The organism is Methylobacterium sp. yr668 (assembly GCF_900116245.1).
Classification (GTDB): domain Bacteria; phylum Pseudomonadota; class Alphaproteobacteria; order Rhizobiales; family Beijerinckiaceae; genus Methylobacterium.
In genome coordinates this window covers 65,929-290,492 of the sequence record NZ_FOZY01000001.1, presented here as the reverse complement: position 1 = coordinate 290,492, position 224,564 = coordinate 65,929, and the positions used below count along the sequence as shown (strand labels likewise).

Here is a 224,564-nt window from a genome sequence, read left to right as displayed (position 1 = left end):
CGCTGGCCGAGCAGACCGCCAAGGCCACGGATCAGATCCGCGACCAGATCACCACGACGCAGACCACCACGCGCGAGGCGGTGGCGGCGATCGGCTCGATCCAGGGCACGATCCGGGCGCTCGACGAGATCTCGGCGGCGATCGCGGCGGCCGTGGAGGAGCAGTCGGCGGTGACCCAGGAGATCTCCGGCAGCATGCACACGGCCGCCCGCGGGGTCGGGACCATCGCGGGCGGCATGGCGGCGATCGCGCGGGCCAACGAGCAGGTCGACGCGGCCACCCGCCAGGTCCGGGAAGCCGCGCGCGCCGTCGGCTGAGGTCGCCCGCCCCGGTTCCGGGGGCGCACCGGCGCTCGCGGGTCGCCGCGACCGGTTTCAGACGGGCGGATTCGCCAGCCGGGTGCTTTGGCCCGGACAGGCCGCCCATGATAGCGAGGGCGCGGCTCCGATGCCGGCCCGGGTCGGCGGCGCGACGCGCGGGAAACGACCTTGGCGGCGATTTGGCTGACGGCCCTGATCCGGGCGCTGACCTCAGGGACCGTGGTGGTGCTCGCCTCCGTCCTGGCCGAATGGCTGGGACCGGTCTGGGGCGCGCTCGTCGTCAGCCTGCCGGTCTCCGCGGGGCCGGCCTACGTGTTCATGGCGATGGAGCACGACGCCGCCTTCGTGGCCGGGGCGGCCCTGAACGGCTTCGCGGCGAACGCCGCGACGGGCCTGTTCCTGATCGTCTACGCCCACCGGGCTGCCGGCCGGGACATGACCGCCACCCTCGGGCCGGCGATCCTCGCGTGGCTCGCGGCGGCCCTGCCGGTCTCGGCACTCACCTGGACGCCGACGACGGCGTTCCTGCTGAACGCCCTGGTCTACGGGGCCGGCGCGCTCTCGACCCGGCACGTCGTGCGCGCGACCCTCGTGCGGAGCACCGTCGTCGCGCGGCCGCGCCCGCTGGATCTGCTGATCCGCGCGAGCGCCGTCGCGCTGTTCGTCGCGGCCCTCCTGGCGCTGAGTACGGCGCTGGGCCCCGCCAGGACCGGGGTCATCGCCGCCTTCCCGGTCACGATGACGAGCGCCTTCGTCATCCTCCATCGCCGCATCGGCGGGGCGGCGATGGCGCGGCTGGCGAGCGTCGCGATCCGCGGGGTGTTCGGCTTCGGCCTGACCTTGCTGACACTCCACCTGATGATCCAGCCCTACGGTGCCGCGCTCGCGCTGACGGTCGCGCTCCTCGTCTCGCTGATCTACTCGGCGGGTCTCCTCGTGGTGCAGCCCCGTCCCGGTCGGCAGGAGCCCGGCATCGTCACGCGCTGAGGCGCGCCGTCCGACCGCGACCTCGTCGCCAGGGCGCAGCCAACGAAGCGCCTCAGAAGCCATCGTCCTCCCGCTGCAGGGCCCGCTTGCGCCAGGCCGTGAGCAGGCTGGCGAGCGCGTCGGGATCCAGCCCGTAGCTGTCCGGCAGACCCGCGTTGCGCCCGATCAGGTGCCGGTTCATCGCCCCGAGGCGCGTCGCGCCGGCGTTCGCGTCATCGAAGGTCACGAGGCGTTGTCCCGAACCCGGCATGGAGACCGGCTCGAACACGCTCACGTCACGCCACCGGACGTGCCGCGCGCGGCCCAGCTGCACGACGGTGAAGCCCGTCTCGTCGAGGTGCAGCGCCGAGCCGCGGATCGCCGTCAGGATGAGGAAGGGGACGCCGCCGAGGAAGAGCGCGACGCCCGGCCAGAGCAGCAGTTGCATCGCCGTGGAGGGCGCCTCGTGCAGCACCATCCAGAGCGTGACGCCGCCGAAGCCGGCGGCCATCAGGGCCAAGAACAGGAGTTTCCGCACCGAGGCGCGCAGGATCACGGGGCCGGGGAACTGCGCCGCCAGCGACCCCGCCGACCGGCTCTCGGATTCGAGCAGGTCCGGCCGCAGCTGCCACACGGCGACGGCCGCGCACACGCCGAAGAACACCGTCGTCGTGACGCCGCCATCCGCGCCGGTGGCGATCATCCCGAGGCCGGCGGCGACGAAGAGGAGGCTGATGCCGAGCAGCAGGACGTTCCGGCCACGGTCGCCGCGCGCGAGTTTCAACACGATCGCCCCGCCCTCCCGCGACGCCGATGGCCGGTGTGGCCACCCGCTTCCGAGACGCGACCATACAGGCCGCGCCGCGAGGCGGCGATCACGCGCGCCGCGCCGTGTGGCCGCTCTCGCCCAGCATCGCCAGCACCTGCGCGGCCCCCTCCTCCGGCGCGATGCGGGACGTGTCGAGGAGCGGCACCCGCAACTCCTCCGCGAGCGCCCGATAGCCGGCGATCCGGGCCTCGGTCATGTGCTCCGACGGGTTCGGGACGCCGCGCGCGACCATGCGGGCGATGGTGGTGGGACGGTCGGCCCAGCACATGACGGTGAACGGGCGCGGCTCCCAGCCCGGACGAAAGGCCGGCGAGAGGAGCTGCGAGGCGGTGAACCAGTGCCGGTCGAACACGACCGGTCCCGGCGGGGCGTTGGCGATCGCCGCCGCCACGGCCGCGTGCGCCACGTCGTCGGCCAGCACGTGCTGCCCCGTCCGGGCGAGGTGGACCAGGATGGCGCCGACCGGACCGCTGAACGGGTTGAGCACCGTGGCGCCGAGCGCCTCGGCGACGTGCCGCGCGATACTCGACTTGCCGGAGCCGTCGAGCCCGTCGACCGCGAGCGCGATCCGCGAGGCCTGGGCGGCCTTCTGCTGGGCCCGCGTCAGGTTCGAGGGGTAGATGCGGCCCTCGCGACGGCCGTGCTCGAGGTAGTGCAGCTGCCCCTGCCACGCGTGCTCGAACAGCGCCGCGAGGTCGGCGTGCAGCCGGATATAGCCGAGGGCGTCGAAATCCTCCGGCAGGGGCCCGTCCCGGCTCGCGAGGTCGGCGAGGCGCAGCGCGGTCTCGCGCGGCGGGCCGGACGGGCGCACCGCATCGGTCCGGCCCGCCCGCAGCGCGATCGCCTCCGCGACGACGGCGAGCAGACCGTCCGCGTAGGTGTCCCAGTCGAGCGCCCGGATCCGCGCCCGTCCCGCCTCGGCCCGGGACGCGGCGCCGGCCGGATCGGTCGCGATCCTGTCCACGGCCTCCGCGATGGCCGCGCCCAGCGCCGCGTCCGGACCGTCCGGCACCACCAGGGCCGTGACGCCGTCCTCGGCGAAAGCCAGCGTGCCGTGCACGGTCGAGACGAGCGGCGTGCCGCAGGCCATCGCTTCCGCAGCCGGGTTGCACCAGCCGGCATGCGCCTCCGCGCTGCAGAACGCGTCGAGCCCGTGATACCACGCGGGCAGGTCGGACTCGGGCAGCGGCCCGTGCACGACGAGGCGGCCCGACGCCACCAGATCGGCGCGCGCGCCCACCAGCCCCCAGTCCGGCCGTCCGAACCAGTGCAGGGCCCACGCGTCACCGAGCTTGTCGAGCGCCGCGAGCTGCGCGGCGGGGCGCTTGTTGGCGATGCCGCCGAGCCGGCGCCGCGCGCCGCGCGCGGGCGGCGAGACGGGCGGCGCGAACAGCCCGCTATCGACCGCACCGACGAGGCGCCGCCACGGCAGGCCGAGGGCCTGGAGGGCGGCGTCGTCCCAGTGGTCGTTGTTCGCCACGACGAGGTCGGGCGCGAGGGTCCGCGTGACGCGCGCGTAGGCGTCGCGCCGCACCGGCGCGTTGAGGAGGTGCTGGATCCGGGCGCCGAAGTTCGGGGCCCGGAGGTCCACGAATCCCTCGATCGTGGCATCCGGGAAGCCGCCGCCGGGCACCATGACGGCGTCCCAGCTCGCGCGCGCGGCGTCCTCGCGGTGCAGGACTGGCAGCCGCGTCTCGAACCCGTCCTCGCCGGTGCCCAGAGTCAGGTACGCGAACGCGTGACCGCGACGCGCGAGCACCCGCCCGACCCGCTCGAACCGGAGCAGGCCGCCCGTCAGCGCCAGGTGGTCACAGGCGACGAGCAGCCGCATCACGGGGTTCCTCTGATGAGACGCAGGAGGCGAAGGGACAGGCCGCTGCCGTCGCCGGCTGAAGCGCGGCGGGCGTCGAGGGTGTCCTGGAGGTGGTCGCGCGCGCGGTGCATCTCGGCCGCGTAGGCGATCACGCGGTCGGTGCGGCGGACGCTTTCGCGCGCGGCGGCCTCGTGCGCGGCGGCGTCGGCGGCGCGCGCGGCGCGCAGGGCCGCGTTCTCCTCGAGCAGCCGCGCGATCTCCGCGGAGGCCTCCGCGAGCGCAGCGCGCGGATCCGCGTCGATCCGGGTCTCTTCGCCGACCGGCAGGCGCGTCGCCGCCGCCCAGTCCAGGCCGCGCTCCGTCACCCGGTCGCTGACGATCGTCTGGAAACGGCTTTCCCGGGCCAGCCGGTCGGCGAGCTGCGCATCGTCCAGAGCCAGCCCGAGTCGCGGCAGCAGGGCGCGCAGGGCATCCAGAAGGGTCAGCGTGGACAGCCCGCCGGGACGCCAGTCTCGCGCATCGGTCAGCGCGTTGACCAAGCCCCGCACGGCGAGGTGGCCAGCGTCCAGAGGGACCCCGAGCTCCCATTCCAGGTCTATGAACGTGCCGTCGGCGCCCGAGACGAGATTCTTCGGGATGGCGTCGAGGGCCGGTCCCGGGAGGATCGTCTGGGTCTCGAGCAACGCTCCCGCCGCGAAGCGGCGCGAGACGGCTTGAAGCCACGTTCCGGCCCAGGCGGCGACGGCGTCCGGGCACCAGCCTTCCCGCGCCAGCCGCGCCTCGAGAACTTCAGACCAGAGGGAGCCCGGCACGTAGGTCTCCGACGGCAACAGGTTCGTGACGCCTCGAACCGCGGCGGGAAGGTCGGGATACGCGCGCGCGCGGCGCACCGCGATCTGCGACCCGGCCTCCGCGAAGGTCACCAGCCGCTCGAATTCCGGCCGGCGGCGCAAACCCGCGTGGATCGCCAGCCGGTCGTCCGGCGGCAGCGGCTCCGCCGATGCCGCGATCACGAAGGCGGGCGCCAGATCGCCGATGAGCCCCTGCTCCGCCACCGTCGCCCAGGCGCGCCGCGGCGAGAACAGCGCGCCCGCGCGGGCTGCCGGATCCGGCCCGGCCGCGCCGATCGCGAGCAGTCCGGGATCGAACCCGCCCGGCCGCGCGAGGCCCCGCTCGGCGATGAAGCTCACGGGCTCCTCCCGCCCCGGGAACGGGAACCACCATTCCTGATAGGCCAGGCCGCGGGCCTGCAGGGACCGTTTCAGGCCTGCCCGCGTGGGCAGCCGGAGGCCGTCCGACCTGAGGCGTCCCTCGAGGCTCGGGAAGCCGCGCTGCCCCACCGTCTCGGAGCCCGCAGCGAGTCCGTGGAGCGAGAGGGCGTTGTCGATGACGAGGATCAGCCGCCCGCCGGGCCGCAGCCGTTCCTGGGCCCAGGCGATCGTCGCGTCGAGCGCGTCCCGGCCCCCGTCGTCGCGACACGACAGCAGCCCCGTCAGCACGACGCCATCGAAGAGGGTGGAAGCCGGCAGGTCGGCGCCATCCGCCGTGGTGACGAGGGTGGCGTCGGAAGCCCAGCGCGCGCGGCTCCCCGCGTCGGGCTTCGGGCCCAGCAGCAGGAGCGTGCCGGTCAACCACGGCAGGAAGGGGCGCAACGCCTCGGCGCAGGGCTCGCGCGGCGGGTGCGGCGCGCCTATTGCCACTTCATCCCGTGCCATACTTCCTGATTGCCAACATTAAATTGCCCGGAATTACCCAATCGCCAAGTGGTTGGGGGAAATTAATCGACGAAATGGACATGCGACAGTTGCGTGTCTACTTACAATTGGCATTAACCTGCAATTAAAACTGGCCCGTCTCGCCGAGGTCACGAGGGATGAATTTCGTCAGCGCGATCTCGTTGGCCGGGCCGCACGTCCTGGTCACGAGCACCTTCCCCGATGCGCTCAACAGGAATCCCGGGATCCGGAGCGATCTGGCAGAGGGCTTCGCCGAACTGCTCGGCGCCGAGCGCGTCAGACACACCCCTCTGGAACTGGCGGTCGCGGCGGTTCGGGCGACCCGGCCGGATGTCGTGATCGCGGTCGGAAGTCTCGTGCCTGACCTGGCGGATCTGCGCGCGCTTCGGCGGGCCGCGGACGCCGTGGGTGCCGTCCTGATCTTCTGGCTGACGGACGACCCGTACGAGTTCGACTACGCCTTCAAGGCGGAACTCTACGCCGACATCGTTGTGAGCAACGATTCCTGGGCGGCGCAGCACTACCGGCACCCCGACGTCCACCACCTGCCGCTGGCCGCGGCGCCCGACCGGCATTTCCGGCCGATCGCCCCGGTGGCGGAGCGGGAGACAGTCCTGTTCTTCTGCGGCGTCGCCTACCCGAACCGCGTCGCCCTGATGCGCCGGATCGACGATCTCCTGTGCCGGCACGTCGTGGAGATCCTGGGCGCCGAGTGGCCGGACACGCTCCAATGCGCGGTGAACCGCCGCCTCACGCCGGCGCAGATGGCCGACTACGCCGCGGCGGCGCGGCTGACGCTCAACATCGGCCGCGACCTCGACGTGGCCAATCGCCGGCTGTCGCTCCCGCAGGCGACGCCGGGACCGCGCACCTTCGAGGTCGCCCTGTCGGGCTCGGCGCAGCTGTTCTTCGTCACCGGCCTGGAAATCTGCGCGCATTTCGAGCCGGACACGGAGATCCTGCTGGTGGACGGCGCGGCCGATATCGCGCGCGCCATCGAGCGGTCGCTCGACGAGCCCGGCGCGATCGAGGCGATCGCGCGCCGGGCGCAGGCGCGGGCGCTCCGCGAGCACACCTACCGGCATCGCGCGGCGCGCCTGCTCGACCTGAGCCGCCTGACGGTCCCGGCCTGATCACGCCGCCGCTGAGACGGACGAGACCGCGCATGTCCGACCTGTCGATCCTGCTGCTCGACACCGAGCCGCAGACCCACAACCGCTACCTCGTGCTCGCCATCGCGGACGCGCTGCGCCGGCATCCCGCGGTCGGCCGGGTCCATGTCGGCGGGCACGGCGATGCCCTGGCCGCCTTCGTCGAGCAGGGTCTCGACACGCTGATCGCTTTCGGCGGCGCGCGGGCGCACGCGCCCCTGGTCGGTCGGCTCGCGGGGCTCGCTCGGACCAGCGTGCTCTGGACCACGGAGGATCCGTACGAGCGCGAAGCGAACGTGCGCGGGTCGGGGGTCTTCGATCTGGTCTTCACGAACGACCTTGCCACGGTCCCGGCCTACGGAGGCCGGGCACACCACCTCGCCCTCGGCGCCTCCTCGCTCTTCCACGATCTCCCGGTGCTCGAGGACGACGCGCGCTACCGCTACGACCTCCTCTTCATCGGAACGGCGTGGCCGAACAGGGTCGCGACCCTGAACGCGCTCTCGGCCAAGCTGCCGCGGGACGTGAAGTTCAAGCTGGCGCTGCCGTGGAACGCGCATATCGGTCCGCCGGAGCTGGAGGACGAGGCGCTCGTCACGGACTGGCGCTGCGGCAACCGCGACTTCGCCCTCCTGGCGAACCGCAGTCGCGTCGTGCTCACCCTGCCCCGGATCTTCTCGGCGGCGCGCGCCGATCAGGCGACCGGTTCGACGCCGCCGCCGCGGCTGTTCGAGACGGCGCTGGCCGGCGGCTACCAGGTCGTGGTCTCGCCCGAGCCGGAGACGGCCGCCTACTACACGCCGGGCGCCGAGATCGCGCTCTGCGACGACGAGGCCGGTGCGGTCGAGGCGATCCTGACGGCCCTGACCGAACCGGAGGTCCGCATCGCGCGCGCGCGCGCCGCGCAGGCGCGGACCCGCGCCGAGCACCTCTACGACCATCGCGTGGCGACGATCCTGGACGCGGTGATCGACCGGCGCCGGACGCAGACGCGCCGGCCCCCCCTCGAACCGTCAGCGCCCCGCACGGTCCTGATGCTCACCCACAACCGGATGGGGCATCGTCCCGGCGGCGGGGTCGAGGTCTATCAGGAACTGCTGACCGAGCTCGGCGAGCCGTACCGCGTCCTGTTCCTCTTCTCCGTCTTCGGCGACGGGCGCTGGTCGCTCCGGCTCGAGGGCCCGGGGATCGCGGAGAGCTTCGCCTGCGGTCCCGTCACGCCGCCGCTCTCGACGGACCCGTTCGTGGAGGGGATCTTCCAGAGACTGCTGTTCGACCATCAGGTCGACCTCGTCCACATCCATCACCTGATGCACGTCCCGCTGTCGCTGCCGCTGATCGCGCGGGCCTGCGGCATACCCACCGTCTACCACCTGCACGACCATTTCCTGATCTGCGAGCGCTGGCTGCTGCTCGATCAGACCGGCCGGTTCTGCGACGTCGTCAATCGCGGGGCGGACCAGTGCGACGCGTGCCTGGTCTCGGGAAACCAGTATCCGCCCGGCTCCAAGGCGCGCCGCGACGGCATGATGACCCTGGTGACCGACGCGATCGACGCCTTCGTCACGAGCACGCCCGCCACGGCGGAGTACCTCCGGCGCTACTTCCCCGGCATCCCCGCCGACCGGATCGTCGAGATCCCGATGGTGGCGCCGAACACCGCGCCGGCCGGGGCGCGGCCGGTGTCCAGGCGCAGGCGCGACGGCGATCGGCTGACCGTGGCGATCCTGGGCAATCTCGCGGCCCACAAGGGCGGCCAGCAGGCGATCAACCTGATCCGGAGCTGCGAGGCCTATCCCATCCATTTCAAGGTGATCGGCCGCATCGACGACCCGTACCGCGAGGCGGTCGCGGGCCTCGGACCGGATCAGGTCACCGTGACCGGCGCATACGAGCAGCACGCGATCGGCGGCCTGCTGGCCGGCTGCGATGTCTCGCTGCACCTCTCGACCTGGCCCGAGACGTTCGTCATCGCGCTGACGGAGGCGTGGCAGGCGGGCCTGGTCCCGATCGTCGCCGATATCGGGGCCCTGGCCGAGCGCGTCGAGGACGGGATCGACGGGTTCAAGGTCCCGCCGGACGATGCCGGCGCCGTCCGCGCGCGCCTCATCGCGCTACACTACGATCGCGCCCGCCTCGCCCGGATGCAGGCCTCCATCGGCCGGAAATCCTTCCCCGACACCGACGGCCACCTCGGGTCGGTCCGCGCCCTCTACGAGCGCCTGATCGAGGCGCGGCCGCTGCGCCACGGACGGGTTCCCAGCCACCTGCGGCACGGTTTCGACCTGCGGCTCGAGACCCTGGGATACCGGACGAACGCCGCCTCCTGGACCAGCGCGGCGATCGCGTGGGATGAGGCGGCCCGAGCGCCGGAGGCGTCGCCCACCGTGATGGCGGCGGCGCGCGCGCGCCCGGTTCCGGAGATGCCCGACGCGTTCCGGCGTCTAACGCTGAGGCCGGTCCGGCGCAGCGAGTGCGGCTGGAGCCTCGACGTGCTGCGCACGGACGAGCGCCTTAACCGGAGCCTGGATCTCTCGTCGGTCGTCGCGCGGGCTTCCGTGTTCCTGCGCGGCTGGCTGCACGTCTCGGGGCCGGCGCCGAAGGCGATCTACCTGCGGCTGACGGGTCGCACCGGGACATCGTGGGTCGCCCTGCAGAGCGATCTCCGTCCGGACGTGGCCAAGTGGTACGGTGAACCCGCCGCCGCGACGTCCGGCTTCACCGGCCAGATCGACGTCGCGGGGATGTCCTTCGGACGCTACGCGCTCGCGATCGTCCAGATCGCCGACGGTAGCCTGCGCATCCTCGAAGACGTCGCTTCGATCTTCATCGCCCCCGACACCGAGCCGCCGGCGCGCTTCGTTCCGGAGCCGCGCCATCTCGTCAGCGGGCCGCCGCACGTCCCGGATCTGCACCACAGCCTGCCGGATGCCGGCGACGCGCTCCGCGTGTCGCCGGGGCAGCTCTGGGCCGCGGAAGTCGCGTTCCCCGGGACCGCGCCCCGGCTCGGCAAGGACACGCTGGCGGTGTTTCGCGGCACCAACGGTCAGACGTGGCGGGCGCCCGTCCTCAAGATCGACGAGCGGACGGTGCGCATCACCGCCTCCGTCCCGAACATCGATCCGGGCGCCTACACGGTGTCCCTGGCCGAGCCGCACAACAGGACGTTGCGGACCCTCGCGACGCTGTTCCGCACCCAGGTGGCGCGTTCGGAGTGACGGGAATCACCGGCAAGCCCGGTCTCGATCCCCCGAGCCGACCCCGGACGTGGGCCTACCACGCCTCGACCCGTTCACCGCCGAAGATGCGCGAAGTCGGCAGCTCGAAGATGAAGTAGGGATTGAGTTGCGGCGGAGCCGCGGCCTCATCCAGGCGGGACTGCTGCTCGGGCGTCAGGACGACCTCGAGGGCGGCGATGTTCTGCGCCAGCTGCTCCGGGCGGCTCGCCCCGACCAGGACCGAGGCGACGCCGGGGCGCCGCGCGACCCAGGCCAGCGCCACCTGCGCCATCGGTCGGCCGACGTCCGCGGCGACCGCCCGCAGCACGTCCACCACCGCGAAGTTCGCCTCGGTGAACAGCATGCCGCCGAAGGGGTTGTCGCCGTTGAGCCGGCCGTCGCTGCCGCCCTCGGCCGCGTCGCCGGCCCGGTCCGGGAGCGAGCCTGCCGGACCGGCCTGAGCGAGCTTCTCGCGGCCGTACTTGCCGGTCAGCAGGCCGGCCGCCAGCGGGCTCCAGGGCACCAGCCCGAGCCCGAGGGCGCGGCCCGCGGGCAGCACATCGAGTTCCACGCCCCGGTCGAGCAGCGAGTAGGCGTATTGCAGGCCGATGGGTTCCGGGAGGCCGTGGGCACGGGCCAGCGCGGCGATCTGCGCGGCGTACCAAGCGGGCGCGTTCGAGAATCCGTAATACAGGATGTCGCCGCGCGCGACGGCGTCGGTCAGCGCCCGGAGGACTTCCTCCGGCGGCGTGGTCCGGTCCCAGACATGGGTCCAGTACAGGTCGATCCAGCCGGTCCTGAGACGGCGCAGGGAGCTCTCGAGACCGGAGCGGATGTTCCGCGCGCTGTTGCCTCCGGCGAGCGGCGTGCCCTGCGCGCGCGGGAAGCCGGACTTCGTCGCGACGACCAGGCGGTCGCGCAGACCGCGCGCCGCGATCAGGTCGCCGAGCATCGTCTCGCTCGCACCGCCCGCGTAGACGTCGGCCGTATCGAGGAAGTTGCCGCCCGCTTCGACGTAACGGTCGAAGATGGCCGCCGAGACCGTCGCGTCGCTGCCCCAGCGGGCGGCGCCGAAGGTCATGGTCCCGAGCGCAAGGGGGCTCACGGCCAGACCCGAGCGTCCCAGGGTTCGATAGTGCCTCAGATCCATCGCCGCACCTCACTGTTGAGGGCTTGGTCGTAGTCCGGCGTCGGGATCGGGATTAGCCGTGGTATTCCGCATGCACCTGTGAGCACAGTTCAGGAATGCGGCGCGGCACCCTCGAAGATCTGGCGGCTTTCGCGGCGGTGGCGCGCCATCGCAGCTTCACGCGGGCGGCCGCGGAGATGGGGCTGTCGCCCTCCGCGCTCAGCCACACGATGCGGGCTCTGGAGGCGCGTCACGGCGTGCGCCTGCTGGCCCGCACCACCCGCAGCGTCGCGCTCACTCCGGCCGGCGAGCGGCTGCTGCGGTCGGTCGGCCCCGCGCTCGAGGACGTCGCGCGCGGGCTCGACGCGCTGGCCGAGTGGCGCGGCGCGCCGTCGGGGCGGCTGCGGCTGACGACCTTCGCGTACGCCGCGCGGGCGATCCTCGAACCCAGACTGCCCAACTTCCTGATCGACCACCCGGCCGTCTCGGTGGAGGTGATCGTGGACGACCCCCTGACCGACATCGTCGCCGCCGGCTTCGACGCCGGGATCCGCTTCGGCGAGACGGTCGAGCGCGACATGGTGGCGGTCCGGGTCGGACCCGACCTGCGCACGGTGGTCGTCGCGACCCCGGACTACTTCGCCCGTCACCCGCGCCCGGAGAGCCCGGCTGACCTGGAAGCGCATTGCTGCGTGAACTACCGGCTCGTCGGCGGCGGTGGGTTGCTGCCCTGGGAGTTCGCCCGCGACGGCCGCGAGATCCGGGTGCGCGCGGCCGGCCAGCTCGTCGTGAACGATGGCCGGCTCGCGGCCGCCGCGATCCGGGCCGGTGCCGGGCTCGGCTACATGCTGGAAGACGAGGCGGCCGACGACCTGGCCGCGGGACATCTCGTCCAGGCGCTGGAGGCGTGGTGTCCGTCGTTTCCCGGCTGCCACCTCTACTACCCCGACCGGCAGGTCACGCCCGCCCTGCGCAGCCTGATCGACGCGCTGCGGTGGCGGGAGGCGCCGTCGCCTCCCTGCCCGTGAGACCGTGCCCGCGTGACAATGCCTGCGAGACCGTACCCGCGGGGCCTCCCCGCTCAGGCGCCCCGCCAGTCGCGGGCGACCTCGCCCGCGAAGTCGCGGTAGCTGCGCGGCCTGCGGCCGAGGAGCCTCGCGAAGTCCGCAACCTCGGCCTCGGTCGCGACGGCGCCATCCTCCTGGTAGCGGCGCATCATCACCCGCAGGTCATAGGCGAGCCAGGCGGGGGCGAAGCTCCGGAGCCGCTGCTCCAGCGCGTCGAGATCGTCGCCTCCGTAGCGGACCGCGCGCCCGAGGGCCTCGGACCAGATCTCCGCCAGGGCGTCGCCCGTCAGGGCGTCCGGCCCGACGACGTCGTAGGTCTCGGCCGGAAGACGGTCGGCCGCGCGCTCGCGGCGCAGCAGCGCGTTGGCCGCCGCCTCGGCGATATCGCGCACGTCGACCATCGAGACGCCGGCCTGCCCGAGGGGCACGGCATACAGGCCGGCCCCGAGAAGCGGCTCCTTCTGGGCGAGGTCGTTCTGCATGAAGTAGGAGGGCCGCAGCACCGTGGCGGGCAGGTCGAGGGCCGCGATCATCCGCTCGACGGCGTGCTTGCCGGTGAAGTGCGGGGCATCGACGAAGGCCTCGCTCTTGAAGACCGAGAGATAGACGATGCCGCGCACGCCCGCGTCGCGGGCGAGGCTGAGCGTCGTGATCGCCTGGGTCAGCTCGTCCGGCGCGTTGGCGACGAGCAGGAACAGGGTGTCGACCCCGACCAGCGCCGCGCGCATCGCGTCGATGTCGGCGGGATCGCCGCGGGCGGCCTCGACGCCGGAGGGGAATCGCGCCTTCTCGGGCGAGCGGGTCAGAGCGCGCACGGCGGCCCCCGCGGCGACGAGATGATCGATGACGGCGGAGCCGATGCGGCCCGTGGAACCGGTGACGAGGATGGTCATGGCGGATCTCCTGGATGCGGGGCGGCCCCGAGCGGGCCGCCGATGATCCGAAGATGCGCCGTTCCTTTTCTGAGCCATAGTCGGCAAGATCGGGACTGGGTGTCCCGGATCTGGAACAGCACATGGACCTCGCGGCGCTCGCCGACTTCAATCTCGTCGCCGGCCACGGCGGCTTCGGCCGCGCCGCCCGGGCGAGCGGGCGGCCGAAGGCGACGCTGTCGCGGCGCGTCGCCGAGCTCGAGGCGAGCCTCGGGACGCGGCTGATCGAGCGGGGCGAGCGCAGCCTGCGCCTGACAGAGGCGGGGGCGCTCCTCCACGCCCGGACGGGGCCGCTGCTCAGCGAGATCGCGGAGGCCGGCGCCGTCGTCGGTGGCGGCCTCGACCGACCCCGTGGGCGGCTCCGGGTGAGTGCGCCGCTGCTCCTGTCCGACACGCAGCTCGGCCGCGTCGCCGCGGACTTCGCCCGCGCCTATCCCGAGGTCGAGCTGGAGATCTCCGCCGAGGACCGGTTCGTCGACCCGATCGAGGAGGGTTTCGACGTGATCATCCGGGTCAATCCGAAGCCGGACGAGCGCCTCGTCGGGCGCTGTGTCCTGCGGGACGAGCTCTGGCTGGTGGCGCCGCCCGAGGTCCCGCGTCCCGAACAGTCGGCCGGGACCGACGCGGCGACCGTGCCGGCGGCGGTGCGCTGGACGCCGCGTCAGGACGAGACGTGGCAGGTCCATGACGGCCGGACGCGCCGGACCTACGCGCCCGTGCCGGTCCTGCGCCTGTCCTCGCTGCCGATGCTGCGCGACGCCGTGGTGGCGGGCGCCGGCGCGGCGCTGCTCCCGCGCTCGCTTGTCGGGGGCGACGTGGCGGCCGGACGCCTCGCCTGCTGGGGCTGGCTGGAGGGGCCGCCGACGGAGCTGTGGGCGCTCCACACGTCCCGGCGCTTGGTCAGTCCCAAGGTGAACGCCTTCGTCGCCCATCTGGCAGCCGCGCTGTCGACGGATCGACCCGCCCGGCGGTAGATCGAGCGTTCGAACCGAGGGGCGCCGAGCGCGGCGCGCGCGCGGGACGGTGCCCTATCCGCATTCTGCCGCACCGCCCCGACGCGGCGCCTCGGGCGAGCCCGGCGGACCCGCCATCGTCCGGCCGAGCCAGTCCACGAAGGCCGCCGCCGGCCCTGCGGGTGGCAGGGCACGCACGAGAACGAAGTACCGGAGCCCGTTCATGAGGGCCGCGTCGCAGGCGGGCACGAGGCGCCCGTCGGCGCGATAGGGCGCGACGATCAGCGATCGCCCCAGGGCGATGCCCGAGCCGCCGAGCGAGGCGCGCAGCGCCAGTTGCGCGAGGTTGAAGTAGAGATTCTGGACGCGGCCGCCCCAGGGCGCCCCATGGACGCCTATCCAGCGATCCCACTCCTCCGAGACGCTCGCGGCCGCCTCCCACGGCGTCGCGTCGTGGAGCAGCACGACGGCCCCGCCGGGATCCGCCGCATCCCGGTAGGCCGGGGCGCAGACCGGGTAGACCGGCTCGGGATGGTCGAAGACGACCGTCGCACTGGGAGGCGGCGCCGGGCCGTAGCGGATCGCGACGTCGATACCGGACTGCGCCATGCGTCCCGGATCCAGGTCGTGGGTCTCCCCGAAGACGGCGACGTCGATGTCGGGATGCGTGTCGCTGAAGGCTTTCAGCCTTGGCGCGAGCCATTCCGAGGCCAGGGAGGGGACGCAACTGATCCGCAGCGTCGCCCGGCCCTCGCGCCGTTCCCCCCGGAGCAGGGCCTCGCCCATCCCGTCGAAGCCGCTCCGCGCCGCGGCGAACAGGTGGTGACCCGCGGCAGTCAGCCGGATCTCGCGGGTGCCCCGCTCGAGCAGCGGGTAACCGAGGCGCCGCTCCAGCCGCTGGATCCGCTGCGTGACCGCGCTCTGCGTGACGGCGAGGCGGTCGCCCGCACGGGCGAAGCCGCCCGCCTCGACCAGGACGCGGAAGAAGAACAGGTCGCCGGCCAGGCGCGCGTCGAGCCTGACGGGCATGCCCGATCATAAGCGGGCCTAATAGACCGCACCAGAGAATATAATTGGCCGCATGAGCGCCGCTCGCGCAGGGTCGGCGCGGACAAACCGGGCAGGATCGGGAGCGCCATGGCAGCCGTCGACGGGATGCAGACTCAACCGCCGTGCGACCGGATCCCGGAGGCGGTCAGGCGCGCCAGCCCCACGGTCTGGATGAACCCGGCGCTGGACGCCACCGCGTCCGTCCTGCCCGGACTCGCGACCGGCCGTGCCGACGTGGACGCGGCCGTGGCGCGCTGGCAGCGGTTCGCGCCGCTCTTGGCGCGCCTCTTCCCCGAAGAGGGCGCCGGCCGGATCGACTCGCCGCTCGTCCCGCTGGAAGAGCGCCTGTCCCGTGACGTCCTGGACGGCGCCGACGGGCGCGTGCTGGTGAAGGCCGACCACGCGCTGCCGGTGACCGGCTGCATCAAGGCGCGCGGCGGCGTCTACGAGGTCCTGGCCTATGCCGAGGACCTGGCCGCGCGGGCCGGGCTGCTCACCGAGGGGCGATCCTACGCGGCCTTCGCCGACCCGGAATTCCGCGCCCTGTTCGCCCGCCACGTGATCGCGGTCGGCAGCACCGGCAATCTCGGCTTCAGCGTCGGCCTGATGGGGCGCTCGCTCGGCTTCGCGGTCGAGGTCCACATGTCCCACGACGCCAAGGCGTGGAAGAAGCAGCGCCTGCGCGAACTCGGCGCCCGCGTCGTCGAGCATCGCGGCGATTACGGGGCGGCGGTCGCGGCGGCCCGCGGCGCGTTCGCCGGCCGCGCGGACGCCCATTTCGTCGACGACGAGGATTCCGTCGACCTGTTTCTCGGCTACGCGGCCGCGGCCCTCGACCTTCAGCGCCAGCTCGCGGAGTCCGGGATCGCGGTGGGCCCGGCGCAACCCCTGTTCGTCTATCTGCCCTGCGGCGTGGGCGGCGCGCCGGGCGGCGTCGCCTTCGGCCTGAAGCTCTTGTTCGGTGACGCCGTGCACCCGGTCTTCGTCGAGCCGGTCGCGTCCCCGTGCATGCTGGTCCAGCTCGCGGCCGGTCTCGAGCGCACGGTCAGCGTCTACGATGTCGGCCTCGACAACCGCACCGCGGCGGACGGGTTGGCCTGCGCCTCCGCGTCGATGCTGGTGGCCCGGACGCTCGAGAAGCTGGTGGCCGCCGTGGTCACGGTGCCCGACGACGCGCTGTACCGCTGGCTCAGGGTGATGTGGACCGAGGCGGGCCTGCGCCTGGAGCCCTCGGCGGCGGCGGGCTTCGCGGCGGCCGGGCGCTTCGCCGCCACGCTGCCCGCGGCGGTCGGCGCCGCGGCCACCCACGTGATCTGGACGACCGGCGGCGCGCACCTCCCGGCCGAGGAATTCGAGGCGGCCCTCGCCCGCGGTTGAGGCGCGCTGGACGTCGGATCAAAAACCGAGACCGCGCGGCCGCGGCTCCTGGATCGTGCCCGATCGCCAGGCGATCCGCGGCCGATTCAAAGTGAGGGCCAGACCCGGCCGTCGCTCACTCCATCAGGTCGGTCAGGGCCCCGATCTCGTCGGCGTTCTTCCAGACCGTCTCGCAGCCGATCACCGTGTCGGTGGCGTCGATCGTAAGCGTGAACGCGGGGGGCACCCGCTCGGTCCCGACGAGCCGGAGGCGAACACCCCACCGCGACATGTCGTGCACCACGCAGGGGATGGCGGGATGGCCGGCCACCGAGATGCATCCGCTCAGGTTGACGGAGACGCGTCGGGCGTTGCGCTGGTTGTCCATAAGTACTCCGCGCTAGAGCGCCGGAGGATAAGCGGCGACCGATCAAGGGCCGGTTTACGAACTGAACTCAATTGCGCCTAAAATTCGCGTCGAGGTGGCTAATACCGAAGTCTCGACCTACCGATTGGGAAGCCACCGGGAGACGAAGGTCAGCGGACGCGACGTGCCGGCCCGGCCGTCGGCATCCGCACGCGCGTCCTCGTCCGGCAGCAGCGACCCGATCAGGCGGAGCAGCTTCTCCCGCTCCTCCCCGGTGAACAGCACGAGGAAGGAACCGAGATCCAGTTGGACCTCCGGCGCGTCATCGCCCGGGGAGTGAGAGACGTAGGGCTGTCCGGTCTGGAGGTCGCGCATCAGGGCCCAGCGGTCGCCGCCGACGCCGACATGGAATTCGCGCGCTATCCGTGGGCCCTGTTCAATCATTGCTCATCCCGCACGCCGTCAACGTGCAATTTTCAACGGGATAGAGCGCGCAAACGCCTTGCGATATAACCTGGCTCAAGAATTCACAGGTATCGTCGACTGCAGCCCCACCGGCGCGAGCCGCCGGTGACGGGATGTCGGCGCGGTCTCGAGCTGGAGGTTGGTGCACTTGCGGCGCAGGATCGCGGACGATCCGACGCCGGACTGACATGCCCCATCTCCGCGCGGCAAAGGGCGCGTTTTCGGACCGAGAAGGGCGAGCGCTCCGCTCTCGCCCGGTCGGCGCCGGCCCTAGCGATACGCGTGGGGGCGTGAGCGCTCGAAGGCGGCCGCGCAGGCCGTGTCGAAGAGCTTGCAGGGCGGCGGGGCGTCGCCCGGTTCGACGAGCATCGGCTGTCCGCGGATGTCTCCGGTGGCGTGAGCCTGCGAGTACCGTGACCGCGGGTCGAAGTAAGGATCCGAAGTGTAACTGCTCATGAAGGCGCCTCCTGCCGGCATCTCGCTCTCGGACAGCGCCACGCCGGTCTGCAGCGACAGTGAGAGCACCGAGACCAAGATCAGCAGACATCGTCTGGTCATAGGCCTGCTCCTCCTTGAGCGCACGAGATCGGCAGCGCGGAAGCCGCGCTCCGGATGTCCTGGATGTGTCCGACGAGACCGCCGCGGGCGTCAGCGGCCGGTCTCTGCGAGCAGGCCCGCCACAACGCGTGCGCGCTTCGGAACAGCCGCCCGACGGGATCACAGCGTGGCCGCGACGCACTGCCTTCAGCGACGTTGGCGGGTCAGCCCATCTCGACATTCGGAAGATGGCGCAAGCCGAGCACGCACTGCAATAAAATAGGCTTTTCAGCAGTGAAAACGAAATTGATTTGAGAAATTTTCTTTAAAATTCGATGCGCGCCCGTCCGGCCGCGGCCTGGGTCGGAGACAGTTCAAGCATCGGTTTCGCGACGCACTTTAGAGATCCGCTGCCGCTTTAAGTTTCTTAAACGCGCTTTATTTTGTCGTGCCGAATTCATTCGAAGAGTGTCTTTGCCAGGACTATAACTTCGGCGTGCCGGGCATTCGCCCTGCCTTCTCTTCGCACACGAGGCTTGATCGGCTCCCAGTTCACGCGGGCATCCCGCGGGAATGGGAGCCGGGTCACGGCGGGACACCCGACTGATCACATGGAACTCGTCCGGTTCGCTCTGAAGTTTCGCAAGAGCTTCTATGTTCTTGCCGTCCTCATGTTCCTCGCGGGGCTCGGCTCGATCACCGTCGCGCCGAAGGACGTGCTGCCCGCCGTCGATATCCCGGTGGTGGTGGTGGTGTGGACCTATAACGGTCTCGACGCGACCGACATGGTCCAGCGCATCACGAACTACAGCGAGTTCTCGCTGTCGAGCAACGTGAACAACATCCGCCGAATCGAGTCGACGTCGATCCAGGGCACGGTGACCGAGCGGATCTACTTCGATTCCGCGGTCAGCATCGATCTGGCGATGACCCAGGTCGACTCGGCGATGAACGCGATCCGCTCGCGCATGCCGCCGGGCGTGCAGCCTCCCGTCATCATGCGCTTCTCCGCCTCGTCGGTGCCCGTCATTCAGATGGCGCTGTCGTCCTCGAAGCTGCCGCTCACCAAGGTCTTCGACTACGCGCAGTACCGGACCCGTCGCCGGCTCGCCGAGGTGCCGGGCTCGACCCTGCCCTCGCCCTACGGCGGCGCGCCGCGTCAGGTCATGGTCGATCTCGACCCCGGCAAGCTGCGCGCGATCGGCATGACGCCGCTCGATGTCCTGAACGCGGTCCTCAAGCAGAACCTCGTCGTGCCCTCGGGCCTCGCGAAGATCGGGACGCAGCAATACACGGTGCGGCTGAACTCGAGCCCGCAGCTGGTCGATCAGCTCAACCGCATTCCGATCAAGGTCGAGAACAACCAGCCGGTCCTGCTGCGCGACGTCGCCCATGTCCGGGACGGCTCGCCCCCGCAGATCAACATCGTCCGCGCCGACGGCCACCACTCCGTCCTGTTGCAGGTCCTCAAGAACGGCGCGGCCTCGACCCTGGACGTCGTGAACGCCGTCAAGGCCGCCCTGCCGGACATCCACGCGGCCGCGCCGAAGGGCATGACCATCACGCCGCTGTTCGATCAGTCAGTCTTCGTCTCGGACGCCATCTCCGACGTGGTGCGCGAGGCGGTGATCGCTGCGGGGCTCACCGGTCTCGCCATCCTGCTGTTCCTCGGCTCCTGGCGCTCGACCATCGTGGTGCTGGTCTCCATCCCGCTCTGCATCCTGACCTCCCTGTCGATCCTGGTTGCTCTGGGCCAGACCGTCAACGTGATGACCCTGGGCGGCCTCGCCTTGGCCGTCGGCATCCTCGTGGACGACGCGACGGTCGCGATCGAGAACACCTACCGGATGTTCGAGGAAGGCTTCTCCTTCCGGCGCTCGGTGGTCGAGGGCGTGGCCGGCATCGCCAAGCCGGCCCTGATCTCCACGCTGGCGATCTGCTCGGCCTTCTCGGCGGTCTTCTTCCTCACGGACGCGCCCCGCTACCTCTTCGTCCCGCAGGCCGAGGCGGTGGTCTTCGCGATGCTGACCTCCTACCTCCTGTCGCGGACGCTGGTGGCGATCCTCATCGACGTCCTGGTCGCCCCGGAATACGCCCGGCATCACGGCCCGGCCGCCGAGGTCGATGGGGCGTCACCACCCCGCCGCCGCTCCGTCCTCAGCCGGATTCTCCGTGCGCCGACACGGCCCCTCGCTTGGCTGCTTCAATATCCGCTGCGCGGCGCCCTCGCCTTCCGCAACGCGTTCGAGCGCGGGTTCGCGCGCTTCCACGCGGGCTATGTCGGCCTCCTGTCCGCGGTGCTCGGGCACCCGGCCCGCGCGCTGTCCGGCGCGCTCGCCGTCGTCGCGGTGACAGCCGCGATCTTCCCCTTCGTCGGTCAGGACTACTTCCCGCAGATCGAATCCAGCCAGATGACCCTGCATATCCGCACCCGGCCGGGCGAGCGGATCGAGCAGGCGGAGAAGACCTTCGCGCAGGTCGAGGACGTCGTCCGGCAGGTCGTCCCGAAGGACGAGCTCGGGCTCATCCTGGACAATATCGGCCTCCCCGCCTCGAACTACAACTTCGCCTTCATGGATGCGTCGTTCGTCGCCTACAATGACGGGCAGATGCTCATCAACCTGAAGGGTGAGCATAAGCCGATCTCCTTCTACGAGAAGCGGCTGCGCCAGGTCCTGCACCAGGCCTTCCCCGACGACACCTTCTACTTCCAGCCGTCCGACATCATCACGCAGATCCTGAATTTCGGGACCGTCGCGCAGATCGACGTGCAGGTCTCCGGGCGGCACGATGCCGAGGACCTCGCCGTGGCGCAGGACCTCGTCCGCCGCATCGCGGCGGTCCGCGGCGCCGTCGACGTCCACCTGCACCAGATCGTCGACGCCCCGCAGATGTACGTGAACGTCGACCGCAGGCTGGCCTCCGAGATGGGCGTCAGCGAGCAGTCCATCGCGCAGAACCTGAACGTCTCGCTCTCCGGCTCCTTCCAGGTCAGCCCGAACTTCTGGGCCGATCCCAAGTCCGGCATGCCGTATCAGCTCTGGGTCCAGACGCCGGAGTGGCGCAACGCCGACATCACGCAGCTGATGAACACGCCGGTCTCGGTGCACACGGACGCGGGTGACAGGCCCGGCATCCCGATCCTGCTGTCGAACATCGCCACGATGCAGCGGCAGCCTGAGCAGACCGTGATCAACCACGTCAACCAGCAGCCGACCTTCGACATCCTCGCCAACGTCCAGAACGCGGATCTCGGCAGTGTCCGAAACGCCGTGGACCGGATCGTCGCCGAGGAGCAGGTCAAGCTCCCGGCCCCGGACAAGATCCTCGTCCGCGGCCAGATCGAGAGCATGGAGAGCGCCTTCTCGCGCATCGAGCTCGGGCTCGGGATCGCGCTGGTGGCGGTCTACCTGCTGCTCGTCCTGAACTACCAGACGTGGGTCGACCCCTTCGTGGTCATCGCCGCCCTGCCGCTGGCCTTCTGCGGCATCGTGATGAGCCTGTTCATCACCAGCACGGCGTTCTCGATCCCCGCCCTGTTCGGCGCGATCATGTCGGTCGGCGTGGCGAGCGCGAACTCGATCCTGCTCGTCACATTCGCCAAAGAGCACCGCGAGGCCACCGGCTGCTCTGCCCGCGAGGCCGCCCTGATGGCCGGCCATACCCGCCTCCGGCCGGTGCTCATGACCGCCTCCGCGATGTTCCTGGGCCTGATCCCGATGGCGATCGGGTCCGGCGAAGGCGCCGAGCAGAACGCCGCCCTTGCCCGCGCGGTGATGGGCGGGATCGGGATGGGCACCGTCTCGACCCTGCTCTTCGTCCCCCTTCTCTACACCCTGCTCCGCCGCAACCCGATCAAGCCCCTCGAGGATTATTGATGACCCGTTTCAACGACGCCCCCGGGAGCGGCGCCGAGGCTGCCGCGCGGGCGCACCAGCACGCGGTCGAGATCGACCCGCTGCGGCAGGACGGGGCCGGCGAGGCCCTCGTCCACGCGGTGCCGCCGCCGCCGCGCAAGCGCCCGTTCCTCGTGGCGTTCCTCGCGCTCGGCAGCGCCCTCGGGCTCGGCGCCTGGCACCATTGGGAAACCTACCAGGCCTCCCTGGAGACCCAGGCCGAGGCCGTGAACTTCGTTCCGACGGTCCGCACCGGGCCGGCGCAGGTGGATGACGGGCCCATGACGCTGACCCTGCCGGGCCAGACCGAGGCCTTCGACCATGCCGACATCTTCGCCCGCGCCACCGGCTACATCGCCGAGCGCCGGGTCGACATCGGGTCGCGGGTCAAGAAGGGCGACCTGCTGGTCCGGATCGCCGCGCCCGACCTCGACCAGCAGGCCCGGCAGGCCGAGGCCCAACTCGGCCAGTTCAAGGCGCAGCTCGCCGTCGCGCAGGCGGATGTGGAGCAGGCCAAGGCCAGCGTGACGCTCGCGAACGTGACCGACGCCCGCACCGCGACCCTGGCCGGACAAGGCTGGGCCTCGAAGCAGAACGCCGACCAGACCCGCGCGGGGATGCTGACCGCCACCGCGACCCTCGCCGCCGCGCAGGCGAAGGTGAAGGTCGCGGAAGCCAACATCACCGCCCAGCAGGCGACCGTCGACCGGCTCCGCACGCTGACCACCTTCGAGAACGTCGTCGCGCCGTTCGACGGCATCGTGACCGCCCGCAAGGTCGATGTCGGCGACCTCGTCCACGGCGATGCCGGCTCCGGGACGCCGCTCTTCACGGTCGACAGCACCGATGTCCTGCGCGTCGCGGTGCAGGTGCCGCAATCGGCCGCCGTGGGCATCCGCGACGGGGTGAAGGCGCGCGTCCAGGTCGCGCAGATCCCGGACCGGACCTTCGACGGCACGGTCTCGCGCAGCTCGGTGGCTCTCCAATCCTCGGTGCGGACGCTGGACACGGAGGTCGACGTCGCCAATCCCGACGGAATCCTGCGGCCGGGCCTCTACGTCGCCGTCACTTTCGCGGTGCCGCGCACGCATCCGCGGGTGATCGTGCCGTCCGAGGCGCTCATCTTCGACGCGGAGGGGACGCGCGTGGCCGTGGTCGGGGCGGACGACACCGTCCGGCTCCGGCCGATCACGATCGCGCGCGATCTCGGCACGCGCCTCGAGCTGCGCAGCGGCCTCGACAGCGGCGAGACCGTCGTCCTCAACCCGCCCGCCGGCCTTCAGGACGGCAGCCGCGTCGTCCCCCGCGGCTCCGTCGCCTCTCAGGTCCCGACAGCCAAGCTCTCCGAGCAGGCGAGCGCGGAGTGAGGCGCATGGTCCAGATCCCTCGCTCCCTTGTAAGCTTCGCCGGCGGGATGACGCAGGTCGGCCGCCGCGACCGAACCGCATTTGACTCCGGCTCCGAAGAGGATAATTCCACCTCTCCCTCCGAGCCGCAGGAGACCAGACAGGGCCGGCGAATACAAAATAAGAAGGAAAAACGAATGGCCAGCGTATTGGTAGTCGAGGACGACCGGCGGGTCGCCGCGGAGATCGGTTCGGCCCTCGCGGAATACGGATTTCAGGTCGACGAAGCCCCCAGTGGCAGCATCGGACTACGCAAGGCCCTGGACGGTAACTTTGACGTGATCGTGCTCGACCGGATGCTCCCGGAGATCGACGGCCTGTCGCTGCTGACCGAGCTGCGCGCCGCGAAGGTCTCGACGCCAGTCCTGATCCTCAGCGCCCTGTCGGCCGTCAACGAGCGTGTCGACGGGCTGCGCGCCGGCGGAGACGACTACTTGGCCAAGCCATTCGAGTTCATCGAGCTGACCGCCCGCGTCGACGCGCTGGCGCGGCGCAAGATGGCCGCGGAGGCGGTGAACGAACTCGTCGTCGGCGACCTGCGCCTCGACCTGATCGAGCGCGTCCTCCACTGCGGGAACCGGGAAATTGAGCTCCTGCCCAAGGAATTCGCGATCATCGAGTTCCTGATGCAGAACGCCGGCACGCTGGTGAGCCGGAAGATGATCTTCGAATCCGTCTGGGGCTACAGCTTCAATCACCAGTCCAGCGTCATTGACGTCCACATCGGCAAGATCCGCAAGAAGCTCGATCCCGACGGGCTGAACCCGCGGATCCACACGGTGCGCAACACGGGCTTCATCCTCCGTGCGCCTTCTTGAGGTCCGGCGCACCAGCGGATTCCGCGTCGCGTGCCTGTTCTTCGCGACCTTCGGGACCGCCTCGCTGGCGCTCTCGGGCTTCCTCTACGTCGACACGCGCAGCTACGGCCGCAAGGCCGCGTTCGAGTGGGTCGAGTGGGAATCGAAGCACCTCCTGAACCTGTCGCCGCGCGCGCTGCGCGAGCGGATCGACGCGTCCGAGGATTTCGCCGAGGGCGGCCGCCCGCTCGTCCTGTTCGGGCCCGACCACGTTCGCCGGGCCGGCGCGCCGATCGCCTTCCCCGACAGGGCGCCGATCGGGAAGCCGTTCATCCTGGCGCAGCCGCTGGATCACCGCAGCCGCACGCTCTTCAGCCAGCTCACCGAGCTTCCGAGCGGCGAGTACGTGCTGGTCAGCCGCTCGGCCCAGGATCTCCAGTCCCTCGAGAAGGCGCTGGTCGAGACCTTTGTCTGGGGCATGGCCGCCACCATCGTGATCGGCCTGATCGGTGCCGTCGTGTTCGGCGCCGGCTCGCTGCGGCAGAACGATGCGATCACCAAGGCGGTCGAGCGCATCATGCGCGGCGACCTGAGCGAGCGCCTGCCGACGCGCGGCGTCTCGGCCGACCTCGCTCACCTCACGCGCGTCGTGAACGACATGCTCGACCAGCTCGAGCGGCTGATGCTGGAGATCAAGGGCGTCAACGAGAACATCGCCCACGACCTGCGCACCCCGCTGACCCGGGTGGTCGGCACGCTGGAGCGGTCGCTGCGCAAGGCCGACAGCGTCGCGGCCTTCCGCGCCTTCAACGAGGACGTCCTGGCCGAGGTCAAGAGCATCGTCGTCCGGTTCTCGGCCCTGCTGCGCATCTCCGAGATGGAGGACCGCCTGCGCCGATCTGGCTTCACCCAGGTCGATCTCGGCCGGCTGCTCGAGGATGCGGTGGAGTACTACGAGCCCCTGGCGATCGAGCGCGACATCCGACTTCTCTGGGACCGGCCGGACGGCCCGTGCGCGATCGAGGGCGACCGCAGCCTGATCTTCGAGGCGGTGAGCAACCTGATCGACAACGCCCTGAAGTTCACGCCGGCCGGCGGGCAGGTGACGGTCGCGCTGCTCCGGAATCCGACGGGGATCCAGGTCACCGATACGGGCTGCGGCATCCCCGCGGAGGAGCTGAGCGCCGTGCGCGCCCGGTACCGCCGCGGCGCGCTGAAGACCGACAAGAGCGGGTTCGGGATCGGCCTGAGCCTGGTCGATTCCATCGCGCGGCTGCACAGCGCCACCTTCGACATCGCCTCCGACGGGAGCGGCTGCCGCGTGACCCTCAGCTGGACCCACAGCGTCGCGGGGCACCCGTCGATCGACCTCCTGCCGGCCGCATCCCTCTGACGCCGTCGTCACGCCGTCGCGCCCGGCCGGTCCCGCATCGCGGGGCGTGCCGGGCGCGGGGCCGAACCGGGTGGGCGCTCAGTAGGCGGGCTGGCCGCGGCGGCGCTCGCGGCTGTTGAGATGGCTCCACTGGCGATTGGCCGGGACGGTCTCGACCGCGCTGGGCCGCTGGATCGCGGCGCTGTAGCCGGTCGCTCCCTCCCACATGCCGCCCGCCTTGTCGTTGCCCTCGCAGGCGGACCACGCGTCGAGGCCGCTGCCGTTGGTCCGGACGATGAGGCTGGGATCGATGGTCGCGCCACCGTCCTGAGCGAGAGCAGGTCCCGCGATCAGCATCGCGCCCATCGAGCAGGCGAGGACGATGTTCTTCATGATGATCTCCCGTTACACAAACTGTCGCTCACCGGCGACGTGGTAGTAAGATGCTGCAATACCCATTTAAACTCTATATTTTATTGCGGAATAATTCTTTCGCTCTTTGGACGGGCTTCAATCTTGAAACGATTTTTGAATTTCTCGTGGAGGATGGCCTCAGGTCGGCCACATCCCGGTCACCGGGATCGGGGCTTGTGTCGCCCAGGCCTGACGGACAATCCTGCCCGGCTTGCGCCGGCAGCGAGCACGAAAAAGCCGACCGGTTGCCCGGTCGGCGAAGTCGTATGGGTCTGAAGCTCTGGGTCAGACCGGCCCTGCCCTGGTACCCGGGCCAGCCGCTCTGAAACCATAGCATCCGCTCGGTCGGCGGCGAAGCAAGCCGCTGAAGAGCTGACTCTCTTGTAGATGATTTTGCGACGATCGCAAGCAAAAGATCTTTTATTTGTTGAATATGGCCCAATTTACGAGATAACTTACTTGGCGTTCCAAATAGAGAAGCCCGGCCTTGCGGCCGGGCTCGAGACTGGACGTTGCGCCCGCGAAGGCGCGTCGGATCGGTTCAGAAATCCCGCTGCACGCGGAACCGGAATTGGGCCGCATCCTGCGAATTGACGTAGCGCAGCGCGTTCTTCGAGATGTCCGGCGTGACGCCGCTGTTGAGCGCCGTGCGGATGTACTCGCCCTCGACGCCGATATCGAGATCCTTCACGGGGGTCCAGATCAGGCTGGCGCCGGTGATCATCTGGTTGTTGCCCCGCAGGATGGGACTCGTGGCGAAGGCCAGGGCATTCGACGCACTGGCGCCGGCCGGGGCGAAGCCGAAGCCGAGGAGGCCCAGCGCGTTGCGCCCCTTGGAGCTGTAGTCGATCTGCGCGTAGCTGCCGAAGAAGGCCGAGCGCCAGGCGGGCGACCAGTAATGGAGCAGGGAGGCGACAGCGGAGAACGAGGTCGACAGTTCGAGGCGGCCGGTCGCGGGGTTGAGCACCGCGTCCGCGTAGTATTGCGCGAACGAGCCGCCGCCGACCGGCGCCGCGCCGAGGGCGTCGTACGGCGCCGTGTAGTTGGAGATGCCCGTATAGGCGATGGCACCCTGCCCGTAGGCGCCCTGGAGGTAGAGCGTGTCGCCCGTCGCGATGAACGGCAGGTTGACCTTCAGGCCGCCCTGGACCGCCCAGCCGTAGGCGTTCGAGGCGCGTCCCGTCGGCGAAATGCCCAGGCCGGTCGTGGCGGTGGTGATGCCCGCGACCGTGCTGCCGGCGTCGCCGGCATTGATCTCGTGGACGGCGGCCGAGAGCTGCGCCGAGCCCCAGGCCTGGTCGATGCGGGCCGCGCCGACGAAGTCCGGCATGCGGCTCTTCTGGGTGACGTCGACGAAGGCGACATTGCCGGGACCGACGACGATCGGCGCCAGCCAGGTCGAGGGGGTGAACGGGTTGAAGGCGTTGCTGTAGCCCGCGAAGCCGCCACCGGCCGTGAAGGCCCCGACGGCCGAGCCTGTGCCGAAGATCGGGAAGCGCCGGTAGGTCGGATCTTCCATCGAGGCGGTCAGCGTGATGCCGTTCCCGAGGATCGCCGAATAGGCGAGCAGGTTCGTGCTGAACGTATCGGAGCCGGCCGTGCCGCCGATCAGCTCGAAGTCGTGCGCGTAGAAGTCGAAGAAGGAGGACGCGCGGCCCGCGGTGAGCCCGGCGAACTGAATGAAGGCCTTATCGGCGTTGACGTAGGTCTGCGTGCGCCCGAAGGCGTCGGCGCCGAGGCCCGCGATGGCCAAGCTCTCGCGCTGCCGGGATCCCGAGGTCAGGAACGGGCCGCTGCGGTTGGCGACATCGATGCGCAGGAAGGCGCGCAGGGTTCCGTAATCGGTCTGGGTCCGCGAATCGAGGTTCAGACGCATCAGGCCGAGATAGCCGGTGAGGTCGCCGCCGCCGCCCGTGCGAACCTTGCTGGTCTGATACAGAAAGTCATACCGCGCCCGTCCGGACAGACGAATGCAGGTATCGGTCCCGGGGATGTAGAAGAAGCCGGCGCCGTAGGCGTTGCAAACGCGTACGAACTCGACCGGCGCAGCCTTAAACGTCGGGAGATCGGCAGCGTACGCACCGCCGATCGGGATCATCAGGGCCGAGGAGCCCAGTAACAGCGCCTTGATTCTGGTCATCATATCCCCGCATCCGACGCCGTGGTCGTGCCACTGCCAGCGTCAACCCAATGATCCGCGTTCACGCACGTGTACGGGTCCCGACACGGTGCGACGTCGCAGTATTTTTTGAGAATTGGCCGCTCTATCGCTCGGCAGCTTGACCGTATCTGTCAAGATTTGATTTTACAAATAAATTGCGATTGCGTTTTTCAACCGAAATTGACTTCCTGAAATTTGTTTTTGTATCTGAATTGATCACGGAAATGGGAGCGCGCGGGTGAGGCGAGCTGCGGATCGCGGCCGCGTCGGCTCAGCGAGGCTGGTTGATGGCGCGGTCCATCGCGTGGACTCCGCCGACCGAGACCTTGAGTTCTGCGCCGTGGATGTCGCTAGCAGCGATGAAGAGGCATCTGCCGCCCTATCAGGCCTGCTCCCTGAGATCCGGCGACAGATCCCGTGCCGGCGCTAGGAGACCCTGTCTTCGAGCATTCTTGACTGAGCGCTCTGTCATGACAGGTGGCTGAGGTGCCGCTCTGAGGCCGTACCCTGTCGGCCGCGTCCGCCTCTCGTCGACGCGCGACCCGAAACAGTTTGCGCCGCGGCGGGGCGGAGCCGCCTTCCCGGCTGACCGACCGAGCCGAGACCGCCGTTAAGCATATCGATCAAGAGTTATAGATTGCAAAGCTCGGCTATATCCCGCGGCCGGCATCATGATTTACAAAGTTCTAACGTAGCGCGTCCAATTTGCGGCGACGGTGCGGAGGATCGAATGTCGGAACCGCTGACCCTCGCGCCGCATCCGCCCGGCGGAGCCGAGACCGCCCCCGGGTGGCGTAGTACAGCCGCCGCGCAGGTCGACCGGCATCCCCGTTCCGATGTCGGGACCATCGTGATTCACTGGGTGGTCGCCATCGCTATGGTGGCGAGCCTGCTCACGGGCCTGCGCATCTCGGCCGACGCGCCCGTGGCGCGGACCGCCAAGTTCCTGGCGCCCCTGCTTCCGCAAGGTGAAGTCTGGACCGTCCACTTCGTGGCCGGCCTGACCCTGTTCTTCGGAGTCACCGCCTATCTGGTCTACCTCGTGCGCGGGCGTCTCACGGATCGCAACGGCCTGTCGCGGCTCCGCGCCCTCCGTGTCAGCGGGCGAAGCAAGGCCGCCCGGAAGGCACGGTGGGGCGGCATCAACGTCGCGCTGCACTGGCTGATCTACGCCGTCACGCTCGTCCTGACAGGCACCGGGGTCGCGCTCTACCTCGGCTATGGCGGCTGGGTGGTCTGGCTGCACGCCACCTGCGCGCTGGTCGCCCTGGCCTACATCGCGGTCCATACCCTCGCGCACTTCATGTACGGCGGCCTGTGGCAGCTCCTTCGGTTGTTCCGTCCGGCGGCCCTGGCGGACGATGCGGCGCGGCGGCGGCGACCGCTCCTGGCCGCCGCCATCATCGGCCTCCCCGTCGTCGGCGGCCTCGCCTTCGCGGACGTGAAGGGCCGCTCCACGCTGGTGATCGACAAGGTGTCGGCCGGGCCCGACCTGTCGAAGCTCCTCGAAGACCCGGTCTGGCGCACCGCGCGCCCGGTCTCGGTCCGGACGATGCAGGGGGCCAATTTCGGCGGGACCGGTGAGACCACCGTCGAGATCCGCGCCGTGCGCGACGCGACGAACGTGTATTTCGCCTTCCGCTGGTGGGACCCGTCGCGCTCGCTCAAGCGCGTCCCGATGATCAAGAAGGCGGACGGCTGGCACCTCCTCGACGCGGACGCGGCGCGCGCGGACGTGACCGCCTACTACGAGGACAAGCTGGCGGTGATCTTCTCGCGATCCGACGCGTTCGGCAGCGGCGGGTCGACCCATCTCGGCGCCCGGCCGCTGCCCGACGCCCCCGCCCCGCTCAATGGCCGCGGCTACCACTACACCACCGACGGCAGCTACATCGACATGTGGCAGTGGAAGGCGGCCCGCGGCGGCATGCTCGGCGTCGTCGAGGACATGCATATCGGTCCGCCCACCGACCCCACCGCCGCCGAGCGGGCCGTGAAGGGCCGCTACCAAGCCGGCTACTGGGGCGATCCCGGCACCAGCGCGTACCGCTACAACTTCAAGTTCGAGGGTCCGGGCGGCTACGCGGGGGCGGTCGAGCCGCTGCGGCTTCCCAAGGACTGGCAGGCGACGGTGGCCAGGCTCGGCACCGTGGATCTGGACTTCGATGCCAGCACGTCGCCGGGCTCGGCGTGGTGGATGGTCGAGAAGACCGAGACGGTGCCGTACTCGGCGGCCGCCGACGCGGAGATCCCGGTCGGCACCGTGATGCCGGGCGTGCTCATGACCGACGGCTATACAGGGGACCGCGCCGGGATCTCGGCGGCCGCCGACTGGGCCGACGACCACTGGACCCTCGTCGCCGCGCGCAAGATCGCGACCGGCAGCAAGTACGACGTCGATTTCCTGCCGGGAAACACCTTCTACCTGTATGTCTCGGCCTTCGATCACACGCAAACGCGGCACACGCGGCACATGCGGCCGGTCGAAGTCTTTCTGCGCTGAGCCGGGAGCGCGCCGTGGCCGAACGCGTCACCCTCGTCATCAACGGAAGGCGGGTCAGCGCCAGCGCCGGCCAGACCCTGCTCGACGCGGGTCTGGCGGCCGGCCAGGCGATCCCGCACGACTGCGCCACCGGGCAGTGCGACACCTGCCGCGTCCGGATCCATGCGGGCGCGGTCGACGATGCGGGGACGCGCATCGGCGAGACCGTGCAGGCCTGCCGGGCTCGCCTGACCACCGACGCGGTCATCGAATTCGACGAGGTTCCGGAAGCCGTCCGGCGGGCCGGCACCGTGGACCGCGTCGTCGATCTCACCGCCGAGATCGTCGAGGTGACGGTCGCGCTGCGCAAGCGGCTGACCTACCTGCCCGGCCAGTATGTCCGGGTCTCCTTCGCCGGGCTGCCCGCGCGGGACTACAGCCCGACCCTGCGCGCGGACGGCTCGGGCGAACTGAACGAATTGATCTTCCAGATCCGCCGCCAGCCCGACGGCGCGGTCTCGCCGCTGCTCGGCGGCAGGATCGGACCGGGAACCGCGGTGAAGGTCGAGGGCCCGTTCGGGACCGCCTTCCACCGGCTCGGGCGCGGCCGTCTCGTGATCGTCTCATCGGGCGTCGGCTGGGCGCCCGCCTGGGCGGTCGCCCGCGCGAGCCGGATGCGTGAGCCGGAGCGCGACCTGCTCGTCGTGGCCGGCGCGCGGCACCCGCAGAATCTCTACATGCGCCCGGCGCTCGACTGGCTGCGCGCGCGGGGGGCGACGACGGTCCTGACCTGCAGTGGCGGCAACCCGCCTCCGGATGCCCGGCCCGGGCGGCCCACGCTCCACATGCCGATGCTCACGCGCGACGACACCGTCCTCGCGGCGGGCGCCCCCGAGATGGTCGCGGCTGTCCAGTTCCTCGCCGCGGCGACCGGGGCGACCTGCTACGCCGATCCCTTCTACGCGGCCGCGCGCGGCGCCGACGGGAGGCCGCCATCCGACACGAACTTCCTGCAGCGCTTCCTCCAGCGCGTCGCGGGTCATCGGACCGCTAAAACGGAGCCTGTCGCCTAGCAGATCGTCAACCACACCTTCGGTGTACGGTATCCGGTGACCTCGGGTTAAACACTCGAGGCGCATTCTCGGGTTATGGCACTGTTATTCACGTCTCTTCGGCGCATCATCGCGGGCGGAATCATCCTCCTGGCCCTGCCGGCCGCCGCGCGCGCGGACGACCTCGCGGTCGTCGGCACGGGCGACGGGATCGAGATGCTCCAGGCCGTGGCGGCCGCCTACAATGCCGAGAGCGGCGACGCGCGCGTGTCGGTGCCGCCGAGCATCGGTTCCGGCGGCGCCGTCGCGGCCGTAGGCGGCGAGCGCCAGAGGCTCGGGCGGGTCGCGCGCCCGCTGACCGAGGCCGAGAAGGCCCAGGGACTCGTGGAGGTGCCGCTCGCCCGCATCCCCTCGGCGATCTTCGTCCATCAGGGCGTCGGCGTCACCAACCTGACCAGCGCGCAGACCGCCGCGATCTTCGCCGGCACGGTCGACAATTGGAGCGCCCTCGGCGGTCCCGATCTGAAGATCCGCGTCGTCCGGCGCGAGGACACGGACAGCACGCTCACGGTCCTGCGGGCCACCATGCCGGGCTGGCGCGACCTCGTCCTGACCAGCCGCTCGAAGACCGCGACCACGACCCAGGACGCGATCGCCACGGTGCGGGAGACGCCCGGCGCGATCGGCTTCGGACCGTACTCGCCGGCGCTCGCGGGCGATCTCGCGGTCCTGACGATCGACGGCCGGGCCCCGCGCGATCCGACCTATCCGAGCGCCGTGACCCTCGCGCTGATCTACAAGGCCGCCACGCGCGACGCCGCGGCGTCGGCGTTCCTCGCCTTCGCGACCTCCGACCGCGCGGGACAGGTCATGGCGGAGCGGGGCGGCGCCCCGCTCAGGCCGTGACGGGCACCGTCTTCTCGCGTTCCCTGCGCGCGCGCCTCGTCGGCGCCACGCTCTCGACGGCCGCGATCGCGCTGGCGGCGTTGGTTTTCCTCGTGGTTCTGCGCTCCGGCCAGACGCTCCGCGAGCAGGCGCAGGAGGTCTCGACCTGGTCCGAGGCCCAGCTCTCCGACCGCCTGCTCAGCGACGCCAAGCTCGCCGCGGCGCGGCTGCAGATGCAGCGCGAGGACGTCGAGCGGCGCTTCGCCACCATGTCCAAGCGCTGGGACGTCGCGAAGGCGGTCTTCTCCGGCAACACGGTGGCGGCCTCGGAGCTTCTGCGGCCGGCTCTCGCCCTCGCCGATCTCGACGGCGCCATCGCCTTCGACCTCAATCTCCGCGCCCTGACCGCCGACCGCGTCGAGGCGGACCTCCTCGCCGCCAACGCGGCGTTCCGGACGTCGCCCGTCGCGGCGTCCCTGCGGGCCGTGCTCGCCCGCAACGATCGGGAGCACGCGGACGGGTTCGTGCTGTCGCTGCGCTGGGACGACGCGCTCGCGCGGGCGCTCGCCGCCACCGAGAGCGGCACGGTCGCCGACATCTTCGGCGAGCCGCTGTTCGACGATTTCGGCGAGGTGATCGGCGGCCTCGTCGGGTACCGGGTCCTGCGCGCGCACGAGCCGACCCTGACGGCGTTCGCGTCCCTCAGCAACCGCGACGTCCTGATCCTCGCCGACCAGAACCTCCTCTCCTCGGCGGGCTCGGAGGTCTCCAACGCCCAGCTCGGACCCGCGTCGGGCGCTGAGCTGCACGCCGTGCTCGGCGCCGAGAAGGTCGCGCGCTGCATCCCGCAGCCGCCCGACATACGCCTCTGCGTCGCGGCGCCGCTGCGGGAGCTGCAGCAACTCACCGGCAAGGTCGTGGGCATCGGCGAGGAGAGCTCGCGCGCGCTGCTGCGGACGCTCAGCGTCGTCGCCGGTCTCACGCTGTGCCTCGTCGCCGTCGTCATGCTCTTCCTGTCGAGCCGGATCACCCGTCCCCTGGTGCGCATCACCCAGACCGTCTCCGAGGTCGCGCGCGGCAACTGGCACGTCAGCGTGCCCGATATCGACCGTGCCGACGAGGTCGGCGATATCGCGCGGGCCGTCGTCGTGCTCGAGCATTCCCTCTCGGAGCGCGATCAGCTGCGCGACGACGTGTTCCGGCAGAACACGGTCCTGACGGAGCGCGAGCGGCAGCTGCAGGAGCAGAACGAGCGCTTCGACGCCGCCCTGAACAACATGTCCCAGGGCCTGTGCATGTTCGGCGTCCACGGCCGGCTCAAGGTCTACAATTCCCAGTTCTGCCGGATCTACGGGATCGCTCCGGGCGTGCTGGATCTCGACCCGACACAGGATGAGGTTCACCGGCTCGCTGGTCTCACGGACTGGTCGGCCGCGGAGAGCGGGCCGATCCGCCGGACCCTCACCCGGACGCTGGCCGACGGCCGCTGCATCGAGATCACGGTCGAGCCGATGGCCGATGGCGGCTGGGTGGAGACCCACGAGGACGTCACCGCGAGCGTCACCGCGCAGGCGCGGATCGCGCATCTCGCGACCCACGACGCGCTGACCGGCCTCTCGAATCGAGCGCTCCTGGCCGACCGTCTGGCCGCCGCCTTCGCGGACCATGCGGTCGGCGGCCGGGCGGTGACCGTCATCTGTCTCGACCTCGACGACTTCAAGGGCATCAACGACACCCTCGGACATCCGGCCGGCGACGAGCTCCTCCGACAGGTCGGCCGCCGCCTCACCGGACTGTGCCCGTCCGGCGGCACGGTGGCGCGCCTCGGCGGCGACGAGTTCGCGATGGTCCTCTTCGAGGCAGACCTGCCGGACGGCGTCCTCGCCCTGGCGGAGCAGATCCTGATCCAGCTCAGGCGGCCATTCTTCCTCGCCGGCCAGTTCGTGTCCGTCGACGGGAGTCTCGGTATCGCCGTCTCCGGCACGGAGGATGCCGACGGCGACGATCTCCTGCGCCGCGCCGACGTCGCCCTCTACGCCGCGAAGGCCGACGGCGGTCGGCGCGTCCGCGTCTTCGAGCAGGAGATGGAGGAGCGTCAGAACCAGCGGCGCTGGCTGGAACGCGAGCTGCGGCTGGCGATCGGCACCGCGCAGATCGAGCTGCACTATCAGCCGCTGTTCGACCTGGCGACGAACGCGGTGACGAGCTTCGAGGCCCTCGCGCGGTGGCACCACCCGGAACGCGGGATGATCTCGCCCGGCGAGTTCATCCCGGTCGCCGAGGCGACGGGGCTGATCGACGCCCTCGGCGCCTACGTGCTCGAACGGGCCTGCGCCGATGCCATGACGTGGCCCGGCTCCCTGCGGGTCGCCGTCAACATCTCGCCGATCCAGTTCCGCGAAGGCAATCTCGACCGTTTCGTCGAGGAGGTCCTGCTGAAGACCGAGCTGCCGAGCCACCGTCTCGAGCTGGAGATCACCGAGTCGGTGATCCTGAGCCAGGATCAGGCGAGCTTCGAGATGCTGAGCCGCCTGCGCTCCTTAGGCGTGCGGTTCTCGATGGACGATTTCGGGACCGGTTACTCGTCTCTCTCCTCCCTGAACACCTTCCGATTCGACAAGATCAAGCTGGACCAGTCCTTCGTCCGGAACCTCCTGGAGAAGGACGAGGCGGCAGCGATCGTCCACGTCGTCGCTGAACTCGGCCGCAGCCTGAAGATCACGACGACGGCCGAGGGCGTCGAGACCCCGGAGCAGCTGGCCCGGCTGCGGGCGAGCGGGTTCTCGGAGGTCCAGGGCTACCTGCTGAGCAGGCCGATCCCGGCCGCTGGCGTAGCGGCCTTCATCAACGCGCAGGAGCATATCCACGTCGCGGCCTGACCGAGCCCCGCAAAGGCCCGTTGGGCGGCTCGGTGGCTCGCGCTCAATCGGCGACGCGCTCTACGCGGGACAGGAGGCACCCGGGCCGCGCCGTGTGGATGTTGACGAAGCGGGTGCGCGGATCGTCGAGGGCGCGGCGGAGCGGAACCTCGGCCTCGCTCTCGGGACAGACCTGCCCGAGATCGTAGAGGCAGAGATGGTCCGCGTCGTAGGCACGGACCGAGACCAGCGTGTTCGCGCGGACGATCGGCGCGAGGCCGTCGGCCGGCTCGGCGCGCTTACACTCGTCCGCATGCAGGAAGATCGGACTGGGTGTCCAGTAGATCCCGCGCGGCTCGGGCAGATCGTAGGATCCGAGCAGCATGGTCTCGCCGGGCCGGCCGAGCTGCAGGCAGTGTCGGCAGGGAAAGCCGCCATCCGCCGTCGCGACGACCCGACGAACCGGGTTGTCCCGGTCGTCAAGGCCGGTGGTACGGAAGCGATCGGCGGTCTCCGTCGGGATCGGAACGCAGCGATAACGGGTCATGGTGCACCTCCGGGACGGGGCCCTAAGCTCCGTCCCGGCGCGCCGCATCCCGCTTCTTGCTGCGCAATCCGGAACGCTCCGCGGCCGCCGCGGGCGTCTCAGGCCGGGGTCGCGTCGCCGGCCGCGAGGGCGTGGCAGTACACGTCGACCGCGCCCTTGCCCTTCAGCGTCACCGGGCCGATCGGCCGGACGTCGCGCGGGTCCGGCAGGCGCGCGAAGGCCTCGCGCGACAGGTGCAGCGCGCACCCGTCGCCGAGGCCCGCGAGCCGGGCGGCGACGTTCACGGTGTCGCCCCACAGGTCGAAGGTGAACTTCGTCCGGCCGACGATGCCGCCGACGACCGGCCCGATATGGATGCCGCCGCGGATCCGCCAGCCCGGCTCGCCCTCGGCCGCGATCGCCACCATGTCGGCGGCGCAGCGGATGGCGGCGGAGACCGGGTCGTCGTGCGGCCGCAGCAGGTTGGCCGTGGCCATGAAGGCGTCGCCGATCGTCTTGATGTTCTCCAGGCCGCGCGCCTGCGCGACCACCTCGAAGGCCTCCGCGAGTCGCTGGATCTCCGCGACGACGACGTCCGGGCTCTGATCGTGGCACCACGTGGTGAAGCCGACGAGGTCGATGAACAGGACGCCGACGTCGCCGAACAGCCGCGGCTTGACCTGCCCGGTCTCCATCAGCTCCGCCACGGCCGAGACCGGCAGGATGGCGTGCAGGAGCTCGTCGGCGCGCTTGCGCTCGCGCTCGATGGTCCGCAGATGCGCGACCTCGCGGTCGTGCGCCCGCTTCCGCTCCAGGCAGGACCGGATGCGCGCCTCCAGGATCACGGGCTCGAAGGGCTTCGGCAGGTAGTCGAAGGCGCCGAGCTCGATGCACCGGACGATGCTGCCGATCTCCATGAGGGCGGAGATCATCACGACGGGCGTGTGGCGCCACGCCTCGTGGGCCTTCATCCGCTCGAGCACGGCGTAGCCGTCCAGGGCCGGCATCATCACGTCGAGGAGCACGAGGTCGAACGGCTCCTCGCTCAGCCGATCGAGGGCCGCCCGCCCGTTCGCCGCCCGCACGCTGGCGTGGCCGAGGAGCTCCAGCTCCTGCTCCAGCAGGTCGAGGTTGAAGGGCTCATCGTCGACGATCAGGATGCGGGCTGGCTCCACGGGTCCTCCCTTCCTGGCGTGAGACGGCCGCGCTCAGCCGAGCCAGTGCTGCAGCTTCGCGAAGAGCAGGTCCTCGTCGACGGGCTTGGTCATGAAGTCGTCGCAGCCGGCGGCCCGCGCGCGGTCCTCGTCGCCGGTCATCGCGTTGGCGGTGATCGCCATCACGGGGATGGCGGCGGTCGTCGCGTCGGCCTTGATGCGGCGCGTCGCCTCCCAGCCGTCGACGAGCGGCAGCGACAGGTCCATGAGGATGAGATCCGGCCGGTGCGCGATCGCCATGTCCACGCCGGCGGCCCCGTCGACGGCGATCAGGATCTCGTACTCGTCCTCGAGCAACTGGGTCAGCAGATCGCGGTTGAGCGCGACGTCCTCGACGATGAGAATCCGCTTCATGGGCCGGTCCCGGGCGTCGCGGGCCGCCAGGAACGGGTCGTGTCCGACCTCATCGGTCACCGTCGGCGGTCTCGGTCTCCAGGACCGGCAGCACGCGGCGGACCTCCCGGACCAGGGCGGCGCGATCGAGTCCGCCCTTGTCGATCAGTCCGAGCACGCGCTCGCGGAGCATGCCGCGCTCGGCGGAGTCGAGGGACGCGGCGGTCAGGACCACGACGGGGATCGACCGGGCGGAGGGATCCGCCTGCAGGGCATCCAGGAAGGCGAGGCCGTCCATCCGCGGCATGAGCAGGTCGAGGAGGATGACGCTCGGGCGGGCCTGCGCGATGCGCTCCAGTCCGGCCGCCCCGTCGGCCACCCAGTCGACGGTGCAGTTTTCCGAGTCGAGGAGCTGGCGCACGAGGTCGGGCACGTTGGGATCGTCGTCGATCACGAGGACGCGCTCGTTGTCGGGGGCGATCCGAGCAAGGGCGCCGATCAGGGCCTCCCGCTCGAACGGCTTCACGATGTAGTCGGTCGCGCCGAGCCGGAAGCCGAGCTCCTTCTGGTCGACGATGGAGATCAAGACGACCGGGATGTCCCGGGTCAGCGGATCGGTCTTCAGCGCGTGGAGGACCTGCCAGCCGTCGGTGCCGGGCATCATGATGTCGAGGGTGATGGCCCGCGGCTGCAGCTCCCGGGCCTTGACCAGCCCTTCCTGGCCGCTCGCCGCCCCGACGACCGTGTAGCCGGCATCGGCGAGGTTCTCCTTCAGCAGGTAGACGACGTTGGGATCGTCGTCGATCGCCAGCACGACCTTGGCGCCCGAGCGCGGCGCGGTGACGGCGGCGGGTGCCGGCTTCGGGGGCGGCGGCACCTCGGCGCCGCCGGCGATCCGCGGCGGGATGGTGAGCGTGAAGGTCGAGCCCTCGCCCTCGCGGCTCTCGACGCCGATCCGGCCGCCGAGCAGGCGCGCGAGCCGGTGGCTGATCGCGAGCCCGAGCCCGGTGCCGCTGTGGGACCGGGTCGCGCTGTTGTCGACCTGATGGAACTCCTCGAAGATCGCGCTCAGGGCGCCCGCCGGGATGCCGATGCCGGTATCCATCACGGCGAACTCGATGCCCTCATCGACCGAGCGGACGCGGAGCGTGACCGATCCGGCCTCGGTAAACTTGATGGCGTTGCTGAGCAGGTTGATCAGGATCTGACGTAGCTTCTCCTCGTCCGTGCGCAGCATCGGGGACGGGTCCCGGACGTCCCGGACGAGGCGCACGCCCTCGTTCTTGACGAGGGGCTCGACGGTGCGGAGGCACAGGTCGAGGACCGGCTCCAGGGCGAAGTCCGAGGGTTTCACCTCCATGCGCCCCGCCTCGACCTTGGCGAGGTCGAGGATGCTGTTGATCAGCGAGAGCAGGTGCTCGGAACTCGCCAGGATCTTCTCGAGATTCTCGAACTGCTTGACCGGCAGGACATCCTTCGCCCGCCGCATCACCAGCCGGGTGAAGCCGATGATCGCGTTGAGCGGGGTCCGCAATTCGTGGCTCATGTTGGCGAGGAAGCTGCTCTTGGCGCGGCTCGCCTCCTCGGCCGCCTCCTTCGCCTGACGCAGGCTCTCCTCGGCCTGCTTGCGCTCGATCACGCGGCCGAGCTGCGCGCCGATATTGCTCATGACCCGGAGCAACGAGGCGTCCGGCGGGGACGCGTCACGGGCGAAGAACTCCAGTACCGCGACGACGTCGCGCCCGACCGTCACCGGAAAGGCGAACCCCGCCCGGATGCCGTGCTCGACCGCCGCCGGCGCGCGCGGGTCCGCGGCCATCGACGGGTCCCCGACGCTCCATTCCGGCGCGCCCGAGACCAGAACGCGGCCGGCCAGGCCCGATCCGGCGGCCAGCGACGTGGCGGCCGTGGCAGCCTGGAATCGCGCGACATCCGCGCCGGGGTCGCAGTGCCAGATGCCGGTCGGGAGCAGCGTCCGCGTCCCGTCCCGGGCCAGGATATGGGCGTGACCGACGGGCCAGCCGGCGTGCTGCGCGACGCGCTCGAGGCAGAAGCGCAGGGCGTCCTCGACCGTCGGGGCCTCGTTGGCGGCCGCGGCGGCGGCCTGGAGCAGCTCGACGAAGGCGGTCTGCTTCTGCAGCGCCAGCTCGGCCTCCTTGCGCTCGGTGATGTCGCTCCAGGACTCGACCACCTCGACGGGCTGGCCCGTCGCGTCCCGCAGGAGGCGCTGCTCGTCCCGGACCCAGCGATAGGTGCCGTTCGCGTGCCGGAACCGGTACTCGATGACGTTGTGCCCGTCCGCGAGCAGATTCGGGAACTCGGCGAGAACGCGGTCGCGGTCGTCGGGATGGAGCCGCTCCAGCCAGAATTCCGGCCCCGACAGGTAGTCGCCCGGCTCGTAGCCGAGGAGATCGCGCACGTTCTCGCTGATGAAGGTCGGCGCGTTGCGGCCCCCCACCTCGAAGCTGCAGATCATCGACGGGGACGCGGTGAGCAGGTAGGTCAGCCGCCCCTGCGTCGCCTGGAGCACCTGCTCGGCGCGCTTGATCTCGGTCACGTCGGTGTAGACCGCGACGACGCCGCCGTCGTTGGTCTTGCGCTCGTTGACTTGGACCCAGCGGCCGTCGACGCGCTGCTGCAGAAGCGGACCGCGCGGCGCGCGGTAATGGGCGATGCGCTCGGCGACCCAGGCCTCGACGCTCATCCCGTCCGGCCGTACAACGCAGGACTCCGCGACGGCGTTGGCGATGGCTTCGAAGGTCACGCCGGGCACGATGATGGCCGACAGGCCGGGATGGAAATCCTGGAAGTGCCCGTTGCACAGGACGAGGCGATCGTCCGGGTCGAACAGCGCGAAGCCCTCCGAGCTGCTCTCGATCGCCTCGACGAGCTTCTGCTTGGCGACCCCGGCCTCATCGAGAGGCCCGGCGCTCCGGCTAGGGCCGGCGTCGGCGGCCCGACCTGTCTCGCTGGGTGATCCGGCCGGCGCGTGGGACATACCTCGAACCACTCCGACACCGACGCGCCAGTGGTGACGCCTTGCCCTGCCAAGCCTGATCTGCGCGATGCCCGCGGGCGCGCAATTCATTATTCGGCACCGTCGCATGGTCTATTTTGCGGATCAAGCTGTACGGGAATCGCTGTCCCGCCCCAGTCACGGGCTCGCCGTTCGTCGCCCGGTTCGTCGCCCGTCTGCCGGCTTCTCGCTTCCAATCCCGTCCGGAACGCATCGGTGCCATGTCTCGGCGCGGCGTGGCGGCACGCCGAGAAGGTGTATCTTCCGTGAAAACGGAGGAAACGATGGCTTACAAGATCACTTTTCGCCGCGGAAAACGCGAGAGCTTCACCAAGCTGTGGCCGTGCGACCTCGAGGCGGCGACGGCCTACGCGCTCGCGCAGCTCCCCCTGCAGCAGCGCGAGAACGGGGCGACCTCTGTCACCGTGGTCTGCGAGCGGACCGGCGAGGTCGTGTTCAACTCGACCGAGCAGCCCGAGGCCGCGACGGTCTAGGGCGTCGCCCGGCCGCGGACCGGACGCTCCCGGAGGGGCTGCGTCGTGCAACCAGATCCCCTCCGTGCGCCCGAGCCCGTCCCCGCATCGCCGGGTCGGGCCGACCCGGGATCCGGCGCCCACGTCTCACCGCCCCGCGTCCTGCACGCGCTCGATCCGCGCTTTCTCGGGCTGACGGGCGCGCTGGCCCCCCATCCTGATGACATCCCTATGCCGGACGCCCCGCGCGCGTCTTGGTCCCTCACGGCCGATGCCGACGTGGTCGCGCCATCGGGCATCAGCCCGGATGGAGCCTCCGCATGCCGATCGTCCGTTACATCCTCGCCGAGTGCAGGGCCGACCGCGTCTTCGCGCTGATGGTCGTCGCGCTCGGCGGGTGGTCCGCCGTGTCCCTCGCGCTGCTCGCGCTGAACGTCTTCGAACCCCTGCGAGTCCAGTGAGCGCCGGAGCCGCGTCGCCGTCCGGCACGGCACCCCCGGGGTTATCCATCCAGCCGCTTGCGGGCCGCTGCCGCGTCTGCGGCCTCGCCTACGGCGGCATCCTCGGCCGCGAGGCGGGGGTGATCCGGCTCGATCGCGCCCGGTGGCGCCGTCTCTGCCCGGGCGCGGCGTGGCTGACCGTGCCGGCCGCCTGCGCGGGTCTTCGGGCCAGCTTCGGCGCGGACGCCGGATCCTAACGCGGCCCTTATAAACTCCCGCCCGGTCCCCGCTCGAACCCTAACGCGGTTCCCGGCGACACTGCCGGTCGGCCAAGGCCGGCCGCGGAGCCTCCGCGGCCGGTCCGCCGAACCGGACCCGACCACCATGCTCGACATCGTCTTCCTCGCAGCGGGCCTCGCCTTCTTCGCCGCGGCGGCCGGCTACGCGGCCGCCTGCGACCGGCTCTGAGAGAGGCCGCCATGACCCTCGATCTCGCCCTCGGCGCCTGCGTGACCGCCGGCCTCCTCGTCTACCTCACCTACGCCCTCGTCCGCCCCGAGCGGTTCTGAGCGGCCCTGACGGATTCTCCCCATGACCCTCAACGGCTGGATCCAGATCGCGCTGTACGGCGCGATCGTTCTGGCGCTCGTGAAGCCCCTTGGGTCGTACATGACCCGCGTCTTCACCGGAGAGCGCACCCTCCTCTCGCCCGTTCTCGGACCGATCGAGCGCGGGCTCTACCGCGTGTCCGGCATCGATGACCGCCAGGAGCAGCACTGGCTGGCCTATACGGGCGCGGTCATCCTGTTCCACGTGCTGGGCTTCGCGGTGCTCTACGCGATCCTGCGCCTGCAGGCGGTACTGCCGCTGAACCCGGCCGATCAGAGCGCGGTGGCGCCGGATCTCGCGTTCAACACGTCGACCAGCTTCATCACCAACACCAACTGGCAGTCCTACGGCGGCGAGACCACGCTGTCGTACCTGTCCCAGATGCTGGGCCTGACGCACCAGAACTTCCTGTCGGCGGCGACCGGCATCGCGGTCGCGGTGGCGCTGATCCGCGGGTTCGCCCGCGCCTCCAGCGGCACGATCGGCTCGTTCTGGGTCGATGTGACCCGCGCGACCCTCTACGTGCTGCTGCCGATCTGCATCCCCTACACGCTGTTCCTGGTCTGGCAGGGCATGCCGCAGACGCTCAGCGCCTACGCGGACGCCACGACGCTGGAGGGCGCCAAGCAGACCATCGCGCTGGGCCCGGTCGCGAGCCAAGTGGCGATCAAGATGCTCGGCACCAACGGCGGCGGCTTCTTCAACGCCAACGCCGCGCACCCCTTCGAGAACCCCACCGCCCTGTCGAACTTCGTCCAGATGGTCTCGATCTTCGCGATCGGCGCCGCGCTGACCAACGTCTTCGGCCGCATGGTCGGTGACGAGCGTCAGGGTTGGGCGATCCTCGGCGCCATGGGAATCCTGTTCCTGGCCGGCGTCGCCGTCACCTACTGGGCCGAGGCCAACGGCAGCTCGGTGCTCAGCAGCTTCGGGCTCACCGGCGGCAACATGGAGGGCAAGGAGGTCCGCTTCGGGATCAGCGCCTCGGCGCTGTTCGCGGTGATCACCACCGCGGCCTCCTGCGGCGCGGTGAACGCGATGCACGACTCGTTCACGGCGCTCGGCGGCCTGATCCCGCTGCTCAACATGCAGCTCGGCGAGGTCATCATCGGCGGCGTCGGCGCCGGCCTCTACGGCATGCTGATCTTCGTCATCGTGGCGATCTTCGTGGCGGGCCTGATGGTCGGCCGCACCCCCGAATACCTCGGCAAGAAGATCGAGGCGAAGGAGGTGAAGATGGCCATGCTCGGCATCCTCTGCCTGCCGCTGATGATGCTGGGCTTCACCGCCCTGGCGACAGTGGTGCCGGCGGGCCTCGCCGGCCCGGCCAATGCCGGCCCGCACGGCTTCTCGGAGATCCTCTACGCCTACACGTCGGCGGCGGCCAACAACGGCTCGGCCTTCGGCGGGCTGACGGCCAACACGCTGTTCTACAACAGCACGCTCGCTGTCGGCATGCTGGTCGGCCGGTTCTTCGTGAAGATCCCGGTGCTCGCCATCGCGGGCTCGCTGGCGGCCAAGAAGACGGTCCCGGCCTCCGCGGGCACGTTCCCGACCCACGGCGGCCTGTTCGTCGGGCTGCTGGTCGGCGTCGTGCTCATCATGGGCGGCCTGACCTTCTTCCCGTCGCTCGCGCTCGGCCCGATCGTGGAGCACTTCGCGGGCGCGGCCGGCCAGACCTTCGCGACAGGGGGCTGAGATGCCGCGCGCTTTCCCCGCCCGGCGCGTCCCGCGCCACCACCTCGCGCTGCACCGCTCTCCACTGCGGCACGACCGCGGCGGCGCTCAGCCCCTGCGGACCTCCGACCTCATCCTGGCGCTCCTCGGCGTCGTGATGCTCGGCGGCTTCGCCCTGCTGGCCGCCTACGCGCTCACCCTCGGCGCCGTGGGCTGAGCCTCCGCAACCGTGATCGCGCGCGCAGCGAAGCGCGGCCCTGGGCTGCTTCGCTGCGCTCGCAAGGACGGCAGCCTCACTTCAATCTCCCTTCCGGACATCTCCCATGTCGCGTCAGACATCATCCCTGTTCAGCGCCGCCCTGATCGGGCCGGCCCTCCTCGGCTCGGTACGAAAACTCGATCCGCGGGCCATGATCCGAAACCCGGTCATGTTCGTGGTCGAGGTCGTGGCGCTCCTCACCACCGTGCTGTTCGTCCGCGACCTCGTCACCGGCGGCAGCGACCTGCTCTTCTCGGGCCAGATCATCCTCTGGCTGTGGTTCACCCTGATCTTCGCCAACTTCGCCGAGGCCCTCGCGGAGGGTCGCGGCAAGGCCCAGGCCGACAGCCTGCGGCGCACCCGCACCGAGATGACCGCCAAGCGCCTGACCGGCCAGGGCCGGGCCTTCGAGACGGTGCCGGGCACCTCGCTCAAGGTCGGCGACGTCGTCCTGGTCGAGGCCGGAGACCTGATCCCGTCGGACGGCGAGGTGCTCGAGGGGGTCGCCTCCGTGAACGAGGCGGCGATCACGGGCGAATCCGCCCCGGTGATCCGCGAATCCGGCGGCGACCGCTCGGCGGTGACCGGCGGCACGCAGGTCCTCTCGGACGAGATCAAGGTCCGCATCACGGCCGCGGCCGGCTCGACCTTCGTCGACCGGATGATCGCGCTCGTGGAGGGCGCCTCGCGGCAGAAGACGCCGAACGAGATCGCCCTGAACATCCTGCTCGCCGGCCTCACCCTCGTGTTCGTCTTCGCGGTGGCGTCGATCCCGAGCTTCGCGAGCTACGCGGGCGGGTCGATCCCCGTGATCGTTCTGGTCGCCCTGTTCGTCACGCTGATCCCGACGACCATCGGCGCGCTGCTCTCGGCGATCGGCATCGCCGGCATGGACCGGCTGGTCCGCTTCAACGTGCTCGCCATGTCGGGCCGCGCCGTGGAGGCGGCGGGCGACGTCGACACGCTGCTCCTCGACAAGACCGGCACGATCACCCTCGGCAACCGTCAGGCGACCGAGTTCCGCCCCGTCCGCGGCGTCACAGCGCAGGATCTCGCCGACGCCGCGCAGCTCGCCTCGCTCGCCGACGAGACGCCGGAGGGCCGCTCGATCGTGGTCCTGGCCAAGGAGAAGTACGGCATCCGCGCGCGGGACATGGGTGGCCTCAACGCCACCTTCGTGCCGTTCACCGCGCAGTCGCGGATGTCGGGCGTGGACCTTCAGGGCACGTCGATCCGCAAGGGCGCGGTCGACGCCGTCATCGCCTCGGTCTCGGGCCAGCCCATCGCCTCGCGCGGCTCCAACGTCGCCCTGGCCGTCCGCCCCGAGGCCGAGACCGGCGTCGTGACCGAGATCCGCGCCATCGCGGAGGAGATCGCCAAGGCCGGCGGCACGCCGCTCGCCGTGGCCAAGGACGGCCGCCTGCTGGGCGTGGTCTACCTCAAGGACATTGTGAAGGGCGGCATCCGCGAGCGCTTCGCCGAGCTGCGCCAGATGGGCATCCGCACGGTGATGATCACCGGCGACAACCCGATGACCGCGGCGGCGATCGCCGCTGAGGCCGGCGTCGACGACTTCCTCGCCCAGGCGACGCCGGAGGACAAGCTCGCGCTGATCCGCAAGGAGCAGGCGGACGGCAAGCTCGTCGCCATGTGCGGTGACGGCACCAACGACGCCCCGGCGCTGGCCCAGGCCGATGTCGGCGTCGCCATGAACACCGGCACCGTCGCGGCCCGCGAGGCGGGCAACATGGTCGACCTCGACAGCGACCCGACCAAGCTCATCGAGATCGTCGGCATCGGCAAGCAGCTGCTGATGACCCGCGGCGCGCTGACGACCTTCTCGATCGCGAACGACGTGGCCAAGTACTTCGCCATCATCCCGGCGATGTTCCTCACGCTCTACCCGCAGCTCCAGGCGCTGAACGTCATGGGCCTCGCCTCGCCGCAGAGCGCGATCCTGTCGGCGATCATCTTCAACGCCCTGATCATCGTGGCGCTGATCCCGCTGGCCCTGCGCGGCGTCACCTACCGGGCCGTCGGCGCGGCCGCGCTGCTGCGCCGGAACCTCCTGATCTACGGCCTCGGCGGCGTCCTGGTGCCCTTCGTCGGCATCAAGGCCATCGACCTCGCCGTCAGCGCCCTCCACCTCGCCTGAACCGGTCCCCCGGAGACCCGCCATGCTCAACCAGCTTCGCCCCGCCCTGGTCCTGCTCACCGCCCTGACGGCGATCACCGGCCTCGCCTACCCCCTCGCGATGACGGGCCTCGCCGGCGCCATCTTCCCCGCCAAGGCCGCCGGCAGCCTGATCGCGCGCGACGGCACGGTCGTCGGCTCCAGCCTGATCGGCCAGAACTTCACGGGTGCCGGCTACTTCCACGGCCGGCCCTCGGCGACGACGGCGCCGGACCCGTCCGACGTCTCGAAGACGGTGCCGGCGCCCTACAACGCGGCGAACTCCTCGGGCTCGAATCTCGGGCCGACCAGCGCCGCCCTGGCCGAGCGGGTGAAGGCCGATCTCGACGCGCTCAGGGCCGAGAACCCGGATGCGCCCGTTCCGGTCGACCTCGTCACGACCAGCGGCTCGGGCCTCGACCCGGAAATCTCGCCCGAGGCCGCCTACTTCCAGGTTCCCCGCGTCGCCAGGGCCCGCAAGATCCCGGCGGACAAGCTGCGCGCGCTGGTGTCGTCCCGCATCGAGGCGCGCACCCTCGGCCTCCTGGGTGAGCCGCGCGTCAACGTGCTGGCGCTGAACCTCGCGGTCGACGCTCTCGCCCGTCGCTGAGGCGCGCCCGACAGCAGGGGGGACCCCGAAGCTGCGCTGCGGATCCCGCTTCGTCTTTGCGAGCGAAGCGAAGCAATCCAGCCGCGCCACGTCCACCGGCGTCCCGCTGCTCTGGGTTGCTTCGCTCCGCTCGCAATGACGCGACGATTCCGCGCTGGCCGCGGCGTTTTGCTAAGATGGCGATCATGCCCGAGACCGGCCGCGACCCGACCCGCCCCTCCCCCGACGCCCTGCTCGAAGCGGCGCGCCGGGAGGAGCGGACGCGTGGCCGACTGAAGGTGTTCCTCGGCGCCGCACCCGGGGTCGGCAAGACCTACGAGATGCTGACCGTCGGGCGGGCGCGGCTGAAGGCAGGCCTCGACGTCGTGGTCGGCGTCGTCGAGACGCACGGCCGCGCCGAGACCGAGGCCCTGCTCGACGGGTTCGAGACGATCCCCCGCCGTTCCGTTCCGTATCACGGCACCGTCCTGCAGGAGATGGACCTCGACGCCCTGCTGGCGCGCCGGCCGGCCCTCGCCTTGGTCGACGAGCTCGCCCACACCAACGCCCCGGGCTCGCGCCACCCGAAGCGCTACCAGGATGTCGAGGAGCTGCTCGATGCCGGCATCGACGTCCTGACGACGCTCAACATCCAGCACGTCGAGAGCCTCAACGACGTGGTGGCGTCGATCACCCGCATCCGGGTGCGCGAGACGGTGCCGGACGGCGTCCTCGACCGGGCGGACGACATCGAGGTCGTGGACCTCAACCCCGACGACCTGATCCAGCGCCTGAAGGACGGCAAGGTCTACGTTCCGACGCACGCCGAGCGCGCGCTCAAGCACTACTTCTCGCGCGGCAACCTCACGGCGCTCCGCGAGCTGGCGCTCCGGCGCACCGCCGACCGGGTCGACGACGAGCTGCTCGGTCACATGCGGGCCAACGCGATCGCCGGTCCCTGGGCGGCGGGCGAGCGCGTGCTGGTCTGCGTGAACGAGGATCCCCGCTCCGCCGGCCTCGTGCGCCACGCCAAGCGTCTGGCCGACCGCCTGCACGCCCCCTGGACGGCGCTCTCCATCGAGGGCGCGCGGGCGGCGGCCCTGAGCGAGGCCGAGCGCGACCGCATCGCCGAGGCCCTGCGGCTCGCCGACCGCCTCGGCGGCGACGCCGTCACCCTGCCGGGCGGGCGCCGGATCGCCGACGACGTGCTCGACTACGCGCGCTCGGCCAACGTGAACCACATCGTCGTCGGCAAGGCGAACCGCTCGTGGCTCTTCGAGCTGGTCAACGGCTCGGTGGTGTACGACCTCGTGCGGCACAGCGGCGCCATCAGCGTGCACGTCGTCCCCGGCGAGGCCGTCCCGGACGAGAAGCCGGCGCGCCGCGCCGTGGCGGTGACCGCGCCGCGCCCGGGGCGCGACGCGCGGCCCTACGCGATCGCGCTGGCGGCGATCGCCGCGGGCCTCGGCGCGGCCATCGTCGCGGAACCCTACGCGGGCGTCGAGAACGCCGACCTGTTCCTGCTGACCGCGGTCGTGGCCGTGGCGGTGCGCTGGGGCCTCGGGCCGTCCCTCGTCTCGGTGGTGGCGGGCTCGCTCGCCTACAACTTTTTCTTCCTGCCGCCGGTCTACACGCTCACCATCGCCGATCCGACCAACGTCGCGGCCTTCCTGCTCTTCACCCTGGTGGCCGTCTTGGTCTCGAACCTCGCCTCCCGCGCGCGTCGCGTCGCGGTGGTCAGCCAGGGCCGGGCGCGGGCCACGGAACGGCTGTTCGGCTTCTCGCGGAAGCTCGCCGCCTGCGGCACCCTCGACGACGTGCTCTGGGCCACCTGCGCCCAGGTCGCCGCGATGCTGAAGGTGCGCGTCGTCCTCCTGCTGCCGGACGGCCAGGCCGTCACGGTGCGGGCGGGCTACCCGCCCGAGGACATGTTGGACGAGGCCGATCTCGCGGCCGCGCAGTGGGCCTTCGACAACGATCGGCCCGCGGGCCGGGGCGCCGACACGCTGCCGGGCGCCAAGCGCCTGTTCCTGCCGATGCGGACCGGGCGCGGGACGATCGGGGTGATCGGCCTCGATTCCGACGGCGCCGGGCCGATCCTGTCGCCGGAGGGCCGCCGCCTCCTCGACGCCCTGGCCGACATGGGCGCCCTCGCCATCGAGCGGGTCCGGCTCGTGGAGGATCTCGACCGGGCCGAGCGCGCGGCCGAGACCGACCGCCTGCGCCAGGCGCTGCTCACCTCGATCAGCCACGACCTGCGCACGCCGCTCGCCTCGGTGCTGGGCGCGGCCAGCACCCTGCGCGACCTCGAGGCGGCGCTGCCCGCGGACGCCAAGGCGGAGTTGCTGGCCACGATCATCGAGGAATCGGAGCGGCTCAACCGCTTCATCGCGAACCTCCTCGACATGACCCGGCTGGAGGCCGGCGCGGTGGCGCCGAACCTCTCCGCGCAGGACGTGGCCGAGACGGTCGACACCGCCCTGCGCCGCACCCAGAAGATCCTCGCCGAACACCGCGTCGCCGTGGAGGTCGAGGCCGACCTGCCGCCGCTGGCGCTCGACCCGGTCCTGTTCGAGCAGGTCCTGGTCAACCTCCTCGACAACGCCGCCAAGTACGCGCCCGAGGGCTCGACCGTGACGGTGCGTGCGCGCCGCGCGGGCGACCGGGTCCGCATCGCCGTGCTGGACGAGGGGGACGGCCTGCCCGAGGCGGATGTCGAGCGGGTCTTCGACAAGTTCTACCGCGTCCGGAAGGGCGACCGTGTCCGGGCCGGAACGGGGCTGGGCCTCGCCATCTCCCGGGGCTTCGTCGAGGCGATGGGCGGCACCGTCACGGCCGAGAACCGCCCCGACCGCGGCGGCGCCTGCTTCACCGTCAGCCTGCCGGTTCCGGCCCGGAGCGCGCCCAGGGACATCGCCGCATGAGCCCCACGATCCTCGTCGTCGACGACGAGCCGCCGATCCGCAAGCTCCTGCGCATGGGTTTGGCCACGCAGGGCTACGCGATCCTGGAGGCGCCCGATGCCCGGACCGCCCTGGCGCTGCTCGGCCGGGAGGGCGTCGATCTCGTGATCCTCGATCTCGGCCTGCCCGACATGCGCGGCCACGACCTGCTGCGGTCGGTTCGATCGAGCCATCCCGACCTCCCCGTCGTCGTGCTTTCGAGCCGCGACGACGAGAGCGGCAAGGTCGAGGCGCTCGATCTCGGCGCCAACGACTACGTGACCAAGCCGTTCGGCATGGCTGAGCTGCTGGCGCGCCTGCGCGCCGCCATGCGCCACCAGCTCGCCGCGCGGGGCGAGCGGCCGATCTTCCGCGTCGACACCCTGTCCGTCGACCTGGTCCGCCGGATCGTGAAGGTCGACGAGGCCGAGGTGAAGCTGACGCCGCGCGAGTACGACTTCCTGCGCGTCCTGGTCCTGCATGCCGGCAAGGTGCTGACCCACGCGCAGCTGATGCGCTCCGTGCCGTCCTCGTCCGATCCGCAATACCTGCGCGTCTACGTGCGCCAGCTCCGCCAGAAGCTGGAGGCGGATCCCGAGCGCCCGCGGATCTTGCTGACCGAGACCGGTGTAGGTTACCGCCTGCGCGCGCCCGACGACGAGCCGGCCCCGCCGCACCGCGGCGCCGGCGGCGCGACCGCCCACTGATCCCGAGGACGACCCGATGTGTCCCAGCGCCCGCGATCCCGCGCGATGAGTGTGGACCGGATCCTCGCGCCCTCCGACGCGCTCGTCGGCCTGCGCGCCGCCGGCAAGGGGGCGCTGCTCGAGGAGCTGGCGCGCCGCGCCGCCGGCGTCCTCGGCCTCGCCGCGGAGACGATCCTCCCCGCGCTGATCCGGCGCGAATCCCTGGGTTCGACCGGGGTCGGCGACGGCATCGCCCTGCCGCACGCGCGGCTCGAGGGCATCGCGCGCCCCTACGGGATCCTGGCCCGGCTCCGCGACCCGATCGATTTCGACGCGGTCGATGATCGGCCGGTGGACCTCGTCGTCCTGCTGCTGCTCCCGGCCGTCGCCGAGGGCGAGACGCTGAACGCGCTGGCCTGCGTGGCGCGGCGCCTGCGCGACCCCGGGGCCGCCGCGGCGATGCGCGCCGCGCGGGACGCGGCGGCGCTCTACGCGGCCGCGACGGGCCGGTAAGGGCGCCGCGCGGCCGTCAGTGCGCGCCGCCGGTCTCGACGAACTTGAACAGGAAGACCGCCGCGATCACCCAGACGATCGGCTTCACCTCCCGGGCGCGGCCCGCCAGCAGCTTCAGCGCCGCGTAGGTGATGAACCCGCAGGAGACGCCGGTGGCGATCGAGTAGGTGAACGGCATCAGCAGGGCCGTGACGCAGGCCGGCACGACCTCGGTGATATCGTCCCAGTCGAGCTCGACCAGCTCGCGCAGCATCAGGCAGGCGACGTAGAACAGCGCCGGCGCCGTGGCGTAGGCGGGCACCGCGCCCGCGAGCGGCGCGAAGAACAGGCAGGCGAGGAACAGCACCGCCACGGTGGCGGCCGTGAGCCCGGTGCGGCCGCCCTCCTCGACGCCGGAGGCGCTCTCCAGGTACGCCGTCGTGCTCGACGTGCCGAGGAGCGAGCCCGCGAAGACCGAGACGGAATCGGCCATCAGCGCCCGGTCGAGGCGGCGCATCTTCCCGTCGGTCAGGAGCCCGGCCCGGCTCGCCACGCCCATCAGCGTGCCCGTGGCGTCGAACAGCTCCACCAGGAACAGGACCAGGATGACGTGGAGCAGGCCCGCCGAGAGGGCACCCGGGATGTCGAGGGCGAACAGGGTCGGGGCGATCGACGGCGGCAGGGAGACGATTCCCTGGAAGGTGTTGCCCGCGAAGACGAAGCTCAGCGCCGTGACGGTGAGGATGCTCGACAGCAGCGCCGCCCGCACCTTCCGGGCGGAGAGGACGGCCACCATCAGGAAGCCCAGCACCGCCAGGATCGCCTCGGGCTTGTGCAGGTCGCCGAGGGTGACGAAGGTCGCCGGGCTCGCCGCGACGAGGCCGGCGTTCTTGAGCGCGATGATCGCCAGGAACAGGCCGATCCCGACCGTGATGGCGATCCGCATGGAGCGCGGGATCCCCTCGACGATCAGCGCGCGCAGGCCTGTCAGCGTGACGATCAGGAAGCACACGCCCGAGATGAACACCGCGCCGAGGGCGGCCTGCCAGCTGAAGCCGAGCTGCTGGACCACCACGTAGGTGAAGTAGGCGTTGAGCCCCATGCCGGGCGCGAGGGCGATCGGGTAATTGGCCCAGAGCGCCATGATCAGCGAGCCGAGCGCCGCCACGAGGCAGGTCGCCACGAAAACCGCGCCCCGCGGCATGCCGGCATCCCCCAGGATGCTCGGGTTGATGAAGACGATGTAGGCCATCGTCAGGAAGGTGGTCAGCCCCGCGAGCACCTCCGTGCGCACGCTGGTGCCGTGCTCGGCGAGGCGGAAGGTGCGTTCCAGGAGGCCGGGCCTCGCCGCCGGCACCGAGTCCCGCGGGCGGTCCATCACGCGAGCCCGGCCCGGCCGGCCGCGACGGCCCGGTAGATCCTGTCGGGCGCGAAGGGGGTCGCGGTCAGGCGAGCCCCAGTCGCGTCCCGGATGGCGTTGCCGAGCGCCGCCGCCACCGGGTTGAACGGCGACTCGCTCATCGACTTGGCGCCGAGGGGGCCGACGCTGTCGTGCGTGTCGGCGAACAGGACCTCGGTGTCGGGCACGTCGGCGCAGGCGGGGATGTGGTAGTCGCGGAACGTCTGGGTGACGAGGCTCCCGTCCGCGGCGACTTGGACGTCCTCGTAGAGCGCCGCGCCGAGCGCCTGCGCGATGCCGCCCTCGACCTGACCGCGGCACTGCATCGGATTGATCACCCGCCCGGCATCGGCGGCGTGAATGCTTCTCAGGATCCGCACCGCGCCGCTCACCGGGTCAACCGCCACCCGGAAGGCGTGGACGTTGAACGCCACCGAGCGCGGGCTGCCGTCGGCCCGGCCGGTCGCGTCCAGAGGGCCGATCGCCGCCAGCGTGACCGGTCCGGCCGGCGTCTCCACCTGCTCCCCGTCGAAGCGGCAGGATTCCGGGGTCGCGCCCGCGATCTCGGCGGCCCGCGCGCGGATCCGGAGCGCGAGCGCCTCGGCGGCGCGCAGCGTCGCCAGGCCCGCCACCACCGTGCCGGTGCTCCCGTAGGCGCCGGTGTCGTGCCCGACGATATCCGTGTCCGCGCCCGCGACGCGGACACGCTCCGGCGCGGCGCCGAGCGCCGAGGCCGCGATCTGCCGATGCACCGTGCTGGTGCCGTTGCCGAACTCGGCCGTCCCGACGCGCACGGTGAAGTGCCCGTCGGCGTCCAGGCTGACCCGCGCGTCGGCGTGGTGGCCGCGCGGCGGGATCGTGTCGATCATCGCCATCGCCATGCCGGTCCCGGCGCGCCAGCCGGGTTCCGGCTCGGGCCCCGGATCGGACCGCAGCGCCTCCTCGACCAGGGTGAGGCACTGGTCGAGCCCGTAGCTGCCGAAGATCACGTCGTGCGGTTCCAGGCTGTTCGACACCATGGCGTCGCCCGGCTTGACGGCGTTGCGCCGCCGCAGGGCGAACGGGTCCAGGCCGAGTTCGCGGGCGACCTCGTCCAGCGCGGATTCCAGCGCGAAGATCGTCTGGCTCAACCCGTAGCCGCGGAAGGCGCCCGCCGGCACCGTGTGCGTGTAGACGGCGCGGCCGCTCACCTGCTTGTTCGGGCAGACATAGGCGGCCAGCACCTCGTGGCAGGCGTGGTGGATCACGCCGCCCGCGTGGTTCCCGTAGGCGCCGGTGTCGGACAGGACGTCGAGGCTCAGCGCCGTGAGGGTGCCGTCGCGGCGGGCGCCGACTTTCACGTCCATCCGCATCGGGTGGCGCGTCGTCGTCCCGACGAACTGCTCCCGGCGGGTCAGCTCCCAGCGCACCGGCCGGCCGGTGTGCAGGACCGCCAGGGCGACGAGATCCTCGGTCAGCATCTCCTGCTTTCCGCCGAAGCCGCCCCCCACCCGCGCGCAGACGACGCGCACCGCGTCCTTCTCGAGCCCGAACAGGTCCGCCAGCGCGTCCCGGGTCAGGAACGGCACCTGGGTGCTGGTGCGCAGCGTCAGGCGGCCGTCCTCGGCGTGCCAGCCGATGCAGCCGTGGGTCTCCATGGCGGCGTGCTGGACGCGCTGCGACCGGAACGTCCCGGCGTAGACGAAATCGGCCCCGGCGAGGCCCGCCGCCACGTCGCCGACCGCGCCGTGCACCTCGCCGGCGAGATTGGGATGGCTCTCCAGGGGCGGTGCGTCCTCGCCCGGGCAATCACGGGGATCGTGGACGCGGGGTGCGTCGGAGTCGAGGGCGCGCTCCGGATCGAGGAGCGCCGGGCGCACCTCGTAGGTCACCCGCAGGGCGCGGCAGCCGGCCTCGGCGGCGGCTTCCGTCTCCGCCACCACGGCGGCGACGCGCTGCCCGACGTACCGCAGGATCGAGTCGAGGACCCGCGTGTCGGAGGCGTCGTCGCGCGGATCCTCGTGGCGGGCGGTCGAGAAGCGGCGCGTCGGCGCGTCGGCGTGGGTCAGCACGGCCACGACGCCCGGGATGGCGCGGGCGGCCGTCGCGTCGATCGCGACGATCCGGGCATGCGCGTGGGGCGAGCGCAGCACCTTGAGGTGGAGCGTGTCGCCGAGCGGCGCGTCCATCGTGAAGCGGGCGCGGCCGGACACGACCAGCGGCGCGGCCGGTGCCGCGAGGTTGCGGCCCACAGGATCGCCGCAGCCGCCGCTCTCGACCGAGCGCGCGCTGCCGGCGATGGCCTCGCGCACGGCGCGGTAGCCGGTGCAGCGGCAGAGATTGCCCTTGAGGGCGGTGCCGAGATCCTGCTTCTGGCCCTGGTCGAGGCGCGCCGCGGTCATGATCATGCCGGGCGTGCAGAAGCCGCACTGGAAGCCCTGGGCCGCCAGGAAGGCTTCCTGCATCGGGTGGAACGCCGCCGGCTCGGCCGCGTCGGCGCGGCAGGGACCGGCCAGCCCTTCGATCGTGATCACGCTCCGTCCATCGGCGCGGAAGGCCGGTACCAGGCAGCTGTGCACGGGCTCGCCGTCGAGATGGACCGTGCAGGCGCCGCAATCGCCGGCGTCGCAGCCCTTCTTCACGCCGAACCAGCCGGCCTCGCGCAAGTAGGTCCGGAGGCACTGCCCGGCTCTCGGCGCGCCCTCGTGCGCGGACCCGTTGATCGTGAGCTTCATGACGCGGCTCCCGGCGACGGCGCCGCGTCGAGCGACCCGCGGATCTCCTCGGCGAAGTGCCGGGTCATGTGGCGGCGCCAGTCGGGCCGCCCGTGGACATCGTCGTGGTAGAGCGCGTCCGGGATCGCCTCGTCCAGCGCCCGCATCAGCGCGGCCGGATCCGGCAGACCGTCGAAGGCGAGGCGGAGCGGTCGTTTGACGGAGGCCGTGACCGTGAGCGCGAAGGCGCCGTCCGCGCCGCGCGTCCCGATCAGCAGCGCACCGGAGCGCCCGTTCGGGCTGAGGCTGATGCGGCGGAAGGCCGTGCGGCGCGCGAGCGCCGCGGTCGGCATCGACAGGCTCCGCAGGATCTCGCCCGGTGCCAGGGCGTTCCGCTGCGGCGCGAGGACGAAGTCGAGGATCGGGAGCTCCCGCTCGGCCGCGTCGGCGGACCAGATCGTGCAGGTCGCGTCGAGGGCCGTCGCGAGGGCGATCATCGGGCCGGCCGGGAGTGCGAGACAGACGTTGCCGCCGACCGTGGCCACGTTCCAGATCTTGAAGGAGCCGAGCAGCGCGCGGCAGCACTGGCCCACCAGCGGCGCCGCGTTCCAGCCCGGCGGCAGTTCCAGCCGGTCGAGCTGGGCGATGGTGCAGGTCGCCGCGAGGGTCAGGCCCTCCGCGTCGACCGCGTGCGGTGGCCATCCGAGCGCCGCGAGGTCGACGAGGCGCCGCATCCCGACCTGCGGCTCGGAGAACAGCCACGTCCCGCCTCCCAGACAGGCATCGCCGTCCGCCCAGGCGGGAAGCTCGGTCCGACTCCGCGGCCGGACGACGGTCTCGATCGTGTTGAGGTCCATGCCCGCTCGCCGGTCCGAGGCCGGTTCGGCCCGGCCCGACACTATGCCGGTTCTAATCGGCCCCCGGTCAAGCCGCGCCGGCAACTTCGAACCTTGGCGCCCCCACGCACGTCGGCCTAGGATGAATCAGATTTGCGTGAGATGGCCGGCGGCGGTCCGGATCGGAGATCCTTATGGCCCTGAGGGCGTCGCGGTACGGCAAGGAACGGGTTCGCGTGCTGCGCCTCGCCCGCGACGGCGATCACCACACGCCGCGCGAGCTGACGCTGTCGGTCATGTTGACCGGGCGCTTCGAGGCGGCCTGGACAGAGGGTGACAACCGCGCCTCCATCGCCACCGACAGCATCCGGAACATCGTCAACGTGACGGCGGCGCGGCATCTCGGGCTCGACGCCGAGGGGTTCGTCGCCGCGGTCGCGCGGGTGCTGCTCGAGACCTACCCGCAGGTCGAGACCGTCACGATCGACGCGGAGGAAGTTCGCTGGCTCCGCCACGCGATCGCCGACGCGCCGCACGGCCACACCTTCACGCGCGACGGGAACGGCGCCGGCTACGTGGGGCTCACCGCCGACCGGACTGGGTCGACCCTGCGCTCCGGATTGCGCGGCTACACCTTCATGAAGACCACGCAATCGGGCTGGACGGGCTTCGTGGAGGACCAGTACCGGACCCTGCCCGACACGACCGACCGCATCGCCGCGACCAGCATGGACGCGACCTGGACCTGGGCCTCGGCGCCGCACGATCACGCCGGAACCAACGCTCGCATTCTCGCGACGCTGTTGACCGTCTTCGGCACCACCTACAGCCGCGGGATCCAGGACAGCATGTACCGGATGGGCGAGGCCGCCCTGGCCGCCGTCCCGGAACTGGCCGAGATCGGCTTCGTCATGCCCAACAAGCACTACCTGCCGATCGACCTGACACCGTTCGGCCTCGACAACCCGGGCGTTGTCTTCCTGCCGACCGACGAGCCCTACGGCCGGATCGAGGCGACGATCGGCCGGACAGGCTGATCGGCCCGCGCCGCGACGCCCTTCCCAGATTCCCCACGCATCATCGCGCGCCGCGTCGATCGTGGGCTGTGGATCAGCGGTGCAATCCTACAACCGCAGGCTGGCAAGCGGCGGGCGAACGCGGGCGACGCACAACGCAAGATAGTCTCGCCCTTGATCTATGCTGTCCCATGCCTTTTCATTAAGTGGGACTGTGCATTTAGCGGCTCACCGCGAATATCTTGAGCAAAGCGAACCATTTTAACCGCCGCGCAACGGCATCCCATTATCGAAGCCCGCGCTAGAGCCGGGCATCGACAGGTTTATGGTGTCGCCCGGCGCAATAAAAATTTATCTCGATCAAGAAATCCTTGATCCGACCGGCTCGGTGCGCGCTTCGGCCGCACCCTCATCTCAGGATGCGGAGACATCGATGTTCGAGGGCGTTCTGGCTGGGAGGGATCACGCGGCCAAACTCGCGGCGTTGAGCCGGTCCCTCGCCACCATCGAGTTCGCGCTGGACGGCACGATCCTCGACGCCAATCCGAACTTCCTGGAAGCCATGGGCTACGCGCTCGAGGAGATCCGCGGCCGGCATCACAGCCTGTTCGTCCCGCCAGCCGAGCGGGAGAGCGAGGCCTATCGGGAATTCTGGGACAAGCTGCGGCGCGGCACCTTCGCCAGCGCCGAGTACAAACGGCTCGCCAAAGGCGGGCGGGAGGTCTGGATCCAGGCCTCCTACAACCCGGTGCTCGACGCGCGCGGCGGACCGGTCAAGATCGTCAAGTTCGCCACCGACATCACCGCCCCGAAGCTCCGCGCCCTCGATCTGGAAGGGCAGATCAGCGCGCTGCACCGCTCGCAGGCGGTGATCGCCTTCGCGCTCGACGGCACGATTCTCACCGCCAATGCGAACTTCCTCGACGCGGTGGGCTATCGGCTCGACGAGATCGTGGGGCGGCATCACAGCCTGTTCGTCGGCGAGGCGGAGCGCGCCAGCGAGGCTTACCGGCTGTTCTGGGCCGCCCTGGCACGCGGGGAGTATCAGTCCGGCGTGTTCAGCCGCACCGGCAAGGGCGGGCGGGAAGTCTGGATCCAGGCGACCTACAATCCGATCACGGACGCGGATGGACGGCCCGTCCGGGTCGTCAAGTTCGCCACCGACATCACCGCCCAGGTCCACGAGCGGCAGCAGCGCGCCGCCGCGCAGAGCGCCATCGGCGCCGAGCTGGACGCCATCGGCGACGCTGTGGCGGATGTGACGCGCCAGGCCGACGCGGCGGTCACGCGGGTGGACCGCGTGTCCGGCGACATCCGCTCGGTGGCCACCGGCGCGGAGCAGCTGTCGGCTTCGGTGGATGAGATCAGCCAGCAGGTGAGCCACGCCGCCGAGATGGCCGGGCAGGCCGTGGAGCAGGCACAGCGCACCGGCCGGATCGTGACCGGCCTCAGCGACCAGGCCGCGCAGATCGGCGCGGTGCTGAGCCTCATCGCCGGCATCGCCGCGCAGACCAACCTGCTCGCGCTCAACGCCACCATCGAGGCGGCCCGTGCCGGCGAGGCCGGTCGCGGCTTCGCGGTGGTGGCGTCGGAGGTGAAGACCCTGGCCGCGCAGACGGGGCGCGCGACGGAACAGATCCGCCAGCAGATCGCCTCGACGCAGGCGGCGACCCGGGAGGCCGTCGACGCCATCGACACGATCCAAAGCACGATCCGGGCCCTGGACGCGGCCTCGTCGACCATCGCGGCGGCCGTGGAGGAGCAATCCGCGGTGATGCGCGAGATGTCGGGCACCATGCAGACCGCCGCACAGGACGTCTCCGCGATCTCCGGCGGGATGACCACGATCGCGCGGGCGAGCGGCCGTGCCGACCGCGCGACGCGGCAGGTCCGGGAGACCGCGCGGACTTTCGGCTGAGGCGATCCGGGCGGTCGCCGCCGGGTCAGCCCGGATCGCCGCCTTCGTCCGCGCGCTCGTCCTCGACCAAGCGCCCGATCCGGGGAATCAGCGGGCAGGTGACCGTGCAGCGCAGGCCGTCGGGCTCGAAGGCGAGCGCGACGGTTGCCCGCAGCTCGTAGCTCAGCATCTCGGTGAGCACCTGCATGCCGAAGCCGCGCCGGCTCGGCTGCGCGACGCCCGCACCCCCCGATTCTTTCCAGACGAGCGTCAGGTCGCCCGGCGGGCTCGCCCCGGCGCCGGCGACGACCCAGGTGACGTCAACGCCGCCCTTCGAGAGACCGAAGGCGCCGTGCTCGATCGCGTTGCTGCAGAGTTCGTGGACCGCGAGGGCCATCAGCTGCGCGGCCTTCGGCCGGAGGCGCACGGTCGGCCCCGCCAGCGTCGCCTGTTCGCCTTCGCGGATCAGGTGGATCATCAGCTCGTCGGAGATGAGCGTGTGCAGGCTCACCTCGCCGAACGTGTCGGCCGCGACCCGCACGCGCGCGATGGCGTCCAGCCGACCTTCGAGATGCGTCGCGTAGCCGTCGACGGTCTCGGCGGTCTCGGCCGAGAGACGCAGGACCGCCCGCAGCATCGCCAACGTGTCGCGCAAGCCGTGACGCAGACCATCCGGTGTCCCGGACTCGTCCAGGAGGCGGCGAAGACGGGCGTTGTCCGCTTCGAGGTGCGCGACGCGCGCGGCCATTGCTTGGGGCTCTGCCATGTTCGCTCTCTCAGCGCCGAAAGCCGGGAGGTTCCGTTCAGCTCACATAACGTATCGCGGACCTGCGCCAGCATCACAGACCGGAGATTTTCGCTGAACCGGGCGGGAAGTGCCGGCTCGTGCCCGTCTGACCTGAACACGCCCCGCCGCGGAGCGATCATCGAGCTCCGAGATGCTGTCAGCCAATACCGGCGATCATTCGTCCAGGTTTCAGGCTGCGTTCTGACCAGAGGCCGATCTTCGACGAAGCACCTCCGAGCCGCACGCGAAGCTTCGGCCTTGATCACCCCGAGCGACAATCCGGCCGCGTCGACGTTCGCGATCATCCCGAGCCGGCCGAATGCCGGATGGCGGTTTCGGCAGGATCCGAGCGTCGTCGGGCCCGGTTCGACCTGCACCATCCGCCGGCGATCCGGAAAACGCCAGCGGTAGGGCGGCGGACGCGCCCGCCCAGGGGGCCTCGCATACGCCCCACGCCGGGCCGGAGTCCGACCCTTGTTTCGGTTCGGCTAACCATCCCTGCCCCGGTCGCCTACCCGTGGCCGCACTTCGTTGTGTGGGAGACGGATGCGTGGCGGGACAAAGCTTGCGGAAGGCAGGACGGCTGAAGCGGCTCTGGCCCGGGCGCGCGGCTGCCCTTCCGCCGGCACCGCGTTCGCCGGGACTGGCCGACCTGCCTGAACCGCCGCCGCCGCGCGGTCTCACGGCCTCCGAGCTGATCGCCATGGCGCGCCAAGCCCGGGCCATGTCCGATCAGAGGGATCCGGCAAAAACCACGAGCGTTTCCTGAGGTCCGCCGCACGCTGTCGGGAGGTCGTCATGGGGCTGGTCGCCTTCATCGTCTTCGTCTGTCCCTGGATGGGCATCGCCGGCCTGCTGTGGATGCGGGCACAGCAGGCCAAGCCGCTCTGATCGAGCCTCCGTCGCCGCGTCGCCCGGCGATCGTCTCGGCTGCGATATGCCCTCCGAGCAGCCCGCCCGGAGGCACGCCATGGCCCGCGCGTCGGCCTGTATCGAGCCGGTCCTGAAGCTCACTGACGAGCGCGGCCGCGAGACTCTCCGGCAGCGACAGAATCGGACGCCTAGCAGCTTCCCCTACAATAATGCATCGCCCTCTCGCTCGCCATTCCGATATTTATCTTATATAGTTTGATTGTGTAAATTATAAGTCTGCCGATATAAGCCTATGATCCAGCTTAACCGAGGGTCGAAGCGAAATTTCAAAAATTTTGACGCATTTGTTGGCCCACTGAAGGCAATTGATTTTTCCCGGTAGGTAAAATAGATGCACCATGGTGATCCTTCCTAGGGTCAGGATTGTGGTGCCATTCATTATTCGAACAACCCATCGCTGCACCCTGCGTTTCAGAACGATCCTGATCGTCTTCGCAGGATCGATGACCTCGCTCACATTTGTAATTGTCTACGTCCTGCTATTGCAGGTCGGAGCGATCGACGCTGCCAGCCGCACTCTGGCTCAGGAGATCGGGGCTGCCCGGGCTCTCGGCACCATGAAGCAGCGGACACAGGAGCTCGGTGCGTCGGAACGTCTCGCGCGCGCCGTATCGACCGAGGCCGACCCTCGAGAGGACATCGACCGGACAATTGAGCCGCACGAGGCATTCCTGAAGGCCTGGACCGCCTATGTGTCGACGATCAGGACGGCGGACGAGCGGGAGCGCGCTCGAGGTCTGTGGGACGCGTGGCAGCATTTCCTCGCCGTGGAGGCGGAAGCGGCCGCCCTCGACAGGGCTGGGGAACGTGATCTCGCCGACAGGGTGCGGGCGACGGCGCTTCAGGCCGACGCGGCAGCCGTCGCACGGGATGTCGACGCGCTGCTGACCGACCGCGACGCCGCGGTCGCCGAGCAACTCGGAGCTGTCGACGCCGCCGGCTCGACCTTGCGCCCGAGCCTCGTGGCCGGCTTGTCCGCCGCTGCGCTGGCTGCCCTGGTCCTGGTGCAGGCCATCCTGCGCGGCGTCGCGCAGCCGATGACAGCGCTCGCCTGCGCCATGCAGCGACTGGCCGACCACGATCTCACCGTCGCGGTCCCGGCGGCAGCGGTCTGCACCGAACTCGGCGTCATGGCGGCCGCGACGAGAGCTGTTCAGGAAACGCTGCGGCAGGCCGTGTTGCGGGACGCGGAGGCCGATCGGTCGCGCGCTCAGAGCGAGCAGCGCCGCGCCGTGATCGAGTACGCGACCGAGCGGGTCGAGACCATGATCGGCGGCATGGTCGAGGCAGTGTCTTCGACCGCCGCGGCACTGCGCGTCACCGCCGACGACGTGGGCCAAGCGATCCGCGATGGGGCGGTTCGAACGACCACGTTAGGCGCCGCGCTCGCGCAGACGCGATCGAAGGTCCGGCAGATCACCGTCTCTGCCGACACGTTCGGCGCGGCGGTCGAAGAGGTTGGGGCGCAGGCCGAGGCCACCGCGGCCCTGGCCGGAAGCGCCGCGGCGGACGCGGCCCGGACGACCACCCGCGTTCAGGCGCTGAGCAGCGCCGTCGACCGGATCGGCGACGCGGTCCGCCTCATCGCCAAGATCGCCGCACAGACGAACCTGCTGGCCCTCAACGCCACGATCGAGGCCGCCCGGGCCGGCGACGCGGGCCGCGGCTTCGCGGTGGTCGCCTCCGAAGTGAAGGCCCTGGCCGCGCAGACCAGGGAGGCCACCGAGATCATCGGCCAGCACGTCTCCGAGATCCGAGGCTCGACCGACGCGGCGGTGTCGGCGATCGCGGGCATCACGGCGCGGGTCGAGGACATGAGCCGCGCGGCGAACGTTATCGTCGAGTCCGTGGAGCGGCCGGGTGCGACCGCGCGGGAGATCGTGACGGCCATCGCGGAGGCGACCGACGGCACCGAGGAGTTCGACGCGGAGGGCGCGGGCGTCACCGAGATCCCCGAGGCGGCCGAGCCGACGACGGCCGTGTTGACCGCGGCCGACGGCCTGACCCAGGACGCCGCCCGTCTCGGCGAGGCGCTCGCTGGCCTCCTGGAGAGCCTCCGTGCGGCGTGAGGCGGGCCCGCTGAGTGCGGGACGGAACTGGCCGCATGAACTGGATTGAGTGGGCACGCGGCCGCTCGATCGGCGGGTCGCTCCGGAGGGGATCCCTCGTCCTCGCTCTCGCGGCTTGGGCGCTGCCGGCCTCGGCCACCACCATCGCGTTCCTGACACCGGTAGGCGTCGCCCGGCGCCTGCACGACGGCCTCGACGAGCAGGCACGCGCGCGGGGCGTCGCGACTCGCTTCGCCTACGCGCCCGACGGTGCGGGCGACGAGCAGATCGCGCAGGCGCGGCGGCTGATCGCCGAGAGAGCCGACGCTCTCGTGGTCGTGCCGGTCGACTCCGCGGCGCGCGAGGAGATCACCCGGCTGGCCCTGGAAGCCGACGTACCACTCGTCCTCATCGGCCACGGCGCACGGACCGACTGGTTCGCCGGACGCGTCACCCAGGTCATGCCGAGCGATCTCGTTGCCGGGCGGCTGCAGATGCGCAAGCTCGCCCAGATGTCGGGTGGGGCCGGACGCGTCGCGATCCTCGCGGGCAGCGCCACCGATCCCGTCTCGGCGCTCCGCAGCAGGGGTGCCAGGGAGGTGCTGGCGGAGAGCCCGCGCCTCCGCCTCGTCGCGGAGGCCGCGACGGATGCGAGTCGCGCGACGGCGCGGGCCACCGTCGCCGGGTGGCTCGCCCGAGGCATCGGCATCGACGCGATCGCCGCGACCAGCGACGAGATGGCGCTCGGCGCCGCCGAGGCGGTCGAGGCTGCCAGGATTCCGGCGGGCCGGATCCGCATCGGCGGGTTGGATGCCACCGCCGAGGGCATGCAGGCGATGCAGGACCTGCGCCTCGCCGTGACGATCTTCCAGGACGCGGGCGTCCAGGGCCGGCGCGCGGTCGACGACGCCCTGGCGCTGATCCGACGCGAGCTGGTTCCGCCCAGCGACTGGGTCCCGTCCGAGCTGATCACGGACCGCATGTCGACCACGCACTTCTCGCGCTAGACCGCGCCGGCGGGCAAACGCCAGTCGTCCCGGCGCCGGTTCGGCCCGTCAGTGCGCCATGAGGCAGCAGAGGGTGCTCGCCTGCAGGATGTCGCGGGTGGCGCGGGCGAGGGCCTTGATCCAGCGCAATCGCGCCGACGCCCTCAGATTCACGGCACCGGCCTTGAGCTGAATCAACGCGTCGCGATCCGTGCCACGGCAGAGCTGCCGCGTTCGTCCCCTGGAGACCGCGATGTCCGCCCTCGAACTGCCGAGTGCAGTCAATCTCGCGCGAGCCCAATTCGCGCTCACCGTCGTCTGGCACTTCCTGTTCCCGGCCTTCACCATCGGGCTCGCGAGCTACCTCGCCGTGCTCGAAGGCTTCTGGCTGCGCACCGGGAAGGCCGTCTATCTGGACACCTACCGCTACTGGCTCCGCATCTTCGCGGTTGCCTTCGCGATGGGCGTCGTGTCCGGCCTGGTCATGAGCTACCAGTTCGGCACGAACTGGTCGGTCTTCGCCGACCGGACGGCGCCGGTGCTCGGGCCGCTTCTCGGCTACGAGGTGCTCACGGCCTTCTTCCTGGAGGCGGGCTTCCTCGGCGTCATGCTGTTCGGCCTGGAGCGGGTCGGCAAGGGGCTCCACTTCCTGGCGACCTGCCTCGTCGCCGTCGGCACCCTGACCTCCGCGTTCTGGATCCTCTCGGCCAATTCCTGGATGCAGACACCCACCGGCCACGTCGTCGCGCCGGACGGCCGCTTCAACCCGGCCGACTGGTGGGCGATCGTCTTCAACCCGTCCTTCCCCTACCGCTTCGCCCACACGGTCACCGGCGCCTACCTCACCACCGCGATGATCGTCGGCGCCGTGGGCGCGTGGCACCTGCTGCGGGACCGGGCCAATCCCCGGGCCCGGCTGATGTTCTCGATGGCCATGTGGATGGCCGCCGCTGTGGCTCCGACCCAGCTGGTGATCGGCGACCTGCACGGCGGCAATTCCTACGCGCACCAGCCCGCCAAGGTCGCCGCCATGGAGGGTCATTTCCAGACGGAGCGCCGGGCCCCCGCGATCCTGTTCGGGTGGCCGGACGCGGAGGCGGGCGCGGTGCGGGGCCGGATCGAGATTCCCGGCCTCGCCAGCCTCTACCTGACCCACGATCTCGACGGTGAGGTCCGCGGGCTCAACGACATGCCGCGCGACCTCTGGCCGACCAACCTCCCCCTGGTGTTCTGGTCGTTCCGGATCATGGTCGGCCTCGGCCTGCTGATGATCGCCCTCGGTCTCGCCGCGCTCTGGCTGCGCCACCGCGGGCGGCTCTACGACACGCCCTGGCTGCACCGCTTCGCGGTCGGCATGGGGCCGTCCGGCCTGATCGCGGTCACGGCCGGCTGGACGGTGACCGAGGCGGGGCGTCAGCCCTTCACCGTCTACGGCGCGCTGCGCACCGTCGACAGCGTGTCACCGGTGGCGGCCCCGGCCGTCGCCGCCTCGCTGGCGGCCTTCGCGGCGGTCTACCTCGCGGTGTTCGGCGCGGGCATCTGGTACCTCCTGCACCTGTTCAATCAGGCGCCGCACGCCCACGAGCCCGGCCCGCCGCCCGGACAGCCGATCCGCACCGCCGGCATCACGCCCGCCCCCGCCCTCGTCGCCGGCGCTCCGACTGCCGGCCGCCCCCTCGCGCAGCCCGCGGAGTAGCCCGATGCCCCTCGATCTCACGCTCATCTGGGCGCTTCTCATCGCCACGGCGGTCTTCCTCTACGTGGTGATGGACGGCTTCGACCTCGGGGTCGGCATCCTGTTCCCGGCGGTGCGCGGCAAGGCGGACCGGGACGTCATGGTCAACACCGTGGCGCCGGTCTGGGACGGGAACGAGACCTGGCTCATCCTCGGCGGCGGCGGGCTGTTCGCGGTGTTCCCGCTGGCCTACGCCACGATCCTGCCGGCGCTCTACATGCCGCTGATCCTGATGCTCCTCGCGCTGGTCTTCCGCGGCGTCGCCTTCGAGATGCGGTTCCGCGCGGCCTCGCCCGCGAGCCAGCGGACCTGGGACCGGTCCTTCTCGTGGGGCAGCTACGTGGCGACTTTCTGCCAGGGCATCTGCCTCGGGGCCCTGGTCCAGGGCATCCGGGTCGAGGGTCGCGCCTACACGGGCGGCTGGTGGGACTGGCTGACGCCGTTCTCGGTGCTGACCGGGGCCGCCCTGGTCGCCGGCTACGGTCTGCTCGGCGCCTGCTGGCTGATCTGGAAGACGGAGGGCGAGCTCCAGCTCCGGGCCTACCGGCTCGCGCGCCGGCTCGGCCTCGTCACGCTGGCGGCCATCGTGGTCGTCTCGGCGGCGATGCCGATCCTCAGCGACGCGTTCCGCGCGCGGTGGTTGTCCTGGCCGAATCTCGCCCTGGCCGCGCCGGTGCCGGCGCTCGTCGCGCTGCTGGCGTGGCGCTTCTTCGTCGCGCTCGATCGGCGGGCCGAAGTGAAGCCGTTCCTCTGCGCCCTGGGCCTGTTCCTCATGTCGTATGTCGGGCTCGGCATCAGCCTGTGGCCGATGATCGTCCCGCCGGTGGTCACGATCTGGGACGCGGCGACCCACCCGAGCAGCCAGGCGTTCCTTCTGGCCGGCGCGGTGATCCTGGTCCCGATGATCCTGGCCTACACCGGCTACGTCTACTGGCTGTTCCGCGGCAAGGTCGCGGCGGGCGCGCCGGGCTATCACTGAGACCCGCGGCCCGTCGAATGGGGACGCAGGGATCGGCGCGCCGCGCCGGTCCCTGCCCTCGCGCGCTCGGCCTCACGGGCCGGCACGGGCGCCCTTAACGAAACGCGCGACGTCGTCCGCGACCGAGTACCGGAGACTGAACGGGAAGCTCATCGCGTGGACGATCTGCCCGTGCCCGAGACCCGGGTAGATCTTAATCGTCTCCCTGCCGTCGAAGCCGCGCAGCGCCCGGTCGAGCGACAGGGTTCCGGCGGGGTTGACGTCGAGATCCGCCGCGCCGGTGGCCAGCAGCATCGCCGGATGGGGATCGGCGGCGTGGTTGATCGGCTGCAGGGCCGGATCGCTGCCCGCGAACACCTGGCGATCCAGCGGATCGGTCAGCGCCGAAGTCGCGTAGGGTCCGGCCAGCCCGACGATCCCGGCGAGCTTGGCGGGACTGGAGCCGGCCCGCTGGAGCCAAGTCGCGTCGAGGCCCAGCATCGCGGCGGCCCAGGCCCCCGAGGAATGCCCCACGACGGTGACGCGGGCGGGATCGCCGCCGTACTCGGCCGCGTGCGCGAGGGTCCAGGCGACGGCGGCGGCGTTGTCCGCGAGGATGTCCTGGAGGCTCGCCGCCGGCACGTGGCGGTACTCGGGGATGACCGCGACGACGCCCCGCCGCGCGAAGGCCGCGCCCACGTAGGCAACCTCGTCCTTCGATCCGGTCCGCCACCCGCCGCCGTACAGAAACACGGCGACCGGACGCGGCTTCCCGGCGGCTGGCCGGTAGATGTCGGCGCGGTGCGCGCTCCCGTCGGCATAGGGGACGCCCTTGTCCACGTGGACTTCGAGCGGCGCCAGCGCGTTCAGGACCGCGAGGGTCAGGCCGACGATCGTGTCACCCAGGTAGCTCAGCATGGATCAGGCCTCCGCGAGAATCGGAGATCGGGCGCGTCACGGAACGACTCCGTCGGCGGCGACCCTAGGTGAGCTCGACGACGCCGAGGCGGTCCGTGACCGGGACCGGCACCCGCCTGTCCGCGGGAAGCTCCACCACGCTCACGGCGCCGTCGTCGTCGAAGCGATGGAGGCGCACCCGCCGGGGCTGCCGTGACAGCCGGAGCTCGGCGGTCTGCGCCGGCAAGTCCGGCCGGGGTGCCCGGCTACGCCGGTCCCAGCCGTCGAGGCCGAGCCAGATCGGGACGAGCGTCGCCCCGTCCCGCCGCGCGAACCGTGCGGTGATGAGATCGGGAACGGGGCTGCCGAGCGTGACGTCGCGATCGGCCGGAACGGCGGCGATCTCCCCGGCGGGGGCGCCGAACAGCCGGACGAGGTTGCGCACCGCCGCGAAGGCGGGTGTGGGGCGACCGTCGTGGGCGAGAAGGCCGAAGCGGCTCTCGGGATCGGCGTCGCCGCGGTCGAAGCTGGAGATCAGCTCGTACAGGTAGGTCCGCCGCACGCTCTGGAGGTAGCTCCAGAGCAGCATCCGCGGGAGGTAGCGGGCGCGCAGTCCCGGCGAGATCGGCAGGTGGGCGCTGCCGGTGGCGAGCGCCGTGTGGTAGCCGTTCTCGGTCGCGATCACGGGCGCGTCGCCGAAGACCGGGCGCGCGGCCGCGACGAAGCGCGCGAGGCTGCCGCCGCCGTCGGTTTCCGGGTGCTCGGCCCCGGGATAGGCGTGGATGTTGGCGAGGTCGACGACCGCCGCGAGGTTCTGCGCCGCCGCGACGTTACCCTGGATGTAGCTCGGTCCGGCCACACGCACGGCCTCGGCCCGCGTGTCCGCCCGCACCGCGCGGAACAGGGCCGCCTGATGATCGGCCGAGAGCCGCGCGAGGCCCGGCCGCGCCGCGACCGGCGGCTCGTTGCCGCCCTCCGCCACGATGAGCCCGTCGCCGGCCCAGCCGGCGATCTCGGCGAAGCGCTCCGGCGGCACCCGCGGCCCCGGCGTGAGCCCGTCGTAGAAGATCAGGCTGAAACGGTAGCCCCGGTCGGCCAGATCGGCGATGCGCTCGAACTGCCCGGCCGGCTCGTCGCCGACGAGCACGATGTCGTCGCGCAGGTGCCGGATCCCGAGTTCGTCGAGCGCCTGGGCGCAGGCGGCGAAGCGGTCGACGTAGGGGGTGCCGCGATGGCCGAGATGCACGTTGACGCCGATCGAGTCGATCAGCGCCTCGCAGCGGTGCAGCGGCTCGGCCGCGGCGGCCCGCCCGGCCGCGAAGACGCCCGCCGCCAGGGCGAGGGCCGACCGGCGCGTGAGACGGGTCACGTCCGGCCCGCCAGGGTGAGACCGCTTCCCGGCGCGGCGGCCTTCGCCGCGACGGTGCGCGTCGCGTGGGCGCGGCGGACGGCGCGCAGGAGGTCCTGCAGCGCCTCCGCGACCCGGGCCTGGGCCTGGCGGGAACCGAAATTGTGGTCCACGCCCGGTACCACCGTCACGGGCGCTCCGACACGGCGGTCGGCCGGTCCGGGCGAGCGTCCCAGATGGCGGCGGACGGCCGCGAGGCCCGGATCGCCCGCGCTGAAGAGCAGGCGGATCTCCGCGCCCCGCCGACGGAGGGCCGCGACCCGCCGGGCGGGCGAGCCCCCGAGCGGACCGGGGCGGAGAGCCCGGCGCAGGCGGCGGATCCCGGCCTCGATGCCGCGCCGGGCGAGGACCGAGGCGATGGCGGCGATCCGGATCTCGCCGCGGATCAGCCGGCGCCAGGTCGCGCCCCGCTTGAGCAGGGCCGCGTAGGTGGACGCGCTTCCGAAGGTCTGCCGGATGACCTGTTCGAGGTCCTGATCCGGGTCCCAGTCGAAGCAGTAGAGGTTGAGCAGGAGCGCGCCGTCGATCCGGCGGTCCCGGCAGAGCGCGTGGAAGGCCGCGTAGGCGCCGCTGCACCCGCCCACCAGCAGGATCGGGCCGCCCGCGCCGGCGATCAGGTCGACCGCCGCCGCGACGTCGGCGAAGCCGTCCCCGGCGAAGAGGGGCTTGCGGCCGTCCGGCCGCTCGTCGCTGTCGCCGATGCCGCGCAGGTCGAACCGGACCGACGCGATCCCCTCCGCGGCGAGGCGCCGGGCGAGATCCGTGGTCTGGCGCCCCCATCCGGAATGCACGCTCATGCCCGTCGAGACGAACAGGATCGTCGGCGCCGCGCTTTCCGCCCGGTCGGGCCGGCAGCGGATGCCGATCAGGCCGCGCCCGAAGCGGACCGGCGCCTCCGCCCAGCCCGGTCCGGTCAGCCCGTTCCGGCGCCCGTCGATGGCGATGCCGCCGGGTCGCGGCCCGGCGGCCGCCATCCCGTCGGTCGCGAAGCCGATGACGCGGGCGAAATCCGCGGTCGGGACATCCGAGAAGATCGGATCGGCGACGAGCGCCGCGAGACCCGGGAACGCTCCCGTCGCCACGTCGCAGCCGAGAGCGCCGAGGTTCGCGGCCAGCGCCTTGGTCTCGGGTGCGAGGAGCAACGCGTGGCGGGCCGGCGCCCGCGCGAGCCGCGCGAGGTTCAGGTCGGCGAGATCGGTGAGGAACGCCGCCTCCATCCGGAAGCCGCCCACGGTGAGGCTGTCCGGCTCCTGCGCCGGGGCGGACCCGTCCGGCAGGCGGCCGATCGTCTGCGCCCGCAGCCGCATCTCGCGCAGATACGCGCGCCCGGTCGTGACCGGCGCCAGCAGGACGAGGCGGTCGACGGCCTCCGCCTCGCCGGCCAGAGCCGCGAAGGTCGCGCCGAGCCGCAGGCCGACGACGACGATCTCCGCGACGCCGGTCGTCGCGCGCAGGTACGCGATGGCCCCACGCACCGCAGCGACGCAGCCAGCGACCCGCGCCTCGTCCAGATCGGCCGAGTCGCCCTCGCCCGGATAGTCGAAGCGCAGCGTCGGGCAGCCCGCCGCGGCGAGGCCCTCGGCCAGGGAGCGCCAGGGCCGATGCGCGGCCATCTGCTCGAAGCCGTAGGCCCCACAGAGGACGACGCCCCGCGTCCCGGCCGCCGGATGAAGCCACCCGAACAGCCCGTCGAAGGTCACCGGCACCGACACCGCGGCCTCGGACCCGACTTCACCCGTCATGACCGAATTCCACGATCTCGTCGCTGTTGATGGCCCGCACGCGCCCGCGCGGGAGCCGGGCGGCCTCCGCGAAGGAGATGATCCGGCTCGACCTCGGGGCGAGGTGGAAGCCGCTGTCGGCCGGCCGTGCCCCCGGGGCCAGCACCTGGACGCCGCGGGCGAAGCGCTCGGTGCTGATCCGCAGACCCGGCCCCGCCTCGGTCGCGACAGCTTCGGCCCGGAGGCCGACGGTCGACCGGTCGAGCGGCCCCGCGCTCAGGACGTGGAAGCTGTCGGCGATCACGCGCCCGTCGGCGTCGGTCAGCCGCGCGTGCGCGAGATCGTGGATCCGGGGCCCGAAGCGGTAGCTGTCGGTGGCGTCGAAGAAGCGCCCGAGAAGGGTCGCGGAGGTGAACGTGAGCGCCGCCCGCGGGCCAACCACGAGATCGCGCTCGGCGCGCGCCGCGACGCGGCCCGCCACATCGCAGAAGATCAGGGACAGCGTCAGCGCCCGGGCCGTCGCCGTCTCGTTGAGGACGTGGACATGGAGGCCGTCGAGGCCCTCATCGGTCAGGAGGACTTGGACCGGGCGGAAGGCGCGCCTCAGCGCGTACCAGGCCGATTTCGGGCGCTGCGTCCAGTCGATCACGCCCCAGCCGGCTCCGGGCGCGAGGTCGCGCATCATCAGGACGAGGCCGCCGGCCGTCGGCGAGCGCGGCCGGCGCCACTCGGAGAAAGTCGCCTCCATGACCTCGGCCACCGCGGCGCGGCCGAGCTCGAGGTAGCGGTCCGGGTCCTCGGCGCGCAGGGACGCCGGATCGACGCCGTAGAGCGCGCCGACGTAGTGGTCGCGCACCGTCTCGAAGTCCCAATCGGTGCCGCGGTCCTGCGGGATGCCGGCCTGCCAGAGCGGGTCGGCCGGTCCGGTCGGGCCCAGCGTGCCGGGTTCGGGCGGGTTGGCGAAGGCGAGGCACTCGCTGGCGAACCCGACCTCGGCCCGGCGGGCATCTTCCAGGGGCCGTCGATAGGCGCCGACGCCGAAATAGTGCGTGCAACCCCCGCGCGGCGAGAACGGCAGGTCGCCGCCGGAGGGCGAGTTCGGCACGACGACGAGATCGGGCCGCCGCGCTGCCACCCGCTCCGCCAGCGTCTCCGCGCAGTAGGCGTCGGCCCAGACGGCGCGCGGCGCCCCGAGCATCGCCGCCTGCTGCCAGACCTCGCTGCCGCCGCAGACCACGCAGAGCGACGGCGCGGTCTGCGTGCGGTCGAGGAATCCGGTCAACTCGCGGTCGAGCGCGGCCGCGAAGGCCGGTTCGACGTGCGGGTAGTCGAAGTTGGCGAGCATCAGGTCCTGCCAGACCAGGATGCCGAGCTCGTCGCAGAGATCGTAGAAGTCCGGGGCCGGATAGAGCGTCGTCCCGGGCACGCGCAGCATGTTCATGCCGGCCTCGCGCGCCAGCTCGAGCGAGGCGCGGGTGCCGTCCGAGCCCAGCCCGACGAGGTCCGGCGGCGTCCAGACGGCGCCTCGGCAGAAGAGCGGCACGCCGTTCACGGCCAGCGCGAGCCCCTCCGCGAACGGTCGCGTGAGCGACAGGGTCCGGAAGCCGACGCGGCCCAGGTCGATTTGCGCCCCGTCGACGCGGACTTCGACCGGGTGGAGGTTCGGTGCGCCGTGGGTATGCGGCCACCAGGGCGCGATGCCGGGCAGCGCCAGCGCGCCCGCGAACAGGCCCGGCTCGACCTCCGCGAGCGGGGCTTCGCCGCCGCCGCATCGGAGGAGGACGATGCCGACCGGACCGTCGACCCGCAGGCGCACGGCCACCCGGCCGACGTCGCCGTCGAGGGTCGTACGCACATCCGCGGCGCTCGCGCGGGGGCGGACCGGCTCGACGGTTATCGGGCGGTAGGGCCCGACGAGGTCGATCTCGGGACACCAGCCCGGCATGAAGCCGAGGACGCTGGTGCGCACATGGCGCAGCGACCCGGGCGTGATCATCCGCGGCCGCCAGCGCCCGCGCTTGGCCGGGCGGTCGAGTTCCGCGCGGAGCGCGCGGAAGCACAGCGCGAGGTCGGAGGCGCCGCCGAGGTCCACGTCGACGACGTGCTCCTCGAACATTGCGCGGGCGCACAGGACTGGGACACCGTCGAGCCAGACCTCGGCGAGGGTGGCGAGGCCCCTGAAACGCAGCCGGGCCGGGCCAGAACCGGAGATGCGTGTCCGATACCAGACGTCGCGGTCGTGGATCGGCTCCGGCGCCGCCTCGCTCCAGCGTCCGGCGGCTCGAAGGGCGTCGGCGGCGGTGCCCGGAACCTCGGCAGCGATCCAGCCGGTGACCTCATCAAGATTGCCGGGACCCGCGCAGGCGCCCGCCGGCGTCGCGGCGAGTCGCCAGGGTCCGAACCGGACCTCCGGCGCGCGGTCGTCGACGCTGCGGATGCGGGCCACGACGCCTCTCAGCGGTCCAGCGCGCGGTCGAGATCCGCGAAGACGCGGTCGTAGGTCGCCGCGAGGCGGTCGAGGCGCGGCGCCAGGCCCTCGGCCGAGCGGCGATGGAACGCGCGGGCGAGCTGGAACTGGAAGGCCTTGGCCTCGCGGCTCAGGTCCGCGGCGGCCGCGGCGGCTGGCCCGAATCCGTCGGCCTCCCGGTCCTCGAGCCACGTGAGATGGCTGGCGAGCATCTCGAAGTTGCCGCCAAGCTGGCGCGTCGTGTTGAAGGCATAGGCGTGGAACACGCTGAGCGGCCGGACGACCAGCTCCGCGGCCGTCGCCGCGAGGGTGTCGCGGAACGCCAGGACGGGGTTGCGCCGGGGCGCCCGGGCGCGATGCCGGACGAGCAGTTCGCGCGCGACCGCCGGCAGATCCGCCGCGCCGAGCGACGGTGCGACGGTCTTCACGAACTCGGCGTAGGGCGGCAGCGTCGCCGGCCCGAAGATCCCGGCGTAATCCTTCCCGGCGAGGCGGAAGCGACCCGCATTGTGCAGGTAATCGAGCTCCTGCGCGGCCGGATCGAGGGCCAAGATCCCGATCGTGGTCTTGCCGTGCTCGCGTCCGTAGGTGGTCCCCTGGGTGTCCGGCAGGTAGATCGCGTCGACCTCGACCAGCACCGGCCGGCCGGCCGCGGCCTGGATCACGGCGTGGTTCTCGAGGCCGCCGTAGACCGCGAGTTCCAGCACCTCCAGACCGTAGAGGCGCTCGATATCACCGGTCGGCGGTTTGAAGAAGGTGAACTGGTCGCCCTCGAAATCCTGCCGCAGGGTGAAGCCCAGCATCGCCTCCGGCACGAGGCCGCGTCCGTGCAGGAGCTCGATCCAGAGGTCGACGTAGCAGTTCGTCTCCGGCCAGTCGCGGCCGGAATCGTGGAGCGGGTGCGGGACGTAGGGTCCCGCGGCTCTGAGACCCTCCGGCAGGCGCAGCGCGGCGGTCACCGCCTCAGCCCCACAGCTCGGCGCGCACGGCGGCCGGCCACGCGGCGAGATCGAGCCCGTGGTGGCGCAGGAGCGCCAGCGTGATCCGCTCCAGGCCGAAACCGACGCAGGCCGTGTGGGCGACCTCGCCGTCGGCCTGGCGCAGCTCCCAGGTGCTGCCGAAATGGTCCTGGTGATAGTTGAAGCTGAGGCAGGCCGTCGGCTTGTCGACGCTGTTGACCGGGACGTTCAGCTCGAACTTCAGTCCCTGCGCCCGCTGGTTGTTGGCGAGCATCCGGCCGGCGCGGCCGAAGAACGGGTCGTTGGCCGCGTCGATCGCGAGCGGGAGACCGAGGGCGCGGATCATGGCCGTGCCGCGCTCGAGCCAGGCTTCGCGGAAGGCCAGGACCTGCTCGGGGCTGCCCATGCGCACGTATTCGCGCATCCGGAACAGCTGCATCCGGGTCGGCTCGAGCGAGGGCTCGCGCCGGAAGCAGTAGGATTGCAGGTCGAACAGGCGGCCTTCGGCCGGCAGCGCGCCCCGCGCGGCGGCGACCGGGTAGACCGGGTAGCAGGCCGCGGGCGTCAGCACGATGTCGGTGGCCTCCTGCTGCCCGGTCCAGTCGGTCCCGGCTTCGAGGCAGGCGAGGATCTCGGCGTGGCCGCGCGCGTCGCCGCAGAAGCTGTGTACGGTGCCGGCGAGGTTCGGGAAGCCCTTCAGGTAGCCGCTGCGCTCGAAGGCCGGGCGGCTCATGGCCGGCGGGAAGCGCAGCACTTCGGCCTCCTCGGCGGCTCCGAGTCGCGTGATCATCCGGTCGAGGGCGTCGACGACGCTCTCGAATCCGCCGCTGCGGCCGTAGAGGCCGTCGACGCCGGTTCGGACGAGCAGGCCGTGGTCGAACAGGCGGTCGAGGAAGGTGGGACCGCCGGCCGGCTCGTCCTCGAGCACGACGTCGCCGGGGGGAGAGGAGATCGATTCCATCACGCGCTCATGAGCTGGCCGCTGCCCTTCTGCACGAGCAGGAGCTTGGCGGTGTTGGCGAGGATGCGGTCATTGCCGATCATCAGCGGCGCGGAGAGGACGTCGCGCAGCGGCCGGCCCAGGCTGAAGGGCGTGTCGTTGCGGTAGCCGGCGAGGCCGACGATCGCGAGCGCCCGCCGGACGATGTCGACCGCCATGTCGGAGACGGTGATCTTCAGGTTGTTGAGCATCACGCAGAAGCCGACGGAGCCGATCGTGTCGGCGTCGCCGTGCGCGTCCTCGAAGCGGCGCAGGGCCGACACGATGGTGCCGCGCATGGCCTGATGCGCGCTGGAGACCTCACCGAGGCGCGTCGCGGTCGGCGGCACCTGCCCGGGCCGGCGCCGCGCCTCGGCCTGCACGAAGGCGCGGGCGCGGTCGACCGCGTAGGTCGCGATCCCGTACCAGACGCTGCTCCACAGGAGGTGCGATGAGGCCAGCATCGACTGGGCGGCGATCTCCGCGAACGGCTTCGGGAGGATCTGCTCGACCGGGACATTCCGCGCCTCCAGGCGGAAGCCGTCGCTGCAGGTCCCGCGCATCCCGAGCGTGTCCCAGTCGCCCGTTCGCGCGAGGGAGATCTGGTCGGCCATCAGCGCGACGAGGACCTGATCGGACGTCGCGGCGTCCGGATGGCGCCGGGCTGTGGCGAGAATCAGGTCGGCGTGGGCGCCGTAGGAGATCACCGACGCGTCCTTGCCGAGGGCGAAGACCTCGCCGGTCGTCTCCACGGCGCAGAGGCTGTTGCGCAGGTCCCCGCCGATGCCCGCCTCCGTGGTCGAGGAGGCGACCAGCAGCTGCTCGCGCGCGATGCGCTCCATCAGGCGCCCGTGCCACGGGCTGTCGATGCCGTGGGTCACGAGGCTGGAGACCTTGATGTGGTGCATCGCGAAGACCATCGCGGCCGCGCTGCAGGCCTGCCCGAGCGTGCTGCACAGCTCGGCGATCTGCGTCAGCCCCGCCCCCTCCCCGCCGAACTGGCCCGGGATCTGGAGGCCGAGCAGCCGCTCGGACCTCATCGCGGCCACGGCCTCCTCGGGAAAGCGGCCTTCGCGGTCGACGGCGTCGGCGTGGTGCGCCGCCACCGCCGCGGCCCGCTCGGCGCGCGCGGCGAGCGTGCTCATGCGGCTTCCTGCTGGATGAGGGTGGAGACGGCCTCGCGGATCGCGCGGATCGACGAGAACGACTTGCGGTTCAGGAGCTCGTCGGGGAACTCGATGCTGAAGCGCTCCTCGAGGCCCAGCATCAGCTGGACGGAACCGAACGAGTCCAGCCCGAGATCGAACAGGCTGTCATCCTCGGAGAGCTGGTCGGCCTTCCCGGCGAAGGCTTCGTTCGCCCCGAGAATCTCACGGATGTCTTGAGCGATGTTCAAGGCGGAACTCCTTATTCCAGTTATCACGACGCTATTGAACGGATCGGCTCGGCGTCAAATTATCTATTGATTAATAGTAAATAGCGGTCCGTAGAGGGCGACACAGGGTTGCGCGCCGTGCAAACAGGAACCGGATGTGGCCGGCGGCTTACATTCGGCGGCGCGACCTTTACGATCACTTTCCAGCTCTTGCTTTCGTGATCGTCCGTCCAGAGATTTCGCGGATTTAGCAACTCATGCGTGTAAATGCCCCGCCTGATCTTAAATTCGAGACCCGGGCCATTTAGGACGTTTCCGGACTCGTCGTGACGCGGCGGGGCCATCTCGGCCATAAGGGCGCGACGTCGCCCTTCCCGGGCGGGCCCAGCGATCAGCCGGCGCGCGATGATCTACAACCTCCAAATCCTGCGCGCCGTCGCCTCGTACCTCGTCTTCCTCACGCATTTCGGCCTCTACATCGGCCCCGTGCTGCCGAGACCGGATCTGCTCGCCTTCGGCGCGAGCGGGGTCGACGTGTTCTTCGTGCTCTCCGGGTTCATCATGTTCGTGAGCACGAGCGGGCGCCGCGAGAGCCCGGGCGAGTTCCTGCTCCGCCGCGCGTCGCGCGTTGTCCCGGTCTACTGGCTCGTCACGCTCGCCCTGGCGCTCATCGCGCTGACGGGCCTGAAGCCCATCGGGATCGTGGAGATCCGGCCAGATTACGTCGTCCAGTCCCTGCTGTTCCTGCCGTTCTCCCGCGGCGGCTTCGTCGAGCCGCTCAACTCCGTGGGCTGGACACTCAATTACGAGATGTTCTTCTACGTGGTCTTCGCGGCGCTGCTCATGGTGCCGAGACCCGCCTTCCGGGCGTTCGGTGCGGCCGCGATCTTCCTGGCGCTGATCCTGCTCGGATTGCTGCCCGCGTCGAATCTCTACTGGGCGTACTACACGAAGCCGATCCTGATCGAGTTCGCCGCCGGCATCGGGCTGGGATACGCCTACCTGCGGCTCCGGGCGCCGGCCGCGGGCTTCCCGGTCCGGCGCGTGGCGTGCGCGGCCGTCGCGGCCGCTCTTGTGCTCATCCTCGGCGGCCAGATCGTGGCCGACGCGCTCGGCGTCAGCCCCGAGCTGTCCGGCTTCGCGCGCCCGCTGATCTGGGGGTCAGCGGCCGTCCTGATCGTCGGTGCGATGCTGCTGCTGGAGCGGGGCGGCATCGCCCTGAAGTCGCGCTGGCTGCTGTCGCAGGGCAATGCCAGCTATTCCTTCTACCTGGTCCACAACCTGCTGCTGCACAGCGCCGCCAAGATCGCGGCGCTCGTCGTCGCGCCCGGCTTCGCGCGCGCCGCCCTGATCTTCGCGATCGCGTTCCCGGCGGCGGTCGCCGCCGGCGAGTTGCTGTTCCGGTATGTCGAGACGCCGGTGATCGCGGCCCTGCGGCGCCGGCTCGACCGGCGGCCCTCGCCCGATCCCCTGCCCGTTCCGGCCGCTTCGTAGGCCGCGCAGCCGGGCCCCCGCCGCCGGTGTGCCGACCCGGCGCAGCGGGCACCCACGGGGAGTCATGCCGAAGATTGCAGGTCTGAGAACACCCTTCGCTTAACGTTAATTATTGGCAAAAATTAAGTTTACACGCCGCGTCTCTCGTCTAAACAGGCGCTATTTTCGACTGTTGCTGCGGCGGTGACCCCTTTTTTACAGATCACGCTGCTATTACCCTCTCGTGTGTGCCTTGGCCCGCTGTCACCGGCGGGACCGGCAGGACGTAATGCATGGTCCAGCGTCCGGCGCACCGACGAGGAAGCTGTGATGCGTGTCGCGATCGTTCACGACTGGTTGTACATCGTCGGTGGCGCCGAGCGTGTCCTCGAGCAGCTGCTGCGGATCTATCCGGACGCGGATGTCTTCGCGCTCTTCGACTTCCTGCCTGAAGCAGACCGGGCGCGGCTGGGCTACACCCAGGCGCATACGAGCTTCATCCAGCGCATGCCCTTCGCGCGGACGCGGCACCGCAACTACCTGCCGCTGATGCCGCTCGCGATCGAGCAGTTCGACCTGTCGGCCTACGATCTCGTCATCTCGAGCAGCTACGCGGTGGCGAAGGGCGTCCTCACCGGGCCCGACCAGCTCCACGTCTCCTACATCCACTCGCCCATGCGCTACGCCTGGGACATGCAGCACACCTACCTGCGGGAGAGCGGCTGCGACGCGGGCATGAAGAGCGTGCTCGCCCGGCTGATCCTGCACCGGATGCGCGTCTGGGATTTTCGCACGGCGGCCGGTCCCAACGCGATCGTGGCCAACTCCGCTTTCGTCGCCCGCCGCATCCACAAGGTCTACGGCCGCACCGCCGAGGTCATCCACCCGCCGATCACGCTGCCGATCCAGCAGTATGACGGGCCGCGCGGCAACCACTTCCTCGTGGCCAGCCGGCTCGTGCCGTACAAGAACGTCGAGGCGGTGATCCGCGCGTTCGCGCTGCTCCCCGACCTCGAACTCGTGGTGGCGGGCACCGGGCCCGATGCCGCGCGGCTGCGCGAGATCGCGGGGCCGAACGTGTCGTTCTCCGGCTTCGTGCCCGACGCGGAGCTGCGCCACCTCATGGCCACGGCCCGCGCCTTCATCTTCGCGGCCGAGGAGGATTTCGGGATCATCGTGGTCGAGGCCACGTCGGAGGGCACGCCGGTCCTCGCGTTGGGCCGCGGGGGCGCCCGCGAGACGGTCCAGACCCGCGGCCCGCAGCGCACCGGGATGTTCTTCGACACGCCCGAGCCCGTGGCGATCGCCGAGTGCGTCCAGCGCTTCCTGCTGCAGGAGAGCCACTTCACCCGCGAGGCCTGCTGGGCGCAGGCCGAGCTGTTCTCGGCCGAGCTGTTCCGCAGCCGGTTCTCGACCTTCGTCGACGACCAGATGGCGATGCACCGGGCCGCCTGCGAGACGCGCCCGCGGATCCTGCCGCGCCTCGAAGCCGTCGGCTGAGGACGCGCCGCATGTCCTTCCTGACTGTCGATCTGGCCGACCGGACGCCGGTTCGCGCCCTCGCCCAGGAGCCGGCGCGCGGCGGTCCGCTGGCCGCGGCCCTCGCCCGGATCTGGCATCGCCGCTACCTGTTCGCGGCGGTGTTCGCCACCGTCCTCGGCCTCGCCGTGACCGCCCTGCTGATGATCCAGCGGCAATACGTGGCGAGCGGCTCGGTCATCGTGGCCGAGGCGGAACCGGGCGCCAATAACGCCTCGATGGCCTGGATCCAGAAGATCGGCGACCCGGCCGACATCGAGAGCCAGATCCTGGTGATCCGCTCGCCGCGGCTCCTGCGCCTCGCGATCGACGACAACCTGGTCGCCGCGGTGCTGGCCGAGTGCCGCTACGCGGCCACAGGGGGGCATCCCGACCGGATCAGCGAGAAGAAGGACGCCGCCTGCACGAAGCTCACGACCGACCGCAACGCGCTCGTCGACTACCTGCAGAAGCGCTACACGGTCCTGAGCTCCGGTCGCTCGCGCATCATCACCATCGGCTACAAGTCGCCGCTGCCCGAGACGGCGCAGACGATGGCCAACGGCCTGATCAACGCCTTCTTGGATGACCAGCGCGAGGCGCAGGCCTCGAGCCGCAAGGCGGCGGCCGACTGGCTGCACACCGAGATCAGCCAGCTGGACGCCTCGATCCGGGCCGACGAGACCCGCATCCAGACCTTCCGGCGCCGCAAGGGCCTGCTGAAGGGCTCGCTCGCCCCGATCAGCGCGGAGCGGCTCACCAGCATCAGCCAGCAGCTCGCCGCGGCCGAGACCGCCAAGGCGGACGCGGCCGCGCGGCTCTCCGAGATCGAGGCCAAGGGTGCCCGCGGCGCCGACAGCGCCCCGGCCGTCCTGGCAAGCCCGACCATCGTCTCGCTGAAGCAGCAGCTCAGCGGCGTCAGCGCGCAGCTCGCCAACCAGAGCACCCTGCTGGGCGCGAACCACCCGGTGATCCGGGCGCTCGAGACCGAGCAGGCGAGCCTGCGCGCTCGGATCGAGCAGGAGATCGGCAACGTCGCCAAGGGCCTGCGCAAGTCCTACGAGGCTTCGAACGCCCTGGCCAAGTCGCTGCGCGCCCAGCTCGAGACGGCGAAGACCGACGCCGCCGCCGCCATGGACGACGAGGCGTCGATCGAGGGCATGGTGCGCAACGCCGAGATCAAGCGCACCCGCTACGCCGATCTGGTCAAGCGGGCGGGCGAGCTGGAGACCGAGCGGCGCATACTCACCGGCAGCACGCGGCTCGTCAGCCTCGCCGAGCTGCCGCAGGAGCCGTTCTCGCCCAAGGCCGTGCCGTTCCTGGCGGGCGGCATCGTGCTGGCGGGCGTGCTCGCGGCCGCCGCCGCGCTGCTGCGCGACTACACCGACCGGCGCGTGCGCACCTCGGCGCAGCTCATGGCCGGCACCGGCGCCCCGGTCTTCGCGCAGCTGCCGAGCCTGGAGCCCGCCGGCCTCGTCGGCCGCTTCTCCGAGCGGCAGCGCGAGCTCGACCTCGCGGAGGCCCTGGCGCGGGCGCGGGTCGACCCGGTGATGCAGAACGTCCTGCGCAACCTGCACGCCCATCTCGTGCTGGCGGGCGCCTGCAAGTCCCGCGTCATCCTGGTGACTTCGGCGAAGCCGCGGGAGGGCAAGTCGTTCACGGCCTTCGCGCTGGCCGGCATCGGCGCCGCGAGCGGCCGCCGGGTGCTGGTGGTCGAGTGCGACCTGCGGCGGCCGAACTTCGAGGCCTCCCTAGGACTCGGCCGCGGCCCCGGCCTCGGCGGCGTGCTCCGCGGCGAGATCGACCCGGCCGACGTGGTGGTCCAGGCCGGACGCTTCGACGTCATCCCCGCGGGAACGCCGACGGCCGACTCGACCGAGCTCCTGATGGGCGACCGGATGGCCGACTTCCTCAAGTGGAGCCGCCGCTACGACCTCGTCCTCTTGGACACCCCGCCGACCAGCCTCCTGATGGATGCGGCGATGCTGGCCCGCCACGTCGACGGCGTGCTCTGCTGCGCCCGCTACGGGCGCTCGCAGCTCTCCGATACGGTCGAGACCGTGGCGAACCTGCGCCGCGCCGGCGGACACGTCCTCGGGATCGCCATGACGATGGTCCGCCCGGGCATCCAGTCGACCTACGACGTGATGCCGCTGCCCGATCCCCGCACGGCCGCGAGCGCGCGATGACCGAAGTGCTCCCCGCCGACGCGCTCGCGAAGCGCGGCCTCCTGGACCGGGCGCAGGCCGCGCGGTCCGTCGTCGCCGCGCGGCCGCGGGTCCTGTTCGTGAGCCATACCGGAACGATGTCCGGTGCCGAGCTGGTGCTCCGCGACGCAGTCCGGCCTTGGGCGGGCTCCAGCGCCTTCCTGTTCGAGGACGGCGCGCTGACCGCGGCCCTCCGCGACGCGGGTCTGGAGATCCGTCTCGCGCGTCGCCAGTCCGCCCTGGCGGGCCTCCGGCGGGACGTGTCACCGCTGAGCGCGCTCCCGGTCCTGGGCCAGCTCGGCGCCCTGGCGCTGGAGATCGCCCGATCGGCCCGGTCCTGCGACGTGGTCTACGCCAACTCGCAGAAGGCCTTCCTGCTCTCGTCTCTGGCCGCGCGCGCCGCCGGGCGCCCCCTGATCTGGCACCTCCACGACATCCTCGACGGGGCGCATTTCGACCGGGCGCAGCGCATCCTGCAGATCCGGCTCGCCAATCTCTGCGCCGCCCGGGTGATCGTTCCCTCCGAGGCCGCCGCGCGGGCCTTCGTCCAGGCCGGCGGGCGCCGGTCGCTGATCCGCGTCGTGCCGAACGGCCTCGACGTCGATCCGGCACCCTGCTCCGCCGCCGTTCTGCGCGCGGAACTCGGCCTGCCGGACGGCCCCCTCGTCGGCGTCTTCAGCCGCCTCGCGCCCTGGAAGGGGCAGGACGTTCTGATCGAGGCGCTGGCGACCCTGTCCGGCCTCCGCTGCGTCGTGGTCGGGGCGCCGCTATTCGGCGAGGATGCCTACGCGGCGCACCTGCGCGACCTCGCGGCGCGGCGCGGCCTCTCGGACCGGGTGCTGTTCCTCGGACAGCGCGACGACGTCCCCCGGCTGATGCAGGCGGTCGACGCGGTCGTGCACCCCTCGGTCGATCCCGAACCGTTCGGCCGCACCCTGGTCGAGGCGATGCTGGTCGGCGTGCCGGTGATCGCCACCGACGCCGGCGCGTCCACTGAGATCCTCGACGGCGGCGCGGCCGGGACGCTGGTGCCGCCGCGTCGGTCGGATCGCCTCGCGGCGGCCCTGTCGGCGCTGTTCGCCGATCCCGACGCCTTCAGGGCGCGCGCCGCGCTCGCGCGCGAGCGGGCGCTGTCCCGCTACGGCGCGGAGAGCATGCAGCGCGATCTCGCCGACATCATCCTCCAGGTCGCCGGCCGGGCCTGACGGGCCGGCGATCCCCCTTCCCGTTCGGAGCCGCCAGACCCGCCATGCCGCGCGTCCTCGTCAACATGCCGAGCCAGCATGCCGGTCGGCCGTCGGGCGTCGCGCTCGTCGCCTTCCGGGTGATCGCCGGCCTGGTCGCGCGCGGCACCTTCGCGGTGGTGCTCCGCTCCCCGTGGCGCCGCGACCAGCTGCCGGCGTCGATCCGCGACCGCGTCGAGGTCGTGACGGTGCCGCGGCCGCGGATCATGCTGCTCGACGTCCTGCGCCAGTGCCTCGCCGTCCCGCGGCTGTGCCGCGCCCGCGCCATCGACGTCGTGCTGAACATCGACCCGTACGGGGCGGCCTTCGGCGGCCGCGTCCGCGTCAGCGTGGTGCACGACCTGTATTTCCGCACGCTGCCCGAGCGCGTCCGCTCCCGCGAGGCCCTGACCACCGACCCGATCTTCCGCCTGGTCCTCGGCAACAGCGCCCGGGTAATCGCCGTCTCGGACGCGACACGGCGCGATCTGGAGTACCATTACCCGCGGCTCCGCGGCCGGACGCGCACCGTGCCGTCCGCGGCCATGCTGGACCCATCAGTGGCTTGTTCCGTCGCCGAAGTCCCGGCGGGGCCGTACGTGCTGGCCGTCGGCAACGCCCTCTACAACAAGAACTTCGCGACCCTTGCGCGCGCCGTGGTCGCGCTCGGGAGGCCGGGGATCGGGATCGTCCACGTCGGCGAGGATTCCGACGAGGCCGTCGCCGCCGCAATCGGCGACGCGCCGATCCCCCTGACCCGCCTGTCGGGCATCGGCGACGACAGGCTGGCGGCCCTCTATCGCGGCGCGCTGTGCCTGTGCGTCCCGTCCTTCGCCGAGGGATTCTGCCTGCCCGTTCTGGAGGCGCAGGCCCTTGACTGTCCCGTGATCTGCTCGGACCGCTCCGCGACGCCCGAGATCGCGGGAGCCGGCGCCCTCACCTTCGATCCCGCCGACGCGGCGGCGCTGACCGAGTGCCTGCGCCGCCTGCTGGACGAGCCCAATCTCAGGGACACGCTGATCGCCCGCGGCCGCGACAATGTCCGGCGCTACGACTGGGCCGAGACCGCCCGCCGCTACGAGACACTGCTGCTCGACGCGCTTCAAGACGGCGCGGCGGCGCGTTCCGCCCGGGAGGTGCCGCATGCGCATCCTGCACCTTAGCTCCCTCTACGCACCCGAGCAGGTCGGCGGCGCCGAACTGATGGTCGAGACGCTCGCCCGGACCCAGGCGGATCTCGGCCACAGCGTCGCCGTTGCCTGCGCGGCGCGGACCGAGGGCGGACCGGTCCTGCAGGACGGCGTCACGGTTTACCGGATCGGCTACGGGACGCCGTTCCACATCCTCGATTGGCCGCAGCGCGGGCGGGTCGAGCGCCTCCGCTACAAGGTCGCGGCGCAGTGGAACCGCCACGCCGTCGACCGGATGGAGCGGGCGGTCCGGGACTACGCCCCCGACCTCGTGAACACGCATTCCATCTCCGAGCTACCGCCGGCGCTCTGGCCGATGCTCCGGCGGCTCCGGGTGCCGGTCGTGCACACGCTGCACGACTTCACCAGCCTCTGCACCAACGGCGCGATGGTGCGCCACGGGCGTCCCTGCGCCCGGCAGCATCTCAAGTGCCGCCTCTACGCCGCGCCGCACCGGCGCTGCCAGCGCGCCGTGACGGCAGTCGCCGCCGTGGGCTCGGACATCCTCGACCGCCACCTCGCCGCCGGCCTCTTCGCTCATGTGCCGCCGTCGCTGCGCCGGGTGATCTGGAACCCCATCCCGCCCGGCTCGCCGGTGACGCGGGCGAAGCGGGCGCCCGGCGCGCCGGTCCGGTTCGGCTATCTGGGCCGGATCGAGGGCGCAAAGGGCCTCGACGTCCTCCTCGAGGCCTGCCGGCGCCTGCCGGAAACCGGCTGGCACCTCGCCGTCGCGGGCCGTGCCGTGGACGGGCTGGACCGCTACCGTGCCCTGGCCGAGGGCCTGCCCGTCACCTTCCCGGGCTACGCGGAGCGCGACGCCTTCCTCGACGATCTCGACTGCCTCGTGGTCCCGCCGATCTGGCCCGAGCCCTTCGGCCGGACGGTGGCAGAGGCCTACGGGCGCGGCGTCCCGGTGATCGGCACCGCGACCGGCGGCATCGGCGAGCAGGTCGGGTCCGGCCCCTGGCTGGTCCCGCCCGGCGACGCGCCGGCGCTCGCCGCCGCGATGGCCCGGATCATCGCGGAGCCGGCCCGTCTCGCCGAGGGGCTCGCCCGCGCCGCACGCATCCGCGCCGGCACCGATCCGGTCGCTGTGGCGACCGCCTATCTCGATCTCTACGCCGCGACCCGCGACGCGGCCTCCATCGAACCGCTTCCCGAGCCTTCCGCCCGCGCGGAGCGCCCGCACCTCAGCGAGTGCCGTTCATGATGACCCCCACCCTGTCGTCGAGCTACGCCCGGGTCCTCTCGGAGGAACCCCGCGCCCAGGACCGGGACCGCCCGAGGGATCAGGCGGCCGCGCGCGCGGTGACCGGCCCCCTGCGGATCCTGCATCTCAGCGCCCTCTACCCGCCCTACATCGTGGGCGGCGCCGAGCGCTCGGTGGAGCACCTCGCCGAGGAACTCGTCGCGGCCGGCCACACGGTGGCGGCGGCCTGCATCGCCCGGGAGCCCGAGCCCAAGAGCGTGCGGGGCGGCGTCACCGTCTACCGCATGGCCCACCACAACGATTTCTGGCTCGAGGACTGGCCCCAGGCGAGCCGCTTCGGCCGCGCCTGGGCGAAGCTCAAGCAGCAGTGGAATTTCGCCGTCGCGGCCGAGTTCGGCCGCGTCCTCGACGATTTCCGGCCCGACATCGTGAACACGCACTCGCTGCTCGACGTCTCGACTCTCGTCTGGCGCGAGGCGGCCAAGCGCGGGATCCCGATCGTCCACACGGTCTGCGAGTACGACCTGATCTGCGGCAACGCCGCGATGTTCAGGGACGGCAAGCCGTGCGACCGCTGGCACCTGGGCTGCAAGGTGGTCAACGCCGCCAAGCAGATCACGAACCGGTCGGTGGACGCGGTCGTCAGCGTCGGGACCGAGATCCTCAAGACCCATGTCGGCCACGGGTTGTTCGCGCATCTCGCGCCCGAGCGGCGCCGGGTGATCTTCTATTCCTGCACCGTCCCAGAGGGCGACCCGGAGGCCAGGCGCCGGATCGACCGGACCGGCCAGCCGATGACCTTCGGCTATCTCGGCCGGATCAACAACGAGAAGGGGGTCGGCACGATGATCGACGCCTTCCGGCGGATCGGTCCCGGCGATTGGCGCTGCCTCGTCGCCGGCCACGCGATGGACGACTCGATCGAGCGGTTCAAGGCGCAGGCCGAGGGCCTGCCCATCGACTTCGTCGGCTGGGCGAAACCCGCCGAGTTCCTCAGCGCGATCGACGTGCTCATCGTCCCGTCGTTCTGGGCCGAGCCGTCGCCGCGGACGATCTACGAGGCCTACACGATGGGCGTTCCGGTGATCGGGGCGGGCTCGGGCGGCATCCCCGAGCTGATCGGCGAGGACAATGCCGACTGGCTGTTCACGCCGGGCGACGACGCCGACCTCGCCGCACGGCTGCGGACCGTGATCGCCCGCGGCCGCGGTGACCTGCCGGACGAGCGCGCCTTCCAGCACGTCATCCGCGAATCGACCTCGGAGCGCGTCGCCGAGAAGTACCTCGATCTCTACGCCGAACTCGTTGCCGAGCGTCGGGCGAGCCGCCCGTGAGCGCCGCCGCGCCGGTCCTGTCGGAGGCGGCCGCCGCCGAGGAGGAGCCGGGGCTCGCCTCCGGCGCCGCGGTGACGCGGCGCTCGTTCGACGCCGCGCGCTGGGTGGCGGTGGCCTCGGTCGGCAACGTGGTCCTCAGCTTCGGGGTGTTCCTCGTGCTCGCCCGCCTCATCGGGCCCGCCGAGTTCGGGATGGTGGCGATCGCCGCGGTCTTCATCGACATCCTGCAGATCGTCGCGCGCTGCGGCCTGCCCGACGCGGTGGTCCAGCGCGCCGACCTCGACGAGGACTTCGCCGCCACCGCCTTCTGGGTGATGCTCGCCACGGGTGTCCTGTGCGCCGTGGGCCTCGTGGCCCTGGCCGGCCCGATCGCCTGGATCTTCGACCTGCCAGCGCTGCGGCCGGTCCTGTGCGCGCTCTCCGCCTGTTTCGTCATCACCGCAGCGGGTGCGATCCACGAAGCGCGGCTCCAGCGGAGCTTCGGGTTCCGCAAGCTCGCCCTGCGGGCGCTCGGCGCCAACGTGCTCGGCGGCGCCGCGGCCCTCGTGCTGGCCCTCGACGGCTACGGCGTCTGGAGCCTGGTGGTGCAGCGGCTCGTCGCCGCGACCGCGACCACGCTCCTGACCTGGGCGGCGGCCCGCTGGATTCCGCCGCTGCGGCTGCATCTCGCCTCCGTGCGCGAGCAGATCGCGTTCGGCTCGCGGCTGTTCTGCACCTATCTGCTGCTCGTCGCCTCGATCCGGAGCCAGGAAGTCATCGCGGCCTACTTCCTGTCCGCCACCGATGTCGGCTACCTGCGCCTCGCGTGGCGCTGCATCGACCTCGTGAGCCAGGTCGCGGTCATCCCGCTGACCACGGTCGGGCTGACCACCTACGCGCGCCTCCAGGACCGTCCGGGCGAGCTGGCCGCGGCCTTCCACGGATTCACCGAGGCCTCGGCCTTCCTGGCCGTGCCCGCCTTCTTCGGCATGGCGGCCGTCGCCCCGACCCTCATCCCGTTCCTGTTCGGCGACCAGTGGCACGACGCGGCGCCGGTGCTGCGGACGCTCGCGCTCCTCGCCCCGGAATTCGTCGCCACCTCGATGCTGTGGATGATCTTCACGGCCCTGGGCCGCAACGGCACGGCCCTGCGGCTCGCCGGCGCGCAGTTCGGCCTCGGCGCCGCGGCGGCCCTCGTCACCGCGCCCTTCGGCCTCGCCGCACTGGTCGCCGGGCACGTGGTGCGGGCCTACCTGTTCACGCCCGCGATCGTCGCCAGCGTCGGGCGCGTCGTCCCGGTCACGAACGGGCGGCTCGTGCGGCTCCTCGCGCCGATCACGCTCTGCGCCGGCGCGATGGCCGGGCTGGTGCTGCTCGTCCAGGGGCCGATCCACGCCGCCCTCGGGGACCGGGTCGGCCTGTTCGCGGCGGTCGGAATCGGGATCGCGGCCTATCTGGGCCTCGCCTGGATCTTCATGCGCGGCACGCTCCGCACGGCCGTCGGCCTGGTCCTGAGACGCCCCGCCTGATCTGCACCCTCCGCCAACCTTTGTGGGCGACACTGCCCGCTAGAGGCCGCGGCCGGCGGAGCGTTCATCGGCGGCCGATGCGCGGGGACGGTGCAGGGTGATGGCGGGACAGGCGTTGCCGATCGAGACGCGTGCGCCGGCCGCGTCCCTCCTCGCGGACCGCGTCGCCGTGTTCCTGCTCGGCGCCGCCCTGAACTTCAACGTCCTGACCTCGACCTTCGGGCTGCCGTTCCAGCGCCTGTCCGACCTGCTGCCGTTCCTGCTCATCCCCTGGCTCGGGTTGCGCCGCGCCGTCGTCGCGGAGGCACTGCGGCAGGCCGCGCCCCTCGCCGGCATCCTGGCGCTGATCGCGGCCTCGTTGGTGCTGAAGGCCCACAAGCAGGCGGGCGACGTCTACCTGACCCTCGTCCTGCTGCTCTACGTGGTCCAGGCGTTCATCCTGCTGGTGATGTTCCGCGACCGGCGCGTCGAGGACGCATTCTGCGTCGGCCTGCTCGCCGGAATGCTCGCCTCCCTCGCGGTCCTGCTGCTCGCCGCCTCCGGCATGCCGCTCGACCGGTTCGGACTCGCCGTTCCCACGGACGGGCTCGACGAGGAGCTGAAGCTGTTCGTGCAGGACAAGCAGGGCGGCCTCTGGGCCTCCGGCAACGAGACCGGCCACGTCTTCGCCCTGGCCGGGGCCGCGGCCCTGCTGCTCAGCCTGCGCTATCGCCTGAAGATCGTCTATCTCGCCTACTTCGCGGCCCTCCTGGCGAGCTTCCCGTTCACCAACAACCGCGCCGGCCTGTTCATGCCGATCCTGTTCCTCGGCCTGCTGATGCGGCGGAACCTCAAGGCGCCCGCGGTGCTGGCCGCGCTCGGCGTCCTGGGCGTCCTGCTCGTGGCCTGGGCGGTGACGGGGGAGATCCCGCTGCCGGGGACGCTGTCCCAGGCGATCGAGCGGCGCTTCGCCGAGGACCACAACGTCACGGGCAATTTCGACGAGCGGTTCCTGTCCGGCGTGACCGCGCTCCAGCTGGTCCTCGAGTACCCGTTCGGCGTCGGCGAGGTCGCCCGCCGGGAGGAGCTGCAGGCCCTGACCGGGCTCGTGACACCACACAACGGCTTCGTGTCGCTGGCACTCCAGAGCGGCATCGCCGCGGCGCTGCTGCTCGTCGCCGGCCTCGGGCGGATCCTGCTGGCGCCCGCCGCCTTCGGGCCGTTCCTGACCTACAGCGCGGTGTTCCTGATCCCGTCGCTCATGTTCGAGGAACTGTCGGTCAACCAGTACTTCCTCTTCTTCATGGGCTTCGTCCTGGCATCCCTCGCGCTGCCACCGGACCGCGCCCAATCGACCCCGGATTAGGGACCGCGCCGCCACGGATCGCGGCGCGGCCCGCGGGCTCAGCGCATGACGAAGGGGTTCTCCGGGGCGTCGCGGCTCGTGGAGATCCAGACGCTCTTGGTCTCCAGGTACTCGCGGATCGACTCGATGCCGCTCTCGCGGCCGATGCCCGAGCGCTTCATGCCGCCGAACGGCATCATGTAGCTCACCGCCCGGTAAGTGTTCACCCAGACGGTGCCGGCCCGCAGACCCTTCGACATGCGCATCGCGCGGCCGATATCCTGGGTCCAGACACCCGCCGCGAGCCCGTAGATCACGTCGTTGCCGACCCTCAGCGCCTCGGCCTCGTCCTCGAAGCCGATGATCGACAGCACCGGGCCGAACACCTCCTCCTGGGCGATGCGCATGTCGTTGGTGACGCCCGTGAAGATCGTCGGCTCGACGAACTGGCCGCCGAGCACGCCGGGTCCGGAGGCGGGGTTGCCGCCGAAGACGCAGCGCGCGCCCTCGCTCTTGGCGAGCGCGATGTAGTCGAGCACCTTCGTGTACTGGGGCGGCGTCGTGATCGGCCCGATATTGGTGTCGGCCTGCATCGGGTCGCCGAGCTTGGCGGTGCGGGCCAGCTCGATCAGGCGCTCGGTGAATTCCTGGCGGATGCTGTTCTGCACCAGCAGGCGCGAGCCGGCGATGCAGGTCTGCCCGGTGGCCGCGAAGATGCCCGAGATCGCCCCCGCGGCGGCGGCCTTCAGGTCGGCATCGGCGAAGACGATGTTGGGCGATTTCCCGCCTAGCTCCAGGGAGACGCGCTTGATCTGCCGGGCGGCGGCCTCGTAGACTTTCGCGCCGGTGACGTCCGAGCCCGTGAAGGTGATCTTGGCGACGTCGGGATGCTCGACGATGGCGGTGCCGGCCTCGCCGCCGTAGCCGGTGACGACGTTGAACATGCCGTCGGGCAGCCCGGCCTCCTTGGTCAGGCGGGCGAATTCCAGCGTGCTCGCGGAGGCGAACTCGGACGGCTTCACCACGACCGCGCAGCCCGCCGCGAGCGCGGGCGCGCATTTCCAGGCGACGAACAGGAGCGGCGAGTTCCACGCCGTCAGCGCCCCGACCACGCCTACGGGCTCGTGCCGGGTGAACGCGAAGGTCTCGGGCTTGTCGATCGGCACCTGCGCGCCCTCGACCTTGTCGGCGAGCCCCGCGTAGTACCACCACCATTCCGGCTGGTAGCGGGTCTGGCCGTACATCTCGGCGAAGAGCTTGCCGTTGTCGCGGACCTCGATCTCGGCCAGCGCCTTGGCCTCGCGCTCGACGAGATCGCCGATCCGGCGCAGGACCTTGCCGCGGGCCGAGGCCGTCATGATCGCCCAGGGTCCGTCCCACATGGCGCGCTTGGCCGCGGCTACCGCCCGGTCGACGTCGGCGCGCCCAGCGCGCGGGATCCGCGCCCAGGGCTCGCCGCGATAGGGGTCGATGGACTCGAACCACGAGCCCTCGACCGGATCGACGGACTGGCCGTCGATGTAGAGCTGGTAGGTCTTCACGGCGCGCCTCTCCGTCCGGGGATGCGCGCCATATGGATCCGGAGCCCGCTCGCGGCGAGCCCGACGGCTCAGGCGTTGGCGCTGAGGCGCTTGATGTCGGCGTCGACCATCTCGGTGATCAGCGCCTCGAGGCTGGTCTCGGCCTCCCAGCCGAACGTCGCCTTGGCCTTGGCGGGGTTGCCCAGCAGCACCTCGACCTCCGCCGGCCGGAACAGCGCCGGGTCGACGATCAGGTGGTCGTCCACCTTCAGGCCGACATGCTTGAACGCGATCTCGCACATGTCCCGCACGGTCGTGGTCCGGCCGGTGGCGATCACGTAATCGTCCGGGCGGTCCTGCTGCAGCATCAGCCACATCGCCTGCACGTAGTCCCGGGCGTGGCCCCAGTCGCGCTTGGCGTCGATGTTGCCCAACCGCAGCTCCTTCTGCTTCCCGAGCTTGATCCGCGCCACCGCGTCGGTGACCTTGCGGGTGACGAACTCGACGCCGCGCAGCGGGCTCTCGTGGTTGAACAGGATGCCGTTCGACGCGTGCAGCCCGAAGCTCTCGCGGTAGTTGATGGTCATCCAGTGCGCGTACAGCTTGGCCACGCCGTAGGGCGAACGCGGGTAGAACGGCGTCGACTCGCTCTGCTTGGCCTCCTGGATCAGGCCGAACATCTCCGAGGTCGAGGCCTGGTAGTAGCGCGCCTGGGGCGCCGCCGAGCGCAGGCATTCCAGCATGTGCACCGCGCCGAGGCCGGTCACCTGCCCGGTGAGCAGCGGCTGCTGCCAGGACGAGGTCACGAACGACTGGGCGGCGAGGTTGTAGATCTCGTCGGGCTTCGTGGCCTGGACGATGCGCAGCAGGGCGGACTGGTCGAGCAGGTTGCCGTCGACCAGCTCGACGTCGTCGGTGATGCCGAGCCACTTCAACCGGTGGTCGAAGACTCCGGCGTGGCTGGAGCGCCGCACGATGCCGGTGACGGCGTAGCCCTTCTGCAGGAGCAGCTGCGCCAGATACGCGCCGTCCTGGCCCGTCACACCCGTGATCAGCGCTCGCTTGGCCGTCATGAACCCGTCCCGTCCCGAAGATGCCCGGCTGCTACGACCGCAACGGGCCGCGCGTCAAGGCGATGTGTCGACATCAGTATTGCGCCAAGCAAGCGGAGCCGGAGCGGCACATCGCCAGACTAGCGTCGCAACTCGACAGCCATCTGCAATGGTCATGCGACCCCAGTGCGGCACGGCTAAGGTCGCGCGAGCCAGTCCGCCACGCCGTCGAGCGAGCGGAATTCCTCGACGGCGTGGACGCGCGCCGCCGGGAGGGCGGCCCGGGCCATGGTGGCGAGGGCGTGGCCCGGCCCGAGCTCGAGGACGCGGTCCGCGCCGTACTCGCGGCACGCCTCCAGGCAGGCGGCCCAGTCGATCGTGCGCGAGATCTGGAGGGCCAGCTTCCCGCGACCCTCGGCATCCCGAAACACCGTGCTCCCGTCCAGCCCGCTGAGCAGCCGGGGCGCTCCGGGCGGCGGGCGGCGCGGCGGCACCGCGGCGAGCGCGTCCCGGAATGCGACCGTCGCGGCGTCGAGCAGGGGCGTGTGCGACGGCGTGTGAACGGGCAGGACCACGGCGCGCTGCGCGCCCGCGCCGGTCGCCTCCCGGCACAGCACCTCCAGCGCCGCGCGCGGACCGCCGACGACGCCGCTGTCGGCCGCGTTGCGGATGGCGAGGTGACAGCCGTGGCGCGCCGCGAGATCCGCGAGCCTGTCGAGGCTCAGGCCGCGGACGCCCGCCAGCCCGAACCCCGCGCCGGAGGCGGCATCCATGGCCTCCGCGCGCCGCGCGGCCAGGGCGAGGACGTCCGCAGGATCGAGGCGTCCGGCCACGCCCCAGGCGGCGAGATCGCCGATGCTGTACCCGGCCACGATCGACCGGTCCGGCACCGCCCCGACCAGGGCCCGCCACGCCGCCAGGGCGGCGACGCAGCACAGGATCTGGCCGGTCCGATTGGCGGTCAGGGTGTCGCCGCCGGCGCGCGCCAGGTCGCGCGGGTCGGCGCCGTCGAGGAGCGGTCTGGCGGCCGCGAACACGTCCTGGGCGGCTGGATGATCGGCCGTCAGGTCGAACATCGCCGGGTGCTGGCCGCCCTGGCCGGAGAGGAGGATCGCGAGGGTCATGCCGGGGGCGCGCCCCTCAGGCCCGCGACCGGCCGCAGGACCAGCCGGTCCAGGCTCTTGGCGAGCACCGAGCCGTCCTCCGGCGCGTCGCGCAGCTCGCGCCAGTGCAGGTCGGCGCCGTCCGGCAACTGGATCTCGCCGTCGATGCCCATCGGCGCCGTCTCCGCCGCGGCGGCGATGCCGTCGAGAAGGTTGACCGGCACCGGTGGTGGGCACGGCCAGAGCAGGTCGAGATCGGAGCTGGCGCTCAGGTAGGTTAGGCCGGTGACCGCCTGCCAGAGCAGGCTGCCGAAGGGGCGCGGCACGAGGCCGTGCCGCCGGCCGAGCGCCGTCAGGGCGTCGAGGCTCGGGCCCCAGGCCGCCGGCGCGCGAGTGGCGGCCTGGGCGAGGGTCACCACCGGTGCGGGCGCCAGCGCCGATGCCGGCAGCGCTAGCCCGATCCGCCGCTTGCCGTCCGCGGGCGGCAGCGGCAGGCCGAGCGGCACCGCGTCGCCGGTCTCTCCGGGGACGCGGCGGCGGACGATCAGCGGCCGGCCCGCAGCGGCCCAGCCGTCGAGATGGGGGACGGCGCCGAGGTCGGGCCGGTCCGCGCGCCACGCCGCCCAGGCCGCCGGATCGACCCGGACGAGGTCGTGGCGTCGGAACGGCTCAGCCAAGACGGGCTTGGTCGGCCACGGCCGCCGCGACGGTGCGGGCGACCGGGCGACCGCCTCGCTCGGCGCCCAGCCGGTCGCGGATATCCTCCGCCGGCAGGGTATCGATCACCGCGCGGATCTGGCCCTCCAGGGACAGGTCCGGGTTTAGAACCACGTGGACGGCGCCGGTCGCCACCATGTTGTCGAGGCCGGGCGCGAAGACGGGCGTCGACTTCGCCATGTCCTTCAGCGTGTCGAGCGGCAGCTTGGTCACCCGGGCGACGGACGGCAGGTCCATCACGCTCGGGTTCGCCCCGGGCAGGGCCGCGAGGACCCGCGTCGCGAGGGCCGTGGCGATGAAGGCGCCGGCGGCCGAGTGGCCATAGATCAACCCGATCGTCGGATGGCCCGCCCGGTCCGCGAGGAGCAGCGCCTTGGCGAGATGCGCGAGGCACTCGTTGAGACCCAGCAACTCGTCGCGGCGGCTCATGCGCTGGCTGTCGGAATCCACCGCCACGAGGATCGGCGCGCGGTCGCCAACCCGGACGGCGTCGAGCACGGCGCGCGACAGGACCAGCGCCCCGTCGACGCCCAGGGGCGTGTCGCCGTCGACGCCGACCACGTGCATCCGGCCGTCCGCGAAGGGGCCGGTCCCGGTCACGAGGCCGTCGCGCACCGCCACCGCGTGTCCTCGCGGGAACAGGGAGGCGAGGATCTCAGCGAGCGTCATGGTCGGCCTCCGGGCTCCGGGCCACGGTCTCGTCGAAGGCGGGCGTGTCCATCGCCGGCACCGCGTCGGGATCGTTCACGCCGAGGCGCGCCCAGACCTCGGTGGCGTCGCGGCAATCGCCGAATCGCTCGATCCGGGCCTTCAGGCGCGCCTGCTCGGCGTCCAGGGTCGCCAGATCGAAGGCCGGCGCTCGGCCGACGAGGTCGCGGGCGGCCGCGCGGAAGGCCGCGACCGTGTCGGCGCAGAAGGCGTCGGCGCCCCCGATCAGACGACGGTGCTTGCCACCCATGGTCCGCCAGACCAGAGCGCGGTCGCGGGAATCGAACTCCTCGGCGCCCTTGTTGGTCTCGATCACCTCGGGGCCGGAGACCGAGATGCGCCCGCTCTCCGACACGGCGAGCCGCGAGCAGGTGCCGGCGATGAGGCCGCCGCCGCCGTAGCAGCCGGCCCGCCCGCCGATCAGCCCGACGACCGGGATGCCGGCCGCGCGGACGTCGACGATGGCCCGCATGGTCTCGGCGATGGCCGTCTCGCCGGCATTGGCCTCCTGAAGGCGGACGCCGCCGGTGTCGAACAAGATAAGGACCGCCTTCGGCTTCAGCTCCAGGGCCGCGCGGAGCAGGCCGACCAGCTTGCCGCCGTGCACCTCGCCGAAGGCGCCGCCCATGAAGCGGCCCTCCTGGGCGGCGACCAGGACCGGGTCGCCGTCGAGGCGCGCGCTCCCGACCACGATACCGTCGTCGAAGGCGCGGGGCAGGTCGAAGAGCGGCAGGTGCGGGCTCATCCGCCGCTCGGTTGGCGGCAGGAACTCGCGGAAGCTTCCCGGATCGGTGAGCGCCAGCACGCGCTGGCGGGCGGTGGCCTCGTACCAGCTCAGGGCGTCCGGATCGAAGCGCGCGGCGCGGTCGGCAGCCATGGTCAGGCCTCCATCAGCCGCGCGCCCTGGAGCAGGCGCAGCGACACGGTGTCGGGGCGAGCGCCGCCGTCGTTGATGCTGATGCGGAGGCCGCCCGGCTGCGCCCGGGCAACGAAATCGGCCACCACCGCCTCCCAGACGTCGCCGTAGCCGGCGATCGGGGTCTCGATGGCCACCTCGCAGGCATCCGGCGGCAGCACCCGCTCCAGCAGGATCTCCAGGTTGCCGGAGGCGACGACGCCGGTGATCGCACTCGGCGCCGAGCCGGCCAGCGGCTTCCTGGTGGTGTGGCGGAAGGTCAGGGATTCCATCGCCGGCTCCTCGGGTGCGGATACGTCATCGCGCGACGCTACCAGTTCCGGAAGCGGGCGGGCGGCTCGTAGAGCCCGCCGGACCAGTGCACGAGATCCTTGATCGACTTCGCGGCGAGCAGTGCGCGGTCGGCGTCGAGCGGCTCGATGCCCAGATCCTCCGGGCGTCGGATGACGCCCCGGGCGCGCAGCTGCTCGACCTTCGCCCGGTCTCGACCGCGACCGACCTCGGTGTAGCCGGCCACGCCCCGGATCGCCTGCTCGCGCTCGTCGGCGTCGCGGCAGAGCAGGAGGTTGGCGATGCCTTCCTCGGTGACGATGTGAGTGACGTCGTCCGCATAGATCATGACCGGCGCCAGCTCGAGGCCGATCTTTTTGGCCAGTTCGAGGGCGTCGAGCTTCTCCACGAAGGTCGGCACCAGCTTGTCGCCGAAGGTCTCGACGAGCTGCACGACGAGCTTGCGCCCGCGCATCAGTGCCGGATCGCCGACGATCTGGCCCTCGCGGCCGGCCTTCATCCAGGCGTCGGAGGGGTGGCGTCGTCCGTGCGGGTCCGACCCCATGTTGGGCGCCCCGCCGAAGCCCGCCACCCGCGACTGGGTGATGGTCGAGGAATGGCCCATCAGGTCGATCTGCAGGGTCGCGCCGATGAACATGTCGCAGGCGTAGAGGCCGGCGGTCTGGCAGAAGGCCCGGTTCGAGCGCAGGCTCCCGTCGGCGCCGGTGAAGAAGACGTCCGGCCGCTCGCGGATGTAGCGGTCCATCCCGACCTCGGAGCCGAAGCAGTGAACCTGCTTGACCCATCCGGACTCGATCGCCGGGATCAGGGTCGGGTGCGGATTCAGCGCCCAGTGCGTGGCGATCTTGCCCTTGAGGCCGAGCTTCTCGCCGTAGGTCGGCAGCAGCAGCTCGATCGCGGCCGTGCCGAACCCGATGCCGTGGTTGAGCCGCTTGATGCCGTACTCCGCGTAGATGCCCTTGATCGCCATCATGGCGATCAGGATCTGCGTCTCGGTCATCGCCGCCGGGTCGCGGGTGAAGAGCGGCTCCACGTAGAAGGGCCTGTCGGCCTCGACCACGAAGTCGATCCGGTCGCCCGGGATGTCGACTCGCGGGACCGCGTCGACGATCTCGTTGACCTGCGCGACCACGACGCCGTTCTTGAAGGCGGTCGCCTCCACGACGGTCGGCGTGTCCTCGGTGTTCGGCCCCGTATACAGGTTGCCGTTCCGGTCGGCCGAGACGCCGGCGATCAGCGCCACGTTGGGCGTCAGGTCGACGAAGTAGCGGGCGAACAGCTCCAGGTAGGTGTGCACCGCCCCGAGCTCGATCTGGCCGCCGTAGAGCATCTTGGCGATGCGGGCGCCCTGCGGGCCCGAATACGAGTAGTCGAGCCGCTTCGCGATCCCGGTCTCGAACACGTCGAGGTGCTCGGGCAGCACGATTCCCGACTGGACCATGTGCAGGTCGTGGACCTTCCCGGGATCGCAGGCGCTCAGGCCGCGGGCGAGGCAGTCGGCCTGCTTCTGGTTGTCGCCCTCGAGGCAGACACGGTCGCCGGGCCGCAGGATGGCCTCCAGGAGGTCGACCACGGCTCCGGCCGGCACGACCTTGCCGTCCGCATGGGCGCGCCCCGCCGCGATCCGCGCGTCGCGCGCCTGCCTCTCACCGCGCCACTCGCCCATCCGCGTGCTCCCACCGGTGTACCGAACGTCATATAGCGGGCGCTCTGGTATTCTCAAACCCTTCTCTATCACAGTTTCGTATACGGGATTGCGCACCTGTCAATATCTTGCATACTTTCACCAACGGCCCCCGAGGCCGATCCGGGAGGGCAACGCGCTATGTCGCACGCGTCCATACGGCCGTCGGATGCGGCCGGAAGAGCCGCTTCCTGGAAGGGGCAACGCCGATGATCGTCCTCGGTGTCGCCCTGCTCGCCGCCTGCACGCTGGTCGGCGTGTATCTCGGCGATCTCCTCGGCCTGGCCCTCGGCGTGAAGGCCAATGTCGGCGGCGTCGGCATCGCCATGATCCTGCTCATCGCCGCGCGCCTGTGGCTGTCCCGCCGGGGCCGCCTGACGAAGGGCGTTCAGTTCGGCGTCGAGTTCTGGGCGGGGATGTACATCCCGATCGTGGTCGCCATGGCGGCCCAGCAGAACGTCGTCGCCGCCGTGAGCGGCGGCCCGATCGTGCTGATCGCCGCGACCGGCTCCCTGGTCCTGTGCTTCGGCGCGGTCGCCCTGCTGAGCCGGATCGGCCGGCGCGATCCCGGCGGCGGCCCCGTCGAGCACGGCGGATCCGTGATCGACGGCGACGCCGACCCCATCGCCAGGAAGGGATGATCGCCATGGGACCCGACATCTGGCACGGCATCGAGCACGTCTTCGTCGAGCAGAGCCTCGTGGCCGCCTTCGCGGTGGTCGGCGCGCTGATCCTGGTCTCGAACTTCGCCGCCAAGCACCTGACCAACGGCCGGGTCCACGGCTCCGCGATCGCGATCGTGCTCGGTCTGGTGCTCGCCTATGTCGGCGGGCTCTACACGGGCGGGAAGAAGGGCCTCGCCGACATCCCGGCGCTCGCCGGGATCGGCCTCATGGGCGGGGCGATGCTGCGCGACTTCGCCATCGTCGCCACCGCCTTCGAGGTGGACGTGATCGAGGCGCGGCGCGCGGGCCTGCTGGGTGTCCTGGCGCTGGCGCTGGGCACGATCCTGCCGTTCATCGTCGGCACCCTGACCGCCGTGGCTTTCGGCTATCACGACGCGGTCTCGATCACGACGATCGGCGCCGGGGCGATCACCTACATCGTCGGGCCCGTCACCGGCGCGGCGATCGGCGCGGATTCCACCGTGATGGCGCTGTCCATCGCCACCGGAGTGACCAAGGCGGTGATGGTGATGGTCGGAACGCCCCTGGTCGCCCGGCTGATCGGCCTCGACAACCCGCGCTCGGCCATGGCGTATGGCGGCCTGATGGGTACGGTCAGCGGAGTCGCCGGGGGCCTCGCGGCGACGGATCCGAAGCTCGTCCCCTACGGCGCACTGACGGCGACGTTCCACACCGGCATCGGTTGCCTCGTCGGACCGTCGATCCTGTTCCTGACGGTGCGGGCCCTGGTCGGCTGACGCGTCGGCTCACCGGCTTCCCGGCCGAACAGCGGATCCGCACGCGCGGATTAGGGTATGGTCCCGCATCGTCTTCCCGAGGACGGGCAGGCGCCGCTCAGGGGACGATCGAGGAACGGCGGATGCACGGCGACTTCCAGAAGATCGACAGCGGGCTGCTCTCGGACCGGATCCGCGACGCGCTCACCGACGCCATCGCGTCGGGGACGATCGCGGCCGGTACGGCCCTCGACGAGCAGAACCTCGCCGATCGCTACGGCGCATCGCGCACGCCCGTCCGTGAGGCGCTGCGCCAGCTCGCGGCCTCGGGCCTCGTGGAGATCCGGCCCCGGCGGGGCGTGGTGGTGGCGCGCCTGACGCCGCAGCGGATCGCCGACATGTTCGAGACGACCGCCGAGATCGAGGCGATGTGCGCCCGGCTGGCCACCTACCGGATGACGCCCCTCGAGCGCGGGGAGCTGATGGAGCTCCACGAGGAATCCGCCAAGGCGGTCGAGGCGGGCGACGTCGACGCCTACGACCGATTCAACCGCGCCTTCCACGAGGCACTCTACACGGCGACGCACAACGGCTTCATGGCCGAGCAGGCCCTGGCGATCCGCGAGCGGCTGGCCGCGTTCCGGCGCACGCAGCTCCGCCACGCCGACCGGATCCGCCGCTCGCGGGAGGAGCACGGCGAGATCCTGTCGGCCATCGCAGAGGGGGACGGCGAGACGGCCGCCCGTCGCATGCGCGCCCACATGCTCAGGGCCGCGGCGGCGCTGGGGCGCTACATCGCCGAGACGGAGTGACGGGCCGGCGCGGGTTCAGAGCCGCGCGACGGCGTCGCGCACCGTGGACCGGTAGGGCGTCGTCGGCCTGCCGATCAGCGCGCTCAGCTGACGCGTGTCGTCGTTGAGGGCGCCGCGGGCCGCGGCCGCGTCCGAGTCGGCGAGCAGCGCCGCGAAGTCCGCCGGCATCCCGGCGCCGACCAGCGCCGCGCGGTATTCGGCCTGCGGCAGATCGCGGTACGTGACCGGCTTGCCGGCGGCCGCAGCGATCGCCGCGGCGAACTCGGTCAGCGTGTAGGCCTCGTCGCCCGCCAGCTCGTAGACGCGGCCGCCCTGCCCGTCGCCGGTGAGAACCGCCGCCGCCGCCGCGGCGTAATCCGCCCGCGCCGCCGAAGCGATCCGCGCGTCGCCCGCGCAGCCGAGGACGGCCCCATGGGCGAGCGCCGGCGCGATGCCGGCGGCGTAGTTCTCCGTGTACCAGCCGTTGCGCAACACCACGAACGGCACGCCGGAGGCTTCGAGCAGATGCTCGGTCCGACGATGCTCCTCGGCCAGGGCGAGGGCCGACGTGTCGGCGCGCAAAACACTCGTGTAAGCGATCAGGCCGGCACCGACCCGCTTGGCGCTGTCGATGACGTTGCGATGCTGCGCCACGCGCCGGCCGATCTCGCTGGACGAGATCAGCAGGAGACGCTGGATGCCCTCGAGCGCCGCGTCCAGGCTCGTCGGGTCCGCGTAGTCGGCCCGTCGGACCGCGACGCCGAGGCTTCGCAGGCTCCGTGCAGCCTCGCCCTCGGTGTCGCGCGCGCCGGCCATCACCGCGCTGGCCGGTACGCGATGCAGAAGCGCCGCGACGACTTGGCGGCCGAGTTGGCCCGTGGCGCCGGTCACGAAGTAGGTCGGCTGACTGGTCGAGCTCAAGCTGGCTCCTCATGGTTCAATATCGGAGCAAGGTCACTAGATGAGACCGTCAGCGCGGTGAAGGAGGCAGGATTTTGGGACCAGGTTACTCGAAGGAAACCGCGGTGCCGCTCGCCCGCGCCGAGCTGGCGGCCAAGTACGCGGCCTGGCAGGCCGGCACCCTCGATCCGGCGGCGTGCCCGGTGCGGGACGTGCTGGATCGGGTCGGCGACAAGTGGTCGATGCTGCTCCTCATCGCCCTGGCCGACGGGCCGCACCGGTTCAGCGCCCTCCTCCGGACGCTGCCCGACATCTCGAAGCGGATGCTGACGCAGACGCTCCGGGACCTGGAGCGGGACGGTTTCGTCGCGCGGACGGTGTTCCCGACGAAGCCGCCCAGCGTCGAGTACCGGCTCACGGATCTCGGGGCCGCCTTGCTCGAGCCGCTGGCGCGCCTCGTGCAATGGGCGGAGGAGCGTCACGGCGCGATCCGGGCGGCGCGGACCCGGTTCGACGCAGCGCCCCTCTAGGAGCGTCGCGCGCGGCCTGCCACGGCTTCTTGGGGACGTCGGACCTCGCGCTGTCCGCCCGCGCGAAGAGGGTCAGGCCCGCGGCGCCGATCCGCCGAGGGCGTCGGCGAGCCGCCCGATATGCTCGGCCGCCCGGCCGATCCCGAACGCCGCCCGCTCGGCATCGTCGACCCGCCCACGCTCGGCGGTCTCGGCGGCAGCGCGCAGCTCCGCGACGCTGCTCTCCAGCGACGCGATCCGCGACCGCAGCTCCGCGAGTTCGTCGGCGATGGTCAGCGCCGCCATGACCTGCAGGCGCATGTCGCCGATCTCGCCGAAGCTCTTGCGCATCTCGCCGATGCGCCCGTCGAGGAGGGCAGCGAGACCGGTGAGATGCGCCTCCTCACCCTCGCCGCAGGCCATGCGGTAGCTGCGGCCGTCGATGGTCACGTTGATCTGCGGCAAGGATCGCTCCGGTGGTCGCTCCGACAGGCTTGAGCGGTGGCGTCAGGCGCGTCCGAGCACATCCTGAACGGTCTCGATGGCCCGGTCGAGCCGGTGGCCGACCTCCCCGGTCGTCGCCGAGACCGTGGCGAGGCGGGCGCTCGCCGCGTCCAGGGCGGCGGCGAGCCGGGCCCGGTCCTCGTCCATCAGGGCGAGTTCCGCGTCCCGGTCGTCGGGCTGCGCGTCGGTCTCGAGGTGATGCTGGACGACGGCGTCGAGGCGGTTGATCGCCGCTTCGAGCCGGTTGAGGGCGTCGTCGATGGAACGGGTCTCGGTCTCGTCGGCCATGGTTCTTCGTCTATCCCGACGCGAAGCTTTCCGTCGAATGCAGGCGAAATTCCAGCGCGAAAACGCGTTCGATCCCCGATCCGGTCGCTGATCGAATGGATCGTCGCGATCCCTGTTTATTGGTCGGTGGATCGAAGGTCTTTGTCACAGCCACGCGTTTGACAGGTCGAGGCTCCATGCTAGACAGCCGCGCGATCCCGAGAGGGACCGCGCGAGACATGCCGGAGGGCCGGTCCGCGACAGTTCCGAGGCCTCAGCCAGCACCGTCCGAATTGACGGTCACGGGCGTGGAAGCCCGGCCTCTCCCGGTCCGGTTCATCGCAGGTTCAAACCCGCCCGCCCAGATCCCGCCCGGCCCGGCCCGGACGGTATGGCGGGCCGCCGAGACCGCTCCGCGGACCGCCCCCCTGAGGTCCGGCGCGGCGAGCCGCATCAGGAAGGAGTCACGCCGTGACGAAGGTTGCCATCAACGGGTTCGGGCGCATCGGCCGCAACGTCCTGCGCGCGATCGCGGAAGCCGGCCGCAGCGACATCGAGGTCGTGGCGATCAACGATCTCGGCCCGGTGGAGACCAACGCCCACCTGCTCCGCTACGATTCCGTGCACGGCCGCTTCCCCGGCGAGGTCGCGGTCGACGGCGAGTTCCTCGTGGTCAACGGCAAGCGCATCAAGGTCACGGCCGTGCGCAACCCGGCCGAGCTGCCGCACCGCGACCTCGGCGTCGACATCGCCCTGGAATGCACCGGCATCTTCACCTCGAAGGACAAGGCGAAGGCCCATCTCGACGCCGGCGCCAAGCGCGTTCTCGTCTCGGCCCCGGCCGACGGCGCCGACCTGACGGTGGTCTACGGCGTCAATCACGACAAGCTCACGGGCGAGCACCACGTGGTGTCGAACGCCTCCTGCACCACGAACTGCCTCGCCCCGGTGGCGAAGGTGCTGGACGAGGCCGTCGGCATCGAGCGCGGCTTCATGACCACGATCCACTCCTACACCAACGACCAGCCCTCGCTGGACCAGATGCACAAGGATCTGTACCGGGCCCGCGCCGCGGCGCTCTCGATGATCCCGACCTCGACCGGCGCGGCCAAGGCCGTCGGCCTCGTGCTCCCGGAGCTCAAGGGCAAGCTCGACGGCACCGCGATCCGCGTGCCGACCCCGAACGTCTCGGCGGTCGACCTCGTGTTCACGGCCAAGCGCGCGACCACGGTCCAGGAGATCAACGACGCCATCAAGGCGGCCGCCTCCGGCCCACTCAAGGGCGTCCTCGGCGTCACCGACCGGCCGAACGTCTCGATCGACTTCAACCACGATCCGCACTCGTCGACCTTCCACCTCGACCAGACCAAGGTCATGGACGGCGTGCTGGTGCGCATCCTGACCTGGTACGACAACGAGTGGGGCTTCTCGAACCGCATGGCCGACACGGCCGTGGCGATGGCCAAGCTCATCTGAGCCGGACTTCAGCGGTCGCCGCCTCCCTTGAGGCCGGCGGCCGCACCTCTCTTCGGACGGCCTTTCTTCGAACCAGGGACTCTCCAGGGATGACCGACGCTTCGCAGGGCACGTCGAGCGGGCCGGCTGCCGTGCCGCCCGCCCCCAGGCCGGCTCCGCCGCCGCCCACCACCCAGACCGCACCACCTCCCGTGGCGACCGCCGCGCCCGCCGCCTCCGCGCTCCCGTCCCACGCGCTCCCGGCCAACCAGCTCTTCGATCAGCTCGCGCGCATCGAGGACAAGTGCTCGCGCATCGAGGACAAGTACGCCCGCTCCGAGGCGCTGCTGTCCCGCGTCGAGGACAAGGTCGAGAACGCGGCGAACCGGATGAACGAGTCCGCCCGCCAGTCCGACCTCGCCGCGCTCCGCACGGAGATGCGCGGCCTCGCCGAGCGCACCCGGCGCCTGCCCGGGACCGGCGCCCTCGTCCTCACCGCCGTGATCACCGCCATCCTGACCGTGGTCCTGATGGTCGCCGTCCAGCGGCTCAACCTCGACCGCCTGCTGCCGCAGCGGGCCACCATCGGCACCACCGCGCAGTAACCGCCCCGCCCCGAACAGGACCGCACCAGACCGCATGAGCGCCTTCCGCACCCTCGACGATGCCGGCTCCCTCAAGGGCAAGCGGGTCCTCATGCGCGTCGACCTGAACGTGCCCATGGAGAACGGGCGGGTGACCGACGCGACCCGCATCGAGCGTGTCGCGCCGACGATCCGCGAGGTCGCCGAGCAGGGTGCCAAGGTGATCCTGCTCGCCCATTTCGGCCGCCCGAAGGGCAAGCGCGAGCCGAAGGATTCGCTGGAGCCGGTGGTCCCCGCCCTCGGCGCGGCCCTCGGGCGCAGCGTCGCGTTCGCGGCGGACTGCGTCGGCGACGCGGCCGCGCAGGCGGTGGCGGCCCTGAAGGACGGCGATGTCCTCCTGCTCGAGAACACCCGCTACCACGCGGGCGAGGAGAAGAACGACGCGGCCTTCGCGGACGCCCTGGCGGCGAACGGCGACGTCTACGTCAACGAGGCCTTCTCGGCGGCTCACCGCGCGCACGCCTCCACCGAGGGTCTGGCGCACCGGCTGCCGGCCTACGCGGGCCGCGAGATGCAGGCCGAACTCGACGCGCTGACCAAGGGCCTGGAATCGCCCCAGCGCCCGGTGATCGCGCTGGTCGGCGGTGCCAAGGTCTCCTCAAAGATCGACCTCCTCGAGAACCTCGTCGCCAAGGTCGACATGCTGGTGATCGGCGGCGGCATGGCCAACACCTTCCTGCACGCGCAGGGCAAGGCGGTGGGCAAGTCCCTCTGCGAGAAGGATCTCGCAGAGACCGCCACGCGCATCCTGGCGGCGGCCGAGAAGGCCGGCTGCCGGATCATCCTGCCGGTCGATGCCGTCGCCGCGACCGAATTCAAGGCGCAGGCCCCGCACGAGACCGTGCCGGTCGATGCCGTGCCGGACGCGAGCATGATCCTCGACGCCGGTCCGCGCTCGGTCGCCGAGATCAACGCCGCCATCGACGGGGCAAAGACCCTGGTGTGGAACGGGCCGCTGGGCGCCTTCGAGCTCGCCCCGTTCGACGCCGCGACCGTGGCCGCCGCCAAGCACGCGGCGTCCCGGACCGAGGCCGGCCAGCTCGTCTCGGTGGCGGGCGGCGGCGACACGGTGGCCGCACTCAACCACGCCGGCGTGGCGCAGGACTTCACCTACGTCTCGACCGCCGGCGGTGCCTTCCTCGAGTGGCTGGAAGGCAAGGCCCTCCCGGGCGTCGAGGCGCTGCGGGCGAAGGGCTGAGACGGCCGCCTTGCTCTCCTCCCCCTTCGACCGAGCCCTATCTACGGTACCGGCCTCCATCGGCTGGGGGGCCGAGTCGATCGGTGACGACGTGGCGAACGCGACCTTCGAGATCCTGAAGGGCATCCGGGCGCGTGGCGATGCCGGCTATGGCGGGCGGCTTCGACGCGCGTGTCAGCGCGATCGCGGAGGCCGTCGTAGCCCTGGAGAACCGGTCCGGGTGCCGATCATCCGCCGAAAGAATGCCCTGCGCCGCGTCGGAGATTGACCGAAAGCAAGGCACTCGGCAGAGCGACACGATACAGCTCAGCTGAGGGCCTGACGGCAACTCCAGCGATCGGGCGGACGACGAAACGGGAAACGGGAAGACACGCACGATGGCACGCATCACCCTCCGGCAGCTCCTCGATCACGCCGCTGAGTACGAGTACGGCGTGCCCGCCTTCAACCTGAACAACATGGAGCAGGGGCTCGCCATCATGGCGGCCGCCGACGCCACCGACTCGCCGGTGATCCTCCAGGCGAGCCGCGGCGCCCGCGCGTACGCCAACGACGTCGTGCTCGCGAAGCTGATCGACGGCCTCGTCGAGATCTACCCGCACATCCCGGTCTGCATGCATCTCGACCACGGCAACAACGAAGCCACCTGCGCCACCGCCATTCAGTACGGCTTCACCTCGGTGATGATGGACGGCTCGCTGAAGGCCGACGGCAAGACCCCGGCCGATTACAACTACAACGTCGAGATCACCCGCAACGTCACCAAGATGGCCCATTGGGCCGGCGTCTCGGTCGAGGGCGAGCTGGGCGTGCTCGGCTCGCTGGAGAGCGGCCAGGGCGAGGCCGAGGACGGCCACGGCGCCGAGGGCACCCTCAGCCACGACCAGCTCCTGACCGACCCGGACGAGGCGGTGAAGTTCGTCGAGGCGACCAAGGTGGACGCGCTGGCGGTCGCCATGGGCACGAGCCACGGCGCCTACAAGTTCACCCGCAAGCCCGACGGCGAGGTGCTGGCGATGAACGTGATCGAGGAGATTCACCGCCGCCTGCCGACGACCCACCTCGTCATGCACGGTTCCTCCTCGGTGCCGCAGGACCTACAGGACATCATCAACCAGTACGGCGGCCAGATGAAGCCGACCTGGGGCGTCCCGGTCGAGGAGATCCAGCGCGGCATCAAGCACGGTGTGCGCAAGATCAACATCGACACCGATAACCGCATGGCGATGACCGGCCAGATCCGGAAGGTGCTCACCGAGAACCCCTCCGAGTTCGATCCGCGCAAGTACCTGAAGCCCGCCATGGAGGCGATGACGAAGCTCTGCAAGCAGCGCTTCGAGGAGTTCAACACCGCCGGGAAAGGCTCGAAGCTCCGCCCGATCTCCGTCGCCGAGATGGCCAAGCGCTACGCCAGCGGCGCCCTCGACCCGAAGATCGGCCCGCAGTAGGGCGCGGATTGTCGGCCGCGATGAGCAACAGCGCCCGCCTCGCCCTGCTCGGACCGCACGGTCTCGACGCGGAGGGCATCGCGGACTTCGTGACGGTCCTGAAGGCCGCCTGCGAAGCCGGCGATGTCGCCGCCGTGATCCTGCGGCTCGCCGCCACCGACGAGCGCGGGCTGACGGCCCGCGTCAAGTCGGTCGCCCCGATTGTGCAGGAGCGCGGCGCGGCGCTGGTCGTCGCCTGCCCGGGCTTCGCCGGTGACCTCGCCACGGTGGCGATCCGCGGCGGGGCCGACGGCATCCACGTTGACAAGCCGCGCGACTTGAAGGACCTGCGCGGCCGGCTCCGGGACGGCCGCATTCTCGGCGCGGGCGGCCTCGAGACCAAGCACGGCGCGATGGAGGCCGGCGAGGCCGGCATCGACTACCTGATGTTCGGCGGCCTCTACCCGGACGGCGTCGCGCCCGAGGCGGAGACGGTCCGGGCCCGCGCCGCGTGGTGGGCCGAGATCTTCGAGACGCCCTGCATCGCGGTGGCCGCCGCCGCCGACGAGATCGCGCCGCTCGCCGCGACGGGTGCGGAGTTCGTCGGCCTGGAGAGCGGCCTATGGCTGCAGGATTCGGGCGCGGTCGAGCGGGCCCAGCGCGCCGTCCGGGAGATCGAGGCGTGAGGGGCCGCGACGTTCGCTTGGCGGCTGCTCTCGCCGGGGCCGCGCTGCTGGCGGCGCCGGCCTGGGCGGCCTCGGGGCCGGCCGATCCGGCCCGGACCGCGGCGCCCGGCTCGCTCGGACCCGCGGCGCAGACCGGCAAGGCGTCGATGCCGGAGCTGCCGAGCCCCTACACGCCGAACTACGCGCGGGGCGCCGTGCCGCCGCCGGGGAGCCAGCCGCCGGATTTCGCCTACGGCGCCTACCAGAAGGGCCAGTACGTCACCGCCTTCCGCGAGGCGACGAAGCGCATCGAGGCGAATCCCAAGGACGCCGCCGCCATGACGCTGCTCGGGGAGCTGTACAATCAGGGCCTCGGTGTGAAGCAGGATCCGGTGAAGGCGGCCGACTGGTATCGCCTGGCCGCGGCGCAGAACGACGCCTCCGCCATGGCGTCCCTCGGGTTGATGGCCCTCGACGGCCGCGGCATGCCGAAGGACCCGAAGGGCGGGCGGCGCTGGCTCGAGCAGGCGACGGCCCAAGGTTCGCCGACCGCGGCCTACAATCTCGGCCTGATCCTGATCGGCACCGGCGCGACCGCCGACGAGGCGGCAGCGGCGGCGCAGTTCCGCAAGGCGGCCGACGCCGAGATCGGCCCGGCCCAGCACGACCTCGGCGTGCTCTACCTGCAGGGCCGCGGCGTGCCCAAGGACCCGTCGAAGGCCGCGGAGCTGTTCCGGCGCGGCGCCGACAACGGCGATCTCGCCAGCGAGGTCGAGTACGCGATCCTGCTGTTCAACGGCACCGGCGTCACCAAGGACGAGCGGGCGGCCGCACGGTACTTCCTGCACGCGGCCTCGCGCGGCAACGCCATCGCGCAGAACCGCGTCGCGCGGCTCTACGCCGTGGGTCGCGGCGTCGCCAAGAATCCCGTGGAGGCGGCCGCCTGGAACCTAGCGGCGGCCGGACAGGGCCTGTCCGACGCGTGGCTGGATCAGACCCTCTCCGGTCTCTCGGCCGACGAGCGCACCCGGGCGGAGCGTCTCGCCAACGAGCGGATCGAGCAGCGCTGAGCCGCTAGACCTCGGCCTTCGACCAGTCGACGCCGGCCTCGAGGTGCGGCAGCAGGACGACGCTCTCCTGCTCGTTCGGGTCCGTCCGAGCGATCACCGCGGTGACGGGCTCCGTCTGGCTGCGGTTATAGGGCAGGTGCGGCACGTCGGCGGCGATGTAGACGAACTCGCCGGCGCCCGCGATCGCGTGGTTCTCCAGTCGCTCGCCCCAGAAGCAGCCGGACACGCCCGACAGCACGTAGATCGCCGTCTCGTGGGATTCGTGCTTGTGGGCGTGGGCCCGCTCCCCGGGCGGGATCTCCAGGAGCTGCATGTGCAGCGCCTTCGAATCCACGGACTCGGCCGAGACGGCCGGTCGGTAGATGTGCCCCTGCTTGCCGCGGAACGGCGCACTCTCGTGCACCACCCGGAACCCCTGCTTCTCCGTGCCGGACGCGGAACTCATGGACCTTCCTCCACTCTGAAGGCGGGATCGACGGGGATCTGCATGCCGTTGACCAGCGCGTTCGTCTGGTTGGCCATCCCGACGACCGCCAGGAACTCGCCGTGCTGGGCCTCCGTCAAGCCCTTGGCCCGCGCCGCCGCGGTGTGGGAATGGATGCAATAGGGGCAGCCATTCGCGATCGAGACCGCGATGTAGACCAGTTCCTTGGTCAGCGGATCGAGGGTACCCGGGCCCATGACGATCTTGAGCGTCGACTAGGTCCGCTCCAGCAGTGCCGGATCGTTGGCGAGGCCCCGCCAGAAGTTGTTGACGAAGTCGGATCCGCGGGTGGCCCGGATGTCGGCGAAGACCGCGCGGACGCGCGGGTCGGCCTCGGCCTCGGAATCGGACCAGAGTTTCACGGTCGCCATCGCAGTCCCTTCCTCGAAGCTCGCGCCGTCAGAGCCTGCACGCCTCCTCGAGCGCCCGGTTCTCCGCTTCGGAGAACAGGCGCGAGCGGATGTGGAAGCGCTTCTCCCGCCCGTTCTCCAGCGAGAACATGCCACCGCGGCCCGGCACCACGTCGAGGATCAGGTGCGTGTGCTTCCAGACCTCGAACTGCGACCGGCTGATGTAGAAGTCCGCGCCGCCGACGGTGCCGAGATGGACGTCGCCGTCGCTCACCAGGAAATCGCCGACGGGATAGCACATGGGAGACGAGCCGTCGCAGCAGCCACCCGACTGGTGGAACATGACCGGACCGTACTCGCCCCGCAGCTCGTCGATCAGCGCGAGGGCCGCCGGGGTTGCGGTGACCCGCAGCGGCGTCCCGTCGGCGCCGGCCTGCTCGGCGACATTGGCGTCCACACTCTGCTCCGAACTCATGCGATCCTCCCGGTCGATGCCTGAATATGCGTGCGCGCCGGCCGGTTTCCACTGCTGCGCCCTCCGGAGCGCGGAGTGCATGGTCACCGGGTCCGGGATCGAAAAAGCCCCGGCCTTGCGGCCGGGGCTGAAGTTGTCTCGGGGGTTGACCCGGGAAGAAACTCAGAAGAACCCGAGCTTCTTGGCCGAGTAGCTGACCAGCATGTTCTTGGTCTGCTGGTAGTGATCGAGCATCATCTTGTGGGTCTCGCGGCCGATGCCGGACTGCTTGTAGCCGCCGAAGGCCGCGTGGGCCGGGTAGGCGTGGTAGCAGTTCGTCCAGACGCGGCCGGCCTGGATCGCCCGGCCGAAGCGGTAGGCGCGGGTCCCGTCGCGGGTCCAGACGCCGGCGCCGAGGCCGTAGAGCGTGTCGTTGGCGATGGAGAGCGCCTCGGCATCGTCCTTGAAGGTCGTGACCGACAGGACCGGCCCGAAGATCTCCTCCTGGAAGATGCGCATCTTGTTGTGGCCGCGGAACACGGTCGGCTTCACGTAGAACCCCTCGGCGAACTCGCCGTCCTTGACGTTCCGCTCGCCGCCCGTGAGCAGCTGCGCGCCCTCCTGCCGGCCGATGTCGATGTAGGAGAGGATCTTCTCCATCTGCTCGCCCGAGGCCTGGGCGCCGATCATCGTGGCCGGATCCAGCGGCGAGCCCTGCGTGATCGCCTCGACGCGCTTCACCGCGCGCTCCATGAACCGGTCGTAGATCGACTCGTGCACGAGCGCGCGGCTCGGGCAGGTGCAGACCTCGCCCTGGTTGAGGGCGAACATCGTGAAGCCCTCGAGGGCCTTGTCGAGGAAGTCGTCGTCCTCGTTCGCCACGTCGGCGAAGAAGATGTTCGGCGACTTGCCGCCGAGCTCCAGCGTCACCGGGATCAGGTTCTGCGACGCGTACTGCATGATGAGGCGGCCGGTGGTCGTCTCACCCGTGAAGGCGATCTTGGCGATCCGCGGCGAGGAGGCCAGCGGCTTGCCGGCCTCGAGGCCGAAGCCGTTGACGATGTTCAGCACGCCCGGGGGCAGCAGGTCGCCGACGATCTCGGCCAGCACCAGCACCGAGGCGGGGGTCTGCTCGGCGGGCTTCAGGACCACGCAGTTGCCGGCGGCGAGGGCCGGGGCGAGCTTCCACACCGCCATCAGGATCGGGAAGTTCCACGGGATGATCTGACCGACGACGCCCAGCGGCTCGTGAAAGTGGTAGGCGACCGTGTCGTGGTCGATCTCGGAGATCGAGCCTTCCTGCGCCCGCACGCAGCCGGCGAAGTAGCGGAAATGGTCGATCGCCAGCGGGATGTCCGCGTGGGTCGTCTCGCGGATCGGCTTGCCGTTGTCCCAGGTCTCCGCCAGGGCGAGCAGATCGAGGTTCTCCTCCATCCGGTCGGCCATCTTGAGGAGGATGCGGGCGCGCTCGGCCGGCGCCGTCTGGCCCCAGGCCTCCCGGGCGGCGTGGGCGGCGTCGAGGGCCTTCTCGACGTCCTGGGCGTCGGAGCGAGCGACCTCGCACACCACCTTACCGGTGATCGGCGAGGTGTTCTCGAAGTAGCGACCGGCCGCGGGGGCGACCCACTGCCCGCCGATGAAGTTGTCGTAGCGGGCCGAGAAGGGCGACTTGACCTTCGAGTCGCCGAGGAATTCCGGCTTGTTCATCGCTGTGTTCCCTCCGTGGGCCCCGGCCTCGCGAACCGCGGCTCTTGGGCTTAAGCTGGCGCTCGGGCGACCGAATCTGGGGGCCGCATCCGCTTCCGCTCTGTTCGCAGCCAATGGCTTTTGGCCTGCCGAATCAAGGTGGACTTTTGGCCAGTGCGCGAGTGCGCCGATCCTACGCGCTTCCCGGCATCACCGCGAGCGGGCAAAAGTGCCTCGTCTCCGGCACCGTCCGGCCGGCCGCCGGGCGACGATCGGCCGGACCCGGCGACCGGCCGAATCGATGATGTGCCGAATCGGCGCGCCGTTCCTCAGCCGAGCAGGGCCAGCGGAACGGACGCCGCAGCGAGCGGGAGCGCCGCCAGGGCCGCGTTCCGCAGCCACGTGGGCCGGTACGCGACGATCGCCACCACGGCGAGGGCGGAGCCCGTCAGCGATCCGACCCACTGCACCGGGCCGAAATTCCAGCCCCCCGCCGCGACGGCCGCCGCGAACGAGAGGCCGAGCCCGCACCAGCCCGCCATCCGCAGGCTGCCGACCCGCGCCTTCGGCACGCCGACGCGGTAGGCGGCCCGATGGTGCCGGTCGAGGCTGAGGGCCAGGGCCGCGAAGCCCGAGAAGCTCAGGAGCAGGCTGAGGATCAGCGCGGCGGCTGTCATGCTTCGACCGTCCGGGACAGGGTTACCTTGGCCGGACGGGCCGCGGCCACGCCCCGCCGCGTGGCCAGCCGGGCCGCGAGGCCGAGCGCGAGGCCGACGGCCGCCATGGCGGCGTCGAAGGCGAGGAAGCGCTGCTGGCCGATGAGGATCACGTCCACCAGCGGGATCGCCAGGAAGGCGCAGGCCGGCACCGCCAGGGCGAGCGACCACGCGCGCCGTCGCGGGTACAGGGACGCCGCGAGCGCGGCCACGAGCCAGGCGGCGAAGAAGGCGCGCACCTCCCAGTCCGCCCGGGCCCCGAGCCCGTCGGGCAGCAACCGGTTCGCCAGGAAATACGCGGCGAGGCCCACCGGCAGACCCGCGATGGTGCCGAGGTTGAGGAACCGCACGAGACGCAGGCCGAAACCCTCGGGATCCGCGCCCTTCGGCGCCCGGGCCACGGTCCAGAGCACGAGGCCGCTGGCGACCGTGGCGGCACCCATCACGCCGCAGAGGAAGAACAGGAGGCGCAGGGGGGCGGCGGCGAAATGCGCCTCGTGCAGCCCCACCATCACGGCCCCGGTCCGGGTCGCCGCGCCAGCCTCGCCGACCCGGGCGATCTCCCAACCGGTATCGGCCGCGTAGGCGATCTGCGGGTGCAGGTGCGCGAGCCCGTGCGGCTCCTCGAAATACGCTGTCACGGTGGCGCCGGCGTCGCCCGGCCGCGTTACCAGCACCACCTCGGGCACCTCGCCCCCGGCGGCCGTCGCGCGGGCGACGATCTCGCCGAGCGGCAGCGGCGTGCCGGGGCGCCCGACCGGGGCCGCGCCCGGGATCGCCAGGCCGGCCTCGGCGTAGTAGCGCAGCACGTCGTCGCCGTAGACGGCCTTCATGCCCCAGGGCATCAGCATCGCCGACAGGGTGACGAGGCCCGTGTAGACGATCATCAGGTGGAACGGCAGCGCCAGGACGCCGACCACGTTGTGGGCGTCGAGCCAGCCGCGCTGCGCCGAGCGGTCGCGCCGGAAGGTGAAGAAGTCGGCGAAGATGCGCCGGTGCGTCACGATCCCGGAGATCAGCGCGATCAGCAGGACCATGGCGCAGGCCGAGACGATCCAGCGACCCCAGATCGGCGGCAGGCTCAGCTCGAAGTGGAATCGGTAGAGGAAGTCGCCGCCGCGCGTGTCGCGGATGCGCGCGGGCTCGCCCGTGGCGGGATCGAGGAGCGCGTGGTGGAACGGGCCACCCGGACGCGGCCACCAGTAGACCTCGACGGCCGGGGTCTCGGCATTCGGCAACTTGACCGACCATCCGGCCGCGTCCGGCATGGTCCGGCGCAGGAACGCCCCGGCCCGCGTCGCCGCTGCGGCGGGATCCGGTGCGGTCGCGGACAGTTCGGGCCGCATCCAGTGCGAGATGTCGGTGCGGTAATAGCTGGCGGTGCCGGTGACGAAGATCGCGAACAGCACCCAGCCGACCACGAGGCCGGACCACGTGTGCAGCCACGCCATCGCCTGGCGGACACTCCGCGCCCGGCTCACGCGGCCGCCCCGTGCGCGAAGGCGCCGGCGAGCCACAGGGCACCGGTCAGCAGGAGCGCCGTCAGGCCCAGGACGACGGCCGCCCGGCCGAGCGTGCGGGCCGCGAACACCCAGATCGCCGCCCCCGCCATGATCGCGAAGCTCGCCAGCGTCCCGGCCGAGACCGCCTCGGCCCGCGGGAAGGGAAGAACCAGGGCCAGCAGCGCGCTCGACAGGGCGGCGACCGCGTAACCGCCGAGGATCGCGAGCAGTACCCGGCCGGCGACCGCCGCGCGGTCGGCCAGCGTCGGCATGGCGCGGGCGCTCATGGCGCCATCCCTCGTTCCCGTGAGCCCATGGCGCGACGTACCAGCGGTCCGGGCCGCCGCGCAACGCCTATGTTCCGGAACGATTCCAGTGTGAAAAGAGGCGTTTAGGACGCCGGAAAGCGGCGCGTCCCGAGGTCGGATCCGACGCTCGCAGCCCAGCGCTACGGGCCGGCGGCTCCCGACGCACCGTCGCGGCTCGGCCTGCGGATCGCCACGGCCGCATTCCGCGCGCTCGGCGGCAGATCGGCCCCGGGATCGGGTTTGCTGAACGCCGCGGCCGATCCGGGTGCCGGGCCGACCGCGCGGCCGTCGCGCGCGTGTCCCCAGCCGTAGCCGGCGTTGATCCCCGCGTAGAAGCCCGTGAAGTCCTCCGCTCGCGCAGTTCCCGCGAGCAGCACCAGGGCCGTGGACAGCACAAGGCGGCGCATCGATCGTCCCCGAACGAGAAAGGCGGCGGCCCCGCTCGGAGCCGCCGCCTCATGATCTTCGCGGAACGCGGCGGCAAAGAGACCGCCGCGAATTCCTCAATCTTCGACGTTGATGCTCTGGGCCTCACGACCCTTCTGGCCCTCGACCACGCCGAGCGTGACCTGCTGGCCCTCGGCGAGCGAATCGAGACCGGCGCGGGACAGCGCGGAGCGGTGCACGAACACGTCCTTGCCGCCGTCGTTGACCGAGACGAAGCCGAAGCCCTTGGCGGGATCGTACCACTTCACGGTGCCGCTCATCTCGACCGACGGGCCGCTGGCGAAACGGCCACCGCCGCCACCACCGCCGCCGCCGTAGCCGCCGCCACCGCCGCCGCCGTAACCACCGCGATCGCGGTCGCCGTAGCCGCCGCCGGCCCCGGCGCCGAAGCCGCCGGTGCGCGGACGGAACTCACGCCGGGGCGCGGGCGCCTCGGCCGTGGAGGTGTCGACGCTGGTGACGCTCGTGACCTGCGGGCCCTTCTGACCCTGGGCCGTCGTGACCGTCAGCCGGGTGCCCGGCATCAGATCGTCGTGGCCGGCCGCCTCGACAGCGCGGATGTGGAGGAAGGCATCGCCCGAACCGTCGCCGAGTTCGACGAAGCCGAAGCCCTTCTCCTTGTTGAACCACTTGACCGTCGCATCGCGCTCCGGTCCGGACGCGACGGGAGCCGCGCCACGCGACGGGCCGCGATCGAAACCGCCCCCGCCGAAACCACCGCCGCCACCGCCGAAACCGCCGCCGCCGTATCCGCCGCTGGGGGGAGCCTGATCAGGCCATCTCGGCTCGCCACTCTCGTCGAAGCCGCGCTTCTGCGGCCCTCTGAAATCACGACCACGTCCCATAGAAAGCTCGCAAAAACCGTCCGCCGCCCTTGTCTCGAATACCGCGTGCGCGCCATCCCAGACAGCCCACGCCCCGCACTATCATTACCCCAGGTCGCGGTAACCAAGAATAACGCCCCAGTCCTGACGCAATCGGGCCTTGACCGCAAGGACCTTCTTGGCTCAGAGGCGCCCGTTTCGTTACTTTCTTGCGGCAAACAACGGAGTCCGCCCCCGCTCCCGGGCCGGCCCTTTCTCATTCGAGGGAAGGCGTTAGCGAAACGCAAAGGCTGTCCGGCTAGACTCGGCCCCGCGCCCCGCAGAACCGGCCGGCCATGATCGCGACACCGACTTTCCCCGATCTCTCCGCTCTTGTGGTCGACGAGAGTCTCTACATCCGCCGAATCGTGCGCGACATGCTGATGCGCGTGGGCATCAAGCGTGTGCTGGAGGCGCCGGACGGGGCCGAGGCGCTGGGCGTGCTCGCCGAGAGCAAGCCCGACATCAGCATCATCGACTGGGACCTGTCGATCCTGTCGGGCGAGGAGTTCATCCGGCTCGCGCGGACCCCGACCACCTCCCCCTGCCCCACGATCCCGATCATCCTGATGCTGGCCCAGCCCCGCCGGAACGTGGTCGACCGGGCGGTAGCGCTCGGCGTCAACGAGATCATCGCCAAGCCGTTCTCGCCCAAGACCCTGTGGTCGCGGCTGGACGAGGTGATCAACCGGCCCCGCCCCTACTCGCAGGTGAAGAGCCTCCTGCGGCCGATCCCGCGCCGGGCCAGCGCGATGAAGGCCGTCGCCTGAGCGCGACCGCGATGGGGCGTTGCAGTTCCCCGCCGAGCCTGTAGGGTCGCAGTTCAACAGAGTCCGAGCGCGCTGCTCAGGGCCGACCCGAAGGATCGACGGCCGCGCCGATGAGGGACGAGACCGCCGCGGCCGCGCCGTCCCGAATCCAGACCGGCGCGGTGCCGCTCCAGACGCAAGCCCCCGTGCCGGGCCGCGAGCGCCGCCGCGCCGCCTACGCGGCGCTCGACCTCGGCACCAACAATTGCCGCCTGCTGGTCGCGGAGCCGACCTTCAGCGGCTTCCGCGTGATCGACGCGTTCTCGCGGATCGTGCGCCTCGGCGAGGGCCTCGGCACGTCCGACCGCCTGAGCGAGGCGGCGATCGAGCGGACCGTGGAGGCCCTGCGGATCTGCCGGGCCAAGATGCAGGCCCGCGGGGTGCAGCGGGCCAAGATCATCGCCACGGAGGCCTGCCGCCTCGCGGTGAACGGCGCCGCCTTCGTGGAGCGCGTCCGCCGCGGCGTCGGCCTCGACCTCGAGATCGTCGACCGGCAGACGGAGGCGTATCTCGCGGTCACCGGCTGCGCGGCGCTCGCGGACCCGCTGGCCGAATCGGTCATCATCTTCGACATCGGCGGCGGCTCGACCGAGATCGCGTGGCTGGACGGGGCGGCCGCCAACCCGTCGACCGACCCGACGCTGCGGATCCGGGCCTGGGATTCGCTGCCGGTCGGCGTGGTCACGCTCGCCGAGCGCCACGGCGGCGCCGAGGTCACCCGGCGCATGTTCGAGGGCATGGTCGAGGAGGTGGCCGAGAAGCTCTCGGCATTCGCGCTCCGCGCCGCGCCCGCGGCGACGGCGCCGCATTTTCACCTGCTCGGCACCTCCGGGACCGTGACGACCATCGCGGCGATGCATCTGCGGCTCGCCCGCTACGAGCGGCGGCGCGTGGACGGATTGTGGATGAGCGACGACGCGGTCTCGACCGCGATCGACGACCTGCTCGACACGCGCCTGGAGCAGCGCGCCGACAACCCCTGCATCGGCCGCGACCGCGCCGATCTCGTGCTCGCGGGCTGCGCGATCCTCGAGGCGATTCGCAGGGCGTTCCCCTCGGAGCGCCTGCGCATCGCCGATCGCGGCCTGCGCGAAGGATTGCTGATGAACATGATGCGCGAGGACGGGGTCTGGAACCGGAAGGCGGTCCGATGAGGGCGGCGCGATGAGCGACCGGCGCGGCGGCGCGAGTTCCGGCGGCGGTGTCCGAGGCGAACTGAAGCAGCGGGTGAAGACCGGCCGCGGACGGACCCTGTCCCAGAAGCGCTGGCTCGAGCGCCAGCTCAACGATCCCTACGTGGCCCGCGCCAAGCGCGAGGGCTACCGGTCGCGGGCGGCCTACAAGCTCCTGGAGATCGACGAGCGCTACAAGCTCCTGCGGCCCGGCCAGAAGATCGTGGACCTCGGCGCCGCGCCGGGGGGCTGGTCGCAGGTGGCCGCGCGGGTGGTCGGGCCGACGGGCCGCGTCGTGGGCATCGATCTCCTGGAGATCGAGCCGATGGCCGGGGTCGAGTTCATCACCCTGGACTTCCTCGATCCCGAGGCGCCTGACCGGCTGACCGGCATGCTCGGCGGCCCCGCCGACCTCGTCATGTCCGACATGGCCGCCAACGCCACCGGCCACAAGAAGACCGACCACCTGCGGATCATCGGCCTCGCCGAGACGGCGGCGGAGTTCGCCCGCGAGATCCTGGGCCCCGGGGGCGCCTACCTCGCCAAGGTGCTCCAGGGCGGCACCGAGGGCGCGCTGCTCACCGACCTGAAGCGCGACTTCGCCACGGTCCGGCACGTCAAGCCCGCCGCGAGCCGGGCCGATTCGAGCGAGCTCTACGTCCTGGCGACCGGCTACCGGGGCGCGCCGGGCCGGGCGGCGTCCGCCGACGAGGGCTGAGCCGCCCGGCGATGCTCCTCGCCTGGACCCTGTCCGTCCTCAACCCGGCGCCGCTTCCCCTGCGCCGGCTCGGCTATGTCCGCCAGAGCGGCCTGCTCCACGCCCGCTCGCGCCGCTGCCGGGCGGCCTGGGCGCCGCACCTCGCGCGGGCCCGGTCCGTGATCGCGGCGGCGGCCGAAGCGACCCGGCAGCGCCGGCACGCGGTGGTGCTGGGCTCGGGCCTGCTCGACGACGTGCCGCTCGACGCCCTCGCCCGCCTGTTCGACCGGGTCAGCCTCGTGGACGCCGTCCATCCCTGGCCAGCGCGCCTCGCCGCCCGCCGCGTCCCGAACGTCGCGCTGGCGACCGCGGAGATCAGCGCCGGTCTCGCGGGGGCCTGGGCCGACCTCTGCGCGGACGCCGACCTGATCGTCTCGGCGAATCTGCTGTCGCAGATCCCGCTCCTCCCGATCGAGGCCCACGAGACCCGGGGCCGCGAGGCCCCCCCGCGACTCGGCGCGCACCTCGTCGAGACCCACCTGGCGGCGCTCGACGCGCTCGCCGGGCGCGTCGAGCGCGTCTGCCTGATCACCGACACGGTGCAGCGCGAGGAGGACCGGGCGGGCCGGACCGTCAACAGCGCCGACCTGCTGTTCGGGATCACGCTGCCGCCCGCGCCGGAAGCCTGGGACTGGGAGATCGCGCCGTTCGGCGAGATCGGCCGGCGTCGCCGCCTGATCCACCGCATGCACGCCTACCCGGACTGGAAGGCCGCGCGGCGGTCTGCGCGCTGAGCCGCAAATGAAGAAGGCCGCCCCGGTTCCCCGGAACGGCCTCGCTTCGACGTCATCCGCGATGTCGGATCACTCGGTCGGCACGTCCGCCGCCGGCGTGGTGGCGCCGCCCTCGTCAGCGGCGCTCTCGAAGCGCGGGCGCCGACGGCGGCGGGGCTTGGCGGCCGGAGCCTCGTCGGCCGCCGCCTCGGGCTCGGGAGCGCTCGACGGCTCGACCGCGGGCGCGGGGCGCGCGGGCGCCATCAGGAAAGCCGGCAGGCCCGTGGGCTCCTCGGCCTCCGCGGCGGGCGCGGCCTCGCGGCGGCGCTCGCGGCGCGGTGCGGCCTCGGCGCGGGGCGCCCGCTCCGGGCGAGCCTCGGGACGGGCCTCGGCGCGCGGGGCATCGCCGCGCCCGTTCTCGTAGCGGCCCTGGTCGCCGCGATTGTCCTGACGGTTGTCCGGACGCGCGTCCTGGCGGCCATCCTGCCGATTGTCCGGACGGTCCTGGCGATCCGGCCGGCCCTCGTGCCGCTCCTGGCGGTAGTCCGGACGGCCGTAATCCTGGCGGTCCTGACGATCCTGCCGGTTCTCTTGGCGATAATCCTGCCGCTGGTAGTCCTGGCGCTGATAATCCTGACGCGGCTGGTCCTGGCGCCGGTAGTCCTGACGGCCGTTGTTGTCGAACCGGCGCTGGTCGCGGTTCTGAAACCGGTCGCGGCCCTGGCGGCCGTCCTGATTCCCCTCCGGACGGCTCTCGTAGGGCTGCGGCTGCTGGCCGGGATCGTTGTCGTCGTAGCCGTTATAGGCGTGACCGTTCTGCGACCCGCCATTGCCCTGGGCGTCGTCGTCGCCCTCGTCCATGTCGTCGTCGTAGGGACGACTGGCATAGCCACCGGTGTTAGCCGGTCGATTCTGGTCCTGCGCACCGGAGACAATACGGAAGTAGTGCTCGCCGTGCTGAAAGTAGTTTTCGGCGGCGACCGGATCGCCGGCGGCAAGGGCATCCCGCGCGAGTTGCGCGTACTTGTCGGCGATGTGCTGCGCGGTGCCGCGGATTTTGACGTCGGGACCGTTGGATTCGTAGGAGCGCGTCAGCGGATTCGGACCCTTCGGCCGGTTCCGGCCGCGCATCCGTCGATTCTGGTTTGGTCTCATCGGTCTGTTATGACCCTCGTTCACGCAAACGACTGTCTACGGAGGCGCCCGGGCGGATCTCGTGGCGCGAACCGGCCAAGCGCATCCGGCGGCGCCGCGCGTGGGACCGCTCTTCGGTCCGCGCGTCTGCCTGACCACCCTTCGAACCGGGCGCCCGGTGAAGGCCGCCGATCCTCAGTCGATTGTCAGGTTCGAATGTGTCGTCCCGCCGCGCTGGCACCGGCGCGTTCTGGTTCGACGGGTTAGGGGGATCAGCGAACCAATCGGCGACCCATGGTCACCACCGACCTTACAGCCGTCCGTCTTAACGGACGGTTCGCGATCTTCAAGCCGACTCTAGCGTTCCCCGGTTGATGCAACAAGCAATTTTTCGGTGCCGGGATGGTCGACCCAGACTTAGGCATCCCTGTGGCCGGATAAAAGACCCTCCGGCCGGTCGAAACACAGGACTCGGTCATGACCGGCAAGATCGCGGGTCAGCCCGCGCTCGCGATAGCCGGCGGCGCGCGCGAGCTCCGTGACGGCCGCCGCCTGATCGTAGCCGATCTCGAGCACGAGCAGGCCGCCCGGGGCGAGACGCGCGCCCGCGCCGTCCAGGATCCGCCGGTAGGCGTCGAGTCCGTCGGTGCCGCCGTCGAGGGCGGCCTCCGGGTCGTGGCCGCGGACCTCGCGCGCCAGGGACGCGATCACGGCGCGGGCGATGTAGGGCGGATTCGAGACCACGAGGTCGAAGCGGCCGCGCAGGGCGTCGCACCAGTCGCCGGCGACGAAGCGCGCCCGGTCGTCGACGGCGTTCAAGACGGCGTTGTCCCGGGCGACGTGCAGGGCGCCCTCGGAGCGGTCGAGCCCGACGCCGGTGGCCCGCGGCCGCTCGGACAGGAGGGCCGTCAGGATGCAGCCCGTCCCGGTCCCGAGGTCCAGGCAGCGGAGCGGCGCGGCGCGCTCGGGCCGCGCCGCCAGCGCGACCTCGACCAGGATCTCCGTGTCCGGGCGCGGCACGAGCGTGTCGGGGCCCAGCCGGAACGGCAGGCCCCAGAACTCCCAGGCGCCGAGGATGCGGGCGACCGGCTCGCCGGCGAGCCGCCGGGCCAGCGCCGCCGCGAGGGCGGCCGCACCCGCCGCGCCGACGCGGCGATCTCCCTCGATCAGCAGGTCGCGGGTCTCCAGGCCGAGGAGGCCGAGCAGCAGGAACCGGGCGTCGCCCGCCGCCTCGGCGACGCCACCGGCGTGCAGGCGCGCCGTCAGCGCGCGCAGCGCCTCGCGGCGGGTCATGTCCTGCATCACGTCCGGCGTCACGGCGCGGATCAGGCCATGCCCTCGGCGGCCAGCAATTCCGCCTGGTGCTCGGTGATGAGGGCGTCCACCACCTCGTCGAGGGCGGTCCCGGCCATCACCTCCTCGAGCTTGTAGAGGGTCAGGTTGATCCGGTGGTCGGTCACGCGGCCCTGCGGGAAGTTGTAGGTCCGGATCCGCTCGCTGCGGTCGCCGGAGCCGACCTGCGCCTTGCGGTCGGCCGCCCGGGCCGAATCCTTGGCGCTGCGCTCGGCGTCGTAGAGCCGCGCCCGCAGGAGCGCCATGGCACGGGCCCGGTTCTTGTGCTGCGACCGCTCCTCCTGGACGAAGACCACGATGCCGGTCGGGAGGTGCGTGATCCGGATCGCCGATTCCGTCTTGTTGACGTGCTGGCCGCCCGCGCCCTGGGCCCGCATCGTGTCGATCTTCAGGTCCGCGTCGTTGACGTGGATGTCGACCTCCTCGGCCTCCGGGAGCACCGCGACGGTGGCGGCGGAGGTGTGGATCCGGCCCTGCGTCTCGGTATCGGGCACACGCTGGACGCGGTGGGCGCCGCTCTCGAACTTGAGCCGGGCGAACACGCCCCGGCCCTTCACCTCGGCCACGACCTCGCGGAAGCCGCCGACCGTGCCCTCGCTCTCGGAGATCACCTCGACCCGCCATCCTTTCGACTCGGCGTACTTCGCGTACATCCGGAACAGGTCGCCGGCGAACAGCGCGGCCTCGTCGCCGCCGGTCCCGGCGCGGACCTCCAGGATCGCGCTCTTCTCGTCGGCGGCATCCTTGGGCAGGAGCAGCAGCTGGAGGTCCCGGTGGGCGGCCTCGAGCGCCTCCTGCGCCTCCGGCTTCTCCTCGGCGGCGAGGGCCCGCATCTCCGGATCCGTGCCGGGCTCGTCGATCAGGGCCTCGACGCCCGCGAGGTTCTCCAGGGCGGCGCGGTAGGCGCGGATCGCCGCCACGACCGGGTCGAGGTCGGACAGCTCGCGGGAGAGCTGGACCACCGTCTCGGGATCGATCTCGCCGGAGGCGAGCTGCGCGGTGACGATGTCGTGCCGCGCCAGGATGGCGTCGAGGCGCTCGGTGGGAAAGGGGATCATCGCCCGTGTTTCTGCAGGTCTGCGCGTGCGGTTCCGGGCCGGGCGCGCGTCTCGTCCTGCGGGACGGAGCTGCGTGGCTTGGAGGGTGTAGGACCCGGCAGGACGTCCCCCAAATCCACGCCTCGTCCGTCCGAGAGCGGAAGCCGCGGCGCGTCGACCGAAATCGTCGTGGCGTTGCCGTACAACCCCGGCCGAATGTTCGGCAAGGGTCGCGTTCGCGCTTAGATAGGGATGCCGTGCGCGTGCGCGAAGGCCGTCAGCGCCGGGCGCAGGGAATCGCCGTCGTGCATCCGCGCCATCTCGGCGTCGATCAGCGCGGCGATCGCGGCCGCGTCAAGGCTCAGCACCATCGCCTTGACCGGGCCGATGGCGGCGGGCGACATCGACAGCTGTCGGTAGCCGAGGCCGATCAGCGCCATGGCGTCGAGGGGCCGGCCGCCGATCTCGCCGCACACCGTCACCGGGCAGGAGGCCGCGTTGGCCCGCTCGGCGATCAGGCGGAACGCGCGCAGCGCCGCGACGCTCAGCGGATCGAACCGGTCGGCGACCCGCCGGTTCTCGCGGTCCACCGCGAACAGGAACTGCATCAGGTCGTTCGAGCCGACCGAGAGGAAGTCGGCCTCCTTGGCGATCTCGTCGATCTGGAACAGGAGCGACGGCACCTCGATCATCGCGCCGAGGCGGCAATCGGTCGGGAGCCGGTAGCCGTGGCGCTTGAGGTAGGCCTTCTCGCGCTCGACGATGCCGCGGGCGCGCACGAACTCGTCCACCGTGGCGACCATCGGGAACATGATCTTGAGCGGGTCGCCGTCGGCGGCCTTCAGGAGGGCGCGCAGCTGCATGCGCAGCAGCGCCGGCCGGTCGAGGCCGATGCGGATCGCCCGCCAGCCCAGCGCCGGGTTCTCCTCCTCGAGCTTGGCCATGTAGGGCAGGATCTTGTCGCCGCCGATGTCGAGGGTGCGGACCGTGACGGACTTGCCGGCCGAGGCCGCGAAGACCTTGCGGTACAGCTCCTCCTGCTCGGCCGCCGACGGCATGCGCTGCGCCACCATGAACTGCAGTTCGGTGCGGAACAGGCCGACGCCCTCGGCCCCCGTCTCCTGCAGGTGGCTGAAGTCCACCAGCAGGCCGGCGTTGAGGTGCAGGCCGACGCGCACGCCGTCGCGGGTCTGGGCCGGGACGTCGCGCAGCGCCCTGTACTGCTCCTGCCGGCGGGCGCGCAGGCGCACCATTTCGGCGTAGGCGGCCTCGACCTCGGGACCGGGCCGGACATGGATCTCGCCGGCCACGCCGTCGACGATGATCGCGTCGCCGGCGTCGCACAGGGCGGTGGCGTTCTCGACCTCGCCCACAGCCGGGATGCCGAGCGCCCGGGCGACGATGGCGACGTGGCTGGTCGGACCGCCCTCTTCCAGGACGATTCCGCGCAGGGTCGAGGCCTCGTAGTCCAGGAGCGCCGCCGGCCCCATGGTGCGCGCCACCAGGATGGCGTTCTCGGGCAGCACGAGGGCGCCGGCCGCCTCGGGGCCGATGAGCGTGCGCAGGACGCGGTTGGCGAGGTCGTCGAGATCGTGCAGCCGCTCGCGCAGGTACGGATCCGATTGCCGCATCATCCGGGCGCGGTTGTCCGACTGGACCCGCTCGACCGCGGCCTCCGCGGTCAGGCCCGAGCCCACGGCCTCGCGCATCCGGCGGAGCCAGCCCTTGTCGTGGGCGAACATCCGGACGGTCTCGAGCACTTCGCGGGACTCCGCCGTGCCGATCCGGTCGCCGCGCTCCACCAGGGCGTCGATCGCCGAGCGGACCTCCTCGATCGCCGCGTCGAGGCGCGCGACCTCGCGCTCGACGTTCTCGGCGATCAGCGTCTTCACGACGACGCGGGGCTCGTGCAGCACCACGTAACCGAGGCCGATGCCGTCCGCGAGGGCGATGCCCCGGGCCAGGACCGGGCGGCGGGCCGCGGTGCCGGCGTCCGGCGCGAGCCCCTCCAGCTCGCCCGACGCGATCATCTCCGAGAGCACCATGGCGGTGGTCTGGAGCGCCTCGATCTCCTCCTCGGAGTAGACGCGGTAAGTCTTGTTCTGGACCGTCAGGACGCCGAGCGTGTTGCCGGCGCGCAGGAGCGGGACGCCCAGGAAGGCGTGGTAGGCCTCCTCGCCCGTCTCAGGCCGGTACGAGAAGGCCGGGTGGTTCTGGGCGTCCGAGAGCGAGAGCGGCTCCGCCGTGCGCGCGATGAGGCCGACGAGGCCCTCGTCGGTGCGCATGCGGGTCTGGTGCACCGCCTCGCGGTTCAGACCTTCCGTGGCGAACAGCTCGAGGGTGTTGTCGTCGCGCAGCACGTAGACCGAGCAGACCTCGGCCACCACGTTGGCGGCGATCAGGACGACGATGCGGTCGAGGCGCGCCTGGGGGCTGACCGGCTCCGCCATCGCTTCGCGGAGGCGGCGCAGCAGCAGGCGCGGGCCTCCGGGCGCAGCGGGCATCGGTTCGTCGTTCCAGCGTCGGTGAGCGGCCTTGGCGTCGACCACCCTGCAACCTTGGCGCCAGACCCGGGACGGCCGGCGCCGGATGGACCGGGTCGCTGGTCCCAGAGGCGTTCTGGGATCGGCGGATCGGCCCGTGACTGTTCAGTTCACACCACGCGCCCCGCTCGAACCCGCGTCCCAGGCTCAGGCCTGATCCAGGCCGTATAGCGAGTGAAGCGTGCGCACGGCAAGCTCCGTATAGGCGGCGTCGATCAGCACGGAGAACTTGATCTCCGAGGTGGTGATCGCGCGGATGTTGATGCCCTTCTCGGCGAGCGCCCGGAACGCCTTGGCGGCGACGCCCGCGTGGCTGCGCATCCCGACGCCGATCGCCGAGACCTTCACCACGTCGGTTGCGCCCTCGATCTGCGCGTAGCCGATCTGCGCGCGGGCCTCGTCGAGGATCTTGCGGGCCCGCTCGTACTCGGCGGACGGCACCGTGAAGGTCATGTCGGTGGTCGACTGGTCGCCCGACACGGTCTGGATGATCATGTCCACGTTGATGTTGGCATCCGCCAGCGGCCCGAAGATCGCGGCGGCGACGCCCGGGCTGTCCTTGACCTTGCGCAGGGTGATCTGCGCCTCGTCCCGGGAGAAGGCGATCCCGGTGATGATCTGCTGTTCCACGATGTCGTCCTCGTCGCAGATGAGGGTGCCCGGGCGCGCGGCGTCCGGCGGATCGAAGGAGGACCGGACCGTGGTCGGCACCCGGTGGACCATGGCGAGCTCCACCGAGCGGACCTGCAGCACCTTGGCGCCCAGCGAGGCCATCTCCAGCATCTCCTCGAAGGTGACCCGCTCCATGCGACGGGCCTTCGGGACGATGCGCGGATCGGTGGTGTAGACGCCGTCGACGTCCGTGTAGATGTCGCAGCGCTCGGCCCCGATCGCGGCCGCCACGGCCACCGCGGAGGTGTCGGAGCCGCCGCGGCCCAGCGTCGTCACCCGGCCGGTCTCGTCGTGGACGCCCTGGAAGCCGGCGATGACCGCGACCTCGCCCTTGGCGAAGCCCGCCTCGAGATTCTTCGGGTCGATGTCGGCGATGCGGGCCGAGCCGTGCGCGTCCGACGTCACGACCGGGACCTGCCAGCCCTGCCAGGAGCGGGCCTTGAGCCCGTCCTTCTGCAGGGCGATCGCCAGGAGGCCGGCGGTGACGAGCTCGCCGGACGCCACGACGGCGTCGTACTCGCGCGGATCGTAGATCGGGTTCGCGTCCTTGACCCAGTCGACCAGTTCGTTGGTCTTGCCCGACATGGCGGACACGATGACGGCGACGTCGTAGCCGGCCGCCACCTCGCGGGCGACGTGGCGCGCCACGTTGCGGATGCGGTCGACGTTGGCGACGGAGGTGCCGCCGAATTTCATCACCAGACGGGGCATGGTCTCTCGGTCGCGGGTTCCCGGTGGCGATTGGACGGGCCGCTGCAGCCCCGTCCGGACGGTGCCCGGCGGGTACAAGCGGCCCGGAGGAGTGTCAACAACCGGCCAAGCATGGCGCCCGCGCGCCGCGGCGACTTCCGGGCGATCGCCGTGCTAGAGCGCGGGCACGAAGCAGGCACGACGCCGCGCGCTGGATCCCACCCGCCGGCATGAGGACGGAACACGCATGGACAGGTCAGCCACGGACCGGGTCACGGAAGGGTTCGTCGACCGCGGCGAGGTCGCGCGCTTCGACGCGCTCGCCGCCACGTGGTGGGACGAGACCGGCCCGATGCGCGTCCTGCACCGGTTCAATCCGGTGCGGCTCACCTACATCCGCGACGCCCTCTGCCGCAGGTTCGGCCGCGACCCGAAGGCGCCCTTCCCCCTCGACGGGCTGACGATCTGCGACGTCGGCTGCGGCGGCGGCGTGCTCTCGGAGCCGCTAGCCCGGCTCGGCGCCCGGGTGACCGGCCTCGACCCGGCCGAGCAGAACGTCGCGGTGGCCCGGGCCCACGCCGAGTCGGCCGGGGTGCCGGTGGATTACCGCGGACAGACCATCGAGGCGGTGGTCGCCGGCGGCGAGAGCTTCGACGCGGTGCTGATCATGGAGGTCGTCGAGCACGTCTCCGACATGCCGGCCTTCGTGCGGACCGCCTGCGCGGCGGTGAAGCCCGGCGGAATGCTGTTCGGGGCCACCCTCAACCGCACGCTGCGCTCCTTCGCGCTCGCCATCGTCGGGGCCGAGTACGTGCTCGGCTGGCTGCCGCGCGGCACGCACGACTGGGAGAAGTTCGTGACGCCGGACGAGCTCGCCCGCGCGATCCGGGCCGGCGGCCTCGACGTCACCGACACGGTCGGCGTCGTCTACAACCCGCTGACGGACGGGTGGCGCACCAGCCGCGACAAGGCGGTGAACTACATGGTCGCGGCCGAGCGGTCGGCGTGAACGGGCCGCCTCCTCCGCCGTTGCCATCGCGGCGGAGGAGGCGGCGATGCTCGAGAAGATTCCCGGTGTGCTCGGCGAGGCGCTGTCGGGGCTGAAGGCGGGCCTGGAGAAGACGACGTCCCGCGCGGACTTCCCCGACGTGCCCGAGACCGTGACGCTGTCGAGCCCGGCCTTCGCCGACGGGGCGGACCTGCCCGCGCGCTTCACGGCCGACGGCGCGGGCGTGTCGCCGCCCCTCGCCTGGAGCGGGCTGCCGGCGGGTACCGCCGCCCTCGTCCTCCTCGTGGAGGATGCGGGCAGCCCGACGCCCCGGCCGCTGGTCCATCTCATCGCCTGGTCGGTCCCGCCGGAGCCCGCCGGTCTGCCGGAGGGCGCGCTGCCGGGGCCCGGCCACGCGGGCACCTTGGAGGCCGTGGGCCGGAACAGCTTCCTGCGCGCGGAGTGGCTGCCGCCGGACCCGCCCACCGGCCACGGGCCTCACCCGTACCTCTTCCAGATCTACGCGCTGCGTCAGCCCCTCGCCCTCGCCGAGGCGCCGGGTCGCGGCGCGCTGATCGAGGCCATGCGCGGTCAGGTCCTCGCGAAGGGGATATTGACCGGCGTTTACCATCGTCCCTGATCCGACCGATACCGGTGCGATACAGCTCAGCCCTGCAGAACTCGCGCGTTGTGCCGCATTCGTGATCTCAGTATTGTGTCGACCAACGAAGCGGTCTGGGCAGACCGCCTGAAAATGGCTGGAGATCGAGCCTGTGGGCGTCGGCGTGCGCACGAAGCGGCGGGGCGGCAGCAGTGTGGCGCGCGCGCTCGCTGTGTCGGATGTCGGGACTTGGACCTGGCACATCGCCGACGATGTTCTGCGGTGCGACCCCGTCGCCGCGACGATGCTGGGCCTGCCCAGGACGAGAAGCGGCAGCGGCACGACCTTCGGAAGCTTCCTGGACCGCATCCACCCGGAGGATCAGCGTCGGATCGCGTCGACCCTCGATGACCTCCGCCGGCAGGGCGGCCTGTACATCGCGCAGTACCGGACCGTCCCGGAGCCGGGCGAGGTCCGGTGGATCCTCGCGCGCGGCCGCTTCATCCTCGACGCGCAGGGCGGCGTCAGCGAGGCCCACGGGATCGTCATCGACGTGACCGAGTGCGGCCGCGACGGCTTCCTCGACGAATCCGCCTTCTGCGCGACCGACGTGGCGGCCGGCGGCATCGACCGGGTCGCCGAGATGGCCCTGGCCCTCTACAACGCCGCCGAGGACGGCCTGCCCCAGCCGGGGTTCGAGCGCCTGAAGCCGCTGCTCGACGTGCTGCTGCACGAGATCGGCCGGCAGCTCGTGCTGGCACCGGCGGTGCCGGATCTCGACAGGGTTCACTGAGCCGCCCCCCCTCCGCTCGATGCCCGGCGCGCCTTGCCTTCCGGGGGCGAATCCTGATATGGCCGCGCCATCCCGCGATGCGTGAGCCGTGATCGCCGGACGCGACCCCGCGTCCAGCCTCGTGACCACGTTCCCGACACCCTACACAACGGACGGCCCTCCGGGCTCGAGAGACCCATGAAGATCCGCAACTCCCTCAAGTCCCTGCGTGGCCGCCACCGCGACAACCAGCTCGTGCGCCGCAAGGGCCGGGTCTACGTGATCAACAAGACCCAGAAGCGCTTCAAGGCCCGCCAGGGCTGAGGCCGCTCCGCCCGGTCAGGCCGGGTCGGACGACGATCGACGTTGGGACGGCCGTACCCGAAGGGGCGCGGCCGTTTCCGCATGCGCGCGGCACCGCGGCACGTTGACGGATCCCGGGCCGGCGCACAGTCTGGCCGCATGACGCCGACCCGCCTCCTCGCCGCCCTGGTCTGCCTGTCGGCCCTCGCCCTGGACATCCCGGCGGCGCGGGCGGCCCCGGAGGCCGGGCGTTCCGGCCGCGCCGCGCCCGAGGGGAAGCCGGCGCCCAAGCCGCCGAGCCTGGACGACCTGTTCGCCCGCCTGCGCGCCAGCGAGGACCCGGCCGAGGCCAAGGGCATCGCCCGGCTGATCGAGCGGCGCATGGCTGGGTCGGGCAGCCCGACCGCCGACCTCCTCACTGATCGCGCCCGTCAGGCGGTCACCGCACACGACTTCCCCCTGGCGGCCGAGCTGATGGACCGCGTCACCGCCCTCGAGCCGAACTGGTCGGAGGGCTGGAACCGGCGCGCGACGGTGTTCTGGCTCCTGTCCGACAAGGACGACGCCCTGGCGGACCTGCAGCGGGCCCTGGTGCTGGAGCCGCGCCACTTCGAGGCCTGGGCCGCGATGGGCCGGATCTACGAATCGCTCGACGACAAGGCGCGGGCGCTCGCCGCCTTCCGGCGGGCGCGGTCGCTCTACCCGCAGATGGAGAAGATCGGCGAGGCGATCAACCGCCTCACTCCGGAGGTCGACGGCCGCGACCTGTGAGCCGGGTGACCGCCGTCCTCCTCACCCTCCTGGCCCTGCCCCTCGCCCTCGCCGGGCTCGTCCTCGCGGCCGGCGCGCTGGCGACGCTAATCATCACCCTGCGGGTCGGCGCAGCCAACCCGCCGGCCGGCCCGTTCGTGGCGGTGACCGGCGGCCGCCTCGCGACCCTGCAGGACGGCCCGGCCGACGGGCCGCCCGTCGTGCTCCTGCACGGCGCTTCGGCCAACGCGTCGGATCCGATGGAGGGGATCGGCCGCCGGCTCGCGGCGCGGGGTTTCCGGGTCATCGCGTTCGACCGGCCGGGCTTCGGCTGGAGCGACCGGATCGGCGGCGGCGACGCCGCGCCCCCGGCCGCGCAGGCCGCCCTGATCGCCGAGGCGCTGGAGCGGATGGGTGTCGGCCCGGCGCTCGTCTTCGGCCATTCCTGGGCCGGCGCCCTCGCCCTGGCCCTCGTCCTGGACCACCCGGACAGGGTCTCTGCCCTCGCCCTCGCGGCGCCGGTGGCGATGCCCATGCCGGACCGGATGCCCGATCTGCCCTGGTACTGGCGGCTCGCCGTGACCCCGCCGGTGGCGTGGCTGCTCAGCCGGACGGTCGGGCCGCCCATCGCGCGACACTTCCTGCCCGAGGCGGCGCGCCGGGTCTTCCAGCCGCAACCGCCGCGGACGGATTACCCGGACTTGGCGCGGTCGGACCTGGTCCTGCGGCCCGGAACGCTCCTCGCCAACGTCCAGGACCTGCTCGGCTTGCCGCGCGCCCTGGCGGCACAGAGCCCACGCTACGGCGCGATCCGCGTGCCCACCCTGGTAATCTCCGGTGAGGCGGACCCGATCGTCCGCGCCGACACGCAGGCGGTGCCGCTGGCCCGCGCGATCCCCGGCGCGCGGCTGGTACTGCTGCCGGGCATCGGCCACATGCTCCAGTACGTCGCCGCCGATCGGGTCGCCGAGGAGGTCGCCCGGCTGGCCGGCGCGACGGGCGCGGCCGGTCCGGAGCCGGCCGTCGCGCACTGACGCGCCGGCCGGTCCCGCTCTCCTAGCCGGGTGCCGTCAGGCCTTCTCGGCGTGCTCGCGGGTGATGAAGGTCAGCCGCACGAGGTTGGTGGCGCCCGGCGTGCCGAACGGCAGGCCGGCCACGACGATCACCCGGTCCCCCACGGCAGCGAACTTCTCGCGCACCGCGAACTTGGCGGCGCGGAACGACATGTCGTCCACGTCGCTCGCGTCCTTGGTGACGATCGGGTGCGTGCCCCAGGCCAGGGCGAGGCGGCGGGCGGTCTCGCGCCGCGGCGTCAGCGCGATCACGGTGGCGTTCGGGCGCTCGCGCGACAGGCGCAGGGCCGTCGAGCCGGAATTGGTCCAGGCCATGATCGCGTCGAGGCTCAGCGCGTCGACCATCTGGTGCGCCGCCGCCGCGATGGCGTCGGCGGCCGTCTCGTCGGGGGTCGCGCTCTGCGCCCGGATGATCGACCAGTAGATCGCGTCCCGCTCCACCTGCTCGGCGATGCGGTTCATGGTCTCCACCGCCCCGATCGGGTGGGCGCCCGAGGCGCTCTCCGCGGAGAGCATCACGGCGTCCGCCCCTTCGTAGACCGCCGTGGCGACGTCGGAGACCTCGGCCCGGGTCGGCACCGGCGCGGTGATCATGGATTCGAGCATCTGGGTGGCGACGACCACCGGCTTGCCGTAGCGCCGGGCGCCGCGGGTGATGCGCTTCTGCACGCCCGGCACCTGCTCCAGGGGCATCTCCACGCCGAGGTCACCGCGGGCGACCATCAGCCCGTCGGAGATCTCGATGATCTCGTCGAGGCGCGCCAGCGCCTGCGGCTTCTCGATCTTGGCCATCACCAGGGCGCGGCCGGCGCAGACCTTCTTCACCTCGGCCACGTCCTCGGGCCGCTGGACGAACGAGACGGCGATCCAGTCGGCGCCGGCGTTCAGGCCGGCATCGAGGTCGGCCCGGTCCTTGTCGGTCATCGCCGGCACCGGGATCACGGTGTGCGGCAGGGACACGCCCTTCCGGTTCGAGATCCGGCCGCCGACCTCGACGCGGGTCACGGCCCGGTTGTGCGCCGTCTCGAGCACGGTCAGCCGCAGCTTGCCGTCGTCGACCAGGATGGCGTGGCCCGGCTCCAGCGCCTCGAGGATCTCCGGATGCGGCAGGTGGCAGCGCGCGGCGTCGCCGGGGGTCGGGTCGCCGTCGAGCACGAAGGTGGCACCGGCCTCGATCATCGCGGCGCCCTCCGCGAAGGTGCCGAGCCGCAGCTTGGGTCCCTGCAGGTCGACCAGGATGCCGATCGGCCGCTTGGCCTCGCGCTCGATGGTGCGGATCGCCTCCACCTTTTCGGGCAGCTTCTCGCGCGGCAGGTGGCTCATGTTGAGCCGGAATACGTCGACGCCCGCGCGGAACAGCCGCTCGATCATCTCCGGCGAATCGGAGGCCGGACCGAGGGTGGCGACGATCTTCGTGCGGCGTGACCGTTTCAAGCGTATTTCCTCCGTGTTCTCGTTGCCGCGCGGCGTCGAGCGCCGGCGGTTGAAAGATCTGGCTCAGGGAGCGCAGATCGGCTGTGAGCATCTCGGGCCGGACAGCGTCAAGACCGCAGTCTCGGCCGCCGCCTTCACATTACGGTTTCGCCGGCGCGTCCGGCCGGTTCGGATCCGTGAGCTGGATGGTCCAGCTCTTCTGCTCGCCGGTGTCGACTTCGAAGAAGCCGTTGCGGTCGTAGCCGCGGGCGAGACAATCCTCGATGCCGCGAATCGTGAACTCCGAATCGCGGGTGCACATCAGCGAACGGCCGCTCCACTCGCCGCCGCGCGTGTAGTCGACCGCGAAGACGTAGTAGAACCGCGCGGCCAGCGCGCCCTTGAGCAGCGTCTCGCAGGCCTTCGGCGCCAGATCCCACCAGCCCTCCGTCACCCAGCCCTGGGGATCGCGGTAGCCCAGCGAGATCCCGACCTTGCTGGCGGTCTGGTTGCACAGGCGCAGGTCCGCCTTGGCGGGGCTCGCGCCGAGGAGCGCGAGGCCGAGGACCGTGACTGCCGGGAGGAGCTGAGCCGCCGAGACGCGAGAGCTAATTGACGAGGATGATGCGGCAGTCGTTGACATTGGTACAGGTCGGACCGGGGTTCACGAGGTCGCCGAGGGCCGCGAAGAAGGCGGTGGAGTCGTTCTGCTCCAGCATCGCGGCCGGGTCGAGGCCGGCGGCCCGGGCCCGTTCGAGGGTCGTGGGGTCGACGAGGCCGCCCGCCGGGTCGGTGGCGAGCCCCCGCCCGCCGTCGGTCCCGTCGGTGTCGGCGCTGATGCCGAAGATGCCGGGCTCGCCGTCGAGCGCGACCGCCAGCGCCAGGGCGTATTCCTGGTTCGGGCCGCCATGGCCCTCGCCGCGGATGGTGACGGTGAGTTCGCCGCCGGAGATCAGCGCGACGCGCTTGCCGGCCGCCTTGTGGCGCTTGGCCTCGGCCGCGTGCTCAGCCGCGACCTCGCGGGCCTCGCCCTCCAGGTCGGCGCCCAGCAGGATCGGCTCGTAGCCGGCCGCGCGGGCCGCCTCGGCGGCGGCGTTCAGGGCGTCGATCGGCCGGGCGATGATGCGGTACTCGGCGCGGGCGAAGGCGGGATCGCCGGCCTTCGGCGTCTCGTTGTTGGGGTCGTTCAGGAGGCGCACCGCCTCCTCGGGCAGCGGGATGCCGCGCTTCTCGCAGATGGCCCGGGCATCGGCCAGGGTCGACGGATCGGGCACGGTCGGCCCGGAGGCGATCACCGCCGGATCGTCGAACGGCACGTCGGAGATCGCCAGCGTCAGGATTCGCCGGGCATTGCGGGCCGCGAGGGCCAGGCGGCCGCCCTTGATCCGCGAGATGTGCTTGCGCACCGTGTTGATCTCGCCGATCGGCGCGCCGGACCGGAGCATCGCCCGGGTGATCGCCTGCTTCTCGATCAGCGTGAGGTCGCCGGCGGGGGCGATCCAGTTGGCCGAGCCGCCGCCCGAGAGCAGCACCAGGACCTCGTCGTCGGGCCCGGCCTCGGTGGCGAGCCGCAGCGCTTCGCGGGTTGCCGAGATGCCGGCCTCATCGGGGACCGGGTGGCCCGCCTCGACCATGTGGATGCCCGGCGCCTCCTGCCCGTAGCCGTGCCGCGCCACCGCGAGGCCGACGATCCGGTCGTCACCCAGCCCGTGCTTCTGCCGGTAGAAGCGGCTCGCCACGGCGCTCATGCTGCCCGCGGCCTTGCCGGCGGCGAGGATGATCAGGCGGCCCGGGCTCGGCTCCGGCAGGTGCGGCGGCAGGCAGAGATCCGGATGGGCGGCGCGGATCGCGGCCGTGAGGATCGAATCGAGGAGCGCGCGCTGGTCCCGGGTGGCCGCGTCGGTGACGGGCGGAACGGTGTCGGTCATGGCGTCAAACGGGCTCCTCTCTCCATTGTGTCGCGCGATCCCCGCCCGTTTCTTCCCTGGGCGGCGGGCCCGTTTCTTGCCGTGAGCGCACGATCCTTGATAGGTGATCTGCCCGAGCGGCCGCGCGACGGCAAGCGCCATCGGTGCCCTCGCACAGATCTGAAGACCTCTCTGAAGACCTCGGAGCCCCGTGACCCGTCCGGAGACAGAATCGGCCGTAACGCCCGCGCATCCCTGCGAGATCATTCCCGGCGACCCCGCCTGCGGCCTCGTCATCGCCTGCGACCACGCCTCGAACTTCGTGCCGCCGGACATCGCGCTCGGCGTGCCCGCGTCGGAATACGCCCGGCACATCGCCTACGACATCGGCGCGGCGGCGGTGACGCGGAGCCTCGCGGCGCAGCTCGGCGCCCCGGCGATCCTGACGAACTTCTCCCGCCTCATCATCGACCCGAATCGCGGGCGCGCCGATCCGACCCTGGTGATGCGCCTGTCCGACGGCGCCGTCGTGCCGGGCAATGCCCGGATCGACGAGGCCGGGAAGCAGGCCCGGATCGCGCGGTTCTACGCGCCGTTCGACGCGGCCATCGACGACGCGATCGCCACCGCCCAGGCTGCGGGCCGGCCGCCCGTGCTCCTGACCATGCACAGCTTCACGCCCTACTGGCGCGGGATCGCGCGGCCCTGGCAGGTCGGGATCCTGTACGACCGGGACGACCGCTTCGCCCGCCCGCTGATCCGCGCGCTGGAGGCCGATCCGGCCGGGCTCACCGTCGGCGACAACGCGCCCTACGGCGGCGGCCTGCCGGGCGACACGATCGACCGCCACGCCACCGCGCGCGGCCTCGCGAACGCCCTGGTGGAGATCCGCCAGGACCTGATCGCCGGCGCGGACGGCCAGGCGGAGTGGGCGGCGCGCTTCGCCCGCGTGCTGCGCCCGCTGCTCGCGGCTTGATCTCCGCCGGGCCGGCCCCGAAATCGGGTGTGGCCCGCCCGACCCGAAGAGAGTTGCGACCGATGAGCGAGATCGATCCCAGGACCCAGACGGAACTCGAGGCCGCGGTCTTCCGCCGCCTCGTCGCGCATCTGCGCAACCGGACGGATGTGCAGAACATCGACCTGATGAACCTGGCGGGCTTCTGCCGGAACTGCCTGTCGAACTGGCTGAAGGACGCCGCCGACGAGACGGGCGTCGCGCTGACCAAGGACGAGAGCCGCGAGGCGGTCTACGGGATGCCCTACGCCGAGTGGAAGGCGCGCTTCCAGACGGAGGCGAGTGCGGAGCAGCAGGCGGGCTTCTCGGCCGCGCAGGCCAAGGACCATTGATCAGGGACCATTGATGCGGCGGCCGGACGGCGGCGAATCGGCTAAGCTTCCGGTAAGGCGGGCCCGTTAACCACGGGTCCAGGGCGCAACCGCGCCGTGCATTCGGGAGAGCCCCATGAACGCCCATTCGATGCCCACCGCCGCGCAGCGGCCCGGCGGCGACGTCTCGTCGGCCGAGGGCGTGGCCGCGGACGAGCTGAAGCAGTTCATCGAGCGCCTGGAGCGTCTCGAGGAGGAGAAGGCCGGCATCATGGGCGACATCAAGGAGGTGTTCGCCGAACTGAAGGGCCGGGGCTTCGACGCGAAGGCCGTCCGGACGATCCTGCGCATCCGCAAGCAGGACCACAGCGAGCGCCAGGAGCAGGAGGCGATCCTCGAGCTCTACATGCAAGCCCTCGGCATGGCGTAGCCGGAACGGGCGGCGAGAAGTCCGCCCGGTCCGCGCCTGCCGCATCCGACGGAGCCGCACAGCGGTGTTCGACGAGGCGACGGTCGGTAACAGCGATCGGGCGTCGGTGAACCGTCCCCCGGCCCGCTTCGGGCCGTCGATGACCGGAATGGTCGCGGCGCTCAACGAGCGGCCGCGAAGCCTCTCGGCTATGAACAGCCGGCCCGCGCACGCAGTGCGGACACGTCGCGGACGGAAGGTCCGCACCACCGATCCGCGTCACGATCCCGAGCCGTGACGGATCCTCGGGACCGTGTCCCGAGGATCCGTCGGACAGAGCCCCCTCCCCCAGCGGGAGAGGAAACAGTCTCAGGCGGCGCGCTTGGCGCGGTTCAGCAGCTTACGATTGACGAGCACCTCGGCGATCTGGATCGCGTTGAGGGCCGCGCCCTTGCGCAGGTTGTCCGAGACGCACCAGAAGTTCAGGCCGTTCTCCACCGTCGCGTCCTCGCGGATGCGCGAGATGTAGGTCGCGTCCTCGCCGGCCGCCTCGTGGGGGGTCATGTAGCCGCCGTTCTCGCGCTTATCGATCACCAGCACGCCGGGGGCGGCGCGCAGGATCTCGGTCGCCTTCTCGGCGGTGAGCGGCTGCTCGAACTCGACGTTCACCGATTCCGCGTGACCGATGAAGACCGGCACGCGGACGGCGGTCGCCGTCAGCTTGATCTTCGGGTCGAGCATCTTCTTGGTCTCGGCGACCATCTTCCACTCTTCCTTCGTGTAGCCATCCTCCATGAACACGTCGATGTGGGGGATGACGTTGAAGGCGATGCGCTTCGTGAACTTGCCGCCCTGCTTGATCTCGCCGGCGGTGAACACGGCGCGGGTCTGGTTGAACAGCTCGTCCATCGCCTCCTTGCCGGCGCCGGAGACCGACTGGTAGGTCGACACGACGACGCGCTTGATCGTGGCCGCCTCGTGGAGGGGCTTCAGCGCGACGACCAGCTGGGCGGTCGAGCAGTTCGGGTTGGCGATGATGTTGCGCTTGGTGAAGCCCACCACCGCGTCGGCGTTCACCTCGGGCACGATCAGCGGCACGTCGGCGTCGTAGCGGAACGCCGACGAGTTATCGATGACCACGCAGCCCTGCTGGCCGATGCGGGGCGACCACTCCTTCGACGCCTCGCCGCCGGCCGACATCAGGCAGATGTCGGTGTCGGAGAAGTCGTACGTGTCCAGCGTTTTGACCTTGAGCGTCTTGTCGCCGTAGGAGACTTCCTGACCCTGGCTGCGGCGCGAGGCCAGCGCCACGACCTCGTCGGCGGGGAAAGCCCGCTCGGCCAGGATATCGAGCATCTCGCGGCCCACGTTGCCCGTGGCGCCGACGACGGCGACCTTGTAACCCATCTCTCGTCTCCGCGCGGAAAACCCCGACCGATCCGGGTGCCGCGCCTGTGCCAGTACAATCGGCCGAAGGATCGTTCGTGCCGGACGCGCCCGCCAAACGGGCGCGGCCGCAGACCCCGTCCTCCGCGGAGGTGGGGGCGACGGCCGGGTCGAGCAAGGCGCGCAAGGGCGCGTGCTGTCAAGGCCGCCGACGGCGCAACACTCGATTCACCCTGCCTCCGGAAACCCGGTGACGGTCTCGGGCCGGCAGAGGGAATTCAATCCTTCGGCGCGACGCTGGCGTCCACCCCGCGGCCTCCCGCCGCCACGGAGCACGACCCTGACCGGAACAGCGCCCCTCGTCGATCGGATCGGGCTCGGCGTGCCGGGCGGCCGGGCCGCGCGCGCGCCGGACGCCCCGGTCTCCCCGGGATCTCTCGGCCTGCGCATCGCCCTCGCCGCGGCGGCGATTGCCGTCCTGTGGGCCCTCCCCCGCTGGCCCGGCGAGAACCCGACCTCCGCGCCCGCGCCGCCGCCGGCCGCGGAGACCGCCTTCGTCCCGTCGGTCCAGGCCTCGCCGGCACCGCCCGCGGCCTCGGTCGCCCAGTTCGGGCTCGCGGAACCCGGGCTCGATCCGGTGCGCGTGTCCGCCCGCGTCGATCCGCGGACCGGGCTGCGCGAGGACACCCTCATCCGGGGCGACGTCGCGGCGATCGAGGCGCCGGTCCTGCGGGTCCAGCTCACCCGCGGGCCCCGCTCGGGCGCACCGCCGACGCTCTTCGTCCTCATGGCCCGGCGCGCCGCGAACGGTCCGGCCCTCGACCGGCCGGCCCTGGCGGTGGCCCGGACCGGCGCCCGCGATCAGATCCGCACGAAGTTCGGTGCGGTCGAGACCCTGGAGGTGACCTTCGCGGGCCCCGCGCAGCGGACCTGCACCGGCTTCGTCACGCGCGACACGGCTTTCCAGCTCGACGGATGGCTCTGCGCGCCCCTCGCGCACCCGCCGGAGCCGCAGGCCCTCGGCTGCATGCTCGACGCGCTGAGCCTCGTCGACCTCGCCGATGCCGCCACGACGGCGGCCTTCTCGGTCGCGCCCGATCCGGCGGGCGCGTGCCCGGCATCGGCCGCGACAGAGCCTCCCGGGAGGGTCGGATCGTTAATCCGGCGGCCGCAAAATAAAAAATGAGGCCGGAGTGTGGCAAAACGCACAAGCTCAGCCATAAGGGCGGAACAACAGCCTCGCCCAAGCGTCTTATCGTCAAAGGCGGCGAACTGTTAAGCTTCGGTCGCCATACTGATGGCACTCAAGGACAAGGTTGGCCATGCGCTCGCTCAAGATCGCCCTTCTCGGCGTCGTCGCCGCCACCGGCCTCGGCGCCCTGGCCTCCGCGCCCGCCCAGGCTCAGGATGGCTACGTCCCCGGCCCGATCTACCGGGTCAGCCGGCCGCTCCCGATCCGAGTGCGCCCGCGCAGCTGGCTCGATGCCGGTAACGTGCCGCTGACCTCGAACGTTCCGGGCGCCGGCGGCTCGCGCAACCCGGCCCTGAACCCCTACCTGATCGCGGCGTCCAACCAGCTGACCCCGCCCTACGGCCCGACGGACCGCTTCGGCCGCGGCATCCTGCCGGATCCGATCACCAACGGGCCGTTCATCGGCGCCCGTTCCTCGGCGATCCGCAACGTCGACCTCTCCTTCGTCGACCGGCTGGACCCGACCTCGCCGCTCTACGGCCGCCCCTACTGAGCGGCCCGGCAAGGCAGCATCACGTTCACGAAGCGCGGGTCCTCGGGCCCGCGTTTTTCGTTGGCGGGCATGCCCGGCCACGCCTTCACCGGGGCCGGATATCCTGTATGCCAAGTGCCGCGGGAGCGCGTGGGCTGCCGAGACCGGGAACTGAGCGATGAAGCCGTTCGACTGGGTGACCGGGTATCCGTCGCTGCGGATGCCGATGTTCGGGCGCAACTGCGTGGCGACCTCGCACGCGCTGGCGGCGCAGGCCGGCATCCAGATGCTCCAGGCCGGCGGCAACGCGGTCGATGCCGCGATCGCCACGGCGGCCGCTAAGACCGTCACCGAGCCGTGCAGCAACGGTCTCGGCTCCGACGCCTTCTGCATCCTGTGGGACGGGAAGGCGCTGCACGGCCTCAACGCTTCCGGCGGGGCGCCGGCCGCCTGGAGCCGGGACTACTTCCTGAAGAAGTACGGCGCCGGCGAGCGGCCGCCGATGCGCGGCTGGGACTCGGTCACCGTGCCGGGCGCGGTCGCCGCCTGGGCGGCGCTGAGCGAGCGCTTCGGCCGCCTCCCCTTCGCCGACCTGATGCAGCCCGCGATCCGCATCGCCGAGCGGGGCTACCTCGCGCCGGTGGTGGTCCAGCAGAAATGGGCGGCCGCGGCCCGGATCGAGGCGATCACCCGCCAGCCGGGCTTCTCGGAGTTCTTCCTGCCGCGGGGCCGGGCGCCGGATGTCGGCGAGCTGGTGACCTTCCCGGGTGCCGAGAAGACCCTTCGGCTGATCGGCGAGACCAAGGGCGAGGCCTTCTACCGGGGCGAGATCGCCGAGGCGATCGCCGCGCACGCGCGGGCCAACGGCGGCGCGATGACCGCCGCCGACCTCGCGGCGTTCCGCCCCGAATGGGTCACGCCGACCGCGAAGGACTATCACGGCTACACGCTGCACGAGATCCCGCCGAACGGCCAGGGTATCGCGGCGCAGATCGCGCTGGGCCTCCTCGAGCAGTTCGACCTCGGCGGCCTGCCGGTCGATGGGCCGGAGTCGCAGCACCTGCAGATCGAGGCGATGAAGCTCGCCTTCAGCGACACCTACCGGTACGTCGCCGACCCCCGCGGGATGGAGGTGACGCCGGAGGCCATGCTCGACCCAGCCTACCTCGCGGAGCGCGCCAAGCTGATCGACCGGAATCGCGCCCAGGTCTTCGGGCCGGGCAAGCCGCCCGCGGGCGGCACGATCTACCTCACCGCGGCCGACGAGTCCGGCATGATGGTGAGCTTCATCCAGTCGAACTTCATGGGCTTCGGCTCCGGCGTGGTCGTCCCGGGCTGGGGCATCTCCCTGCAGAATCGCGGCTACGGCTTCGTGCTCGTTCCGGAGAGCCCCAACGTGGTGGCGCCCGGCAAGCGCCCGTTCCACACCATCATCCCGGGCTTCCTCACGAAGGACGGAGCCCCGGTGATGAGCTTCGGCGTGATGGGCGGCAACATGCAGCCGCAGGGGCACGTCCAGACCCTGGTGCGGATGATCGACCACGGCCAGAACCCGCAGGCGGCCTGCGACGCGCCGCGGTGGCGGGTGAACGAGGGCCTCGACATCAACGTCGAGGCGGCGATGCCGGGCGCGACCCTGGAGCGCCTGAAGGCCCTCGGCCACGAACTCGAGGTGATCGAGGACAGCTACCAGGATTTCGGCGCTGGCCAGTTCATCTGGCGGATGGGCGATCCGGCCGTCGAGGGCTACGTGGCCGCGAGCGACCCGCGCCGCGACGGGCAGGCCGTGGTCTGGTGACGCGCTACTTGACCTGCACGCTGTCCACCACCTGGCGGAACTTGGCGAGGACGCCGTCGCGCTGATCCTGCCGCACGACGCCGAGGGCGCGGACGTAGCCGTCCGGTGCGAACCGGATGGTCTGCATGACCACGACGGGCTGGTTGGTCGGCTGATCGAGGGCGCGGGCCACGATCTCGTGCCAGTCGACGCCGTTCGAGCGGTAGCTCTGCGCCCGCTCGATGACGAAGTCCTTGAGGGTCTGATTGGACGCCAGGGCGGCGCGGGCGAAGCCGTCCCGCTGCTCGGCCCCGGGCGGCTGCTGCACGGCCTGCGCGAGGACGAGGATCGGCTGTTCCAGATTCTGCATCTGGTCCTTCGGGCCGCTGGTGAGGAGGACCGAGTTGCCGGCCATCACCCGCACGGGCCGGAAGCCCGCCATGTCGGCGATGCGGAAGGGCAGCGCGTCGACCTGCTGGGTCAGCGACAGGGCCGGCCGGAGGGTGACGCCGGTCACCATCTTGCGCATCGAGGCCTCGGTCTCGGCGTCGGGCAGCGCCTGGGCGATGATCAGCCCGGTCACGGTCGGTGTGCCAACCACGAGGATCCACTTCCGGATAGCCGGCGCGGACGAGCCGGGATCGGCGGGCTGCTCACCGGTGTAGAGCATGCCCTCGTTGTCGCCGATCTTGACCTCCTCGCGCTTCTCGACCGCGAAGCCTTGGCTCAGCAGGTTGGCGTCGGTGAAGCCGCTGACGAGCTCCGCGAAGGCGTTCGCGGGCAATTCGACGACCGACACGGTCGCGCCACCCTCTTTCCGCTCGAAGCCCGAGAAGCGCCGCGACAGCGACATGTCGGCGGGCGGGTCGAAGCCGAAGCGCGAGCCCGCGGGATAGACGGGATCGCCGGCCCGGGCGGCCGAGCCGAGGCTGGCCGCCAGCGCGGCTGCGCATAGAACCCGTCCGAGACGCAGCGTCAGGTTGCGCATCCGCATCGAAAACCGGTTCTCCTGGTGGACCCAACTTTGGGTTAGTCCGCACCCGATGGGTCTGCCGGGCGACCTGTTCTGTCAAGCCGGCAACGCGGCGCGCCTGCGTTCACGATGAAGGGAAAGCGCGAGCGCGGCGGCGGCGCCGATCCCGACGCCGTAGGCGAGGAGATTCCACGGCGAGAAGATGGAGCCGAGGAGGAGCTGACCCGGCAGGGTCGTCCGGAAGGCGTCGAAGGCCGGCGTGTGGACGAGCCGGCTGCTCTCGATGAGCGCGGCGGCCGCGAAGGCGGCGATCAGGCAGGTGCGCAGGCCCCAGCTGCCGGGTCGCAGGGCCGCGACCAGAAGGAACAGCATCGCCCCCCACAGGATCCCGCCGCCGTAATGGTGGATCGCGAGCGGCAGGCCCCAGTGCGGCACGCGCAGCAGCAGGCCGAGGGCGATCACCGCGGCCGCGAGGCCGAGATGGGTCGCGCGGGCCATCGGCAGCTCCCGACGCGCGGGCGCGGCCAGCACGGCCGGCCAGGTCGCGATGCCGTTCACCCGCGCGACCAGCGTGTAGGACACGATCATCAGCAGGAACCAGGACGAGAGCTTGGCCACCGGGACGATGGACCAGTGCTGCCGCTGGTTCGGGTAGAGCCACGTGCCGGACAGTGTGCCGAGATTCTCGGCGAACCAGATGAACAGCGCGACGAGCAGCAGGCCGAGCAGGAGCGGCATGGTGCGGTGCTCCCGCCAGACCTTGAAGTACACGGTCGCGGGGGCGAAGGCCGCGACCGCGACCGCGATGAGTCCGACACGCAGGTCGATGCCGCGATGATCGATGAGGAAATTGACGTAGATCGCCACCGACAGGACCGCGAGCAGGCGCAGGCTCGGGTGCCGCGTGAACCGGAAATCGAACAGGCGCCAGACGCGGGCGAGATAGCTGCCGACCGCCGCGTACATGAAGCCCGTGAACAGCGGGACGCCGCCGAGCCGGAACAGGTTCGCCTCCGGGTAGACCCAGCTGCCGATCGCGGTCTTGTGGATCTCCATGGCCGTGCCGATGACGTGGAAGACCAGGATCACCCGGGCCTCCGACCACGTCTCCATCCGCAGCCGCAGCATCGCGACCTGGAGCACGAGGGCGGCGAGGAACAGCGCGTCGTACCGGGCGACGGGCGCGTGGGCCGGCCAGACGAGGCGCGTGCCGAGCATGAGCGCCAGGAGCAGGCCGCCGAACAGGCAGGCCCAGCCCTGCTTGAGCCCGAACCGGACGAACTCGTAGAGCCCGGCCGTGACGCGCCCGCGCGCCAGGACCGCCTCCTGGAGGCGGGCCTCGGCCGCGACGAAGCCGGCGAGCGCCGGCCACTGCGCTGCCGCGCTGACGCGCCCGCCGGGGATCGCCGGCGGCATCGCGGTCGGCACCGGCTCCGGATCTCGCTCGCGCGTCATGGCGTGTCGCGCATCATGGCGTGGCCGGCACCGTGACGCGTCGCAGGGTGAGATTGCAGCGGCCGCCCGGCGGCAGGAACCCGGGCCCGTCCGCCGCTTCCAGCAGGTCGCCGTCCGGGTAGAGCCGGTCGATGCCGTGGAAGACGAGCCGCGCGGCGCCACCCATCACCAGTGCGTCGCCGGCCTGCAGCCGGACCGAGCGGGTCGGGTCCGACCGGCTCAGGCCGCCGTAGCGGAACAGGGCCGCCGCGCCGAGGGACAGCGACACGACCGGCGCGGCGAGATCCGCCTCGTCGCGGTCCTGGTGGAGGCCCATGCGGGTCCCCGGCGCGTAGATGTTGACGAGGCAGGCTTCCGGCGGAGCCGGATAGGCCGCCAGCGTCTCCCAGGCCGCGCGGGCGGTCGGCGGCAGGGCCGGCCAGGGTCGACCGGTCTCGGGATGGTGCGGCTGGTAGCGGTAGCCCACGACGTCGGAGACCCAGCCGAGGGGTCCGGCATTCGACATCCGCACCGAGAACGGCTTGCCGGTGCGGGGCATGCGCGGCGTCACGGGCGGCGCCTCGGCGAGAACCGCGGCGATCTCCGCGGCGAGCCGCGCGCGGGCCGCCGCGTCGAGGAAGCCCGGATGGTGGATCAGGCCCGGTCCGAGTTCCGTCGCCACTCAGCGGTCCGCGTCGACGACCTGCTCCAGCACGGTCTTGGAGGCGACCGTGGTGTCGGCGTTCAGGCGGTAGACCAGCGGCACGCCGGTCCGGATCTGGAGATCGGGCACCTGCGCCTCGGTCAATCCGTCGAGGACCATCACCAGGGCGCGGAGCGAGTTCCCGTGGGCCGCCACCAGGACCCGCTGGCCGGCCATCACGCGCGGCAGGATCGTCGCGACGTAGCAGGGCAGAACCCGCGCGGCCGTGTCCTTCAGGCTCTCGCCGCCGGGCGGCCGCACGTCGTAGCCCCGGCGCCAGGCGTGGACCTGCGCGTCGCCCCAGCGGGCGCGGGCCTCGTCCTTGTTGAGGCCGGAGAGGTCGCCGTAATCGCGCTCGTTGAGGGCGCGCTCGCGCAGGACCGGGATCTCGGACAGGCCCATCTCCTCGAGGATCAGCGCACAGGTGCGCTGCGCGCGGACCAACTCGGAGGTGAAGGCCACGTCGAACCCGTAGCCGTCCCTCTTGAGGCCGCGCCCGGCGGCCCGGGCCTCGGCGACGCCGCGTTCGGTGAGGTCCGGGTCGCGCCAGCCGGTGAACAGGTTCTTCAGGTTCCACTCGCTCTGGCCGTGCCGGACGAGGATGAGGAGCCGCTCCATCGCCGTCGCGCCGCCGGTCACAGGCCGAGCACGTCGGTCATGGTGTAGAGCCCCGGCGGCTTGGGATGCGCCCAGAGCGCGGCCTTGACGGCGCCCGTGGCGAACAGGCCCCGGTCGGCGGCGTGGTGGCTGATCGTCAGGCTCTCGCCGGTTCCGGCGAAGATCACGCTGTGGTCGCCGACGACGCTGCCGCCCCGCAGGGTGGCGAAGCCGATATCGCCCGGCCGGCGGGCGCCGGTATGCCCGTCCCGGGTCGAGACCCGAACCGCCTTCAGGTCGACGCCGCGGCCCTCCGCGGCGGCCTCGCCGAGCATCAGCGCGGTGCCGGAGGGGGCGTCCACCTTCATGCGGTGGTGCATCTCGGCGATCTCGATGTCGAACTCGTCGCCCAGGGCCTTGGCGACCCGCCGGACCAGCGCGGCCATCAGGTTGATGCCGAGCGACATGTTGCCCGACTGCACGATGCGGGCGTGGTACGAGGCCGCCTTCAGCTTGACGAAATCGTCCTCCGAGAGGCCGGTCGTGCCGACGACGTGGACGATGCGCGCCTGGGCGGCGAGCTCGGCGAAGGCGACCGTGGCGGCCGGCGCGGTGAAGTCGAGGACGCCGTCGGCGCCCGCGAAGGCCGTGAGGGCGTCGTCGGTGACGGGAACGTCGAGGGGTGGCAGCCCGGCGAGGACGCCGGCGTCCTCGCCGAGCGCCGGCGAGCCGTCGCGCTCGATCGCCGCTGAGAGCGTGCAGCCCTCGGCCTGCGCCACCGCGCGGATCAGCATCCGCCCCATGCGCCCGTCGGCGCCGACCACCACGAGCCGCATCCCGTTCCCCAGCTTGCCGTCTCAGGCGGGCAGGAACGCGGCCGCGCCGGCCCCACCCCTGCCCGCATCACTGTCCGGGTCCCCGCTCCGCCGCGCGGGCGGCGGGAGCCCGGGCGCTGTCACTCCTTCTCGGGGGCGATCTGCTCGAGGCCGCCGATATGCTTCTGCGCGTAGAGCGGCAGGCCGATCTGCTTGATCAGCTCGAGCTGGGTCTCGAGGAAGTCGATGTGACCCTCCTCGTCCTCGGCCAGATCCTCGAAGAGGCGCTTGGACACGCGGTCGTTGATCGAATCGCAGTACTTCGCGGCCTCGAGGTAGAGGCTGCGGGCCTCGTTCTCGGCGGCGAGATCGGATTCCAGGATCTCCTGAACGTTCTGGCCGATCCGCAGCGGGTCGAGCTCCTGCAGATTCGGGAACCCGTCGAGGAACAGGATCCGGTCGATGAACCGGTCGGCGTGGTTCATCTCCTCGATCGATTCCTTGCGCCAGAACTTCGCCAGCTCGACGTAGCCCCAGTCATTGAGCATGCGGAAATGCAGCCAGTACTGGCTGACGGCCGTCAGCTCGCTGCGCAGGCCGCGATTCAGATACTCGATGACCTTGGTGTCGCCCTTCATGCCCCCGTACTCCTTACCGTGCTCTCAGGCGGGGGGTAGAAGCATCAGGCCGCGACTCCCTCATCCGCAGTTTGGAATTTCACCAAACTACAGGCGCTCGCGCAAGCCGTCGTGCAAGCATGGCTGCTCTCCGCCGCCGCGGCCTCGCCCAGCGCGGTCTGCATGATCGCGCGGATCGTGCGGGCGCAGCGCCCGCATTTCGGGCTGCAGCCGAGGCAGGCGTAGACCTGCGCGGGCGTGCGCGGGCAGCCGGGTCCGGGGGCGAGGCAGCCGCGCACGGCGCCGTCCGATAAGACGTTACAAGAACAGACGATCATGCGCGCCGCAAATCCCGTCATCCCCGTGCCCGCCGCGGTCGTCGACGACCGTCCGGGGCACCCGCGCCAGTTTAGAAGAATTGAAAAGTAGCTTGCTTTTCAATACCTTATTGGCGCGGGTCGACATGGCACCGCCGCCCGCGCGGGTCAAGGGCGTGCGATCTAAGTGCGCCCCAACTGTCAGGTCGGGCCGTCAGCGGGCGAGTTCGCGCAGGCCGAGCCGGATGAGCACCTTGGCCTCGGCGCCCTCCCCCGCACCCTTGAGCGCGGCCGCGATGGCGGCGGCGGCCTGGACCTGCGGGTAGCCGAGATTGACCAGTGCCGAGACGGCGTCCGCCACCGGCTGCGGGGCGGCGCCCTCCTCGACGGCGCCCGCAAGGGCGACCAGCGCGGGATCGACGGGCGCGAAGGCCGGGGCCTTGTCCTTGAGCTCGGCGGCGAGCCTGGCGGCGAGGCGCGGCCCGACGCCCGGGGCCCGGCTGATCGAGCCCTTGTCGCCGGTGGCGATGGCGCTCGCCAGCGCCTCGGGCTCCAGCACCGACAGAACGCCGAGCGCCACCCGCGCGCCGACGCCCTGGACGGTCTGGAGCAGGCGGAACCACTCGCGCTCGGCGTCCGAGCGGAAGCCGTAGAGGCGGATCATGTCCTCGCGGACGTGGGTCTCGATCGACAGCGCCGCGGGCTCGCCGACCTTGGGCATGCGCTGCAGGGTCCGCGCCGAGCAGTGAACGATGTAGCCGACCCCCGACACGTCGAGGATCACGAAATCCTCGCCGAACGAGTCCACGACGCCCTTGAGCTTGCCGATCATGCCACGCCTGCCGCTACCTCGGCTTGCCTACAGAACCGCGGCGGCCTTCGCCAGACGTGCTTGAGCGCGCAGGGAGATCATGAAATCACGGGCCCGCGCCGGCCGAGCTTGGCCGGTCACGGGGGGATGACATGCGCGCGCCACTTCTTGTCCTGATCGGCCTGCTCTGCGCCGGCCCGGCCCGGGCGGCGGACAACCCGGCAGCCCCGCCCGCACCGGTCGCGCCGAGCGCGGATCCGACGCAGGTCCGGCCCGGCAGCTACGTCCTCGATCCGGATCACGGCAAGGTCACGTGGTCGGTCTCGCATCTCGGCTACTCGACCTATTACGGCCAGTTCACCGGCCTGAGCGGCACGCTCCAGCTCGACCCGAAGGCGCCCGAGAAGAGCCGCCTCGAGGTGACTGTGCCGCTCGGCGGCGTCATCACCGGCAGCACCCGGCTGAACGAGCACTTCGCGGCCCCGGATTTCTTCGACACGGCCAAGTTCCCGAGCGCCACCTTCACCGCCACCAAGGTCGAGCCCACCAGCCCGACCACCGCGCGGATCACCGGCGACCTCAACCTGCGTGGGACGGTCCGGCCGTTCGCGATCGACGCCACCTTCAACCAGGCCGGCATCCACCCTGTGGACCAGCGCTACACCGTGGGCTTCGACGGGCGCGCGGTCGTCAAGCGCTCGGATTTCGGCATCAACGCCTACCTGCCGCAGCTCGGCGACGAGGTGAGCCTGCGCATCGAGGGCGAGTTCAAGGCCGCGCCCTGACGGCCGGTCTGTCTGCCGACCGCGGGCCGACGCGGCGGGTGACGCCCCGTCGCCGGACGTGTAGTCAGCCGCCGTCGCGGCGCCGCGGCGAGGGGCGCGCCCAAGGGAACGCGCGTCTCCCGGTCGGCGCCCGGCATCGTCGCGAAGGTGCGGGTGCGCCACCGCGCCGATCGATGCTTACCCTGGAGGTCTCAGCCGTGCGGCGTGTCGGTGTCCCCACCCTTGCCCTGACGCTAGCCCTGACGCTGAATCTCGCGGGGACGGCCGCCGCGCAGGCGCCCGCCGCGCCGGCCAATCCGGCCGCGCCGGCCTCGGCCCTCGACAATTACGCCTCGGCGGCGGCCACGACCATCATCGCCGAGCAGGCCTGCCCGGGCGTGCAGGTCCGGGCCGGCCAGCTGACGACGCTCCGCCTCGCGGCACGCGTCAATGCCGGGCAGGAGGCGATCCTGGAGGAGAAGCTGCGCACCCGCGCCACGCAGGTGCGCCAGCAGCTCGCCGCCGACGGCCGGGAGACGTGGTGCGCGCAGGCCCTCGCCGCCTTCGGCCCGGCGGGCAGCGTCGCGAAGGGCATCCTGGCGACCGGCGCGCCGATCCGGTGACACCGCCCGGCAGGCCGCCGCGGATTGACACGGCGCCGCCGCGCCCGTACTGACCCCGCATGGCGCGCGGCCTCAGCTGGGGTCCGCGCGTTTCGCGTTGTCCGGGCCGAACGCCCGTTCAATGACTTCAAACAAGAAGCCGGTCCAGGGGCAGCCGCCCCGGAGGCCGTTCGAGAACACGAGAGAACGATGTTCGCAGTCATCAAGACGGGCGGTAAGCAGTACCGCGTCGCCGCCAACGACACCATCACCATCGCCTCCCTGGCGGGCGAGGCCGGCGAGGCCGTGACCTTCGGCGAGGTCCTCCTGTTCGCCGACGGCGCGGGCGCGACCCAGGTCGGCGCCCCGACCCTGTCGGGCATCAGCGTCACGGGCGAGATCGTGCGCCACGGCCGCGACAAGAAGGTCATCGCCTTCAAGAAGCGCCGCCGGCAGAACTCCCGCCGCAAGCGCGGCCATCGCCAGGACCACACGGTCGTGCGCATCACCGGCATTTCGGCCTGACGCACGCCAGACGCTGGGCGCGTACGGTCCTGAGGGACCGATCCGCGACCGCATCCACGCCACTCAGAATTCGGAGCTCATCCCATGGCACACAAGAAGGCTGGCGGCTCGTCCCGCAACGGTCGCGATTCGGAAGGCCGGCGCCTCGGCGTCAAGAAGTTCGGCTCGGAGGCCGTCATTCCGGGCAACATCATCGTGCGTCAGCGCGGCACCAAATGGCATCCCGGCGCCAATGTCGGCATGGGTAAGGACCACACGATCTTCGCGCTGGTACCGGGCCATGTCCGCTTCGAGACGCGCCGCGGGCGCGCCTTCGTAGGTGTTACCCCGCTGGCCGAGGCCGCGGAATAAGAGGCGGGCGCCCTGAGTGGCGAAGCTGGCGTCCCGCCCGGTGTCCCACACCGGACCGGAGACGTCGTTGCCGAGCCCCTGACGGGCCAGGTCGGACGGAACACCGGGGAGGATGGGACGCCATCCTCCCCTTCGTCGTCTTGAGGCGGTGCCCCGGAGCCGGGAGCGCCGCCCTGCGAGGGCACGATGTTCCCCGATCTGACCCGTGATGACGTTTTCCGGATCGAGACGCGGCGGCTGTGGCTGCGCTGGCCGACCGCCAAGGACAGGGACGCGATCCTGAAGCTGGCCGGCGACCCGTCGGTCGCCGCGATGCTGGCGCGGGTGCCGCACCCGCTCCCGGCCCCGGAGGTGGACGCGTTCCTGCTGCAGGCGCGCTCGCGGAACGCCGCCGGTTCGGCGCTCACGCTCGCCCTCGCGCCGCGGGCGGCGCCGGGCAGCCTCATCGGCGTCGTCAGCATCGAGGGGCGGAGCGACGGACCGCCGGAACTCGGCTACTGGCTCGGGCAGCCCTACTGGGGCAGCGGCCTGATGGCCGAGGCCGTGACGGCCCTGTGCCACGCGTTCTTCGCCTATACGGGCGGGACGGAACTCGCCGCCTCGGCCCGCACGGTCAACCCGGCGTCCCGGCGCGTGCTGGAGACCTGCGGCTTCGCGCAGGCCGGCAGCGCGATCCGGCCCTTTCCGGCGCGCGGCGCGGACCTTCCGGTCGATCTCTTCAGCCTCGACCGGCAGCGCTGGCAGACTCCGCCGTCCGAGCCGGCGATGACGCGGGCCGCCTGAGGCGGCCCCGCGGCGCCGGACTGGCCGGCGGCCGCCGACAGGGTGATGGTGCGGGTCGCGAATCCGCGCCCGACAAAGGATTCAGGTCGTGAAGTTCCTCGACGAAGCCAAGGTCTATGTCCGCTCCGGTGATGGCGGTCCCGGCTGCGTCTCGTTCCGGCGCGAGAAGTTCATCGAGTTCGGTGGACCGAACGGCGGTGACGGCGGCCGCGGCGGCGATGTCTGGGTGGAGTGCGTCGAGGGTCTCAACACCCTGATCGACTACCGCTACCAGCAGCACTTCAAGGCCAAGAAGGGCGAGCACGGCATGGGCTCGAACTGCCACGGCGCCAACGGCGCCGACACGGTCCTGAAGGTCCCGGCCGGCACGCAGATCTTCTCCGAGGACGGCGAGACGCTGCTCGCCGACCTGACCGAGGTCGGCCAGAAGATCCGCCTCGCCAAGGGCGGCAACGGCGGCTTCGGCAACGCCTACTTCACGACCTCCACGAACCGGGCCCCGAAACACGCTAATCCCGGCCTGGAAGGCCAGGAGATGTGGATCTGGCTGCGGCTCAAGCTGATCGCCGATGCCGGACTCGTCGGGCTCCCGAATGCCGGCAAGTCGACCTTCCTGGCGAGCGTCACCGCGGCGAAGCCGAAGATCGCCGACTACCCGTTCACGACACTGCATCCCGGCCTCGGCGTGGTTCGCTCGGACGGGCGCGAGTTCGTGCTCGCCGACATCCCGGGCCTGATCGAGGGCGCCCACGAGGGCGTCGGCCTCGGCGACAGGTTCCTCGCCCATGTCGAGCGCTGCCGGGTGCTGCTGCACCTCGTGGACGGCACGAGCGAGCATGCGGGCAAGACCTACAAGCTGGTTCGCGGCGAGATCGAGGCCTACGGCAACGGCCTCGCGGAGAAGCCCGAAGTCGTGGCGCTCTCGAAGACCGACGCGCTCGACGCCGACACGCTCAAGAGCCAGGTGGCCAAGCTGAAGCGCGCCGCCGGCCGCGCGCCGCTGGTCCTGTCCTCGGCGAGTCGGAAGGGCGTTCCCGAGGCGCTACGCGCGCTTCAGGCCGAGATCGATGCCAGCGCCGAAGCCGAGCGGAAGCCGGCGGCCGCCTGGCAGCCGTAGCCCTCGACCGACTGTTCAAAGGGCGGGTCTTGGTTCACACCCGCCCCGAACGCGCCGTCCCGCAAGAATCATGATCCCTGCCCTCGAAGAATTCCGCCGCGTGGTCATCAAGGTCGGCTCGGCCCTGCTGGTCGACCGCAATGCCGGCCGCCTCCGCCACGCCTGGCTCGCCGCGCTGGCCGAGGACATCGCGGAGCTGCACGGGCGCGGCGTCGACGTCCTGGTCGTGTCCTCGGGCAGCATCGCCCTCGGCCGGACGGTGCTGGGCCTGCCGCCCGGCGTCCTGCGCCTGGAGGAGAGCCAGGGCGCGGCCTCGGTCGGACAGATCACCCTCGCGCGCCACTGGGCCGAGGCGCTGGGCCATCACGGCATCGTCGCCGGCCAGATCCTCGTGACGCCGCAGGACACCGAGGAGCGCCGCCGCTACCTCAACGCCCGTGCCACCGTGCTGAAACTCCTGGAGATGCGCGCGGTGCCGGTCGTGAACGAGAACGACACGGTGGCGACCTCGGAGATCCGCTACGGCGACAACGACCGGCTCGCCGCCCGGGTCGCCACCATGATCGACGCCGACGTGCTGGTGCTGTTCTCGGACATCGACGGCCTCTACACGGCGCCGCCCCAGAGCGATCCTGAGGCGCGCCACCTCGCCGTGGTCGATCGGATCACTCCCGAGATCGAGGCGATGGCCGGCGGCCCGGCCTCCGAGCTGTCGCGGGGCGGCATGCGCACCAAGGTCGAGGCCGCCAAGATCGCGGCCTCGGGCGGCACGCACCTGGTCATCGCGGACGGGCGCGGGAAGAACCCGCTGAAGGCCGTGCGGGACGGGGCGCGCTGCACGTGGTTCCTCTCGGGGTCCACGCCCACGGCCGCCCGGAAGACCTGGATCGCCGGCTCGCTGGAGCCGCGCGGCACCCTGACGATCGACGCGGGCGCCGAGCAGGCGCTCCGGAGCGGGGCCAGCCTGCTTCCCGTGGGCGTGCGCGCGATCGAGGGCAGCTTCTCCCGCGGCGATGCCGTGATGATCCGCGATCCGGAGGGCCGGATCCTCGGCCGCGGTCTCGTGGCCTATGACAGCGCCGAGGCCGCGCTGATCATCGGTCATCCGAGCGCGCGCATTCCGGAACTGCTCAATTATCCCGGTCGCGCCTGGATGGTGCACCGCGATGACTTGGCACTATTCTAGAAATCGTCGACACAAGCTAATCTATTTACAATTTTTGTCTCGATGATCGCCACCGTTCCCGGCCCGGCACTCTTGTCGAGACGGCGTTCGATGTGCAAATACGGCGCTCTCCCCCGTCCGGGCCGCGCGCGCGGCCGTCGACAACCGAGGACGCCAGCGTGCCCGTCCTGAACCTGAGATCGGACTTCGCCGAGGCCGACGCCCTTCCGGAGCAGATGGCGGCGATCGGCCGCCGCGCGCGGGCGGCGGCGCGGCGCATGGCGCTGGCCTCGGCGCGGACGAAGGACGTCGCGCTCAAGCTGATCGCCGAGCGGATCCGCGCGAGCCGCGACGAGATCCTGGGCGAGAACGCCCGGGACGTGGCCGCCGCCCGGAGCGCTGGCCAGACCGCCGCGCTGATCGACCGTCTCACGCTCGACCCCGGGCGCCTCGCGGCCATCGCGGACGCGGTCGAGAAGGTCGGGTCGCTCGCCGACCCGGTCGGGCGCCAGCTCGCCGCGATCGAGCGGCCGAACGGCCTCCTGATCGAGCGCATCGCGGTGCCGCTCGGCGTCGTCGGCGTCATCTTCGAGGCGCGCCCCAACGTGACGGCGGATGCCGGCGCGCTCTGCCTCAAGGCCGGCAACGCCGCGATCCTCCGGGCCGGCTCGGACAGCCATCGCAGTGCGATGGCGATCGCGAAGGCCATGAGCCGCGGGCTCGCCGATGCGGGCCTGCCGGAGGACGCGATCCAGCTCGTGCCGACCCGCGACCGCGCCGCGGTCGGGCTGATGCTCGCGGGCCTCGACGGCTGCGTCGACGTGATCGTCCCGCGCGGCGGCCGCGGCCTCGTGGAGCGCGTCCAGGCCGAGGCGCGCGTGCCGGTCTTCGCCCATCTCGACGGTATCAACCACGTCTACGTCGCCGCGGCGGCGGACCTCGACATGGCCCGCAGCGTGCTGCTCAACAGCAAGATGCGTCGCACCAGCGTCTGCGGCGCAGCCGAGACCCTGCTGGTCGACCGCGCCTGCGCGGCGACGCATCTCGCGCCGCTGGTCCAGGCCCTGCTCGACGCCGGCTGCGCCGTCCGGGGCGATGCCGCGACGCGCGCGGTCGATCCCCGTGTGACGGACGCTTCCGAGCAGGACTGGCACACCGAGTACCTCGACGCGATCATCGCGGTGCGGGTGGTGGACGGGATCGAGGCCGCCATCGAGCACATCGAGACCTACGGCTCGCATCACACCGACGCGATCATCACCGAGAACGACGCCGAGGCGACCCGTTTCCTGGCCGAGGTCGACTCGGCGATCGTCACCCACAACGCCTCCACGCAGTTCGCCGACGGCGGCGAGTTCGGCTTCGGGGCCGAGATCGGCATCGCCACGGGGCGGATGCACGCGCGCGGGCCGGTGGGCGTCGAGCAGCTGACCACGTTCAAGTACCGGGTCCACGGCAGCGGCCAGATCCGCCCGTGACGCGCACTGACGGTTCGGCGTGCGGCTGACCCTGCCGCCGAGCGCTCCCGGCATGCGGATCGGCCTCTACGGCGGATCCTTCAATCCCGCCCATCTGGGCCACCGGCACGTGACGCTCGCGGCCCTGCGTCGGCTCGGGCTCGACCGGGTCTGGTGGCTGGTGAGCCCGGGGAACCCGCTCAAGAGCCGGAGTGCTCTCCCCTCCGTCGCGGCGCGGTGCGATCAGGCGCGCCAGATCGCCCGGCACCCGCGGATCGCCGTGACCGGGATCGAGGCTGCGCTCGGCGTCCGCTTCACGGTGCAGACGCTGCGCTTCCTCACGCGCCGGTGCCCGGGCGTTCACTTCGTCTGGGTCATGGGAGCCGATTCCCTCGGGACCTTCCATCGCTGGAAGGGCTTCGCCGAGATCGCCCGCCTCGTGCCGATCGCCGTCATCGACCGGCCCGGCTTCACCATGACGCCGCTGAGTGCCCGCGCGGCCCGACGCCTGGCCGGTGCCCGGGTCCCCGAGGCGGCGGCGTCGACGCTCGCGCTGCGGTCGCCGCCGGCCTGGATGTTCCTGCACGGGCCGCGCTCGACCCTGTCGTCCACGCAGATCCGCGCGCGCACGGGTCGGGGGACGGCGCCGCCGAAGCCTGCGCGGTTGCAATCGCGGCCCGATACCGCCAATTTCACCTGATCCCGCAAGGCCCGACGTCGCCGTGCGGCAGAACGAGGAACCAGGACTCTGCCCGAAACCAGTCACACGGAGACGATCCGCACCCCCGTCCAAGCCCCGGTCGAAGCCGGTCAGGCGCGCTCGGACGACCTGAAGGCGCTCGCCCTCGAATGCCTCGACGACATGAAGGCCGAGGAGACGATCGCGATCGATCTGGCCGGCAAGACCTCGCTCGCCGACACGATGATCATCACGTCGGGTCGCTCGCAGCGTCACGTCGGCTCGATCGCCGACAAGATCATCCAGGAAATGAAGAATCGTGGCTACGGGAACGCCCGGGTCGAGGGCATGCCGGCCTGCGACTGGGTGCTGATCGACGCCGGCGACGTGCTGGTGCACATCTTCCGCCCCGAGGTCCGCGGCTTCTACAATCTCGAGAAGATGTGGGGCGCCGACCGCCCCGTCGGGATCGCGGCCGGCTAGGCCGGATCCGAATCCGTGCGCCTGGTCCTGGCCGCGGTCGGACGGCTGAAGGCCGGGCCGGAGCGCGAACTCGCGTCACGATATCGCGACCGCGCCGCGCAACTCGGACGCGGCCTCGGCTTCCCGTCCTGCGACAGCGTCGAGATCCCGGAATCCCGCGCCCGCCGCGCCCCGGACCGGTGCGTCGAGGAGGCGGCGGCGCTCGCGACCCATCTGCCCGCGGGCGGTGTCCTCGTCGCCTACGACGAGCGCGGTCGGGCCGATCTCGCCAGCGAGGCCATGGCCGAGCGCGTCGCCGCTTGGCGCGACGCGGCCCGGCCGGCCCTGGTCGTGGTGATCGGCGGCCCGGACGGGCTGGACGCCTCAATTCGGACGCGCGCGGAGCTGATCCTGTCGTTCGGGGCCGCCACCCTGCCCCACGGACTCGTTCGCGTGCTCGCCCTCGAACAACTCTATCGCAGCCTCACCATCCTGGCCGGTCACCCGTACCATCGCGGTGAGGCGGGCTGAGCGGCCGTGAGGATGTCCGAGCCCGAGTCGAAGCCTGGGTCGCGGCGCGCGCGCGCGGCACTCGCCCTGCTGGCCGCGCTGTCGATCACTGTCGCCGCGCGCGCCGAGACCCCGAAGCCCACGGATCCCGAGGCGATCCAGCGGGCCAACGAGGAGCGGGAGCGCCGGGCCGAGAACCTGAAGCGCGTGCAGGACGCCCTCGCCGCCAGCGCCGGACAGCGCGCGCAGTTCGAATCCGAGATCGCGGCGATCGGGTCCGACCGCGCGAAGCTCGACACCGCCCTCCTCGACGCGAATCGACAGGCGCAGGCGACGGAAGACCGCCTCAGCCGCCTGGAGGAGCGCCTGAAGGCGATGAGCGAGAGCGAGGCCGCGATCCGGCACTCGCTGCAGGGTCGGCGCGGCATCGTCGCCGAGATCCTGGCGGCGCTCCAGCGGATGGGCCGCCGCCCGCCGCCGGCGGTGCTGGTGAGCCCCGAGGACGTGCTGGCCGCGATCCGGACCTCGATGCTGCTCGGTGCCGTGGTGCCGGAACTGCGCGGCGAGGTGGACACGCTCGCGGCCGATCTCGCGGAAATGATCAGGCTGCGCGGTTTGATCGCGCAGGACAAGGAAGGCCTCTCGAACGACCTCGCCGGCTGGGCGCGCGAGCAGCAGCGCCTGCAGGCCCTGGTCGCCGCCCGGCGCGCGCGGCAGGCGGAGGTGGAGAGCGGCCTCACGGCCGAGCGGCGCCGCGCCACCGAGCTCGGCGCGCAGGCCAAGAACCTGAAGGACCTGCTCGACCGCACAGAGGCGGAGGTCGCCGCGGCGAAGCGCTCCGCCGAGGAGGCCAAGGCTGCCGCGGAGCGCGAGGTGCGCATCACGCAGGAGCGGTTCGCCGCGGCCGGCTTCCGCGATCCGGCGCGGCTCGCGCCCAAAGTGCATTTCGCCGAGGCGCGGGGCGAAGTGCCGCGGCCGGTGAGCGGACGCGTCGCACGCGGCTTCAATCAGCCCGACGGCAACGGCGGGACGACCCGCGGCGTGTCGTTCACGACCCGCCCGAAGGCGTCGGTCTCGTCCCCGGCCGACGGGTGGGTGCAGTTCGCCGGGCCGTTTCGGTCCTATGGCCAACTCTTGATCATCAACGCGGGCGACGGCTACTATCTTCTGCTCGCGGGAATGGACCAGATCAGCGTCGAGGTCGGTCAGTTCGTGCTCGCGGGCGAACCGGTCGGCAGCATGGGCGACAGGGGTGGGGGTCCCGGCGGGTCCGAGGGTGATCCCACGCTCTACGTCGAGTTCAAGAAGGACGGCGGCTCCATCGATCCGGAGCCGTGGTGGGCGAAGAGCCCGAATAATACGGTACTTGGCGAGAAGGTTCGCGGCTGATGCGCAAGACTTCCCTGATCATGCTCGGCGCCTTCCTCGGTGCCGGAACGTCCATGGTGGCGACCCAGACCGACTTCTTGTCGGGTCCGCGGGCCGTGGCCGCCTCGGCCGAGACCTACCGCCAGCTCAGCCTGTTCGGCGACGTCTTCGAGAAGGTCCGCACCGACTACGTCGAGAAGCCGGACGAGTCGAAGATGATCGAGGCGGCCGTCAACGGCATGCTGACGTCGCTCGACCCGCACTCGAGCTACATGGACGCCAAGGCGTTCCGCGACATGCAGACCACCACCCGCGGCGAGTTCGGCGGCCTCGGCATCGAGGTCACGATGGAGGACGGCTTGATCAAGGTCGTCACGCCGATCGACGACACCCCGGCGGCGAAGGCGGGCCTGCTCGCGAACGACATCATCACGCAGATCGATGACGACCAGGTCCAGGGCCTCACCCTGAACCAGGCGGTCGACAAGATGCGCGGCCCGGTCAACTCGAGCGTCAAGCTCAAGATCAGCCGCAAGGAGTCGAAGGACCCGATCGACGTCACGCTCACCCGCGACGTGATCAAGATCAAGCCGGTGCGCTCGAAGATCGAGGGTGGCGACGTCGCCTACATCCGCCTGACCCAGTTCAACGAGCAGACCTTCGACGGGATGCGGGCCGCCATCGACAAGCTCACGGGCGAGATCGGTGCCGACAAGATCAAGGGCTACATCGTCGACCTGCGCAACAACCCGGGCGGGCTGCTCGATCAGGCCGTGATGGTCTCCGACGCCTTCCTCGATCGCGGCGAGATCGTCTCCACCCGCGGCCGCAACCCGGACGAGACGCAGCGGTTCTCGGCCAAGGCCGGCGATCTGACCAAGGGCAAGCCCATCGTGGTGCTGGTCAACGGCGGTTCCGCCTCGGCCTCCGAGATCGTGGCCGGCGCCCTTCAGGATCACAAGCGCGCGACCATCATGGGCACGCGCTCCTTCGGCAAGGGCTCGGTCCAGTCGATCATCCCCCTCGGCGGCTCGGGCGCCCTCCGGCTCACCACGGCGCGCTACTACACGCCGTCGGGCCGCTCGATCCAGGCCAAGGGCATCGAGCCGGACGTCGAGGTCACGCAGGACGTGCCGGACGAGCTCAAGGGCAAGGACGAGACCAAGGGTGAGGCCGGGCTGAAGGGCCACCTGAAGCAGAAGGACACCGACGAGCGCGGCGGATCCTCCGCCTACGTCCCGCCGGATCCGGCCAAGGACAAGCAGCTGATCTCGGCCGTCGACTTCCTCCACGGCATCCAGAAGGGCGCCGCCAACGGCACGCCCGCGCAGCAGCAGAAGCCGAGCCTGCCGAACTGATCGCGCGGTAACCCCGCGCCGCTCTGACCCGATCCCGTCCGGCCTCCCGCCGGGCGGGATTTCCCGTTCTGGGACCGGGCGTTAGCGGAACGTTAACCATACCCGGCCGCAATGGATGCGAGGGTTGGGACCGCGCCGACCGGCGCAAGAACCGCGATCCCGTATCGAGAGCCGCTTGACCGAGTCCACCGACGATATCCTCACGCGCCCCCTCGGGGTGCCGGAGGCGGCGCCGGAGCAGCCCGCAGGCCGGATCGGACGGCTGATCGCGGCTGCCCGCAGGCCCCAGGTCGCGGCCGCGGCGCTCGCGGCCGGCTTCGCGGTGGCGGCCGGCCTGGTGCTCGCGCTGGGCGACCCCCAGGGCGGTGAACCCCGGGTCCAGGTGGCGATCGCGACGCGCGAACCCGCGCCCCATCCGGCCGCACAGGCCCCCGTCGCCCAGCAGCCCCAGGTCATCACGACGGCGCCGGGAACGGCGCCCCTCCAGCGCAGCGCCGAGGAGGTCGAGACCGCGTCCGGCGTGACGGTCGTGCGCCCGGCCGGCAGCGGGCCGAGCGAGGCGGTGGTGATCCGCGTGCCGCCGCCGAGCGCCCCCCGTCTCGCCCAGGCCCCCGACCCGCGGATCAGCGAGGCGGGCCGCCACGGTCTCATGCCGAAGCTCGGCGAGGGCCGCATCCGCGCCCTCGACGTCTACGCCCGGACCGAGGAGGCCGGCAGCGGGCCGCGCATCGCGATCGTGGTGACCGGTCTCGGCGTCGGTCAGGCCGCGACCGCGGGCGCCACCGCGCGCCTGCCCGCCGCCGTGAGCCTCGCCTTCCTGCCCTACGGGGGCGAGGCCGAGCGCGCCGCGGCGCGCGCGCGGGACGCCGGCCACGAGATCTTCCTGCAACTCCCGATGGAACCCTTCGACTATCCCGACAGCGATCCGGGTCCGCAGACGCTGCTGTCCGCGCTGCGGGGACCGGAGAACGCGGACCGCCTCGCCTGGGCGATGAGCCGCTTCCCGGGCTACGTCGGCGCGGTGAACTTCATGGGCTCCAAGCTGATGGCCGACGCGGCTTTCGAGCCGGTCCTGCGCGAAATCGGTGCCCGCGGTCTCGGGTTCCTCGATGACGGCACGGCTCCGAAACCCGCGGCGGCGCCCGCCAACAAGGGCAAGACGCCGGTGGCCCGTGCCGAGATCGTCCTCGACGCCACGCCGCGCGCCGACGCGATCGACGCCGCGCTCGCCCAGGCCGAAGCCCGGGCCCGCGCCAACGGCTTCGCCCTGGTCTCGGCGACCGGGACGCCGCTGAGCATCGATCGGATCGCCCGCTGGGCGAAGGAGATCGACTCGCGCGGGCTGCGCCTCGTGCCGGCGAGCGTGGCGCTGCGGGGCGCCCGCGACAAGCGGGTCTCGACTGCCGATTGAGCGTGTCCGTGTCCAAAGTCAGCGCAAGTAGATCCGGCGCCTTCCGGGCCGGTGAAGACTTGGTCGACGTTGCCGCCTCGCCTCCCCCTGACCTATGGTCGCCGCGATGGTAACGGATTCCGACCCGGGCATCGCCCTGCCCTACCGCCCCTGCGTGGGCATCGCCCTGATCGCGCCGTCCGGCGGCGTCTTCGTCGGGCGCCGCAGAAAGGATGCCGGTCCCGAGCACGTCGACGGTCCGCACATGTGGCAGATGCCGCAGGGCGGCATCGATCCCGGCGAGGACGCGGAGGCCGCCGCCCGCCGCGAGCTCTACGAGGAAACCAACGTTCCGCCTGAGGCCGTGAAGCTCCTGGCCGAGATTCCGGACTGGCTCCCCTACGATCTGCCGCCGGCGGTGATGAAGCAGGCTTGGAAGGGCCGCTACCGCGGACAGACGCAGAAATGGTTCGCCTACGGCTTCGTCGGCAGCGAGGATCTGATCGACGTGCTCCGGCCCGGCGGCGGCGCCCACAAGGCGGAGTTCGACGCCTGGCGGTGGGCGCGATTTTCCGAGCTTCCGGACCTGATCGTTCCCTTCAAGCGGCCGGTCTACGAGCGCGTCGTGGCCGCCTTCGCCGGCCTCGATCGATGGGCGGCGCGGTCATGACCGCGCGGACGGGGCGCTGAGGCCGTGCGCTGGCTCGCGGTCCCGGTCGCCCTCGCCCTGGCGTGGCTCGCCTTCACGATGAGCCCGCTCTGGTCGCTCTACGACCTGGCGCAGGCGGTGCGCCGGCACGATGCCGCCTATGTCGAGAGCCACGTGAACTTCCGGACGCTGCGCCTGTCGCTCGTCCGGCAGATAACCGCCGCGATGCGCGCGGCGTCCGAGACCGATCCCGACCTCGAGCCCCGCGACCGCCAGCGTCTCAACGACGCCGCCTACGGCCTCGCCCTGGCGCTCGCTGAGACGATGGTGACGCCGGAGACGGTGATGGACCTGCTGGCCAATGGCTGGCCCGACAAGCTCGACCTCGAGCGCCCGGCCGGCACACGGCCGGAGGGCCTGGTCATCCGCGGCCTCGGGCGGCTAATGCCGTACTACGCGGCCCTGGAGATGCGCGGCTTCCGCGCGGTCGTGATCCCGATCCCGCCGGAAGGGTCGCGCGCCGAGCGCACGCGGATCCGGCTGCGGCTGCGCGGCCTGAGCTGGCGCCTGGTGGATATCGAGATGGCGGAGATGCTGCGCGCGCAGATCGCCGCCAAGCTCAGCCGCGCCCTGGCACGCGCCAAGATCGGGGCCAGTGCCGGCGAGGAGCGCTGAGAGGGCGCGGCAGCCTGGACGGCGAGGCGCTATTTCGCCTTCGGCTCGCCCGGCGCGTTCTTGGGCTCGCGCGCCGCGGCCTTGGGCTCGCGCGCCTCGATCAGGTCCTCGGCCTTCTCCTCGTCGGTGTCGCCGCTCTGCTCGATAGTCTTGCCCGGATTAGCGAGCAGGGAGCGCACGATCCCCAGCAGAACCTCGCACTCGCCGGGGAACTTGTAGCTCTCGAGGACGATCGCGGCGTCGCGCAGAGTCCGCAGATCGCGCACCAGCTGGGCGTTGGCGTCCTCGCGCAGCTCGCTTTTCTTGGCGATAGCCTCCTCGATCTGCGCGCCCTTCACGTCGCAGGCGGCCCGGGCCGGCGATGCGACGACCGCGGCGGCGAGTGCGAGACCGAGTGCGGGAAGAGAGCGCCACATGGCGGGTATCCTCGAAGATCCAGTTCAGAGGGTGTGCAGGGGCGCGGCGCGCAGGACATCCTGCGTCAGCGCCACGAGTTGGCTCGGACGGTAGGGCTTCGGCACGAAGACCGAGCCCGGAACGGCCTCGCAGCCCGCCAGGGAAGCCCGGCCCCCGGAGGTGTAGACGACCGGGAGGTCGGGCGAGAGCCGGCGGGCGCACCGGGCGAGCGACAGGCCGTCCGTGTTGCGGGCCAGATCGATATCGGTGAAGAGCAGGTCGACGCTCTCCCGGGCCAGGATCGCCTCGGCTTCCCAGGCATCCGCGGCGGTGAGCACCCGGTACCCCTCTTCGAGGAGCGCCTCGGCGGCCAGCTCGCACACGGTCGGCTCATCCTCGACGACCAGGATCGTGGCGGCGCCCCGGTCCGGGACGGGTAGGGTCGGGCAGACGAACGCGGCGGCGAACGGAACCATGACGCAACTCCCACTCACCCGGCGGGGGCACGGTGTTCCCGAGCCGGATCGCTGGGGCAACGACCCCTTCCGACGCGGCGTTCACCGTGTTTGCATCGAATTGCTCGGGTTTGGTGAGCGGCGCGTTAACCGCGGCCCGTCACCCCTGAACGAAGGCATCCGAATGGTTAACAGAGCGTTACCGATCTGCGACCGCGGGGCCGAACCGTGAACCGCCCGGCTCAGTTGGGCGTCGGCCTGCTCCTCACCGGTATGGCCGGCTACGTCGACGCCCTCGGCTTCGTACGGCTCGGCGGCCTCTACACATCCTTCATGAGCGGCAACACCACGCAGCTCGCCGTTCTCGGCGCCCAGGTCGAGCTGCACCACATGATCCTCCCGGCGATCCTGATCCTGGCGTTCCTGACGGGATCGGTCCTCGGGAGCGGGCTGGCGATCCTGGTGCCGCCGCGCTGGACGACGCCGGCGGTCCTCGCCTACGAGTCGCTCCTGATCCTCGCCGGTCTGGGGCTCGGACTCCAGTCGCCCGAGCTCGGCGTCGCGGCCTTCTTCGTCGCCTTGGCGATGGGATCCCAGAACGCGGTCCTGGCGCAGGTGAAAGGCTTCCGGGCCGGCACCACCTTCGTCACCGGCGCGCTGTTCAGCCTCGGCCAGAAGATCGCGCAGGCCCTGACCCGCACCGGAGATCCGCTAGGCTGGCTCGGCGACGCCTCCGTCTGGATCTCGCTACTGTTCGGCGCCTACCTGGGCGCGCGGGCCTATCAGCAATTCGGTCTCTACGCGCTGATCGCCCCGGCGGCGATCTCGGGTGGCCTGGCGTTGATTACCGCCTTCCTGGTCTTGCGCACCGCGCCGCCGGCCGCAAATGTCCCCCCGACATGAGCAGCCCCGTCAGCAACCCGTCCCTCACCAGTCACGTCGCCACGCTGGAGCCCGGCGAGCACGTGCTCGCCGCGCATTTCCTGAAGGACGTGCCGGCCCTGGCGCTCAGCGACGGCACGGTCGCGCTGGTGCGGGAGGACGGGATCGCCCGCGTCGCCGCCCATCCCGACAGCGGGATCCTCGTCGCGGCCGGCGGAGTCGACCGGCTGCTCACCGGGGGCGACGACGGCCGCGTGGTGGCGATTCGCGCCGACGGCGCGACGGAGCAGCTCGGCCTCGCCAAGGGCGGCGCCTGGATCGACGCGCTCGCCGCCCATCCCGACGGTGCGGTGGCGTGGTCGGCCGGCCGGACCGTCGTGGCCCGCGACGCGAAGGGCCGCGAGAAGACCTTCGAGGCGCCGTCCTCCGCCCGCGGCCTCGTCTTCGCGCCCAAGGGCTACCGGCTCGGCGTCGCCCACTACAACGGCGTGAGCCTCTGGTACCCCAATCTGGAGACGCCCGCAGAGGTCATCACCTGGAAGGGCTCGCATATCGACGTCACGTGGTCGCCGGACGGGCGCTTCGTAGTGTCGACCATGCAGGAGAACAGCCTGCACGGCTGGCGCCTCCAGCCGGACCGCGGGCACATGCGGATGTCGGGCTATCCCGGCAAGGTCCGCTCGATGTCGTGGTCGTTCGACGGGAACTGGCTCGCCACCAGCGGGGCCGAGGCGGCGATCGTGTGGCCCTTCGACTCCAAGGAAGGTCCGACCGGCAAGGCCCCGCGGGAATGCGGCGTCCGCCCGGCCCGTGTCTCCCGCGTGGCGTTCCACCCGAAGGCGCCGGTCCTGGCCATGGGCTACGAGGACGGCTGCATCCTGCTCGTCCGCTTCACCGACGCGGCCGAGTTGCTGGTGCGACCGGCCGTCCAGGGGAGCGGCGTCACGGCGCTCGGCTGGGACGCGCGCGGCGGCCGCCTGCTGTTCGGCTGCGCCGACGGCAAGGCCGGCCTCCTCACGCTGCCGGGCTGAGACGCCGGGTCAGGGGTCGTCGCACCCGCGGCTGGAACCACCGCCCCGCGCATGCTCTTTGTCGGGGGTCGATTCCCCGCCGGAGGCCAGGCATGTTTCGCGTGTTCCGCACCTTCGGCCTCGCCCTCGGCCTGCTCGGAGGCTTGGTCGCCGCGCAGGCCCCAGAATTCGCGCAGCAATACGCGCAGCGCCTCGGGGGCGCCGCGGACGAGCTCCGTCGGCAGGTGGCGGTCCTCGAATCCGACGCGCAGGCGTCCGGGACGACGCGCGAGGGCGCCGTCGACCGGCTGCGCGCCAACCCGGACCAGCTCGTCGCCCGCCGCGGCGAGGCCGCGCGGGCCGACATCGCCCGTCTCGCCCGCCTGAGCGCCCAGCAGCAGGCCCTGAGTGCGGCGACGAGCCCACTCGGACGTGTGGTGGCGATGCTCCGCGACCCTGACGTGCCGGTGGCCGAGGCCGCCTATCACGACTTCAGCCCGGCCGTGCCCACGAACGCCGACGGCTTGGCCGCGGGTCTGATCGGGTTCTTCGTCGCGTGGGGCGGCTGGCGCGTCGCCTCGGATGTCGGCCGGCGGGCCGCACGCCGGCGCCCGCGGGAGACCGCGACCGTCGCCTGAGCGCCGTTCGCGCGGGCCAGACTGTGGCGCAACGTCTACAGCAGCTTGCGCGAGCCTTGCGTATCGAGCAGGGATCCGGCCGTCCCGGTCCGGGAGAAGGCGCAAGATGCCGCGCGCGTCGAACTCCACCACCATCGATCCGGCGCTCGACGCCGCCGCGCTGCTGCGGCGTATCGGCTTCTTCGGCCTCTTCGTGGTTCTCCCCGTCCTCGCACAGGTCGCCCGCCGCGCCTCGGTGATCCTCGCGCCGATCGCCGTGATCCTCCTGATCATCGCCAGCGTCATCGACCGGCGCCAGCGTCCGGTCCGACCGGCGACCTATCGCCTCCTGACGGCTCCGGCCTTCCTGGCGGGCATGCTGGTCGTGCTGTGGTCGGCGCTCTCGCTGACCTGGACGCCCTTCCTCGGGCCGGCGCTAGAGCGGCTGGCCAATCTCGGCGCAACCATCGGCCTCGCCCTCCTGGGCTACCTCGCCCTCCCCGACAGGATGCGCTCGGCCAACCTCTACCTCCTGCCGCTCGGTGTCGTGGCAGGCGCGATCGTGGCGATCATGCTCGGGCTGTTCGGCGCCCACATCGCGCCGCCCGGCGTCGAGGATGACGGGGCCCTCGATCGCGGCCTCGTCCTGCTCATCCTGCTGCTCTGGCCGGCCCTCGCGTGGCTGCGGTCCCGCCGCCGCGACCGGGAGGCGCTGGGCCTCGCGCTGCTCGTCGCCCTGGCGCTCACGGTCCAGCCAGACGGGACGCAGATCGCCGCCCTGTCGGTCGGTGCCGTCGCCTTCGCGGTGACGAGCTACCGGCCGAGGCTCGGGGTGACGCTCACCGCTCTCCTCTCGGCCGCCCTGCTGGCGGCGGCGCCGTTGCTCCCCTTCCTGGCGCGGCCGGTTGGCGCCGCTCTCTTCGGGCCGGTCGCACCCGCGGTGCTGTCGCTGAAGAGCTGGCAGAAGGTCGTCACCTCCGATCCGGTGCGGCTGATCACCGGGCACGGCTTCGAGACGGCCCTGCGCGGACGCCTGGTCGGCCTCCTGCCGGCCAACGCACCGACCACGGCGCTCTTCGAGTTCTGGTACGAGCTCGGCATCGTCGGCGCCCTCGCCGCCGCCTTCGCCCTCTACGCCTCGATCCGGCGGGCCGGCCGGGACGGCCCGGCCCTCGTTCCCGGCGCGATGGGCTGCTTCGCCGCCGCCTTCACGGTGGCCTGCCTGAGCGTCGGGCTGACTGCCGTCTGGTGGCTCACGACGATCGCCATCGCGATCGTGGTCTTCGTCGCGGTGGAGCGCGGCCAGTTCCGGACCAGCCGGCCGAAGGTCGCCAAGCTGCATCGCATGCAGACGCGGGGGGAGTGAGCGGTCAGGCGCGCAGGAAACCGTGCAGGCGGATCCAGGCCAGGAAAAGGCCCGGCCAGGCCGCCACGGGTGTCCCGGGCGCGCCGAGCCCGAAGCCGTGGCCGCCGCGCTCGAACAGGTGCAGCTCGGCCGGCACCCGCGCCTTGCGCAGCGCCGAGAACATCAGCAGCGGGTGGTCGGCCACGGCGACGGGGTCGTCGATCGCCTGGACCAAAAAGGTCGGCGGCGTCTCCGGCCCGACCTGCAGATCCACCGAGTAGGTCTTCATCTCGTCGGGGGTGACCTCGTCGCCGACCAGGATGCGGCGGGTCGCGGTCCGGTCGAACGGCTTGCGCATGGTGATGACGGGGTAGATCAGACCGGCCAGCACCGGCCGGGTCGGCTGGGCGTCGGCGGTGTCGACGCCCGCGTACAGGTCCCGGGCGCTCCCGACGGCGGTCTCGCCCATCAGGTGGCCGCCCGCCGAGAAGCCGAGGACGCCGACCCGCGCGGGATCGATGCCGAACTCAGCGCCGCGCGCCCGGACCAGCCGGAGGGCGCGCTGCGCGTCCTGCCGCGGCGCGTCCGGCCCCGAGCCCCAGCCCTCCGCGGGCAGGCGGTAGACGAGGAGGAAGACCGTGATGCCGGCGGCGTTCAGGACGCGGCCGACCGGGACGCCCTCGTTACCGAGGGCGATGAACTCGTAGCCGCCGCCCGCCGCAACGATCATCGCGGCGCCGTTCGGGTTGGCCGGACGCATGACCAGCAGACAGGGCCGCGCGACCCGGGTGACGTCGCCGAAGGTCCCCTCGACGTAGCGGTAGCCGTCCGGGTTCGGCCCGTCACCGCCGCCCGGCGGCGCGCCGGGCCACAGCTCGATCACCTGCAGATCCGCGCCGGGCAGCGAGCGCGGCAGAGCCCGGATCGACTCGTGCGGCGCGGGCTGCGGTGCCGTCTCCGCCGGCCCTTCCGCCCGGGCGTTGCGCAGCCCGAGGACGCTTCCGAGACCGGCGAGCAGGAGACGGCGGTCGAGGCGCAAAGGCATCTCCCGGGTGAGGCCGCGCGCGGGACCGCCCCCCGGCGAGCCCGGCTCCCGCGGGAGCGCGGGGGCAACGCCCAAGGACGCGAGGCGGGTTCCGTCGCGGCGGCGCGCCTCAGCTCTTTCGCGCGATGACGGCGACGTAGAAGCCGTCGGTCCCAGTCCGCAGCGGGCTCATCTGGATCCCGTGGGCCGTCTTCCGCACGGCTGACCGGAGCGAATCCGGCCCTGTTGCCAGCACCTCGTCCGCGGGGACGACGTCGAAGCGGCCGCGCCAGCCCGACAGGAGGCCGGAGACGGCGGCGTCGTTCTCCGCCGAGAGCAGCGAGCAGGTGATGTAGACGATCCGGCCGCCGGGCCTGACGAGCCGCGCCGCCCGATCGAGCACCTGGGCCTGTTCGGCGGTCCGCAGCGCGAGACTTCCGGGCCGCAGCCGCCATTTGGCATCCGGATTCCGGCGCCACGTGCCGGACCCGGTGCAGGGCGCGTCGACCACCACCCGGTCGACCTTGCCGTCGAGATCCTCCAAGACGTCGGCGCGCGCCTTGCCGCTGCGCGGGGTTCGCACCTCGGCCAGCGCACCGGACCGGCGCAGGCGCTCGTGGATCGGCGCGAGCCGGCGCGGATCGCCGTCGGTGGCGATCAGGCGGGCGCCGTTGCCCGTCTCCGCCGCGAGGGTCAGGGTCTTGCCGCCGCCGCCCGCACAGAGGTCGACGATGGTCTCGCCGGCGCGCGGCGCGGCGAGGAGCGCGGCGAGCTGCGAGCCCTCATCCTGGATCTCGTACCAGCCCTCCAGGAACTCGGCCTCGACGTGGAGCGCCGGACCGCGCCCGTCGGCGCCGATCGGGACGCGCAGGCCCGCCGGCGCGTGCGGTGTCGGCGCGGCGTCGTAGGCCGCGAGCGCCGGCAGGATCGCGTCGCGGTCGCCGCGCAGGGCGTTCACGCGGATATCGAGGGGCGCGCGCCGCGCCAGCGCCTTCAGCTCCGGAACGAGGTCGTCGCCGAGCGTGGCCGCGAGGTCCGGGAGCACGAAGGCCGGCGCGTCGCCCGCCACCTCCGGCGGCGCATCCTGCAGCGTCCCGCCGTCGAGGCGCGCGCGCTCGTCGTCGCTGAGCGGGGCCGGCGCGAAGCGCTCGCCGGTGAACAGGGCCGCGACCGAAGCCGCCGCGAGCCCCTGCTGCAGGCGCAGCGTGCCGATCAGGACGGCGCGCGGCGTGTCCGCGCCCATGATCCAGGCCGCCGACGCCCGCCGCCGCAGGGCGTCGTAGACGAGGCTGGCGATGCCCGCGCGGTCGCCCGAGCCGGCGAAGCGGTGGGCGAGACCCCAGTCCTTGAGGGCGTCGGCGGCCGGCCGACGCCGCTCGGCGATATCGGTGAGGACTTCGATGGCGGCGGAGCAGCGAGCGGCGGGGGTCAGAGTTCGGATCCTTCGGAATGCCTCAGCGACGCTATGAACGACGCCGTGAACGATGACGCGAAACGGCCACGCTTGGCCCACGATGCCGCCACGTTACGGCCGAGCTTCCTGCACCTTCGCGGCGCAGACCGTGCTGCGGTCGGTCCGCCGTGCGGGCCGCCGCGTGTCGTATGGCATCCGCCCGCCCCGGACCAGACCGGTCCGTCGCCGGGCGCATCCCGGGAGTACCTCAGCCCATGACGTCCACCGTTCGCGTCACCCTCGCGGCCCTGGTCACCGCCTCGCTCGCCGCCTGCGCGAGCGCGCCCGCCGCCCAGCCGGAGCTGACGCCGGTGCCGCGTCCGCGGGTCGATGCCAAGACGCAGCTCGAATACGGCAACCCGCCCCCGCCGCCGCCCGGCCGCTACTGAAGCGTCCGCGCGGGGGGCGGCTCAGGCCGCCTCCCGCGCCCGGCGGGCCTCGTAGGCCTTGAGGCCGGTATAGACCGCGGCCAGGAGCGGGAACGGCACCTCCGGCGCCAGCCGCTGGCCGCGGGCGATCAGGTCGCCGATCACGTGGTCCGCCTCGATCCGCCCCTTGTTCTCGATGTCGCGCAGCATCGAGGCCGTGAAGGTGGACCCGGCCGCCGTCAGCTGCGCCCGCGCCCGCTCGGCCACGACGGCGCGCGGCTCGTAGCCGCTGGCCGCGGCGACGCTCGTGCATTCGACGTGCAGCGCAGAGATCAGCGCGGTGCCCTCGGGCGTCGCCACGATGTCGCCGACCGCGGCGCGCATCAGCGTGGTCGCCCCGGCGAGCGTCGCCAGGAACACCCACTTCTCCCACATCTCCTGCAGGATCACGTCGCTCAGGCGCGGCTGGAACTTGAGGCCGCGCATCAGCGCGTCGACCGCCTCGATCCGCGCCGAGCGCGACCCGTCCCGCTCGCCGTAGGTGATGCTGCACAGCTCGCTCATGTGGCGGATCGCGCCGTCCGGCGCGAGCGTCGCGGCGATCGCGCACGAACCGCCGAGAACGCGGTCCGTACCGAACCGGGCGTCGAGCACGTCGAGATGCGACATGCCGTTGAGCACGGGCAGGATCGCGGTGTCGGGGCCCACGGCCGGCGCGAGGTCCGCGACGGCGCTGTCGAGGTCGTAGGCCTTGCACGACAGCAGGATCAGGTCGAACTGCCCGGCCCCGGCCAGCTTATCGGCCGTGACGGTGGGCGGAGCGGGCAGGTGCAGGTCGCCGAGCGGCGAGCGGACGTTCAGGCCGTCCGCCGCCAGCTTCGCCGCCCGGGCGGGCCGGACCAGGAAGGTCACGTCGGCGCCCGCCTCGGCGAGGCGCGCCCCGAAATAGCCGCCGGTCGCGCCGGCCCCGACGATCAGCGTGCGCATCGGTCCCTCAGGTCCGCGACGGGTAGTTCGGGCTCTCGCGGGTGATCGTCACGTCGTGGACGTGGCTCTCGCGCAGGCCGGCATTGGTGATGCGGATGAACTGCGCCCGCTCCTGGAACTCGGGGATCGTGGCGCCGCCGACGTAGCCCATGGCGGCGCGCAGGCCGCCGGCGAGCTGGTGCAGGACGTTGCCGACCGGGCCCTTGTAGGGGACCTGCCCCTCGATACCCTCCGGCACGAGCTTGTGCGTGTCGTTCACCTCGGCCTGGAAGTAGCGGTCGGCCGAGCCGCGGGCCATGGCGCCCACCGAGCCCATGCCGCGGTACGACTTGTAGGAGCGGCCCTGGTAGAGGAACACCTCGCCGGGCGCCTCGTCGGTGCCGGCGAGCAGCGAGCCGAGCATCGCCACGGAGGCGCCGGCCGCGATCGCCTTGGCGAGGTCGCCCGAATACTTGATGCCGCCGTCGGCGATGACCGGGACGTCGGCCTCGCCGGCCGCCTCGACCGCCTCCATCAGCGCGGTGAGCTGCGGCACGCCCACGCCAGCCACGATGCGGGTCGTGCAGATCGAGCCCGGGCCGATGCCGACCTTGATGGCGTCGGCGCCGGCATCGATCAGCGCCCTGGCGCCGTCCCGCGTCGCGACGTTGCCGGCGATGACCTGAACGGCGTTCGAGAGCTGCTTCACGCGGGCGACGGCATCGAGCACCTTGATCGAGTGGCCGTGTGCGGTGTCGACCACGATCACGTCGCAGCCGGCGTCGATCAGGCGCTCGGCCCGCTCGAAGCCGCTGTCTCCCGTCGTCGTGGCGGCGGCGACGCGCAGCCGACCCTGCTCGTCCTTGACGGCGTTCGGATAGGCGACGCGCTTCTCGATATCTTTGACGGTGATCAGGCCGATGCAGCGGTAATGGTCGTCGACGACCAGCAGCTTCTCGATCCGGAATTGGTGGAGCAGCCGCTTGGCCTCGTCCTGGGTCACGCCCTCGCGGACCGTGATCAGGCGGTCGCGGGTCATCAGCTCGGCGACCGGCTGGTTGGAGTTCGTCGCGAAGCGGACGTCGCGGTTGGTCAGGATGCCGACGAGCTTGCCCCGCGAGCCGTTGGGACCGCGCTCGACCACCGGGATGCCGGAGATCCGGTTGAGCTTCATCACCTCGAAGGCGTCGGCGAGCGTCTCGTCGGGGTGGATGGTGATGGGGTTCATCACCATGCCGGACTCGTACTTCTTGACGAGGCGGACCTGCTCGGCCTGCTCCGGCGGCTCGAGGTTGCGGTGGATGACGCCCATGCCGCCGTTGGCCGCCATGGCGATGGCCATCGGCGCCTCGGTGACCGTGTCCATCGCCGAGGCGAGGATCGGCAGGTTCAGCGGAATCGTGCGGGTCAGCCGCGAGGCGACGCTAACCTCGGTCGGCATCACCGAGGAGGCGGCGGGCCGCAGGAGCACGTCGTCGAAGGTCAGTCCCTCGATGATCGATGCGGTTTCTACTCGGGCCATGTGCCAACTTTCCTCGGACGGCAGCGCGCATGGAGGCCGCGCTGCGGGATCGGGTTGGCAAGTGCCAGTATCACGGGCTCCGCGAAGGCGCCAATGCGCGGTTGATGCGTCGCAGCGCGAAAACGCGCATGGCTCGAGGCTTATCCACGCCCGCTCGACGGGCGCGTCAGTGCCATGAACGGACGTCTGCGGTCAGACGCGGAGTTGGCGCGGGCGCCTCAGCGCATCGCCGGCGTGGCCGGGCCCTTGTCGGTGTATTCGGGCGGCAGGCCGATATAGTCGCCGAGCATGCCGTCGATGCCCGGCGCGCGGCCGAAGGCCTCGCAGTCCGGGTCGAGGGGCGCCTCGCCCAGGGTGGTGATGCGAATCCGATCCCAGGTCGGGATCGTGTTGGGCGCGGTGAACGGGTCGTCGCCGGTCGCCAGCATGTAGCCGAAATCCTGGCCGAACTCGCCTGCGAGGTCGTAGGCGTCGCTGGCGCGGGAGAAGCGCGGCTGGCTGGTGAACGAGTTGGCCGCTCCGCCCCAGACCATGGCGGCCCGCTGCTCGCGGCGCCGGTCCAGAGCCTCGGCCTCGACCGTCAGGCTCCCGAGCCCGATCGGCACGCGCGGGATCGGCACGCGCCCGACACCCTCGGCGAAGCTCAGGCCGAGCTGCGAGGCGACCGTCACGCCCGCCGAGCCCGCGATGGTCGCGCCGGCACCGAGAAGGTCCGTCGGATCGACGCGGGTGACCTGCGCCCGCACGGTCAGGTCGGCGTCACGGCTGGTGACGATGTCGTACTTCAGCGACAGGTCGTAGCACAGCGCCCGGTCGGCGGCGTTGGCGATGAGCCGCCGCTCGGCGGCCGTCAGCGGGGCGGCGCCGGACACGTCGGCGTGGAACGCCGTCGGGATGATGCGGACGGTGCGGGCCTTCGCCAGGGCCGGCCGGTCGACGTAGATCCGCGAGGCCGAGGCGACCTGATCGCTGGACTTGAGCCGGTCGTAGCGCGTCAGCGAGCCGCGATCGTTGAGCAGGACAGTGCCGCAGGCGGCGACCATCGAGAGAAGGGCGACGCCGGCGGCGATCCGCGCCACGGAGCGGACCTTGCTGGGGCTGGACTGCATCGAAATCCTCGCGCGCCGGCCCCGGGCCGGCTGGAGCGGCCTCACGGACGCGTGATGGAAACTTAGCCATTGGCGCACCCGCAAAAAAGGTGGCTCCGCGCCGCGGCTCAACCTCTGTTGCACGGGGGATACATTCGCGAAACACGAGGGTGCGAGGTGGCCGCGCTGCCGTGCAACCGCGGCGGCGCCACATGCGTCTGCTGTATGATGCCCGCGACCACCCAAAGACCGCTCTGGATCGTCCCCCTGACGGTCGCCACCGCGCTGTTCATGGAGAACACCGATTCCACGGTGATCGCCACGGCGCTCCCCAGCATCGCCGCGAGCCTCCACGAGGACCCGATCGCCCTCAAGCTCGCGCTGACCTCTTACTTGGTCAGCCTCGCGATCTTCATCCCGGTGAGCGGCTGGATGGCGGACCGGTACGGGTCGCGGACGGTGTTCCGCGCGGCCCTCGTGGTGTTCATGGCCGGCTCGCTCGCCTGCGCGGCCGCGAACGGGCTCGCGTGGTTCGTCGCCGCGCGGTTCCTCCAGGGTATGGGGGGCGCCATGATGGTGCCGGTCGGGCGCCTCGTGGTGCTGCGCAGCGTGCCGAAATCGCAGCTCGTGACGGCCCTCGCCTACCTGACCTTCCCGGCGCTGGTCGGCCCGGTGCTCGGTCCGCCGGTCGGCGGCCTGATCACCACGTGGTTCGACTGGCGCTGGATCTTCTTCATCAACCTGCCGATCGGCTGCGCCGGGATCGTGCTGGCGAGCCTGTACTTCGAGGACGTGCGCGAGCCGGAGCGACCGCCCCTCGACTTGCTCGGCTTCGCGCTGCTCGGGACCGGCCTCGCCGCCCTGATGCTCGGCCTCGCCTCCCTCGGCCGCCACCTGCTGCCGGCGGAAGTGTCGTGGGGCTGCCTCGCCGCGGGCGCGGTGCTCCTGCCGCTCTACTGGGCACATGCCCGGCGGGTGCCCTACCCGATCGTCCGCCTCGACCTGATGCGGCGGCCGACCTTCCGGGTCGCGGTGCTCGGCGGCAGCCTGTTTCGGATCGGCACCGGCGCGATCCCGTTCCTGCTGCCGCTGATGCTGCAGGTCGGCTTCGGGCTCGACGCCCTGCAGTCGGGCCTGATCACCTTCGCGGCGGCGGCCGGCGCGATGTTCGTGAAGACTCTGGGTCCGCGGATCCTGCGCCGCACCGGCTTCCGCGCCCTGATGGTCTGGAACGCCCTGCTGGCCTCGGCCTTCCTGGCCGTCAACGGGTTCTACACCGCGCAGACGCCCCACTGGATCATGGTGATCCTGCTGTTCGTTGGCGGCTGCTCGCGCTCGATCCAGTTCACCTGCGTCAACGCCATCGCGTACGCCGACCTCGAATCGAAGGAGATGAGCGCGGCCACGAGCTTCGCCAGCGTTTGCCAGCAGCTGTCGCTCAGCCTCGGCGTCACGCTGGGCGCGCTGGCGCTCGAGGGGAATGCCGGGTTCCACGGCCGAACGGAGATCCAGGCCTCGGATTTCGGGCCGGCTTTCTTCGCCGTCGCCGTGATCTCGGCGGCCTCGGCACTGGCCTTCCGCAACCTGTCGCCGGATGCCGGCGCGGAGATCTCCGGGCGGAAAATGGCTGCCGCGCCGCCCGCCCCGACGACCGAGATGAGGCCGCGGCACGGCTGATCAGGCCGCGGCGCGGGCCGGCGGCCGGCCGGCAGCGCGTTTGCCGGCGTTCCGCGGCGCGCTACCCTTGCCGGAAGCCTTCGCGGGGGCGGGCTTCGCGCTCGGCGCCGCGGCGCGGGTTCCCGCGCGCCAGCCCTGCCAGCTGAGCGCGCCCGGACCGTTCAGGGCGTACATGAGGAACCCGCCCGCGAGGCCGAGATCGGCCAGCATCAGCGTGCGCTCGGCGACCGCGGCGGGTCCCACATAGTACCAGAACGGGTGGAGCACGAAGGCCGTCACGGCGGCGAAGAGCGCGAGCGCCAGCCCGGTCAGCCCCGGCAGGACGCCGAGGATCAGGGCGAGCGGTCCGAACACCTGCACCACCACGGCGGCGGTGGCGACGCCGTTGGGAAACGGCATCCCGGCCCCCGCGAGCGTCAGCGCGAACCCCGACACGTTGAGCGCCCGGGCGATCCCGGTCGGCAGGAGCGCGGCGGCCAGCAGCAGGCGCGCGACGAGGAGGGTTGCGTCCTGGGCGCGGGCGAGCATCGGCGTGTCCGGTCGGGTGGATCAGGACAGCAGTGTTGCAACTTTCCGCTGAAGACCCCGTTAAGGACGCCGCCTGAACCGACGCCTCAACCGCCGCCGCCTCAACCGCCGACGCCGCCGCGGAACAGGCGGCCACGCTCGGTCCAGGCGACGACGAGGAGCGCCAGGGCGCCGAGACTCGCGTAGCCGATCGCCACCGGGAGCACCGTGCCGTCGAAGGACTGACCGATCAGGAAGCCGCAGAACGCGCCCAGGATCGTCGTGTAGAAGCCGAGGAACGACGAGGCCGTGCCGGCGATGGCCCCGAGGGGCTCCAGCGCGAGGGCGTTGAAGTTCGGCATCGCGAAGCTGATCAGGAACTGGTTCACCGCGAGGATCGACAGGAACACGGCCAGCGGCGGGTGGCCGTGATAGGCCAGCCCGACGCCGACCTGCGCGAGGCCGACGAGCGTGAAGGCGATGACGCCGCTGTGCGACATCGCCCGCATCCCGAGCCGCCGGACCACGCGGGCGTTGATCAGCGTCGCCGCGCCCATGGCGCCGGCCACGAGCCCGAAGGCCAGCGGGAAGAGCGGGCCGAGGTGGTACAGGCCGGTATCGAAGACCTGCTGCGCCGAGCCGACGTAGCCCATGATGCAGCCGGTCATCAGCCCGAGCGCGGTGGCGTAGCCGACGGCGACGCGGGTCTTCAGCGTCAGGCGGATCGCCTCCCAGGTCGCGGCCGGCGAGAGCGGCCGGCGATATTCCGGGTGCAGCGTCTCGGGCATCCGCAGGGAGAACCAGATCGTCAGCCAGAAGGCGAGGACCAGCATCGAGACGAAGACGTAGACCCAGGAGCCCAGCGCCAGCATCATGCCGCCGATCGCCGGCGCGATCATCGGGACGATCAGGAACACCATCATGGTGAGCGACATGACGCTCGCCATCTCGCGGCCGGCGAACCGGTCGCGCACGATCGCCACCGACAGCACCCGCCCACCGGCGGCGCCGATGCCCTGGATGATCCGGGCGGCGAGCAGGCAGCCGAAGCTCGGCGCCACCATGGCGAGGAAGCAGCCGATCACGTAGACGGCGAGGCTTGCCAGCAGCACCGGCCGTCGCCCGAGGGCGTCGGAGACCGGCCCGTAGACGATCTGCGCGAAGCCGAAGCCGATCATGTAGACGTAGACGAGGAGCTGCAGCCGGTTGGGATCGGCCACCGCGAACCGCGCCTCGATGGCCGGGAAGGCAGGCAGCAGGTTGTCGATGGAGATCGCCGTCACCGCCATCATCAGGGCGATGATGGCGACGAACTCGGCGAAGCCCGGCCCGGACCAGGGCCGCGGGGCGCGGACGTCCTGGACCGGCGGCACGGGCCGAATCGCGATGGTCACGGCGGGCTCTCGGGGTGCGCGGGAACGGGCCGATCAGGGCTCGTCCTTCACGGCACAGTTGTGACAACCCTGCCCGCGCCGCGCAGTTCAGGCCGGCAGCGGGCGCAGGGCCGGCGCGTCGGGCTTGCGGCCCACGAAGGCGGCCATCAGGGCGGCGACGAGGCAGAGCAGGCCGGCCGCCACGAAGGCGCCGAGATAGGTGCCACTCTCGGTCCGGACCATGCCGGCGAGCCACGCCGCCGACGCCGCGCCGATCTGGTGCGCGGCCGCGATCCAGCCGAACATCAGCGCCGCGTTCTCCTCGCCGAAGGATTTGCCCGCGAGCTGGACGGTGGGCGGCACCGTCGCGATCCAGTCGAGGCCGTAGAAGACCGCGAACAGCGACAAGCCGTAGAAGCTGTAGTCGAAGGAATAGGGCAGGAAGATCAGCGAGAGGCCGCGCAGGCCGTAATACCACGCCAGCAGCTTGCGCGAGTCGAACCGGTCGGTGAGCCAGCCCGACGCCGTGGTGCCGATCAGATCGCAGATCCCCATGAGCGCCAGCAGGCCGGCAGCCGTGACCTCGGCGATACCGTGATCGATGCAGGCCGGGATCAGGTGGGTGCCGATCAGGCCGTTGGTCGAGGCGCCGCAGATGAAGAACGTGCCGGCGAGCAGCCAGAAATCCCGGGAGCGCAGGCCGATGCGCAGGCCGCGGAGCGCCCGCATGGCCGGGTTCTCGGTCAGCACCGGCGTCGGCGTCACCGCGTCCTCGCCGTAGCGGGGCAGGCCGAGATCCGCCGGCCGGTCGCGCAGGAGCAGGGCCGCCAGCGGGATCAGCGCCAGGGTCGCGGCGGCGACCACCAGAGAGACAGAGCGCCAGCCCTGCCCCACCGCGATCGAGGCCAGCATCGGCAGGAAGACCAGCTGACCCGTGGCGCTGCTCGCGGTCAGCAGGCCGAGCACGAGACCCCGGCGCTTGGCGAACCAGCGCCCGGCCACGGTGGCGCCCAGCACGTTGGCCACCATGCCGGACCCGGATCCGACGACGAGGCCCCAGAGCAGGACCATCTGCCAGGGCGCGGTCATCAGGCTAGTGGCGGCGGTGCCGATTGCCAGGATCAGGAGCGCACCGCAGACCGAGCGCCGCAGGCCGAACCGCTCGATGATCGCCACCGCGAAGGGGCCGATCATCCCGTACAGGAAGATGTTGAGCGCGATGCCGACGCCGATCGTGGCCGCGGTCCAGCCGAATTCCCGCTCCCAGGGGACGATCAGCACGCTCGGCGTGGCGCGGACACCGGCCCCGACGAGCAGGACCAGGAAGGTCACCGCGACGACGATCCAGGCGTAGTGCAGGCGCGACCCGGGGCGCGTCTCTGTCAGGGCGGTCATGGACGGGCTCCGGAAGCGGGGCGGATCGGTCAGGCGGCGGAGATCAGGGACTCCGCCAGGGCGGAGACGGTCGCGGGATCGACCCGGGCGTTGATACGGCTCTGCGCCTCGCGCCAGTAGGGCGTCGCGGCCGCGAGGGCCTCGCGGCCCGACGCGGTCAGGGACACGCGGCGCTCGCGCGGATCCGACGCGCCGGGCGTGACCGAGACGAAGCCGCGGCGCTTGAGCGGGTCGAGGTTGCGGCCCATCGTGGTGCGCTCCAGCGCCGCCTCGGCGGCGAGGCGGGAGACCGGGACCGGTCCGAGCCGGTCCAGCAGCCGCAGGATCGCGAACTGGGTCACGCGGAGCCCGGTCGGCTTCAGGGCGGCGTCGTAGATCGCCGTCAGCGCCCGCGTGGCGCGACGCAGGGCGGAGCAGGTGCACGGCTCGGGTGACGGGGCGCTCATGGTATGGGTGTATATGCACGCATCGGGCGTTCGGCAAGGCGAAGCTGACGGTTCGCAGCGATCGACACCCGTTGGCCCGGAAACGGGCGGGCGCTGTCATCGACACGGCCGGTCACGCTGCTATCGCTTGGGCGAGTGACCCGGTTCGGGAGAAGCGCGATGACACTCGAGACCGCGACGGCGTTGTCCTCCTCGGAGCAGAAGACGGCCCGCACCGGGCTGATAGAGGCGGCCGCCGACATCGTCACCGAGCAGGGCGGACCCGGCGGCTTCGTCCGCGACCTGTTCGGCCGCGTGACGCCGGAGGATCTCGCTCCCTACGATCCCTCTGTCCTGGCGGATCTCGCCGCCCGCGCCCGCGCCTTCCTGTCCGAGCCGCGGAGGCCGGGCGACCCGGCGCGGCTGCGCCTGAGCGACAGCCAGCTGGTGCGCGACGGCCGTGCGCGCGAGACGACGGTCCTGGAGGTGATCAACGACAACCGTCCGTTCCTGCTGGACTCGACCCTGGCCGAACTGACCGAGCAGGGCCTCGCCCCGCAGCTCGTGGCGCACCCGATCCTCGGGGTGGAGCGGGACGGCGCGGGCGGGCTCATCCGGGTGGTCGGGGAGACGACCGCGGACGCGCAGGGCAGTCTCGCGCGCGAGAGCTTCATCCACATCCACCTCGACCCCGTGGCGGCCGAGACCGGCGAGCGGCTCCTGAACGCGCTCGCGACGGTCTACCGGGATGTCGCCCTGGCGAGCGACGACCACGACGCCATGCTGGCGCGCCTCACCGACCTCGCCGCCGATCTCGGGCGCGGGCCGACCCCGATGCCGGGACCGGAGACCGAGGAGGCGCGCGCCTTCCTCGAATGGCTGACCGACGGCCAGTTCCTCATCCTCGGCCTGCAGGAGCACGGCATCGCCGGCGACGCTCACCCGCTGGTCGAGGGGTCGAGCCTCGGCGTGCTCCGCGATCCCGGCGCGACGCCCCTGCGCCGTGGCCGGACGCCGGTGGACTACACGCCGGAGATCCTCGCCTTCCTGGAAGAGCCGCAGCCGCTGATCATCACCAAGGCCAGCGTGAAGTCCCGAGTCCACCGCTCGGCCTACCTGGACTATATCGGCGTCAAGCTGTTCTCCGGCCTCGGCAAGCTGTCGGGCGAGGTGCGGATCGTCGGCCTGTTCACCGCCTCGGCCTACACGAGCCCGGCCCGCGAGGTTCCGGTCCTACGCCGGAAGGTCGAGGCCGTCGTCCAGCGCGCCGGCCTCGACCCGACGAGCCATGCCGGCCGCAGCCTCCTCGCCGTGCTGGAGAGCTACCCGCGGGACGAACTCTTCCAGATCGACGGCGAGCGGCTCTACCGGTTCACCCTGGCCATCGCCGCCCTGGCCGACCGCCCGCGGGTCCGCGTGCTGTCCCGGCCCGACCGGTTCGGCCGCTTCGTGTCGCTGCTCGTCTACGTCCCGAAGGACCGCTACGATTCCGCGATCCGGGGACGGATCGGCAGCTACCTCGCCGAGACCTACGGCGGGCGGCTCAGCGCGTCCTACCCCGACTACCCGGAAGGCTCGCTCGCCCGGATCCACTACATCATCGGCCTGCCCGATCAGGGCAGCCCCGAGCACGATCCCGCCTCCCTGGAGGCCGGGATCGTCGCCCTGGTCCGGACCTGGGGCGACGCGCTGCGGGCGGCGCTGGCCGAATCCCAGGGGGGCGACCGCGCGCGGCAACTCGCCGCCCGCTACGGCGACGCGTTCTCGGCCGCCTATCGGGACAATTTCCAGCCTGAGGTCGCCGTCGCCGACGTGACGATCCTCGACAGCCTCGGCGAGACTCAGCCGCGGGCCGTCCATCTCGATCGGCGGCCCAGCGACCCCGAGGCGCAGGTCCGCCTGAAGGCGTTCTCGCGCGGCACGGCGATCGCGCTGTCCGACCGGGTCCCGGCGCTCGAGAATCTCGGCTTCCGCGTCATCAACGAGCGCACGTACCAGATCGCGCCGGCCGGGACGGACGAGGCCGCGCGGGTCTGGCTGCACGACATGCTGATCGAGCGGGCCACCGGCGCCCCGATCGACCTCGCGGCGCTGGAACGCCCGCTGGAGGCCGCGATGCTCGCCATCGCGGACGGCATCGCCGAGTCCGACGGGTACAACCGGCTCGTCCTTGAGGCAGCCCTCCCCTGGCGGGAGGCGGCCCTGCTGCGGGCCCTGGGCCGCTACCTGCGCCAGCTGCGTATCCGCTACGGGCAGGACTACCTCGCGGGCACGCTGAGCCGCCACGCCGGGATCGCGCGCGCGATCGTGGCGCTGTTCCGCGCCCGGTTCGACCCGGCGCTCACCGGTGACCGGACCGCGCAGGAGGCCGAGGTACGCGCCGAGATCGAGACGGCGCTCGCCGAGGTCACGAGCCTCGACGACGACCGGATCCTCCGCCGGTTCGTCAACCTCGTCGAGGCGGCGGTGCGGACGAACTTCTACCAGACAGGCGCCGACGGGCAGCCGCGAGAGACGATCAGCTTCAAGTTCGCCTGCGCCAAGGTGACGGCGATGCCGCTGCCGCGGCCGTTCTTCGAGATCTTCGTCTACTCGCCCCGCGTCGAAGGCGTGCACCTCCGCTTCGGCTACGTGGCCCGCGGCGGCCTGCGCTGGTCCGACCGGCCGGAGGATTTCCGCACCGAGATCCTCGGCCTCGTGAAGGCCCAGCAGGTGAAGAACGCCGTGATCGTGCCGGTGGGCGCCAAGGGCGGCTTCTTTCCGAAGCGGCTGCCGCCGGCCTCCGACCGCGCCGCCTGGATGCAGGAGGGGACCGAGAGCTACCGGATCTTCATCCGCACGCTGCTCGAACTGACCGACAACATCGTCGACAACGCCATCGTGCCGCCGCCCGACACGGTGCGGCACGATCCCGACGACGCCTACCTGGTGGTCGCCGCCGACAAGGGCACCGCCACCTTCTCGGACATCGCCAACGCCCTCTCGCTGGAGAAGGGCCACTGGCTCGGCGACGCCTTCGCGTCCGGCGGCAGCCAGGGCTACGACCACAAGGGCATGGGCATCACCGCCCGCGGCGCCTGGGAGGCGGTGCGCCGGCATTTCCGCGAGATCGACGTGGACGTGCAGACCGACCCAATCACCACGGTCGGCGTCGGCGACATGTCGGGCGACGTCTTCGGCAACGGCATGCTCCTCTCCGAGAGCATCCGCCTGATCGCGGCCTTCGACCACCGCGACATCTTCCTCGACCCGAACCCGGACGCCGCGGCGAGCTTCGCCGAGCGGCGGCGCCTGTTCGATCTGGGGCGGTCCTCCTGGGCGGATTACGACAAGAGCCAGATCTCGGAGGGCGGCGGCGTGTTCCCGCGCAGCCTGAAGACCGTGCCGCTCTCGGAGGCGATCCGGTCGGCGCTGGGCTTCGACCGGTCCGAGGCGACGCCCACCGAGCTGATGCAGGCGATCCTGAAGGCGCCGGCCGACCTGCTCTGGTTCGGCGGCATCGGCACCTATGTCCGGGCCACCACCGAGACCGACGAAGATGCCGGCGACCGCGCGAACGACGCCCTGCGCATCACTGGGCCGGAGCTGCGCGCGAAGGTCGTCGGCGAGGGCGCCAATCTCGGCCTGACGCAGCGCGGGCGCATCGAGGCGGCGCGCGCGGGCGTCCGCCTCAACACCGACGCGATCGACAACTCGGCCGGCGTGAACACGTCGGATGTCGAGGTGAACATCAAGATCGCGCTGATGACGCCGGAGCGGGACGGCAGGCTCAGCTACGAGGCGCGCAACACCCTGCTCGCCGACATGACCGACGAGGTCGGGCGCCTCGTGCTGCGCAACAACGAGTTGCAGACGCTCGCCCTGTCCCTTGCCCAGCGCGGGGGGCTGGGGGAGACCGGTTTCGCCATGCGGACGATGCAGGCACTGGAGGCGGAGGGCCGGCTCGACCGGGCGGTGGAGTTCCTGCCGGACGACGGCACGCTCGCCGAGCGCATGCGGCGGAACGAGGGGCTGACCCGCCCGGAATACGCCGTGCTGCTCGCCTACGCGAAGCTGTCGCTGCACGACGCGATCCTCGAGAGCGCCGTGCCGAACGACCCGTACTTCGACCGGGAGCTGCAGCGCTACTTCCCGAAGGCCCTGCGCGAACGCTTCCCCGACGCCGTCAAGGGACACCGCCTACGCCGCGAGATCATCGCCACGGCGCTCGCCAACATCATCGTCAATCGCGGCGGCCCGTCGCTGGTGACGCGGCTCGTCGACGGCACCGGCGCGGACGCCGCGACCATCGCCAAGGCCTACGCGGTGACCCGCGACGCCTTCGGCCTGATGGAGCTGAACCTCGCCATCGACGGCCTCGCCGGTCGGATTCCCGGCCAGGGCCAGCTCGACCTCTACGCGGAGGTGCAGGATCTGCTGACGAACCGGATCGTGTGGTTCATCCGTAACCTCGACCTGGGCGGCGGTCTCGCCCCGGTGGTCGCCCGCTACCGGGACGGCATCGCCGCCGTGGAGGCCGCCCTCCCCAACGTGCTCGGCGACGAGGCGCTGGCGACGATCGGCGCCCGCGCGGCGGAGTTGACCGGGCACGGCATGGCCCCGGCCCAGGCGCGGCGCCTGGCCTCGCTCAGCGCGTTGGTCTCCGCCCCCGACATCGTCCGGGTCGCCGAGGCCAGTGGGCGCCCAGTCGAGGAGGTCGCGGCCACGCATTTCGCCCTGGAGCACACCTTCCGCCTGGACGATCTCGCCGCCGCGGCGCGGACCGTCCCGGTGGCCGACACGTTCGACCGCGTGGCCCTAGAGCGCGCGGGCGCCGGCATCGCCGCAGCGCACCGCAAGCTGACGGCCGAGGTGGTGGCGGATCTCGGCGCCGGGCCGGAGGCGGTGGAGGCCTGGATCCGGGCGCGCGGCACCTCGCTCGCCCGGATCCGCGAGGCCGTGGACGCGATCAGCGCCTCCGGCCTCACGGTCTCCAAGGCGACGGTGGCGGCGAGCCTGCTCGGCGACCTCGTCCGGGCCGACTGATCGATCAGGCCCCGGGCGCGGATGCCGATATGACGCTCCGGCGTCCGCGGCCGACCGCGGTGAGCACCAGTCCGAGCCCGGCGAGCGACACCGCGGCGGCGATCAGCGGGAGCTGGCCGTAGCCGGCCCCGAGGGTCAGCGCCGTGCCCCCGATCCAGGCGCCGCTGGCGTTGCCGAGGTTGAACGCGCCCTGGTTCAGCGTCGAGGCAAGGTTCGGCGCGTCGCTCGCCGCCTCCACGACCCAGATCTGGAGGGGCGAGACCAGGGCGAAGACCAGGCCCGACCAGAGCACCACGACCGCCACCGTGAGCGCCGGATGGTGCGCGACCGCGGCGAGCACCAGCAGGGCCGCCACGATGCCCAGGAAGCTGCCGACGATGGTGGCCATCGGGCCCCGGTCGGCCAGATGCCCACCGAGGAGATTGCCGACGGTCAAGCCCGTGCCGGCGGCGAACAGCACGCCGGTCACGCCCTGCGGCGTGAAGCCAGTCACGCCGGTCAGGAACGGCGTGATGTAGGTGAACACCGTGAAGAAGCTCACCGAGGACAGCGTCGAGATCAGCATCGGCCGCAGCACCGGCCAGCGCCCGAGCGCGCGAAACTCGCTGACGAGCCGGCCGCGGGTCCCGGGAAGCCCGTCCGGCACGCAGAGCTGGATCGCGAGCCCGGCCGCGAGCCCGATCACGACCACCGCCCAGAAGGTCGAGCGCCAGCCCGCCTCCTGCCCGAGGGCGGTGCCCAGCGGCACGCCGAGCACGTTGGCGAGGGTGAGGCCCGCGAACATCAGCGAGACCGCCTGCGTGCGCTTCTCCCGCGGCACGAGATCCCGCGCCACAACGGCGCCGATGCCGAAGAACGCGCCGTGCGCGAAGGCCGTCAGGATCCGCGCGGCCATGAGCAGTGCGTAGCTCGGCGCCAGCGCGCAACCGAGATTGCCGGCCAGGAACACCGCCATCAGCGCCAGCAGCGCGGTCTTGCGCGGCAGGCCCGCGGTCGCGATCGCCACGATCGGCGCGCCCACGACCACGCCCATGGCGTAGCCCGAGACGAGGTAGCCGGCCTGGGGAATGGTGACGCCGAAGCTCTGCGCCACCTCCGGGAGCAGGCCCATGATGACGAATTCGGTCGTGCCGATCCCGAACGAGGCGACGGCGAGGGCGAGGATCGGCAGGGGCGGCACGGGGACGTCCTTCGGCGCGGGCTGAGCTCGATGGTGCAGAGCAGCATCGCAGCGCGGTCGCCGATGGATAGCGTCGGAGGCGCGGCGCACAGTTGCGCGGCGCGCAAGGGCCGCGTCGCGGATACGACGCGGCTTAGCCCCCGCTCGGACCTCTCACTCAGCCGGTACCTTCTTCCGCCTCCGCGACTTCGCAGTCGGCGCAGGGGGCGCCTCGATGGCAGCCGCGGCCCCTCCGCGGGTCTTCCGGCGCTGCTGTCCGAGCCCGAGGGCGCGTGCCAGCTCCGATCGCTGCGCCGAATAGCTCGCCGCGGTCATCGGATAGTCCCGGGGCAGGCCCCACTTCTCCCGGTAGGCTTCGGGCGTCAGGCCGCGCAGCGTCAGGTGACGCCGGAGCGTCTTGTACGGCTTCCCGTCCTCGAAGCTGACGATGTGATCATTCGTGACTGATTTGCGGATCTGCGACGGACTGAGCTTCTCGACGCTCGAGTTCGCGGCGCGACCTTGAGTTGTCAAACTGTTCAGCGCCGCGTGGATACCGCCGATCAATCCGGGAAGTTCGGAGACCGGAACGGAGTTGTTCGACACGTAAGCGGCGACGATATCGACCGCGAGCCCGATCGCCGGGCTGAGCTCACTGCCTGCGTTCTCACTCACGGCAAACCTCAGGAGTTACAATCATTCAGGCCGATCAATTCCTCTCGGAGTCGGCCGAAGTCTGCGCCTATGTAGCATAGTGCACGAAATAGCTCAAACGTATTCGTGATCGACAGGTGAGATCGGATCGATGGGCCGCAAACCTTCCGCCCCACCGCCGTTGACGGGGCATTAACCACGTCGCCGCTAGGGTTCGTTAACCATACCGGCACTGTTCCGGGGTGGTGTGACCTGCAATCTCCGCGCTCTGGTGTCGGGGACTTTGGCGGAGACCGGCATCAGGTGCGGACGGCGGCTGACCGGTGGGAACGGCGGAGGATGCGGCTCGCCGCCGCGGCGCTCGGCGTCACGCTCGCGGCACCGGCGGCAGCCCAGCGGTTCGACGCGACCAGCCCGGTTACCGGCCAGCCCGACAATCCCGGCATCGGCCAGGACACGGGCCCGAACGGCCTGCCCACACTCAAGCGCACCATCCCGGACGGCCTGAGCCGCGACCAGAATCGCGGCGCGCTGGGCGGCGACGCGGCGGGCGGCGAGCAGACCGGCGGTGACAGCCTCCGGTCGCCGCTCTCGCCCCCCGCGCAGACGCAGATCCCGGGTCAGCCCGGCGTGTCCCAGCTCAGCACCCGCGTCACCACAGGGGGACGGCGCACCGGCGGATCCTCGACGGCACCGGCCAATCTCGCGCCGTCGACCCTCCTGCGCACGCGCGCCGCTCCGCCGCGGCGGATCGGCGCGGCGACGCGGCGGGTCACTCAGGACGTCACGCAGATACCGCCGCCGGCGCTGCGGCTGACGCCGGTGGTCCAGCAGGCGGTCGTCGGGGTCCCGAACCCGCAGGTCGTGACGCCGATCCGGCCGATCCTCCCGTTCCAGTCGATCGCGCCGGCTCTCGGCCTCCTGACCCCGGGCTTCATCCTCGGCACCGACCTAGCGCGCGCGATCCCCACCGATCCGGCCTACGCGCCGATCGGCTATCAGGTCGGGACCTTCACCGTCCTGCCCACCTTCGCCCAGAGCGTCGGCTACGATTCGAACCCGGACCAGACCACCCGCCAGATCGCCAAGGGCTCGGTCGCGCTGCGCACCGATGCCACGGTCGACTTCCGGAGCAACTGGTCCTCCAGCTCGCTGCAGGGCTCGCTCCGGGGCTCGTACCTCGAGACCCCGCAGAACGAGGCCGCGAGCCGCCCCGCGGCAGACGGCGTGGTCCGGCTGCGCATCGACGCCAATCGGGACCTGCGCATCGACGCGGAGGGGCGGTTCCTGGTGGACACGCAGCGCACGTCGAGCGCCAACCTCCAGGCTGCCACCGCCACGACACGGCCGCTCCTGGCCGTCTACGGCGGTTCGCTCGGGGCGACGGAGACGTTCAACCGCCTGTCGGTCACCCTGCGCGGGTCCGTCGACCGCTCCGAGTTCGACAATGCGCGTTTGGCGGACGGGACGATCGTCAATCAGTCCGACCGCAACCTGAACCAGTACAGCCTGCAGCTGCGCACGGCCTACGAGATCAACCCGGATTTCAGCCCGTTTATCGACCTGCTCGGCGACACGCGCGTCTACGACCGCCGCTTCGACGCGACGGGCGTCCGGCGCGACTCGGACGGCATCGCGGTCGCCTTCGGGACGAGCATCGGCCTCGCGCGCTCGGTGACGGGCGAGATCTCCGCCGGCATCCAGCATCGGACCTACGTCGATCCGAGCCTGCGCGACATCAACGCGCCGTTGCTCAACGCGGCCCTGGTCTGGGCGGCGAGTCCGCTCACGACCGTCCGTCTCACCGCCGCGACCGGCGTCACCGAGACGACGATCCCGGGCTCCAGCGGTGTGCTCACCGAGGTCGCGACGCTCGAGGTGCAGCACGACCTGATGCGCAACCTCTCGATCGTCCTCGGCGGATCGTATCTCCGGAACGACTACCAGAGCAGCAGCATCCGCGAGAACGGGTTCTCGGCGACCGCGCGGCTCGACTACCACTTCACCCGCTGGCTGACCCTGCGCGGCACGTACATCTATCAGAAGTTCGACAGCACGGTCGCCGGGTCCAGCTTCCGGGAGAACACCTTCCTGCTCGGCCTGCGCGTGAATCCCTGAGGCGGCCTCAGAACCGCTCCGTCCAGGGACGCAGTTCCAGTTCGGAGGTCCAGGCGCTCCGATCCTGGCGCAGGAGGTCGCGATAGGCCCTGGCGATGGCGTCGGGATCGAGATGGCTGTCGGGGGCCTCCGGCGGCTCGCCGCCGCGGGCCGGATTGCGGATGGCGCCGTCGATCACGATGTGCGCGACGTGGATCCCGTGGGGCTGCAATTCCCGGGCGAGGCTCTGACCCAGTCCCCGCAGCGCGAACTTCCCCATCGCGAACGGGGCCGATCCCGCGAAGCCCTTCACGCTCGCCGAGGCGCCGGTGAGCAGGATCGCGCCGTGGCGATGCGGCAGCATGCGGCGCGCCGCGGCCTGCGCCACGAGGAAACCGCCATACGCGGACACCATCAGCGCCTGGGCGACCGCGTCCGGGTCGAGATCGGCGACCGGGCCGCGGAGACGACCGCTCGCGTTGTAGACGACGACGTCCGGCGGACCACCGAGCGCGGGCTCCAGGCGGGCGAACAGCGCCTCGACCTCAGCGGGCCGGCTGGCGTCGCAGGCATGGACCGCCGCGCCCGTCTCCTCCGCCAGTGCGGCGAGCTTGTCGACGTTCCGGGCGGCGAGGCCGATCGTCATGCCGTCGGCCGCGAACAGGCGCGCCAGCGATGCGCTGAGGCCGGAGCCCGCCCCGACGATCAGGGCTCTGGAATAGGTCGGGATCATCCTCTCCTCCTCTGCTGACCCGCCCAGGGCCGTTGGGAACCTGTACGCCCGCCCCGCGTCAGTCGCGGCGCTGCGCGAAGAACGCCCGGAGCAGATCGGCCGCCTCGCGCTCGCGGAACCCGCCGTAGACCTCGGGCACGTGGTGGCAGGTCGGCTGATCGAAGACGCGCGGCCCGTGCTCGACCCCACCCCCCTTCGGATCGGCCGCGCCGTAGTAGAGCCGCCGGATGCGCGCGAAGGATATCGCGCCCGCGCACATCGGGCACGGCTCCAGGGTGACGTAGAGATCGCAGCCGACGAGGCGCTCGGTGCCGAGGGCCGCGCAGGCCGCGCGGATCGCCAGGATCTCCGCGTGCGCCGTCGGGTCGTGCAATTCGCGCGGCCGATTATGCGCCACCGCCAGGATGACCCCGTCCCGGACCACCGCGGCGCCGACCGGGACCTCCCCGGCAGCGGCCGCGGCGCGGGCGGCCGCGAAAGCGTGATCGAGCGCGGTCAGCGGTCCGGACGTTTCCGCCCGTGCCGGATGGATCGGATCGGCAGCCAAGCTGTTCTCATCCCACTGACGCGACGGGCCCGGGGCGGCGGGCTGGCCTGACCCAAGTCAATGTTAAGGCCTGGAACATTCCGCCGACCGTGACCGTTTCAGGAACCAGTGCGGCGCCGCCGCAGATCGAACAAGAGGACAACGCCATGAGCAGCACCACCGACAAGATCAAGGGCGTCGCCAACGAGGCCGTCGGCAAGGCCAAGCAGGGCATCGGCGACGTGACCGGTAACGACAAGCTCAAGGCCGAAGGTGCCGCCCAGGAACTCAAGGGCAAGGCTCAGGGCACCGTCGGCGACGCCAAGAGCGCGGTGAAGTCCGCCACCGACAAGCTCTGATCGTCGAGCGCGACCGGAACGGAACCCGCCTCGGGCGGGTTCCAGAACTGAACCGACCCGAATAACGCGAGGATGCCATGATCGGCTGGGCTGTCACGTTTCTCGTCGTCGCTCTCGTGGCGGCGCTCCTCGGTTTCGGCGGCATAGCCGGCACGGCGATGGAGGCGGCCAAGATCGTCTTCTTCGTGGCGATCGCGCTGTTCCTGATCTCCGCCGTGTTCGGCGTGATGCGCGGGCGCTCGCCGAGACTCTGACGAACGCGGGTCTTCGACCCGCCATCCAAGTCTTCGAGGCGGTCCCGACCGGCCGCCTCTTCGCGTTGAGGCGACTCGCACCGGTGCACAACCCGTCTCGCCTGTCGGAACCGGCTCTGATAAGCGGCAGGCATGAGCGACTTGCCGAACGACGATAAGCCGGAGGGGACCGCCCGTCCGGCCCCCGAGTCAGCGCGCACCGAGAGCTGGGCACCGCCCACCGATGCGGGCCGTGCCGATGCCGACACCGAGCGGCCTGCCAGTTCTGCCGCGAAGAAGACGGCGCGGAAGGCCAAGCCGCAGCCCGCTTCGCAGGCGGAGCCTCTGCCAGAGCCGCAGCCGGAACCAGGTCCCGAAGCGTCCGCGGACGCCGAAGCCCTGATCGAGACGCCGCCCGGCGAGCGCATCGCGAAGGCGATGGCACGGGCCGGCGTCGCCTCGCGGCGCGACGCCGAGACGATGATCCTGGCCGGACGTGTCAGCGTCAACGGCGAGACGCTGACATCCCCGGCCCGCAACGTCACCGAGAACGACCGGATCCTGATCGACGGCGAGCCGATGCCGTCGCGGGAGCGCAGCCGCCTGTGGATCTTCCACAAACCGCGGGGCGTAGTGACGACCGCCCGGGACCCGGAGGGCCGCCAGACGGTGTTCGACGTGCTCCCGGAGGATCTGCCCCGGGTCGTGGCGGTCGGACGGCTCGACATCAACACCGAGGGGCTGCTGCTGCTCACCAATGACGGCGGGCTCGCCAAGGTGATCGCGCATCCCGACACGGGCTGGCTGCGCCGCTACCGAGTCCGCGCCCACGGCGACACCGATCAGGCGCAGCTCGACCGGCTGTCCAAGGGCGTCACCATCGACGGGATGGAGTACGGCCCCGTCGAGGCGACCCTCGACCGCGTGCAGGGCGACAACGTCTGGCTGACGCTCGGCCTGCGCGAGGGCAAGAATCGCGAGGTCAAGCGCATCCTCGAGCATCTCGGGCTGTCGGTGAACCGGCTGATACGGCTCTCCTTCGGACCTTTCCAGCTCGGCGACCTGGAGGTCGGCCTGGTCGAGGAGGTGCGGACCCGCGTCCTCAAGGATCAGCTCGGCAAGAGCCTCGCCGAGCAGGCCGGCGTGGATTTCGACAGTCCGGTCCGCGAGCCGATCTCGCCGTTCGGTGGCACCCGCCCGGCGGATCGGGACGCCCAATCGGCGCAGCCGGCATCTTCCCGGCGCAATGCCGCGCGTCCCGCGCCGGCGCCGCGCGTCTCGACCGGGGGCACCGGTCCCGGACCGCGCAACTCCGCGTGGCGCGACGAGGACGCGGCCAAGCCGCGGGGGACGCGCATTCCCCGGCGCGGCGCGGATCCCCGGGCCGCGCAGGCGGCGGCGGCAGAACGCGGCCGCGAGCGCGTCGGCTCGATCCGGGCCGGCGACCGCCGGGTCGTCGTCGAGCGCCTGTCCGCAACGCCGGCGGAGCCCGAGCCCGTCGCCAAGCCGAAGCGCCGCTTCGCCGACCGGGGGATGCCGGAGCGGCAGGAGCGCCCCGCCGGTCGGCGCGATGAGCGCCGCGGCGATGAGCGCCCGCGCCGCGAGAGCGCGCGGAGCGAGGCTCCGCGGGACGAGCGGCGATTCGACGAGCGCGGGGGCAAGCCCGGGGGCCGGCGCGACCGACCGTTCGACGCCGGGCCGGCGGAGGGCGCGTCGCGGAAGCCGGGCGGCTTCCGCGGCCAGAAGCCCGCTGCCGCCGGGGGCAAGCCCGCGTTCGGTGGCCCGAAGACCGGGGGTGCGCGTCCCGGCGGAAGCCGCCCCGGTGGCAAGCCCGGCGGTTTCGCCGGCAAGGGGGCTGGCCAGGGTCGGCGCAACGGACCCGCGGGCGGGTCGGACACGGGCGGTCGTCCTGGTGCTCGTCCCGGTGCGCCGCGCGGGGGCGCCAAGCCCGGCGGCGGCCGGCCGCCGCGCGGGACGCGGTGAGGATCGTCGGCGGCGCGTGGCGGGGCCGCAGGCTCGCCACGCCGCGCACCGACGCCATTCGGCCGACATCGGACCGCCTGCGGGAATCGTTGTTCAACGTGCTCGCCCACGCCTACGACGACGCCGTCGCCGGCGCCCGGGTCCTCGACCTGTTCGCCGGTACGGGTGCCCTCGGCTTCGAGGCGCTCTCGCGGGGCGCCGCCTACGCCCTCCTCGTCGACGAGGGCGCAGAGGCGCGCGCGGTGATCCGCGAGAACATCGAGGCTCTGGGTGCCGAAGGCGTGACGCGCCTGTTTCGGCGGGACGCGACCCGTCTCGGCCCGGCCTCCACGGCGGGCACCTTCTCGCTGGTCTTCTGCGATCCGCCCTACGGCCGTGATCTCGCGCCGCGCGCCCTGAAAAGCGCCGCCGAGGGAGCCTGGCTGGCGCCCGGGGCTCTCATCGTCGTCGAGGAGGTCGAGGCCGCGCAGGTCGTCTGGCCGGCCGGCTTCGCGGAACTGGAGCGGCGCGTCTACGGGGATACGGCCGTGGCGATCGCCCGATTCGCCGTCTGAATCGTGCTTAGTCCCGATCGCGCGAAGCCGGATCCGTAGCGCCGACTTGAGACCCGAAATGGATCGCCAGCCAAACGGTGGGTGAGTCGGTCCACTCCACCCGGTGCCGACGATGCGGCGCGATCAGCACGGCGTCACCCGCGACGAGGCGACGGGCCTCCGCCTCGTCGGCGAACCGAAGGTCGGCCGCGCCCGTCAGGACGGCGACCCACTCGGTATCCGGCTGGTCGTAGTAGAATCCCGGCGGGCTCGCCTGACCGGTCGAGACGATGCGCTCCACCCGCAGGCCCGGCTCGGAGACCAGGACCGACACGATCTCGTCGTCCGCCCGGAGCGGCAGGTCGGCGAGCAGGTGGGTCACACGGGTCGGGAGAGAGTCCATGATCCCGCCTGCAGGGACCGCCCGGCGCCGGATCGGCGCCGGGCAAGGCCCGGATGTCAGGAGTTGCGCGGAGCGCCGCCCGCCTGCGGTGCCGCGCCGTCCGAGGTCTTGGTCTGACCGATCCGCGCCGCGGATTTGACGAGGGAGAGCACGTCGCGGCGCATCTGATCGTCGGCGATCTGATTGTAGGCCCGGAGTAGTTCGACGGCGCCGGCGACGCGCAGCAGAGCGGGACCGCTATCCGTCGTCGCCTCGGGCTCGGGCTCGAAGAAGCTCGAGACCGGAACGCCGAGCCGCTCGGCGATCGCCTGCAGGCGGCCGGCACCGACACGGTTCTTGCCGGTCTCGTACTTCTGGACCTGCTGGAAGCTGACGCCCAGCGCGCTGGCCAGCGCGGACTGGCTCAGTCCATTCGCCGCCCGAAGGAACGCGATGCGGCTGCCGACCCCGTGATCGATGGCTGTGGTCTGCTTCGGCTTGGGGGTTGGGTTCGCCATAGTTGGTAGTCCGGATGTTCTTGCTGTCTTCAGGCTTGCTCGCCCGGATCCAGGGCGCCAATCACAACCGACAGGTGCAACATTGCGCGGCCAAGATCCAGACCTGACATCTGTTAGTGCCACAGGTCAGCCGCGCGTGCAACGAATGGTTACGCTCTCGAAATCTTAGGTCCGGAAGACCGCAATTTAGGCCCTCCAGTGCCCGCCGCGAGAACAACTCAAATACCGGGCCCGATCAAATATAAGTGAGCGAGATCAGCTAAAAATTCACTCTCGAACACTGCCGGGCGATATCAGGTTGCCTGCGCCGCGTTGGGCCCGCCGGGCCGATCCCAGGGAAATCCGTACGACAGCAAACGGTCGACTCAGAGCTCGGTGGCGCGCGCCGGCGACGGAATCACGCCGCCGGGCCGAGCCAATCGAGGACGATTCGCAACTGGTCGTCGTCGAGCAACGCGGGCGCGTGGCCGCAATCGGGAATCTCGACGCGGCGCGTCGGCGGTCCTCGGCGCGTCATCTCGTCGGCCGTCGAGGCGAGGAGGAGTTCCGAGTGCTCGCCGCGGAGCAGCAGGACCGGACAGGTGATCGCGTCCCAGTCGCGCCACATGCTCACGCTGTAGACGCGGCCCGGTCGGAAGGCGTCTCCGATGCCGGGATCGTAGTGGGGTCGCCAGCCGCCGTTGGGCTCCTGGAAGAAGCTGTGCTTGGCGATGTGGCGCCACTGCTCGTCGGTGAGCGGGCCGAACGCGCCCAGCACCGTGCGCAGACGCGATTCGCCCGAGGCGAGGTTATGGTGCAGCCGGGGCGCGTCCCGCAGGCGCGACCCAATCTCGCGGATGGGCGCCCAGGGCAGGAACGGGCCGATATCGTTGATCACCATCCGGCGGATCGGGGTGCGGGCGGCCGCGGCCAGGACCATGCCGGTCAGGCCGCCGAGAGACGTGCCCACCCAGTCGATCTTCCCGGGGACCCGGAGATGGGCGATGAGCGCGGCCATGTCGGCGGCGTATTGTGGCAGGCCGTAGAGTTCCGGGTCCCTCAGCCATCCGCTGAGGCCGCGCCCAGGCAGGTCCGGGCAGATCACCCGGTACCCGAGCTTCGCGAGGCGATAGCCGAGGGCGTCGAAATCGCGGCCCTGGCGGCTGAGACCGTGGACGCAGACGACGACGTGCGGGCTGTCCGGGTCACCCCATTCCACGTAGGCGATGCGGTGGAAGTCGTGGGGCGCGTAGGCCAGGAAATGGCCGGTCCGGAACGGCACGTCGGCGCGGCTCAGGTCGTCGAGCCGCGGCGTCGCCTCAGGTCCGGGAGCGGGCGCCGCGGTGCCGGCCGTCACGGGGTCTCCGTGCGCGCGGCGGCCTCGCGGGCGAGACGGCCGGTCGTCTGATGGAGGTCGACCATCTGGTCGGTCAGCCGGCGCGCCTGCTCCTGCAGGAACGCGATGTTCAGCGCCGCGACCTCGCGGGCATCTGCCGCCTTGGCGACGCGGTCCGCGAAGTCGAGGCTCGCGCGGACATTGGTGTCGGAGGCCACGAGCATCCGGTGGCCGATCTCGCGCATCGCCGCCATGGCGTGGACGGCGTTATCCTCGAACGCGTTGTAGAGCCGGGCGCCGGCGGCGTCCCACTGCTCGCGCACCCGGCGGGCGCCGGCCACGTTGCTGTCGGTGAGTTGGTGCGCGGTCTCGCGGCTGGAGCCCATCACCGCGCGCCAGCCCTCGAAGCTCTGCGCCATCGAGGCCTCGAAGGCGTTCAGCGCCATCTCGCCCGCCTCGGCGAAGCGCTCGTACGCCTCGCGCGCCCGGGCGACGCCGCCCTCCACCGCGGCGCGGCCGGTCTCCCCGGAGATCGCCGGCAGGTTGTCGTTCCCCACAATCGTCTCCCGCAGATGGGCCGGTCGCACGCGGTCCCGACGGCGCGTCGCTGGAATACGGGCATCCGCCAGGGGCGATCTCCCGTCAACAGGGCTCTGTAACAGAATCCGCGCGCGGCCCACATTGTCACGGTGGCAGTGATTGACAGGCACGACGGCGGCGAAATCTTCGTCGCGCGGAGCGCACGCCACGCCCGCCGCCCGATCAGAAGGCTGCACGATGACGGACACCCGTCCGACCCAGACCGAGGTCCGCGAGACGGGCTCTCATCCGTTCGAGGCCGGGCTCGCCCGCCGGCCGGCCAACTACGTCCCGCTGACCCCCGTCAGCCTGCTGGCGCGGGCCGCCGCCGCGGCGGGGGGGCGGATCGCCGTGATCGACGGCCACCGCCGCCTCACCTACGCGGACCTCTACGCGCGCTGCCGGCGCCTCGCCGCGGGCCTCGCGGCCCGGGGGGTCGGGCCACTCGACACCGTGGCGATCCTGGCGCCGAACGTCCCGGAGATGATCGAGGCGCACTTCGCCGTGCCGATGCTCGGCGCGGTGCTGAACCCACTGAATACGCGCCTCGACGCGGCGACGATCGCGTTCTCGCTGCGGCACGGGGGCGCCCGGGCGCTCCTCGTCGAGGCCGAGTACGCCGCGCTGGCCGCGCGGGCGCTCGCGGAACTCGCCGAGCCGGTCCTCGTCGTGGCGATCGGCGCGACCGGGATCGACGGGGCCCTGCCCTACGAGGATCTGCTGGCCGAGGGCGATCCGGACTACGCCTGGCACGGCCCTGAGGACGAGTGGCAGTCGCTCTGCCTGCTCTACACGTCGGGGACGACCGGCGATCCCAAAGGCGCCGTCTACAGCCATCGCGGCGGCTATCTCCAGGCGCTCGGCAACGCCGTCACGTTCGGCCTGACCGGCGAGAGCGTGTATCTCTGGACGCTGCCGATGTTCCACTGCAGCGGTTGGTCCTACCCTTGGGCGAGTGTCGCCGCCTGCGCCACGCAGGTCTGCCTGCGCAAGGTCGAGCCGGCGGCGATCTTCAGGCTGATCGCCGAGCACGGGGTGACGCATCTGTGCGGCGCCCCGATCGTCCTCTCGATGATCGCGCACGCGCCGGCGCAGGACCGTGTGCCGTTCCCCCAGCGCGTGCGCTGCGCGGTCGGCGGCGCGGCGCCGTCCTCGACGATCATCCGCACCATGGAGGAGCTCGGCTTCCAGGTGACGCATCTCTACGGCGCCACCGAGAGCTACGGCCCCGCGACGGTCTGCCTGGCGCAGCCGGACTGGACCGATCTCCCCGACACCGAGCGACACGCCCGCATGGCCCGCCAGGGCGTGCCCCTGGCGACGCTCGAGGCGGTGAGCGTCGCCGACACCGTGACCGACGCGCCGGTGCCGCAAGACGGCACGACAGTCGGCGAGATCCGCCTGCGCGGCAACACGGTGATGAAGGGCTATCTCGGCAACCCGGGCGCGACCGAGGAGGCACTCGCCGGCGGCTGGTACCGGACCGGCGACCTCGCGGTCTGGCATCCCGACGGGTCGGTGGAGATCAAGGACCGAGCGAAGGACATCATCATCTCGGGCGGCGAGAACATCTCCAGCCTGGAGGTGGAGGAGGTGCTGATGCGCCATCCCGCCGTGATGCTGGCGGCCGTCGTGGCGCGGCCGGATCCGACCTGGGGCGAGAGCCCCTGCGCGTTCCTGGAGGTGAAGCCCGGCGCAGCGGTGCCGAGCGACCAGGAGTTGATCGCGTTCTGTCGCGAGCACATGGCGCGGTTCAAGGTGCCGAAGACGGTGGTGTTCGGGCCGCTGCCGAAGACCTCGACCGGCAAGATCCAGAAATTCGTCCTGCGCGAGCAGGCGCGGACCCTCTGACCCGCGCCGGTCCCGTGACGGGAGCCGTTTCGGGCGACCGCTACAGGCCGGAGACGAGATGGCCGCCGTCGACCGCCAGGACGCTGCCGGTCATGTAGGCGCCGGCCTCCGAGGCCAGGAGCAGGAGCGGCCCGTCGAGTTCGGCGGCCTCGCCCAGCCGGCGCTGCGGAATGCGCCTGATCAGCGCCCGGCCGGCATCGGACTCGAAGAAGGCGTCGTTGAGCTCGGTCTTGATGTAGCCCGGCGCGAGGGCGTTCACCCGGATCCCGTAGCGGGCCCACTCGAGCGCGAGGCTCTTGGTGAGCTGGACGACCGCCGCCTTCGAGGTGGCGTAGGGGGCGAGCCCGCCGGTGACCCGCAGCCCGAGGATCGACGCGATGTTGACGATGCTGCCGCCCGCGCCGTGCCGGACCATGCGCCGGCCGGTGGCCTGGGCGACCTGCCAGACGCCTTTGAGATTCGTGTCGAGCACCGCGTCCCAGTCGGATTCCGCGAGGTCGAGGGCCGGCTTCGTCGCCGTCACGCCGGCATTGTTCACCAGCACCGCCACCGGTCCGAAGCGCTCTTCGGCGGCGTCGAGCGCCCGCTCAACGCTCGCGGCGTCGGTGACGTCCATGACGACGGCGTGGGCCTCCCCGCGCGCGGACGTGACGCGGGCGACGGTCTCGGCGAGGGCGTCGGCACGGCGGGCGCCCAGCGAGAGGCGCGCGCCGGCGCGGGCTAGGGTCCCGGCGAAGTGACGGCCGAGGCCGCTGGAGGCCCCGGTGACGAGAACGTGGCGGCCGGCGAGGTCGAACGGATTCGCCATATCAGCGGGCCGCGGTGACGCTCGGCAGGGCGACCCGGAACGCGCCGGTGATAACGAAATCGGTCATGGCTCTGCGCCTCCCCTGCACGCGCCGCCGGTCTTCAGGCCGCGGCGCCGGACCCTGTTGTGGACCCGCTCCGCCGGGTCCGCCAGCCGGCACGGAGCTCCTGCCCGCTCATCGGCGGCCGAACAGCCGCTCGATGTCAGCGAGCTTCAGCTCGATCGAGGTCGGGCGCCCGTGATTGCACTGTCCGGAATTCGGCGTCGCCTCCATCTCGCGCAGGAGGGCATTCATCTCCTCCGGCCGCAGGCGTCGCCCGGCCCGGATTGAGCCGTGGCAGCTCATGCGCGACAGGACCGCGTCGAGGCGCCGCCCGAGCGGGCCGCCCTCGGTCGCCGGCTCTCCGCCCTCCTCGTCGCCGCTGGCGTCCAGGGCGTCGAGGATGTCGGTGACGAGCTTGCGCGTCGAGGCGCCGATCAGCGCGGCCGGCACCTCGCGCACGAGCACCGCCCCCGGCCCGAACGCCTCGATGGACAGTCCCAGCCGGTCGAGGTCCGGGGCGGCCGCGACCAGCCGGTCGGCCTCCTCGGGGCTCATCTCGACGACGTCAGGAATCAGGAGTCCCTGGCGGGCGATGCCGCCTGCCTCCCGCTCGGTCTTCATCCGCTCGTAGACGAGGCGCTCGTGGGCGGCGTGCTGGTCGACGATCACAAGACCGTCGCGGGTCTGGGCGAGGATGTAGGTCTCGTGGATCTGCGCGCGGGCGGCCCCCAGCGGATGATCGAGCGCCTCCACAGCGTCGGCGGCAACGCGGGTGTCGGCCTGGGGCGCGGCCGCCACGGCTTCGGGCTCGGGCCCGGCCCAGACGGCCTGAGCGGCCTCGCCGAAGCCGGTCGGCTCGACCCGCGCCGGCTGCGGTGCCGGCCTCCACGCCGCCGAGGAACGGTAGCCGGGCGGCGCTGCCACCGAGGGTGCACCGCTCGGGAAGGGGCCCGGCCGCGTCGGCCGGAACAGGCTCGGCGCGGTGGCGCCGCTGTGGGTGGCGAGCGGCGCCCCGGCCGGGCGCAGGGCGTCGAGGGTCCGCGCGGCGCCGGTGGTGGCCGAGCGGGCGCCGCCGCGGCGCAGGGCGTCATGGATCGCGCTCACGATCAGCGCCCGCACGAGGCCCGGCTCGCGGAAGCGCACCTCGGTCTTGGCCGGGTGGACGTTGACGTCGACGAGGCCGGGGTCGCACGCGACGGCGAGGCCGAGCACCGGGTGCCGGTCGGAGGCCAGGGTGTCGGCGTAGGCGCCGCGGATCGCCCCGAGCAGGAGCCGGTCGCGGACCGGCCGGCCGTTGACCGCGAGGTGGATGTGCGTCGCCGCGCCGCGATGGTAGGTCGGCAGGCCGACATGGCCCGTCACCGCGAAGCCCTCCCGGGCTAGGGAGACCGGCAGGGCGTTGGCGAGGAAGTCCTGTCCCAGCACCGCCGCGAGCCGGCGCAGCTCCGCCTCGGCCCCGGTCTCGGCCGGCAGGACCAGGGGCTGCCCGGCATCGGCTCTCAGGGTGAAGCGGATCCTGGGCTGCGTCGCGGCGAGGCGGCGCAGCGTCTCGGCGATCGCGGCGTTCTCGGCCCGGTCCGACTTCAGGAACTTGAGCCGCGCCGGCGTGGCGGCGAAGAGCTCGGTCACCTCGATCCGGGTGCCGCGCTGGGCCGGGGCCGGACGGACCTGCCCCTTCATCCCCGCGTCGACGGTGAGGCTCGCCCCCGCCTCGGCCTCCGGCGTGCGGGTGACGATGGCGAGCCGCGACACCGCGCCGATCGACGGCAGGGCCTCGCCGCGGAATCCCAGGGTGTCGATCGCCGTGAGGTCGCCGCCCGGGAGCTTGGAGGTGGCGTGCCGCTCGACCGCGAGGTCGAGATCGTCCGGCGTCATGCCCCGGCCGTCGTCGACGACCCGGATCAGCCGGCGCCCCCCGGCCTCGACGGTGACCTCGATCGCCCGGGCCCCGGCATCGATCGCGTTCTCGACCAGCTCCTTCACGGCCGAGGCCGGGCGCTCGACCACCTCGCCCGCGGCGATGCGATCGACGAGGACGGGGTCGAGGCGGCGGACGGACGGCGCGGACAGGGAGGACATCGGCGCGCAGGATAGTCCCTGCGCGGCGGCGATCCAATCGGCCGGTCGTGCCGACCCGTCAGGCGCGGCGCTTCGACCCGCCCAGGGAGATGCGGCCGGCGCCCCCGCGCGGTCCGTGGCTCGCCGCCGCCACGGGACGGCGGGACAGGTCGTAGAGGACGTTCCCGACGAGGCCCGCGGTCCGCCGGAGGGTCGGGCCCTCGCAGGTCGCCGCGACGCGGACGCCGATCGCGTGGGTGTGACTGCGGCCGTAGAGCCAGACGGCGAGCCGGGCGCGCGTCGCCTCCGGGATCCCGTCGAGCAGAAGCGCGGCCCCGTCCGGGTCGGCCTTGATCAGGCGGCCGACCACGTCCGGTGCGACCGGGCAGTCGAGGGCCGGGTCGTCGATGCTGAGCGTTCGGTCCTGGGTCATGGTGGCCCTGACAGCGTGGAGCCGTCAGCGTGGGCAGTCTTGGTTAACGAAAGCTCACCACAAGTCGTAGCCCCGATCCGCCATTGCAGGTCGCGACGGGGGCGTTGCCGCGCTGCAACCGCCACCCGCCCCGGATCCCGCGTCCTAGAGCGGCCGTCGGATCAGCCGGGCGATCAGGCCGACGATGCCCTCGCGGAACAGCAGCACGCAGAGCACGAAGACGCAGCCCTGGATGATCGTCACCCAGGCACCGAACTGCGCCAGGTAGGTCTCCATCGTGACGATCACCAGCGCGCCGACGATCGGCCCGAACACCGTCCCCATGCCGCCGACGAGCGTCATCAGCACCACCTCGCCGGACATCGACCAGTGCACGTCGGTGAGCGAGGCGAGCTGGAAAACGATCGCCTTGGTGGAGCCCGCGAGCCCGGCCAGCGTCGCCGAGAGCACGAACACCGCGAGCTTGTACTGGCTGGCGCGGTAGCCGAGCGAGATCGCCCTCGGCTCGTTGTCGCGGATCGCCTTCAGCACCTGCCCGAAGGGCGAGTGGATGATCCGGTAGATCAGCAGCATCCCGGCCATGAAGACCACGGCCACCACCGCGTACATGACCCGGTCGTCGGCGAGGCTGATCGCGCCGAACAGGTTGCCGCGGGGCACCGCCTGGATGCCGTCCTCGCCGCCGGTGAACTTCGCCTGCAGGGAGAAGAAGAACACCATCTGGGCGAGCGCCAGGGTGATCATCGAGAAGTAGATGCCCTGCCGGCGGATCGCCAGGGCGCCGAAGACCAGACCCAGCAGTGCGGCCGTGACCGTGCCGGCGAGGATCGCGAGCTCGGGCGTGAAGCCCAGGCTCTTGGCCGTGTACGCGCAGAGGTAGCTCGCCATGCCGAAATAGGCGGCGTGGCCGAAGGAGAGCAGGCCGCCGTAGCCGAGCAGGAGGTTGAAGGCGAGCGCGAACAGCGCGAAGCACAGCACCTTCATCAGGTAGACGGGGTACAGGACGAGCGGTGCCACGACGAGCAGCACCGCTATGCCCACGAAGATGAGGCGGTGGAGCGCCTTGTCGTCCCGACTCGTCGGCACGGCGGCGGCGATCGGGGCGGCGTCGAGGGCGGCGGTGTCGGCCATGGGGGTGCCTCAGATCGCGATCAGGCCGTGCGCCCGAACAGGCCGGCGGGTTTGACGAGCAGCACCAGCACCATGATCACGAAGATCACGGTGGCGGACGCCTCCGGATAGAACACCTTGGTCAGCCCCTCGACGAGGCCCAGGGCGAAACCCGTGATCACCGAGCCGATGATCGAGCCCATGCCGCCGATCACCACCACGGCGAAGACCACGATGATGATGTCGGCGCCCATGTTGGGATTGACCGAGTAGATCGGCGCAGCGAGCACCCCGGCGAAACCCGCGAGCGCGACGCCGAACCCGTAGGTCAGCGTCAGGAACAGCGGCACGTTGACCCCGAACGCCTGGACCAGGGTCGGGTTCTCGGTTGCGGCGCGCAGATAGGCGCCGAGCTTGGTCTTCTCGATCACGAGCCACGTCGCGATGCAGACGGTCAGCGAGGCGACCACCACCCAGGCGCGGTAGTTCGGCAGGAACATGAAGGGCAGGCGCTGGCCGCCGGACAGCTCGGCCGGGATCGCGTAGGGCAGACCCGACACGCCGTACTGGTTGCGGAACAGGCCCTGGATGATCAGCGCGAGACCGAAGGTCAGCAGCAGGCCGTAGAGGTGGTCGAGCTTGTAGAGCCGGGCGATGAGCACCCGCTCCAGCACGATGCCGAAGGCGCCCACCACGAGCGGTGCGAGCCCCAGCGCCCACCAGTAGCCGAGACCGACATAGGTGAGCAGCATCCAGGCCACGAACGCGCCCATCATGTAGAGCGCACCGTGGGCGAAGTTGATGATGTTCAGGAGCCCGAAGATGATCGCGAGCCCGAGCGACAGGATCGCGTAGAACGAGCCGTTGATCAGGCCGAGCAGGAGCTGACCGAACAGGGCCTGCGTCGGCACACCGAAGATCGTGGTCATGGCCGGTCTCCGCGCCCCGAACCCACTGTCAGCCCTTCACCAGGGGGCAGTTGCCCTCGTTGAGCGGCCGGAAGACCTGGTCGCCCGGGATGGTCTCGAGCTTCTTGTAAAGATCCCACTCGCCCTTCGACTCGGCGGGCTTCTTGACCTCGAACAGGTACATGTCGTGGATCTTGCGGCCGTCCGCGCGGATCACGCCCTTGCCGAACAGCGGGTCATCCGTCGGCATCGCCTTCATCTTGGCGACCGTGGCCGCGCCGTCGGCGGTCGACTTCGTCTCGGCCACAGCCTTCAGGTAGTGGAGCACGTCCGAGTAGACGCCCGCATGGTTCGCGGTCGGCTTCGAGCCGTTCTTCATCTGCTTGGCGAACCGGTCCGAGAAGGCGCGGGTCTGGTCGTTCAGGTCCCAGTAGAACGGCTCGGTGAGCACCAGCCCCTGCGCCACCTTGGTGCCCAGCGAGTGCACGTCCGAGGAGAAGACCAGGAGGCCGGCGAGCGCCTGGCCGCCCTCGGTGATGCCGAACTCGCCCGCCTGCTTGATCGCGTTGATCGTGTCGGTGCCGGCATTGGCCAGCCCGATCACCTTGGCGCCCGACCCCTGCGCCTGCAGCAGGAAGGACGAGAAGTCCGAGGTCGGGAACGGCGTCTTCACCGAGCCGACGACCTTGCCGCCGTTCTTGGTGATGACCGTGCTGGTGTCGCGCTGGAGGGTCTGGCCGAAGACGTAGTCGGCGGTGAGGAAGAACCACGTGTTGCCGCCGCGCTTGACCATCGCGCCGCCGGTGCCGTTGGCGAGCGCCACCGTGTCGTAGACCCAGTGGATGGTGTTCGGCGTGCATTGCGGGCCGGTGAGGTCGGCGGTGCCGGCGCCGGTATCGATGAAGACCTTGTTCTTCTCCTTGGTGACTTGGCTGATGGCCAGCGCCACCGAGGAGGTCACGCCGTCGGTGATCATGTCGACGGCGTCGCGGTCGTACCATTGCCGGGCGATGGCCGCGCCGACATCCGGCTTGTTCTGGTGGTCGGCCGAGACGATCTCGACCTTCAGCCCGTGCTGCTCGGGCTTGAAATCCTCGACCGCGAGCTTCGCGGCCACGACCGAGCCCTCGCCACTGATGTCCGAGTAGGCGCCCGAGCGGTCGCCCAGGATGCCGATCTTCACGTTCGTCTGCGCGGCTGCGGTGCCTATCATCAGGGCGCCGGCGAGGGCGGCGAGGGTCACGGGCCGGGCGATGCGTCCGAGCATTTTCGTTTCCATCCTCCAGCGGCGCGGCGGATCTCCGCCGGCCGAGTATCGGGTCGCCGTTTTCTGGCGCTTCTACGGTTTTCGCGCGCGAGATTCAGACGCCGAGATAGGCGTGCAGCTTGTCGATATTGGCGTCAAGCTCGGCATTGGGGATCATGTCGACCACCCGCCCCTGCTCGATCACGAAGTGCCGGTCCGCCAAAGTCTGGGCGAAGCGGAAATTCTGCTCCACCAGGACGATGGTGTAGCCCTGAGTCTTCAATTGCTGGATCGTCCGGCCGATCTGCTGGACGATGACCGGCGCGAGACCTTCCGTGGGCTCGTCGAGCAGGATCAGCTTGGCGCCGGTGCGCAGGATGCGCCCGATCGCCAGCATCTGCTGCTCGCCGCCCGAGAGCTTGGTGCCCTGGCTGCCCGCGCGCTCCTTGAGGTTCGGGAACAGCGTGTGGATGTCGGCCACCGACATGCCGCCGGGCTTCACCCGCGGCGGCAGCATCAGGTTCTCGTGGACCGTCAGGCTCGCGAAGATGCCGCGCTCCTCCGGCACGTAGCCGATCCCGAGCCGGGCGATGTTGCGCGAGGCCATCCGGACCGTCTCGACGCCGTCGTAGACGATCGAGCCCGAGCGCTTGCCGAGGATCCCGATGATCGCCCGGAGGGTCGTGGTCTTGCCCGCGCCGTTGCGGCCGAGGAGCGTAATCACCTCGCCCGCGCGCACGTCGATGTCGATGCCGTGGAGGACGTGGCTCTCGCCGTACCAGCCCTCGAGGCCGCGGACGGTCAGCAGCGCGTCGGTCGCGGCCGCCGGAGGTGTCTTCAGAGCCGCCTCAGGCATGTCCCGCCCCGATATACGCTTCGACCACGCGCGGATCCTTCGAGACCGTGGCGTAGTCGCCCTCGGCCAGCACCTGCCCGCGGGCCAGCACGGTGATCCGGTCCGACAGCGAGGCGACCACCGAGAGGTTGTGCTCCACCATCAGGATGGTGCGGTCCTTCGAGACCCGGCGGATGAGTTGGGCCGTGCGCTCGACGTCCTCGTGGCCCATGCCGGCCATCGGCTCGTCGAGGAGCAGCATCTCCGGATCGAGGGCGAGGGTCGTGGCGATCTCGAGCGCGCGCTTGCGCCCGTAGGACAGCTCGACCGCGAGCACGTCGGCGAAGTCCGAGAGGCCCACCGCCTCGACGAGGGCGAGCGCCTCGCCGTTCAGCGCGCGCAGGACCCGCTCGGGCCGCCAGAAGTCGAAGGAATCGCCGCGACGCCGCCGCTGGAGGGCGATGCGGACATTCTCCATCACCGTGAGGTGCGGGAACACGGCCGAGATCTGGAAGGAGCGCACGAGCCCGAGACGGGCGACGTCCGCGGCCTTCAGGCCGGTGATGTCGCGGTCCTTGTAGCGGATCGTCCCCGCAGTCGGGATCAGGAACTTCGTCAGGAGGTTGAAGCAGGTGGTCTTGCCGGCTCCGTTCGGCCCGATGAGGGCGTGGATGGTGCCGCGCTCGACCTGCAACGCCACGCCGTTGACGGCCCGGAATCCGCGGAATTCCATCGTCAGGCCATCGGTCGCCAGGATTACATCCCGTGCCAAGCGTGTCCCTCCCGGGTTCGATTTCTTGCCGCCATATCGCCGATCCCCAGCCGCACAGTCCATCGCAAACGCTCGTGGCGGCGCGACAATCCCCCGGGAGTGATATCAGTGGCCCTCCGTGTCACGACGGCCGCCGGACTGAACTTGACCGCGCCGCGCGCCGCACTTAACTCAGACAATTCTTCGCGTGGCTCTTCTGAGAGGTTTCGGCATGGGCGATCGCCCGGCCTACATCGCCGTCGACTGGGGCACGACGAACCGGCGGGCCTTCGCCGTCTCGGAAGCGGGCGTCATTCTCGACAGCCTGCACGACGAGCGTGGCGTCCTCGCCCTTACGCCCGACGCCTATCCGGCGGAGATCGCGGCGCTGCGCGCGCGACTGGGCGCTGACCTCATCATCGCCGTCGGCATGATCGGCTCCAACCGAGGCTGGCAGGCGGCGCCCTACGTGGCCGCGCCGGCCACCCTCACCGCCCTGGCCGAAGCCTGCCTCGAGCCCGCCCCGGGCGTCCGGATCGTCCCCGGCGTCGCTCTGCGGGGCGGTGGTCGCCCCGACGTGATGCGGGGCGAGGAGATCCAGGTCTTCGGGGCGATCGGAGCGGGCGCGGCGCCGGCGACGGCCCTGTTCTGCCAGCCTGGTACGCACAACAAGTGGATCGAAACCGTCGACGGGGCCATCACGGATTTCACCACCGTGATGACCGGAGAATTCTTCGCCCTCCTGCGGGCACACGGGATCCTGGCCGGGACGCTCGACGGCACGGTCGGGGATGGGGCCCCCTTCCGCGCGGGTGTCCGGCGCGGCCTCGCGTCCCGCAATCTCGCCGCCACCCTGTTCGAGGTCCGCTCCGGCCTCCTGCTCGACCGGCTCGCCCCCGAGGACGCGGCGGCCCATGCCAGCGGGATCCTGATCGGCGCCGATATCGGCACCCGGGACGACCTCCGGCGGCGCCCGGTCCATCTCCTCGGCGGCGGCCGCCTCGGGTCGCTCTACGCCGCCGCCATCACCGAAGCGGGCGGGGATCCGGTGATCGTGCCGGACGGTTCAACCACGGCCGGTATCCACGCCATCTGGAGTCTGCGGGCATGACCATCCTCGACCGGTTCGAGGCGGCCTTCGCGGCCTGCCCCCTCGTCGCCATCCTGCGGGGGCTCACGCCGGACGAGGCACCCGCCGTGGGGGAGGCTCTGGTCGGGGCCGGGTTCACCCTCGTCGAGGTGCCCCTCAACTCGCCGGACCCGCTCCGGAGCATCGCGGCGCTCGCCGAGCGCCTCGCCGGGCGGGCACTGGTCGGAGCCGGCACGGTCCTGACGCCGACTCAGGTCGGCGAGGTCGCCGCTGCTGGCGGAACCCTCGTGGTATCGCCGAACGCCGATCCGGCCGTCATCGGCGCCACCGTCGCGGCGGGCCTTGTCTCCCTTCCCGGCTATCAGACGCCCACGGAGGCTTTCGCGTGCCTGGCGGCGGGAGCAACCGCGCTGAAGCTGTTCCCGGCGGATGTCGCGACGCCCCTGGCGCTCCGAGCGCATCGCGCGGTCCTTCCGCCGGACACGCGGGTTCTGGCCGTCGGCGGAGTCTTGCCCGAGACCATCGCGGGCTGGCGGCAGGCGGGCGCCGATGGATTCGGCCTCGGGTCCAATCTTTACCGGCCCGGGAAGGCGGCGGCCGACGTCGCCCGCGACGCCGCGGCCTACGTGGCGGCGTTCGAGCGCTCCGCCTGAAGACACCGATGGCGGGCCGTCCGGTCGGGCCGAGCTAGACACGGCAGAGCGTGTCGGCCGCGCTCCCTGACCTTCGCTCGATGCGCGCCTCCGCAGGCGGCCTGACCGCGCCTGCGCGACCGGTTCACAGCGCGATCGCCGCCGCGTCGTCGCGGTCGGCACTTCACCGGCGAGGCCCGGCCGCCCGTGGCAGGTTGCCGAGGTGTCGCGCTATCGGCGGTTCGCGATCTCGCGAGCCGGCCGATCGGACCGGTCAACCACCGTCCGGCACGCACCGCTCAGCGACACCCGCTTCTCGCGGAGGCAGAGTGTGATCGCTCCCGCGTTCGGGATCTGGGCGGCGCACAGGCGCATCACGTCCGGCGTGCAGGCGGCCCGGTCCGCGCCGGTCTCGGCGAGCGCGGGTGCCGTACCGACGAGAACCGCGAGGAGGGCGAAAGTGGCGGACTTCATCAAGGATGTCTCCTGAGCGGATCGGGGCAGCGAGCGGCCAAGCCTCGGCGTCCGGCGAGAACGCCGAGGCCGGAAAAGATATCCCGTCGTGCTTGTTTCAATCTGACGCAGGTTCGCGGCCGCGGAGTGAAAGGCCGCTGACGTCACGGACGTATCGCCGGTGCGATCGCACCGGTCGTCGCAGGCTCGACCAGAGCCGCACCGGCGACCGGTTGTGATCTCTGGCGATCGAGCTTGTCCGCCGAGACGAGGGCGGCGGCGATCAGGGCCGACACCGCCAGCGTCGCCTTCACCACGTCCCAGACCCGCGCGAGCATGGTCGATCCCCAACGGCGTCATCGAGTGCGAGCAGCGGATCCGCCTCATCAATCCGCCTGCCCCGCATCCTCGACCGGAGCCCTTCCCAAAACCTTTCCCGTGAACCCGAGGACTGCATATCGACCGTCGCGTGATGCAATCCGGTCTCACCCCGAGAACTCACGCAGGTTTCCCACGCAGCATCTCACTCGAGCGTCGATCCCGCGGCCGCCTCGGCGGCCAGCGCCTCGAAGACCAGGGCGTGACGGCGCGCCAGGGCCTCGACATCGTGCGTGTACCCGCCGCCAATCACCGCGGCGAGCGCGATCCCACGGGCGCGGGCCTGCGCCACGACGTAGCGATCGCGGGCGAGCAGTCCGTCATCGGTGAGGCAGAGACGGCCGAGACGGTCGTCCCGATGGGGATCGACGCCCGCGTTATAGAAGACGAGATCCGGCGCGAACGCGTCGAGGAGCGTCGGCAGGCGGGCGCGCAGGACATCGAGATAACCGGCATCATCGAGACGGTCTGGCAGACCGATGTCGAGGTCGCCAGCGATCTTCTGGGCCGGGTAGTTGTTCTCGCAATGGATCGAGAGCGTGAACAGGTCGGGACTGAGGGCGAGGCAATCCGCGGTCCCGTCGCCCTGATGCACGTCGAGGTCGACCACGAGGACGCGCCGGACCAGACCTTCGGCCTGGAGGGTGCGGGCCGCCACCGCGACATCGTTCAGCACGCAGAAACCGGCGCCCTGCCGGCGCCGCGCGTGGTGGCTGCCGCCGGCGGCGCTGCCCGCGAGGCCTTCCGCGAGGGCGAGGCGCCCGGCCAAGAGGGTGCCGCCCACCGAGGCGCGGGAGCGGCGGACAAGGGCGGCGTCGACCGGCAAGCCGATCGCCCGCTCGATGTCCCGGCCGACATCGCAGGCGAGCACCGCGTCCACGTAGGCCGAATCGTGGGCGCGTAGCAGGATCTCGGCACTGGCGGGCTCCGGCGTGACGAAGCCTAGGGGCGCCAGACCCTTGGCGACCAAGGTCTCGGCGAGCAGGCCGTACTTGCGCATCGGGAACCGGTGGCCTGACGGGAGCGGCGCCTCGTAGGCCGGATGGAAGGCAATCGGCGGGATCACGCGGGCCGTCCCAGATCGGCCAGGAGGCACCGGGCCAGTGCCTGACCGCTGTCGTAGGCCGCCTCGATCCGGGCGCCGAGGCACCAATCCCCGCCTGCCCCGAGACGCAGGTCCGGATCGTACAGGCAGGGTTGCTCCAGGGCGGTCTCGACCTGGGCGTAGCGCCAGCGATGCGCCTCCGCGTGGGACGGCCGGAGCGTGGCGCCGAGGACGTCCTCGGCCGCTCCGAGAAGCGCGGCGATGACCGCCTCGCGCGGGGCCTCGAGATGTCCGCGGGACCAGGCGGGCGTCGCGTGCACCGTGAGCCGCGAGCCCGCAGGCCTCCCGGGCTTCGCGGAATCGTGCGCGATCAGGCCGATCGGATCGGTCCGAGGCTGGACGAGGACATCCCGCGGTCGCGTCTCCGTCGCCACCATGAGCGACCAGCACGGCGCATAGGTGGCGCGCCGGACACCGGGCAACGCGACGCCCGATGCCTCGAGCAGCGTCCTGACCTGAGGGGCCGGGACGGTGATCGCGACGGCGTCGAACGGGCCGTGCACGGTGCCGGCCGCGTCCTCGAGGTGCCAGCGCGCTCCCTGCCGTCGAAGCCGCACGACGGTCGTCGCGCTCGATACCGGAAGGTCCGAGAGCAGGGCGCGGACGGGCTCCGTCATGCCCGGCACGCCGACATGGCGGTCGGAGCCGGCCCAGGGCGCAACGATGCCCAGCCGCGTCCACCGGCCGAGCTCGGCCGCGAAGGCGGGCCCGCGCGCACGCATGAATTGCGCGCCGTGGTCGAACTGCATCTCACCGACCCGCCGGGTCGCCATGCGTCCCCCGACCCCGCGCCCCTTGTCGAAGACCCGGACGCGGAAGCCCGCCTCGGCCAGCCGGCGCGCGGCGGCCGCGCCTGCCATGCCGGCTCCGAGGACCGCGACAATTCCTTGCTCGTTCACGCCCCTGCCCCGTCTGAACGACCGGCCCCGCCGCCGCGTGAGGGCGAAGATAGGGGCCGAGCCACGCGGCGTCAGAGCGACGGAATCGCGCTTGTCATGGACGGGATCGGTGTACGCGACGCGGATACGGTCCGGCTGTCCGGCGAAGTCCCGCGGTGATCGGTGGCGCCGTGGTGCGGGTAGAGGGAATCGAACCCCCACGCCTTGCGGCTGGCGATTTTGAGTCGCCCGCGTCTACCAATTCCGCCATACCCGCGTGCCAGCGCTCTTCGCATAGGTCGGCGGCTCCGGCCAAGTGTTGTTTTGCGTCGGTCAGCGATCTGGCCAAGGCGGGGCGCCTATGCTCAAAGGGCGGCCGATCTCATAATCCGGGACCTTGAATGCTCCGCCGGCTCTACGCGTGGATCCTGGCCCTCAGTGACCGGCCGTCCGCGCCCTACGCGCTCGGTGCCGTGGCCTTCGCCGAAAGCTCCTTCTTTCCGGTTCCACCGGACGTGATGCTCGTCCCGATGGCGGTCGCCCGGCCGGATCGGGTCTGGTTCTACGCCACGATCACGACGGTCGCCTCGGTCCTCGGCGGTCTGGTCGGCTACGCCATCGGAGCCCTGCTGTTCGACTCCGTCGGTGAGTGGCTCATCCGCCTCTACGGCTTGCAGAACTCGGCCGCCACCTTCCAGGACTCCTACGCGCGCTACGGCCACTGGGTGATCCTGCTGAAGGGGCTCACGCCGATCCCCTACAAGCTCGTGACGATCACGTCGGGTTTCGCGCATTACAGCCTGTTCTGGTTCACGATCCTGTCGATCGTGACCCGCGGCGCCCGCTTCTTCATTCTCGCCGGACTGCTCGGCCGCTACGGTGTCCAGATTCGCGGCGTGCTCGACCGGCACCTGAACGCGGTCGCGGCGATCTCCGTCGCCGTCATCGTCCTCGGCTTCCTGCTCTTCAAGGTGATCCTGTAGCGATGAACACGGCGGCTGCCCTGCGCCTCAAGACCGCTGGCCTCTGGCTCGCGATCGCCTCCGCCCTCACCGTCGGGGCCGCGCTAGTCCTCCAGTACGGATACGGCTACGCGCCGTGCAAGCTCTGCCTGACCGAGCGGCTGCCCTACTACGCCGCCGTGCCGCTGGGTCTGCTGGCCCTGTTCCTGCCGGAGCGCTTGGCGCGGATCGCCCTCGGGCTCGCGGCCCTCGGCCTGCTCTACGGAGCCGGGATCGGGGTCTACCACGCAGGCGCGGAATGGGGCTTCTGGCCGGGACCTGCCGATTGCGGCGGCGGCACCGGCGCCAATCCGGGCCAAGTCGGCGACTTCCTCAACAGCCTGCAGACCACGAAGGTGGTCGACTGCTCGGTGGCCGCGCTCCGAGTGCTGGGCGTGTCGCTCGCCGCCTGGAGCGCCGCGATCTCGGCCGTGCTGGCCTCCTTCGCGGGGACCGCCGCGCTGCGTCCCTGACGCGCGCGGACCGGCGAGGCCGATCAGTTCCGGTCGTCGGGCAGGACCGGAATCGCCGCCACCTCGATGCCCTCGTCGATCAGGGCCCGCGCCTCCGCGGGGCTCGCCTCACCGTAGATCGAACGCCCTTCCGCCTCGCCGTAGTGGATCTTGCGCGCCTCCTCGGGGAAGCGCGCCCCGACATGCTCGGCATTCGCCACGACGTGCTCCCGGAGCGCGCGCAGCATCGCCCGCACCTGACGTTCCGGCTCGGCGATCATGGTCACCGGCGCCTCCGCCTTCGGGATCGGCGGCAGCGCGCGCTCCCGATCCGTGCGGGCGACGCTCGGCACCATCAGGGCCTTGCTGACCTTGGCGCTGTCGCAGACCGGGCACGTCACGAGGCCGCGCGTGACCTGCGTGTCGTAGGAATCGGAGGACGGGAACCAGCTCTCGAAGCCGTGCCCGGCATCGCAGACGAGACTGTACCGGATCATTCTGTTGCTTGCTGTGGTGACTACTGCGCGGCCCGAGCCTGCGGACCGACGCGCTCGACGGTGAAGGGCCGGCCGTGCTGCAGCGAGGGGATGCGGGCCCGGGCCTCCGCGACCTGCGCGAGGTCGATCTCCGCCAGGATGATCCCCGGCTCGTCCCCTCCGGCATCGGCCAGGACCCGGCCCCAGGGATCGACGATCAGCGAGTGGCCGTAGGTCTCGCGCCCGTCCTCGTGCCGACCGCCCTGCGCCGCCGAGATCACGAAGGCGCCGGTCTCGATGGCCCGAGCCCGCTGCAGGACGTGCCAGTGGGCCTCGCCGGTCTGCCGGGTGAAGCAGGCGGGGGCCGTCAGCACGTCGGCGCCCGCCTCGGCGAGGGCGCGGTACAGCGCGGGGAAGCGGATGTCGTAGCAGATCGTCAGGCCGAGCGTGGCCCACGGCGTCTCGGCGAGCACCGCGCAGGCGCCACCGGAATAGGTCGCGGATTCCCGCCAGCGCTCGCCGCTCGGCAGGTCGACGTCGAAGAGATGCAGCTTGTCGTAGGAGGCCAGGATCTCCCCGTCGGCGCCGATCAGGTAGGCGCGGTTGGCGATCTTGTCGCCGGCCCTGACCGCGATCGAGCCGATCTGGACGACCGTTCCGGTCTGACGCGCGGCCTCGCGGAGCGCCGCCAGGGTCGGGTCCTGCTCCTCGGTGGTGACGTGGGCGAACAGACGCTCGCGGCTCCGCTCCACCAGGGACGTCATCTCGGGAGTCTGCACGTAGGCCGCGCCCCGCGCCGACGCCTCGCGCACGCCCGCCACGGCCGCGTCGCGATTGGCGGCAGGGTCGCGCCCCGACCGCATCTGCACGCAGGCAGCTGTGAAGCGGGGCTCAGGCATCGGCCGTGTCCTTGAGCAGCGGGTCGAGCTTGCCGGCGCGGTCGAGGGCGTAGAGGTCGTCGCAGCCGCCGACATGCGTGGCGCCGACGAAGATCTGGGGCACGCTGGTGCGGCCGCCGGCGCGCTCGACCATGGCGGACCGGGCGCCCTGCACGCGCTCGACGTCGATCTCCTGGAAGGCGGCGCCCTTCTCCTTCAGCAGGCTCTTGGCCGCCGAGCAGTAGGGACACCAGGCCGTGGTGTAGATTGTGACCGGCTGCATCGCGATCGTCGTCCCGCGCGTGAACTCGGGACATATAGGAGCGCGGGGCGCGCCTTGCCTATGCCCGTGTGGTCACAGGGCAACGCGCGCGCGCCGTCGACGAAGCACCGGCAGGATCAGGCGGCCAGGAGCTTCTCGACCTCGTTGACGAGGTCGCGGAGGTGGAAGGGCTTCGACAGGACCTTGGCGTCCTTCGGGGCCTTCGAATCCGGGTTGAGGGCGACCGCCGCGAAGCCGGTGATGAACATCACCTTGATGTCGGGATCGAGCTCGGTGGCGCGGCGAGCCAGCTCGATGCCGTCCATCTCGGGCATCACGATGTCGGTCAGCAGCAGCTCGAACGGCTCCTCGCGCAACCGGTTGTAGGCGGAGAGGCCGTTGTCGAAGGACAGGACATCGTAGCCCGCGTTCTGCAGCGCCTTGGCCAGAAACCGGCGCATGTCGTTGTCGTCTTCCGCCAGCAGGATTTTCATCGGCCGGATCCGAGCCTTCGAGTCGAGAAGTTGATCCCATAAAGGGAGGCGATGGTAAACAAGGTGTTAGGATGGAGCGCGCAGCCGCCGCCGCGTGTCTCCCGGGCGACTGCGTCGGCCGCCGGTGCGGAGTGGACAGGCGATCGATCGCACACCACAGTGAGCGCCTGCTGTCCTCGTTCAACCGCCGGGGTGTCCACCAGCCGATGACTGCAACCGAACCGGTACAGCCAGACGCCTTCGGATTTGCCCCGGCCTTCGCGGTCGACGAGCCCGCGGCGCACACCCTGCCTTTCGTCTTCAATACCGGTCATTCCGGGGCCGTCTACCCCCCCGACTTCATCGCGGCCTCGCGGCTCGACGCGCTGACCCTGCGCCGCTCCGAGGATGCCCACGTCGACCGCCTGTTCGAATCGGTCGTCGGACTGGGCGCGCCGCTCCTGAGGGCCAACTTCCCCCGCGCCTTCCTCGACGTGAACCGGGAGCCCTACGAACTCGACCCGCGCATGTTCGAGGGGCGCCTGCCGCCCTTCGCCAACACCCGGTCGATGCGCGTCGCGGGCGGTCTCGGGACCGTGCCCCGGGTCGTCGCCGACGGCCAGGAGATCTACGCCCGGCGCCTGCCTGTCGCCGAGGCGACCGCCCGGATCGAGAGCCTGTACAAGCCGTATCATCGCGCGCTGCGCGGACTGGTCCAGCGCACGGCGCGCACCCACGGCCACTGCATGCTCGTCGATTGCCACTCGATGCCGTCCTCGAGCCTCGGCCGCGATCCGGACATGAAAGCCGACGTGGTGCTGGGCGACCGCTACGGCACGGCGTGCGCACCCGTCCTGATCGACGGATTCGAGGCCGCGTTCCGGGCCCGGGGTTTCCGCGTGGTCCGCAACAAGCCCTACGCCGGCGGCTTCATCACGGAGCATTACGGCGAGCCGAACCTCGACCGCCACGCGCTCCAGATCGAGCTGAATCGGGGCCTCTACATGAACGAGGCCAGCCTCGCGATGACGACGGGCTTCCCGGCACTGGTCGAGGCGCTGCGCGGCGTCGTCGCCGATGTCGCCAAGGACCTCGACGATCTCGTCCCCCGCCAGATGGCCGCGGAATAGGGGCGCTGCCCCGACCGTTCACGAAGAAGAGCGGCGGTATGCCGGAAAGAAAAAAGGCCACTCCCGAAGGAGCGGCCCGAAGTCTAGGGAGGAAACGCCCAAGAAGGGCAGCGAGACCGCGACGCCATCGCGATCTCGCAACGCACAAACTAAAGTGCGCCGCACAAGAAGCAAGCGCAATTCGCCCGCCGCGGCCGCTCTGCGCGCATACCTGAAGCGCGTTCGCTGGCCACCGCGCGCGTCGCCGCGTGCAGGCGTAGCTCGGACCAGAGCGAGAACCGATGCGGTCGAACGTGTCGCCTAGCGGGGCGCGGTGATCGGATCCGCGCCCGCAGCGCCGTTCAGCCCTGGCTCTTGAACAGCTTCTCGATCTCGGCCCGCAGGGGTCCTGCGAGATCGTTCCGCTCCAGGGCGTAGGCGAGATTCGCCGTGAGGAAGCCGAGCTTCGAGCCGGTATCGTAGGTCCGGCCCTCGTAGCGCATGCCGTAGAAGGCCTGCTTCTCCATCAGGTCGATCATGGCGTCCGTGAGCTGGATCTCGCCGCCCGCGCCCTTCTTGCCGTGCTCGAGGATCCCGAAGATCTCGGGCTGGAGGATGTAGCGCCCGGAGATGATGAAGTTCGACGGCGCCGTGCCCTGCTTGGGCTTCTCGACCATCCCGGTGATCTGGAAGGACTGGCCGTAGGTCTCGCCCACGCTGACGATGCCGTACTGGTGCGTCTCCTCGGGCGCCACCTCCTCGACGGCGATGATGTTGCCGCCGTGGCGATCGTAGGCGGCCAGCATCTGCTGCATGCAGCCGCGGCTCAGCATGTCGGGGAGCAGCACCGCGAACGGCTCGTCGCCGACGATCTCGCGGGCGCACCACACCGCGTGGCCGAGGCCGAGCGGCGCCTGCTGGCGGGTGAAGCTGGTCTGGCCGGCCTTCGGCAGGTCCTTCTTCAGCTCCTCGTAGGCGGCCGTCTTCCCGCGCTCCTGAAGGGTGTGGTCGAGCTCGAACGCGATGTCGAAATGGTCCTCGATCACCGCCTTGCCGCGGCCGGTGACGAAGATGAAGTGCTCGATCCCGGCCGCGCGCGCCTCGTCAACGACGTGCTGCACCACTGGCCGGTCGACGACCGTGAGCATCTCCTTCGGGACCGCCTTCGTGGCGGGCAGGAAGCGCGTGCCGAGGCCCGCGACGGGGAGGACGGCCTTGCGGATCGGTTTCATCGAGCGGTAACCCCGGAACTGGATGGAACGACGTGGTCAGCTGTGCGGTCAGTGAGATAGCTTAACGCGAGCCGTCGCAAGCATGTACATCGTTAGTATGAGGCGGCGGGGCGTAAATTTCCCGTCTGCAAAGGCGTAAGCAGTTGCCGGGATGGCGGCAGTGAGGGCGAGATGGCGGTTCTGGTGACGGGGGGTGCCGGCTACATCGGCAGCCACATGGTGCTGGCGCTCCTCGACGCCGGCCATGAGGAGGTCGTCGTCCTCGACGATCTCTCCACCGGCTTCGACTGGGCGGTCCCAGAGGGTGTGAAGCTCGTCGTCGGCGACGTGGCCGACCAGGCCCTCGTGACGCAGACCATCCTGCAGCACCGCATCGATGCCCTGGCCCACTTCGCGGCCAAGATCGTCGTGCCCGAATCCGTAGCCGACCCCCTGGGCTACTACCTCGCCAACACGGTGAAGACCCGCGCGCTGATCGAGGCGTCGGTGCGTGCCGGCGTCAAGAATGTCATCTTCTCCTCGACCGCGGCCGTCTACGGTGAGCCCGAGGCCTCGCCGGTTCCCGAGGACCTGCCGCTGAAGCCGATCAATCCCTACGGCCGCTCGAAGCTGATGAGCGAGTGGATGATCGCCGACGCCGCCGCGGCGCACGGCTTCTCCTACGTGGTCCTGCGCTACTTCAACGTCGCCGGCGCGGATCCGGAGGGACGGTCCGGCCAGTCGACGCCCAACGCCACGCACCTGATCAAGGTGGCCACGCAGGCGGCGCTCGGCCAGCGCGCCCGGCTCGACGTTTTCGGGACCGACTACCCGACCCCGGACGGGTCGTGCCTGCGCGACTACATCCAGGTCTCGGACCTCGCGGAGGCGCATCGCCTCGCCCTCGACCATCTGCGCTCCGGTGGCGAGAGCCTGACGCTGAACTGCGGCTACGGGCGCGGCTACTCGGTCCTCGAGGTCGTCGAGGTCGTGAAGCGGATCTCGGGCCGCGACTTCGAGGTGCGGCTGAGCCCGCGCCGGGCCGGCGATCCGGCCCAAATCGTCGCCGAGGCGGCGCGCATCCGCGATCGCCTGGGCTGGCAGCCCCGGCACGACGACCTCGACGCCATCGTCGGCCAAGCCCTCGCCTGGGAAGAACGCCTGGAGAAGCGCAATCGGATCTGACCGGATGCATTCCCGTCGATGGATCCTGGCCGCGGCGGCGTGCCTCGCGACCGGCCTGGCCCGCGCCGAGGACGCCTTCCAGGCGTTCGTCGAGGCCCTGCGTCCGGACGCGGCGGCGCGGGGCGTCTCCGCCGCGACCTTCGACGCGGCGTTCCGCGGGATCACAGGCCCCGATCCCGGCATCCTGGCGCGAACCCGCCGCCAGAGCGAGTTCAGCCGGCCCGTCTGGGAGTACCTCGTCGGCGCGGTCTCGGCCGGCCGCATCGCGCGCGGCCGCGACCGCGCCGCCACCCTCGCGTCGACCCTGACGGCGATCGAGGCCCGCTACGGCGTTCCGGGTCCGATGGTGATGGCGTTCTGGGGCGTCGAATCGGATTTCGGAGCGAGTGCGGGCAACGTCCCGACCGTCCGGGCGCTGGCGACGCTCGCCGAGGCGCGGCACCGCGGCAGCCTATTCCGCGACGAGCTCCTCGCCGCCCTCACGATCTTGCAGCGCGGCGACATCGCGCCCGATCGGATGAGCGGCAGCTGGGCTGGCGCGATGGGTCAGGTGCAGTTCCTGCCCTCCACCTACCTGGCCCACGCGGTCGACTTCGACGGCGACGGCCGCCGCGACATCTGGACCAGCGCGACGGATTCGCTGGCCTCGATCGCCGCCTATCTCAAGGATCTCGGCTGGAATCCGACCCTCTCCTGGGGCTACGAGGTGCGCCTGCCGAAGGAGTTCGACCTGAGCCGCTACGCGGGCGATCTCGCGAGCTTCACCGAGCGCGGCGTTCGCCGCACCGACGGGCAGCCGCTGCCGGGGGCCGGGCGCGCCAGCCTGTTCCTGCCCGGAGGCCTCGGCGCGCCGGTCTTCCTGATCACCGACAATTTCGAGGTGGTCCGGGGCTACAACACCTCGGATTCCTACGCGCTGGCGGTGGGTCACCTTGCCGACCGCCTCGCCGGCGGTCCGCCGCTGGCCGCGCCGTGGCCCGCCGGAGCCCGCCTCGACGGGCCGGGCCTCCGCGCCCTGCAGACCGGCCTCGCGGCTTCCGGCTTCTACGACGGGCCGACGGATGGGCGCGCGGGCCCGAAGCTGCGCGAGGCGGTGCGGCGCTATCAGATCAGCGTCGGATTGCCGGCCGACGGGTACGCGACGCCGGCCCTGCTCGCCCGCGTGGCCGGGAAGGCAGCGCCGCGACGCTGAGCCCGGCGAGAGGTTTAGACCCACGTGCGGCTTCCACCTATAGTGGCCGCGGTCCGAACGGGCCCGGTTCGGCGTAAAGCGTACGGGATGCGCATGGTCCTCGCTCGTCGGCGTCCTTCGGAACGCCTCCTCATCCTCGGGCTCTCGGTCCTGTTGGGGCTCGCGGAGGTGTCGACTTTCGGGGGCGGTCCGGCCCGCGCGCAGTGGGGCGACAGCTACCAGCAGCAGCAGGGCGGCACCTATTACCAAGCGCCGCCGCGCCGGCGGCCGCGGGACGCCTATTACCGCGACGACGGGACGTCCGGGCGCCAGCCCCGCTACGCGCCGCAGCAGGAGGCGCCGCGCCAGTTCTACTGGCCCTGGGAGGACAGGCCGCAGCCGGTGGCGCCGCAGCCGGAGCGCACCTACCGGGCCCCGCGCCAGCGAACCAATCCCTACGCGACCGGAGAGGCGCAGCGTCCGCCCCCCGCGGTGAAGCGGCGGGTCCGTCCGACCCGGGCGCCGACACCGCCGAAGCCCGCGGTCGCCAAGACCGAGCCGAACGTCCAGATCGCCGTCTTCGGCGATTCCCTCGCCGACCATCTCGCCAAGGGCCTCGACGACGTGTTCGAGGACAATGCCGACGTCGCCGTGATCGACCGCGCGAAGGGCGACAGCGGTCTGGTGCGCAAGGACGTGGTCGACTGGCCGAAGGTCGCGCAGGACTACCTCCAGAGCAATGCGAAGGTGCGCTACGCGCTGGTGATGTTGGGCGCCAACGATCGGCAGCCGATCCGCGAAGGCGACGAGACGGCAGATCCCCTCACGGACCGCTGGCGCGCCCTCTACCGCGCCCGGGTGGAGGCGCTGGCGAAAGTCTTCACCGACCGCAAGATCCCGCTGATCTGGGTCGGGCTGCCGCCGGTCCAGAGCGAGTCCCTGAGCCGGGACCTCGCTTCCCTGAACGACATCGTCCGGGACACCGTTACCAAGGCCGGCGGCACCTACGTCGATATCTGGCCGGGCTTCGTCGACGACCGAGACCGGTACGCCGCGTCGGGCCCGGATCCGGAAGGCCAGATCGCCAAGCTCCGTACCGCGGACGGTGTCCATTTCACCAAGGCGGGCGATCGGAAGCTGGCACACTTCGCCGATGTCGAGCTGAAGCGGCTGATGGGCGCGGTGCCGGGCACGGCCGAGCCGTCGCCGACCGCGACCGTGGCGCCGACCGCACCGCCCGCGACACCCGGGCCGAGCCTCGACGGTACCGCGCCGGCCACCGATACCGCGGCGATCGATCGTCAGATCACCGCGATGCTGCCGAGCCTGCCGGAGCCGCCCGGCGTGCCGGCGCTCCCGGTGAAGCCCGCGGCCGGCCCCGTGGTACCGTTGAGCCGGAGCGAGGTGTCGCCCGGCGGCGCGCTGCTGAATGGCCGTCCGCGCGATCCGGACAATTCCGGGACCGTGGAGCGGACACTGCTGCGCGGCAACGCGCCGATGCCGCAGCCCGGCCGAGCCGACGATTTCCGCTGGCCGCCCGGCTGAGCCGGGCGGGCCCTTCGCGCGCTCTCAGCAGGCCGTCAGCGCGGCAGGACGCTCGCGCCCATCAGCATCTCGTCGATGGCGCGCGCCGCCTGACGGCCCTCGCGGATCGCCCAGACCACCAGGGACTGGCCGCGCCGCATATCGCCGGCGGCCCAGATCTTCGCGTCCGACGTGCGGTAGTCGTCCTCGTTCGCCTCGACATTGCCACGCTTGTCGACGCCGACCCCGGACTGCTCCAGCAGCCCCTTCTGGACCGAGCCCGCGAAGCCGATCGCCATGAAGACGAGGTCGGCCGGCAGCACGAACTCGGTGCCGGCGATCGGCTGGCGCTTGGCATCGACGCGGGCGCAGACCACGCCGGTGAGCTGGCCCTTCTTGTTCCCCTCGAGCCGCAGGGTCGCGGCCTGGAACTCGCGCTCCGCGCCTTCCGCCTGGCTGGACGAGGTCCGCATCTTGGTCGGCCAGTAGGGCCACACGGTGAGCTTGTCCTCCCGCTCCGGCGGGCGCGGGCGGATGTCGAGCTGCGTCACCGACAGGGCCCCCTGGCGGAACGCGGTGCCGACGCAATCGGAGGCGGTGTCGCCGCCGCCGATGACCACCACGTTCTTGCCCGCGGCCAGGATCGGCTGCTCGCCGTTGCCGCGCATCGGCTCGGCGCTCACCCGCCGGTTCGACTGGACGAGGTAGGGCATCGCGTAGTGGACGCCCTCGAGGTCCTGGCCGGGAAGCTGCGGGTTGCGCGGATCCTCGGCGCCACCGCAGAACATCACGGCGTCGAACTCGGCCTTGAGCTCGTCGACCGACTTCGTCACACCGATGTTCTGGTTGTAGTGGAAGACGACGCCCTCGGCCTCCATCTGGCGCACGCGCCGGTCGATGTGGCGCTTCTCCATCTTGAAGTCCGGGATGCCGTAGCGGAGAAGGCCACCCGCCTTCGGCTCGCGCTCGAACACGTGGACGTCGTGCCCGACGCGGGCGAGCTGCTGCGCCGCCGCCATACCGGCCGGTCCGGAGCCCACGATCGCGACGCGCTTGCCGGTGCGGGTCTGCGCCGGCTCGGGCTTCACCCAGCCCATGTTCCAGGCGCGGTCGGCGATCGCCTGCTCGATCGTCTTGATGGCGACCGGCTGGTTCTCGAGGTTGAGCGTGCACGCCTCCTCGCAGGGCGCGGGGCAGACGCGGCCGGTAAACTCCGGGAAATTGTTCGTCGAGTGGAGGTTGCGGGACGCCTCCTCCCAATCCGACTGGAAGACGAGGTCGTTCCAGTCCGGGATCTGGTTGTGGACCGGGCAGCCCGTCGGCCCATGGCAGAACGGGATGCCGCAATCCATGCAGCGCGCGGCCTGTTTCGTCAGGTCGTGCTCGTCGAGCGGGAGCGTGAACTCGCGGAAGTGCCGGACTCGGTCGGCGGCGAGCTGGTACTTCTGCTCCTGCCGGTCGAACTCGAGGAAGCCTGTGATCTTGCCCATTGGTCAGCCCCTGGGCCGGCCAGTCTCTGACTGCGCTGCCCGCGTCGTCGTCTCGTGTGGGTGCGTGACCGGGCGGGAGCCCGCCCGGTCTCAGGAAGCCGCCTACTCGGCGGCCACCGGCATCCGCGCCATCTCCATCTCGCGTAGCGCCCGGCGGTACTCCACCGGCATCACCTTCACGAACTTGGTGCGGTAGCCGCTCCAGTCGTCGAGGATCGCCTTGGCGCGGGGGCTGCCCGTGTACTTGAGATGGTTGGTGATGAGCTGCGTCAGCCGCTCCTCGTCGTGCCCGGACATGTCGGCCAGGATGTCGACCCGCCCCTTGGTCTCCAGGTCGCCGTCCTGGTGGAAGCGACGCATCAGGTCGTCCTCCTCCTCGACCGGCTCCAGGTCGACCATCGACAGGTTGCAGCGCGCCGAGAAGGAGCCGTCCTCATCGAGCACGTAGGCGATGCCGCCCGACATGCCGGCCGCGAAATTGCGCCCGGTCTCGCCGATCGACACGACCACGCCGCCGGTCATGTACTCGCAGCCATGGTCGCCCATGCCCTCGACCACCGTGATCGCGCCGGAGTTCCTGACCGCGAAGCGCTCGCCCGCGGAGCCGCGGATGTAGCACTCGCCCGCGATCGCCCCGTACAGCACGGTGTTGCCGACCATGATCGTCCGGTCCTGCGGCGACTTCAGCGCGTCGCTCGGCCGGATGATCAGCTTGCCGCCCGACAGACCCTTGCCGACGTAGTCGTTGCCGTGGCCAGTCAGCTCGACGGTCACGCCGGCCGCCACCCAGGCGCCGAAGCTCTGGCCCGCCGTGCCGGCGAGCTTCACCACGATCGTGTCGTCGGGCAGGCCCTCGTGGCCGTGCGCCTTGGCGACCATGCCGGAGAGCATCGCGCCCGCCGCCCGGTCCGAGTTCCGGATGGTGTCGGCGATGACCACCGGCTCGCCGGTCTCGATCGCGTGCTGCGCCTTCTCGATGAGGCGCCGGTCGAGCACCGTGTCGATCGGGTGGTGCTGCACCTCCACGTGGCGGATCGCCGTGCCCTCGGCCACCTTCGGCCGGTGGAACAGCTTGGTGAAGTCGAGCCCGCGCGCCTTCCAGTGAGCGATGGCCTCGACCTTGTCGAGCACGTCGGAGCGGCCGACCGCCTCCTCCAGCTTCGTGAAGCCGAGCGAGGCGAGGATCTCCCGCACCTCCTCGGCCACGAAGAAGAAGTAGTTCACCACGTGCTCCGGCGTGCCCTTGAAGCGCTTGCGCAGCACCGGATCCTGGGTGGCGACCCCCACCGGGCAGGTGTTCAGGTGGCACTTGCGCATCATGATGCAGCCGGCGGCGATCAGCGGGGCCGTCGAGAAGCCCATCTGGTCGGCGCCGAGCAGCGCCGCGATCATCACGTCGCGCCCGGTCCGGATGCCGCCGTCGGCCTGAAGGGCGACGCGGCCGCGCAGACCGTTCAGCACCAGCGTCTGCTGGGTCTCGGCCAGCCCGGTCTCCCAGGGTCCGCCCGCGTGCTTGAGCGAGGTCAGCGGCGCCGCGCCGGTGCCGCCGTCGAAGCCCGAGATCGTGATGTGGTCGGCCCGCGCCTTGGCGACACCGGCCGCGACCGTGCCGACGCCGACCTCGGAGACGAGCTTCACCGACACGTCCGCCGACGGGTTCACGTTCTTCAGGTCGAAGATCAGCTGGGCCAGATCCTCGATCGAGTAGATGTCGTGGTGCGGCGGCGGCGAGATCAGGCCCACCCCCGGGGTGGCGTAGCGGACCTTGGCGATCTTGGCGTCGACCTTGTGGCCGGGCAGCTGGCCGCCCTCGCCGGGCTTGGCGCCCTGCGCGACCTTGATCTGCATCATGTCGGAATTGACGAGGTACTCCGTCGTGACGCCGAAGCGGCCGGAGGCGACCTGCTTGATCGCGGACCGGCGCGAGCGCCCGTCCGGCAGCGGCTTGAACCGCTCGACCTCCTCGCCGCCCTCCCCCGAGTTCGAGCGGCCGCCGAACGAGTTCAGCGCGATGGCGAGCGTCTCGTGCGCCTCCTTGGAGATGGAGCCGTACGACATGGCGCCCGTGGCGAAGCGCTTGACGATCTCGGAGGCCGGCTCGACCGAGTCCAGCGGGACCGGCGCGCGACCGAGCTCGGCGGCGGACTTGATGCGGAACAGGCCGCGGAGCGTCTTCAGCTGGTGCTCCTGGCGGTTCACCAGCTCGGCGTATTCGCGGTACCGCTCCGGCACGTTGAGGCGCACCGCGTGCTGCAGCGTCGCCACCGTGTCGGGCGTCCAGGTGTGGGTCTCGCCGCGCAGGCGGTAGGCGTACTCGCCGCCGACATCCAGGGCGTTCCGGTAGACCGGCGCGTCACCGAAGGCGTCGCGGTGTCGGCGCGCGGTCTCCTCGGCGATCTCCGCCATGCCGACGCCCTCGATGGTCGTCGCCGTGCCGAAGAAGTCGCGGCCGACGAAGGTCGAGTTCAGACCGACCGCGTCGAAGATCTGCGCGCCGCAATAGGACTGGTAGGTGGAGATGCCCATCTTGGACATCACCTTCAGCAGGCCCTTATCGATGGCCTTGATGTAGCGATAGATGATCTCGTCGTCGGTGAGGTCCGGCGGGAACTCGTCCTTCATGTCGAGCAGCGTCTCGAAGGCGAGGTACGGGTTCACTGCCTCGGCGCCGTAGCCGGCGAGGCAGGCGAAGTGGTGCACCTCGCGCGGCTCGCCCGACTCGACGACGAGGCCGACCGAGGTCCGCAGGCCCTTGCGGATCAGGTAATTGTGCACGGACGCCGTGGCCAGCAGCGCCGGGATCGGGATCCGATCCGGCCCGACCGCCCGGTCGGTGAGCACGATGATGTTGTAGCCGCCGCGCACCGCCGCCTCGGCGCGGTCGCAGAGGCGGTCGAGCGCCCCGTCCATGGCCGCCGCGCCGGTCTCGGCCGGGTAGGTCATGTCGAGGGTCTTGGTGTCGAACCGATCCTCGAAATGCCCGATCGAGCGGATCTTCTCCAGATCCGCGTTGGTGAGGATCGGCTGGCGGACCTCCAGGCGCTTGCGCCGGGACGCGCCCTCCATGTCGAGCAGGTTCGGCCGCGGCCCGATGAACGAGACGAGGCTCATCACGGCCTCCTCGCGGATCGGGTCGATCGGCGGGTTCGTGACCTGCGCGAAGTTCTGCTTGAAGTAGGTGTAGAGCAGCTTCGACTTCTCGGAGAGCGCCGAGAGCGGCGTGTCCGTGCCCATAGAGCCGACCGCCTCCTGGCCGGTGACGGCCATGGGCTGCATCAGCAGCTTGAGGTCTTCCTGCGTGTAGCCGAAGGCCTGCTGGCGATCGAGCAGGCTGACGTCGCCGCGGGACTCGCGCGGCTGCACCGGGCGCAGGTCCTCCAGGACGATCTGGGTGTTCTTGACCCAGTCGGCGTAGGGATGCGCGGCGGCGAGCTCGCCCTTGATCTCCTCGTCGGAGACGATGCGGCCCTTCTGCAGGTCGATCAGCAGCATGCGGCCCGGCTGCAGGCGCCAGGATTGGACGATCTTCTCGTCCGGGATCGGCAGGGTGCCCATCTCGGAGGCGAGCACCACGAGGCCGTCGTCGGTGACGATGTAGCGCGCCGGGCGCAGGCCGTTGCGGTCGAGGGTGGCGCCGATCTGGCGGCCGTCGGTGAAGGCCACGGCGGCGGGACCATCCCACGGCTCCATCAGGGCGGCGTGGTACTCGTAGAAGGCGCGCCGCTCCTCGCTCATGAGCGGATTGCCGGCCCAGGCCTCCGGGATGAGCATCATCATCGCGTGGGCGAGCGGGTAGCCGCCCTGCACGAGGAACTCGAGGGCGTTGTCGAAGCAGGCGGTGTCGGACTGGCCCTCGTAGGAGATCGGCCACAGCTTCGAGATGTCGTTGCCGAACAGGTCGGAATCGACGCTCGCCTGGCGGGCCGCCATCCAGTTGACGTTGCCGCGCAGCGTGTTGATCTCGCCGTTATGCGCGACCAACCGGTAGGGGTGCGAGAGCCGCCAGGTCGGGAAGGTATTGGTGGCGAAGCGCTGGTGGACGAGGGCGATCGCCGAGACGAAGCGGTCGTCCTTCAGGTCCAGGAAGTAGCCGCCGAGCTGCGTGACCAGCACCATGCCCTTGTAGACGATGGTCCGGGTCGACACGGAGACCGGGTAGAACTCCTTCACCCGCGGATCGTCGAGGCCGTAGACCTTGTTGGAGATCACCTTGCGGGCGACGTAGACCCGGCGCTCGAACGCGTCCTGGTCGGTGACCGAGGCGGGCCGGCCGATGAAGACCTGACGGTGGTGCGGCTCGGTCGCCTTCACGGCGTCGCCGAGATCCTCCGGGTCCACCGGCACGTCGCGCCAGCCGAGGAGCGGCAGGCCCTCGGCCGCCAGGGACGATTCGACGATCTCCTGGATGATCGCCCGCGGCTCCTCCGCCTTCGGCATGAAGAACTGCCCGATGGCGTACGAGCCCGCCGGCGGCAGCTCGAAACCGAGGCGCGAGCACTCCTCGGCGAAGAAGCCGTGCGGGATCTGCGTGAGGATGCCGCAGCCGTCGCCCATCTTGGGATCGGCGCCCACCGCGCCGCGATGATCGAGGTTCTCCAGGATCTTCAAGCCCTGCTCGACGATCGCGTGGGTCCGGCGGTCGTGCATGTCGGCGATGAAGCCGACGCCGCAGGCGTCGCGCTCGCGGGCCGGATCGTAGGAACCCTGGGCTTTCGGGAGGGCGGGGTCGCGCACGATGAGCGGCATCGCGCCGCCGCGGGGGGCGGCAGCCTGGGCAGTGGACGCAGCAAACTCTTCGGCGGGTCTGCGTTGTGACATGCTTCGTCTCGTCCTTCCCTCGAACCCGTCCGCAGCCAAGAACCCGCGAGCATGTTTCATGCCCGCAAGCCGTCGGCGCCACGCGCCCGGCCTCTTGCCGCAGGCCATCCGGCCGGTCCCGGAGGACACGTCCGTCGGCCTGCGTTCATCGAGGACCCGGACCGCTCGGAGAGCGGTGCGCTGGCGCGCCCGTGTCCGTCTGCCGAAACTTCTCGCCCGCGCGCGAGACGGCGACGGCCGGGATGCACGGCCGATGGGACAGTTGTGCTGTCCTAAGTCGCGAAACTGCCAGATTGAAATGTTTTCAGCAAGAGACTGCGGGCCGCGACGGTGTCGCCGCTCTGGATGACGGGCCGGGACCCGCTACCCGCCTCCGCAATCTCGCCCGAATCGCGGGTTCTACGGGTCGTGCCGAGCACAAGCGGCATGCGGGGCAACGACCTCGCCGGCATGGTCGAGGTCCGGGTCTACCGGCCCGGACCATGCCGGAACCGGACACGAACCGGACACTCTGCCGGGTCTCCAAACCCAGAACGCACAAGAGTGACGATGACGAGCAGAGCCGCTGCGCGCCTCCCACGCCCGATGAGCCGGACGCTTCGCGCCATGTGCCTGTCGGCGCTCGCTCTCCTGGGCGCATCGGGCGGCGCGCGCGCGCAATTCGCCTTCGAGGAAGAGGTCCTTCCGCCTCGCGTCGTCGCTTGGCGCCTCGCAGATCGCGGGTTCAGCGGCCTGAGCCGCCCGCGCTTCGACGGGCGGGTCTACGTGGTCGACGCCGTCGGTCCCGCCGGCGCGCCCGTCCGGCTGTTCGTCGATCCCATGACGGGCGGGATCGTGGGCCGCCGGCCGATCGGTGCGCCCGAGACCGTCGCTCGGCTGGAGCGACCCGCACCGGGCTTCGGCTGGACCGAGGACGAGGTCGTGCCCCGCCGCGCGATGCGTCCGGTCCCGCCCGAGGACGGTCCGGTGGCTCGGCCCCAGCGCCGGCCGGGCACCGAGGCCCTGCGGCCCGAGGCCAATCCCGAAGGTGTTAATCCCGACAGCGTCGGCCGGACCGCTCCGCCCAACGCTCCGCCAAAGCGGGTCGCGCGCGGAGCGCTCGCCCGGACGCCAGAGCTGAAGCCGCCGCCCCGCACGTCTCCCGAGGCACCGGCCCCCAAGCTCCCGCCGGCCGATACGGCCAAGGCGGATCCGAGCGCGGGTCCCGCGCCCGAGACCAAGGCGGCGGCGATCGAGAAGGCCCCGGCCCCGGTTCCCGCTGCGCGACCCGCCGCGCCTTCGAAGCCGGCCGACGCCGCCGTGGCCGAGACGGCCAAGCCGGCCGCGAAGGATTGGAAGGATCCGCCCACCGACAAGAAGCCGGTTCGGGTGATCGGCGGCGCGACCATCGTCCCGGGCCAGGCCGAGTAAATTCGGCGGACGGGACCGGCGCGTCACGCGCCGTCCGTCAGCCGCTCGGCTCCCGTGAACACCGTCACGGTGTCGGCGCGCGCGATGGCGCAGAGCGTCATGCCGTAGGACCGGGCCCGGTCGAGGGCCAGCGACGTCGG

General features: G+C 71.4%; 208 protein-coding genes, 1 tRNA gene and 2 pseudogenes (2 of these 211 only partly in view). 105 read left to right on the top strand and 106 right to left on the bottom strand.

The window, feature by feature from the left end; all coding sequences use genetic code 11:
• Both BM419_RS01350 and BM419_RS01345 read left to right on the top strand, forming a co-directional pair.
• Positions 1-317 carry the end of a methyl-accepting chemotaxis protein gene (locus BM419_RS01350; RefSeq protein ID WP_091924448.1) on the top strand. 1,168 nt of this gene lie to the left of the window's left edge, so the window shows 317 of its 1,485 coding nt (coding positions 1,169-1,485); its start codon lies off the left edge, out of view; its stop codon occupies positions 315-317.
• Positions 318-488: 171 nt separating this feature from the next.
• On the top strand, positions 489-1,307 hold the full coding sequence (locus tag BM419_RS01345) for a hypothetical protein (RefSeq protein ID WP_020091612.1): 819 nt from the start codon (positions 489-491) through the stop codon (positions 1,305-1,307).
• A gap of 52 nt (positions 1,308-1,359) precedes the next feature.
• Here the strand turns inward: BM419_RS01345 and BM419_RS01340 are convergent, their stop codons facing one another.
• The 3 genes from BM419_RS01340 to BM419_RS01330 form a co-directional block, all read right to left on the bottom strand.
• On the bottom strand, positions 1,360-2,073 hold the full coding sequence (locus BM419_RS01340; protein ID WP_234081050.1) for a hypothetical protein: 714 nt from the start codon (positions 2,071-2,073) through the stop codon (positions 1,360-1,362).
• An 88-nt stretch (positions 2,074-2,161) separates the two neighbouring features.
• Entirely contained in the window at positions 2,162-3,946 is a 1,785-nt protein-coding gene (locus BM419_RS01335; RefSeq protein WP_026604695.1) for a glycosyltransferase, read from the bottom strand.
• On the bottom strand, positions 3,946-5,643 hold the full coding sequence (locus tag BM419_RS01330; protein ID WP_026604694.1) for a hypothetical protein: 1,698 nt from the start codon (positions 5,641-5,643) through the stop codon (positions 3,946-3,948). Before BM419_RS01330 ends, BM419_RS01335 begins: the two co-directional genes overlap by 1 nt.
• Positions 5,644-5,801: 158 nt before the next feature.
• On the opposite strand from BM419_RS01330, the gene BM419_RS01325 reads away from it, so the two are divergent.
• Complete coding sequence (locus tag BM419_RS01325) at positions 5,802-6,797, top strand: glycosyltransferase family protein (RefSeq protein WP_020091609.1); 996 nt, start codon at positions 5,802-5,804, stop codon at positions 6,795-6,797.
• Positions 6,798-6,829: 32 nt separating this feature from the next.
• Positions 6,830-10,033, top strand: coding sequence for a glycosyltransferase family protein (locus BM419_RS01320; RefSeq protein WP_091924445.1), 3,204 nt, complete (start codon positions 6,830-6,832; stop codon positions 10,031-10,033).
• A gap of 55 nt (positions 10,034-10,088) precedes the next feature.
• Here BM419_RS01320 and BM419_RS01315 read toward each other — a convergent pair whose 3' ends face one another.
• On the bottom strand, positions 10,089-11,138 hold the full coding sequence (locus tag BM419_RS01315; protein ID WP_244540679.1) for an aldo/keto reductase: 1,050 nt from the start codon (positions 11,136-11,138) through the stop codon (positions 10,089-10,091).
• Positions 11,139-11,278: 140 nt separating this feature from the next.
• On the opposite strand from BM419_RS01315, the gene BM419_RS01310 reads away from it, so the two are divergent.
• Entirely contained in the window at positions 11,279-12,190 is a 912-nt protein-coding gene (locus BM419_RS01310) for a LysR family transcriptional regulator (RefSeq protein WP_020091606.1), read from the top strand.
• Between the two features lie 53 nt (positions 12,191-12,243).
• Here the strand turns inward: BM419_RS01310 and BM419_RS01305 are convergent, their stop codons facing one another.
• Complete coding sequence (locus BM419_RS01305) at positions 12,244-13,122, bottom strand: SDR family oxidoreductase (protein WP_020091605.1); 879 nt, start codon at positions 13,120-13,122, stop codon at positions 12,244-12,246.
• Positions 13,123-13,244: 122 nt separating this feature from the next.
• Here BM419_RS01305 and BM419_RS01300 point away from each other — a divergent pair, with 122 nt between their 5' ends.
• Entirely contained in the window at positions 13,245-14,135 is an 891-nt protein-coding gene (locus BM419_RS01300; protein ID WP_020091604.1) for a LysR family transcriptional regulator, read from the top strand.
• 54 nt (positions 14,136-14,189) lie between these two features.
• On the opposite strand, the gene BM419_RS01295 is transcribed toward BM419_RS01300, so the two are convergent.
• Positions 14,190-15,143 (bottom strand): LysR substrate-binding domain-containing protein, encoded by a 954-nt coding sequence (locus tag BM419_RS01295; RefSeq protein WP_020091603.1) that lies wholly within the window; start codon positions 15,141-15,143, stop codon positions 14,190-14,192.
• 108 nt (positions 15,144-15,251) lie between these two features.
• Here BM419_RS01295 and BM419_RS01290 point away from each other — a divergent pair, with 108 nt between their 5' ends.
• Positions 15,252-16,541: a D-serine ammonia-lyase gene (locus tag BM419_RS01290; RefSeq protein ID WP_020091602.1), complete on the top strand. Its 1,290-nt coding sequence runs from the start codon at positions 15,252-15,254 to the stop codon at positions 16,539-16,541.
• 115 nt (positions 16,542-16,656) lie between these two features.
• Here BM419_RS01290 and BM419_RS01285 read toward each other — a convergent pair whose 3' ends face one another.
• The 3 genes from BM419_RS01285 to BM419_RS01275 form a co-directional block, all read right to left on the bottom strand.
• On the bottom strand, positions 16,657-16,908 hold the full coding sequence (locus tag BM419_RS01285) for a PilZ domain-containing protein (RefSeq protein WP_020091601.1): 252 nt from the start codon (positions 16,906-16,908) through the stop codon (positions 16,657-16,659).
• A 117-nt stretch (positions 16,909-17,025) separates the two neighbouring features.
• A complete protein-coding gene (locus BM419_RS01280) occupies positions 17,026-17,331 on the bottom strand; it encodes a hypothetical protein (protein ID WP_020091600.1) in 306 nt (101 codons plus the stop codon).
• A 291-nt stretch (positions 17,332-17,622) separates the two neighbouring features.
• On the bottom strand, positions 17,623-17,910 hold the full coding sequence (locus BM419_RS01275; RefSeq protein ID WP_020091599.1) for a hypothetical protein: 288 nt from the start codon (positions 17,908-17,910) through the stop codon (positions 17,623-17,625).
• Positions 17,911-18,500: 590 nt separating this feature from the next.
• Between BM419_RS01275 and BM419_RS01270 the strand changes: the two genes are divergently transcribed.
• From BM419_RS01270 to BM419_RS01255, 4 genes are read left to right on the top strand one after another with little or no spacing between them, the layout of a single operon-like run.
• On the top strand, positions 18,501-21,767 hold the full coding sequence (locus BM419_RS01270; protein ID WP_020091598.1) for an efflux RND transporter permease subunit: 3,267 nt from the start codon (positions 18,501-18,503) through the stop codon (positions 21,765-21,767).
• Positions 21,767-23,152: an efflux RND transporter periplasmic adaptor subunit gene (locus BM419_RS01265; protein WP_020091597.1), complete on the top strand. Its 1,386-nt coding sequence runs from the start codon at positions 21,767-21,769 to the stop codon at positions 23,150-23,152. The genes BM419_RS01270 and BM419_RS01265 overlap by 1 nt, the downstream gene beginning before the upstream one ends.
• A 5-nt stretch (positions 23,153-23,157) precedes the next feature.
• Positions 23,158-24,009 carry a response regulator transcription factor gene (locus BM419_RS01260; protein WP_307188506.1) on the top strand — a complete coding sequence of 284 codons (852 nt, stop codon included), beginning with the start codon at positions 23,158-23,160 and terminating at the stop codon, positions 24,007-24,009.
• A complete protein-coding gene (locus BM419_RS01255) occupies positions 23,996-25,381 on the top strand; it encodes a sensor histidine kinase (protein ID WP_020091595.1) in 1,386 nt (461 codons plus the stop codon). The genes BM419_RS01260 and BM419_RS01255 overlap by 14 nt, the downstream gene beginning before the upstream one ends.
• Before the next feature lie 78 nt (positions 25,382-25,459).
• On the opposite strand, the gene BM419_RS01250 is transcribed toward BM419_RS01255, so the two are convergent.
• Positions 25,460-25,753, bottom strand: a complete 294-nt coding sequence (locus BM419_RS01250) for a hypothetical protein (protein WP_091924441.1) — start codon at positions 25,751-25,753, stop codon at positions 25,460-25,462.
• 562 nt (positions 25,754-26,315) lie between these two features.
• Positions 26,316-27,917 carry a porin gene (locus tag BM419_RS01245; protein ID WP_020091593.1) on the bottom strand — a complete coding sequence of 534 codons (1,602 nt, stop codon included), beginning with the start codon at positions 27,915-27,917 and terminating at the stop codon, positions 26,316-26,318.
• Positions 27,918-28,665: 748 nt separating this feature from the next.
• Between BM419_RS01245 and BM419_RS01240 the strand changes: the two genes are divergently transcribed.
• The 4 genes from BM419_RS01240 (at position 28,666) to BM419_RS01225 (ending at position 35,233) form a co-directional block, all read left to right on the top strand.
• Complete coding sequence (locus tag BM419_RS01240) at positions 28,666-30,438, top strand: ethylbenzene dehydrogenase-related protein (protein ID WP_020091592.1); 1,773 nt, start codon at positions 28,666-28,668, stop codon at positions 30,436-30,438.
• 14 nt (positions 30,439-30,452) lie between these two features.
• Complete coding sequence (locus tag BM419_RS01235) at positions 30,453-31,490, top strand: 2Fe-2S iron-sulfur cluster-binding protein (RefSeq protein ID WP_020091591.1); 1,038 nt, start codon at positions 30,453-30,455, stop codon at positions 31,488-31,490.
• A gap of 75 nt (positions 31,491-31,565) precedes the next feature.
• Positions 31,566-32,375 carry a PstS family phosphate ABC transporter substrate-binding protein gene (locus BM419_RS01230; protein ID WP_020091590.1) on the top strand — a complete coding sequence of 270 codons (810 nt, stop codon included), beginning with the start codon at positions 31,566-31,568 and terminating at the stop codon, positions 32,373-32,375.
• The gene (locus tag BM419_RS01225) at positions 32,372-35,233 is read left to right on the top strand and encodes a putative bifunctional diguanylate cyclase/phosphodiesterase (RefSeq protein WP_020091589.1); all 2,862 of its coding nucleotides are present in this window, start codon (positions 32,372-32,374) and stop codon (positions 35,231-35,233) included. The genes BM419_RS01230 and BM419_RS01225 overlap by 4 nt, the downstream gene beginning before the upstream one ends.
• Positions 35,234-35,276: 43 nt before the next feature.
• Here the strand turns inward: BM419_RS01225 and BM419_RS01220 are convergent, their stop codons facing one another.
• The 4 genes from BM419_RS01220 to BM419_RS01205 all read right to left on the bottom strand — a co-directional run bounded on the left by BM419_RS01220 (position 35,277) and on the right by BM419_RS01205 (position 40,283).
• A complete protein-coding gene (locus tag BM419_RS01220) occupies positions 35,277-35,759 on the bottom strand; it encodes a DUF1203 domain-containing protein (protein WP_091924437.1) in 483 nt (160 codons plus the stop codon).
• A gap of 98 nt (positions 35,760-35,857) precedes the next feature.
• Positions 35,858-36,913 (bottom strand): adenylate/guanylate cyclase domain-containing protein, encoded by a 1,056-nt coding sequence (locus tag BM419_RS01215; RefSeq protein WP_020091587.1) that lies wholly within the window; start codon positions 36,911-36,913, stop codon positions 35,858-35,860.
• A gap of 33 nt (positions 36,914-36,946) precedes the next feature.
• Positions 36,947-37,306, bottom strand: a complete 360-nt coding sequence (locus BM419_RS01210) for a response regulator (RefSeq protein ID WP_026604690.1) — start codon at positions 37,304-37,306, stop codon at positions 36,947-36,949.
• 49 nt (positions 37,307-37,355) lie between these two features.
• Complete coding sequence (locus BM419_RS01205) at positions 37,356-40,283, bottom strand: response regulator (RefSeq protein WP_042672789.1); 2,928 nt, start codon at positions 40,281-40,283, stop codon at positions 37,356-37,358.
• Positions 40,284-40,585: 302 nt separating this feature from the next.
• Here BM419_RS01205 and BM419_RS01200 point away from each other — a divergent pair, with 302 nt between their 5' ends.
• The 10 genes from BM419_RS01200 to BM419_RS01155 all read left to right on the top strand — a co-directional run bounded on the left by BM419_RS01200 (position 40,586) and on the right by BM419_RS01155 (position 50,662).
• Entirely contained in the window at positions 40,586-40,795 is a 210-nt protein-coding gene (locus BM419_RS01200; RefSeq protein WP_020091585.1) for a hypothetical protein, read from the top strand.
• 299 nt (positions 40,796-41,094) lie between these two features.
• Entirely contained in the window at positions 41,095-41,235 is a 141-nt protein-coding gene (locus tag BM419_RS32235; RefSeq protein WP_020091584.1) for a hypothetical protein, read from the top strand.
• Positions 41,236-41,693: 458 nt separating this feature from the next.
• On the top strand, positions 41,694-41,783 hold the full coding sequence (locus tag BM419_RS01190; protein ID WP_020091582.1) for a K(+)-transporting ATPase subunit F: 90 nt from the start codon (positions 41,694-41,696) through the stop codon (positions 41,781-41,783).
• Positions 41,784-41,805: 22 nt separating this feature from the next.
• Positions 41,806-43,521, top strand: a complete 1,716-nt coding sequence (gene kdpA / locus BM419_RS01185; protein WP_020091581.1) for a potassium-transporting ATPase subunit KdpA — start codon at positions 41,806-41,808, stop codon at positions 43,519-43,521.
• 1 nt (position 43,522) lies between these two features.
• The gene (locus BM419_RS01180; RefSeq protein WP_020091580.1) at positions 43,523-43,717 is read left to right on the top strand and encodes a hypothetical protein; all 195 of its coding nucleotides are present in this window, start codon (positions 43,523-43,525) and stop codon (positions 43,715-43,717) included.
• 106 nt (positions 43,718-43,823) lie between these two features.
• The gene (kdpB, locus tag BM419_RS01175; protein ID WP_042672788.1) at positions 43,824-45,914 is read left to right on the top strand and encodes a potassium-transporting ATPase subunit KdpB; all 2,091 of its coding nucleotides are present in this window, start codon (positions 43,824-43,826) and stop codon (positions 45,912-45,914) included.
• Positions 45,915-45,936: 22 nt separating this feature from the next.
• Positions 45,937-46,542, top strand: coding sequence for a K(+)-transporting ATPase subunit C (locus tag BM419_RS01170; RefSeq protein WP_042672786.1), 606 nt, complete (start codon positions 45,937-45,939; stop codon positions 46,540-46,542).
• A 185-nt stretch (positions 46,543-46,727) separates the two neighbouring features.
• Entirely contained in the window at positions 46,728-49,445 is a 2,718-nt protein-coding gene (locus tag BM419_RS01165; protein ID WP_091924775.1) for a sensor histidine kinase, read from the top strand.
• Complete coding sequence (locus tag BM419_RS01160) at positions 49,442-50,170, top strand: response regulator (protein ID WP_091924434.1); 729 nt, start codon at positions 49,442-49,444, stop codon at positions 50,168-50,170. Before BM419_RS01165 ends, BM419_RS01160 begins: the two co-directional genes overlap by 4 nt.
• 45 nt (positions 50,171-50,215) lie before the next feature.
• A complete protein-coding gene (locus BM419_RS01155) occupies positions 50,216-50,662 on the top strand; it encodes a PTS sugar transporter subunit IIA (protein ID WP_020091575.1) in 447 nt (148 codons plus the stop codon).
• Positions 50,663-50,678: 16 nt separating this feature from the next.
• Here the strand turns inward: BM419_RS01155 and BM419_RS01150 are convergent, their stop codons facing one another.
• From BM419_RS01150 to BM419_RS01140, 3 genes are read right to left on the bottom strand one after another with little or no spacing between them, the layout of a single operon-like run.
• Positions 50,679-52,019 carry an NCS2 family permease gene (locus BM419_RS01150; protein ID WP_091924430.1) on the bottom strand — a complete coding sequence of 447 codons (1,341 nt, stop codon included), beginning with the start codon at positions 52,017-52,019 and terminating at the stop codon, positions 50,679-50,681.
• Complete coding sequence (locus tag BM419_RS01145) at positions 52,019-54,754, bottom strand: molybdopterin-dependent oxidoreductase (RefSeq protein ID WP_042672793.1); 2,736 nt, start codon at positions 54,752-54,754, stop codon at positions 52,019-52,021. The genes BM419_RS01150 and BM419_RS01145 overlap by 1 nt, the downstream gene beginning before the upstream one ends.
• On the bottom strand, positions 54,751-55,590 hold the full coding sequence (locus tag BM419_RS01140) for an FAD binding domain-containing protein (RefSeq protein ID WP_091924426.1): 840 nt from the start codon (positions 55,588-55,590) through the stop codon (positions 54,751-54,753). The genes BM419_RS01145 and BM419_RS01140 overlap by 4 nt, the downstream gene beginning before the upstream one ends.
• A gap of 173 nt (positions 55,591-55,763) precedes the next feature.
• Between BM419_RS01140 and pucL the strand changes: the two genes are divergently transcribed.
• Both pucL and BM419_RS01130 read left to right on the top strand, forming a co-directional pair.
• Positions 55,764-56,606 (top strand): factor-independent urate hydroxylase, encoded by an 843-nt coding sequence (gene pucL / locus BM419_RS01135; protein WP_042672796.1) that lies wholly within the window; start codon positions 55,764-55,766, stop codon positions 56,604-56,606.
• Positions 56,607-57,018: 412 nt separating this feature from the next.
• Positions 57,019-58,503 carry a methyl-accepting chemotaxis protein gene (locus BM419_RS01130; RefSeq protein WP_026604687.1) on the top strand — a complete coding sequence of 495 codons (1,485 nt, stop codon included), beginning with the start codon at positions 57,019-57,021 and terminating at the stop codon, positions 58,501-58,503.
• Positions 58,504-58,528: 25 nt separating this feature from the next.
• On the opposite strand, the gene BM419_RS01125 is transcribed toward BM419_RS01130, so the two are convergent.
• The gene (locus tag BM419_RS01125) at positions 58,529-59,248 is read right to left on the bottom strand and encodes an HWE histidine kinase domain-containing protein (RefSeq protein WP_026604686.1); all 720 of its coding nucleotides are present in this window, start codon (positions 59,246-59,248) and stop codon (positions 58,529-58,531) included.
• A 1,397-nt stretch (positions 59,249-60,645) separates the two neighbouring features.
• Between BM419_RS01125 and BM419_RS01120 the strand changes: the two genes are divergently transcribed.
• Complete coding sequence (locus tag BM419_RS01120) at positions 60,646-62,271, top strand: methyl-accepting chemotaxis protein (protein WP_020091567.1); 1,626 nt, start codon at positions 60,646-60,648, stop codon at positions 62,269-62,271.
• A 35-nt stretch (positions 62,272-62,306) separates the two neighbouring features.
• The gene (locus BM419_RS01115; RefSeq protein ID WP_042672214.1) at positions 62,307-63,257 is read left to right on the top strand and encodes a substrate-binding domain-containing protein; all 951 of its coding nucleotides are present in this window, start codon (positions 62,307-62,309) and stop codon (positions 63,255-63,257) included.
• Between the two features lie 48 nt (positions 63,258-63,305).
• Here the strand turns inward: BM419_RS01115 and BM419_RS33165 are convergent, their stop codons facing one another.
• Positions 63,306-63,434, bottom strand: coding sequence for a hypothetical protein (locus BM419_RS33165; RefSeq protein ID WP_020091564.1), 129 nt, complete (start codon positions 63,432-63,434; stop codon positions 63,306-63,308).
• Between the two features lie 55 nt (positions 63,435-63,489).
• On the opposite strand from BM419_RS33165, the gene BM419_RS01110 reads away from it, so the two are divergent.
• A complete protein-coding gene (locus BM419_RS01110; RefSeq protein WP_042672215.1) occupies positions 63,490-64,932 on the top strand; it encodes a cytochrome ubiquinol oxidase subunit I in 1,443 nt (480 codons plus the stop codon).
• A gap of 4 nt (positions 64,933-64,936) precedes the next feature.
• Entirely contained in the window at positions 64,937-65,950 is a 1,014-nt protein-coding gene (gene cydB, locus BM419_RS01105; RefSeq protein WP_020091562.1) for a cytochrome d ubiquinol oxidase subunit II, read from the top strand.
• A gap of 72 nt (positions 65,951-66,022) precedes the next feature.
• On the opposite strand, the gene BM419_RS01100 is transcribed toward cydB, so the two are convergent.
• From BM419_RS01100 to BM419_RS01065, 8 genes are all read right to left on the bottom strand, one after another.
• On the bottom strand, positions 66,023-66,847 hold the full coding sequence (locus BM419_RS01100; protein ID WP_020091561.1) for an alpha/beta hydrolase: 825 nt from the start codon (positions 66,845-66,847) through the stop codon (positions 66,023-66,025).
• Positions 66,848-66,911: 64 nt separating this feature from the next.
• Entirely contained in the window at positions 66,912-68,195 is a 1,284-nt protein-coding gene (locus BM419_RS01095) for a hypothetical protein (protein WP_020091560.1), read from the bottom strand.
• Positions 68,192-69,976, bottom strand: a complete 1,785-nt coding sequence (locus tag BM419_RS01090; protein WP_020091559.1) for an alpha/beta fold hydrolase — start codon at positions 69,974-69,976, stop codon at positions 68,192-68,194. Before BM419_RS01090 ends, BM419_RS01095 begins: the two co-directional genes overlap by 4 nt.
• On the bottom strand, positions 69,966-72,401 hold the full coding sequence (locus BM419_RS01085; protein ID WP_020091558.1) for a glycosyl hydrolase 2 galactose-binding domain-containing protein: 2,436 nt from the start codon (positions 72,399-72,401) through the stop codon (positions 69,966-69,968). The genes BM419_RS01090 and BM419_RS01085 overlap by 11 nt, the downstream gene beginning before the upstream one ends.
• A gap of 8 nt (positions 72,402-72,409) precedes the next feature.
• A complete protein-coding gene (locus tag BM419_RS01080) occupies positions 72,410-73,381 on the bottom strand; it encodes a DUF1839 family protein (protein WP_020091557.1) in 972 nt (323 codons plus the stop codon).
• A 4-nt stretch (positions 73,382-73,385) separates the two neighbouring features.
• Positions 73,386-74,342 carry an amino acid--[acyl-carrier-protein] ligase gene (locus tag BM419_RS01075; RefSeq protein ID WP_020091556.1) on the bottom strand — a complete coding sequence of 319 codons (957 nt, stop codon included), beginning with the start codon at positions 74,340-74,342 and terminating at the stop codon, positions 73,386-73,388.
• Positions 74,342-75,505: an acyl-CoA dehydrogenase family protein gene (locus BM419_RS01070; protein ID WP_020091555.1), complete on the bottom strand. Its 1,164-nt coding sequence runs from the start codon at positions 75,503-75,505 to the stop codon at positions 74,342-74,344. The genes BM419_RS01075 and BM419_RS01070 overlap by 1 nt, the downstream gene beginning before the upstream one ends.
• Positions 75,502-75,750 (bottom strand): acyl carrier protein, encoded by a 249-nt coding sequence (locus BM419_RS01065; protein WP_170855117.1) that lies wholly within the window; start codon positions 75,748-75,750, stop codon positions 75,502-75,504. Before BM419_RS01065 ends, BM419_RS01070 begins: the two co-directional genes overlap by 4 nt.
• Positions 75,751-76,140: 390 nt before the next feature.
• On the opposite strand from BM419_RS01065, the gene BM419_RS01060 reads away from it, so the two are divergent.
• The 9 genes from BM419_RS01060 to BM419_RS01020 all read left to right on the top strand — a co-directional run bounded on the left by BM419_RS01060 (position 76,141) and on the right by BM419_RS01020 (position 88,743).
• Positions 76,141-77,229 carry an acyltransferase family protein gene (locus BM419_RS01060; protein WP_020091553.1) on the top strand — a complete coding sequence of 363 codons (1,089 nt, stop codon included), beginning with the start codon at positions 76,141-76,143 and terminating at the stop codon, positions 77,227-77,229.
• Positions 77,230-77,538: 309 nt separating this feature from the next.
• Positions 77,539-78,708 carry a glycosyltransferase gene (locus BM419_RS01055; protein WP_020091552.1) on the top strand — a complete coding sequence of 390 codons (1,170 nt, stop codon included), beginning with the start codon at positions 77,539-77,541 and terminating at the stop codon, positions 78,706-78,708.
• An 11-nt stretch (positions 78,709-78,719) separates the two neighbouring features.
• Positions 78,720-80,915 (top strand): GumC family protein, encoded by a 2,196-nt coding sequence (locus BM419_RS01050; RefSeq protein WP_020091551.1) that lies wholly within the window; start codon positions 78,720-78,722, stop codon positions 80,913-80,915.
• Positions 80,912-82,138 carry a glycosyltransferase gene (locus tag BM419_RS01045; RefSeq protein ID WP_091924422.1) on the top strand — a complete coding sequence of 409 codons (1,227 nt, stop codon included), beginning with the start codon at positions 80,912-80,914 and terminating at the stop codon, positions 82,136-82,138. The genes BM419_RS01050 and BM419_RS01045 overlap by 4 nt, the downstream gene beginning before the upstream one ends.
• Before the next feature lie 44 nt (positions 82,139-82,182).
• Complete coding sequence (locus BM419_RS01040; protein WP_020091549.1) at positions 82,183-83,319, top strand: glycosyltransferase family 4 protein; 1,137 nt, start codon at positions 82,183-82,185, stop codon at positions 83,317-83,319.
• Complete coding sequence (locus BM419_RS01035; RefSeq protein ID WP_020091548.1) at positions 83,300-84,556, top strand: glycosyltransferase family 4 protein; 1,257 nt, start codon at positions 83,300-83,302, stop codon at positions 84,554-84,556. The genes BM419_RS01040 and BM419_RS01035 overlap by 20 nt, the downstream gene beginning before the upstream one ends.
• A gap of 110 nt (positions 84,557-84,666) precedes the next feature.
• Positions 84,667-85,890 carry a glycosyltransferase family 4 protein gene (locus BM419_RS01030; RefSeq protein WP_026604684.1) on the top strand — a complete coding sequence of 408 codons (1,224 nt, stop codon included), beginning with the start codon at positions 84,667-84,669 and terminating at the stop codon, positions 85,888-85,890.
• Entirely contained in the window at positions 85,887-87,398 is a 1,512-nt protein-coding gene (locus BM419_RS01025) for a lipopolysaccharide biosynthesis protein (RefSeq protein ID WP_020091546.1), read from the top strand. The genes BM419_RS01030 and BM419_RS01025 overlap by 4 nt, the downstream gene beginning before the upstream one ends.
• A gap of 115 nt (positions 87,399-87,513) precedes the next feature.
• Positions 87,514-88,743: an O-antigen ligase family protein gene (locus BM419_RS01020; RefSeq protein WP_234081058.1), complete on the top strand. Its 1,230-nt coding sequence runs from the start codon at positions 87,514-87,516 to the stop codon at positions 88,741-88,743.
• Between the two features lie 38 nt (positions 88,744-88,781).
• Here the strand turns inward: BM419_RS01020 and BM419_RS01015 are convergent, their stop codons facing one another.
• The 8 genes from BM419_RS01015 to mdcA form a co-directional block, all read right to left on the bottom strand.
• Positions 88,782-90,263 (bottom strand): aldehyde dehydrogenase, encoded by a 1,482-nt coding sequence (locus BM419_RS01015; RefSeq protein ID WP_020091544.1) that lies wholly within the window; start codon positions 90,261-90,263, stop codon positions 88,782-88,784.
• Between the two features lie 68 nt (positions 90,264-90,331).
• Complete coding sequence (gmd, locus tag BM419_RS01010) at positions 90,332-91,315, bottom strand: GDP-mannose 4,6-dehydratase (RefSeq protein WP_020091543.1); 984 nt, start codon at positions 91,313-91,315, stop codon at positions 90,332-90,334.
• Positions 91,316-91,491: 176 nt separating this feature from the next.
• The gene (locus tag BM419_RS01005; RefSeq protein ID WP_091924419.1) at positions 91,492-92,418 is read right to left on the bottom strand and encodes an acyltransferase domain-containing protein; all 927 of its coding nucleotides are present in this window, start codon (positions 92,416-92,418) and stop codon (positions 91,492-91,494) included.
• Positions 92,415-93,074 (bottom strand): malonate decarboxylase holo-[acyl-carrier-protein] synthase, encoded by a 660-nt coding sequence (gene mdcG, locus BM419_RS01000; RefSeq protein WP_020091541.1) that lies wholly within the window; start codon positions 93,072-93,074, stop codon positions 92,415-92,417. Before mdcG ends, BM419_RS01005 begins: the two co-directional genes overlap by 4 nt.
• Positions 93,067-93,783, bottom strand: a complete 717-nt coding sequence (mdcE, locus tag BM419_RS00995) for a biotin-independent malonate decarboxylase subunit gamma (protein ID WP_020091540.1) — start codon at positions 93,781-93,783, stop codon at positions 93,067-93,069. The genes mdcG and mdcE overlap by 8 nt, the downstream gene beginning before the upstream one ends.
• Positions 93,770-94,699: a biotin-independent malonate decarboxylase subunit beta gene (locus BM419_RS00990; RefSeq protein WP_020091539.1), complete on the bottom strand. Its 930-nt coding sequence runs from the start codon at positions 94,697-94,699 to the stop codon at positions 93,770-93,772. Before BM419_RS00990 ends, mdcE begins: the two co-directional genes overlap by 14 nt.
• A 2-nt stretch (positions 94,700-94,701) precedes the next feature.
• Entirely contained in the window at positions 94,702-95,010 is a 309-nt protein-coding gene (gene mdcC, locus BM419_RS00985; protein ID WP_042671880.1) for a malonate decarboxylase acyl carrier protein, read from the bottom strand.
• Between the two features lie 38 nt (positions 95,011-95,048).
• Positions 95,049-96,695, bottom strand: a complete 1,647-nt coding sequence (gene mdcA / locus BM419_RS00980; protein WP_091924416.1) for a malonate decarboxylase subunit alpha — start codon at positions 96,693-96,695, stop codon at positions 95,049-95,051.
• 227 nt (positions 96,696-96,922) lie between these two features.
• On the opposite strand from mdcA, the gene madL reads away from it, so the two are divergent.
• The 3 genes from madL (at position 96,923) to BM419_RS00965 (ending at position 98,927) form a co-directional block, all read left to right on the top strand.
• Complete coding sequence (gene madL / locus BM419_RS00975; protein ID WP_042671878.1) at positions 96,923-97,354, top strand: malonate transporter subunit MadL; 432 nt, start codon at positions 96,923-96,925, stop codon at positions 97,352-97,354.
• 17 nt (positions 97,355-97,371) lie between these two features.
• Complete coding sequence (madM, locus tag BM419_RS00970) at positions 97,372-98,136, top strand: malonate transporter subunit MadM (RefSeq protein ID WP_026604683.1); 765 nt, start codon at positions 97,372-97,374, stop codon at positions 98,134-98,136.
• Between the two features lie 122 nt (positions 98,137-98,258).
• The gene (locus tag BM419_RS00965; RefSeq protein WP_020091534.1) at positions 98,259-98,927 is read left to right on the top strand and encodes a GntR family transcriptional regulator; all 669 of its coding nucleotides are present in this window, start codon (positions 98,259-98,261) and stop codon (positions 98,925-98,927) included.
• A gap of 15 nt (positions 98,928-98,942) precedes the next feature.
• On the opposite strand, the gene BM419_RS00960 is transcribed toward BM419_RS00965, so the two are convergent.
• On the bottom strand, positions 98,943-99,827 hold the full coding sequence (locus BM419_RS00960) for an NmrA family NAD(P)-binding protein (protein ID WP_020091533.1): 885 nt from the start codon (positions 99,825-99,827) through the stop codon (positions 98,943-98,945).
• A 74-nt stretch (positions 99,828-99,901) separates the two neighbouring features.
• Between BM419_RS00960 and BM419_RS00955 the strand changes: the two genes are divergently transcribed.
• Positions 99,902-100,336, top strand: coding sequence for a winged helix-turn-helix transcriptional regulator (locus BM419_RS00955; RefSeq protein ID WP_026604682.1), 435 nt, complete (start codon positions 99,902-99,904; stop codon positions 100,334-100,336).
• Between the two features lie 72 nt (positions 100,337-100,408).
• On the opposite strand, the gene BM419_RS00950 is transcribed toward BM419_RS00955, so the two are convergent.
• Both BM419_RS00950 and BM419_RS00945 read right to left on the bottom strand, forming a co-directional pair.
• Positions 100,409-100,780, bottom strand: a complete 372-nt coding sequence (locus BM419_RS00950; RefSeq protein WP_020091531.1) for a cell division protein ZapA — start codon at positions 100,778-100,780, stop codon at positions 100,409-100,411.
• A 42-nt stretch (positions 100,781-100,822) separates the two neighbouring features.
• Positions 100,823-101,107, bottom strand: coding sequence for a DUF4164 family protein (locus tag BM419_RS00945; RefSeq protein ID WP_020091530.1), 285 nt, complete (start codon positions 101,105-101,107; stop codon positions 100,823-100,825).
• Between the two features lie 450 nt (positions 101,108-101,557).
• On the opposite strand from BM419_RS00945, the gene gap reads away from it, so the two are divergent.
• The 6 genes from gap to BM419_RS00915 all read left to right on the top strand — a co-directional run bounded on the left by gap (position 101,558) and on the right by BM419_RS00915 (position 107,545).
• Entirely contained in the window at positions 101,558-102,562 is a 1,005-nt protein-coding gene (gene gap, locus BM419_RS00940) for a type I glyceraldehyde-3-phosphate dehydrogenase (RefSeq protein WP_012317185.1), read from the top strand.
• A gap of 89 nt (positions 102,563-102,651) precedes the next feature.
• Positions 102,652-103,146 carry a hypothetical protein gene (locus BM419_RS00935; RefSeq protein ID WP_026604681.1) on the top strand — a complete coding sequence of 165 codons (495 nt, stop codon included), beginning with the start codon at positions 102,652-102,654 and terminating at the stop codon, positions 103,144-103,146.
• 34 nt (positions 103,147-103,180) lie between these two features.
• Complete coding sequence (locus tag BM419_RS00930) at positions 103,181-104,383, top strand: phosphoglycerate kinase (RefSeq protein WP_020091528.1); 1,203 nt, start codon at positions 103,181-103,183, stop codon at positions 104,381-104,383.
• Between the two features lie 377 nt (positions 104,384-104,760).
• Positions 104,761-105,831, top strand: coding sequence for a class II fructose-bisphosphate aldolase (gene fba / locus BM419_RS00925; RefSeq protein ID WP_020091526.1), 1,071 nt, complete (start codon positions 104,761-104,763; stop codon positions 105,829-105,831).
• 20 nt (positions 105,832-105,851) lie between these two features.
• Complete coding sequence (locus BM419_RS00920) at positions 105,852-106,496, top strand: thiamine phosphate synthase (RefSeq protein ID WP_020091525.1); 645 nt, start codon at positions 105,852-105,854, stop codon at positions 106,494-106,496.
• Positions 106,493-107,545 (top strand): tetratricopeptide repeat protein, encoded by a 1,053-nt coding sequence (locus BM419_RS00915; protein ID WP_026604680.1) that lies wholly within the window; start codon positions 106,493-106,495, stop codon positions 107,543-107,545. The genes BM419_RS00920 and BM419_RS00915 overlap by 4 nt, the downstream gene beginning before the upstream one ends.
• A 4-nt stretch (positions 107,546-107,549) precedes the next feature.
• On the opposite strand, the gene BM419_RS00910 is transcribed toward BM419_RS00915, so the two are convergent.
• The 9 genes and pseudogenes from BM419_RS00910 to BM419_RS33160 form a co-directional block, all read right to left on the bottom strand.
• Positions 107,550-107,990 (bottom strand): cupin domain-containing protein, encoded by a 441-nt coding sequence (locus tag BM419_RS00910; protein ID WP_020091523.1) that lies wholly within the window; start codon positions 107,988-107,990, stop codon positions 107,550-107,552.
• Positions 107,987-108,400, bottom strand: a pseudogene (locus tag BM419_RS00905) (carboxymuconolactone decarboxylase family protein). Before BM419_RS00905 ends, BM419_RS00910 begins: the two are co-directional and overlap by 4 nt.
• 28 nt (positions 108,401-108,428) lie before the next feature.
• Complete coding sequence (locus tag BM419_RS00900; RefSeq protein ID WP_026604679.1) at positions 108,429-108,854, bottom strand: DUF779 domain-containing protein; 426 nt, start codon at positions 108,852-108,854, stop codon at positions 108,429-108,431.
• 162 nt (positions 108,855-109,016) lie between these two features.
• Complete coding sequence (gene adh, locus BM419_RS00895; protein WP_020091519.1) at positions 109,017-110,540, bottom strand: aldehyde dehydrogenase; 1,524 nt, start codon at positions 110,538-110,540, stop codon at positions 109,017-109,019.
• A 308-nt stretch (positions 110,541-110,848) separates the two neighbouring features.
• Positions 110,849-111,196 carry a DUF3325 domain-containing protein gene (locus BM419_RS00890; protein ID WP_020091518.1) on the bottom strand — a complete coding sequence of 116 codons (348 nt, stop codon included), beginning with the start codon at positions 111,194-111,196 and terminating at the stop codon, positions 110,849-110,851.
• Entirely contained in the window at positions 111,193-112,686 is a 1,494-nt protein-coding gene (locus BM419_RS00885) for a PepSY-associated TM helix domain-containing protein (protein WP_020091517.1), read from the bottom strand. The genes BM419_RS00890 and BM419_RS00885 overlap by 4 nt, the downstream gene beginning before the upstream one ends.
• 26 nt (positions 112,687-112,712) lie before the next feature.
• Positions 112,713-113,024: a hypothetical protein gene (locus BM419_RS00880; RefSeq protein ID WP_020091516.1), complete on the bottom strand. Its 312-nt coding sequence runs from the start codon at positions 113,022-113,024 to the stop codon at positions 112,713-112,715.
• 161 nt (positions 113,025-113,185) lie between these two features.
• Positions 113,186-113,452: a hypothetical protein gene (locus BM419_RS00875; RefSeq protein ID WP_020091515.1), complete on the bottom strand. Its 267-nt coding sequence runs from the start codon at positions 113,450-113,452 to the stop codon at positions 113,186-113,188.
• A 96-nt stretch (positions 113,453-113,548) separates the two neighbouring features.
• On the bottom strand, positions 113,549-114,337 hold the full coding sequence (locus tag BM419_RS33160) for a cold-shock protein (RefSeq protein ID WP_020091514.1): 789 nt from the start codon (positions 114,335-114,337) through the stop codon (positions 113,549-113,551).
• A 314-nt stretch (positions 114,338-114,651) separates the two neighbouring features.
• Here BM419_RS33160 and BM419_RS00865 point away from each other — a divergent pair, with 314 nt between their 5' ends.
• From BM419_RS00865 to BM419_RS00850, 4 genes are all read left to right on the top strand, one after another.
• Positions 114,652-115,125, top strand: a complete 474-nt coding sequence (locus BM419_RS00865) for a response regulator (protein WP_012317168.1) — start codon at positions 114,652-114,654, stop codon at positions 115,123-115,125.
• A gap of 110 nt (positions 115,126-115,235) precedes the next feature.
• Positions 115,236-116,318: a Ppx/GppA phosphatase family protein gene (locus BM419_RS00860; protein ID WP_020091512.1), complete on the top strand. Its 1,083-nt coding sequence runs from the start codon at positions 115,236-115,238 to the stop codon at positions 116,316-116,318.
• A gap of 10 nt (positions 116,319-116,328) precedes the next feature.
• Positions 116,329-117,054, top strand: coding sequence for an RlmE family RNA methyltransferase (locus BM419_RS00855; RefSeq protein ID WP_020091511.1), 726 nt, complete (start codon positions 116,329-116,331; stop codon positions 117,052-117,054).
• Between the two features lie 11 nt (positions 117,055-117,065).
• Positions 117,066-117,827, top strand: a complete 762-nt coding sequence (locus tag BM419_RS00850; protein ID WP_042671979.1) for a hypothetical protein — start codon at positions 117,066-117,068, stop codon at positions 117,825-117,827.
• A gap of 69 nt (positions 117,828-117,896) precedes the next feature.
• On the opposite strand, the gene BM419_RS00845 is transcribed toward BM419_RS00850, so the two are convergent.
• From BM419_RS00845 to BM419_RS00825, 5 genes are all read right to left on the bottom strand, one after another.
• Entirely contained in the window at positions 117,897-118,937 is a 1,041-nt protein-coding gene (locus BM419_RS00845; protein WP_091924413.1) for a DUF4167 domain-containing protein, read from the bottom strand.
• A gap of 420 nt (positions 118,938-119,357) precedes the next feature.
• A complete protein-coding gene (gene prmC, locus BM419_RS00840) occupies positions 119,358-120,257 on the bottom strand; it encodes a peptide chain release factor N(5)-glutamine methyltransferase (protein ID WP_042671976.1) in 900 nt (299 codons plus the stop codon).
• 8 nt (positions 120,258-120,265) lie between these two features.
• Positions 120,266-121,351, bottom strand: coding sequence for a peptide chain release factor 1 (gene prfA, locus BM419_RS00835; RefSeq protein WP_056521837.1), 1,086 nt, complete (start codon positions 121,349-121,351; stop codon positions 120,266-120,268).
• A 221-nt stretch (positions 121,352-121,572) separates the two neighbouring features.
• Positions 121,573-123,834 carry a phosphoenolpyruvate--protein phosphotransferase gene (gene ptsP / locus BM419_RS00830; protein ID WP_020091506.1) on the bottom strand — a complete coding sequence of 754 codons (2,262 nt, stop codon included), beginning with the start codon at positions 123,832-123,834 and terminating at the stop codon, positions 121,573-121,575.
• A gap of 186 nt (positions 123,835-124,020) precedes the next feature.
• Positions 124,021-125,256 (bottom strand): aspartate kinase, encoded by a 1,236-nt coding sequence (locus BM419_RS00825; RefSeq protein WP_091924411.1) that lies wholly within the window; start codon positions 125,254-125,256, stop codon positions 124,021-124,023.
• A gap of 226 nt (positions 125,257-125,482) precedes the next feature.
• Here BM419_RS00825 and ubiG point away from each other — a divergent pair, with 226 nt between their 5' ends.
• The 6 genes from ubiG to BM419_RS00795 all read left to right on the top strand — a co-directional run bounded on the left by ubiG (position 125,483) and on the right by BM419_RS00795 (position 129,683).
• Positions 125,483-126,244: a bifunctional 2-polyprenyl-6-hydroxyphenol methylase/3-demethylubiquinol 3-O-methyltransferase UbiG gene (gene ubiG / locus BM419_RS00820; protein ID WP_042675225.1), complete on the top strand. Its 762-nt coding sequence runs from the start codon at positions 125,483-125,485 to the stop codon at positions 126,242-126,244.
• A gap of 46 nt (positions 126,245-126,290) precedes the next feature.
• Positions 126,291-126,863: a YbhB/YbcL family Raf kinase inhibitor-like protein gene (locus BM419_RS00815; protein WP_042675224.1), complete on the top strand. Its 573-nt coding sequence runs from the start codon at positions 126,291-126,293 to the stop codon at positions 126,861-126,863.
• A gap of 175 nt (positions 126,864-127,038) precedes the next feature.
• Positions 127,039-127,617 (top strand): PAS domain-containing protein, encoded by a 579-nt coding sequence (locus BM419_RS00810; RefSeq protein WP_244540678.1) that lies wholly within the window; start codon positions 127,039-127,041, stop codon positions 127,615-127,617.
• Between the two features lie 177 nt (positions 127,618-127,794).
• Positions 127,795-127,920, top strand: a complete 126-nt coding sequence (gene ykgO / locus BM419_RS00805) for a type B 50S ribosomal protein L36 (protein ID WP_003601867.1) — start codon at positions 127,795-127,797, stop codon at positions 127,918-127,920.
• Positions 127,921-128,058: 138 nt separating this feature from the next.
• Positions 128,059-128,670, top strand: coding sequence for a tetratricopeptide repeat protein (locus BM419_RS00800; protein ID WP_091924408.1), 612 nt, complete (start codon positions 128,059-128,061; stop codon positions 128,668-128,670).
• Positions 128,667-129,683 (top strand): alpha/beta hydrolase, encoded by a 1,017-nt coding sequence (locus tag BM419_RS00795; RefSeq protein ID WP_042675219.1) that lies wholly within the window; start codon positions 128,667-128,669, stop codon positions 129,681-129,683. Before BM419_RS00800 ends, BM419_RS00795 begins: the two co-directional genes overlap by 4 nt.
• A 36-nt stretch (positions 129,684-129,719) precedes the next feature.
• On the opposite strand, the gene pyk is transcribed toward BM419_RS00795, so the two are convergent.
• The 3 genes from pyk to BM419_RS00780 form a co-directional block, all read right to left on the bottom strand.
• Complete coding sequence (pyk, locus tag BM419_RS00790) at positions 129,720-131,156, bottom strand: pyruvate kinase (RefSeq protein WP_056521857.1); 1,437 nt, start codon at positions 131,154-131,156, stop codon at positions 129,720-129,722.
• Positions 131,157-131,295: 139 nt separating this feature from the next.
• Complete coding sequence (locus BM419_RS00785) at positions 131,296-131,778, bottom strand: DUF1036 domain-containing protein (RefSeq protein WP_170868104.1); 483 nt, start codon at positions 131,776-131,778, stop codon at positions 131,296-131,298.
• Positions 131,744-133,063, bottom strand: a complete 1,320-nt coding sequence (locus BM419_RS00780; protein WP_042675212.1) for a glycerate kinase type-2 family protein — start codon at positions 133,061-133,063, stop codon at positions 131,744-131,746. The genes BM419_RS00785 and BM419_RS00780 overlap by 35 nt, the downstream gene beginning before the upstream one ends.
• 190 nt (positions 133,064-133,253) lie before the next feature.
• On the opposite strand from BM419_RS00780, the gene BM419_RS00775 reads away from it, so the two are divergent.
• The 4 genes from BM419_RS00775 (at position 133,254) to BM419_RS00760 (ending at position 135,075) form a co-directional block, all read left to right on the top strand.
• Entirely contained in the window at positions 133,254-134,018 is a 765-nt protein-coding gene (locus tag BM419_RS00775; RefSeq protein WP_042675211.1) for an N-formylglutamate amidohydrolase, read from the top strand.
• A 62-nt stretch (positions 134,019-134,080) separates the two neighbouring features.
• Complete coding sequence (locus tag BM419_RS00770) at positions 134,081-134,389, top strand: DUF1244 domain-containing protein (protein WP_020091496.1); 309 nt, start codon at positions 134,081-134,083, stop codon at positions 134,387-134,389.
• A gap of 130 nt (positions 134,390-134,519) precedes the next feature.
• Complete coding sequence (locus BM419_RS00765; protein WP_026604676.1) at positions 134,520-134,798, top strand: DUF2312 domain-containing protein; 279 nt, start codon at positions 134,520-134,522, stop codon at positions 134,796-134,798.
• Between the two features lie 64 nt (positions 134,799-134,862).
• Positions 134,863-135,075: a hypothetical protein gene (locus BM419_RS00760; RefSeq protein ID WP_042675209.1), complete on the top strand. Its 213-nt coding sequence runs from the start codon at positions 134,863-134,865 to the stop codon at positions 135,073-135,075.
• 71 nt (positions 135,076-135,146) lie between these two features.
• On the opposite strand, the gene BM419_RS00755 is transcribed toward BM419_RS00760, so the two are convergent.
• Positions 135,147-136,184, bottom strand: coding sequence for an aspartate-semialdehyde dehydrogenase (locus BM419_RS00755; RefSeq protein ID WP_020091495.1), 1,038 nt, complete (start codon positions 136,182-136,184; stop codon positions 135,147-135,149).
• Between the two features lie 361 nt (positions 136,185-136,545).
• On the opposite strand from BM419_RS00755, the gene BM419_RS00750 reads away from it, so the two are divergent.
• From BM419_RS00750 to BM419_RS00740, 3 genes are all read left to right on the top strand, one after another.
• Positions 136,546-137,349: a hypothetical protein gene (locus tag BM419_RS00750; RefSeq protein ID WP_091924405.1), complete on the top strand. Its 804-nt coding sequence runs from the start codon at positions 136,546-136,548 to the stop codon at positions 137,347-137,349.
• Positions 137,350-137,485: 136 nt separating this feature from the next.
• Complete coding sequence (locus tag BM419_RS00745; protein WP_020091493.1) at positions 137,486-137,908, top strand: hypothetical protein; 423 nt, start codon at positions 137,486-137,488, stop codon at positions 137,906-137,908.
• A 157-nt stretch (positions 137,909-138,065) separates the two neighbouring features.
• The gene (locus BM419_RS00740) at positions 138,066-139,685 is read left to right on the top strand and encodes a gamma-glutamyltransferase family protein (RefSeq protein WP_020091492.1); all 1,620 of its coding nucleotides are present in this window, start codon (positions 138,066-138,068) and stop codon (positions 139,683-139,685) included.
• 4 nt (positions 139,686-139,689) lie between these two features.
• Here BM419_RS00740 and BM419_RS00735 read toward each other — a convergent pair whose 3' ends face one another.
• The 9 genes and pseudogenes from BM419_RS00735 to ruvA form a co-directional block, all read right to left on the bottom strand.
• Complete coding sequence (locus BM419_RS00735) at positions 139,690-140,658, bottom strand: hypothetical protein (RefSeq protein ID WP_020091491.1); 969 nt, start codon at positions 140,656-140,658, stop codon at positions 139,690-139,692.
• A 75-nt stretch (positions 140,659-140,733) separates the two neighbouring features.
• Entirely contained in the window at positions 140,734-141,135 is a 402-nt protein-coding gene (locus tag BM419_RS32755; RefSeq protein ID WP_042675207.1) for a ribosomal maturation YjgA family protein, read from the bottom strand.
• A gap of 54 nt (positions 141,136-141,189) precedes the next feature.
• Positions 141,190-142,053: pseudogene (locus BM419_RS32750) on the bottom strand (DUF817 domain-containing protein); the annotation flags it as partial.
• Between the two features lie 52 nt (positions 142,054-142,105).
• Complete coding sequence (locus BM419_RS00725; RefSeq protein ID WP_020091489.1) at positions 142,106-142,753, bottom strand: alpha-ketoglutarate-dependent dioxygenase AlkB; 648 nt, start codon at positions 142,751-142,753, stop codon at positions 142,106-142,108.
• A complete protein-coding gene (locus BM419_RS00720) occupies positions 142,754-143,392 on the bottom strand; it encodes a 2,3-bisphosphoglycerate-dependent phosphoglycerate mutase (RefSeq protein WP_026604675.1) in 639 nt (212 codons plus the stop codon).
• Positions 143,393-143,409: 17 nt separating this feature from the next.
• Complete coding sequence (gene dapB / locus BM419_RS00715; protein ID WP_020091487.1) at positions 143,410-144,207, bottom strand: 4-hydroxy-tetrahydrodipicolinate reductase; 798 nt, start codon at positions 144,205-144,207, stop codon at positions 143,410-143,412.
• A 119-nt stretch (positions 144,208-144,326) separates the two neighbouring features.
• Positions 144,327-144,824: a bacterioferritin gene (gene bfr, locus BM419_RS00710; protein WP_012317139.1), complete on the bottom strand. Its 498-nt coding sequence runs from the start codon at positions 144,822-144,824 to the stop codon at positions 144,327-144,329.
• Between the two features lie 44 nt (positions 144,825-144,868).
• On the bottom strand, positions 144,869-145,141 hold the full coding sequence (locus BM419_RS32745; RefSeq protein ID WP_083916283.1) for a (2Fe-2S)-binding protein: 273 nt from the start codon (positions 145,139-145,141) through the stop codon (positions 144,869-144,871).
• A gap of 193 nt (positions 145,142-145,334) precedes the next feature.
• Complete coding sequence (ruvA, locus tag BM419_RS00700; protein ID WP_020091486.1) at positions 145,335-145,952, bottom strand: Holliday junction branch migration protein RuvA; 618 nt, start codon at positions 145,950-145,952, stop codon at positions 145,335-145,337.
• Between the two features lie 131 nt (positions 145,953-146,083).
• Between ruvA and BM419_RS00695 the strand changes: the two genes are divergently transcribed.
• The 16 genes from BM419_RS00695 to BM419_RS00620 all read left to right on the top strand — a co-directional run bounded on the left by BM419_RS00695 (position 146,084) and on the right by BM419_RS00620 (position 159,786).
• Positions 146,084-146,716, top strand: coding sequence for a YceI family protein (locus tag BM419_RS00695; RefSeq protein ID WP_020091485.1), 633 nt, complete (start codon positions 146,084-146,086; stop codon positions 146,714-146,716).
• A 197-nt stretch (positions 146,717-146,913) separates the two neighbouring features.
• The gene (locus BM419_RS00690; RefSeq protein ID WP_234081062.1) at positions 146,914-147,318 is read left to right on the top strand and encodes a hypothetical protein; all 405 of its coding nucleotides are present in this window, start codon (positions 146,914-146,916) and stop codon (positions 147,316-147,318) included.
• Between the two features lie 189 nt (positions 147,319-147,507).
• Positions 147,508-147,822, top strand: a complete 315-nt coding sequence (rplU, locus tag BM419_RS00685) for a 50S ribosomal protein L21 (RefSeq protein ID WP_010683509.1) — start codon at positions 147,508-147,510, stop codon at positions 147,820-147,822.
• Between the two features lie 84 nt (positions 147,823-147,906).
• Entirely contained in the window at positions 147,907-148,173 is a 267-nt protein-coding gene (rpmA, locus tag BM419_RS00680; protein WP_012317134.1) for a 50S ribosomal protein L27, read from the top strand.
• Between the two features lie 186 nt (positions 148,174-148,359).
• Positions 148,360-148,956 carry a GNAT family N-acetyltransferase gene (locus BM419_RS00675; RefSeq protein ID WP_020091483.1) on the top strand — a complete coding sequence of 199 codons (597 nt, stop codon included), beginning with the start codon at positions 148,360-148,362 and terminating at the stop codon, positions 148,954-148,956.
• Between the two features lie 88 nt (positions 148,957-149,044).
• Positions 149,045-150,073, top strand: coding sequence for a GTPase ObgE (gene obgE / locus BM419_RS00670; RefSeq protein ID WP_020091482.1), 1,029 nt, complete (start codon positions 149,045-149,047; stop codon positions 150,071-150,073).
• A 70-nt stretch (positions 150,074-150,143) separates the two neighbouring features.
• On the top strand, positions 150,144-151,259 hold the full coding sequence (proB, locus tag BM419_RS00665) for a glutamate 5-kinase (RefSeq protein WP_020091481.1): 1,116 nt from the start codon (positions 150,144-150,146) through the stop codon (positions 151,257-151,259).
• A gap of 158 nt (positions 151,260-151,417) precedes the next feature.
• Complete coding sequence (locus BM419_RS00660) at positions 151,418-152,716, top strand: glutamate-5-semialdehyde dehydrogenase (RefSeq protein ID WP_020091480.1); 1,299 nt, start codon at positions 151,418-151,420, stop codon at positions 152,714-152,716.
• A 19-nt stretch (positions 152,717-152,735) separates the two neighbouring features.
• The gene (locus tag BM419_RS00655; protein WP_026604674.1) at positions 152,736-153,395 is read left to right on the top strand and encodes a nicotinate-nucleotide adenylyltransferase; all 660 of its coding nucleotides are present in this window, start codon (positions 152,736-152,738) and stop codon (positions 153,393-153,395) included.
• 75 nt (positions 153,396-153,470) lie between these two features.
• Positions 153,471-153,857, top strand: a complete 387-nt coding sequence (gene rsfS, locus BM419_RS00650; protein WP_081636441.1) for a ribosome silencing factor — start codon at positions 153,471-153,473, stop codon at positions 153,855-153,857.
• Positions 153,858-153,872: 15 nt separating this feature from the next.
• Positions 153,873-154,367 (top strand): 23S rRNA (pseudouridine(1915)-N(3))-methyltransferase RlmH, encoded by a 495-nt coding sequence (rlmH, locus tag BM419_RS00645; protein WP_020091477.1) that lies wholly within the window; start codon positions 153,873-153,875, stop codon positions 154,365-154,367.
• Positions 154,368-154,379: 12 nt separating this feature from the next.
• Entirely contained in the window at positions 154,380-155,735 is a 1,356-nt protein-coding gene (locus BM419_RS00640) for a murein hydrolase activator EnvC family protein (RefSeq protein ID WP_020091476.1), read from the top strand.
• Positions 155,735-157,072: a S41 family peptidase gene (locus BM419_RS00635; RefSeq protein WP_020091475.1), complete on the top strand. Its 1,338-nt coding sequence runs from the start codon at positions 155,735-155,737 to the stop codon at positions 157,070-157,072. Before BM419_RS00640 ends, BM419_RS00635 begins: the two co-directional genes overlap by 1 nt.
• A 175-nt stretch (positions 157,073-157,247) precedes the next feature.
• Complete coding sequence (locus BM419_RS00630; RefSeq protein ID WP_020091474.1) at positions 157,248-158,483, top strand: divergent polysaccharide deacetylase family protein; 1,236 nt, start codon at positions 157,248-157,250, stop codon at positions 158,481-158,483.
• 94 nt (positions 158,484-158,577) lie between these two features.
• Positions 158,578-159,132: an RNA pyrophosphohydrolase gene (locus BM419_RS00625; protein ID WP_020091473.1), complete on the top strand. Its 555-nt coding sequence runs from the start codon at positions 158,578-158,580 to the stop codon at positions 159,130-159,132.
• A 24-nt stretch (positions 159,133-159,156) separates the two neighbouring features.
• A complete protein-coding gene (locus tag BM419_RS00620) occupies positions 159,157-159,786 on the top strand; it encodes a DUF2939 domain-containing protein (RefSeq protein WP_020091472.1) in 630 nt (209 codons plus the stop codon).
• 29 nt (positions 159,787-159,815) lie between these two features.
• Here BM419_RS00620 and BM419_RS00615 read toward each other — a convergent pair whose 3' ends face one another.
• The gene (locus BM419_RS00615) at positions 159,816-160,202 is read right to left on the bottom strand and encodes a hypothetical protein (RefSeq protein ID WP_020091471.1); all 387 of its coding nucleotides are present in this window, start codon (positions 160,200-160,202) and stop codon (positions 159,816-159,818) included.
• A 24-nt stretch (positions 160,203-160,226) separates the two neighbouring features.
• Positions 160,227-160,658, bottom strand: coding sequence for a response regulator (locus tag BM419_RS00610; protein ID WP_020091470.1), 432 nt, complete (start codon positions 160,656-160,658; stop codon positions 160,227-160,229).
• Between the two features lie 207 nt (positions 160,659-160,865).
• Here BM419_RS00610 and BM419_RS00605 point away from each other — a divergent pair, with 207 nt between their 5' ends.
• The 4 genes from BM419_RS00605 (at position 160,866) to BM419_RS00590 (ending at position 164,512) form a co-directional block, all read left to right on the top strand.
• Entirely contained in the window at positions 160,866-161,540 is a 675-nt protein-coding gene (locus BM419_RS00605; protein WP_042669541.1) for a YoaK family protein, read from the top strand.
• A complete protein-coding gene (locus tag BM419_RS00600; protein ID WP_020091468.1) occupies positions 161,537-162,550 on the top strand; it encodes a WD40 repeat domain-containing protein in 1,014 nt (337 codons plus the stop codon). The genes BM419_RS00605 and BM419_RS00600 overlap by 4 nt, the downstream gene beginning before the upstream one ends.
• 92 nt (positions 162,551-162,642) lie before the next feature.
• Positions 162,643-163,167, top strand: coding sequence for a DUF2937 family protein (locus tag BM419_RS00595; protein WP_020091467.1), 525 nt, complete (start codon positions 162,643-162,645; stop codon positions 163,165-163,167).
• A gap of 106 nt (positions 163,168-163,273) precedes the next feature.
• Positions 163,274-164,512: a peptide ABC transporter permease gene (locus BM419_RS00590; protein ID WP_091924401.1), complete on the top strand. Its 1,239-nt coding sequence runs from the start codon at positions 163,274-163,276 to the stop codon at positions 164,510-164,512.
• 4 nt (positions 164,513-164,516) lie between these two features.
• Here the strand turns inward: BM419_RS00590 and BM419_RS00585 are convergent, their stop codons facing one another.
• Complete coding sequence (locus BM419_RS00585; protein WP_020091465.1) at positions 164,517-165,530, bottom strand: alpha/beta hydrolase; 1,014 nt, start codon at positions 165,528-165,530, stop codon at positions 164,517-164,519.
• Positions 165,531-165,645: 115 nt separating this feature from the next.
• Positions 165,646-166,947 carry an RsmB/NOP family class I SAM-dependent RNA methyltransferase gene (locus tag BM419_RS00580; RefSeq protein ID WP_026604672.1) on the bottom strand — a complete coding sequence of 434 codons (1,302 nt, stop codon included), beginning with the start codon at positions 166,945-166,947 and terminating at the stop codon, positions 165,646-165,648.
• A gap of 236 nt (positions 166,948-167,183) precedes the next feature.
• Here BM419_RS00580 and BM419_RS32230 point away from each other — a divergent pair, with 236 nt between their 5' ends.
• Positions 167,184-167,357 (top strand): hypothetical protein, encoded by a 174-nt coding sequence (locus BM419_RS32230; RefSeq protein ID WP_020091463.1) that lies wholly within the window; start codon positions 167,184-167,186, stop codon positions 167,355-167,357.
• A 21-nt stretch (positions 167,358-167,378) separates the two neighbouring features.
• Here BM419_RS32230 and panE read toward each other — a convergent pair whose 3' ends face one another.
• The 3 genes from panE to BM419_RS00565 form a co-directional block, all read right to left on the bottom strand.
• Positions 167,379-168,323 (bottom strand): 2-dehydropantoate 2-reductase, encoded by a 945-nt coding sequence (gene panE / locus BM419_RS00575; protein ID WP_091924398.1) that lies wholly within the window; start codon positions 168,321-168,323, stop codon positions 167,379-167,381.
• A 7-nt stretch (positions 168,324-168,330) separates the two neighbouring features.
• The gene (guaB, locus tag BM419_RS00570) at positions 168,331-169,824 is read right to left on the bottom strand and encodes an IMP dehydrogenase (RefSeq protein ID WP_091924395.1); all 1,494 of its coding nucleotides are present in this window, start codon (positions 169,822-169,824) and stop codon (positions 168,331-168,333) included.
• Between the two features lie 218 nt (positions 169,825-170,042).
• Complete coding sequence (locus BM419_RS00565) at positions 170,043-170,933, bottom strand: DUF3313 domain-containing protein (RefSeq protein WP_091924392.1); 891 nt, start codon at positions 170,931-170,933, stop codon at positions 170,043-170,045.
• Between the two features lie 207 nt (positions 170,934-171,140).
• Here BM419_RS00565 and BM419_RS00560 point away from each other — a divergent pair, with 207 nt between their 5' ends.
• On the top strand, positions 171,141-172,589 hold the full coding sequence (locus BM419_RS00560) for an MFS transporter (RefSeq protein ID WP_091924771.1): 1,449 nt from the start codon (positions 171,141-171,143) through the stop codon (positions 172,587-172,589).
• Here BM419_RS00560 and BM419_RS00555 read toward each other — a convergent pair whose 3' ends face one another.
• The 4 genes from BM419_RS00555 to BM419_RS00540 all read right to left on the bottom strand — a co-directional run bounded on the left by BM419_RS00555 (position 172,590) and on the right by BM419_RS00540 (position 176,310).
• On the bottom strand, positions 172,590-173,117 hold the full coding sequence (locus BM419_RS00555) for a DoxX family protein (RefSeq protein ID WP_091924389.1): 528 nt from the start codon (positions 173,115-173,117) through the stop codon (positions 172,590-172,592).
• 101 nt (positions 173,118-173,218) lie between these two features.
• Positions 173,219-174,385 carry a multidrug effflux MFS transporter gene (locus BM419_RS00550; RefSeq protein ID WP_091924769.1) on the bottom strand — a complete coding sequence of 389 codons (1,167 nt, stop codon included), beginning with the start codon at positions 174,383-174,385 and terminating at the stop codon, positions 173,219-173,221.
• Between the two features lie 192 nt (positions 174,386-174,577).
• A complete protein-coding gene (locus tag BM419_RS00545) occupies positions 174,578-175,864 on the bottom strand; it encodes an MFS transporter (protein WP_091924386.1) in 1,287 nt (428 codons plus the stop codon).
• Positions 175,865-175,893: 29 nt separating this feature from the next.
• Complete coding sequence (locus BM419_RS00540; RefSeq protein ID WP_091678033.1) at positions 175,894-176,310, bottom strand: MarR family winged helix-turn-helix transcriptional regulator; 417 nt, start codon at positions 176,308-176,310, stop codon at positions 175,894-175,896.
• Positions 176,311-176,469: 159 nt separating this feature from the next.
• Between BM419_RS00540 and BM419_RS00535 the strand changes: the two genes are divergently transcribed.
• Positions 176,470-181,314: an NAD-glutamate dehydrogenase gene (locus BM419_RS00535; protein ID WP_091924383.1), complete on the top strand. Its 4,845-nt coding sequence runs from the start codon at positions 176,470-176,472 to the stop codon at positions 181,312-181,314.
• Between the two features lie 4 nt (positions 181,315-181,318).
• Here the strand turns inward: BM419_RS00535 and BM419_RS00530 are convergent, their stop codons facing one another.
• Both BM419_RS00530 and BM419_RS00525 read right to left on the bottom strand, forming a co-directional pair.
• Entirely contained in the window at positions 181,319-182,494 is a 1,176-nt protein-coding gene (locus tag BM419_RS00530; RefSeq protein WP_091924380.1) for an MFS transporter, read from the bottom strand.
• 153 nt (positions 182,495-182,647) lie between these two features.
• Positions 182,648-183,148, bottom strand: a complete 501-nt coding sequence (locus BM419_RS00525; protein WP_091924377.1) for a Ros/MucR family transcriptional regulator — start codon at positions 183,146-183,148, stop codon at positions 182,648-182,650.
• A 318-nt stretch (positions 183,149-183,466) separates the two neighbouring features.
• Here BM419_RS00525 and BM419_RS00520 point away from each other — a divergent pair, with 318 nt between their 5' ends.
• Positions 183,467-185,245, top strand: coding sequence for an outer membrane beta-barrel protein (locus tag BM419_RS00520; RefSeq protein WP_091924374.1), 1,779 nt, complete (start codon positions 183,467-183,469; stop codon positions 185,243-185,245).
• 7 nt (positions 185,246-185,252) lie between these two features.
• Here the strand turns inward: BM419_RS00520 and BM419_RS00515 are convergent, their stop codons facing one another.
• Both BM419_RS00515 and BM419_RS00510 read right to left on the bottom strand, forming a co-directional pair.
• Positions 185,253-185,957, bottom strand: a complete 705-nt coding sequence (locus BM419_RS00515) for an SDR family oxidoreductase (RefSeq protein ID WP_091678040.1) — start codon at positions 185,955-185,957, stop codon at positions 185,253-185,255.
• 58 nt (positions 185,958-186,015) lie between these two features.
• The gene (locus BM419_RS00510; protein WP_020091449.1) at positions 186,016-186,504 is read right to left on the bottom strand and encodes a nucleoside deaminase; all 489 of its coding nucleotides are present in this window, start codon (positions 186,502-186,504) and stop codon (positions 186,016-186,018) included.
• 146 nt (positions 186,505-186,650) lie between these two features.
• Here BM419_RS00510 and BM419_RS00505 point away from each other — a divergent pair, with 146 nt between their 5' ends.
• The 4 genes from BM419_RS00505 (at position 186,651) to rsmD (ending at position 189,612) form a co-directional block, all read left to right on the top strand.
• Positions 186,651-186,842, top strand: a complete 192-nt coding sequence (locus BM419_RS00505; protein ID WP_020091448.1) for a CsbD family protein — start codon at positions 186,651-186,653, stop codon at positions 186,840-186,842.
• Between the two features lie 77 nt (positions 186,843-186,919).
• Positions 186,920-187,096: a DUF1328 domain-containing protein gene (locus tag BM419_RS00500; RefSeq protein WP_012317097.1), complete on the top strand. Its 177-nt coding sequence runs from the start codon at positions 186,920-186,922 to the stop codon at positions 187,094-187,096.
• A gap of 132 nt (positions 187,097-187,228) precedes the next feature.
• Positions 187,229-189,058 (top strand): pseudouridine synthase, encoded by a 1,830-nt coding sequence (locus tag BM419_RS00495; RefSeq protein WP_091924371.1) that lies wholly within the window; start codon positions 187,229-187,231, stop codon positions 189,056-189,058.
• A complete protein-coding gene (rsmD, locus tag BM419_RS00490; protein ID WP_091924368.1) occupies positions 189,055-189,612 on the top strand; it encodes a 16S rRNA (guanine(966)-N(2))-methyltransferase RsmD in 558 nt (185 codons plus the stop codon). Before BM419_RS00495 ends, rsmD begins: the two co-directional genes overlap by 4 nt.
• A 7-nt stretch (positions 189,613-189,619) precedes the next feature.
• Here rsmD and BM419_RS00485 read toward each other — a convergent pair whose 3' ends face one another.
• The 4 genes from BM419_RS00485 to BM419_RS00470 form a co-directional block, all read right to left on the bottom strand.
• The gene (locus tag BM419_RS00485; protein ID WP_056521966.1) at positions 189,620-189,994 is read right to left on the bottom strand and encodes a cupin domain-containing protein; all 375 of its coding nucleotides are present in this window, start codon (positions 189,992-189,994) and stop codon (positions 189,620-189,622) included.
• Positions 189,995-190,050: 56 nt separating this feature from the next.
• Complete coding sequence (locus BM419_RS00480; RefSeq protein ID WP_056521969.1) at positions 190,051-190,491, bottom strand: helix-turn-helix domain-containing protein; 441 nt, start codon at positions 190,489-190,491, stop codon at positions 190,051-190,053.
• Between the two features lie 397 nt (positions 190,492-190,888).
• Positions 190,889-191,827 (bottom strand): alpha/beta fold hydrolase, encoded by a 939-nt coding sequence (locus BM419_RS00475; RefSeq protein ID WP_091924365.1) that lies wholly within the window; start codon positions 191,825-191,827, stop codon positions 190,889-190,891.
• Positions 191,824-192,363, bottom strand: a complete 540-nt coding sequence (locus BM419_RS00470; protein WP_056521976.1) for a phasin family protein — start codon at positions 192,361-192,363, stop codon at positions 191,824-191,826. The genes BM419_RS00475 and BM419_RS00470 overlap by 4 nt, the downstream gene beginning before the upstream one ends.
• A gap of 220 nt (positions 192,364-192,583) precedes the next feature.
• On the opposite strand from BM419_RS00470, the gene BM419_RS00465 reads away from it, so the two are divergent.
• A complete protein-coding gene (locus tag BM419_RS00465) occupies positions 192,584-194,236 on the top strand; it encodes an AMP-binding protein (protein ID WP_091924362.1) in 1,653 nt (550 codons plus the stop codon).
• A gap of 40 nt (positions 194,237-194,276) precedes the next feature.
• On the opposite strand, the gene BM419_RS00460 is transcribed toward BM419_RS00465, so the two are convergent.
• The 8 genes from BM419_RS00460 to BM419_RS00425 form a co-directional block, all read right to left on the bottom strand.
• The gene (locus BM419_RS00460) at positions 194,277-195,044 is read right to left on the bottom strand and encodes an SDR family NAD(P)-dependent oxidoreductase (protein WP_091924359.1); all 768 of its coding nucleotides are present in this window, start codon (positions 195,042-195,044) and stop codon (positions 194,277-194,279) included.
• Between the two features lie 175 nt (positions 195,045-195,219).
• Positions 195,220-197,166, bottom strand: coding sequence for a DNA mismatch repair endonuclease MutL (mutL, locus tag BM419_RS00455; protein WP_091924356.1), 1,947 nt, complete (start codon positions 197,164-197,166; stop codon positions 195,220-195,222).
• Between the two features lie 58 nt (positions 197,167-197,224).
• Positions 197,225-197,578 (bottom strand): hypothetical protein, encoded by a 354-nt coding sequence (locus BM419_RS00450; RefSeq protein ID WP_020091438.1) that lies wholly within the window; start codon positions 197,576-197,578, stop codon positions 197,225-197,227.
• 144 nt (positions 197,579-197,722) lie between these two features.
• The gene (locus tag BM419_RS00445) at positions 197,723-198,709 is read right to left on the bottom strand and encodes a branched-chain amino acid ABC transporter permease (RefSeq protein WP_020091437.1); all 987 of its coding nucleotides are present in this window, start codon (positions 198,707-198,709) and stop codon (positions 197,723-197,725) included.
• 20 nt (positions 198,710-198,729) lie between these two features.
• Entirely contained in the window at positions 198,730-199,617 is an 888-nt protein-coding gene (locus BM419_RS00440; RefSeq protein ID WP_043380394.1) for a branched-chain amino acid ABC transporter permease, read from the bottom strand.
• Positions 199,618-199,645: 28 nt separating this feature from the next.
• On the bottom strand, positions 199,646-200,863 hold the full coding sequence (locus BM419_RS00435) for an ABC transporter substrate-binding protein (RefSeq protein WP_091924353.1): 1,218 nt from the start codon (positions 200,861-200,863) through the stop codon (positions 199,646-199,648).
• 94 nt (positions 200,864-200,957) lie between these two features.
• Entirely contained in the window at positions 200,958-201,698 is a 741-nt protein-coding gene (locus BM419_RS00430; RefSeq protein ID WP_042674624.1) for an ABC transporter ATP-binding protein, read from the bottom strand.
• Positions 201,691-202,449, bottom strand: coding sequence for an ABC transporter ATP-binding protein (locus BM419_RS00425; protein ID WP_026604669.1), 759 nt, complete (start codon positions 202,447-202,449; stop codon positions 201,691-201,693). The genes BM419_RS00430 and BM419_RS00425 overlap by 8 nt, the downstream gene beginning before the upstream one ends.
• A 211-nt stretch (positions 202,450-202,660) precedes the next feature.
• Between BM419_RS00425 and BM419_RS00420 the strand changes: the two genes are divergently transcribed.
• Together BM419_RS00420 and BM419_RS00415 are read left to right on the top strand one after the other, a co-directional pair.
• The gene (locus BM419_RS00420) at positions 202,661-203,539 is read left to right on the top strand and encodes a 2-dehydro-3-deoxygalactonokinase (protein ID WP_091924350.1); all 879 of its coding nucleotides are present in this window, start codon (positions 202,661-202,663) and stop codon (positions 203,537-203,539) included.
• Positions 203,536-204,171 carry a 2-dehydro-3-deoxy-6-phosphogalactonate aldolase gene (locus tag BM419_RS00415; RefSeq protein WP_091924347.1) on the top strand — a complete coding sequence of 212 codons (636 nt, stop codon included), beginning with the start codon at positions 203,536-203,538 and terminating at the stop codon, positions 204,169-204,171. The genes BM419_RS00420 and BM419_RS00415 overlap by 4 nt, the downstream gene beginning before the upstream one ends.
• Before the next feature lie 210 nt (positions 204,172-204,381).
• Here BM419_RS00415 and BM419_RS00410 read toward each other — a convergent pair whose 3' ends face one another.
• The 5 genes from BM419_RS00410 to BM419_RS00395 all read right to left on the bottom strand — a co-directional run bounded on the left by BM419_RS00410 (position 204,382) and on the right by BM419_RS00395 (position 207,241).
• The gene (locus BM419_RS00410) at positions 204,382-204,624 is read right to left on the bottom strand and encodes a hypothetical protein (RefSeq protein ID WP_020091430.1); all 243 of its coding nucleotides are present in this window, start codon (positions 204,622-204,624) and stop codon (positions 204,382-204,384) included.
• Between the two features lie 143 nt (positions 204,625-204,767).
• Complete coding sequence (locus BM419_RS32225; RefSeq protein ID WP_165923050.1) at positions 204,768-204,941, bottom strand: hypothetical protein; 174 nt, start codon at positions 204,939-204,941, stop codon at positions 204,768-204,770.
• A 185-nt stretch (positions 204,942-205,126) separates the two neighbouring features.
• Positions 205,127-206,047, bottom strand: coding sequence for a histone deacetylase family protein (locus BM419_RS00405; protein WP_175556250.1), 921 nt, complete (start codon positions 206,045-206,047; stop codon positions 205,127-205,129).
• Complete coding sequence (locus BM419_RS00400; RefSeq protein WP_280141958.1) at positions 206,044-206,985, bottom strand: NAD(P)/FAD-dependent oxidoreductase; 942 nt, start codon at positions 206,983-206,985, stop codon at positions 206,044-206,046. Before BM419_RS00400 ends, BM419_RS00405 begins: the two co-directional genes overlap by 4 nt.
• A gap of 171 nt (positions 206,986-207,156) precedes the next feature.
• A tRNA-Leu gene (locus tag BM419_RS00395) sits at positions 207,157-207,241 on the bottom strand.
• Positions 207,242-207,365: 124 nt separating this feature from the next.
• Between BM419_RS00395 and BM419_RS00390 the strand changes: the two genes are divergently transcribed.
• Together BM419_RS00390 and BM419_RS00385 are read left to right on the top strand one after the other, a co-directional pair.
• Positions 207,366-207,947, top strand: coding sequence for a YqaA family protein (locus BM419_RS00390; protein ID WP_056522002.1), 582 nt, complete (start codon positions 207,366-207,368; stop codon positions 207,945-207,947).
• A gap of 2 nt (positions 207,948-207,949) precedes the next feature.
• Positions 207,950-208,438 (top strand): disulfide bond formation protein B, encoded by a 489-nt coding sequence (locus BM419_RS00385; RefSeq protein WP_091924341.1) that lies wholly within the window; start codon positions 207,950-207,952, stop codon positions 208,436-208,438.
• Between the two features lie 23 nt (positions 208,439-208,461).
• Here the strand turns inward: BM419_RS00385 and BM419_RS00380 are convergent, their stop codons facing one another.
• From BM419_RS00380 to BM419_RS00365, 4 genes are all read right to left on the bottom strand, one after another.
• Positions 208,462-208,914, bottom strand: coding sequence for a DUF1178 family protein (locus BM419_RS00380; RefSeq protein ID WP_091924338.1), 453 nt, complete (start codon positions 208,912-208,914; stop codon positions 208,462-208,464).
• A 20-nt stretch (positions 208,915-208,934) separates the two neighbouring features.
• Positions 208,935-209,792 carry a carbon-nitrogen hydrolase family protein gene (locus tag BM419_RS00375; RefSeq protein ID WP_091924335.1) on the bottom strand — a complete coding sequence of 286 codons (858 nt, stop codon included), beginning with the start codon at positions 209,790-209,792 and terminating at the stop codon, positions 208,935-208,937.
• A complete protein-coding gene (grxC, locus tag BM419_RS00370) occupies positions 209,785-210,054 on the bottom strand; it encodes a glutaredoxin 3 (protein ID WP_091678081.1) in 270 nt (89 codons plus the stop codon). The genes BM419_RS00375 and grxC overlap by 8 nt, the downstream gene beginning before the upstream one ends.
• 116 nt (positions 210,055-210,170) lie before the next feature.
• Complete coding sequence (locus BM419_RS00365) at positions 210,171-210,527, bottom strand: cell cycle two-component system response regulator CpdR (RefSeq protein ID WP_003603128.1); 357 nt, start codon at positions 210,525-210,527, stop codon at positions 210,171-210,173.
• A 206-nt stretch (positions 210,528-210,733) separates the two neighbouring features.
• On the opposite strand from BM419_RS00365, the gene BM419_RS00360 reads away from it, so the two are divergent.
• A complete protein-coding gene (locus BM419_RS00360) occupies positions 210,734-211,636 on the top strand; it encodes an N-formylglutamate amidohydrolase (protein ID WP_091924332.1) in 903 nt (300 codons plus the stop codon).
• A gap of 341 nt (positions 211,637-211,977) precedes the next feature.
• Here BM419_RS00360 and galU read toward each other — a convergent pair whose 3' ends face one another.
• Positions 211,978-212,847 (bottom strand): UTP--glucose-1-phosphate uridylyltransferase GalU, encoded by an 870-nt coding sequence (gene galU / locus BM419_RS00355; RefSeq protein ID WP_091924328.1) that lies wholly within the window; start codon positions 212,845-212,847, stop codon positions 211,978-211,980.
• Positions 212,848-213,018: 171 nt separating this feature from the next.
• Between galU and galE the strand changes: the two genes are divergently transcribed.
• From galE to BM419_RS00340, 3 genes are all read left to right on the top strand, one after another.
• The gene (gene galE, locus BM419_RS00350; protein ID WP_091924324.1) at positions 213,019-214,011 is read left to right on the top strand and encodes a UDP-glucose 4-epimerase GalE; all 993 of its coding nucleotides are present in this window, start codon (positions 213,019-213,021) and stop codon (positions 214,009-214,011) included.
• Between the two features lie 4 nt (positions 214,012-214,015).
• Positions 214,016-215,203: a lytic murein transglycosylase gene (locus BM419_RS00345; RefSeq protein WP_091924321.1), complete on the top strand. Its 1,188-nt coding sequence runs from the start codon at positions 214,016-214,018 to the stop codon at positions 215,201-215,203.
• Positions 215,204-215,296: 93 nt separating this feature from the next.
• A complete protein-coding gene (locus BM419_RS00340) occupies positions 215,297-216,727 on the top strand; it encodes an SGNH/GDSL hydrolase family protein (RefSeq protein ID WP_091924318.1) in 1,431 nt (476 codons plus the stop codon).
• A gap of 35 nt (positions 216,728-216,762) precedes the next feature.
• Here the strand turns inward: BM419_RS00340 and BM419_RS00335 are convergent, their stop codons facing one another.
• Complete coding sequence (locus tag BM419_RS00335) at positions 216,763-218,196, bottom strand: glutamate synthase subunit beta (RefSeq protein ID WP_020091416.1); 1,434 nt, start codon at positions 218,194-218,196, stop codon at positions 216,763-216,765.
• Between the two features lie 102 nt (positions 218,197-218,298).
• A complete protein-coding gene (gltB, locus tag BM419_RS00330) occupies positions 218,299-223,014 on the bottom strand; it encodes a glutamate synthase large subunit (protein WP_091924315.1) in 4,716 nt (1,571 codons plus the stop codon).
• 585 nt (positions 223,015-223,599) lie between these two features.
• Here gltB and BM419_RS00325 point away from each other — a divergent pair.
• A complete protein-coding gene (locus tag BM419_RS00325; protein ID WP_091924312.1) occupies positions 223,600-224,424 on the top strand; it encodes a hypothetical protein in 825 nt (274 codons plus the stop codon).
• A gap of 23 nt (positions 224,425-224,447) precedes the next feature.
• On the opposite strand, the gene fdhD is transcribed toward BM419_RS00325, so the two are convergent.
• Positions 224,448-224,564, bottom strand: partial view of a formate dehydrogenase accessory sulfurtransferase FdhD gene (fdhD, locus tag BM419_RS00320; RefSeq protein ID WP_244540688.1) — the end only. The gene runs 657 nt beyond the window's last position; 117 of the gene's 774 nt are visible here — the last part of the coding sequence; its start codon lies beyond the right edge, outside the window; its stop codon occupies positions 224,448-224,450.

What these genes read in the sequence shown, in the direction of transcription:
- guaB (WP_091924395.1), bottom strand. Translation starts at nt 169,824, where the DNA reads ATGGCCCGAGTAGAAACCGCATCGATCATCGAGGGACTGACCTTCGAC.
- BM419_RS00610 (WP_020091470.1), bottom strand. Translation starts at nt 160,658, where the DNA reads ATGGTTCCGTTCGCCGCCGCGTTCGTCTGCCCGACCCTACCCGTCCCG.
- BM419_RS00965 (WP_020091534.1), top strand. Translation starts at nt 98,259, where the DNA reads ATGCACGGCGACTTCCAGAAGATCGACAGCGGGCTGCTCTCGGACCGG.
- BM419_RS01160 (WP_091924434.1), top strand. Translation starts at nt 49,442, where the DNA reads ATGAGCCCCACGATCCTCGTCGTCGACGACGAGCCGCCGATCCGCAAG.
- fba (WP_020091526.1), top strand. Translation starts at nt 104,761, where the DNA reads ATGGCACGCATCACCCTCCGGCAGCTCCTCGATCACGCCGCTGAGTAC.
- BM419_RS01205 (WP_042672789.1), bottom strand. Translation starts at nt 40,283, where the DNA reads ATGTCCCACGCGCCGGCCGGATCACCCAGCGAGACAGGTCGGGCCGCC.
- dapB (WP_020091487.1), bottom strand. Translation starts at nt 144,207, where the DNA reads ATGCGGCTCGTGGTGGTCGGCGCCGACGGGCGCATGGGGCGGATGCTG.
- BM419_RS01290 (WP_020091602.1), top strand. Translation starts at nt 15,252, where the DNA reads ATGGCAGCCGTCGACGGGATGCAGACTCAACCGCCGTGCGACCGGATC.
- BM419_RS00335 (WP_020091416.1), bottom strand. Translation starts at nt 218,196, where the DNA reads ATGGGCAAGATCACAGGCTTCCTCGAGTTCGACCGGCAGGAGCAGAAG.
- BM419_RS00935 (WP_026604681.1), top strand. Translation starts at nt 102,652, where the DNA reads ATGACCGACGCTTCGCAGGGCACGTCGAGCGGGCCGGCTGCCGTGCCG.
- mdcC (WP_042671880.1), bottom strand. Translation starts at nt 95,010, where the DNA reads ATGGAATCCCTGACCTTCCGCCACACCACCAGGAAGCCGCTGGCCGGC.
- BM419_RS01220 (WP_091924437.1), bottom strand. Translation starts at nt 35,759, where the DNA reads ATGACCCGTTATCGCTGCGTTCCGATCCCGACGGAGACCGCCGATCGC.
- BM419_RS00850 (WP_042671979.1), top strand. Translation starts at nt 117,066, where the DNA reads ATGCTCCTCGCCTGGACCCTGTCCGTCCTCAACCCGGCGCCGCTTCCC.
- BM419_RS00540 (WP_091678033.1), bottom strand. Translation starts at nt 176,310, where the DNA reads ATGAGCGCCCCGTCACCCGAGCCGTGCACCTGCTCCGCCCTGCGTCGC.
- kdpB (WP_042672788.1), top strand. Translation starts at nt 43,824, where the DNA reads ATGTCGCGTCAGACATCATCCCTGTTCAGCGCCGCCCTGATCGGGCCG.
- BM419_RS00735 (WP_020091491.1), bottom strand. Translation starts at nt 140,658, where the DNA reads ATGCGGATGCGCAACCTGACGCTGCGTCTCGGACGGGTTCTATGCGCA.
- BM419_RS00345 (WP_091924321.1), top strand. Translation starts at nt 214,016, where the DNA reads ATGCATTCCCGTCGATGGATCCTGGCCGCGGCGGCGTGCCTCGCGACC.
- BM419_RS00765 (WP_026604676.1), top strand. Translation starts at nt 134,520, where the DNA reads ATGCCCACCGCCGCGCAGCGGCCCGGCGGCGACGTCTCGTCGGCCGAG.
- BM419_RS00360 (WP_091924332.1), top strand. Translation starts at nt 210,734, where the DNA reads ATGACTGCAACCGAACCGGTACAGCCAGACGCCTTCGGATTTGCCCCG.
- BM419_RS00875 (WP_020091515.1), bottom strand. Translation starts at nt 113,452, where the DNA reads ATGCGCCGCCTTGTGCTGTCCACGGCCCTGGTGCTGCTCGCGGGAACT.
- BM419_RS00495 (WP_091924371.1), top strand. Translation starts at nt 187,229, where the DNA reads ATGAGCGACTTGCCGAACGACGATAAGCCGGAGGGGACCGCCCGTCCG.
- BM419_RS00435 (WP_091924353.1), bottom strand. Translation starts at nt 200,863, where the DNA reads ATGCTCGGACGCATCGCCCGGCCCGTGACCCTCGCCGCCCTCGCCGGC.
- BM419_RS00460 (WP_091924359.1), bottom strand. Translation starts at nt 195,044, where the DNA reads ATGGCGAATCCGTTCGACCTCGCCGGCCGCCACGTTCTCGTCACCGGG.
- BM419_RS00825 (WP_091924411.1), bottom strand. Translation starts at nt 125,256, where the DNA reads ATGCCCCGTCTGGTGATGAAATTCGGCGGCACCTCCGTCGCCAACGTC.
- BM419_RS00465 (WP_091924362.1), top strand. Translation starts at nt 192,584, where the DNA reads ATGACGGACACCCGTCCGACCCAGACCGAGGTCCGCGAGACGGGCTCT.
- BM419_RS01265 (WP_020091597.1), top strand. Translation starts at nt 21,767, where the DNA reads ATGACCCGTTTCAACGACGCCCCCGGGAGCGGCGCCGAGGCTGCCGCG.
- BM419_RS01305 (WP_020091605.1), bottom strand. Translation starts at nt 13,122, where the DNA reads ATGACCATCCTCGTCACCGGTTCCACGGGCCGCATCGGCTCCGCCGTC.
- BM419_RS32235 (WP_020091584.1), top strand. Translation starts at nt 41,095, where the DNA reads ATGCCGATCGTCCGTTACATCCTCGCCGAGTGCAGGGCCGACCGCGTC.
- BM419_RS01165 (WP_091924775.1), top strand. Translation starts at nt 46,728, where the DNA reads ATGCCCGAGACCGGCCGCGACCCGACCCGCCCCTCCCCCGACGCCCTG.
- BM419_RS00555 (WP_091924389.1), bottom strand. Translation starts at nt 173,117, where the DNA reads ATGCTCGCCCGCGCCCAGGACGCAACCCTCCTCGTCGCGCGCCTGCTG.
- ykgO (WP_003601867.1), top strand. Translation starts at nt 127,795, where the DNA reads ATGAAGATCCGCAACTCCCTCAAGTCCCTGCGTGGCCGCCACCGCGAC.
- BM419_RS00515 (WP_091678040.1), bottom strand. Translation starts at nt 185,957, where the DNA reads ATGATCCCGACCTATTCCAGAGCCCTGATCGTCGGGGCGGGCTCCGGC.
- BM419_RS32225 (WP_165923050.1), bottom strand. Translation starts at nt 204,941, where the DNA reads ATGCTCGCGCGGGTCTGGGACGTGGTGAAGGCGACGCTGGCGGTGTCG.
- BM419_RS00910 (WP_020091523.1), bottom strand. Translation starts at nt 107,990, where the DNA reads ATGAGTTCCGCGTCCGGCACGGAGAAGCAGGGGTTCCGGGTGGTGCAC.
- bfr (WP_012317139.1), bottom strand. Translation starts at nt 144,824, where the DNA reads ATGAAGGGCGACACCAAGGTCATCGAGTATCTGAATCGCGGCCTGCGC.
- BM419_RS01295 (WP_020091603.1), bottom strand. Translation starts at nt 15,143, where the DNA reads ATGCCCGTCAGGCTCGACGCGCGCCTGGCCGGCGACCTGTTCTTCTTC.
- gltB (WP_091924315.1), bottom strand. Translation starts at nt 223,014, where the DNA reads ATGTCACAACGCAGACCCGCCGAAGAGTTTGCTGCGTCCACTGCCCAG.
- BM419_RS01090 (WP_020091559.1), bottom strand. Translation starts at nt 69,976, where the DNA reads ATGACGGGTGAAGTCGGGTCCGAGGCCGCGGTGTCGGTGCCGGTGACC.
- BM419_RS00375 (WP_091924335.1), bottom strand. Translation starts at nt 209,792, where the DNA reads ATGCCTGAGCCCCGCTTCACAGCTGCCTGCGTGCAGATGCGGTCGGGG.
- BM419_RS00325 (WP_091924312.1), top strand. Translation starts at nt 223,600, where the DNA reads ATGAGCCGGACGCTTCGCGCCATGTGCCTGTCGGCGCTCGCTCTCCTG.
- panE (WP_091924398.1), bottom strand. Translation starts at nt 168,323, where the DNA reads ATGCGCACGCTGATCGTCGGGGCCGGCGCGACCGGCGGCTATTTCGGG.
- BM419_RS00430 (WP_042674624.1), bottom strand. Translation starts at nt 201,698, where the DNA reads ATGCCTGAGGCGGCTCTGAAGACACCTCCGGCGGCCGCGACCGACGCG.
- mdcA (WP_091924416.1), bottom strand. Translation starts at nt 96,695, where the DNA reads ATGGGCGAGTGGCGCGGTGAGAGGCAGGCGCGCGACGCGCGGATCGCG.
- BM419_RS32755 (WP_042675207.1), bottom strand. Translation starts at nt 141,135, where the DNA reads ATGGCCCGCGCGACCCATCTCGGCCTCGCGGCCGCGGTGATCGCCCTC.
- BM419_RS01190 (WP_020091582.1), top strand. Translation starts at nt 41,694, where the DNA reads ATGACCCTCGATCTCGCCCTCGGCGCCTGCGTGACCGCCGGCCTCCTC.
- BM419_RS01070 (WP_020091555.1), bottom strand. Translation starts at nt 75,505, where the DNA reads ATGAGCACGCTCGCCGCGCGCGCCGAGCGGGCCGCGGCGGTGGCGGCG.
- BM419_RS00800 (WP_091924408.1), top strand. Translation starts at nt 128,059, where the DNA reads ATGACGCCGACCCGCCTCCTCGCCGCCCTGGTCTGCCTGTCGGCCCTC.
- BM419_RS01005 (WP_091924419.1), bottom strand. Translation starts at nt 92,418, where the DNA reads ATGACCCTCGCGATCCTCCTCTCCGGCCAGGGCGGCCAGCACCCGGCG.
- mdcE (WP_020091540.1), bottom strand. Translation starts at nt 93,783, where the DNA reads ATGACGCTCGCTGAGATCCTCGCCTCCCTGTTCCCGCGAGGACACGCG.
- BM419_RS00860 (WP_020091512.1), top strand. Translation starts at nt 115,236, where the DNA reads ATGAGGGACGAGACCGCCGCGGCCGCGCCGTCCCGAATCCAGACCGGC.
- BM419_RS00480 (WP_056521969.1), bottom strand. Translation starts at nt 190,491, where the DNA reads ATGGCGAACCCAACCCCCAAGCCGAAGCAGACCACAGCCATCGATCAC.
- galE (WP_091924324.1), top strand. Translation starts at nt 213,019, where the DNA reads ATGGCGGTTCTGGTGACGGGGGGTGCCGGCTACATCGGCAGCCACATG.
- BM419_RS01310 (WP_020091606.1), top strand. Translation starts at nt 11,279, where the DNA reads ATGCGGCGCGGCACCCTCGAAGATCTGGCGGCTTTCGCGGCGGTGGCG.
- BM419_RS01130 (WP_026604687.1), top strand. Translation starts at nt 57,019, where the DNA reads ATGTTCGAGGGCGTTCTGGCTGGGAGGGATCACGCGGCCAAACTCGCG.
- BM419_RS00410 (WP_020091430.1), bottom strand. Translation starts at nt 204,624, where the DNA reads ATGAAGTCCGCCACTTTCGCCCTCCTCGCGGTTCTCGTCGGTACGGCA.
- cydB (WP_020091562.1), top strand. Translation starts at nt 64,937, where the DNA reads ATGCCCCTCGATCTCACGCTCATCTGGGCGCTTCTCATCGCCACGGCG.
- ubiG (WP_042675225.1), top strand. Translation starts at nt 125,483, where the DNA reads ATGGACAGGTCAGCCACGGACCGGGTCACGGAAGGGTTCGTCGACCGC.
- pucL (WP_042672796.1), top strand. Translation starts at nt 55,764, where the DNA reads ATGGCCCTGAGGGCGTCGCGGTACGGCAAGGAACGGGTTCGCGTGCTG.
- adh (WP_020091519.1), bottom strand. Translation starts at nt 110,540, where the DNA reads ATGAACAAGCCGGAATTCCTCGGCGACTCGAAGGTCAAGTCGCCCTTC.
- BM419_RS00675 (WP_020091483.1), top strand. Translation starts at nt 148,360, where the DNA reads ATGTTCCCCGATCTGACCCGTGATGACGTTTTCCGGATCGAGACGCGG.
- BM419_RS01200 (WP_020091585.1), top strand. Translation starts at nt 40,586, where the DNA reads ATGGCTTACAAGATCACTTTTCGCCGCGGAAAACGCGAGAGCTTCACC.
- BM419_RS00900 (WP_026604679.1), bottom strand. Translation starts at nt 108,854, where the DNA reads ATGAGTTCGGAGCAGAGTGTGGACGCCAATGTCGCCGAGCAGGCCGGC.
- BM419_RS01170 (WP_042672786.1), top strand. Translation starts at nt 45,937, where the DNA reads ATGCTCAACCAGCTTCGCCCCGCCCTGGTCCTGCTCACCGCCCTGACG.
- BM419_RS32230 (WP_020091463.1), top strand. Translation starts at nt 167,184, where the DNA reads ATGACGTCCACCGTTCGCGTCACCCTCGCGGCCCTGGTCACCGCCTCG.
- BM419_RS00535 (WP_091924383.1), top strand. Translation starts at nt 176,470, where the DNA reads ATGACACTCGAGACCGCGACGGCGTTGTCCTCCTCGGAGCAGAAGACG.
- grxC (WP_091678081.1), bottom strand. Translation starts at nt 210,054, where the DNA reads ATGCAGCCGGTCACAATCTACACCACGGCCTGGTGTCCCTACTGCTCG.
- BM419_RS00595 (WP_020091467.1), top strand. Translation starts at nt 162,643, where the DNA reads ATGTTTCGCGTGTTCCGCACCTTCGGCCTCGCCCTCGGCCTGCTCGGA.
- BM419_RS01300 (WP_020091604.1), top strand. Translation starts at nt 13,245, where the DNA reads ATGGACCTCGCGGCGCTCGCCGACTTCAATCTCGTCGCCGGCCACGGC.
- BM419_RS01325 (WP_020091609.1), top strand. Translation starts at nt 5,802, where the DNA reads ATGAATTTCGTCAGCGCGATCTCGTTGGCCGGGCCGCACGTCCTGGTC.
- ptsP (WP_020091506.1), bottom strand. Translation starts at nt 123,834, where the DNA reads ATGCCCGCTGCGCCCGGAGGCCCGCGCCTGCTGCTGCGCCGCCTCCGC.
- BM419_RS00815 (WP_042675224.1), top strand. Translation starts at nt 126,291, where the DNA reads ATGCTCGAGAAGATTCCCGGTGTGCTCGGCGAGGCGCTGTCGGGGCTG.
- BM419_RS00420 (WP_091924350.1), top strand. Translation starts at nt 202,661, where the DNA reads ATGGGCGATCGCCCGGCCTACATCGCCGTCGACTGGGGCACGACGAAC.
- BM419_RS01180 (WP_020091580.1), top strand. Translation starts at nt 43,523, where the DNA reads ATGCCGCGCGCTTTCCCCGCCCGGCGCGTCCCGCGCCACCACCTCGCG.
- BM419_RS01150 (WP_091924430.1), bottom strand. Translation starts at nt 52,019, where the DNA reads ATGGACCGCCCGCGGGACTCGGTGCCGGCGGCGAGGCCCGGCCTCCTG.
- mutL (WP_091924356.1), bottom strand. Translation starts at nt 197,166, where the DNA reads ATGTCCTCCCTGTCCGCGCCGTCCGTCCGCCGCCTCGACCCCGTCCTC.
- BM419_RS00545 (WP_091924386.1), bottom strand. Translation starts at nt 175,864, where the DNA reads ATGACCGCCCTGACAGAGACGCGCCCCGGGTCGCGCCTGCACTACGCC.
- BM419_RS00445 (WP_020091437.1), bottom strand. Translation starts at nt 198,709, where the DNA reads ATGGCCGACACCGCCGCCCTCGACGCCGCCCCGATCGCCGCCGCCGTG.
- BM419_RS01110 (WP_042672215.1), top strand. Translation starts at nt 63,490, where the DNA reads ATGTCCGCCCTCGAACTGCCGAGTGCAGTCAATCTCGCGCGAGCCCAA.
- BM419_RS00560 (WP_091924771.1), top strand. Translation starts at nt 171,141, where the DNA reads ATGCCCGCGACCACCCAAAGACCGCTCTGGATCGTCCCCCTGACGGTC.
- gmd (WP_020091543.1), bottom strand. Translation starts at nt 91,315, where the DNA reads ATGACGGCCAAGCGAGCGCTGATCACGGGTGTGACGGGCCAGGACGGC.
- BM419_RS00720 (WP_026604675.1), bottom strand. Translation starts at nt 143,392, where the DNA reads ATGGAGCGGCTCCTCATCCTCGTCCGGCACGGCCAGAGCGAGTGGAAC.
- BM419_RS01230 (WP_020091590.1), top strand. Translation starts at nt 31,566, where the DNA reads ATGGCACTGTTATTCACGTCTCTTCGGCGCATCATCGCGGGCGGAATC.
- kdpA (WP_020091581.1), top strand. Translation starts at nt 41,806, where the DNA reads ATGACCCTCAACGGCTGGATCCAGATCGCGCTGTACGGCGCGATCGTT.
- BM419_RS01120 (WP_020091567.1), top strand. Translation starts at nt 60,646, where the DNA reads ATGACCTCGCTCACATTTGTAATTGTCTACGTCCTGCTATTGCAGGTC.
- BM419_RS00505 (WP_020091448.1), top strand. Translation starts at nt 186,651, where the DNA reads ATGAGCAGCACCACCGACAAGATCAAGGGCGTCGCCAACGAGGCCGTC.
- BM419_RS00785 (WP_170868104.1), bottom strand. Translation starts at nt 131,778, where the DNA reads ATGTCAACGACTGCCGCATCATCCTCGTCAATTAGCTCTCGCGTCTCG.
- BM419_RS00415 (WP_091924347.1), top strand. Translation starts at nt 203,536, where the DNA reads ATGACCATCCTCGACCGGTTCGAGGCGGCCTTCGCGGCCTGCCCCCTC.
- BM419_RS01245 (WP_020091593.1), bottom strand. Translation starts at nt 27,917, where the DNA reads ATGATGACCAGAATCAAGGCGCTGTTACTGGGCTCCTCGGCCCTGATG.
- BM419_RS00740 (WP_020091492.1), top strand. Translation starts at nt 138,066, where the DNA reads ATGAAGCCGTTCGACTGGGTGACCGGGTATCCGTCGCTGCGGATGCCG.
- BM419_RS01240 (WP_020091592.1), top strand. Translation starts at nt 28,666, where the DNA reads ATGTCGGAACCGCTGACCCTCGCGCCGCATCCGCCCGGCGGAGCCGAG.
- BM419_RS01075 (WP_020091556.1), bottom strand. Translation starts at nt 74,342, where the DNA reads ATGGAATCGATCTCCTCTCCCCCCGGCGACGTCGTGCTCGAGGACGAG.
- BM419_RS01250 (WP_091924441.1), bottom strand. Translation starts at nt 25,753, where the DNA reads ATGAAGAACATCGTCCTCGCCTGCTCGATGGGCGCGATGCTGATCGCG.
- proB (WP_020091481.1), top strand. Translation starts at nt 150,144, where the DNA reads ATGATCCCTGCCCTCGAAGAATTCCGCCGCGTGGTCATCAAGGTCGGC.
- BM419_RS01050 (WP_020091551.1), top strand. Translation starts at nt 78,720, where the DNA reads ATGTCCTTCCTGACTGTCGATCTGGCCGACCGGACGCCGGTTCGCGCC.
- BM419_RS00380 (WP_091924338.1), bottom strand. Translation starts at nt 208,914, where the DNA reads ATGATCCGGTACAGTCTCGTCTGCGATGCCGGGCACGGCTTCGAGAGC.
- BM419_RS00390 (WP_056522002.1), top strand. Translation starts at nt 207,366, where the DNA reads ATGCTCCGCCGGCTCTACGCGTGGATCCTGGCCCTCAGTGACCGGCCG.
- rplU (WP_010683509.1), top strand. Translation starts at nt 147,508, where the DNA reads ATGTTCGCAGTCATCAAGACGGGCGGTAAGCAGTACCGCGTCGCCGCC.
- BM419_RS01335 (WP_026604695.1), bottom strand. Translation starts at nt 3,946, where the DNA reads ATGCGGCTGCTCGTCGCCTGTGACCACCTGGCGCTGACGGGCGGCCTG.
- BM419_RS01145 (WP_042672793.1), bottom strand. Translation starts at nt 54,754, where the DNA reads ATGAAGCTCACGATCAACGGGTCCGCGCACGAGGGCGCGCCGAGAGCC.
- BM419_RS00485 (WP_056521966.1), bottom strand. Translation starts at nt 189,994, where the DNA reads ATGGACTCTCTCCCGACCCGTGTGACCCACCTGCTCGCCGACCTGCCG.
- BM419_RS00695 (WP_020091485.1), top strand. Translation starts at nt 146,084, where the DNA reads ATGCGCGCGCCACTTCTTGTCCTGATCGGCCTGCTCTGCGCCGGCCCG.
- BM419_RS00780 (WP_042675212.1), bottom strand. Translation starts at nt 133,063, where the DNA reads ATGACCGACACCGTTCCGCCCGTCACCGACGCGGCCACCCGGGACCAG.
- BM419_RS00615 (WP_020091471.1), bottom strand. Translation starts at nt 160,202, where the DNA reads ATGTGGCGCTCTCTTCCCGCACTCGGTCTCGCACTCGCCGCCGCGGTC.
- BM419_RS00340 (WP_091924318.1), top strand. Translation starts at nt 215,297, where the DNA reads ATGGTCCTCGCTCGTCGGCGTCCTTCGGAACGCCTCCTCATCCTCGGG.
- BM419_RS01040 (WP_020091549.1), top strand. Translation starts at nt 82,183, where the DNA reads ATGCCGCGCGTCCTCGTCAACATGCCGAGCCAGCATGCCGGTCGGCCG.
- prfA (WP_056521837.1), bottom strand. Translation starts at nt 121,351, where the DNA reads ATGATCCCCTTTCCCACCGAGCGCCTCGACGCCATCCTGGCGCGGCAC.
- BM419_RS01210 (WP_026604690.1), bottom strand. Translation starts at nt 37,306, where the DNA reads ATGAAGCGGATTCTCATCGTCGAGGACGTCGCGCTCAACCGCGATCTG.
- BM419_RS00450 (WP_020091438.1), bottom strand. Translation starts at nt 197,578, where the DNA reads ATGACCCAGGACCGAACGCTCAGCATCGACGACCCGGCCCTCGACTGC.
- BM419_RS00565 (WP_091924392.1), bottom strand. Translation starts at nt 170,933, where the DNA reads ATGCAGTCCAGCCCCAGCAAGGTCCGCTCCGTGGCGCGGATCGCCGCC.
- BM419_RS00855 (WP_020091511.1), top strand. Translation starts at nt 116,329, where the DNA reads ATGAGCGACCGGCGCGGCGGCGCGAGTTCCGGCGGCGGTGTCCGAGGC.
- BM419_RS00365 (WP_003603128.1), bottom strand. Translation starts at nt 210,527, where the DNA reads ATGAAAATCCTGCTGGCGGAAGACGACAACGACATGCGCCGGTTTCTG.
- BM419_RS33160 (WP_020091514.1), bottom strand. Translation starts at nt 114,337, where the DNA reads ATGGGACGTGGTCGTGATTTCAGAGGGCCGCAGAAGCGCGGCTTCGAC.
- BM419_RS00845 (WP_091924413.1), bottom strand. Translation starts at nt 118,937, where the DNA reads ATGCGCGGCCGGAACCGGCCGAAGGGTCCGAATCCGCTGACGCGCTCC.
- galU (WP_091924328.1), bottom strand. Translation starts at nt 212,847, where the DNA reads ATGAAACCGATCCGCAAGGCCGTCCTCCCCGTCGCGGGCCTCGGCACG.
- BM419_RS01275 (WP_020091599.1), bottom strand. Translation starts at nt 17,910, where the DNA reads ATGACCAGACGATGTCTGCTGATCTTGGTCTCGGTGCTCTCACTGTCG.
- BM419_RS00500 (WP_012317097.1), top strand. Translation starts at nt 186,920, where the DNA reads ATGATCGGCTGGGCTGTCACGTTTCTCGTCGTCGCTCTCGTGGCGGCG.
- BM419_RS01055 (WP_020091552.1), top strand. Translation starts at nt 77,539, where the DNA reads ATGCGTGTCGCGATCGTTCACGACTGGTTGTACATCGTCGGTGGCGCC.
- ruvA (WP_020091486.1), bottom strand. Translation starts at nt 145,952, where the DNA reads ATGATCGGCAAGCTCAAGGGCGTCGTGGACTCGTTCGGCGAGGATTTC.
- BM419_RS00640 (WP_020091476.1), top strand. Translation starts at nt 154,380, where the DNA reads ATGTCCGAGCCCGAGTCGAAGCCTGGGTCGCGGCGCGCGCGCGCGGCA.
- BM419_RS01155 (WP_020091575.1), top strand. Translation starts at nt 50,216, where the DNA reads ATGAGTGTGGACCGGATCCTCGCGCCCTCCGACGCGCTCGTCGGCCTG.
- BM419_RS00440 (WP_043380394.1), bottom strand. Translation starts at nt 199,617, where the DNA reads ATGACCACGATCTTCGGTGTGCCGACGCAGGCCCTGTTCGGTCAGCTC.
- BM419_RS00930 (WP_020091528.1), top strand. Translation starts at nt 103,181, where the DNA reads ATGAGCGCCTTCCGCACCCTCGACGATGCCGGCTCCCTCAAGGGCAAG.
- BM419_RS00745 (WP_020091493.1), top strand. Translation starts at nt 137,486, where the DNA reads ATGCGCTCGCTCAAGATCGCCCTTCTCGGCGTCGTCGCCGCCACCGGC.
- BM419_RS01140 (WP_091924426.1), bottom strand. Translation starts at nt 55,590, where the DNA reads ATGGACCTCAACACGATCGAGACCGTCGTCCGGCCGCGGAGTCGGACC.
- BM419_RS01100 (WP_020091561.1), bottom strand. Translation starts at nt 66,847, where the DNA reads ATGCTGAGCTACCTGGGTGACACGATCGTCGGCCTGACCCTCGCGGTC.
- BM419_RS00600 (WP_020091468.1), top strand. Translation starts at nt 161,537, where the DNA reads ATGAGCAGCCCCGTCAGCAACCCGTCCCTCACCAGTCACGTCGCCACG.
- BM419_RS01285 (WP_020091601.1), bottom strand. Translation starts at nt 16,908, where the DNA reads ATGGACAACCAGCGCAACGCCCGACGCGTCTCCGTCAACCTGAGCGGA.
- BM419_RS00755 (WP_020091495.1), bottom strand. Translation starts at nt 136,184, where the DNA reads ATGGGTTACAAGGTCGCCGTCGTCGGCGCCACGGGCAACGTGGGCCGC.
- BM419_RS01330 (WP_026604694.1), bottom strand. Translation starts at nt 5,643, where the DNA reads ATGGCACGGGATGAAGTGGCAATAGGCGCGCCGCACCCGCCGCGCGAG.
- BM419_RS00880 (WP_020091516.1), bottom strand. Translation starts at nt 113,024, where the DNA reads ATGAGCGCCCGCGCCATGCCGACGCTGGCCGACCGCGCGGCGGTCGCC.
- rpmA (WP_012317134.1), top strand. Translation starts at nt 147,907, where the DNA reads ATGGCACACAAGAAGGCTGGCGGCTCGTCCCGCAACGGTCGCGATTCG.
- BM419_RS00520 (WP_091924374.1), top strand. Translation starts at nt 183,467, where the DNA reads ATGCGGCTCGCCGCCGCGGCGCTCGGCGTCACGCTCGCGGCACCGGCG.
- BM419_RS01060 (WP_020091553.1), top strand. Translation starts at nt 76,141, where the DNA reads ATGATCTACAACCTCCAAATCCTGCGCGCCGTCGCCTCGTACCTCGTC.
- BM419_RS32745 (WP_083916283.1), bottom strand. Translation starts at nt 145,141, where the DNA reads ATGATCGTCTGTTCTTGTAACGTCTTATCGGACGGCGCCGTGCGCGGC.
- BM419_RS01320 (WP_091924445.1), top strand. Translation starts at nt 6,830, where the DNA reads ATGTCCGACCTGTCGATCCTGCTGCTCGACACCGAGCCGCAGACCCAC.
- BM419_RS00990 (WP_020091539.1), bottom strand. Translation starts at nt 94,699, where the DNA reads ATGGCTGCCGACCGCGCCGCGCGCTTCGATCCGGACGCCCTGAGCTGG.
- BM419_RS01125 (WP_026604686.1), bottom strand. Translation starts at nt 59,248, where the DNA reads ATGGCAGAGCCCCAAGCAATGGCCGCGCGCGTCGCGCACCTCGAAGCG.
- BM419_RS00635 (WP_020091475.1), top strand. Translation starts at nt 155,735, where the DNA reads ATGCGCAAGACTTCCCTGATCATGCTCGGCGCCTTCCTCGGTGCCGGA.
- BM419_RS00550 (WP_091924769.1), bottom strand. Translation starts at nt 174,385, where the DNA reads ATGGCGGTGACGGCGATCTCCATCGACAACCTGCTGCCTGCCTTCCCG.
- BM419_RS00890 (WP_020091518.1), bottom strand. Translation starts at nt 111,196, where the DNA reads ATGACAGCCGCCGCGCTGATCCTCAGCCTGCTCCTGAGCTTCTCGGGC.
- BM419_RS01045 (WP_091924422.1), top strand. Translation starts at nt 80,912, where the DNA reads ATGACCGAAGTGCTCCCCGCCGACGCGCTCGCGAAGCGCGGCCTCCTG.
- BM419_RS01270 (WP_020091598.1), top strand. Translation starts at nt 18,501, where the DNA reads ATGGAACTCGTCCGGTTCGCTCTGAAGTTTCGCAAGAGCTTCTATGTT.
- BM419_RS01035 (WP_020091548.1), top strand. Translation starts at nt 83,300, where the DNA reads ATGCGCATCCTGCACCTTAGCTCCCTCTACGCACCCGAGCAGGTCGGC.
- BM419_RS00920 (WP_020091525.1), top strand. Translation starts at nt 105,852, where the DNA reads ATGAGCAACAGCGCCCGCCTCGCCCTGCTCGGACCGCACGGTCTCGAC.
- BM419_RS00770 (WP_020091496.1), top strand. Translation starts at nt 134,081, where the DNA reads ATGAGCGAGATCGATCCCAGGACCCAGACGGAACTCGAGGCCGCGGTC.
- BM419_RS00590 (WP_091924401.1), top strand. Translation starts at nt 163,274, where the DNA reads ATGCCGCGCGCGTCGAACTCCACCACCATCGATCCGGCGCTCGACGCC.
- BM419_RS00385 (WP_091924341.1), top strand. Translation starts at nt 207,950, where the DNA reads ATGAACACGGCGGCTGCCCTGCGCCTCAAGACCGCTGGCCTCTGGCTC.
- BM419_RS00865 (WP_012317168.1), top strand. Translation starts at nt 114,652, where the DNA reads ATGATCGCGACACCGACTTTCCCCGATCTCTCCGCTCTTGTGGTCGAC.
- BM419_RS00945 (WP_020091530.1), bottom strand. Translation starts at nt 101,107, where the DNA reads ATGGCCGACGAGACCGAGACCCGTTCCATCGACGACGCCCTCAACCGG.
- BM419_RS01280 (WP_020091600.1), bottom strand. Translation starts at nt 17,331, where the DNA reads ATGATTGAACAGGGCCCACGGATAGCGCGCGAATTCCATGTCGGCGTC.
- madL (WP_042671878.1), top strand. Translation starts at nt 96,923, where the DNA reads ATGATCGTCCTCGGTGTCGCCCTGCTCGCCGCCTGCACGCTGGTCGGC.
- BM419_RS01115 (WP_042672214.1), top strand. Translation starts at nt 62,307, where the DNA reads ATGAACTGGATTGAGTGGGCACGCGGCCGCTCGATCGGCGGGTCGCTC.
- BM419_RS01260 (WP_307188506.1), top strand. Translation starts at nt 23,158, where the DNA reads ATGGTCCAGATCCCTCGCTCCCTTGTAAGCTTCGCCGGCGGGATGACG.
- BM419_RS00625 (WP_020091473.1), top strand. Translation starts at nt 158,578, where the DNA reads ATGGTCGCCGCGATGGTAACGGATTCCGACCCGGGCATCGCCCTGCCC.
- BM419_RS00885 (WP_020091517.1), bottom strand. Translation starts at nt 112,686, where the DNA reads ATGGCGTGGCTGCACACGTGGTCCGGCCTCGTGGTCGGCTGGGTGCTG.